This is a genomic window from Micromonospora arborensis (assembly GCF_003205615.1).
In the GTDB taxonomy this organism is placed as follows: domain Bacteria; phylum Actinomycetota; class Actinomycetes; order Mycobacteriales; family Micromonosporaceae; genus Micromonospora; species Micromonospora arborensis.
Window position 1 is genome coordinate 1 of the sequence record NZ_PYBV01000009.1, and the last position, 223,409, is coordinate 223,409.

The following is a 223,409-nucleotide window of genomic DNA, read 5'->3' on the forward strand; positions in this document are numbered from 1 at the left end:
ACCGCCGCTTGAAACCGCCGTCCGCCGAGGCCACTACTTCCGGGAACCTGCGCGATCAACGCGCCTAGACTTCCGGCGTGAACGACGAGGCCGGCTCGGGGACCGACGCACCGCCGGGTGCGGCCCGACGCATGTCCGCGTGGATGATCCTCGCCGTGGTGACGGCCGCCCTGGCCGTCTGCTGCTGCTCCGCCGCCGTCGGCCTGCTGATCGCCTGGTCCGCAGGCCTCTTCCACACCCCAACCTGACCCCACCCCACCCTCCACCCCACCCGGTCCCACCCCGCTGCGCCAGGCCGCGCCGCCGCCCAGCCGCGCCGCCGGGCCCCGCCCCCACCCCCACCCCACCCCACACCGCGCGATCATGGAGTTATTGCCACGACACGCCGAGGCGGTTGGCAATAACTCCATGATCAACGGGGGCGGCCGGGAGGCCGGGAAGGGTGGGCGGCCGGGAGGCCGGGAGGGGTGGGGTTAGGGAGCGGGGGTGGGCCAGGTGGGGGTGCGGCCGGTCTGGGACAGGAGGTGGGCCAGGTCGGGGGTGGGGGTCGGGGTGGTACGGGTCGGCACTGGCTCGGCGAAGACGCCCATCTTGCGGGCGGTGGGGCCCAACTGTTCGACCAGCCCGTGCAACTCGGCCACTGCCTCCGGGGCCGGCTGGTACGGCTGACCGGTCGCGACGGCGAGGTCCCAGCCGTGCACGGTCAGGTCCAGCAGAGCCATGCCGCCGATGACTGTCTGCGGCATGCCCATGCCCGGCGACACCCCCTCCAGGGTGGAGGGATCGGCCCAGGCGGCGACCAGACGGCCGGTCTCCGCCTCGAACCGGTCCTGCCAGCCGTCGACCAGGTGGTCGGGCTTCTCGGCCCATTCGACCTGCCGCTTCAGGGCCAGGTCCTGGAAGTTGACCACCACCTCGAACAGGTGGTTGAGCAGATCGCGGACCACGTAGTCGCGGCACGGCGTGGGCAGGTCGAGCTGATGGTCGGCGATACCGCGCACCACATCGACGGTTCGCGGCGCGGCAGCCGCCAGCAGATCGCTAGTCTGAGTGGTCATAGGGCCAGCGTATGAGGGTGGTCTTGAACAAATGCGACACCGACCGCGTGGCGACAGCCGGGGAATACTCGACCCGGGGCGCATGCTGCGCGAGGTGCGCTTCCGTCGGCACCTGCCGGTGGAGTCGCTCCGCCCCTGGGTCGAGCACTACTGGCTGATCGACTGGGCGTTGAGCACACCGTTCGAGCAGCGGATCGTGCCGCACCCGGCGGTCAACGTGGTGTTCCGGCGGGACGGCGACGGGCCCGAGTTCGGCGAGGTGGCCGGGGTGGGCCGTGACCTGTTCCGGATCACGCTCACCGGCACCGGCCGGGTCTGCGGGGTGCAGTTCCGCCCCGGCGGTTTCCACGCGTTCTGGCGTCGACCGGTCACCGAGCTGACCGGTCGCCGGGTGCCGTTGCCCGCCGGTCGGCTGGCAGGCCCCGACTTCGCGGTGTGCGCGGCCACCGACGACGAGCGCTGCCACGCACTGGACACCCTGCTCACCGGGTGGGATCCGGAGCCGGACCCGACGACCGAGGAGGCCGTCCGGCTGGCCGAGGCGATCCGCACCGACCGGGCGACGCTGCGGGTCGACGCCTTCGCCGCGCGGCACGACCTCCCGGTCCGCCGGTTGCAGCGGCTCTTCATGGAGTACGTGGGGGTCGGGCCGAAGTGGGTGATCCGCCGCTACCGGCTCCAGGAGGCGGTCGAACAGGCCGCTGGTGGCCCACTGAACTGGGCGGACCTCGCCGCCGACCTCGGTTACAGCGATCAGGCCCACCTGGTCCGCGACTTCACCGCCGTGGCCGGGGTGTCACCCGCCGCGTACGCCCGCTCGGTGCGGTGAGCCCGACAACGCGCCACACCCGGCCACGCACCACGACGCCGGCAACCCGGTCAGCGTCGGCGCAGGACGACCACCGCGACGTCGTCCTGGATCTCCGATGGGGCCAACTCCACCAGCAGTCGGGCGCAGAAGCGGTCCAGATCGTCGTCGACCGTGGCGGAGATCGCGGCGAGCGCGGCCAGCCCCTCGTCGATGGTGGCGTCCCGTCGCTCGATCAGCCCGTCGGTGTAGAACACCAGCGTCGCCCCGGCTGGCAGCACGAACTCCAGGTCGGCCGGCCGAGGCGCGCGGACGCCGAGCAACGGCGCGGAGTGCTGCACGAACTCGACCTTGCCGTCCTTGCTGAGCACCGGCGGAAGATGCCCGGCGCTGGCCAGCCGGACGTGTCCGGTCGGCGGGTGCAGCAGGAGTACGCAGAGCGTGGCGATCTCGTTCGGCAGCAGGGTACGCATCAGCTCGTTGACCCGGTGCAGGATCTCGCCGGGCTGGTGCCCCTCCACGGCGTACGCCCGCACCGCGTGTCGCAGCTCGGCCATCACGGTCGCCGCGTGCAGCGAGTGACCGGCCACGTCGCCGATCGCCAGCAGCAGGTGACCGTCGAGCATCACCAGCTCGTAGAAGTCGCCGCCCACCTCGGTCTGTGCGCTGGCCGGCTCGTAGCGCACGGCGAGGTCCAGTCCGGCAACCGTGGGCAGGCCGCGCGGGAGCAGGCTGCGTTGGAGGGTGACGGCGATCCGGTGTTCCTCGTCGAACGAGCGTTGCGCCTCGACGGCGGCTGCGACGGCCTGGGCGAGTTGCACCAGCACCGGGGTGCGGGCGGTCTGGGTGGCGGTCGGGACGACCACGTACAGCGGGGCTCGGTCTTCGCGCAGCTTGGCGGCGGCGACCGTCACCGAGTCGTCCGCCGGCCAGTCGACCAACGCCCAGTTCGCCGGGGTCTCCACCCGGACCGTGGAGCCGGTCGGCACCCCGGTGTCGTCGACGACCCACGGCACCACGGCGGCGGCGGCGCCCGGACCGGCGCAGATCCCCGCGAGACAGTCACCGTCGAACGTCTCGGCGATCACTGCCGCCGGGCTCTTGAAGATCTGTGCGGCACCCTCCGCAGCGGCCTCCAGCAGGCGTACGAAGGTGGGCGCGGCGTGCACCGTCACGGTCGTGTCGGCCAGCCCGAGCAGCCGCTCGGCGAGCAGTTCGGCGCGCTTGCGGGCCTGGTAGTAGCGCAGCACCGCCCGAGCGGTGGCGATCAACTCCTCCGGCTCGATCGGCTCGGTGAGGTACGCGTCCGCGCCCCGGGTCAGCCCCTGGGCGCGGTCGGCCACGTCCACGGCGTGCGCCGACACGTGGATCACCGGCATCGCCGGGTGCCGCGCCTTGATCTGTTCGCAGACCTCGTAGCCGCTCAGGTCGGGCAGCCGGACGTCGAGGACCACCAGGTCGATGCGGTCCGCCTCGACCCGTGCCAACGCGTCGGCGCCGTTCTCGGCCTCGAGCACGGTGAACCCGGCCCGGGTCAGCCAACTGACCAGCAGGTAACGCTTGGTACGACTGTCATCGACCACCAGGACGGTTGCCGGCATGCCGTCCACGCTGTCACATCCCGCCGACAGGCAGGGAGACGGTGAAGGTGCTGCCCTGGCCGGGTGCGCTGGTCAGCTCCAGTGTCCCGCCGAGCAGCGTCACCAGCCGACGGGCGTACGGCAGGCCGAGGCCGGTGCCGCCGACCCGGGTGGCACCGGGCACCTGGTAGAACTCCTCGAAGATCCGGTCGTGCAGGTCGGGCGCGATGCCCGGCCCGGTGTCGCTGACCTCGAAGTGCCACCGGTCGCCGTGTTGGCGGGCCCGCAGGCGCACCTCGCCGCGCTCGGTGAACTTCAGCCCGTTGTGCAGCAGGTTGCGCAGCACCTGCCCGAGCAGGACCTCGTCGGTGCGCAGCAGGGCCGGCGCGGCCGGCTCCTCCACCACCAGCTCCACCTCCGGGCGGGTGGCCAGCGCACGCAATGTGCCGCGCAGTTGGCCGAAGACCGGGCGCAGGTCGACATCGGTCAGGTCGGGCTCGATCCGGCCGGACTCCGCCTTGGCCAGATCGAGGAGTTCGTTGACCAGGCCGAGCAGGTCCGCCGCGGAGGAGCGGATCAGATCGACCTGGCGGCCCTGTTCGGCGGTGAGCGGGTCGGAGGCGGAGTCGGTGAGCAGCCGCCCCAACCCGATGATCGCGGTGACCGGGGCGCGCAGTTCGTGGCTGACGTTGGCCAGGAACCGGCTCTTCGACTCGCTCGCCGCGCGCAACTGCGCGGACTTCTCGTCCAGCTCGGCGTAGAGGGCGACGACACCCCGGTTGGTCTCCTCCAGCTCCTCGGTGAGCTGGTTGTAGAGCGCCAGGACACCCCGGTTGGTTTCGGCCAGTTCCTCGTTGAGCACGGCCAGGTCGTCGCGCTGACTGCGCACCTCGTCGAGTGCGGCGATGAGCTGCGCGTTCTGCACGGTCAACTCTTCCAGCGCGCTGGACGGCGCGGTACGGCCGAGTTCGGTACGGAACTCGGCGAGCCGCACCGGGGTCGGCATGGGCGCGCTGGCCGGCAGTCGTCGGGACATCCTCACGACCGTAACCCCGTCGACGGTCGACACGCTCAGTGTGTCGACCAGTCGGGACACCGCGCCGGACTGCGGCTCGTAGCGGCCGTCGGGCAGCGGGGAGACCGGGGCCAGGTCGGCGCGCAGGTGGAACCGGCTGTCGGCGTCCGCGTCGATGTGGAAGGAGACGTCCGCACCGCCGGTCGTCCGCAGCAGGTCCCGGGCGACCTCGCTGAGCGCGGTGGCGATCCGGACCTGGTCCTGGTGTTCGAGGCCGACCACCGCGGCCACCTCGCGGCCCCGCTGACGGATCACGAAGATGTCCTGCTCGACCCGCAGCGCCATCTGCAGCAGCGGCAGCGCGGCCGACTCGCCGGTCATGCCCAGGACCTCGCGACCAGTACGCAGGCATCGTCGCGTCGCACACCGGCATCGCGTAGCAGTGTCGCCGCCATCACCAGCGGGGACCGCTCCGCCAGCCCCGGGTAGTCGGTCAACCGCCAGCGGTCGACGACTCCGTCGCTGTGCATCACCAGTCGGGCGCCCGGAGCGAACGGGTAGTCGTACTCCCGGATCGTCGGCCGCTGGTGGCCGGCGATGCCGGGCAGCGACACCAGCCCACGGCGTTTTCCGTCGCCCTCGACGATGACGCCGGAGATGTTGCCCAGGCCGGCGTAGTGCAGCACACCGGCCGCCGGAACCAGCTCGGCGACGGCGAGCGCGGCGCCCCGGGTGTGCGACATGCTCCGGTGCAGGTGACCGACCACCGCCGCCGGTGGGCCGGCCGGTGCGTCGCGGAACGCGGCGAGCGCCGCGTCGGTGGCGGCGGCGGCCAGCGGGCCGTGCCCCAGCCCGTCGCTGACCAGCACCTGGTGCCGTCCGTCGGTGACCCGGACGGCGTACCCGTCGCCGCTGACCGTCTCGCCGGTCAGCGGTCGGGCGAGGGCGCCGGCCCAGGACGGCCGGGCCGGCTCCGCCGGCCAGACGTGCACGGCGAGGACGGTGCCCCGTCCGGGCAGGGAGTATCCGTCGAACCAGCTGGCCTGCCGGACGATGGCACCCAGGCCGATGCCGAGCGTGCCGGTGGTGGAGTGCCCGTCCTGCGACGAGACGGTCAGGTCGGCCATGCCGGGCCCGGAGTCGATGGCAATCAGCTCCACGCCCGCCTGCCCGGCGCGGCGTACCGGCCGGAGCAGCAGGACACCCTCGTCGGCGTGTTTGACCAGGTTGCTGGTCAGCTCGGCTGCGACGATGGCCAGGTCGGCGATGCGTGCCGCACCCATCTCCACCTGAGCACCGAGGCGTTCGGCGGCACGCCGGACGGCGCTGGCCGCGCTGCTGGCCTCCACCCGGAACCAGATGCCACTGTCGGTAACCGCGTCGATGCTCACCGGGACCACTTGGTGACTGTGATCCGCGTGCCGGTCTCCGGGGATGTCTCGATCTCGAACTCGTCGACCAGTCGGCGGGACCCGCTGAGCCCGAGACCGAGGCCACCGCCGGTGGTGTAGCCGTCGGTCAGGGCCAGATCGAGGTCGGCGATGCCCGGCCCGGAGTCGGCGAAGACGATCCGGACGCCCTTACGTCGGCCGTTCTCCACGGTTGCCACCTCGACGGATCCGCCGCCGCCGTACACGAGAGTGTTGCGGGCCAACTCGCTCGCCGCGGTGACCACCTTCGTCTGGTCGACGAGGGAGAGCTTGACCGCCACGGCCACGGTGCGGACCAACTGCCGGACGCGCACCACGTCCTCGTCGCTGCGGACCGACTGCGCCTGCGGGTGGCCCAGGTCGATGCCCGCGGTCACGGCGTGGCCGTCTCGGCGTCCGGATCGTCGTCGAGCTGGTAATCGAGCTCGTCGGCGTGGGCCGCCGCGATCAACTCCATGCCGCGCTCGACGTTCAGCGCGGTACGGATGCCGTTCAGCGACAGCCCCAGTTCGACAAGGGTGATGGCGACGGCGGGGCGCATCCCGACCACCACCGTCTCCGCGTCCAGCACCTTGGAGATCGACGCGATGGTGGAGAGCATCCGCCCGACGAAGGAGTCGACGATGTCCAGCGCGGTGATGTCGATGATGACGCCGTGGCAGCCGGTGTCCACGATCCGCTCGGCGAGGTCCTCCTGGAGCTGGACCGCGGTCTGGTCGGACATGTCCACCTGGATGGAGACGAGCAGGATGTCGCCGATCTTGAGGATCGGCACCCGTTCCATCAGGCGCCCCGGCGCGGCTGGCGGCGGGCGGTCTCCACCCCGCTGAGCCGCAGCACGTGGCGCAGCGCGTCGGCGAGGCTCGCCTTGGTGGCGATGTCGCCGAACTCGATGCCGAGCGCGACGATGGTCTGCGCGATCTGGGGGCGGATGCCGGAGATGATGCAGTCGGCGCCCATCAGCCGGGCGGCCACCACGGTCTTCAGGATGTGCTGGGCGACCTGGGTGTCCACCGCCGGGACGCCGGTGATGTCGATGATCGCGTACGGGGAGCTGGTGTCGACCAGGGTCTGCAGCAGCCGCTCCATCACGACCTGAGCACGGGCCGAGTCCAGGGTGCCGACCAGCGGGACGGCGACCACACCCTCCCAGAGCTTGACCACCGGCGTGGAGAGCTCGAGCAGCTGCTCGGCCTGGTCGGCGATCAGGCTCTCCCGGGTGCGTACGAAGCTTTCGAAGGTGAACAGGCCCATCTCGTCGACGAGCTTGGCGAAGGCGACGTAGTCGTTCAGCGCGTTGGCGCCACCGGCCTCCTGCACCAGCTCGGCCAGCACGTCCTTGAGCGCGAAGATGCTGACCGTGGTCTCCGTGGCGGAGAAGCCCTGCCGGGCCCGGCCACGGGACAGGTCGGCGAGCGCCGCGCGCAACTCGGCGGCGTTGTCGGCGGACAGGTCGATGTCGCCCTGCTCGCTGGTGGCGACGATGGCGCTGTGCAGATCCTGAACCTGCCGGCGCAGCTCGGCCTGGCTCAGCCGGCCCCGCAACGAACTGGTGACGATCTCGGTCCACCGGGACGTGACCCGGTCTGCCTGCCCGCTGAGCAGTGCGGCGAGCCGACCACTTTCTTCGGTGCTCAACGCCATTTGGAACCCCCTTGACCTGGACCGGGCGGACTCTATCACCGGGCCTGGCCGACTACTTGTCCCGTAGCAACAGAATGATGATGGCCACCGGATCCCGGCTCCCGTTCTGCGTACGACCCCGGTCGTGGGATACCGTTCCCCCGATAACAGGAGGTCTGGCGAATGTCCTTGACGGTGCACACGGAACAACGCGGCGACGTGGTCGTCGTGTCGGTCGCGGGCGAGCTGGACATGGCCACCGCACCGCAACTGCAGGACCAGATCACCGACCTGCTCGACAAGGGTCGCAACCGGCTGGTGTTCGACCTGGCCGACGTCTCGTTCTGCGACTCGACCGGCCTGTCGGTCTTCGTCCGCGCCAAGAACAGCTGCGACGAGGCCGGCGGCGTGGTCCGGCTGGCCGCCCCGCAGCGAGGGGTGCTGCGCATCCTCGAGGTGAGCGGGCTGGTCGAGGTGCTGCACACCTACCCGACGGTGGATGAGGCAGTCGCCGGCGAACCGACCCCGGCCTCCTCCTGACCGCTGCCGTTCCTCACTCGTCCTCGACGTAGCGGGGACGGGCGATCGCCAGGCCCGCCGCCGTCTGCACGGCGAGCGCACCCAGCAGGAACCCGATCGGCGCGGTCCAGCCGCCGGTGACCTCGTAGAGGATGCCGACCAGCAGCGGGCCGAGGGCTGCGATCACGTACCCGGTGCTCTGCGCGAACGCGGAGAGCGCGACCGTCCCCTCGGCCGTGCGGGCGCGCAGGCCGATGGCGGTCAGGATCATCGGGAACGCGCCCTGGCCGATCGCCAGCAGGAGCACCCAGAGCAGCGCGGCGCCGTGCGGGGCGAGCGCCAGCCCCAGGTAGGCCAGCGTCGACGCGGCGGTCATCCCGAGCACCAGCGGGCGCAGGGTGGCCATCCGGCCGGCCACGGTGGGCATCAGCAGCGCGATGGGCACGCCGAGCGCGGTCACCCCGGCGAGCAGCAGCCCGGCCGACTCCGGCTGGTAGCCGGCGTCCCGGAACAACTGGGCCAGCCAGCCCATGATCGCGTACCCGCTGAGTGACTGCGCCCCGAAGTAGACGGCCATGGCCCAGCCGAGCCGGGTCCGCGCCGGCCGGACCCGCACCGGCGCGGTCACGGCCGCCGTCGAGGTCGCGCGCCGTGCGGCGGCGCGGGTCCGCAGCGCCAGCGGCACCCACGGGAGTACGGCCACCGCGGCCATCACCGCCCAGATGCCGAGACCGGCCCGCCACGACCCGAAGGCGTGCGCGATCGGGACCGCGGAGGCCGCGGCCACCGTCGTGCCCAGGGTCAGCGCCATCGTGTACGCCCCGGTGACCAGGCCGGTGCGGTGCGGGAAGTGTTGCTTGACCAGCATCGGCAGCAGGATGTTGGCGACCGCGATGCCGGCCAGCGCCAGCGCGCTGGTGAGCACGAAGATCCAGGCCGAGTCGGTGGTGGCCCGGAGCACCTGGCCGACGGCGAGGGCGAGCATGGCGACCACGAGCACCCGGGCCGGCGCAACCCGGCGGACCAGCCACGGGGTGAGCGCGCCGAGGCCGGCGAACGCGATGGTCGGCAGGGTGGTGACCAGGCCGGCGGTCGTGCCGGAGAGGCCGAGCCCGTCGCGTACCTCGTCGAGCAGGGCGCCGAGGCTCGTCACCACGGCGCGCAGGTTCAGCGCGACCAGCAGCATCCCGACCAGCAGGAGCGCGCCACCGGTCGCCGGGTGCGTCCGTCGTCCCGTACCGGGGTCGCGCGTTGCGTGCGGGTCGACGGCGACGGGGGCGGGCAGCGCCGGAGCTGCGGTAGGTGGCGGGGTCATGGCATCCAACCTACAATCATGGGATGAATTTGGGCTCGGTGATGTAACCAGTGCCACCGTCGGTTGATTTCCCCTCCGCGCCGCCGGTGCCGCCCCGGGGCCACCGGGTCCGGCAGACCATCGAGCAGCTCCGGGCCCGGATCCTCGGCGGCGAGTGGCCGGTCGGCGGACGCATCCCCACCGAGCCGCAACTGGTCGCCGCGCTGGGCGTGGGGCGCAACACGGTCCGCGAGGCGGTCCGCGCCCTGGTGCACGCCGGCGTGCTGGAGTGCCGGCAGGGCTCCGGCACCTACGTGGTGTCCACCGACGAACTGGCGCCGGTGGTGGCCCGCCGACTCGGCGACGACCGGATGACCGAGGTCATCGAGGTGCGTCGCGCCTTCGAGGTGGAGGCCGCCCGGCTCGCCGCGCTGCGGCGTACACCGGAGGACCTGGCGGCGCTCGACGGCGCGCTCGCCGCCCGCGAGGCCGCCTGGCGCGGCGGCCGGGTCGACACGTTCGTCGAGGCCGACGCCGCACTGCACACCGCGGTGGTCGCCGCCGCGCACAACGCCATGCTCGCCGAGCTGTACGCCTCGTTCGGCGCCGCCCTGCGCAGCACAGTCGCCCAGGCGATGGGAGGCGCGCTCACACCTGAGCGCTACGTCGACCACACCCGGCTGGTCGAGGCGATCCGGGTCGGTGATCCAGGCCGGGCGGCGATCGAAGCCGGCGCTTTTCTGGAGCCCGCTCCCTGGGCATAGGTTGTCCCCGACAGAAAAGCGGACACCTCGGGAGTACGGATGCTCAAAGGCTTCAAAGACTTCATCATGCGCGGCAACGTCGTCGACCTGGCGGTCGGTGTCGTCATCGGCGCCGCGTTCACGACAGTGGTCACGTCGCTGACCAACGCGTTCCTCAAGCCGTTGATCGCGCTGATCGTGCTGCTGATCACCGGCAAGAAAAACGGCCTTGCGGGCGCCGCCTGGACGATCCGCGGCGTCGAGTTCGACTGGATCAGCTTCGTAAACGCGGTGATCACCTTCCTGCTCACTGCGGCGGCGCTCTACTTCTTCGTGGTGTTCCCCATGAACAAGCTCGCCGAGCGGCGCAAGCGGGGCGAGGAGCCGCCGCCGGCCGCGCCGAGCGAGGAGGTCAAGCTGCTCACCGAGATCCGGGACGCGCTGGTCTCCGCCGGTCACACCACCCCGGGCCAGCAGCGCGGGGCGCTGGACGACGTGCTGGGCCGTCGCACCGAGCCGCCGACGCAGCGCTGACCCGAGCAGAAGCACATCGGCCCCTGCGGGATTCCCGCAGGGGCCGCACGTTCTCGTACGTGTGTTCGATAGAGTCCCGCCATGGAGCAGCGCAAGCACTGGTGGAACGGGAAGTGGGGGCGGCTGGCCCGACGGGACGTCTTCCTGCGGGTGGACGCCGACCGGTGGCACGTCGAGCAGCGGGCCGGCGGCGCCGAGGGCATCTCCCGGTTCTACGAGTACGGCAGTGCGGACGAGGCCGAGGACACCGTCCGGGCGCTGCTCGACGGCCCGGACACCTGGCGGGAGTTGTCCCCGCGCCCACCGGGCAGTTGGACTCTTCCGGACAGCTGAACGGTCGCCGCCCACCGCCACCCCGGACCTGGAGGCGGTGGCGCTCTCGTCGGTTATGACTCAGTGGCATAAATATGCCGCAGAGTCATACCGCTCTCGGGCGCCTCATCGCCTTGGGCCCCTGCTGCCGGGTCGGCGGGCTGGCGGGTCGGCTGGTGGTCCGGTAAGCGGCCCGGCCCGGCCGGTGGCTGCCCGGGCTGCGCCCCGGCGGGCTGGCGGCGGCGGCGTTTAACGGCGTACCGCCCCGGGAACCGCAATGGGATGGATCAGCAGGACGAGCAGCAGGCGACCATCTCGCGGATCACCACCGGGATGCCGGTGATCGACTCAGCCGGTACCGAGGTCGGCACGGTGGACCTCGTCCAGCGGGCCGACCCGAACGCGGTGACCGTCCAGGCACCGACCGCCGACCCGGGCAGCAGCCTGGACGAGCTGATCGAGGCCACGGCGGTCGAGGAGCCGGACGTTCCGGCCGATCTGGCGGCGCGGCTGCTGCACAGCGGTTACCTGAAGGTCTCGACCGAGCTGACCCGTACCGGGGCGGTCTACGTACCGGCCGACCGGATCGGCTCGGTCGCCGACGGCCGGGTCCTCCTCGCCGTGGGCGTGGCCGACCTACCGTCGGAGGAATGATCGACTGGAGGCGGCACGACGGGTGGGCGGCGGTGGAAGAGCAGCAGCATCAGGCAGCCGGCGACCAGCCCCCAGAACGCGCCCCCCACGCCGATCAGCGTCACCCCGGAGGCGGTCACCACGAAGGTGACCACCGCGGCCTCGCGGGTCGCCGGGTCGGTCACCGCCGAGGCGAGCGCGGTGGCGAGGGCGCCCAGCAGGGCCAACCCGGCGACCGCCTCGATGAGGATGGGCGGCGCGACGGCGACCAGCGCGGTGGCCACGCCGGCACCCAGCCCGAGCAGGGCCAACCCGACGCCGGCGGTGACCGAGGCGACCCATCGGCGCTCCGGGTCCGGGTGGGCGTCGGGGCTGGCGGCCAACGCGGCGGTGATCGCCGCGAGGTTCACCGCGTGCCCGCCGGCCGGGGCGGCGAACAGGCTGGCCAGGCCGGTCGCCCGCAGCGCCGCGCCGAACGGCGGCCGGTAGCCGTAGCCGACCAGCACCGCCATGCCGGGCACGTTCTGCGCGGCCATGGTGACCAGGAACAACGGCAGGGCCAGGCCGATCAGCGCGGACGTGTTCCAGGCGGGCGCGGTCAGGGTGACCGACGGGGCCAGCGCGGCACCGGTCAGGCCGGTCGGCGGCGCGGTCAGCGCGATCGCGATCACCGCCACCAGCAACGCGCCGGGCACCGCCCAGCGGCGGGCGAACCGGTGCAGCAGCAACCAGCCGCCCACCACCGGACCGGCTACCGTGGGCAACTCGACGAGCGCGCGGACCGGGGCGGTGCACAGCGGCAGCAGCACCCCGGCGAGCATCGCGCCGGCCACCGGCTTGGGGATGGCGGCCACCGCACGACCGAGTGGCGGAAACAGCCCGGCCGCCACGATCAGCACGCCGGAGACGAGGAAGGCGCCCACCGCGACCGGCCACCCACCCGGCGGTGGCCCGGTCGCCACCAGCAGCGCCGCACCCGGCGTGGACCAGGCCACGCTCATCGGTATCCGGTGCCGCCAGCCCAACCAGGCGGCGGCGAGCCCGCACGCCACGCAGAGGGCGAGCAGGCCGGAGGCGGCCTGCGCGTCCGATGCGCCGGCCGCCCGGAGCCCGGCCAGCACGACGGTGAACGAGCTGGCGAAGCCGACCAGGGCGGTAACCGCGCCGGCCAGCACCGGTTGGACGCGTCCAGCCACCCCACCCTCCCGAGTGTTCCGTTTACGGAACAACAGTGTGTAGCACGATAGCCGGGTGCCGCACCCACCACCAGCCCGCCGTCCGGGCCTCGACGTGGATCCCGCCGTCGTCGGCCGCCGGGTCCGTGCCCTGCGCGAGGAGCGCGGGATCTCGCTGTCCACTCTGGCCCGGCTCGCCGGCGTCGGAAAGGCCACCCTCTCCGGCCTGGAGCACGGCACCCGCAACCCGACCCTGGAGACGCTCTGGGCGGTCACCGCACAGCTCGGCGTACCGTTCACCGCTCTGCTGGCGGAGCCGACCGCCGGGCCCACCGCGCACGGCACCGCGGTCACCGCCACCCTGCTGGAGGTGTTCACCGACACCGACGCGACCTACGAGCTGTACCGGATGCGGGTCGCGCCCGGCCCGGTGCAGCTCTCCCCCGCCCACCAGCCGGGGGTCACCGAGCACATCACCGTCTTCGCCGGGGTGCTGCGCGCCGGCCCGGCCGACGCACCGCTGACCGCCCCGGCCGGTGGTCACCTCCGCTGGGTCTCGGACGTGCCGCACACGTACGCGGCGGTGGGTGACGAGGAGGTCACCGCGAGCCTGTTACTGCGTTATCCCCGCCGCTGAGGACCGGCCGATCGGCCTCGGTTCGCCAGCTCCTACGACGAAGATCGCAATCATTTCTCGACCCTACGCAGTAGGCGTAGAGACGAATGCGGGTTGTTCTTGGCAAGCTTGACCCCATGACGCTGATCCTCCGCTCGGTCATCCTCAACGACATCGGCTTGGTGCGCACCAACAACGAGGACTCCGCCCTCGCTGGTGACCGCCTGATCGCCGTCGCCGACGGCATGGGCGGGCTGCCCGCGGGCGAGGTGGCGAGCGAGATCGTGATCCGGATTCTGGACGAGCTGGCTCCGCCCACCGAGCCCGACAGCGCCGCCGACGCCCTGCGTGCCGTGGTCAGCACCGCCAACCAGCGGATCCACGCCGCCATCACCGTCGACCCGAGCCGCGACGGGATGGGCACCACGCTCACCGCGGGGCTGCTGGCCGGGGAGACGCTGGTGCTGGCCCAGGTTGGCGACTCCCGCTGCTACCTGCTGCGCGACGGGGAGCTGACCCAGCTCACCCGGGACGACACCTTCGTTCAGGCGCTGGTCGACCAGGGCACCCTCTCCCCCGAGCAGGCCCGCCACCACCCGCAGCGGTCTCTCGTGACCCGGGCCGTGCAGGGGGCCGACACCCCACCGGCGGTCGGTGTGCTCACCGTGGTCCCCGGCGATCGACTGCTGCTGTGCAGCGACGGGCTCTCGGACTACGTCGAGGACGACGCCATCGCGGCAGCGCTGGGCATGTACGCCGACCGCCAGCAGTGTGGGGAGCAGTTGGTGAAGCTCGCTCACCACGCCGGCGCACCGGACAACGTGACAGTCGTGGTCTCCGACGTCGTCACCCGCTGACCCGTACGGCCCGCCCGACGGTCCACCGGACCGGCCGGGTGGCTACCGGTCGGGCTGACTACGTAGTTGTGCCATCTAGGTTGCGCCGCTAGTGTCCTGCGGGTGGATTCCGACCGCCGTGGGCAGTGGCTGCGAGGGGTGCTCGACATCTGCGTCCTGGCACTGTTGGCCGAGCGCGAGTCCTACGGCTACCAACTCGCCCAGGCGCTCGACGTGTCGGGCGTCGGGCCGATCCAGGGCGGCACGCTCTATCCCGTGCTGCTGCGACTGCAGAAGACCGGCCTGGTGACCGCGCAGTGGCGGGAGGGCAGCGCCGGGCCGGCCCGCAAGTACTACCGGCTGACCGATGACGGGTACGCGGCGCTCCGCGAGGGCGGCAGTGCCTGGCTCACCTTCGTCGGCCCGGTGAACGACATCGTCACGAAGGGGGTCGCCCAGTGAACGTCGACGATTGGCTGCGAACGCTCACGGCCGAACTGCACCAGCGCCGGGTCGCGGCGGACGCCGCCCGGCACGTGGTCGCGGAAGTCGCCACACACCTGCGCGAGGGGGGCGGCGACCCCTTGGTCGTCTTCGGTCCACCCCAGCAGTACGCGGGCGCAGTCGTGGAGAGCATCGGCACCGCGCCGGGACCCCGCCCCGGGCCGGTCCGGCTGCACGCCGAGGGCATCACCAAGCGGTACCGCCGACGGCCCGTCCTGCGCGACGCGACGTTGACCGTCCGGGCCGGACAGATCGCCGCCGTGATCGGCGCGAACGGCTGCGGCAAGAGCACCTTCCTGCGGATCTGCGCGGGGCTGGTCTCACCCGACGCCGGTGAGGTGACCGTCTCCGGCCGGCTCGGCTACTGCCCGCAGTCCGGCGGCACCGCCGACTTCCTGCTCGCCGACGAGCACTTCGTGCTGGTCGGCGCCGGTCAGGGCGTGGCCCGAGGTCCGGCCCGCCGCGCCGGACGGGCAGCGGCCCGACAGCTCGGCTGGGAGGCGGGCGGTGACGTACAGGCTCGACACCTGTCCGGCGGCACCCGGCAGAAGCTCAACCTGACCATGTCCACGCTCAGCAGGCCGGACGTGCTGCTGCTGGACGAGCCGTACCAGGGCTTCGACCAGGGCACCTACGTCAACTTCTGGGACCAGCTCTGCCGGTTGCGCGACGCGGGCACGGCGATCGTCGTGGTGACCCACCTGCTCAACCAGCTCGACCGGGTGGACACGGTGCTCGACCTGACCCCGGCACAAACGACCGGGTGGCACGCGCCCGGCGTCCGAGGAGGCCACTCGTGAACCGGCTCGTCACCGTCGCCGAGATGACCCTGCGGGAGTTGCTGCGGCGTCGGGGCGTACTCCTGTTGTTGCTGTTGATGCCGTTGACCTTCTACCTGATTCGGCGGGACGCCTACCTCGGGCAGTCGGTCCGGTCGCTGCTGCTCGGCGTGGGTTGGGCGGTGAGCACCGCCGCGCTGTTCGCCACCACCGCGGCCCGCGAGCTGGAGCCGAGGCTGCGGTTGGCCGGCTACCGCCCGCACCACCTCTACCTGGGTCGGATGCTCGGCCTGTGGACGGTGGGGGTGGTCATCTCCGTACCGTTCTTCCTGCTCCCCATGATCGACGGCGCGGACCTGCGGTACGGCGGCCTGGCCGCGGCGATGCTCTGCTCCGTCGGGGTGGCGGCGCCGTTCGGGATGCTGATCGGTGCGCTGCTGCCCCGCGAGTTGGAGGGGACGCTGCTGCTGCTCACCGTGGTGACCGTGCAGATGCTGATCGACCCGGCTGGTTCGGGGGCGAGGTTGACCCCGTTCTGGTCGAGCCGGGAGATCGCCACCTGGGCGGTGGACCACACCGACCAGGGCTACCTCGCCCGGGGAGTCCTGCACGGGGTCGTCGTCACCGCCCTGCTGGCCCTCAGCGTGGCCGCCGTCGCCAGCGTCCGACTGCGCCGCCGCCGGCACCTGCGCCACCTGTCCATCGGCTGACCGGAGCACCGGCCGGTGCTGGCGCCACGGATACCGCGAATCCGGTTGCTGCGATCCTTACGGCAGGTTGAGATAGGCGGATGACCATCCGCCGGGTGACCGCCGACGACCGTCTCACCACCAGTTTCCCGCTGGCCGCGTACGCCTTCGAGTCGTCGCCGCTCGGCGCCTCCCGGACCGAGGAGTTCCGCGACTACCTGCCCTACAACCAGGGCAACCGGACGCTGGTCGTCGAGGAGGCCGGCACCACGCTGGCCGCCGTGTCGGCCATTCCGATGCGGCAGAACCTGCGCGGGGTGGTGCTGCCGATGGCCGGGGTCGCCGGGGTGGCGACCCATCCGCTGGCCCGCCGGCAGGGGCACGTCCGGACGCTGCTGCACCAACTCCTCGACGAGATGCGCGACGAGGGGCATGCGCTCAGCGCGCTCTACCCGTTCCGGCCGAGCTTCTACGCCCGGTTCGGCTACGTCGGGCTGCCCAAGCCGCGCCGGGTCACCTTCGCCCCGGCCGACCTGGGATCGCTGCTCCGCGCGGACCTGCCGGGCGAGGTGGGCTGGGAACGCGTCGCCGCCGGATATCCGACGTGGCGCGCGTTCACCGAGCGCCACCTCCAGGAGCGGCACGGCTTCTCCGTCTTCCCGGAGTACCGGGCGGTCGGGATGCGTGACCGCGACGAGTACTGGCTGCTCACCGCCCGCGTCGACGGCGAGGTGACCGGTGCGGTGACGTACCGGATCGACGAGCACGGCGGCACGCTGCACGGCAACGAACTGCTGGTCACCGACCCGCTCGCGCGGGCGTTGTTGTTGCAGTTCTTCGCCCGGCACGTCGACCAGATCGCGCGGATCACCGTCCAGGTGCCACCCGACGAGTTGCCGGAGCTGTGGTTGACCGACCTGGACGTGCACGTCGAGGCACGGACGGCCGTGCCGGGGTCGTCCGCCCCGATGGCCCGGCTCTTGTCGCTGGACGCGTTGAGCGGGCTGCCCGCCGGCCCCGGCCGGGTGCGAGTGGAGTTGACCGGGGACCGGTGGCTGACCGGCACCCACCTGCTGGACGGCACGACCGGCGCGTTGGAGCTGGTCGCTGACACCGCCGGTCGCGCGCCGACCGCCACGCTCACGGCGGCCGGGCTCTCCGCCCTGACGTACGGGGTGCTGGACCCGGCCGAGCTGCCGTTGCGTGGGCTGGGCGAGGTGCCGCCGGACGCCGCCGCCGAGCTGCGCAGCATCTTCCCGCGCCGGGTGCCGTACCTCTTCGCCGACTTCTGAGACTGCCTCAGGGCCGGGTTTGCCGCCCCGGCGACCGTGGGTACCGTCCCGCGAATGCCGGAGTGGTTGCAGGCGGGTGGGTGGGGGCTGCTGGCCGGATCGGCTCTGCTGGTCGGGGCGGCCGTCGGCTGGTTCGCCCGGGTGCCGCAGCGCGTCATCGCGTCGATCATGGCTTTCGGGGCGGGGGTGCTGCTCTCCGCCGTGTCGTTCGAGATGATCGCCGAGGCGCACGCCCAGGGCGGCATGATGCCCACCGTGCTCGGCGCGGGCGGCGGTGCGGTCGTCTACACCCTGGCCAACCTGGCACTCGCCCGGCACGGCGCGCGGAACCGGAAACGTTCGGGCGCCCAACCCTCCGAGGGTGAGCAACCCGGCTCCGGGTCGGCGATCGCGGTCGGCGCGCTCCTGGACGGCGTACCGGAATCGGTGGTGATCGGCGCGAGCCTGCTCAGCGGCGGCACGGTCAGCCTGGTCACGGTGGCTGCGGTCTTCCTGAGCAACGTCCCGGAGGGCCTGTCCAGCGCGGCCGGCATGCGCCAGGCCGGCCGGTCCCGGCGGTTCGTCTTCCTGCTCTGGATCGGGATCGCGCTGATCAGCGGGGTGGCGGCGCTGCTCGGCAACTCGTTGCTGGGCGGTGCCCCGCCCGAGGTGCTGGCCGGAATCACGGCGCTGGCCGCCGGCGCGATCCTCGCGATGATCACCGACACCATGGTTCCCGAGGCGTTCGAGAACGCGCACCTGCTGGTCGGTCTCAGCACTGTCGCCGGCTTCCTGACCGCCTTCGCCCTGTCCCACGCCTGAGCGCCCCGCCCAGCCTTAACCAGGGATTAAGCCCGCACGGCGGATTCGTCGTGACGCCGTCGGGGCTCCTCGGGCCTGTGTCAAAGCCCTCGGTCGAGCCGAGGCGGAGTCCAGGCGGCGGTCCGGCAAGGCGGAAGTTCGTCCGGATACCGGTGTTGTATCCGGACGAACTTCCAACGCGGCCGGTCGTCGTCTGGGCCCGCCGCAGGCCGGCCAGGGGCTTTGACACAGGCCCTAGCATCACGGGGTGCGCATGACGTCGCTTGCTGCTCTGCTCGTCCTCGGTGTCGCCACGGCGACCCTGCCCGCCTGCGCGTCCGACGATCCGGCCCCCGCCTTCCAGCCCGGCCCGTCCGCCACGCCGGAGGCACTGCCGACGGGCAACCAGGGCGCAACGCCGGCGGGCCGCGACGGTCTCGGTGGCCCGGGGGCCAGCAAGAGCCCGAAGCCCGCCGACAAGGTGCTCGCGGCCGGCAACCCGAACGGCAAGGCCACCGTGCCAGCCGAGGCGCGGGCGGTGGACACCTCGAAGCCGACCCGGACCATCGGCACCGGCACCCCGGCGAGCTGCACCTCCGCGGCGGTCGTGAAGGCCGTCGCGGCCGGCGGTGTCATCACGTTCAACTGTGGACCGGCCCCGGTGACGATCAAGATGACCGCCACCGCGAAGGTCCGCAACGCCAACGGGCCGAAGGTCGTGCTGGACGGCGGCGGCAAAGTCACGCTGAGCGGTCAGGGACAGCGCCGCATCCTCTACATGAACACCTGCGACGAGGCCCAGGGCTGGACCACCTCGCACTGCCAGAACCAGGACCACCCACAGCTCACCGTGCAGAACCTGACCTTCGCCGACGGCAACTCCACAGGCGACGAGGCCGAGGGCGGCGGCGGTGGGGCGATCTTCGTCCGCGGCGGTCGGTTCAAGGTGGTCAACTCGCGCTTCGTCCGCAACCGCTGCGACCGCACCGGCCCCGACCTGGGCGGCGCGGCCATCCGGGTGCTGAGCCAGCACGACAACAAGCCGGTGTACGTGGTGAGCAGCACCTTCGGCGGCGCTTCCGGCCAGGGCGGCTCCTGCTCCAACGGAGGCGCGCTGAGCAGCATCGGCGTCTCCTGGGTGGTGCTGAACAGCGTGCTCAGCCACAACGAGGCGATCGGCAGCGGCGCCAACCCGGCTAAATCCGGCACACCCGGCGGCGGCAGCGGCGGTGCGATCTACTGCGACGGCAACGAGTTCACCGTACGGATCGCCGGCACGATCATCGAGAACAACAAGGCCAACGAGGGCGGCGGCGCGGTCTTCTTCGTGAGCAACAACCGCACTGGCACGATGAAGATCGAAAACTCGACCCTGCGCCGCAACCCCAGCGGCAAGTTCGAGACCCAGGGCTTCCCCGGCATCTTCTTCCTCGGCGCCCGCAACCCCACGGTCACCAACTCCAAGCTGAGCTGAAGCCACCGCCGCCCAGGGGCGCGCTGCCCCAGGCCCCGCCCCCCAGCGCGCTGCCCCCGGGCGCGGCCCCCGGCTCTGCCCCCGGCGCGGCCCCCGGCCCTGCCCCGGTGATCAAGAGGTTTGAGTCATCGGGAGGGCGTTTCCTGACCGAAACTTCTTGATCACCGAGCCGGGCGTACCTCAGTAGGGGTTGCCCTGGCCTGGGGGGCGGGCATGGAGGAGGGCTGTCGGGCGGCCTGGTCGGTCGCGTGCGCCGGACAGCGGCGGGCTTCCCGCGTGGTCGCCGCCGGCCATCCCGACGACGAGCTCCTTGAGCGCGTCGAGAGCATTGATCTTGGGCTGCCAACCCAGTTCGATCTCGGCCCGCTCGCTGGACATCAACGGGGCATTCAGACCCAGCTCCACCCAGCCCGCGTCGACCGGCTGCAGCCGCGCCCGCCAGGTCAGCGCCGCCGCAACCCGCAGCACCGGCGCGGCGACCGGCACCGTCCAACCGTGGAAGTGCCGGGCCACCAGCTCCGGGGTGAGCACCGGGTCCGCGGCGACGTTGAAAGCACCGTGCACCTCACTCAACACCGCCCGGGCGTACGCGTCGGCCACGTCGTCGGCGTGCACCGCCTGCATCCGCAACCGGCGGTTCGTGGGCACCAGCGGGATCCGGCCGAAGCGCAGCAACCGCACCGGCGCCAGCGGGCCGAGAAAATAGCGGGTGATCTCCACACCGGCGGCCCGTTGAAAGATCAACCCGGGCCGCAACCGCGCCACCCGCAGCGTCGGGTGATCCCGCTCGATCCCGTCCAGCAGCGCCTCCACCTCCGCCTTGTGCTCGCTGTACGACGAACCGGACACACCGGTCGCCGGCCACCGCTCGCTCACCGGATGGTCCTTCGGGCCGGGCGCGTAGGTGCCGACCGACGAGGCGTACACCAGCGCCGGCACACCGGCCCGGATCACCGCGTCGAACACCGCCCGACTGCCCTCGACGTTGGTCCGACGCAACACCCGCTGATCGTGGCTGGGCTGGATCTGCCAGGCCAGGTGCACCACCGCGTCCGCACCCGCGAACATCTCGACGAGCTGCCCCGTCGCGCCCGGCGCACCAATGTCGCAGGAGTGCCACTCCACCTGGTCGTACGGCTCACCGGCATCCGGACCGGGCAACCGCCGAACCACCCCGGCCAGCTCCACGCCCCGCTCCCGGCGCAGCCGCCGCAGCACCGCCGTACCGACATTGCCGCTCGCCCCCACCACCACGATCCGCATGCTCGACCCCGTACCCGCCGAGCAGCCGCTCAACCACCCACCCCGACCCGCGCCGCCCCCCGTGGCCCGAACCCGCTCGCGAGCGCGCAGACCCCGCGGCTTGATCCACTCCATATCCCCGATGTGGGGCTATCCAGCGCGCCGGACACCGCCAGCTCGCCGATATGGTGATGATCAGGTGCGCTATGGGCCGTCAGGCGCAGGCATTGACGGCCGACCGGAAGCCATGAGTCGTCGACGCACACCGTCGGGTAACCTGAGCGCGCGGGCCGCTAGCTCAATGGCAGAGCTGTGGACTTTTAATCCATAGGTTCAGGGTTCGAGTCCCTGGCGGCCCACTCTTCCGCAGGTCAGCGGCCCCAATTGGGGTCGCTGTTGCCGTAATTCGGGCCGGTACAGTGGCGAAGTACAGCAGTAGCGCCTTACCGGTCCAGCGCGCTGCCGAGCCGCTTGAGGGCGTCGCGGGTGGCCGCTGACGACACCACCGTGTAGATCTCCATGGTGATGGCGAACTGCGCGTGCCGAAGGATCTGCATCGCCACCCGGGGGTGCACGTCCAGGTCGGCCAGGAGCGAGGCGCAGGTTCGCCGGGCATCCCGGACCGTGATCCGCCGGACTCCTGCCGCGTCGCAACGCCGGTCCCAGAAGCGGTTGAAGTTGCGCGGCTCGATGGGCCGCCCGTAGCCGGTGGTGAAGATCAGATCTGATGGCTGCCAGGCCGGACCGGCGGCATCCCGGGCGGCGGTCTGCGCAGCCCGGCGGCGGTCGAGCGCCACAGTGCAGATGTCGGGCAGCGGCAGGGTGGCGTCCGAGGCGGCCGTCTTCGTCTCCCGGTGCAGCAGTTCGGCACCGACCCGCTGGAGCTGCCGGTCAATGGTCAACTCCCCCGCGTCGAGCTCGACGTCAGCCCAGGTGAGCCCCAACATCTCGCCTTTACGCAGCCCGAGCACCAGGATCAAGACGTACGCGGCGTAGAGCGGGTCGTCGTCGGCGCGGGCCGATTCCAGGAAGCGCCGTGCCTCGTCGCTTGTCCATGCCTTCCGCTTACGTTTCCGTACCGGTGGCAGCTTCACCAGAGACGCGACGTTGCGGGAGATCAGCCCTTCGGTGATCGCCTGGGACAGCAGCGTCCGGAACACGGTCCGTAGGTGCGTGACGCTAGTTGCCGAGGGCAAATACCGGCAGCAGCGGCCGAGGGCACAGCAGCGACGTTGGGCCGGCTTGCGCCGCTCGTCCTTGCCTTGGGTGCAGCACTGGCAGGTCCGTCCCACCTCGTTGATCCAGGTCTGCACGTCGCTGACCCGCAGCTTGTCGAGGCGCTTCCGGCCCAGCCCAGGCACGAGGTAGAGCCGGACCACCACCTCGTAGGTGACGTAGGTGCCGGGCGCCAGGTTCGGCTTGACGATCTCGCGCAGCCAGTAGCCGGCGTACTCCCCCACCGTCGGGGAGCGCGTCGCCACCGGGCCGGCCTTGGCCTGCCCGTGCAGCTTGATCCACTTGTCGTGAACTTCCTCGCGGGTCTTGCCGTAGACCCACTTCCGGCCCCGCTTGCCGTCCGGCTTCTCGACCCAGACGTACGCGGCGAAGCCGTTCCGGTACGGGAAGATCGACCCTTCGCCGTTGGCTCGTGCGCGTCCGGGCATCAGGCGGCCTCCTGGCGCTCAACCTGTTCGCGGATGTAGTCGTCGACCCATTCGGGGAGGATGCGGCGGTACTTGCCGTCCTTGATGGAGCGCAGCTCGCCAGTGGCGATCTTCATCTTGACCTTGGAGATGCCGAAGCCGAGCAGCACGGCGACCTCAGCCGGCGAGTACCAACGGGGGCGAAGGTCCTGGTTCATGCGGCGGCTCCGGTGAGCCAGGCTTCGTGCGCGAGTTCTTCCCGACCGATGCGTGTGCGCTCCCGTCGCTGCCGGGCGGCGGTGTTGGCGAGCAGGGCGTCTCCCTCGCAAAGCCAACCGGACCCGATGTAGGTGAGGGTGCCGACGGTGATGACATCGGCAGATTCGTCGTCCTCGGCGCGGCGGTAGGTGGCGCGGGTGTCGCGGAGCAGACGGAAGGTGACGGAGTAGCGGCGGGCTTTGGTGAGGAAGTGACCGCCGAAGCCGAGCATGTGCGCCCAGCGGCGCAGCCCGGCGTATGCGTTCGCTTTGGTGTCAAGGCCGGCTTGACGGTCGTCGGCGGTTGCGGCACTGCCGGTCACATCGGTGTGGGTGGGACGGCCGAGGTGCCAGCAGGCGTCGATGAGGCGGGCGAGATGGTCACCTTCCGAGTCGGCGTAGTCGTCAACGGTGGCGGGGGTGAGTCGGGTGGACTGGTGGCCAGTGGCTTCGGTCGCCTTGGTGGCGTACTTGGCCAGGTAGGCGGCCACCTTGTCGTCGGTCAGCTCGCCGCCGGCGCTGTTGATTCGGCGGACGTCGACCTGCTCGCCCCAGGCCACCAGCCAGCCTTGCGGCCGGTCGGGGTGTGCGGGTGTGGTGAGGGTGATCCGGGAGGCTGCGACGCGGACGGCTTCCTCCAAGTCGTCGACGGTGATGCCGGCCTGCGGCGGCACGAGCGCGCCTGGGTCGTCGGGGGCGACGCTGTCGAGGCGCAGCAGGACGTGGAAGTGCACGGCTGCCCGGCGCTGCATCTCGGCGACCTTCCCGTGCGACACCCGAACCGGCGGCGCCCGTCGCACCTTGCCGGAGTCGGTGACGACTTGGACGAAGGGGATGCCGCGTCGCCGGCAGAGCGCGGCGAGGTGCCGTTCGATGGCCTGCTTGGTGCGCCGCCACAGCTCGCCCGAAAGGTAGTTCCAGACGACCTGGTGTCCGTGGTCGTAGCAGTCCAGGCACAACGGCTGTCCGAGCCGCGGATCGTCGGCGTCGTGACGGGCGAAGCACGCTGCGGGCTGTCCGTGCTGGCAGGTGCCGGTGGTGTGGCGGGCACGGCAGGGAGCCGGGCGGCAGTCGCAGCGCTGCCGGGTAGCGCAGGTGTGACGCGGGATGTACCGGTGGTGGACAACGCCGAAGGATGGCGCGGTGAAGGTGGCGAAGACGACCGGGTGCCTGCCTACCGAGGTAGGGACGCCCTTGCCGCCATTCAAGCCGCAGCGCACGACTTGGTAGGCGTCACCGGCGTAGACCCAGGCGCAGTCTGGGCACTGTGATTCGCGGCGGTTGCCGCACGCCTTGTAGAGCGCCCCGTCGGGCAGCTCGTCGGTGTGCTGCTCGCCCAGGACCTGGCCGGTCTGCCGCTCGACAGCGGCGATCGTGCCGGTGAGGCGAACAGGGCGGGCGCAGCCGCCGGCGGTGCGGGTGTGCTCCAGCCAGCCGGAAAACTCAGGCGTGGCGGCACGGTGCAGGGCTTGGGCGTCACGGCCGCTGGCAACGCCGGGACGGAACAGGTCGAGGGGTGTGGACACGGCTCTCCTCACGGGGTGGCAGGGACGGAAGACGAAGCACCACCAGCCGTGGACGTCTGTCCGCTGGTGGTGATCGTCGTGTCTCCTGGCACCGCCGGAAGGGCGGCTCACGCCGGAGGGCGGATTCGTTCCGCCGATGGGCCGTGTCCTTTGCGCTCGTGGACCTGATGAGTGAGGGTGGCACGGGTGGGGAGCCTGGAATGCCGGCATCCGGCGGGTTGCCGCAGGCTGCCCCCACCCGTGGAGCTGGGAGCGAATTCGGGCCATCGTGGACGGCAGGGAAGGCCGTACTGGGCCGCTCAGCGAATTCGGGGAGCCGGCACAGCGGCCGGTGTGATTGAGAGCCGGCGGGACGTGTCCCGCATCAGCGGTAGCAAGGCCGCTCGGCATCTCCACATCGAGTCCAGCGATCCGGCAAGAAGGCCGCGCTGGCGTGCTCGATGAGCGCCAGAGTAGCACCGGGTGCCGACACGTCAACCCGCCATGATGTCACCGGGGCGGGCCGCCGGCTGCCGGCCGATGTGGGAGGACTTTCTGTACGTCTATCAAGGCGGCCCGCAACGGGCCGCACGCGCCGCCGCCTGGGCGCGCGTCCGTCGCTCCGCTGACGCTTCGACTCCGGCCACGCAACACGCCCGGCGGCTGGCGCGGAAGCGAGAAGCCCAAGGGGGCCGCCGCAGAACGACAGGATGCTTGGCCCGGTGAGGGGTGGGGCCGGCAGCCGGCCGGGCCGCGCGGCCACGAGCCCGCGCGACGTAGGGGAACGCACGCCCGCCGCGTCGGCGATCTGGCGGCGGTCGCGGGGTTGCGGCTACTGCGCCTCCGGCGGGGGCGCTCCGGCTCCAGGATGGCCGAGGTATCGCCGGCGGCTCACGGCTCGTGGGTGGTTGCGGTAGGCCATCCCGCCTGCCCTCGACCCGGGCAAGCCGAGCAGACCACCGCCCGACCCGCCAGCGTCCGTACGTCCGTCAAGGCCGTCTTGACGTGGCGGGCCGGGCGGCGGCCCGCTCCCCAGGAGGGCGGGTCGACGGCAGACGGGAAGGCACACGTATAAGCAGGGTCACAGCCTTCACATTAAGCGTGAGTCTGTACCTTACGCGCTCGCCATAGGAAGTAATAGGGTGACGAACGAGCCTGCTTGCGATCTTTAATGTATTCCGAGAATTGATTCAGGGGTATGGTTGCGCTTACTGCGGAACCGAGGAGTGCCGCAGCGAGCGGCAGGTTTGCGATCAAGCTGATAGCTGCTGCGGCGAAACCCACTGACACTGTGGCGAATCCACCTACCCCGAGCGCCCAGCGGTCTGCCGTCAACTTTCGCTCTAGGTCCGCTAAGGCTGGTTTTAGAATCTCTTGCCAGGCTTTTTCGCCGACCGCAGCAGGATTCGATGTCTGATCGTTGGCTAGCGTAGCCGAAATTGCCATTGTCAGCGCTTGCTGAAATACGATAAAATCGTCCGGGGCGTTCAGGCGCAATTTGATAAGCTGGGCGGTGCTCAGGCCTGAAAGTACGGGTATTTTCATTCGCAGGGCTACGTCATCAACAGTCACCTCGTCGGCTACTTTTTGCTCGAATAGGGCGGGGTGCGCTACCGACGACAAGGGAAGATCTAGCGCCTTTGCTGCACCTGCATCGATAATCATTGCCGCCAGGCTGTTTCGGATGACCAATTCAGCTACATGCCGTCTCGACGGCTTTCGCTTTTGATGAAACGGACGGCCAACGGTGTTGTTGAACGTCGGTGATTTGGCCGAGCCCCACCAGACCCCCGGTTCTAGCTCTTCGATCCGAACAGCATCCCGGCGGACCAGTTGCTGCGCCGCCGATGAGATTGCATCCGGAGTGGCGATCTCACCCAGGCCGATATTCTGGGCCAACTCCCACAGGTGGTTCTCGCAGTAGCAAGGCTTGTCGGTGAATATTATGTGATTACCCATTCCGCTGTCGCGGATGTAATTGAGCGATGCAACGTCCTGAACGACGTCAGAGGTCAACAGGTGGCTGTGGCTACTGCTCCGGAGTTGTTCGACTAGCATCAGGTATGCACTAGCTTGGGGTCCTTGCATGACTACCTGATCAAAGTAATGCAAGACTGAGCCAAGTTCATTATCTAGGCCCAGTCTGCGGCATTCAAATGCGCTGCAAGTGGCCGGTGAAGTGATCTCCAATCCAGGGCCAGCAACTACAGTTCCGGTATAAGGCACGTCCTCGAAAGTCATTTGTGCGCCCAGCCTTGCCAGGTCCTCTAGTCGATTTATGGCTGACGAGCTTGACAGTGCGCGACGGGCGGCTTCGGGGGTATTCGCTTCAAACTCGTCAATCCACGAATATAGCCAATGATTTCCAGAGTTCATGCTCTGCATTTAGGCCTCCTTGGGCTGATGTTACCTGGCGGGAGTCGTCGTATGACCATGCGACGCACTGCTCGGGCTGAGGGACCAGCGATTGGAGATCATTGGGCACAGACTCGGCACAGCCAACAGTGAGGACGCGTACGAGACATCGAGAGCTACCGAGGGTTGCAAGCCAGGTCAACACGTTGATTCGTCCACCTTGGCCGGCTTTGCCGTCAGGTTGCGGGTTAGGGGTTCAAGCCCCGCTCACGGCCTGGCGCTCGGGCTGGCGCGCTGCTCTACTGATGCAGTGCGCACTCCTCTTGTTCTCTGCGTCGCCTTGCTGGTGGCGGGTGTGTCGACGGCAGGGGCTGGACTCGTGATCGCCTTGGGACACGTCGAGCAGCCAGGGCCGTTCAACGAGGCGATGTTGGGAGCGGTGGGTGGGGCGATGATCGTCGCGGGTCTCCGCCGTTGACAGAAGCACCGCTCCTCGGACTCGGGGCACACACGGGGCATAAGACAGCGTGAAACGTCGGCAACCAGCCATCAATGACGTGAGCTCAAGACCGGACGTCACCAGCCTGCCGGCCAGCCTGCCGCAGGTCACGCGAGGGCGGGTTTAAGTTCCGCTTCAACGTCTGAGACTCGGCTGGGTGACTAATTGGGTGACGACGGGCACAAGCGACGTCGGACGTCCGTGGACTCCTAGGGACTGCTCGGACTGCTCAGCCCTGCTGCTGGTGCAGTTCACAGCTGGCCAGTGGTTCCTTCACACCGAAGCGGTCGTCGTTCCAATCCCTGTAGCGCAGGTCAGCGTCCGGCATGCTTTAGACATGGACATCAGGACAGTCGACCCGCGCGACCAGACATGGGAGATCTGGCAGCCGAAGTATCGGGTCCATTTCCATGACAAGACCGGTGCCGCCGAAGAGTACGAAGTCGAGGGGGTCGATGTTTCTCAGGTGATGGCGTGGGCAGCTGAACGCTGCGATGGTCGGACCTTTGTCGTGTATGCGTGTGTGCCTCGTGGCGGGCTTGGGCTTCTTCGTCTTGCGGGCATCGACCCCACCGAACGCCATCTGGGACCTGGATCTTCTCAGGCGATGGGACGACAGCAACGGTGACAGCAACAGGACCGGACCAGGGCATCCATTGACGGCCGGCAGCGGACGGTTGCCCAACGTCGCGGATGTCGACGCACGCCGCCGGACGGAGCGCCCAGAACTTGTAAGCGAGACGTCCTAACTCAGCGAATGCACCGGGGACTATCGGGGAAGCGGGTTGGCGACGTAGACGCCCTTGCCCTGCCGCCCGTCGATCAAGCCCTCAGCTTTGAGCACGAGCATGGAGGCGCGGATCACCGTGTTGCTGACTTCGTAGTGCTCGCAGAGGGCAGCGAAGGACGGCAGCTTGTCGCCCGGCTTCAACTGGCCGGAGCTGATCTGCTCGCGGATATCTCGGGCGACCTGTAGGTACGCAGCTTCAGACATAGGTGGTGCTCCCAGCTTGGCGGCTGGTGCAAGCAGACCACACCCCAGGCTCGACTTACAACGCTATGTGTTGCCAGTCGTTGCCTATGCGCACATTGCGTCCTACGTTGCTTGTGGGGTTACCCAGCTTGGCGGCCGGGTCGCCCCGCCGTGGGTGCCCTGTCTCCGGACACGGCTGACCGGGTGCCCACGGAACCCCCAGGCGTCGGCGGGAGGCATGGTGACCAGCCCAAACGATGCAACTGCCTCAACCGCAGGTGCCGGCCGTGCGATCGGGGATTCCGGACATTGGCAGCGAAGGTCGGAGAGCACTCGGCGGCGCGTGACCTACGACGAGTACGTCATCGCAGTGGCGCTCACCCTGGCCCGACGCCATCGGCCGATTTGGTCCTGGCGGCACTGGCGACGCGTCTGCCGCTGCGGAGCCGACCTGCCATGCAGAAGCCGCCACCTCATCCCAATCAACCGCGGTCACTGGCCGAGTCAGGACGGCCCGCAATGACGACCCACCTCCCGGTCACACCGGCTTGGACGTGCGGCGGCTGCGGTGCCGACTGGCCCTGTCAGACCCGGCGGCGAGAGCTGCGAGCGGAGTACGACCGCGCCCCGTGTCACTCGCCCTCTACCTAGCCGCCCAACTCGTAGACGCCGCCCAGGACCTGTCCCAAGTCCCCGCCGGCCACCTGCATCACCGGTTTCTCGGCTGGACCCGATGAGCATCCTGCGAACCGGCGACGAGAAGTTCCACTACAGCGACGGCTCCCACAAGTGGATCCCGCCGGGCCCGGACTACGACCAGGAGGTCTGGGACGAGCAGGTCCGCCAGCACAAGCAGGGCCACCTCAGGAACGAGCGCGCGAAGGTCCGCATCCAACGCGTCGTCTGATGCCAGCAGTACAGCAGCGAAGTACAGCAACCGTGCCAGCCGAACCAGGCCGAGAAGCGCGTCAGCAGGCCGGATGACCTCGCACCACACCCCATCCGGCCGCCCCGCCGGCAATCCATAGGTTCAGGGTTCGAGTCCCTGGCGGCCCACTCCTCCGCAGGTCAGCGGCCCTTTTCGGGCCGCTGTCGCGCCGCGCCAATAGCCGATGGTGAGGGACGACACGGAACGGGCGGCCGGGTGCTACGACGAGCACCAGTTGACACGAGCTGACACCTGTTGATGCCAGCGCACGGCGTTCGGGACGAAGAGGCCTTGAAGAGTGCCGGGTCCAGTGGGGTCTACTCAGGGCACCGGTCGCGTGCCACGCGTGCGGTCTCCCCACGCCGCCTCTTACTCCCACCGGTTCGGCTCACGCCTCGGGTGCCCCGGCCGCACCTGTTGAAGGGAGCACCTGACTCTACCCACGCCTGGTGACCCGAGCCAGAGGAGCGAAGGCGTGCACAAGCCGTGCCCGATGCAGCGGTCAACATCGGTCAGAGGAGGTGCACCGAAGTTCCCCGGATTAACGCGCCGTAGCGGTGGTCCTGGTCATTCAGCCACTCACGGTGCAGATCAAGACGATTCCCAAGCTGATGTTGGGCACGGCCTTCAGTGTCTCCTCGGCGATCAATCTCGTGGTCACTGTCATCATGTGCCGGTGAGACACGCTTGTGGTAGCACAGTGGCCGGCCCCCTGAGTAGGACGACACTGGTTGCCGTTTCGGTGTTGATGGTCGCGACCAGCTGTTCCATTGGCGGGTATTTCTCCGAAATGGGACCCGACGCTTGTGCGGTCTTTGGTCGGGTTCGAGTGGAGCTAGAGGAGGGCCCCCTGACTGCGGCCCAGGCCGAACCCGAGCTAGGGCGCGCGCTGAAGCTTGCCGGGGAGGCCGCCGCTGGTGGAGAGGCGCCATGGCATGACCTCGCCGTGGCACTGCAACAAATGGCGGAGGCGCAGGACCTGGCCGCGTTTCAGGCGGCCGAGGATCGAGCATGGGAGATTTGCGCACCTGTGGTCGGTACCTGATCAGAAAGGTCGGGCACTGGACGGGTGACTAGTTGAGTGACCATCGGGGAGGACGCCAGCGCACCAGCCTGGACGTCCGTGGACCGTTCCTTCTACACCAATGAACCCGCAGGCGGCCGCCCCGCGTTGATTGCCTGGGGGTCAAGGAGTCGGCGGCTCTTGCGATGCGTCGGACGCAGTCGTGCGAAAGGCCGCCGCCGGCTGGCGAGGCCGCCATCCCTCGCGCAGCGCCTTGCCGATGACTGCCGCGACCATCGATGGAAAGAACAGGGACCGGCGGACCGCCGATCCAGTTGCTCGGGTGGTCCTGGGGCATGCTGACCAGCAGTACGCTGCCCTTGCAGTCGGCTTGCTCGACGGCGAGGGCGAGTGGTCGCTCACCGAGCGCCTGGACGTAGGTTGGTCTTCCGCGCGCCCGCCACCTGTAGACCACGCCGTCGACCGTGATGAGCCGAGAGCCCTTCTTGGTCAACGCCACGTCGACCCCTCGCCGATGCCAGTGCCGGCAGCTAATCACGCCGTACCGGTGGGTGGGGCACACAGGGGGCACAAGACACTGTCAAACGTCGTCAACCAGCCACCAACGATGGCAGCCCAAGACGCCGTGTGAGCAGGTGCCGACCAGCGTTCCCGCTGATGGTGGGACGGCTGCTCTAAGTCCCGCTTCAACTCGACGAGGTGGCGCTCAAAGAGCCTAAATCGCAGCAGTCAGCTGAGGCCGTCGGATGAACTGTCGGTCGCGGGCGGTGACCGAAGCCGTTGGGCTGGCTGCTCGGAGGACGACATCGAGAACCAGATCTGGATCCGCTAAGTAGGCGCCGCTGGCCCATGCGGCATTTGCCTCGATCACGGCCCAGTAGCCGTCGAGCAGTCCTACGTCCACGACGATGGCGGAGGGCAGCGTGTGCCCGTATCCGGCGATGAGATCGGTGCCGAAGGCTAGCGCGTCGGTCGACGGAGGGCCGAGGTGCAACCGGCCGTGCGCGGCGTACTGGCTGCCTGTGTAGACAACACCGTCGAGCAGGTGTAGCCGGTACTCGGCGGTGAAGTCGACGATGTCGCTGACGAGCACTGGAGTCCGCCGGTCGACAGCATCCGGGCCGGGCAGGCGGGAGCCATCGGTGTAGATCATCGCCGGGATGTTCTTGTCGTTGGGCGACTTGATGAACGCCGGTCGACGGAGTTCGTAGGCCTCGCCGATGGCGACCAAGGTGATCTCGCGGCGGGTAAGTTCACGAGGAAGGCCAGTCAGCCAGCCAGGTCCAGCCTCCAGGGGCGCGATCCCGAGCAGCGGTGCGACGACGTCGGCGAAGCTCGGTCCCGCATGAAGGTGATCAGCACGCATCCCGGCGGGTACTTCGAAAGTGCGGAGCTGGACGGTGCGTAGTCCGCGTCGGTGAGCGGCGTCGCGCAAGCTCTGAGCCGAGGCTGTCAGGCGCGGCGGCAGGACAAGTGTCACGGCCGATGATCCTGCCCCAATATACCGTGACCGTTACAGCGGTTATCAGGCGTTCCGGTGCGGCCGGCGCGAGCGCGCGGTGGCTGTCGACAGCAACGGGCCGAGGCGAGGACAGCGGCCAGCGGCTCAGCACCGACAGCCGCCCGAGGTCGCGGATGCGGATGGACCTCGCCGGACGAAGCGCCCAAACTTCTAAGCGAGGCGTCGGGCGGCGAGGCAACGAGAAGGCAGCGCGAGCGTCGACGCGGGTCGACTCCGAACCGGAACCAACGACGCCCGGCACCTGCTCGCCGACGTGGGCCGCCACCAACTGACAGCAGTCGACAGCTTGAGACCGCCGGCGCTGGAGGCTTGCCCTGGACCGACACGTGGGAAGTCGGCGGCTGGTGGAACCGGCAATCCAACCCGGAGATCGATCTTGTCGGAGCCGACCGCGCCCCGATCGCATCCCACATCGCATTCGCCGGCTCCATCAAGTGGCAGGACGGCCCGTTCGACCGGCATCATCTCGACGAACTGCGGCGCCACGCCCCGCTGATCCCGGGTTTTCAGCCCGGGACCAGCGGTCTGGTCGTCGTCAGCCGCTCCGGAGCCGACCTCCCGGACGGGGCCGCGGATCTTATCTGGGGACCTGACGACGTCATCCACGCCTGGTCGGTCTGATTCTGTCCAACGTGCCGACGGATACGGTGTTCACCGCCGGTAGTGGTCATGGAACGCGCCGCCGAAGGACGAGGAATTAGCACACAGCGCAGCTACCACGAACCAGCTCCGGCGACCCACGACACGGCCACAGCCGCACTCACAGCAGGCGATATCGACACCCTCACCGACTCGATGGTCGGGCTCGCGTTGCACGATGCGGACTGGCGCTGGTGCCAGGACTTCTACCTACGGGTGCTGGATCACCCGGAGGAGGACGTTCGGGCCACAGCAGCGATCTGTCTTGGCCACCTTGCCCGCATCCACCACCAACTCGATACCGACATAGTCCTGCCCGCTCTGCGCGCCCGGTTGCGCGACCCGGAGGTCGGCGGCACGGTGGAGGACGCCATCGCCGACATCGAGCAGTTCCTCGCTCTCCCGCCCGGCGCACCCAGGGATAGACATCCAATCGAGGTTTCGCAGCTGCGGTGGAGGTAACGCGGTTTGGCCCGCGCCCTACAGGGCCACCGAGACTCTGGGCGCTTCAAGGGTGCTCGGATGGTCCAACACCGGGCGGACTCAACGCACGATTTCTGGATTCGCACCGTTGAGACCCTCGAGTCCCTGGCGGCCCACTTCTCAGCAGGTCAGCGGCGCTGACCGGGGCGCTGGCATCCCGGATCAGGCCCGGTCCGGCAACGAAGCACAGCAGCGGCCCCCTGCGATGCTGGGTCGCATGCTGCCATCCCACCTCATCCGCGAACTGGAGACCCTGCGCAGGGCCTACCCCGACGGGGTGCCGGGCGAGGACTACCTTCCCCTTCTCGTTGTGCTCTGGCCCGACTTCTCCGACCGGAACCTGGCCGCCGTCGTCGCGGAGCTGACCCAGGGCCACCCCGTCGATGTCAACCATGACGCCACTGCGGCTGTCGCAGGTCGGAGGCGACCACCGGCATCCGACGTCGAGAGAGTGCGTGAACGGCTGGCCTCAGCCGGGTACGTGGTCGATGACGGCGAGACTCACGAATAACGGTCGTCCCCGCGAGGGGGCGCGTCAGGAAGGACGGAACCAGGCGCGGGCCGAGGCGGGAACCAGCAGGAGCAGCACCAGCAATGCGCCGTACGCCATGGGCAGAAGTCCGAATTCACTGGACCCGAACGAGTTCAGCCCCGATAGCAAAAGCAGTCCGCCGAGCACCATGGCCACGATCCGAGACCCGCGCCAGCCGCGCCACAGCCCATACCCGACTGACGCGCAGACAGCCACGCCGACCAAGGCGAGCAGTAGCGCTGGCACCAGATTGGCGCCCTCGAACTCGGTCAACACCAGGACGAGCAACCCGATTGGCACCAGCGCGCCAGCGGCAACGAGCAATGCGGCGATGAGTACCGGCGCGGGTGGCTGGGACGAGGTCCCACCGCTCCCAGCCGGAGATCCGCCGGTAGCAGCTTGACGGCGATCGTTGTCAATGCCCATACCGGACAAGCTATCCGACTGACGCGCGAGCGGCAGGCCCTCGGCACGACGGTGGTTGAAGCCGGTGCCTGACCTGTCGATCGCATCGGTGACGGCAATCGGCAAAACCGCCTCGGCCAGATGCGCCGTGACCCGCGAGGACAGGGGCGCCCACCAGTGGGTCCGCTGACTGTCCGCAGGTCGACACTCCAGACGGACATCGGCCTGACCATGGCGAAACGCTGACACAATGTCGTGCGTGGATGGCGAGCAGCGGGAGCGGGCCGGGTTCATCGCCGAAGCCGAGTTGCTCGAACATCGGCACGCGACCTGGGCTCAACTTCAACTGAAGCAGGCCGCGTGGTGGCAACGCTGGAACACCCTGACGACTGTCTCTTCAGCGGTTCTCGCAGGCACCTCCGGTGCCGCCGGGCTGGCCTCTGCAAAGCTGGTTACGGCAGCCGCAGTCGCGGCCCTGATGGCCGCTGTCCTCGCCTCGGTCGCCAGCAGTTCCGGGGCCGCCCGCCGCAGCGAGGTGGCGTTCGTCGCGGCCGCGGCCAACCAGGCCTTCGCCGACCAGGCCAGGGCATTCCGTACCACCTGTGCGCTGCACCAGCCGCTGCCCGAGGTGCGTGCCCGGTTCGCCGAGCTTTGCCAACAGCGTGACCAGGTGGTCACCAACGCTGCCTTGAAGTTGGGTCGGCGGCCGTTGTCGCGGTATCTCGCGAGGAGCACCCATCCAGATGCGGTGCCCAGTGGAAGCGTCGCGGTCCTCACGGATCGCGTGAAATGAGCGGTCATCCGATGACGGGCTTGGTGGAGCCGAGGATTCTGGCCGAGGTGTGGTTGGGGCCGCAGCATCCGCATACGGGGTTCACCCGCCACCACGTTCCGGCCGGGACCTCCGAGTCCGCATAGGACGATGCGCGCCGCCAGTCGACGTAAGGACACGACGGCTCGTCCGTGCATGGGCTGGCGCGGCTGACGAGAAGAGCAGAGCCCTGCCGTCAGCGGCCGGTCGGCGACCGCGCTGATCGCGCGGCCGCCGAGGTCGCGCGGCTCGGCGGAAGGCCGCCGGCCGCGCTCGACGATCACCTGCACCGCCGTCCCCGCAGCTGGTGCTGTCGGTCAGCAGCGCACTCCGGTCTCCTTCTGCGCCACGTCGGAGATCCCGCCGAGGGCCCGGGTGCACTCCGACAGCGTGTTGGCGCCCGAGGACCAGACGTCCGGGCCGCTGGAGCACTGCAGGTCGCGCAGCGTGCTGCCGGTCACGATCGAGGTGCAGACCTGGTACGCGCCGTGGCTCGCCCGGTACTGCTCCCACACGTACGTGTATGCGTAGTTCTTGCCGCAGCCCTTGTACTGCTTGACGGATGCGGCGGTCTGTCCGCCGACGGTGACGTACGCGGTCGCGCCGATCTGCACCGAGCCCGCACAGCGGGGGTTTGTCTCGGCGTAGGCGGGACTCGAGATCGCCACCATCGCGGGCAGGGCCAGCCCGGCGGCCGCGAGGATGCGCACGCTACGTCGGGTAAGGCTCTTCATCGGTGACCTCCTTCAATGCACCGGAGCCGTCGCGTCCGGTGTCGGTATCCATCACGATGATCGCCGTTAAGGTCCGTTCGGTACCCTCTTACACGCCCTGACAACGCCTGACGACGACGTCTGACATGGGGGACGGATGGAAGACCAGCGTGCTGCCACCGAACCGATCCAGGACCGCGTGGCTGCCGAGAGATTCGCCGAACAGTTGCGGACACTGCGGACAACCGTGGGTAACCCGTCATTCCGGAAAATGGCCGGGCGGTCGGGCCGCATCTCGCACACGACACTGCACGAGGCTGCCGCCGGGACCAGGTTTCCCTCCTGGGAGACCACCCGCGAGTTCGTCCGGGCCTGCGAAGCGGACGAGGTCCAGTGGCGACGCGAGTGGGAGGCGGCTCAGCGTCCGGTGACGGTCCGCGCCGTCCCGGCCGGCGAACCAGCGCCGGTCGACAGTGATTTCCCGGCCGAAGCCGATATACAAAATATTGTGGACACTGGCGTGAGCGCCGCTATGTCCGATGCCACGGACACCCCCGGGGCCGGTAGGCCCAGCGTCACCGCACCTACCGACCGGGTGCCGGAGGGCGAGCGTGCGCTGCAGGGCGTGGAGGACTCGCCGGGGGCGGAAGCCAAGGCCACGGCTGCGCGTCGGCAACGGTCACCGTGGCTCGCGGCCGCCGCGGTGATGGTGGTGGTGTCGGTCGCCGCCGTGGGCGTCATCATCCGCGAACGGTCGTCTCGAGATGGTTCCGCCGCCGCGGCAGTGTCGCCGACACCATTCTCGGACGCGTTGATTGCCGGGGACTCGAGCAAGTTCATCGTCGACGCCACCATCCCGGACGGTACACAGGTGCGGGTGAACTCCACCTTCCTGAAGGTGTGGACGCTCGCGAACGTGGGAAAGGTCGACTGGCACAACCGCTTCCTCGCGCGGACGAACCCCACCGCCGACGCGGACGGTTGCAAGGTGCCGGATCGGGTGCCGATCGGCGACACACCGCCCGGAGACAAGGTGAACATCAGTGTTCAGGTCACCGCGCCGAACCACCCCGGGCAGTGCTTGGTCAGCTGGAAGATGGTGGACGAGCACGGGCAGGAGTTCTTCCCCAGCCGCCGGCCGGTCTACTTCATGGTCAACGTCATCGCCTGACCGCCACGACAGGTGTCAGGGCGCGAAGGCTCGATGTCAGTCTCGGGAACCAGCCAAGCTGACAACACCGCATCCATCGAGGTCCGTGAGGGCCTGACGAATCTGACAGGACAACGGGGTACCGAACAGTAGGCCTCTTCTCGCAAGGTGAGTCCGTTCCCAACGTGACTCACCACCTACGAGGAGGATCGTCTATGCGCCGCCCCTGGATAGCCGTCGGTCTCGCCGTGCTCTGCGGGGCCGTCAGCGTCCCGGCCCATGCGTGGGCCGCGAAGTCCGGCGCCACAGCGCAGCCGAGCGTCACCACGGCCGCGCTGCCTGTCGTGTCCATGGAGGCCACCGTTCTGGCGGCCCAGATCGACCCCCGCCGTGCCGACAACACACTGACCCCGGGCGCGAAGAGTTCCGTGCTCGCCGTGGAGCAGGCGCTCCAGGCGAAGGGCCTGCTGGACGCTCAGTGGGTCGACGGCTACTTCGGCACCGTGACCATCTCGGCGTACGCGGGCTACCAGCGCTCGCTCGGCTACACCGGCCTGGCCGCGAACGGGCTGCCCGGCACGACTTCCCTCACGAAGCTCGGGCAGAACCGGTACACCGTCAGCAACACGATCGGCCCTGGCGCGAAGGTCCAGCGCGATGGGTACGTCGTCGACGCCCGTACTCAGGCGATGCTGGCCGAGGCTCAGCGTCTGCTCGGTTTCACGCTGGTGCTCGAGCAGGGCTCGTACAACCCTGGGGGCGACCCGACCTCGGCCGGTACGCACGACGGCGGGGGTGTGGTGGACATCGCGGTCACCGGCATGACCGCCGCCAAGCGCACCGCCGTCGCCCGGGCTCTCCGCCAGGTCGGCTTCGCCGCCTGGGTCCGTAACCCGAGTCAGGGTGACTGGCCGTGGCACATCCACGCCACGGCGATCAGCGACACAGACCTGTCCAGCCAGGCGCAGCACCAGGTCGGTGACTACTACCTCGGCATGAACGGTCTGGCCAACCAGGGCCCGGACGACGGTCCCCAGGTCCCGTTCCTGACCTGGGAGCAGTACCAGCGCGGGCAGTGACCCGCCCCCGAACCCATCCACCAACCAACGCCCACCGTCCACGAAAGGACACCGTGAACATTCGCAAGAGCCTCGCCGTCGTCGGCGCCGCGCTCGCCATGACCACCTCCATCCTGACCGTCGCCTCACCAGCGCAGGCGGCGGCCCGGGACGGGGTCTGTGACAGCGGTGAGTTCTGCTACTACTACAACAGCGACAACGCGGGATCTATCTCGGACTTCACCGGATCGCTCGACGACTACGGCACCGAGCAGCCCTCGTGCTACGACTTCAAGGGCGCTGGCGCCGGCAAGGGCCTGTGCATCAAGAACGAGGCCGCCTCGGTCTGGAACCGCAGCACCAAGACCGTTCGCGTCTACTTCAACAGCGGCTACGCCGGTTCTTACCAGGACTTCGCGGCCGGCGCGAAGGGCAACCTCAACGCCACGCTGAAGAACAACAACGCCTCGCACCAGTTCTCGCCGTCGACGCGCACGAACATGTCGTACGCCCTGTACCAGGCCAGCGGCGGCTCGGTCACGTGCGGCTTCGACGGTTACACCACCACGCCCGGCCGGCACGAGGGCATCGACATCGCCCGCAGCGTCGGCTCGGACGTGCACGCCCTGGTCTCCGGAACGGTCACCTACGTCGCGGCGGGTAGCACCGGCAGCGGGGGCCTGTCCACGATCGCCGTCTACAACTCCTCGCTGAACAAGACGGTGATCTACCTGCACACCGCGCCGAGGTCCGGCGTGAGCGCGGGCGACGCCATCAGCAAGGGCGAGATCATCGCCGATGAGTCGTGGCACGGGGTGTCCTCCAGCTCGGGCGCGCACACCCACGTCGAGGTCCGGAACGGCCGGCAGACCCGCGCGTCCGTCAGCGTCGGTGACCCCACCCTGGACAACCCCGACCCGACCTCGTTCTGGAACTCCCAGGGCTACAACGAGAAGTAGGACGCCATGAATATTCGCAAGAGCCTCGCCCTCGTCGGCACCGCGCTCGCCATGACCACCTCCATCCTGACCGTCGCCTCGCCAGCGCAGGCGGCAGCCCGGGACGGGGTCTGCGACAGCGGTGAGTTCTGCTACTACTACAACAGCAACTACGCCGGCTCGATCTCGGACTTCACCACGTCGATCGACGACTACGGCACGACCCAGCCGACCTGCTACGACTTCAAGGGCGCCGGCGCGGGCAAGGGCCTCTGCATCAAGAACAACGCCGCGTCGGTCTGGAACCGCACCAGCAAGACCGTGAAGGTCTACTTCAACAGCAACTTCGCCGGATCGACCCAGTCGTTCGCCGCTGGGGCGAAGGCAAACCTCAACGCCACGCTGAAGAACAACAACGCCTCGCACGACATCGGTGGTTCGACGAGCTTCCCCGCTGACCCAGACGCCGCCGATGCCGTGGCGTTCGCGAAGGCGCGGCTCGGGCACACCGACTGGAACAACGAGTGCGAACTGTTCGTCGAGCGGGCGTACGGCACGAGCGGCCAGTTCGCCACGGCCCGGGCGCACTACCTGTGGCAGCGGGACAACGGGCGCATCCACACCGGCTCGGTGCCGCCGGCCGGAACGGCCGTGTTCTTCACGTCCACCACGTCGGCCGGGCACGTCATGCTCTCCATCGGTGGTAACAGCGCCATCAGCACCGGACCGACCGTCTACCAGACCAGCACGTTCCGGGACCGGTCCGACTACCTGGGCTGGGCGTACGTCCCGAGCGGCTGGTGACCCGGCATGTCATGCCAACTTCCGGCACGTACCCCAATTTTGATCGGTAGCTGCGGATGACCATTCTGAAGAGAGTTCCGGGCATTCTGGCGGTCCTGGCAGCGGTGCTCGTCGGCGTCGCGGTGGCGCCGGGCTCGGCGTCCGCCGCGGAGCGCGACGGGACCTGCGACAGCGGCGAGTTCTGTTACTACTACAACAGCAACAACGCGGGATCAGTCTCCGACTTCACCGACTCCCAGGACGACTACGGCACGACCCAGCCGTCGTGCTACGAGTTCAAGGGCGCAGGCAGCGGCAAGGGCCTGTGCGTGAAGAACAACGCCGCGTCGGTGTGGAACCGCACCTCCAAGACCGTGCGGGTCTACTTCAACAGCAACTTCGCCGGTGCGACCCAGGACTTCGCGGCCGGCGCGAAGGGCAACCTCAACTCCACGCTGAAGAACAACAACGCCTCGCACGAGCTGCTGACGGGCGGGGTGACGGGCTGCAGCACCGACGGCACCAACAGCAAGCTGCCGACCACCATCCTCGTCTACCGGGTCAGTCTCGGGCGAGTCGACCGGGTTGACTTCAAGACGTACGTCAAGAACGTCCTCCCGAACGAGTGGATAACGAGTTGGCCGGCCGCTTCGCTGGACGCCGGTGCGATGGCCGTCAAGAGCTACGCCTGGTACTGGGCGCTGCACTCGACCCGGAAGACGCCCTCCGGGCAGTGCTACGACGTCGCTGACAACACCAACGACCAGGTGTACCGGCCGTCGTCTGCGGTGGCCTCGACGTCAGCCGCGGTGGACCGCACCTGGTCGACCCGGATGACCCGGAGCGGCAACATCCTGCGGGCGCACTACTGCTCGACCACCACCGCGTGCGGTGGCTGGGTGGACGGGAACTGGATGTCGCAGTACGGCTCGCGTGATCAAGCGAACGCGGGCAAGTCTTACCAGACGATTCTGCACTACTACTACAGCGACGTGGTCATTTCCTGACGTCGCGCACCACCGGCGCCGCCCGTCGCAGATCTGCGGCGGGCGGCGCTTTCGTGGTCGAGCAGGCCGGAGCGAGCGTTACGGCTACTGCGCCTCGGGCTCCTGGGCGTAGGTCCGCAGCGCCGCCAGGCTCGGCGCTTCCTGCGCGGCCACGTCCGGCACGAACCCGGCCTTCGCGTGCTCCGGCTTGCCGGCCCATTGCCGCAGCACCTGTAGCGGGCGCACCTGGTTGGCCTTCGCCCAGCGGATGCGCTGCACCCAGCCGATGCGCGCGTTGAGCCCGACGTGGCCGGCATCGGGGCGTTCGACAAAACCGGCCGCGTCGTCGGTCACGGCTGCCCAGAGGTAGCCGATGGTCCGTCCGCCGAGCCGCACCGGCAGAATCCGCACCGGTGACGTCGTGGTGTCCGGGTAGTTGTCGGGCATGGAGACGGTCCGGAACTCCGGGTCCTCCGACATCGGGCCGCGCATGATGGCACCTCTCAGTCCGACTTCGATCGTCTAGAGATCCTCGGCGATCATCGAGAAGACGGCCAGGTCATGCGCCTTCTCGCCGTCCCAGTCGGCCAACCGCAGCGTGCCCTCCCGCTGGTATCCGGCCTTTTCGGCGACCCGCAGGGAGGCGACGTTGTCAACGCGGGCGCGCAACTGGATGCGCCGCATCCCGCCGTCGGTGAGCGCCCAGCGGCCGACCGCGCGGGCCGCCTCGGTCGCATAGCCGCGGCCGCGCTGACCGATCCGCATCCCGTAGCCGATTTCGCTGCGTCCGGCCCTCCAATCGGTGTCCCGCAGCGCGATGCTGCCGACGATCTCGCCGCTGACTCTCGCCACCAGCGCCAGGAGCACACCCGCTCCATCCAGCCGTCGGCGCACCGTATCGGCCAGCCACGCGTCCACCTCGGTGACTGCCTGCGGAGGGCCCGGTGGCAGCGCCGTCAGATCCCTGGTCGTCACGAATGCCGCCACCTGGGGGGCGTCCTGCGCCCGGAACTCGCGGATCTCTAATCCGCCGGCGGTGATATGCACTGGACCGAACATGGTGGGGAGCGTAGAGCCTCGCCCAGGTCGTCGCGCAGGATTATCTGCGCTGGTGGCACTTGCGGAGCACCCAGGGCGTGCGGCTCACTGCCAGGCCATGTTGATGGCCCGCTCGAAGTTGACATAGCCAGCGCGGGCGAAGGCGTTCGCCATGGGGACGTTGCCCAGGTCGGTGGCGGCGCGGATGCGCGGGACGTCTTCGGCGGCCAGGATGCGGGTGCCTTCGGCGAGGAGGCCGTCGACGTAACCGTGGCCCCGGTGCTCCGGCACGACGCCGAGATAGGCGATCACCGGGTGGTAGGTGTTGCGCGCCGGGACGACGAACCCGATCGGCTCGCCATCCTCGCCCAACGTGCCGATGCGCCACCACTGACGGGGGCTGGAGAACGTGGCGAGTTCCTGCTCGTAGTGCTTGACGGCGGCCTCGTGGGGGGACATCTGGGCCAGGTCCGTACGGCTGTGCGCGTCCAGGGTCCCGTCCAGGGTGCGAGTCATCAGCGCGACCAACTCGTCGGTGTCGAGGGCCGGGCGGAAAGCCAGGCGCGCATCGGGCGCGGGCAGGCCGCCTCCGGGACGCCACTCCAGGCGTAGCCGTTCGACCGTCAGGTGTGCGCCGGTGTTCTCGAGGACGCCCATCCTCCGTCGCACCGCAAGGTACGTGTCCGGGTCCTCGCGCCAGTCGGCCGGGAGGAAGCGACCGTACTCGGGTGGGGTGGTGCCGGACGGCAGGACCTGCTTAGCGGCCGTGTCATACAGCGCCTGCGCCACGTCGGTCAGGTCCTCGGCGCCGTCTTCGATGTCGAGGATGTCCAGCAGCAGCGGGGTGCTGTCGCCGCCACGGCCCCACCAGGCGACCCTGGCCAGCACGCGGTCGCCGTGCAGGGCCACCCACATCCATTCCGGTCGGCGGCGCTGTGCGACCAGGTCGTCGGCGAGTTCGTGGTTGATCGTGTACGGCAGTCGGTTGAACAGGGCGATCTCGTCCGCGCCGGTGATGGGACGGATCGTGACGTCGGCGGGGGAAATGCTGCTGTTCATGCGGGCTCGTTTTCTTTCGTGGTGCGGGTGTAGGTCAGGAAGAGCGCGCCACTGTCCAGGACGGTGTGGTCGATCAGGCGCCAGGTGCGTGGGGCAAAGACGGCGTCGCGGCCGAACAGCGGAATGCCGGCGCCGATGGTCATCGGTGCGAGCTTGACGATCAGCTGATCGATCTCGGGGTAGAGGGCACCGGCCAGGGCGCCTCCGCCGATCACCCAGATGTCCTTGCCGTCGTGCCGCTTGAGCTCACGCACCGTGGCGATCGGGTCGGTGGACATGACCTCGACGGCTGGGTCCGGGCTCCGACCCAGCGTGCGCGAGAACACCAGGTGACGCAGGTGCGGGTACGCGTCGGTCACGCCGGCCCGTAGACCCACCTCGTAGGAGTTGCGCCCTTCCAGGACGGTGTCGAACCGGCTGCCCTCGTCGGTGATGCCGAACGCCTGCCGGGCCGGACCGGGCAGGGTCTCCGGATACTCGGCGACGAGGTGGTGCAGGTAGTCGTCGGGGATGGGCCAGAACCCGCCGGGGCCGGTGGGGTCAGCGCCGTCGGGGGCGGCGATGAAGCCGTCCAGGGTGACGGCGACGTAGTACACGAGCTTGCGCACGGACATCTCCTTGCTTGCGACGTCGGTTGCTGTTTCGCGCTCCGACGCCGATCAGCGTGCGCTGCGACGTGCCGGGCGACAAGATCACGCCTGGTAACGTGCCATAACCCTTCGCTAATGCACGGATCGGAAACAGTGGTGGAACTTCGGGACATCGAAATCTTTCTCGTCCTGGCGGAGGAACTGCACTTCACCCGCACCGCTGAGCGGCTGCACGTGACCCAGGCCCGGGTCAGTCAGGCGATCAAGAAGCAGGAACGTCGGGTCGGTGCCGCCCTGTTCGAGCGCGACAACCGGAACGTGACGCTGACGCCGATCGGTCAACGACTCTTCGACGACATCGAACCCATGTACCGAGGCCTGCACGAGGGCATGGATCGGGCCAGGCTCGCAGCCCGCGGCAAGACCGGCGTGCTGAGGATCGGGTCCATCGCCGTCAACCTGCACGACTTCCGCCGGTTGTTCGACACGTTCGCGCACGATCACCCCACGTGTGAGGTGCAGCTACGACACGTCGACTTCGGCGACCCCTTCGGGCAGCTACGCGCCGGGGAGATCGACATGCAGATCGTCTGGCTCCCCGTCCGGGAACCGGACCTCACCGTCGGGCCGGTCATCTACACCGAGCCCATCGTGCTGGCAGTTGGGGCGACCCATCCGCTGGCCAGTCGTGATTCCGTCTGCTACGAGGATCTGGCGGACGAGACGGTCATGGGTGGTGCCCGGCCCGACTACTGGCGGGAAATCCTGGTGCCCCTGCGCACACCCAGCGGACGTCTGATCCGCATCGGCCCGTCCGTCTCCAATTTCCAGGAGATGATCCCGATCCTCGCCACGGGCGAAGCCGTCTCGCCGGTGCACGCCCAGGCCGCCCGCTACTACGCGCGACCAGACATCGCCTACGTGCCGATCCGCGACGCGCCGCCGGGCCGGTGGGGCCTGATCTGGCGTACCGGCCACGAGACCGAACTCATCCGATCGTTCGCCGACACCGCGCAGCACCTCGGCTCCGCGGAATAGCGCTGCGGGGAAGGCAGTCAGTTGGGTCGAGGGCGGCGGTAGGAGAGGATGCCGGCGTGGTCCGCGACGGCCACCACGAACACCACCCCGGTGGCGACCGCGCTGACCGCCAGCAGCGGCAGTCGCAGGACGGCCGCGGCGCCGGCCAGCAACAGCAGGGCGGCCACCCGTGGCCAGGAGAGCCGTTGGTGGATCGCCAACGAGAGCAGGATCCGCCCGACGAGGAACAGCATCGGCCCGCCCAGGACGACCACGACAGCGGTCGTGTCGCCGGCCTTGGTGGGGTGCGCGATGCTCAACTCCGCACCCACGGCGGTGACCACCAACCCGGCGATCATCACCAGGTGCAGGTATCCGGTGATGACGCCGAGCCGGGACGGGTCGGCGTGCTCGATGGCCGCGCCCAGCCGCAGGCCGGCGGGCGTCACATAGAGCAGACCGATCAGCACCGAGAGGGCGAAGACCAGCAGGAAGGCGGCGGTCTCCGCGAGGTCGAGGCGGGTGCCACCGTACGTCAGGCCGGCGACCAGGACCAGTTCACCGAGCGCGATGATCATGATCTGCTGGTACCGCTCGGCGAAGTGCTCGCCGGCGAGGTGCAACTCCTGCCGCCTCGTCCGGCCCAGCCGTGGAGTGGGCCAGCCGAGTCGTGGGCCGGTGAAGTCGATGGCGAGGCCGAGCAGCCAGAGCGGCACCCGCCACTCCGGCAGGAACCCGCCGGCCAGCCACGGTACGGCGGAGACGCTGAACCAGCAGAGGATTCGCAGCGCCCGGGTCTGCCGCGGGTGACCGCGCAGCGTGAAGGCGGTGACCACCCCCCGGGCGAGGTGGACCGCGACGTACGCGCCGGCGAAGAGCAGGCCCCGCCCGTCCAGCGCCTGCGGGACCGCCACCCCGGCCAGCAGGCTGCCCAGCGTGGCGACGATCAGCACCGCTCGGATGGTCGGGGTGTCCGGGTCGAACCAGTCGGCGAACCAGGTGGTGGTCACCCAGATCCACCAGATCCCGCTCAACAGCAGGGCGGTGCGCAGCGCGCCGGCCAGGGTGAGGTCGTGGAGCAGGTGCCCGGCCAACTGACTGAGGGCCAGCACGAACGCCAGATCGAAGAAGAGCTCCAGGAATGAGGCGCTGAGCGGCGCGTCGCTTCCCCGCAGCAGCCGTTCGGGCCTGCTTGCCATCGGCGCTCCTCCCGGTGGCACGCACGCCCTGCGTCCGTCGTACCACCCGGGGAGGGCCGCCAGAGGCGAAAGCGGTCAGCGGCGGACGCCGACCCCCGCGTACCCGTGCGAATCCACGGCCTCCGGCTCGCCGTCCGGCCGCCACCGGGTGGTGGCTACCAGTCCGGGCTCCACCAGGTCGTAGCCGGCGAAGAAGCGCGACGCCTCGGCGTGCGTGCGGGGCACCAGTGGGGCGCTGCTGTTGCGGTAGACGGCCTGACCGCGCTCGGCCAGCTCCGGCGGGATGCCGTCCAGCGTCAGGTGGGACAGCACCAGGTGACTGCCGGGCACGGTGGCGTCGCGCAGCTTGGCGATCGCGGCCCACGGGTCGTCGTCGTCCGGCACGAAGTGCAACACCGCGAGGAGCAGCACCGCCACCGGACGGTCCAGGTCGAGGGTGGCCCGCACGTCCGGGTGGGCCAGCAGCTCGTCCGGCCGTCGCAGGTCGCCCTGGACGACGGCGGTGCCGGGTACGCCGGTCAGCAACTGCCGGGAGTACGCGACGGCCACCTCGTCGTAGTCGACGTAGACCACCCGTGCGTCGGGCGCCACGGCCCGCACCACCTCGTGCACAGCGTCCTGGGTGGGCAGGCCCGCGCCGATGTCCAGGAACTGGCGGACGCCCTGCTCGGCGGCGTACCGGACGGCTCGGCGCAGGAAGTGCCGGTTGGTCTGGGCGGCGCTCCCGGTCTCCGGGAAGATCTCCAGCACCCGGTCGGCTGCGGCCCGGTCGGCGGGGAAGTTGTGGCTGCCGCCGAGGAAGTAGTCGTACATCCGGGCGACGTTGGGTTGGGTGGTGGCGTCGGTTGCCGGCTGTTCGGTCATGTGGATCCCTTCGACGGCGGGGGGTGGATCTCGATGTCTAGCACCCGGGGGGACGACCCGCTGGCCCCTCGTGTCGTTGATCCGGCTGCGCCCTCGGTCATCGCTGGCCACGGTGGGGGCACCGACTCAACGAGGAGGGACGCCGATGACCGCTCAGCGGGAGACCGTGCAGGTCGAACACGACCTGTTCCGCGCCGTGTACGACTCGCCCGCAGCACTGCCCGGCCGCCACCGCTGGACCACCCCGGAGTCGGACGTCCGGCGGCTGGAGAAGCTCCTCGGCATGCCGGCGCGCAGCATCGGCGCCCCCCTCTGGGTCAGCGGCGACGAACCCGACTGCCCGAAGTGCGGCCGACGGGTCACCTGGTTCGACATCGTCTCGTCGGCGCTCTCCGGCCTGCACGACAAGGCCATGATCGCCACGGTCATCCTCGGCGAGCGCAAGTACGTCAACACCGAGATCCCGGCTGCCATCGCCGGCGTGCGATGCGCCGACTGCCACACCGCGATCGACGGCCTGCGCAGCTTCAAGTGCCACAACTGGGCGTACGCCTTCGAGGCGTTGGAGGCCGTCCGCGAACGGATGGCCGGCGTTCCCGCGCCGACCTCGACGGACTGAGCAGACGAAGGTCGTGGAGTCTGCCTGACCTTCGACAGATGTGCTGCCCTCTGCCGTGTTCCTAGGGTGTTCCCAAGGTGAACGAGGTATGAACATGGTGTGAGGTGAGGCATGGCCGACTACGGCAGCATGGACGTTCCGGAGATCAGCGCTGAGTGGTACCGCGACGTCGTCGACGCCGCCGCCGGCAGCCCAGAGCCGGTGCAGTGGTTCGTCGGGCACGCCACCGAGGGGGTGATCCTGCTACTCGGTGCGTTGCTACTGTTGGCCGCGCTGAGCCGCCGGTCCGGCGGCCCACACGACCGGGCACTCGCCCTGGTCGCGCCGCTGCCAGCCCTCCTGGCGTACGCGGGCAGCGAATGGTTCAAGACCGTGGTGGACGAGGATCGCCCCTGCCGGACGATCGGCCGGGCGATCATCGCGGGCGCCTGTCCACCCCCGGGCGACTGGTCGTTCCCCAGCAACCACTCCACCGTGGCCGGCGCGCTGGCGGTAACCATCCTGCTGCTCTCCCGCCGACTCGGCCTGGTCGCGCTGCCTCTGGCCGCACTGGCTGCGTTCTCCCGGGTGTTCGTGGGCGTGCACTATCCGCACGACGTGATCGCGGGCGTGCTGTTTGGTGCGCTGGTCGCCGTGGTGGCGACCCCGCTCCTGGCCCGTCCGGCCGCCGAGGCGCTACGCCGTCGAACCAGCAGCGCGGACGGCGCGGTCCCCAAACTGGCAAGCCGCTCCCGCCCCTGACCCCGCAACGCGCCCTGCGGCGGTCGCCGTCGTCAACCGGCCAGCAGGATCGCGCCCATCGTGCCGAGCAGCAGAAACGGGCCGAACGGCAGGTGCGAGCTCCAACGGGCCCGACGCGCGACCAGCAGGCCCATACTCACCAGGGCGGACAGCCCGAAGGCGACAAGCAGCCCGAGGAGCAGCACCGGCCAGCCGTACCAGCCGAGCAACGCTCCCACGCTGAGCGCCAGCTTGGCGTCGCCCAGCCCGAAGCCGCGGTGGCCCAACAGCAACGTGCTGCTGGCGAAGACCAGCGCCAGCCCCGCGCCGCCGACGGCGGCCCGCAGCCAGTGCCCCGGCTCGGCGTCCAGCGTGGCCACGCCGAGCAGAAGCCAGGTCCCGGCTGCCGCCGGCAGGGTGAGCCGATCCGGCAACCGGTGCACGGCCAGGTCGACGAAGACCGCCGGGATCGTCCAGCCGAGCCACCAGGCCAGCGCCGGCAGCGCCCCGCCCGACGGGCCGGCCAGCGCCAGCAGCAGCACCGCCGCGAGCCCGGCGAGCCCGGCGATCTCGACGGTCCACGGGAGTGGGCCGACCCGTGCCCGGCAACGCCCACACCTGGCCGCCGGACCCAGCGCCGGCCAGGGCCGGGTCAGGCCGACCAGCGCGCCGCAGGCGTCGCAGCCGGTCCGGCTCGGCAGGCCCGAGGGTACGGAGTAGCGCAGCGCAGCCATCCGCATCAGCGGGCTGACCGTGAGGATCGCGAACACGGTCGCGAGCCGGGCGCGGGCCACCGCCTGGACGAGCGCCACCGGACGTTCGCGACGTCCAGGGGGCCATGCCTGGTCGGCGGATTCCGTCGTGCCACCGGGCGGCGGGGGCACCGGGCTCCGATCGGGTGGATTTTCCCGACCGGGGACGGCCGCAGGGGGGCCGGTCAGCGCCATGTCGCCTCCATCGCGCCCCGGCGCTCCACCAGGAGGGCGGTCACGGATCGTGACGGGCGAGTCGCTGTGGTGTAGCGGATGGCGCAGAAAGCGACCTGCCCACCCGGCCACCGGAGGGCACCCTCGGCCGGTTCCGGACCGGGCGCCCCGTCGGGCGGGGCAGCTCGTCGATCGATCGACAACTCCGCCCGGATGCCGGGATGAGGCCACGATGTCCCACTCCCGGGACCAGCATCGAGGCCCCGGCGAGCCCACCCGGACCGGCGACGCCCGGTCATTGACGACTCCTCGCTCGGCCATTGCGCGAGACGCAGCGCGGACACCCGCCACCACCACCTGTCATCACGGAGAGTGTTCACTTGAATTGCCTCTGTTGCATTGGCGAACGTAAGCCTATGCTCGCCCCTTGGGTGTGACGCAAGCCTCACCTTCACGACCGGACGAAACAGGACCTGCATTTGTAGAAGATCCGTAACGGTGAATGCAGAAGCGCAATGAACGGCACCGGATGTGCTGATCCGGGCGCGCTTCCGCATGCCCGGCGGCGGTGATCCGTCACCACGTCGGGCGACCACGAGGAGGCTCGACGGTGCGCGGACGGCAGCTCAGACGAGCGGCAATCTGCCTGCTGGCGGTCGTGGCGGCAGCGCCGGTCACCGCCTGCGCCAGCGGGCAGGAGGCCGTCGAACGGCCACTGGCAGCCCAGGACGACGAACCGCGGGCAGATCCTGACGTCGAACGGCAGGCTGCCGAAAAGGCGGCACTTGACGCGTACTCCGGCTATCTCGAGGCCTCGCGGACGGCGAGTGGGCGCAGTGATCCGCGCGCGCCGGAACTGTCCCGGTTCATCGCTGATCCACTTCTTACCCGGGTCCAGTTGTCCATTCGCGACGCTAAGGAGCACGGCGCTATGCGTACCGGGACGTTGAAGTCCGACCCGACCGTGACCGCCGTCAGCCTCGACACGAAACCGGCCACCGTCGAGATCCAGGACTGCCTGGACACGACCGGCTACCAGCTGGTCTACGCCAAGAACAAACGCGTGGTCCCGGGCAGCGGGGGCGGAAAGCACATCTCCACCGCCACCGCGACCCGCTATCCCGACGGTCGCTGGCTGATCAGCTCCGGCGCGTTGCACCGGGAACAGCCGTGCTGACCTCGAAGGGAAGGGGCGCTTCGGCCCGTACCCCCCGGGTCGCGACGTCCCGGCGGGCACTCGCCGGGATCGGACTCGCGCTCCTGCTGGTGGTCGGCGCGACCCAGCCGGCCGTCGGCGCGCAGCGCGCCGGCCCCGGAGCCAGCTGCCCGCCGGACCAGCCCGACTGCCACGTCTGGGACGACGAAGGCGGTAACCCGGGCGATCCCGGCGGCGGCGGAGACAACGGTGGCGGGGACAACGGTGGTGGCGGCGGTGGCGGCGGCGGCTGCCAGTGGAACGGGCGGACCTTCCCCTGCTACGACGACATCAAGGGCTGGTTCAACAGCAGCGACGGCTGCTACTACCGGCTGGCTTCGCCCCAGGACGAGGCACCCGAGGGCATGCAGTGGTACGTGCAGACCTGCAACGGCAGCGCGGACGTGGGCAACCAGGTCAACGTGCTGCGCGAGCCGCCACCGGGCTTCGGCGCGCCGCCCGACCCGGAGGAGTTGGCCCGTCGTGCTTTTGCGTCGATCACGCTGCTACCAGCGCCGCTGGCGGTCGCACCCCGCAAGAGAAACGGCCCCGGCCTGGTCGGCCTGCCGGTGTGGATGTGGTCCGAGCAGAACATCAAGTACTTCGGCCCGATCTACGCCGACGAGACCGACCGGGACGTGCGGGTCGAGATCACGGCGGAGGTCAAGGAGATCGTCTGGGACATGGGCAACGGCGAGAAGGTCACCTGCTACGACGCCGGCACCGAGTACGACCCGACGAACAAGGAACATGCCGGCCGCACCTCCCCGGACTGCGGCTACGACGAGGGCTACCAGAAGGCCGACACCTACGACATCACCGCGACCACGTACTGGACGGTGACCTGGCGCGGAGGTGGCAGGACCGGAGAAATACCCGGGGTCACCCGGAACAGCGGCGTCGTGCAGATCCGGATCAACGAACTCCAGGTGGTGACCCGATGAGTCTCGCGACGCACAACGGGACCGGGTCGGTGGACGCGCCGGTCAACCCGCCCAAGGTCGTCCGGCAGCGCCGGGTCCGCCCAGGACTGCTCGGTCTCGCCGTGCTCCTGATCGCCCTCGGTGGGCTGGGCGCGGCGTTCGCGGTCACCTCGGTCCGGGCCACCGGCAGTTATCTCGCGGTGGCCCGGCAGGTGGAGGTGGGCCGGGAGATCAGCGCCTCCGACCTGGTCACCGTGCAGGTCGCCGGCGGCCAGGGGCTGCGCCCGGTGCCCGCCAGCCGGCTCGACGAGGTGGTCGGCAAACGGGCTGCGGTGGCGCTCGTCCCGGGCACCCTGCTCACCCTGGGGCAGATCACCGACAACCCGCTGCTCGGCCCGGGCCAGCAGCAGATCGCGCTCGGCCTGAAGACCGCCCAGGTGCCAGCTCGCCAACTGCACCCCGGGGACAAGGTCCTGCTGGTGAGCACCCCGGACCGCAGCACCACCGCGGCAGTGGACACCGCCGGCACGCGGTTCTCGGCCATCGTGATCGACATGGTCAGCCCGGCCAACGACGACAAGGTGCTCTACCTGGCGCTCATCACCCGGGACGTGCCGGCGGTGGTGGCGCTCGCCGCGCAGGGCCGTATCGCCGTCGTACTGACCGAGGCGGCCTGAGCATGGCGATCATCGCGCTGGTGTCCGCGAAGGGTTCGCCCGGCGTCACGACCTCGGCGCTGGCCTGCACGCTGGCCTGGCACCGACGGCTGGTGCTCGCCGAATGCGACCCGGCCGGAGGTTCGATCCTCGCCGGCTACCTCGGCGGCCAGTTGGACGGCCCGCGCGGGATCGGCGAGCTGGCCGTCGGGGAGCTGCGCGACGGCAACCTGGAGACCGCGTTCTGGTCGCAGCTCGTCGACCTGGACGCACCCCGCCGGGAACGACTGCTGCTGCCCGGGCTCGTCGACCCCGCCCAGGGCGGCAGCGTCACCCCGCTCTGGCAGCGGTTCGCCGACTACTTCAACGCCCTGGACCGCGGCACCCCCGGCTACGACGTGCTTGTCGACTGCGGTCGGCTGCACGTGACCGGGCCGCCGTGGCCGCTGCTGCGAGCCGCCTCCGTGGTGCTGCTGGTGACCCGGGCGCACTTGCCGGACCTCTCCGGCACCCGTGCGGTGGTCACCGCGATCGAACGGGACTTCGCCGAGCACCGGGTGCCGCCGGGCACCCTGCGCCTGCTGCTGGTCGGCGGCGGCCACGGGCGAGCCGAGATCAGTCGCGCCCTGAAACTGCCGGTGATCGCACGGCTGCCGCACGACCCGCGTACCGCCGGGGTGCTCGCCCTGGGCGGGACCGTGCGGACCGGACGGCCGCTGATGCGCGCGGCCGCCGCGCTGGAGGTGCCGATCGGGGCACTGCTGGAACGGCGGCAGGCACGGCTGGCATGGCCCGTACAGCAGGGGGTTCCGGATGCGGTTTGAGCCGGTCTCCGCCGACCCGCGCCGACAGCCCCCCGGGGCCACCTCCACCACGCCCCCACTGGCCGCGCCGAACGGCCGGCAACACCACTCCGCGCCGATGCCACCGCCGACGTCCTCGGGCACACCGCCGCCAGCGTCGTCGCCCCGGCCCCGGATGGACTTCCAGGTGGTTCGCGAGCTGCGCCGGGAACTCACCGAACGGCTCACCCTGTGGCAGCGCGGCCGGGAGTTCACCGTCGACGAAGAGGACACCGAACGGGCCCGGCTGGCCGTCATGGTGGTCGCCGAGTACGCGGACGCGGTACGCCGGTCCGGCACCCCGATGGCCGCCGGCGAGGAACGCCTGCTGCTCGACCAGGTGACCGCCGAGCTGGTCGGGCTCGGCCGGCTGCAGACGCTGCTGGTCGACGACACCATCGAAGAGGTGCACATCCTCGGCTGCGACCAGGTACGCATCACCCGGCACGGCGGTGGGGTGGACTGGGCCGAGCCGATCGCCGACAGCGACGGCGAGCTGGTGGAGATCCTGCAGGCGGCGGCCCGACGGGCTGGCGCGACCGAGCGGTCCCTGTCGACCGTGAAGCCCACCCTCGACCTGCAACTACCCGACGGCAGCCGGCTGGCCGCGGTGTTCCTGGTCAGCCACCGCCCGTACGCGGTGATCCGCAAGCACAACACCCTGGACGTGAGCCTCGACGACGTCGCGGGCACCCGGGCCGACCTGGACGAGATGATCGACCCGCTGCTGCGCGACTTCCTGCGCGCGGCGATGCGCGCCGGTCTGAACATCATGGTCGCCGGGCTGGCCGGCGCCGGGAAGACCACGATCATCCGGGCGCTGATGAACGAGATCCCGCCCGACGAGCCGTACGTGCTGCTGGAGGAGAGCCGGGAGCTGCTGCCGGCCCACCGTCGCGAGCGGCACCGGGCGGTGATGAGCTTCGAGGCCCGGGAGGGGCACGGCGAACGCGGCTTCGACGGCCGTCCAGCCGGCGAGGTGACCATCGCCGACCTGATCCCGCTGTCGCTACGGATGGGCGTGTTGCGGATCATCGTGGGCGAGGTGCGGTCCCGGGAGATCGTGCCGATGCTCCAGGCGATGACCACCAGCCGGGGTTCGATGTGCACCATCCACGCCCGCACGGCTGCCGGTGTGGGTGAACGGATCGTCGAGCTGGCGTTGGCGCACGGCCGCGAGATGACCGTCGACCAGGCCCGCCGGATGGCCGGCAACGCCCTCGACCTGATCGTCTACGTCACCGTCGAGGACGAGACCGCCATCGGCGGGCGTAAACAACGGTTCGTGTCGCATGTGGAGGAGGTGATCGGGGCCGGCGAGGCCGGTCGCATCACCACCACCACGGTCTTCGGGCCCGGCCCCGACGGTCGCGCGGTCCCCCGTCACCTGCCGGAGCGGGTCCGCGACCAGTTGATGAGGGTGGGTTACGACGCGCGCCTGCTGACCCGGTGGATCGAGGCCGGCACGGGTGCCTGGCGGCGACCCCGGCACACCCGACTGGCCCGGCGGTGACCTGATGTTGGGCAGCCTGGAGTTGATCGCGGTGGTCTCCGGGGCCGCCTGTGTCGCCGGGCTGCTGTTGGGCCTGGTCGCACTGATCGGCACCCGACGCCCTCCTGGGCCCCGCCCAGGTGCCGGGCCGGGCCTTGGTCGGCTGTGGCGCGGACCCGGCGCCACCCCGGCGGAGCAGCGGGCCTATCAGGTGCTGCTGATCGCCGCGCTGGTCGCTGGCGCGTTGGCCTTCCTGCTGACCGGGCTGCCGGTGGTGGGCCTGCTGGTGGCGGTGGCGGTGCCCGGCACCCCGTGGCTGTTCGGGGTGGGCAAGGCCGAGCAGAAGGCGATCGCCCGGATCGAGGCGGTGGGCGAGTGGACCCGTCGCCTCAAGGACGTCTCCGGCACCGGGCAGGGCCTCCAACAGTCGATCATCGGCACGATCAGCAGTGTGCCGCCCGGCGTCGAAGACGAGGTACGACTGCTCGCCGCCCGCCTGCAGGCCGGCTGGACGGCCCGTTCCGCGCTGTTGGCGTTCGCCGACGAGATCGCCGACCCGGTCTGCGACCAGGTGGTCGCGGCGCTGATCCTGCACCTCTCGGACCGGGGTGAACGGCTGGGTGACGTGCTCGGCTCGATCGCCGGCGCCGCGTCGGCGGAGGTCGCCACCCGTCGGGAGATCGAGGCGAAACGCACACAACCCCGGTTCGCGGTCCGCTTCCTCACCGGAATGACCCTGGCCACCCTGGCGTACGGGCTGCTCAACACCGAGTACATCAAGCCGTACGGAACGCCGGCGGGTCAGGTGGTGATGGCCGCCCTGGGCGCCGCCTTCATCGGCCTGCTGGCCTGGGTGCGGTCGATGAGCCAGCCGCAGCGGCCGGCCCGGTTCCTGCCGGCGCCGGACCCCGACGAGGTGATCGCGTGAGCGCCAGGAGTGCAGCGCAGCGGGGCCCCGCAGTCGCGAACGAAAGGCGGCTCCCATGATCGTGAACTGGCCGTTGGCGATCGCGGTGTGTGGTGGTGCCGGGGTCGGGTTGGGCGTCTTTCTGGTGGTCCGGGAGATGGTGCCGGCGACGCCGGCGCTCGGGCCGGCGCTGCGCCGTCTGCACCAGCCGCCGGGCATCGGCGGTCGGGTCGCCGCCCCCGCCTCCCGCCGGCTGGACTGGCTGAGCGGGTTGTCGCGCTGGCTGCGTCCGCCGCACCGGCAGCTCGCCCTGATCGGTCAGACCCCCGAGCAGTACGCGCTGTCGGTGCTGCTCTCCGCGCTGATCGGGCTGGCCATGCCGACCCTGCTCGGGGTGGCGCTGCTGGCGCTCGGCATCTCGTTCCCGCTCGTCGTACCGGTGCTCGGCAGCCTGGGCCTGGCACTGATGGGCGGGTTGCTGGCGCACCGGGCCGTGCTCACCAAGGCCGACGCCGCCCGGGACGAGTTCCGGCAGGCCGTCTGCACCTACCTCGACCTGGTGGCGTTGCAGCTCTCCGCCGCGCACGGGCCGGTGCAGTCTCTGGAGCGCGCCGCGGCGGTCTGCGACGGCTGGGTGTTCGACCGGCTCCAGGAGTCGCTGCGGATCGCCCAGATGCAGATGCACGCGCCCTGGGACGAGCTACGCGACCTCGCCGACAAGATCGGCATTCCGGAGTTGGGCGACGTCGGCGCGATCATGCGCTCCTCCGGCAGCGAGGGTGCGCAGGTGCACGAGACCCTGCGCAGCCGGGCCGACTCGCTTCGCGACCAGATCCGCACCGACAACCTCGCCCGCGCCGAGGGGGTCACCAGCCGTCTCGACATCCCGGGCGCACTGCTCGTCTTCGTGCTGCTCGGCTTCGTCGTCTATCCGTTCATCGCCCGCATCTGACCCCCTCTCCCTGAAGGAGCACGCCATGTCCATCCTCAGCTATCTGCACGTCGTGCTGACGACGCGCCTTGTCGAGCTGCGCCGTGACGGCGAGCGCGGCGACAGCCCGGTGCCCACCGCGGTGATCATCTTCGGGCTGGTCTTCGTGGCGACGATCGTCACCGGCCTGGCCCTGAACCGGGCCAACAGCTGGATGACCAACATCCCGACCTTCACGAACCCGGTCCCGTAGCAGCCGGCATGAGCCGAGCCACGTACCCGGGGTGGCACCGGGCGGTCACCGCCGCCCGGGGTCGCTTCGCGGGCAGCGACCGGGAGCGGGGCGCCAACCCGGTGGAGTTGGCCGTGCTGATGCCGCTGATCCTGGTGCTGCTCTTCGCCTCGGTCCAGATCGCGGCCGTCTTCCTCGCCCGCTCGACCGCGTTGAACGCCGCGCAGAGCGGCGTCAACGCTCAGCGGCCGTACCAGGCGCCCAACGGTGCCGGGGTGGACAGCGCCACCCGGTTCCTGAATGCCGCCGGCGGCTGGCTGGTGGGCTGGCAGACAACCCTCCCGAGCTGCGTCACCGACGACACCGACGTGACCTGCACGGTGCGCGGTCGGTCCCTGTCGGTGATTCCGGGCGTGGACTTCGCGGTGCAGCAGACCGCCCACGGGACGGTGGAGAGGGTGACCCAGCCATGACCGGCACCACCGAGCGGGGCTCGGTCTCCATCGAGGTGGCGGTGCTCGCGCCCGCGTTCATCGCGCTGATGGTGCTGGCCGGCGTGGTCGGACGCACCGCGGTGGCGGCGGAAGCGGTCGAAACCGCGGCCCACGACGCCGCCCGCGCCGCCTCGATCTCCCGGGACTCGGGCACCGCCCAAGATGAGGCGCTCGAGGCCGCCCAGAAACAGTTGGACTGGCGCGGACTGGCCTGCACCAACGACCTCGACCCGGAGTTGACCGGCTCGGTGGCCGGCGTGGACACCACCTTCGACCTGGCGTTCAGCAGCAAGGTCGGCGACGACGCCACGGTGACGGTGAGGATCACCTGCCTGGTGTCGCTCAGCGACATCGCACTCGACATCCTGCCCGGTATGCCGAGCGAGAAGGAGATCACCGCGGAGTTCACCTCGCCGCTGGACCGCTACCGGGGCCGGCAATGACCGCCGCCATCCCGTCCGCCCGCAGCCCCCACCCGCGCGACCACGGCCGGGTGAGCATCTTCCTGGCGATAACGATGATCGGCGTACTGGCCATCGTGGGCCTCACCTTCGACGGCGCCGGGCAGCTACGCACCCTGCAACGTGCCGAGAACCTGGCCGCCGAGGCTGCCCGCGCCGGTGGGCAGGCAATCGACCGGGCCACCGCGATCCAGGGCGGACCAACGCGGATCGACCAGGCGCAGGCCCTCGTGGCGGTCGACAACTACCTGGACGCCGCCGCTGGCACCGCCGGCCACACCGTGAGCTTCCCCGAGGTCGCCGGGGAAACCCTGATCCGGGTCACCGTCCAGATCACCTACCGCCGCTCGATGCTCGGGCCGTTCGTCCGAGCCGACACGGTCACCGTCACCGGCGAGGCAACCGCGCGGGCCATCACCGCAGCAGCACCGTAGGAAGGAAGGTAGCCATGCCCGTATCTGGTGGATCCGTCGTACGGCGGACCGGACGGATCCTCACCGGCATCGGGGCGCTGGCCGTGCTGTGCGCGCTGCTGGTTGGCGCGCCGATCGCGCTGCTGGCCTTCGCTGGCAACCCGCTGCCTGATCACCTGCCCACGATCAGCGAGGTGGGCACCACGCTGACCAGCCGGGACGACGGTCAGCTCTTTCTGCGGGCACTGGCCGTGGCCGGCTGGTTCGGCTGGGCCACGTTCGCCTTCTCCGTCCTCGTCGAGTTGGGGGCACAGAGCCTGCGCCGGCCGGCGCCGAAGCTGCCCGGGATGAGCCGCCAGCAGAAGGCCGCCGCCGCGCTGGTCGGCTCGGTCGCGCTGATCCTCGTCGCCAGCCCGGCCGCCGCCAGCGCCGCGGCGATCTACGGCGTACCGGCGTACGCGAATCCGAGCGCACCGGCCGCCGCCACCATGGCCGCGCCGACCCGCGTGAGCACGACTCCCGACACGGCGGCCCCGCTGGCCCGCAGCGAGCTGCTCGGCTTGGCCGGGACGGAGTTCGCCGCCCCCGGTGGCTCTCCGGCAGCGAATGACGAGGCCGCGCCGGTGTACCGCGTGGCGCGGGGTGACTACCTCGGCGAGGTGGCCGAGCGTTACCTGGACGAGTTCGGCGACTACCGACAGCTCGCCGAGCTGAACCAGCTCGACGACCCGGACCGGATCCGCCCCGGGCAGCTACTCCGACTGCCCTCAGAAGCTGCCGACCAGGGGGCCCGGCGACATGCCACCGGCCGGCTGGTCGACCGGCCCGCGGCACCCAAACCGCCGCCGCCCCGGCCGGCCCCCGAGCGGGCCGCACCCCAGCGGGTGGACCCGGCACCACCCAGCGGTACGGAGTCAGCAGGCCAACCACCAGCGATGACCGTCGGCGCAGCCCGAGCCGTCGCCGAGGACCGGGTGAATCGACCGCTCGCGGTCTCCGCAGTCCTGGCCGTGGCGAGCATCGTCGGCGCCCAGATCGGTGCGGTACTGGGGCTTCGCCGCCGCCCCGCCACCGCCGGGTCAGCTCCCCGGTTGGCTGCGCCCTCCCGCACGCCCCGGGGCGGTGCGGCCCGAAGCACCGGCGGGAACACTGGCCGGTCCGGCGGGAACACGAGCCGGGGCACTGACGGCGCGGGCCGAACCAGCGACGGCACCCGGCGTACCAGTGGTGGGGCGGCTGGGAGCGGTGCCGCGTGGGCCGCCAGCCGGGCGGCCGCCGCCCTCGAAGCACCAGCGTCGCCGAACAACGGCCCGGCACCGACCGGCATGGCACCGGCCGGCGGTGGTGGCATGGCACCTCACGGCGGCGGCGTGGCACCGGCCGGGGGCTCGGGCTGGGGTGATGACGACAGTTGGGCTGACGACAGCGCCGAAGGCGGGCTGCTCGACGGCGGGCACGGTCTGGACTCCGTACCGGACGGACCACCGGTCGGCCGACACCGACGCAGCTGAACCGCGCCGCCCGGCTCGACCTGGTCTCCGCCGCTTACGGGCGGACCCGTCTGACCGTTGCGGCACCGGACGCGGCGGAGGCAATCCGGGCGAGGTGTCCGGAGAGCGGTATGACTCTGAGGTATAAATATTCCTCACAGTCATATCGCTCATCAGCAACATCGCCTCCGGGTGCCGGGCATTCGGCGTCGGGTGCAAGTCGCGACGCCCAAGGCACCTGGCACGCGGGCCGTCAGAGGCGGAGTCGGGTCAGCGCGTCGAGCGCACAGCGGACTCAGAGCGCGGCCCGCCAGAGCGCGGCCCGTCAGAACGCCCGGGCCGCCAGAGCACGAGCCGTCAGAGCACGAGCCGTCAGAGCACGGGCCGTCAGGGCAGGCGGGTCTGGAGCACGCCGTTCTGGATCCGGGTGGGCAGGATCTGCTGGTCGTTGCCGGACGGTCCCTGCATGACCTCGCCGCCGTTCAGCCGGAACGCGCTGCCGTGCCACGGACAGACCACGCACGCATGGCCGTCGATCTCCTGCACTTCGCCCTCGCCGAGCGGCCCGCTCTGGTGCGGACAGCGCTCCAGCATGACGGTGACCTCGTCACCGTGCCGGTAGAGGATCACCGAGATGTCGTCGTCCACCTCGCGGGTGATCAGTGTGCGTTGCGGCAACGTCGCCATGTCGGCCAGCGAGTGCCAGCCGTCGGTCATCCGATGCAGCTCGGAGACACTCTGGTTGACCTGCGCCCCCTGCTTGTACGCGAGGTGACCCCCGATGTACGCACCGAGGCTCACCGCGGAGAGCCCGAGAAAACCGAGCGCACGGCCGACGCCGTGCCGGCCGGAGAGCCGCGCGGCCAGCGAGCCCGCGTAGAGCCCGACGCCGACGGTGTTCGCGGCGGCGTGCACCAGGCCGACCCGGCGCTGGTCCCGGGCGAGTGCCGCCCAGTCATTCAGCCCGGCGATCGCCGCCGGCAGCGCGCTGGCCGTGCCCAGGCCGACAAGCATGGTCGCGGGTCGGCGTTGCCCGGGCATGAGGTCCAGCACCGCGGCGCTGATCCACGCCCCGACCGGCACCTGCACCATCGCCGGGTGCAGTGGATGCCCGAGGGTCACCCCGTGCAGCAGGTCCCGCAACCGCCGCGGACGCAGCGTGCCCAGGACAACCCGCTGCAACCGGTCACCGGTCCGGTCCAGGCTCGATGCCTGCTCAACTTTCGTCAGAAGTGCTCGCACGAGTAGCGACTTCCCGGCGAACGCCGTCGCAAACCGGTCGGCGGTGACAAAACTGCTGCCCGGCGGGCATGCTGGGTTGATGGGTGTACGGATCGAGCGTGCCGGGCCGGTCACCACGGTCGTGCTGGATCGGGGCGCGGCTCGCAACGCGGTTGACGGGCCCACGGCCCGGGCGCTGGCGGACGCCTTCCGGGCCTTCGACGCCGACCCGGACGCGGCGGTGGCCGTGCTCTGGGGTGCCGGTGGCACGTTCTGCGCCGGGGCCGATCTCAAGGCGATCGGCACGCCGAGCGGCAACCGGGTCGAGCCGGAGGGGGACGGCCCGATGGGTCCGACCCGGATGACGCTGAGCAAACCGGTGATCGCGGCGATCTCCGGGTACGCGGTGGCCGGCGGGCTCGAGTTGGCGCTCTGGTGCGACCTGCGGGTCGCCGAGTCCGACGCGACGCTCGGAGTGTTCTGCCGCCGCTGGGGCGTGCCACTGATCGACGGTGGCACGGTCCGCCTCCCCCGACTGATCGGTGAGAGCCGCGCCATGGACCTGATCCTCACCGGGCGGCCGGTGCCGGCGGATGAGGCGTACTCGATGGGGTTGGTCAATCGGTTGGTGCCGCCCGGCCAGGCACGGGCCGCGGCCGAGGGGTTGGCGGCGGAGATCGCCCGGCACCCGCAGACCTGCCTGCGCAACGATCGGGCGGCGGTACTGGCCGGCGGCGGGCTGTCCGAGCCGGAGGCGCTGGCGACCGAGTTGGCGTACGGGATGAACTCGCTGGCCACCGACGCGCCCGCCGGCGCGGCCCGGTTCGCCGCGGGCGAGGGCCGGCATGGCACGATGCCGCCGGGAGGGGTGACCCTCCCGGCGGCATCCGGTGCTGGCTGGATCAGTTGCGGTTGATGGTGAAGGTCGACGTGGTGTTGCGGATGTCCACCGCGTTGTTGGTCAGCCGCAGGTTGTTGAAGGTGACCGAGCCGACCGCCGGGCCCTGACCGGGCTCCGGCATCTCGTTGGCCCAGACCGCGAAGCCCGACTTCGCGTCGAACGCGTCACCGCTCTTGCGGGCACCGCTGATCGAGATGTTGGTGAAGACGGTGTCGGTGATCGGGTTCTCCGGCTGCGACCCGTTGTACTTGGTCTGGAACATGATTCCCGAGTACGTCGGATCGACGATGTCCACGTCGGACACCCGGATGCCGCGGAACTCCTTCGAGGCGGAGAAGACCCAGATCGCGGGGAATGTCTGGGAGCCCCAGAAATGCCCACCCGCCCGGATCAGCGAGATGTTCTGGAACTGGGTCGGTGGGCTGGCCCCGAACCCGATGAACGGGTAGCCGAAGTCCAGCGAGCTGATGGTGATCCCGGAGTACGTCAGCATGTCCGCGATGTACAGGTTGCGGAAGATGTTGTTGTAACCGCCGTAGACCGCCAGCCCGGCCGCCCGCCAGGTCAGCGTGGCCGAGAGGTTCTCGAACACGTTGCCGTTGTTGCCGGTCGACGCACCCTGGTCGGTGGCCGAGAAGAGAGCGAACGCGTCATCGCCGTTCGACCGCCCCTCGGTGTTGGTGATCAGGTTGTTGGTGCTGCCGTTGGTCAGGTTCACCCCGTCGGCGAAGGTGTTCCGGAAGCGGCTGTTGCGGATGGTCAACCCGCTGACGCTCACCCCCCAGTACGCGCAGACGGTGTGCTCGACCCAGACGCTGTCCAGGGTCATGTTGTCGACGTCCTTCAGCTCACCCCAGACCTTGCCCGGCCCGTCGATGCGGTTGGTGTAGTTGCCGAAGAAGGCCAGGTGCGAGAAGGACGACCCGCTGGCCGAGGACTCCACCCGGAAGCCCGCGTCGGTGTTCTGCTGGCCGGTCGGCGTCTGGAAACGGGTGTACCACATGCCCGCGCCGACCACGCTGATCGGCTTGCCGTACACCTGGAGCTTCTGCGCGGTCTCGTACGTGCCGGCCGGGAGGTAGACGCCAATCAGGGTGCCGGTGGTGTCCATCCGCACCGCGTCCAGGGCGTTCTGGACGTCCTGGTGGCTGAAGCCGGACGGCACCCGGTAACGGGACGGGTCCGGGTTGGCCCGAGGCGCGACCAGCTCCAGGTTGACGAAGTCGATCGCGTACGTGGTGGTGTTGGCCGGGTCCTTCTGCAGCCGGATCTTGCTGCCGGCCGGGATTGTCGAGTTCAACATCACGTTGGCCTCGTCGTACAGGTGGCGAGGCGGGCCGGCGCTCGGCGAGTCACTCGGGCTGGCCTCCGCACCGTAGAGCCAGATGTGCTTGGAGGTCAGGTTGATCGGCTTGTGCAGGGTGCCGTTGACGTAGATGTTCAGCGTCGAGTCGATGCCTCCGCCGCCCGCCGAGTCGGGGATGGAGAAGCGGGTGACCAGGGTGTTGGTCGCCGCCCGGGTGGTCCACTCGACGTACGAGCCGGTGCTGTTCAGGGTCACCGCCCGACGTCCGGACGCCTCACCACCGAGGTTTCCGATCTCCCGGTTGGGCCCGACCTGCCCGGCGCCGCCGCCGGTCGTGCCGTCCTCGGCCTCGTACATGTCGTAGCCGAGGTTGGCGCCGCGCCCCACGAAGAGCGGGCGGTCACTGGTGTTGTTGGTCTGCTTGACCGGCAGCTCGTTGCCGTCGACGGCGACCACCACCCGAACGGTGTACTTGCCGTTCGCGGCGGTCCAGGTGCCCAGGCTGATCGGGCCGACCGTCGCGCCGGCGTTGATCACGCCGGAGTACGAGCCGGTCAGCGTACGGACGACGGTGCCGGACTCGTTGAGCACGGTCAGGGTGATGCCGTGCGAGCCGGACGCGGACGCCTGGTTGCCGGCGTTGCGGATCGACACGGAGAAGGTGACAGTGCTGCCGGGCGGCGGGTTACCCGGTGACCAGTCGACCGCGGAGGCGACCAGGTCGGAGCTGGCGACCGCGCCGACCACCAGCGGGCTGGGGTTGGTGTAGCTGTTGTTGGTGTCGTCGGACTCGACGACGGTGTTCGACTCGTCGACCTTCGCGCTCAGCGGGTAGCTGCCCGAGTCGCGGGTGCCGATGCTGGCGCTGACCGTGGTCGACGCGCCGGCCGCGAGGCCGCCGACCGACGCGGTGCCGACCCGGGTGGAGCCGAGGTAGAAGTTGACGTTTGTCGCGCCGGAGGCCGCCGAGCCGGCGTTGCGCACGGTCGCGGAGAGCGTGATCGTGCTGGTCTCCACGGGTGCGGACGGGCTGAACGACATGCCGGTCACGGTCAGGTCCGGGTTCGGTGCCGGGGTGCCGAAGACCTGGAACTCGGCCACCTGCCCGGCCGGAGCGCCGGTGTTCGAGGCGATCGAGAGCCGCACGTCGGCTGCGGCGCCGGAGACCGGGATGGTCACCGTGTTGCCGCTGCCCGGGTTGAAGCTGTAGTTCGCCGCGCCGACCAGGGTGGTGAAGGTCGACGAGCCCTGGTCCCGGCCGAGCACTGTGATGTTCTGGGTACGCGCACCCCAGGCCGAGTCCGGGTTCAGCTTCAGCACGACCTGGCTGAGGCTGGCGTTCGCGCCGAGCTGCACGGTCAACGTGCTCGGGTTTCCGTTGCCCTCCCAGTAGGTGGCCACGTTGTTGTCGTTGGCGTTGGTGGCCACGAACGTGTGCACGTAACCGGAGGCGCTGATCGGCTTGCCGATCGCCAGGTTGGTCCCGGTCGGCGGGTTGCCGGTGCCGGTCCGGGTCACGGTGTTGCTGTTCGCCGACTGGTTGCCGGCCGCGTCCTTGGCCCGGACGTAGTACGACACCGTGGCGCTGTCCGCCTGGCTGTCGGTGTACGCCAGCGTCGAACCGTTGACGCTGCCGCGCAGCGCGCCATTGGCGTACACGTCGTAGCCGGTGACCCCGACGTTGTCGGTGGACGCCGACCAGGTGAGCCGGATCTGACCGCTGGCCGGCTGGGTGTAGGCCAGGTTGCCGGGGACGCTGGGCGCCTGGGTGTCGGTGCTGCCGGTGGCGCCGTACACCTCGACCTCGGAGAACTGCGCGGCCGGCCAGCCGCTGTTGCCGGTGACCTGCACCCGGACGTAGCGGGTGCTGGCGGCGGTGAAGCTGACGGTCGCGGTGTTGCCGCTGCTCGGGTTGAAGGTGTAGCCGGCGGACGCCTTCAGGGTGCTGAACGACGAGCCGTTGGTCGAGCCGAGCACCGACAGTGTCTGGGTGCGGGTCTGCCAGTCCGACGAGGGCGGCAGTTTCAGCACCACCCGGTCGACGCTGACCGTGGCGCCCAGGTCGGCCTGGATCCACTGCGGGAACGCGTTGTTGGCGCTCTCCCAGTAGGTCGACGCGTTGCCGTCGTTGGCGTTGCCCGCCACGTAGTTCTGGTTGTAGCTGCTGGCGGTCATGGTCGCGGAGAGCCCGGCGAGCATGGCCACGCGGGCAGCGGCCGCGGACGCGTCGACCGCCGGCGCCGCGCTCGCCATGGGGGTGACGACCGGGGCGGTGGCGAGGAGCATTCCGGCGAGCGCGCCGGCGAGGAGCTGTCGGCCACGCGTGCGGGTGGTTCGGGGGACGGGGTTGGGCGCGCCGGTTGGCGGCGTGCCTCGTCTGGTGCCGTTGCTGGCCATGGGGTCGCTACACCTCTTTCGGGGGTGGGTGTGGGTGCGTTGCCCGGCGACGGGTGCAGGGGTACGCCCGTCGTTCCGCGACAGGTGGGGGACGGTGCGGGTTGGTGCCCCCGCCCTGGGCGGGGCGGGGGCACCCGATCTAGCTGGAATACACCTCGAACTCGCTGAGCTGGCCGGCTGGCCAGCCGGTGTTGCCGGTGACGGTCAGCCGCAGGTACCGCTGGCTGGTCGCCGTGAAGGTCACGGTGACCGTGTTGCCGCTGCCCGGATTGAAGGTGTAGCCGGCGGACGCCTTCAGGGTGCTGAACGACGAGCCGTTGGTGGACCCGAGCACCGAGAGCGTCTGCGTGCGCGTCTGCCAGGCCGATGATGGTGGGAGTTTCAGCACGATCCGGGACACCGTCCGGTTGGCGCCCAGGTCCACCGTCAGCGACTGCGGGAAGGCGTTGTTGGCGCTCTCCCAGTACGTGTTCGGGTTGCCGTCCACCGCGTTGGGGGAGGCGTACACGTCGGAGTGGCTGGTCTCGGTGATGGACCGCCCGGCCGCCAGGTTGCCGCTGGGCGGCGGCGTGGTCGGGGGCGGGGTGGTCGGGGGTGGCGTGGTGGGCGATGGCGTGCTGGACGTGCCGCCGTACACCTCGACCTCGGACAGTTGAGCGGCCGGCCAGCCGGAGTTGCCGGTGACGGTGACCCGGATGTAGCGGCGGTCACCGGAGGGCAGCACGATCGACACGGTGTTGCCCGTGCCGGGGGCGAAGACCCGACCGGCGGACGATGCCAGCGTGGTGTACGACGAGCCGTCGGTGGAGCCGAGCACCGACAGGGTCTGGGTGCGTTGCTCCCAACCGCTGGGCAGCTTGAGCACCACCCGGTCGACCGACCGGGACGCGCCCAGGTCGATGGTGACCGACTGGGGGAAGGCGTTGTTGGCGCTCTCCCAGTAGCTGGCCGCGTTGCCGTCCACCACGTTGGACGCCGTGTAGCTCTGGTTGGTGCTGGTCGCGGTCGCCGACCGGTTCAGCGCCAGGTTCCCCCCGCTGGTGGGTGGCGGCGTGGTGGGCGGCGGGGTCGTCGGGGGCGGCGTGGTGGGCGCCGGGGTGGTCGGCGGCGGAGTGGTGGGTCCGCCGCCCCACCGCGGCTCCGGCCACGGGCCGCAGTAGGGGGTCGACGTGTACCAGCCGGAGTTGCCGCTGCCCTGGGTGATCTGGAAGCCGGCGCCCACGCAGTTGTGCATCGGGTTGCTCTGCGCGATGTTGGTGGCCCGCACGTTGGTGAAGGACACCTGGCTGTTCGCCTGCACCTGGAGCGCGTACGTGCCGGCGCCGTCGATCCGCACGTTGTTGAGGTTGATCCCGTTGGTCTGGCCCTCGATCCAGTGCAGCGCGGCGTACGAGCTGTCCAGGATGTCGGTGTCGGTGATGTTGATGGTGGGGTTCTGGAACGCCTCGTTGAGCGCGGAAAACCAGATCGCGCCGACGCCGAAGTTCCAGTTGTAGTCCGAGTTGCCGTTGCGGATCAGCGTGTTCCGGGCGATCGTCCAGGTGCCCTGGACCCCGGTGGCGCCCTGCACACCCGGGTAGCGGTTGGCGACGTGGATGCCGCCGCCGTTGGTCAGCGAGTCGGCCGTCACGTTGTCGGTGATCTTGATGTCCCGACCGCCGTAGCTGACCAGGTGGTTCGCCAGCAGGGTCACGCCGATGGTGTTGTGGGTGAAGGAGTTGTTGACGTTCGGCACGCTCTGCGCCCACATCGCCAACGCGTCGTCGCCGGTGTTGCGGACGAACGTGTTCGTCACCGTCGAGTTGGTTACGCCGGTGTGGAAGTTCACCCCGTCCGCCGTCTGGTCCAGGATCCGGCTGTTGCGGATGGTGAAGTTGTCCATCGGGCCGTCCATCCACGCCCCGACCTTGGTGTTCTCCAGCCACAGGTTGTCGACCACCGAGTTGGTCATCGCCCCGCCCAGCGCGTTTACCTGGTCGTCGTCGACCCGTTCGCGGATGTCGCCGATGATGGCGAAGTCCCGCAGTGTGACGTTGCGGCTCGGCCCGTTCGCCTCGTGCGAGCGGACCGGGCCGGTGTAGCCGCCACCGGGGACGTACTTGCCGTAGATGCCGACGGACCGGTTCCGCTCGGTGGGGTGCCGGCCGCCGAGCACCGAATACCAGGGGCCGGCGCCGCGCAGGGTCACCCCGTCGACCACCACGTGATCCCAGAGGGTGAAGGTGCCGGTCGGGATCCAGACCGCCCGGCCCTGGGCCTTTCCGGCGTCGACCGCCGCCTGGAACTTCGCGGTCGAGTCGGTCGCGCCGCTCGGGTCGGCGCCGAAGTCGGTGACCACGTCGAGCACACCGGAGGGCTTGGTGATCGCCGGTGCGACCAGCTCGAAGTCGGCCAGGTCGATGGTGAACGAGGGCGACTGGGCGGTCGAGGAGACCTGGAACCTGATCTTCGTGCCGGCGGGCTGGGTGCCGCCGAACATCGCCCGGGTCTCGTCGTAGAAGTGGTGCGGGTTGGTGTCGCCCGGGTTGTTGTTGAACGGGTATCCGCCGTAGTACCAGCCGTACTTCGACGTCACCGGGACCGACTTCAGCAGGTTCCCGTTGGCCCGCAGGTCGATGGCGGCGTCCCGGCCGGTGCCCGCCGAGTTGTCCGGCAGGCTGTAGCGGAAGGTGACCGCGTTGGCCGGGGCGCTGAGGGTGAACTCGACGTACTCGCCGACTGCGTCGAGGGTGACCGCCTCCCGGCCGGACGCCTCGGACGGCAGCGTGCCGTAGCGCCGGTCCGGGCCGATCTTCGTGCCGTTGTGGGCGGCCTCCTCCGCCTCCTGTTCGATGAACGGGACGGTGGCGCCCCGGCCGGTGATGTCGAAGGGGGACAGCCCGGCCGCCGAGGCCGGGGTCGCGGTGCCGGTGACCGCGAGTGCGGTCAACGATGTGGCGGCGAGCAGGGTGGCGGCGATGGCGGCCAACCCTGCCCGGGTCGGGTGTCGGAGATGGTGCGGGGTGCCGGTGGTGTGGTTGGCCATGAGCTGCGCTCTCCCTTTCGTCAGGCAGGCCAGATCCCCCCGTGTCGGTGCGGCGTTACGCGTTCCCCCCTTGCTCCTCCTCTCCTGGGTGGCGTGGTGCCGGCGGCCGGGACGGGCCGCCGGCACCACGGGCGAGCAGAGTCAGGTCAGGCCGGGTCCGTCCGCCACGCGCGGCCCGTCCGCCGATTCGGCGGTACGCAACCAGACGGCGGTGTCCGACGGCAGCAACCCGTCGTCGAGTGGCCCGCTGGCCAGCAGCACCTCGCCGTCGGCCGGCATCGGAACCGGGATGTCGGAGAGGTTGACCAGGCAGTTGAAGCCACCGCCGCGGCTGAACGCGAGCACCCCGTCCGGTGCTGGCAGCCAGGTCAGTTCGCCGTCACCGAGCGTCGGCTCGGCCCGCCGGGCCTGGATCGCAGCCCGGTACAGCTCCAGCATCGAGGCCGGGTCGCCGGTCTGCGCACGGGCGGTCCGGTCCTTCCAGTCGGCCGGCTGGGGCAGCCAGGGCGCCGCGGAACCGGCGGGGCTGAACTCGAACGGCGGCTCGTCGCCGCCCCAGGGCAGCGGTACGCGGCAGCCGTCCCGCCCGGGGTCGATCCGGCCGGAACGTTCCCACATCGGGTCCTGACGCAGCGCGTACGGAATGTCCTCGACCTCGTAGAGGCCCAACTCCTCGCCCTGGTAGACGTAGGCGGCGCCGGGAAGCGACAGCGACAGCAGCGCGGCGGCCCGGGCCCGGCGGGTGCCCAGTTCCAGGTCGGTGGGTGTCCCCTCGCGCTTGGCGGCGAAACTGAACCTGGTGTCCGCCCGCCCGTAGCGGGTGACGTGTCGGGTGACGTCGTGGTTCGAGAGCACCCAGGTGGCCGGCGCGTTGACCGGCGCGTGCGCGCTCAGCGTCCCGTCGATGCTCTCGCGCAGCGCCGAGGCGTCCCACGCGCAGCCGAGGAAGTCGAAGTTGAACGCCGCGTGCAGTTCGTCCGGGCGCAGGTAGTTGGCGAACCGTTGCCGGTCCGGCAGCCACACCTCACCGATCAGCGCGCGGTCGGTGTACTCGTCGGCGACCCGACGCCAGCCCCGGTAGATGTCGTGCACCCCGTCGAGGTCGTGGAACGGGTGCGGCTGGTCGGGCTGGACCTCGGGCAGCGTCCCGTCCTTGACCAGCAGTCCGGCCGAGTCGATCCGGATGCCGTCCACGCCCCGGTCGAACCAGAACCGCAGGATGTCCTCGAATTCGGCCCGTACCCGGGGGTGGTCCCAGTTGAAGTCCGGCTGCTGCGGGGCGAACAGGTGCAGGTACCAGTCGCCGGGGGTGCCGTCCGGGTTGGTGGTGCGGGTCCACGTCTCGCCACCGAACTCACCGATCCAGTCGGTGGGCCGTTGGTCACCGTTGGGGCCCCGGCCGGGCCGGAACCAGAACAGGTCCCGTTCGGGCGCGTCGGGCCCGCCGGCGAGCGCGGCCTGGAACCAGGGGTGCGCGTCGGAGCAGTGGTTGGGCACCACGTCGACGATGGTCCGGATGCCCAGCGCGTGCGCCTCCGCGATCAGTGCCTCCGCCTCGACGAGGCTGCCGAAGACCGGGTCGATGTCGCGGTAGTCGGACACGTCGTAGCCGGCGTCGGCCATCGGCGAGGGGTACCAGGGGCTGAACCAGATCGCGTCGATGCCGAGCGCGGACAGGTGATTCAGCCGCGACCGGATGCCAGCGATGTCGCCGATGCCGTCGCCGTTGCCATCCGCGAAGCTCCGGGGATACACCTGGTAGATCACCGCTCCACGCCACCACGGACTTCTGTCAGCTGTGGACACGAGCACCTGCTTTCTGCGTCAGTACGTCGGCGGGTTCGCCGGAGGAAGATATGTGTCGGGCGAACGGTCGTTGTTCGCCGCGCGGGAGGACCGGTGGTCGCTATCCCTTGATGCTGCCCGTGGTCAGACCGGACATGATGTTCCGCTGGAAGATCAGGAAGATGATGACAGTCGGGATCGCGGCGATGACCGACGCGGCGATCACCACGTTCATCGGTGTGCCGCCCGCGAAGGTGTAGATGCCGACGCTGACCGTCCGGGTCTCGGGCGACGGCATGACCAGCTTCGGCCAGAGGAAGTCCTTCCAGACCGCCGTCACGGCGAAGATGGAGACGACGCCGAGGATGGGGCGCGACAGCGGCAGGATGATCGACCAGAGCGTGCGCAGCGAGGACGCCCCGTCCATGAGGGCGGCCGCCATCAACTCCTCGGGGATCGAGTCGAAGAACCGTTTCAACAGGAAGATGTTGAACGCGTTCGCGACCATCGGCAGCCAGATCGCGAACGGTGAGTCGAGCAGGTTGATGTGCAGGATCGGCAGGTCGAGCACCGTCACGTACTGCGGAACGATGAGGACCATCGCCGGGATCATCAGGGTCCCCAGCATCAGGGCGAGGATCGTGTTGCCGAAGATCGGTCGAAGCTTGGACAGCGAGTACGCGGCGGCGCTGTCGAAGACGAGTTGGAACAGCACCGCGCCGATGGCGTAGTAGAAGGTGTTGAACAGCAGCTTGGCGAGGGCCAGGTTGTTCCACGCGTCGACGTAGTTCTGCGGCTGCGGGTCCTTCGGGAACAGCGACGGCGGGGTCTGGGCGATCTCCTGGCCGGACTTGAGCGCGCCGGTGACCATCCAGTAGAGCGGCCCGAGGAAGACGAGCGTGAACCCCGCCACGACCACGACCAGCAGCGTCCAGTAGATGACCCGGCCGCGCCCCCGGCTGAGCTGGGCATGAGAGATGAGGGTCCGGGTTCCGGAATCCTGTGCCATTCCTCGCCGTCCTAGTCCTGTTTCGCAGTCAGCCGCACGTACACGGCGGAGAAGCCGGCCAGCACCACGAGCATGATCACGCCCAGCGCGGCCGCGCCGTTGAGGTCGTTCTGGAAGAACCCGTGCTGGTAGATGAGGTACGCCACCGAGGTCGCGGAGTCCTCCGCGCCCGCACCGTTGGCGAGGATCAGTGGCTCGATGAAGAGCTGCATGGTGGCGACGATCTGGAGCATCGCCAGGAGCGCGAGGATCAACCGGGTCTGCGGGATCGTCACGTGGCGGATCCGCTTCCAGATCCCGGCGCCGTCGAGTTCCGCGGCCTCGTAGAGCTCGCCGGGAATGTTCTGCAACGACGCCAGGTAGATCAGCACCGCGCCGCCCATGTTCATCCAGGTGGACGCGACCACCATCGCCGGCATCGTCATCTCCGGCGACTGCATCCACTGCGAGGTGGGCAGGTGCAGCGCCTTGAGGATCGCGTTGAAGAGCCCGGCCTCGCTCGGGTCGTAGGCGTAGAACTTGAAGAGGAACAGCGCCGAGGCCGGCGGCAGCATCACCGGCAGGTAGACCAGGATGCGCAGGTACCCCTTGGCGTGGCGGAACTCGTTGAGCAGGATCGCCACGAAGAACGGCACCACGTACCCGAGGGCCAGCGCCAGGACCGTGAAGTAGAACGTGTTCTGCCAGGCCGTCCAGAAGCTGGGGTCGGCGATGATGCGGGAGTAGTTGTCCCAGCCCACCCAGGTGGTCTCACCGCGCCGGGTCCGCTGGAAGCTCATCACGATGCCGCGGACCATCGGGTACCAGGAGAAGACGACGAAGCAGAGCACCGCGCCGATCAGGAACGCGTGACCGGTGAGGTTGTCCCGTACCTTGCGGCCGAGGCTGGTGCGCTGCGGCCCCGCCGAGTACGGCGACGGAGGGCGGCCCGCGTTCCTGGGGGTCTGCGGGACGGTGGTGATCGCCAAGGCAACTCCTGGGTGAGTCGGTGACGTCGAGATGTGGTGCGAATGGCGTGGGGGCCGGGTCGGCGTCCCGGCCCCCACACGATCGGTCAGCTCTCGGCGGCGAGGAGCTGGTTGACCTTCTCCTCGGCGGTCTTGAGCAGCGCGTCGATGTTCGCGTTCGGGTTGGTCAGCACACCGGACATCGCGGCGTCGAGCACCGCGTAGACCGCCTGTGCGTTGCGCGGCTCACCCTTGATCGGCACCGGGGTGGCCTCGAAGAGCGCGAAGTTCGCCGTGTCGACGTTCGCGTTCGCCTTGCGCAGCTCCAGTTCCTGCTTCTGCGCGTCGCTGCCGTTGGCGAAGAGCAGCGGCTGGGGCAGACCCACCGGGTAGTTCTGCGGCTTGGCCCGGACGTAGTCGAACTGGCCCTTGCCCGGGGTGAGCTTCTGGTACGCGATCCACTTCATACCGGCCTTGACCTGCTCGGGGGTCAGGTCCTTCTTGAAGAAGTAGCCCTCGCCACCACCGAGCGTCCCCTTCGCTGCGCCGTCCTGGCCGGGCAGCGGGCTCATCGCCCAGTCCTGGAACTTGCCCTGGAACTGGCTGACGATCGCCTGGGTGGCGTCCGGTGCACCGATGAACATGCCGACCTTGCCCGCGCCGGCGTTCGTCAGCAGGTCGCCCCACTGCAGCAGCTGGCGGGAGCCCATGCTGTTGTCGCCGTACCGCATGTCCTTGATGTTCTGCAGGACCTGCTTGCCCTGGGCGTTGTTGAAGTCGGCCTTCTTGCCGTCCGCTGTCAGCACCTGGCCGCCCTGGGAGTAGAGCAGGGAGGTGAAGTGCCAGCCGCCGGTGTTGCCGGCGCTGTACTCCGAGTAGCCGGCGATGCCGTTGCCGAGTGCGGAGATCTTCTTGGCGGCGGCCCGGACGTCGGCCCAGGTCTTCGGCGGGTTGTTGACGTCGAGCCCGGCCTTCTGGAACAGGACCTTGTTGTAGACCAGGCCCATCGAGTAGTTCTTGACCGGAACGGCGTAGAGCTTGCCGCCGTCGGTGAAGACCTCCTTGAGCGCCGGGTCGACGCTGTCCCAGGTGGAGATCGTGTCCTTGTTGGCGTACTGGGTGATGTCCATCGCCTGACCGGAGTCGAGCACCTGCTGAAGGTCGGTCATGTACCCGTAGAAGACGTCGGTCACGGTGCCACCGGCGAGGCGAGCGGTGAAGTCCGGCGGGTTGTTGCACTGCTCGCCGACGCTGACGCTCTTGATGATGATGTCCGGGTTCTGCTTCTGGAACTCGGCGACGTCGTCGTTCCAGTTCTTCAACAGCTCTTTCTGGGCCCCGACCGGCTGGCAGTCGACCGTGATGGTGACCTTGCCGCCGGCGGTCGAGTCCTTGTCGTCGCCCTTCGTGGAGCACGCCGTGAGGCTGAGCCCCAGGCCGGCCACGAGCGCAACCGCCGCAGCCTTTCGGTATTGCGGTACGGACATCTGTCCATCCCTTCGGGAACGGGTGTCTCCAATGACCTTCGCTGATCTGCGGTGATACGACCTGACGCCCAGTAGCTGCGTCGGAGCCAGGTGTGAGTGGAGTCACTGTAACGAGGCCGACTCATTTCGGCAAGGTATCGACCCCGTTCCGAAAGGACGCGACGTGATTGCGACAGATGTTGGCAAGCTTGTGAAAGCAGCCCGACATGTTGGCTTTTGCTCACTTATGGAGGGTCATTCGGCCCGGTCGATCCCGCTCGTGGCGAGCAACGACGAAAACGGCCGCCGACCGCGCGAAGCGGTCGACGGCCGAAGCGTCGTGCGGTGCGGTCCCTAGCGACCAGGGGCAGGCGCGGTCGAGCCGCGAACCACCAGCTCGGGCTCGAACAGCAACTCGTCGTGCAGCACGCCGGCGCCTTCGATCTGGGTGACCAGCAGGTCCACGGCAGCCTGCCCCATCGTCTCGATCGGCTGCCGCACCGTGGTCAATGGCGGGTCGGTGCACGTCATGAACGCGGAGTCGTCGTAGCCCACCACCGACACGTCACCCGGCACCGAACGACCCAGCCGCCGGGCCGCACGGATCGTGCCCAACGCCAGCACGTCGCTGGCACAGATGATGCCGGTCACCCCACGCTCAACCAACTTGGTCGCGGCGACCCGCGCCCCTTCCATGGAGAAGCTGGAGCGCTCGACACACTCCGCCTCGTCGTCGCCCCAGCCCGCCACCTGGATCATCGCGTCCAGTTTGCGGCGGGACGGCACATGCCCCTCCGGGCCGAGCACCATGCCGATCCGTTCGTGCCCGAGCGAGCGCAGGTGCCCGTACGCCTGCTCCACCGCCACCGCGTCGTCCGTGGACACACGGGGGAAACCCAACTCGTCCACGCCCGCGTTGACCAGCACCACCGGAAGACCCCGTTCGGTCAGCCGACGGTAGTGGTCGTGCCGGGCGTCGGTGAGCGCATACGAGCCACCAGCGAAGATCACCCCGGAGACCTGGTGGTCGAGGAGCATCTCCACGTAGTCCATCTCGGACACACCACCGATGGTCCGGGCGCAGAGGGCCGGGGTGTAGCCACGCTGGGCGAGGGTCCCGGTGACCACCTCGGCCAGCGCCGGGAAGATCGGGTTCTGCAACTCGGGCAGCACCAGCCCGACGAGGCGGGCCCGTTCCCCGCGCAGTTTTGTCGGCCGCTCGTAACCGAGCACGTCCAGCGCGGTCAGCACGGCGGTCCGGGTCGCCTCGGAGACACCGTCGCGGCCGTTGAGCACCCGGCTGACGGTGGCCTCGCTGACGCCCGCCTTCTTGGCAACTTCAGTCAACCGCTTGGTCACGGTCGCAATAGTACGTCACCGCTATGAAAGAAATGAACAGCAAAGTGCGCAACGATTGCTCGCTCGCTGCCGCGTTCTGGCCGGCGTCCCCGTCAGGACAGATCGTGCAGTGCCGCCTCGATGGCGCGGTGGAAGGTCGGGTACGCGTAGATCATGTGGCGGAGCTGACTCAGCGGCACCGCCGCGTGCACCGCCACCACCAGCGCGGAGAGCACCTCGCCACCAGCCGGGCCGACCGACGTCGCGCCGATCAGCACGCCCTGGTCGGCATCCGCGACGAGCTTGATGAAACCGTCGTCGCCGACCTGGTGGATCCAACCCCGGGTCGAGCTGCCGAGCTTGGTGAAACCGACCTGCACGTTGATGCCACGCTCACGGGCCTGCCGCTCGGTGAGCCCGACCGCGCCAACCTCGGGATCGGTGAAGGTCACCCGGGGCAGCGCGCGGTAGTCGGCTCGCGGGACGGTACCGGCGGCCCCGCTCGACCCGCTGGCGGCCAGCGAACTGGACGCGCCCATCGCGCCGCCGACCACGCTGGAGGTCCCGCTGGCGTCCGCCCCCGCCTCCGCCTGCCGGGTACGGGCCAGCACGTCGGCGATCACGATCCCCGCCTGGTACATGGCGATGTGGGTGAAGGCGCCCTCGCCGGTCACGTCGCCGACCGCCCAGACCTGGTCGGTGACGTGCAACCGGTCGTCGACCGGCAGGAAGCGCTGGCCGGCGTCCACGCCGATCGTGTCCAACCCCAGCTCTTCCAGGTGCGCCTTGCGGCCCGTCACCACGAGCAGTTGGTCGGCGGTGAACTCCACCCCGCCGCCACCGTGCAGGGTGAACCGGGTCCCGTCGTGTTCGACCCGCTCGGCGCGTACCCCGGTGTGGATCTCCACGCCGTCGGCGCGCAGCGCCGCGGCGGCGACCTCGGACGCCTCCGGCTCCTCGACGGCCAGCACCCGGTCGAGCGCCTCCACCACGGTGACCCGGACTCCGAAGCGGGCGAAGACCTGGGCAAGCTCCAGGCCGATCGCGCCGCCGCCGAGCACCAGCAGCGACTCCGGCAGTTGGTCGGCCTCGATCGCCTGGTGGTTGGTCCAGTACGGCGTGTCGGCCAGACCGTCGATCGGCGGCACCGACGGACGGGAGCCGGTGCCCAGCACGACCCCATGCCGAGCCTGGAACACCTGGTCACCGACCCGGACCCGGCCCGGGCCGTCGAACCGGCCGCTGCCTCGGACGAGCCGGCCGCCCTTGCCGATGAACCGCTCCGCCGCGACCGTGTCGTCCCAGGTGTCGGTGGCCTCCTCGCGGATCCTCTTCGCCACCGGAGCCCAGTCCGGCTGGACCTGCGCAGTCCCGGCCAGCCCGTCGACCCGGCGGGCCTCGGCGAGCGCGTTGGCGGCCCTGATCATCATCTTGCTCGGGATGCAGCCCCAGTACGGGCACTCCCCACCGACCAGGTCCCGTTCGATGCCGACGACGCTCAGGCCGGCCTCGGCGAGCCGCTCGGCCACCTCCTCGCCACCGACGCCGAGCCCCACCACGACCACATCCACAAGCTCCAGCTCCGCCACTCGAACAGCATCCCCCAGCGACAACACGGCAACCACCGGGGCCGGAGGAAAAGTCGGCACGCCGACCAGCCCCGGCCGCTTACCGTGGCGGGATGCACGCGCGCTTCGCTCCGGTCCGGGACTGCTTCCACGACCTGTTCACCGCCGGTCGGGAGACCGGCGCCAGCCTGACCATCTGGTACGACGGGCAGCCGGTCGTCGACCTGGTCGGCGGTTGCCGGACCGGCGCTGGGCACGACGGCGAGCCGTGGCGGCCGGACACGCTGGTGAACGTCTACTCGGCCGGTAAACCGGTGGCGGCGCTCTGCCTGCTGATGCTCGTCGACCAGGGGAAGGTCGATCTCGACGCTCCCGTCGCCCGGTACTGGCCGGAGTTCCGCACCCCCGCCAGCGTCCGCCAGGTGTTGTCGCACACCGCCGGGCTGCCCGCCTTTCCGGTGCCCCGGCCGGCCGCCGCCATCGCCGACTGGGCGCTGCTCGCCGGTGACCTGGCCGCCGCCGACCCCGAGTGGCCGCCGGGCTCGGTGGCCGGCGAGCACGCCTGGACGTACGGGCACCTGGTGGGCGAGGTGGTCCGGCGGGTCGACGGACGGTCGGTTGGCCGCTTCCTGGCCGAGGAGATCGCCGGCCGGTGGCAGCTCGACCTCGGCTTCGGGCTGGCCGAGGCGGACCAGCGGCGCTGTGCGGACCTGCGGTACGGCGACCCGGGATGGCCGAGTCGGAAGCTCGGCGCGCCGGGAGCACTGCGCGCGCGAGCGATGGGCAATCCGGCCGGCGGGCTGGACGTGGCCGTGCTGAACAGCCCGCTCTGGCGCGGTGCCGAGATGCCCGCGGTCAACCTGCACACCACCTCGGCCGGCCTGGCTCGGCTCTACACCGGCCTGCTGGCCGGCGGTGTCCTGGACGGCGTCCGGCTGTTCAGCCCGGAGCTGGTGGCCGAGGCGACCCGGGTCCAGTACGACGGGCCGGACCTGGTGCTGGGCAACCCGGTCCAGTGGACGTTGGGCATGCAGCGGGAGCCGGACGACAGTTGGGGCATGGGTGGCCTCGGCGGCAGCAGTGCGTGGGCCGACCCCGAGCGCGGCTACACCTTCGCGTACGCCACCGCCCACCTGGCCGAGCACGACCGGGTCGACGAGCTGGTCGAGGCGCTGCACTCCGTGCTGTGACGGCGCACGTCAACACGGCGCTCCCACTCGCGCAGCTGGGCGCGCAGGTCGGCGAGGGCCCGGTGATCGCGGTGCTCGCGGTCACCGGGCCGCCGGGTGGACCGTCGGCCCCGGGATGGTGACCGGCGTACCGGTCGAGGTGAGCAGAGCCCGTGCGGCCACCGTCATCCGTCGGCGCTGCGGCACCAGGGCCCGCCGGACGAAGACGTCGTAGTTCTGCGCGGCCACCTCGTCGAGGATCCCCCCGTAGAGGGCGTACGCGGTACGCATGCAGGCCTGCGAGGCCGGCGCCAGCATGGTGATGCCGGGCGCCGCGGCGGCGTAGTGCGCCTGAGCACGGGTCACCTCGTACTCGATCAGCTCGCGGATCCGGGACGTGCCGCGGCGCCGGACGCGGGCCATGGCCAACTCGTCGCGGGTGACCCCGAACTTCGCCAGGTCCTCATCGGGCAGGTAGGTGCGGCCCCGGTCGAGGTCCTCCGCGACGTCCCGGATGAAGTTGGTGAGTTGGAAGGCGAAGCCGAGCTGCCGCGCCGGCTCCCGTGCCGCTGCCGGATCGGAGCTGCCCAGGATCGGCAGCATCATGGTGCCGATGACCGCCGCCGAGCCCTCCATGTAGTCGAGCAGGTGGTCGTAGGTCGGGTACGCGGTGACGGTCAGGTCCATCGCCATGCTCTTCAGAAACGACGCAAAATCGTCCCGGTCGAGATCGAAGACGGCGATCGTGTGCAGCACGGCCGGCAGCAGCGGGTCGTCGACCGGCGCACCGTGCAGGCCGGCCATGAACTGGCCGGCCCAGTCGTCGAGGCGGGCGGCCCGCTCGGCCGTCGGCAGCTCCTCGGTGCGGTCGACGATCTCGTCCGCGAACCGGGTGAACCCGTAGAGGGCGTGCACATGTCGTCGTTTCCAAGCGGGGAGCAGTCGGGTGGCGAGATAGTAGGTGCGGCCGTGGCGTCTGTGCAGCTCACGGCACCGGTCATAGGCAACGGTGAGATCAGTATCCACCGGCCCTCCTCATTTTATCGACGCACCAATCGACGCAACTCGTAGCCTAGGGTACGCTCAGCCGCATGGCCAACGACGCAGTGGCGGGCAATGCGACCCCCGTGGCGGCGGCAGTGCCGGACGACCGGGACGACCCGGTCCGTGCCGTTCTGGTCGCGTACACCCAGGAGCTGGTCACGGCGGTCCACGAGACCCTGACCACCTTCCTCACCGCCGAGGTCAACTCCCTCACCGAAGTCGACACATCGATGGGCAGCTTCGCTGCCGCCGCCCGAGAGACCGTCCTGGCCGGCGGCAAACGGATCCGCTCCACGTTCGCCTACTGGGGTTGGCGCGGTGCGGTCGGCGGTGCCGAGCCACTGCCGCCCGTGCTGCCCGCGCTGGCCGCGTTGGAGCTGCTGCACACCTTCGCACTGGTGCACGACGACGTGATGGACGCGTCCACGACCCGTCGCGGCCGTCCCACCGCGCACATCGCGCTCGCGGAGCAGCACATCGCGGCCGGCCACCGGGGCGATCCTGAGCGATTCGGCGAGGCCGTCGCCGTGCTCATCGGCGACCTCTGCATGGTCTGGGCCGACCGGCTGCTGGCCCGCGCCACGGTGCCACCGGCCCGACTGCTCGAAGTCCGCCGCTGCTACGACCAGATGCGGGTGGAGACGGTCGCCGGGCAATATCTCGACGTGCTCGGCGAGAACGACCCGGTGAGCTGGTCGGTCGACCGCGCGCTGCGCGTCGCCCGCTACAAGACCGCCAGCTACACCGTGCAGCGACCACTGCTCTTCGGCGCCTGCCTGGCCGGGGTGCCCGCCGACGATCCGCTGGCCTGCGCGTACACCCGCTATGGCCTGGCCGTCGGCGAAGCGTTCCAGCTCCGCGACGACCTGCTCGGCGTCTACGGCGATCCGACCGCCACCGGCAAGCCGGCCGGTGACGACCTGCGCACCGGCAAACCGACCACGCTGCTCATGCTGGCTCAGGAGTTGGCCACACCCGCCCAGTTCAGGGCGTTGGAGCGGGCCACCGACGGACCGGTCGACCGGCTCGCCGAGTTGGTCGCCGAGACCGGCGCGGTGGCCCGGGTGGAGCGGATGATCGCCGAGCGGGTGGGCGACGCGCTGGCCGCGCTCGACACCGCACCCGTCGACCGGACGGCGCGGACCGCGCTGACCGGGCTGGCCACCGCCGTCACCAACCGGCGAGCATGATGTTCGACTTTCTCCAGGAGGTGGTCACGTGCGGACGGTGACAGGACGGACGGACCGGGTGGTGGTCGTCGGGGCCGGGCTGGGCGGGCTCGCCTGCGCGCTGCACCTGGCCGGCAGCGGCCGACAGGTGACCGTGTTGGAGCGCGAGCCGGTGCCCGGCGGGCGAGCCGGCCGGCTCGGCGTGGACGGCTACGAATTCGACACCGGCCCGACCGTGCTCACCATGCCCGACCTGATCGCCGAGGCGCTCGGCGCGGTCGGTGAGGAGTTGCACGACTGGCTCGACCTGACCCCGCTCGACCCTGCCTACCGGGCCTACTACCCGGACGGCTCGACCCTGGACGTCCGCACCGACCCCGCCCGGATGGCGGCCGAGATCTCCCGGGTCTGCGGGCCTCGCGAGGCCGACGGCTACCTGCGCTTCGTCGACTACGCGCGGGAGCTGTGGCGCCTGGAGCGGGCCGACTTCATCGAACGCAACCTGGACGCGCCGACCGACCTGCTCACCGGCAACCTGCTCAAGCTGCTCACCGGTGGGGCCTTCCGACGCCTCCAAACGAAGATCAACCAATTCTTCCGGGACCCGCGTACCCAGCGGATCTTCTCCTTCCAGGCGATGTACGCGGGCCTCGCGCCGCACGACGCGCTCGCCATCTACGCGGTCATCGCGTACCTCGACTCGGTGGCCGGGGTCTACTTCCCGCGCGGCGGCATCCACGCGGTCTCCAAGGCGATGGCCGGCGCCGCCGAGAAGCACGGCGTGCAGATCCGGTACGACACGACGGTGACCCGGGTGGAGACGGCGAACGGCCGTGCCACCGGCGTGCTCACCGCCGACGGCGAACTGGTGCCGGCCGACGTGGTCGTGCTCAACCCCGACCTGCCGGTCGCCTACCGGGACCTGCTCCCCGCCGCTCGGCAGCGCCGGATCACCTACTCCCCGTCCTGCGTCGTTCTGCACGTCGGCTCCCGACAGGCTTATGCAAAGATCGCCCATCACAACATCCATTTCGGACGCGCGTGGAAGGGCACCTTCGATGAGGTCATCCGGCGAGGCGAACTGATGACCGACCCGTCGCTGCTGGTGACCAACCCGAGTCGAACCGACCCCACGGTGGCCCCACCCGACCGACACACCTATTACGTGCTCGCCCCGGTGCCCAACCTGGAGCGGGCCCCGTTCGAGTGGCGGGGCGACCTGACCCAGCGTTACAGCGACCAACTGATCGGCACCCTGGAGGAGCGCGGCTACGTCGGCTTCGGTGCCGGGGTCGAGGTGCTGCGGGCGATCACCCCGGCCGAGTGGGAGGAGCAGGGAATGGCCGCGGGCACCCCGTTCGCCGCCGCCCACACCCTCTTCCAGACCGGCCCGTTCCGCCCCTCGAACCTGCACCGCGACCTGTCGAACGTGGTCTTCGTCGGCTCCGGGACCCAGCCCGGCGTCGGCGTACCGATGGTGCTCATCTCCGGCAAGCTCGCCGCCGGCCGGATCACCGGGGAAGGCCGATGAGCGCCCGCGAGGAGCACCTGGTCGAGCTGGTCGACGAGACCGGCAAAGCGCACGGCGAGATGACCGTCGCGGCCGCACACCAGCCCCCGGGACAACTGCACCGGGCCTTCTCGGTGCTGCTGGTGGACCCGGACGGCCAGGTGCTACTTCAGCGCCGAGCAGCCATCAAGACCCGGTTCCCGCTGCGCTGGGCCAACTCCTGCTGCGGCCACCCCCAGCCGGGCGAGTCACTCGCCGAGGCGGCCAACCGGCGGCTGCGCGAGGAGTTGGGCACGGGCCCGGTCGAGCTGACCGAGGTCGGCGTCTACGTCTACTACGCCGAGGACCCCGCGACCGGTCGGGTCGAATTCGAGTACGACCACGTGCTGCGGGGTGACTTCCTGCCCGCGGCCCCGCTACAGCCGAGCCCGGACGAGGTGGCCGAGCTACGGTGGGCCGACCCCGCCGCACTGGAGGCCGAACTGGACCTCGACCCCCGGTCGTACGCGCCCTGGCTGGGCGGGGTGGTGAACCGGCTGCTGCACCCCTCGGGGGCCACCCCGGGCGTACCCGGCTCGGCCGTGACCCCGCCCGGCTCGTCGGCGGATGACACGGCGGAGCGGTCGGGTGGTCGATGAGGCGCTGAGCGCGGGCGCGGTCGCACGCCGGCTGGGGGTCGCGGTGACGACCCTGCGCACCTGGCACCAGCGCTACGGGCTCGGGCCCAGCGAACACGTTCCCGGCCACCACCGTCGATACACCGCCAGCGACCTGGCCCGTCTCGAGATCATGCGACGGCTCACCGCCGACGGGGTGAGCCCCGCGGAGGCGGCCCGCTGGGCCCGCCAGGCACCGGATCCGACCACTGGCACTGTCGCCCCCAGCCGGATCCAGCGACCGGGTCGGGACGGCGGCGGAACCATCCCGGTGGGCCGCGCCGGCCCGGCGGCCCGCGGGTTGGCCCGGGCCGCCATGCGGCTGGACGCGGCGGCGATCAGCGAGACGATCGCACACACCCTGGCCGCTGGCGGCGTCATCGCCACCTGGGAAGGCCTGCTGCGCCCGGTGCTCGCCGGCATTGGCGAACGCCACGCCGCCACCGCCGGCCTGATCGAGGTGGAACATCTGGTGTCCCGCTGCGTCTCGGAGGCTCTCGCGGCAGCCAGTCGGGCCAAGGTTCCCACCGGGACGGCCCGGATCCTGCTCTCCTGCGCCGACGAGGAACAGCACACACTGCCGTTGGAGGCGTTGGCAGCCGCTCTCGCGGAGGCCGGTGTCAGCTACCGGGCGCTCGGCGCCCGGGTGCCGGTGGCCGCCCTCGTCGAGGCGGTCAACCGGACCGGACCGGCCGCCGTGGTGCTCTGGTCGCACACCCGGGCCACCGCCGACCCGGCTCAGCTCAGCGCGCTGCTCGCGGCTCCCCGCCGCCCACTGTTGGTGCTCGCCGCCGGCCCCGGGTGGCGGGCCGACACACTCCCCGCGGGGGTGGTCCGGCCGGTCGACCTGGCCGAGGCGGTCTCGCTCGCCGTCGCGGTCCGTGACTCGCTGGACCAGTCGAGGCATGACTGACCGCACTGTCGCCCGCTGACGGCGTGAACTACCGTCGGGTGGTCCGCCTACCCCGACCCCCGGGAGCGAGCACATGCAAGCCCGCGCCGTCCTGGCGTCCGTCCTCGCCATGGCGCTGGTCTTGTCCGGTTGTGCCCAACCGGACCGAACCATCGCACCCGCCGGCGCACCGCAGCCGGTGCAATCGAGCACGCCAGCCCCCACCCCGTCGCCGCACCCCACCGTCGCCAAGCCGACCAAGCCTCCGCTGCGACCGCTGCCGGCCAAGCTCCCAACCGGCCTGCGGCGCAACACCGGCGTACGCCCGGTGGTCCTGACCTTCGACGACGGACCCAGCCCGGCCTGGACACCCAAGGTGCTCGACCAACTGCGGGCGGCCAAGGTGACCGCCACCTTCTGCGTGGTCGGTAGCGAGGTGCAGCGCCATCCGGAGCTGGTCCGCCGGATCGTCCGCGAGGGCCACCAGCTCTGCAACCACAGTTGGCGACACGACCTCGACCTGGCTCGGCGACCTGTCGCCGAGATCAAGGCCGACCTGGAACGCACCAACAAGGCCATCCAGGCGGCGTCGCCCGGCGCGAAGGTGCTCTTCTACCGACAGCCGGGGGGTCGGTGGACGTCGGAAGTGCTGGCGGTCGCGAAGGATCTCGGCATGCGCCCCCTGCACTGGTCGGTCGACCCACAGGACTGGGACAAGCCGAGCGCCGCCACGATCGGCAAGCGAGTCCACTCCGCCGCTCGCCCCGGCTCCATCGTGTTGCTGCATGACGGAGGCGGTAATCGGGCTGCGACGCTCGCCGCCTGCCCCCACCTGATCGCCGACCTGAAGCAACGCTTCGGCATCACCCGACTCCGCTAGACCGGCCTTGACCTGCAGTTATGCCCAGCCCAAAGCCCTTGCCGACACCGATTTTGTCGACCGACCCGGCATCACGTATGCTTTCCAAGCCTCCGGCGGGGCCGGATGGGAGCAAGTCCGCTTGAAGTTGCAATGTGCAATGATGGCGGGGCCGCCCTCATCGTCTAGCGGCCCAGGACGCCGCCCTTTCAAGGCGGTAGCACGGGTTCGAATCCCGTTGGGGGCACGACCGGCGAAAGCCGGAGCACGACCGGCGAAAGCCGGAGCAACACAAGCTAGGTCCTGTGGAGCAGTTGGAGTGCTCGCCGCCCTGTCAAGGCGGAGGTCGCGGGTTCAAGTCCCGTCAGGACCGCAGCGCTGACGCCGCGCCTCGCGCGGCGTTCTGCGTATCGGAGCAGGTCACCCTGCCGCCGGTTCGTCCGGTTGGCGGGTAACATGAGCCGAGCGGTACGGCCAGGTAGCTCAGTTGGTACGAGCGTCCGACTGAAAATCGGAAGGTCGGCGGTTCGACCCCGCCCCTGGCCACATAGCCTTTCGCCGGGCTACAGAGGTCCCCACCAGCGGAAACGCAGGTGGGGATCTTGCTGTTACGGCGGTTCGGCGACAATCCTGATCGGCCACTCCTGGTCACCTGGGTAATCGTCCGCAGCTTCAGTCCAGGCAGGTCCGGACCAGACCCGGACCGGCAAGATCCACTCAACTTCCCCGATATGGGGGCATCCGAGCGCCCGGATACCGCAATGTCGCCGAAATTGAGTCGATCATGTGGCGGCAGCGCCGGCGCGGCTCCCGCACTGCGGCTACTCCGGGCCTAGCCGGGGTCCCCGATCCCGGCGCCGACTCCTTCTTCCTTCAGGGCAGCGAACCTCACTGATCGCGGCGCCCCTGCTGACGGTGCTGCGCCATGCCCTCCTGGATCGCCTCCCAGACGCTGCGCCCGGCCTGCCGCAGCGTCTCCCCCGCCTGCTCGGCGAGGTGGGCCGCGCTCTGCGCCGCCGCGTACGCCCCGCCCGGCAGCCCACCGCCCCCGTCACCATTTCCGGACGGGCTCGGACCGGGGGCGGGCGACTCATCGGGCCTGTTGCGGGGTTGCCCGGTCGGCGCTCCCGCCGGGCCCTCGGCTCCCCGGCCCGCTCCGGCCGACCCCTGCCCCGCACCCGAGCCGGCCGACCGCTGCCCCGCACCCGGGCCCGCAGACCCTTGCCCCTCAGCCGGGTCGGCGGGCCGCTGCCCTGCGGGATGATGCCGCTCCCCGTGCCGCCGACCTCCCGGCTGGGGGCCCTGCGTTCCGCCGACCTCCTGTCGGGTCCGGTCCCCTGACGCGGGGCCACCGGCTTGAGATCCGGGTCCCCCGGCGCTGGGCCCGGGACCTCCGGCATGAGGCCCAGGACCCCCGCCGCTGGGCCCGGGACCTCCGGCATGAGGCCCAGGACCCCCGCCGCTGGATCCGGGACCCCCGGCATGAGGCCCGAGGCCTTCGGCATGCGCTCCCGCGCTGACGGGACCGGACGCTGGGCGACCCGGCCCCGGACGAACGGAACCTGGTCGAACACCGTCGGCCAGGGCGCGCCCCTGCTGGCCCGGTTCGTCGAGTACGCCAGCGGAGCGCCCCGCCGACGGCCCGACCCCCGCGGCCAACTGCTGCGCGCTGCGCTGCCCGTCGTCGACGGCGGTGGCGGCTGTCCGAGCGAGCGCCTCGATGATCTGCGGGTTGTTGTCGAGCGTGTCGAGCGCACGCCCCAGAATGTTGGCCAACTGCTCCAACCGCACCCGCAGCTGCGCCTCGGCGTGCACCCCGTTGACGTCCAGCTCGCCGCCGTTGAGGTGCACCCGCACTCCGGCGTCGACCTGGAGCAGGTTGGCCACCCGGGCCCGCAGCGAGAGGTCGGCGTCCAGGCCGTCGACCGCCAGCCGGATGGAGTCGACGGAGACCTTCGGAATGTCGAGCAGGACGTCCGGGTCCACCCGGCCCGGCTCCCGCTGCTGCGCGTGCTCGCTCATGTTCTCCCGCCCCGCCTGCACACCGCCCGGTCATCCGGGTCGTTCGGCGCGGTTACCCGCTTTCCGGCGGCGCATCCCGTCCGTGACCGCTCGGCAACGCCTCCCGCCGTGCCGGCTCGACAACCGAGTGTCCGGAACCGGGCGCCGTGCGAAGCTGCGCACCCAGGCATCAGCCGGTATGGTCCGGGCCTATGGGACAGGGGATGACTGATCCGACCGACATTCGGCAGGACGCCGACCGGTTCTCCTTACGGTGCAGCTTCCTCGTCCCGGGCTCCGCAGAGCACGCGTTCAGGGTCTTCACCGATGAGCTGACCGACTGGTGGGTCACCGAGTACACCTGGTCCGGCCCGGACGCTCTCGCCGAGCTGGGCATGGAGCCGCGAGCTGGCGGCATGCTCTACGAGATCGGTCCGTACGGTTTCCGTTCCGACTGGGGCCGGGTGCTCACCTGGGATCCGCCGCGCCGGTTGGTCTTCGTCTGGCAGATCGGCCCCGACCGGGCGCCGGTGCCGGACCCGGCCCGAGCCAGCGAGGTCGAGTTGCTGTTTCTGCCCGAGGGGTCGGCGCGCACCCGGGTCGAGCTGGAGCACCGGCACTTCGACCGGCACGGTGAGGCCGCCGAGGGATACCGCAAGGCGCTCACCGCCGGCTGGCACGAGCTGCTCACCCGCTACGTCGCGACGGTGTCACGCCACCAGCCCACCACCCCCGCCTGACCGCCCCCGTCACGCGGTCACCAGCGGCCGAGCCGTCGGCCTCCGCCTCTTGACGAACCAGCGGCCGAGCCGCCGCCCCCTGCCGCCACGCGACCGACCAGGGGCCGAGCCACCGACCCGCGCCGCCACGCGACCATCAGTGGCCGAGTTGGCGTGCCGGGGCGACGTTGCCGCCGAGGTCCCGACCACCCAGGTCCGCGTGCCGGCCGGCCTCCGCCCCGGAGCCGAAGCCGGTGCCACCCAGCCTGCGTGGCGGCGCGGTGCGCAGCCGTGGGTACTCCTCGGCGAGCCGTCGCTGCACCCGGTCGGACCGGTCGGCCAGCACCAGCGCCACCGACGGTGTGCCCGACTCGCTGGCCGCCGCCGTCTCCGCCGCCCAGAGTCGGCCCCCGATCACCTGCGCGAACCCGGCCAGCCAGGACCGGCGAAAGGCAGCGGGATGGTCGTCCGCAGGCACCGCCGTGGCGGCCAGGCCGTGCGCCGCCTGCACGAGCAGTGAGGTGAAGAGCAGGTCGACCCGTTCCAGGTCGCTGGCGAAGCCGAACAGGTGCAGCGTGAAGCCACTGCCCCGCTGGCGGCGTACGCAGCGGCAGCGCAGTGGTTCGGCGACCGCGGCGAGCAGGCCGACCTTGTCGCGGGCGTACGGGGCGACGATGTCCAGGACCCGGTCGCCGACCGGGTCGGTGGTCGGGTCACGAGCGGCGAGCAGCGCCCGGTCGACGCCGTAGCGGGCGATCAGCTCGGTCGCCTTGGCGGTGAACGCGGCCGACTCGGCGGGCGTACAGGCCGGGTCCTCGGCCTGGGCCAGCAGCTTGCGAACCTTGCTGAGCATGGCCTCGGACATGCCTACAGAGCTATCACATGGGCCGGACACCACAGGGTGCGCGCCACCCTCGATCGATGACTATCATCGTCACGATCGGCTGATCAGTCCAATACGGACGGTCTACCAACTGTTCCCGGAGGCATGCATGGCATCCCCAACCGCTCGCCTGTTCGCCGTCGCCACGGCCACCACACTGCTCTTCGCCGGCGCCCCCGCGCGGGCCGAACCGGTCGGGCCGGTCACACCGACCAGCACCGGGGCGAACGCGTTCGCCCCGCTCGCCACCTGCTACGGCGGGGCCGTCCGGTCGTACTTCGAGACCGGCCGCTACGGCGGCTCGGCCGGCCAGTACCGCACCACGACCCGCTGTCGCGACATCAACGTCCGCAACGCGAGCGTGTACGCCACCGAGGCGTGCGTGATCTTCGTCGACAAGACGAGCGCCTGCAACTACTGGACCTACCTGCCGGCCAACTCGGGCTGGATCACGGTGGCGACCGACGTCCGGGACGGGGTCAACTTCCGGGTCCGCTTCGAGAACCTGCGCTACGAGTACGAGCCGCTGATCGCGTACCACGCGTTCTGAGTGGTTCGCGCGGTCGCGGCGTCCGCCCCCCGACGGACGCCGCGACCCGGCGGCCGGTCACCCGGCGCGGCTGCGCAGGGTGGCGATCGTCGAGCCGGCGAGCGTGAGCAGGCAGTCGGGCAGCAGCCCGTCGGCTGCCGCAGCGCCGAACAGCGCCTCCCCAGTCGGCTCGTCCCGATTGGCGTACGCGCTGACGAAGCGGGCCACCCAGCGGGTGTCGTACTCCGCCTGGTCGATTCCCGGGAAGTCCAGCGCTGCTCCGCTGGCCGCCGGCACGTCACCGAGCATCGTCGCGGCCAGACACCAGGCGACCCCGTAAGCGCCGCTCAGGCCGGCCCGGTCGACAACGGCGTCGAACGTTCCCACCACCGCGTCACCATCCCCGGTCAGCGCCGAGCGGAGCACCGCGGCCGCGTCGTCGAACGTCTGCTGTGGTAGGTCCGTCACCCAGCGCACAGTAGGACGCATGGTCAAGGCCTTCGATGACCGTCACTGTCCGTGTTCAACGCGAGCGACCTGCGCTTTACGCCGCCTCCACGGTCCCGCAGCCGGCCTCGGCACGCTAATGTGCGCAGCGGACCTTCGCCGGAGGAAGGACGACCATGCTCGTATCACGCCGCTCGCGGGTGGCCTCACTGGCTGCCTGTGCGACGATCCTGCTCGCCACAAGCGCCTGCGGGGATGACAAGGCCAAGGAGACCAGCGCCCAACAGGTGCGCCTCTACGGCACGGACGGCAACATGCTCAACACGTATCCTGCGGAGTTGAAGGAACGTGCGAATCTCGTGGACGGGATGAAGGGCACCACGCCGCTCGTCCCGCTTCCCGAGGACTTCAAGAGCCGACTACGGGCCGTCAATCCGGCGGTGACGGACTTCGTGTACTCCGCCGAGACGTACGACGCCGTGGTGGTCGCCGTACTCGCCGCTCAGCTGGCCGGAACCACCGACCCGGCAGCGATCGCGAAGCAGATCGTCGCCGTGACCAACGACGGGCAGCGCTGCGAGGACCCAGCCAGTTGCCTCGCGCTGGCCCGTGCCGGGCAGGACGTCGAGTATCGCGGCGTCTCGCTGAGCCGGGCGGGCTTCACCGACAAGGGTGAGCCGGCCACCGCGAGCTACGCCACGCTGACCTTCGACGGGCAGCAGATCAACGACGGCAAGACGGAGTTCGTCGGCGCGGGCATCGAGTCGGCGGCGAGCACCAAGACGCCGCCGAAGCCGAAGAAGCAGCGCCCCGGCGTGAATGCCGGGCAGAAGCCGCTGATCCTGGGCGGCCTGCTGCCGAAGACCGGTGACCTGGCCATCGCGTACCCGCCCATGGCCGCCGGCGCCGCGCTGGCGATCAGGGAGATCAACGCTGCTGGTGGCGCGCTGGGCAAGCCGGTGACCTGGCTGGACGGCGACGACGGCACCAGCCCGACGGTGGCCAAGGCGACGGTGGCCAAGCACGTGACGGACGGCGTCAGCGTGATCATCGGCGCGGGTGGTTCGGGCATCTCCCGGGCGGTGCTGCCGGACGTGGTGCAGGCCGGGAAGATCCTTTTCTCCCCGTCCAACACCGACAGCAGCCTGACCGACGTGGAGGACGGTGGCCTCTACTTCCGCACCGCCCCGCCGGACAGCCTCCAGGGCCGGGCGTTGGCCGACGTCATCCTCCGCGACGGATCGCAGAAGATCGTCATCGTCGCCCGCAAGGACTCCTACGGTGAGGGCCTGCAGGGCACCGTCCGTGACGAGCTGGAGAAGGCCGGCGTCGCCGCCGACCGACTCAAGCTGCTGACGTACGAGCCGCCGGCCGACGCCAAGGCACCCCCGGTCGACTTCAGCGGTGGCGCGAAGGAGATCAAGGACTTCGGCGCGGACGCCGTGCTGATCATCGGCTTCGGAGAGTCCGCTCAGGTGATCCGCGGCCTGGCCGACTCCGGGGTACAGATCCGGCAGTAGTCCGACCACCGGGCCACGACGGCCGCACCGGCGCTCTCGCCGGTGCGGCCGTTTCGTTTCGAGGGCTCACCGCGGCCGGCGGCGCTCCAGGAACTCGGTCATCCGCCGGTGCTTCTCCTCGTCCTCGAAGAGCACCGCCTGGCTGACCAGATCGAGCTGTGGGTGCGCGGCGGCGGGGGCGTCCACCGCCAGCTTGGTCAGCCGCAGCGCCAGCGACGAGCCCAGGGCGATCTCGTCGAGCAACGCGTGCGCCACCGCCAGCAGCTCATCGGGCTCGTCCACCACCCGGTTCACCAGACCGATGCGCAGCGCCTCGGCCGCGTCCACCCGCCGGCCGGTGAAGAGCAGCTCCTTGGCCCGGCCCTCACCGATCAACGAGGGCAGCCGGTGGGTCGCGCCAGCGCCGGCCAGGATGCCCAACCGCACCTCCGGCTGACCGAAGACCGCCCGCGCCGTGCACACCCGCAGATCGCAGGCGTACGCCAGCTCCGCGCCACCGCCCAGCGCCGGGCCGTCGACGGCGGCCACGGTGGGCATCGGCAGCGCCCGGATCCGGGCGAAGGCCGCGGAGTTGATCGCGGCCAGGGCGTCCGTGCGGCCCCGTTCGCGGAGCTGGCCGATGTCGGCACCACCGGCGAAGATGCCGGCCGCGCCACCGGTGAGCAGCAGCAGCCGCGGGCGTGCCTCCAACTCGGCGCAGACCTGGTGCAGCTCGGCGATCAGGTCGGCGTCGATGGCGTTGCGCTTCTCCGGTCGGTCCAGGGTGACCACCAGCCGGTCCGGCCGCTCCTCGATCCGCAGCCCACTCGTCGCGCTCACTGCTTGACCCCGCCACTCCACTGGTAGAAGCCGTGCCCGGACTTCTTACCCAGCCGCCCCTCGGCCACCATCTCCACGAGCAGCGGTGGCGGCGCGAAGCGGTCCCCGTACGCGGCCTGGAGGGTGCGGGCGATGTCCAGCCGTACGTCGAGGCCGACCAGGTCGGTGAGTTCCAACGGGCCGATCGGGTGCCGGTAACCCAGGACCATCGCCTTGTCGATGTCGGCCGGGCTGGCCACCCCGTCGGCGACCATCCGGATCGCCTCCAGCCCGAGGGTGACCCCGAGCCGGGAGGTGGCGAAGCCGGGCAGGTCGCGTACGACGACGGGGTCCTTGCCCAACCGGCCGGCGAGCGCGACGGCCGCCTCGGTGGTCTCCTCGGCGGTCGCCGGGCCGACCACGATCTCCAGAAGCGTCATCGCCCAGACCGGGTTGAAGAAGTGCAGGCCGACGAAGCGCTCCGGAGCGTCCAGCTCGGCGGCCAGCTCACCGATGGCGATGCTGGAGGTGTTGCTGCCCAGCAGGGCCGGGCGCAGCTCGGCGGCATCCTTCAGCACCGCCCGCTTCAGGTCGAGGCGCTCCGGCACCGCCTCGACGATCACCTGCGGGGCGGGAGCGACCTCGGCCAGCGTCGGGCGGAGCGTGACCCGCTGCCGGTTCGCGGCGGCCTCGTCGGCGCTCAACTTCCCGCGCTGCACAGCCCGCTCCCACAGCTCGGCGAGCCGGTTCAGCGCGGTCGCGCCCCGCTCCGGGTCCACTTCGACCAGCTCGACGGCATGCCCGGCCCCGGCCGCTACGTACGCGATGCCGAGCCCCATCGTGCCGGCACCGACGACCACGAAACGATCGCTCATCACGCCTCCCTGTCCCGCCCGCCGGCGGGCGGGGTCTCCGCCACACCGGCCCGGGTGTTCCGCCCGCTCGGCTCGCTCATGGTGCGACCCTAGACAGCGCGACGACCCGCCCATGCTTGGGGGAGCGTGGGATCGGGTATTGACGGCCCGTCAACCGAGGGAAGGAACCAGTCGACATGAGCCAGGCACCGGAGCGCGTCACCGACTCCGAGATCGTGGAGACCCGGGGCGACGAGCGGGTCGAGCTGCTGCGCGCGGACACCAACAACGACGGCCAGACGGACGTGTGGGTGGTGGACACCGACGGCGACGGCAAGGCCGACCTGTTCCAGTTCGACACCAACGGCGACGGCAAGGTGGACATCACCATGGTCGACATCGACGAGGACGGCACTCCGGACGAGGTGGTCGACGGCGACGGCGGTTTCCCGCCCGAGCAGCTCCCGCCGACCGTCCAGGTCTGAGCGGTACGTCGGCCCCTGCCCTCCGCACGGTGGAGCGCAGGGGCCGACGCTCAGTCGGCCAGGCGCAGGGTGGCCAGGTAGTAGGGGGCGTCCCGGTCATCCACATCGGTCAGCCGCCACCCGGTGCCGTGCACCAGCGCGGCGAACTCGTCCGCGGAGCAGACCAGGTAGTCGAACCACTCGGTGCCCAGCTCCCGGTAACGCAGCCGGAGGCGTAGCTGACCGCCGAGCCGGCCCCGACGGCGGTTGCGCTCGTGGTAACCGGTGTGCAGCGGATCGCGGGTGCCGTACGGGTCGGTGCCGTGCGCGATGATCTGCGCCCCCGGTCGGGCCAGCGCGGCGAGCGCGGCCAGGAACCCGGGGGCACGCTCCCGGCCCTCGAACAGTCCGAGGTTGTTGCCGAGCAGCAGGAACGTGTCGTACCGCTGACCGTCGGCGACGTGCGTGTCGACGGTGCCGTGCACCAGCCGCCGGACGCCGCGACGCCGGCTCACCGCCAGCGCGCCCGCCGAGGTGTCCAGCCCGGTGACCGGCACGCCGCGCTCCTGGAGCACCAGCGCGATCCGGCCGGCGCCGGTGCCGATGTCGAGCGTCTCGCCGCGGACCCGGTCCACCGCCCGATGGTCGTACGGCTGCCACTCCTGCGGGCCGTCCAGGTAGTGCGCGGCCGGAGCGCCATTGATCAGACCGTCGTCCCGCTCGATGATCTCGATGACCGGGCGGGGTAGTCGGCCGCCGACGAGCGGTCGGGGGCCCACCCCGGTGGCCACGGCAAGCGTGTCCCGCAGCAGTTCACCGATCACGTCACCGATTTGAGGCTCGCCTGTCACGACGTTCACGCTATCCGGCCACTCGGTGGCCCGCAGCGGTCGTATCCTGGCGGGCGTGACCGTGTTGGACCGGCTGTCCGCCGAGAAATATCTGCTGCTCACGACCTTCCGCAAGGACGGTCGAGCGGTGCCGACCCCGGTCTGGGCGGTCCGTGACGGCGAGGCGCTGGCGGTCTGGACCCGGGCCGACTCGGGCAAGGTCAAACGGATCCGCAACAACGGCGAGGTGACCCTGGCGCCGTGCGACGTGCGGGGCCGGCCGCATGGCGCGGAGGTGCCGGCGCACGCGACGATCTGCGGCGGCGGGGACACCGGTCGCATTCGCGACCTGCTCAAGCACAAGTACCGGGTGATCGGCCGGTTGAGCCTGCTCGGCAGCCGGCTACGCCGCGGTGAGGGCGGCACGGTCGGTATCCGGGTGACGCTCGCCGAGGGCCGGCGCTGAGCCGCTCCAGGTCGGCGATATTGCGGTGTTCGCGAGCCGGGATGCCGCCACATCGGCGACATGGAGTCGATCACCGCCCGAATTGCCCCGTAGGCGGCGCAGGGCCGCCGAGCATGGAAAGGGGCGGCGGATCGAGATCCACCGCCCCTGACCGGAAAAACTCGTGCCGCTCAGTCGCCCTGCCGCTGCTGCGGGATCTGACCCTGCAACAGCGCCCTGACCTCCGACTCGCGGTATCGACGGTGGCCACCCAGGGTGCGGATGGCACTGAGCTTGCCCGCCTTTGCCCACCGGGTCACCGTCTTCGGGTCGACACGGAACATCGACGCCACCTCGGCCGGTGTGAGTAGCGGCTCTGGTTCGTGCGTTCGCGATGCCATCGGTCACTCCTCCACATGTATAGACATCGGCCGGGGTCCCGCCGGCCGACGCGTCTCCCATGGTCCGGCTAGTCCCCGATGTCCGACATGGGCCGAACGGATGAAGGTCCCTAGACGGACGGATGAACCATGCCCGATTTTTACGACTTTTACACCGTAGAAACTACCTTATTCGGACTCATGATCACGGTTCGTGATGCGTCAACTACGAGCATGCCTCGCCTTGGGAGCGCTCCCTGGGCGGTATGCCCTAGTTGCACCGCTCCAACAGCTGCACCGCGCGCCACCGGGCCACCAACTTGTCGTACGCGGCGGACGCCTCCTCGGCCTCACCCCGCGACAGCCCCGCGAGGCCGGTGGCGACCAACTCAGGCGAGTCGTCCGCAGCGAGGGTCTCGTCGGAGAGCAGGTCGACCAGGCCGCCGTAGTCCAGTTCGACCACCGACCGTGGATGGAACTCCTCCAGCCAGCGGGCCGCCTCCTCCACCGCCTCGGTGATCGGCGCCTCGCCCACCGACTTGCGCAGCACGGACAGCGCCCGCGACGAGCGGCGGCGAGCCTTGGAGATCTCGGTGCGGTAGCGCAGCGCCCGCCGACCCGGCTGGGTGATCAGGTCCCGCTCGGCCGGTTCGAAGAGCACGAACCAGCGCAGCGGCACCCCCCAGGTGGCGATCTGCTCGTGCACCCGGGGCACCCCGTGCTCCAGCACCCGGGCACCACTGCGCCAATCGTCGACGACCGCCCTGGCCTGCCCGGCCAGCACCGGCGGGACGAACGCGTCGGCGAGCACCGAGGGCACCCCGTCCCGGGCGCTGAGCGCCGCCTCAGCGACCCGGATCCGCAGGTTCCAGGGGCAGACCAGCAGGCTGTCGTCCGTCTCCAGGACGTACGCCTCCTCCGGCAGGTCGGGCAGCCGGGTCCAGCCAGCGCCCAGCGCCTCGATCACCGCCGTCCGTTGCCGGCCGGGGCCCTCGACCGGGGCCACCGCCCGCCCCTCCGAGACATAGCGGCGCCAGTAGCTCTGCCGGTCTCGGTCAAAGGCGGTCAACGGCTCGTACACGCGCAGGTAAGAAGCGAAGAGCGACGGCACGGCGCGATCCTCCCACGAACCGCACCCGTACGCGGGCAGCGGCCGGACCACGCGCGCCGCAACGTGGGACGGCGGCGGCGCGTCGAGCGCCCTCAAGGCGGCCGATACTAGGCTCGATCAGACCGGCAGCATCCCCGCCGGGGTCCAACAGGTCCGCGTCCCACGAGGACGCACACCATTCCAGGAGCCAATCATGGGTGTATTCGCGAGCACCGACGACCCGGTTTCGACCGGTCACGAGCAGGTCGTGTTCTGCCAGGACAAGCAGAGCGGCCTGAAGGCGATCATCGGGATCTACTCCACCGCGCTGGGGCCGGCGCTCGGCGGCACCCGCTTCTACCCGTACGCCAGCGAGGACGACGCCCTCGCCGACGTGCTCGACCTGTCCCGCGGGATGGCGTACAAGAACGCGCTCGCCGGGCTGGACCTGGGCGGTGGCAAGGCCGTCATCTGGGGCGACCCTGAGCAGATCAAGAGCGAGGCGTTGCTGCGGGCGTACGGCCGCTTCGTGGAGTCGCTGGGCGGCCGCTACTACACCGCCTGCGACGTCGGCACGTACGTGGCGGACATGGACGTCGTGGCCCGGGAGACCCGCTACGTGACCGGGCGCAGCGTGGAGCACGGCGGTGCCGGCGACTCGTCGATCCTCACCGCCTGGGGCGTCTTCCAGGGCATGCGGGCCGCCGCCGAGCATGTCTGGGGCAACCCGAGCCTGCAGGGCCGCCGCGTCGGCGTGGCCGGGCTGGGCAAGGTCGGCAAGTACCTCACCGGGCACCTGCTCGACGATGGTGCCGAGGTGGTCGCCACCGACGTCAACCCGAAGGCTCTGGCGTGGGTGCGCGCCAACCACCCGCAGGTCACCCTGGTCGACGACGCCAGCGCGCTGGTCGCCGCGGACATCGACGTGTACGCGCCGTGCGCGCTGGGTGGCGCCCTGAACGACGACACCGTGCCCGCGCTGCGCGCCAAGGTGGTGGCCGGGGCGGCGAACAACCAACTCGCCCACCCGGGCATCGAGAAGCTGCTGGCCGACCGGGGCATCCTCTACGCGCCGGACTACGTGGTCAACGCGGGCGGTGTGATCCAGGTGGCCGACGAGATCGAGGGCTTCAACTTCGACCGGGCGAAGCTGCGGGCGACTCGGATCTACGACACCACCCGCGAGATCCTGCGCCTGGCTGACGCCGAGGGCGTGCCGCCGGCGGTGGCCGCGGACCGGCTGGCGGAGCGGCGGATGGCGGACGTCGGCCGGCTGCGCGCGATCCATCTGCGCTGAGCGTTCCCGGAGGCGGGTCGGCGGGATCCGCCTCCGGGCTCCCTTTGTCGGCGCAGGCCAGTAAGCTGAAGTCGGGTCAACTTTGATGCGGTTTGTCCGGTGTCACGGGTGCTAACCGTTCCGCTCCTTACCCGGTACACTGGGTGACGGCCGGATCGACGCGACGCGCAGAGCCGGCTGACGGTAACCCGAGGTGCCGAACGGTGGCATCCCCATGTACCGTAAGAGCCACGAGAGATGCCTGACGTCATCGGGGCCCGCCTTCGGGCTGCCCCGCATTCTGTGCGAGGGGGTCGAGCCATGGGGCGCGGCCGTGCTAAGGCCAAGCAGACAAAGGTGGCCCGGGAGTTGAAGTACCACTCCCCGAACACCGACCTCACCGCCTTGCAGCGCGAACTGGCGGGTGCTGGTAAGTCTGAGCACCACTTCGACGACGACTCTAAAGAGTTCGTCGACGACGATGATGAGGATCACGCGGACGACGATCCGGATCCCTGGGTCCGTCCGACCCGCTGACCTCTCGACGGAAATGAGCACGCGGTCACATCCGCGTGCTCACGCACGTCCCGTGCAGTGCAGTTGCCGACGATCAGGGGGCCTGACCCGACCGGAGCCAATCCGGTCGCTCGACAGGCCCCCGATCGTGGCTCCCGTCAGCGCGGGCGGTTGTTCCAGTTGTAGAACGTCGGGATGTTCTCGAAGTGGTTCCAGGCGCAGACCGCGCTGGCACCATCGCCCGCCGACACCTCAGAACGCAGCCGCCGCGCGTCCTCGGCCTCCTGCAGCAGCTCGACGAGCGCAGGACCCGCCTCCCGTACCCGTTCGGTGACGCCGTCGTCCGCTTCGCGCTCAGGCCGCCGGTGACTGGTGGTCTCGGGCATGCTCCAACACTCCCTCCAATAGGCGGATCTTGCTGTTGCGGCAGTGCTCGGTCTCCGTGCCGTCGAAACGCCCCAGCTCGAAGTAACGGTTGGCGGCATGGCCACCGCCACAGAAGCCGAAGTACGGGCAGGACGCCCGGCACGCCTCCACCCCAGCCAGAAACTCTCCCACCCACGGCGTCGCCGCCGCACCGCTGAGGATCTCCGCCAGTGGGGTCGTCAGCACGTTGCCGCTGCTGAAATCGCCGTAGCGGGGGTCGGTGAAGCCGGCCAACTCCGGGGAGAGCACGGTCACCGAGCCGTCGTGACCGATCGTCGGGATCGGGTCCAGTCGGCGGGGCAGCACCCCGTCCGCCGAGTTGTTGAGCACCGCCGCGGCGTACCGCAGGGACCACTCGATCTCGCGCAGGTGGATCCGGGGCTCCCGACGCCACGCCGCGACCAACTCGGCCCAGAAACCGGTCACCGCCGCCGGGTCGTGACTGTTGTCACGGGTGTTGACCCCTTCGGTCTCCTCGATGTTGATGCCCAACACGTCGCAGCCCAACTCGAGGAAGTAGTCGTACAGCTCGGTGGCGAGCCCCGGCTCCGGCCGGGACACCACGGCCAGCGCGGAGAAGGGCAGGCCGCGCCGGCGCAGGGCCGCCACGCCGCGCAGGATCCGGTCGTACGCCGGCTGGCCGCCCCGGTTGACCCGGTCGCCGTTGCGTGCCCGGGGCCCGTCGACGCTCACGCTCACCCGCACCTCGTGCCGGGCGAAGAAGTCGCACCAGTCGTCGTCGATCAGGGTGGCGTTGGTCTGCACGTGGTGCTCGACCTCGGGCCCGAACGGTGCGATCAGGTCGGCCAGGTGCTCCCGGCCGGCCGCCAGCGGCTCACCACCGTGCCACACCACCGAGAACCGGCCGGCCGCCGCCCAGGGTTCGACCGCCGCCGCGACCGCCTCGGCCACCGACACCGGCATTCGGCGGTCGGCGGCACGAAACGGCAGGTAGCAGTACGCGCAGTCGAGGTTGCAGAGGGTGGTCGGCTGCATGACGACGTACGACGGGACGGTGGCCAGACCGCGCATCCCGCTGAACGAGCGTCCCCGAGCAGCCATCACCCTCCTCCGCCTAGCCCTGAGCCCTTCAGGCTAGGCGGCATTGGCCACTCGGGTGAAGCCCTGATCAGGTGCCCGTACGATCACCGGAGCGTGATCAACCCCGGGTGTGCTGACCGACCATCTGCACGTTGCCCGTGCCCTCGATGATCTCGCCGGCCTGCCACGCCTCGACCCCACGGCCGGTCAGCGTGGCCAGCGCCCGGTCAGCGTCCTCCGCCGACACGATCGCGAACATGCCGACGCCCATGTTGAAGGTCGACTCCATGTCCTGGTCGTCGATGCGACCCTTCGACTGGATCAGGTCGAAGATCGGCTGCGGCTTCCAGGTGGACCGGTTGACCACCGCGTCGACGTGCTCCGGCAGCACCCGGACCAGGTTGCCGGGGATGCCGCCGCCGGTGATGTGCGACAGCGCCCGCACCTCGGCCTCGGCGATCAGCTTGAGGCAGTCCTTGGCGTAGATCTTGGTCGGGGTGAGCAGCTCCTCACCCAGGGTCCGCTGCCGACCGAAGTCGTCGATCACGATGTCCAGTCGCATCCGGGCCGCGCCGAGCAGCACGTGCCGGACCAGCGAGTAGCCGTTGGAGTGCAGGCCGGAAGAACGCATCGCGATCACCACGTCGCCCACCTCGACCCGGTCCGGGCTGAGGATGTCGGCTTCCTCGACCACACCGACACCGGTCGCGGAGATGTCGTACTCGTCCGGGCGGAGCACGCCGGGGTGCTCGGCGGTCTCCCCGCCCAGCAGCGCGCAGCCGGCGTAGCGGCAGCCGTCGGCGATGCCCGCGCCGATCTCGGCGACCTTGTCCGGCACGACCTCGCCGGTGGCGATGTAGTCGAGCAGGAACAGCGGCTCGGCGCCGCAGGCCACCAGGTCGTCCACCACCATCGCGACCAGATCGATGCCGACCGTGTCGTGAATGTCCATCTGCTGGGCGATCACCAGCTTGGTGCCCACCCCGTCGGTGGAGGACGCCAGGATCGGGCTCTTGTACTTCTTCGTGTCCAGCCGGAACAGGCCCGCGAAGCCACCGAGGTCACCCAGCACCTCAGGGCGGCGGGTCTGGCGCACCTTCGACTTGAGCAGCTCCACCGCGCGGTCGCCCGCGTCGATGGATACCCCAGCGTCGGCGTACGAGACCGAACGTTTGCGCGCCTGACGGCCAGCACCGGCCGTCCAGGGCTGGCGGTCGCCGCCGGCGCCGGTCGGGCTGCTTCCTGCGCCGCTGCGCTCGGACACGTGCGTCACGGTTCTCCCCTTTGGTTCTCGGTGCCGCGCCGGCGGTGGCCGGGCCGCGCCGGTTGGTGCTACGGGCGGTTAGCGGTCACGTCACCCGGAGTGGCGACGAACGAGCCGTTGGTGTGTGGGGCTTCCGGTGCCGAGTTGGCGACCCGTCGGCCCGCCCCTTCCAGCACGTGCTTGCCGATCAGGTTGCCGGCCGGCAGCTCGATCGGGTACTCCCCATCGAAACACGCTCGACACAGCCGGGTCTTCGGCTGCTCGGTCGCGGCGATCAGGCCAGTAAGCGATACGTAACCCAGCGTGTCGGCGCCGATGGAGCGCCGGATGCCGTCGTTGTCCAACCCGTTGGCCAGCAGTTCCGCCCGGGTGGCGAAGTCGATGCCGTAGAAGCACGGCCAGCTGACCGGCGGGGAGGAGATCCGGACGTGCACCTCCAGCGCCCCCGCCTCACGCAGCATCCGGACGATGGCGCGCTGGGTGTTGCCACGCACGATCGAGTCGTCCACGACCACCAACCGCTTGCCCCGGACGTTCTCGCGCAGCGGGTTGAGCTTGAGTCGGATGCCGAGCTGACGCAGGGTCTGCGACGGCTGGATGAAGGTGCGCCCCACGTACGGGTTCTTCATGAGGCCGGCGCCGTAGGTGATGCCGGACGCCTCCGCGTAGCCGATCGCGGCCGGGGTGCCCGACTCGGGCACCGGGATCACCAGGTCAGCCTCGACCGGGTGCTCCTTGGCCAACTGCCGACCGATCTGCACTCGCGCCGCGTGGACGTTGCGCCCGGCGATCGTGGCATCCGGGCGCGCGATGTAGACGTACTCGAAGAGGCAGCCCTTGGGCTCCGGCGCGGCGAAGCGGGTGGAGCGCAGCCCGTTCTCGTCGATCGCGATCAGCTCGCCCGGCTCGACCTCGCGGACCACGCTGGCGCCGACGATGTCCAGTGCGGCCGTTTCACTGGCCACCACCCAGCCGCGCTCCAGGCGGCCGAGCACCAGCGGGCGGACGCCGTGCGGGTCACGGGCCGCGTAGAGGGTCGACTCGTCCATGAAGACGAAGCTGAACGCGCCACGCAGCTGCGGCAGCACCTCCAGTGCGGCCGCTTCGACCGACAGATCCGGTCGGCCGGCGAGCAGCATCGTCACCAGGGAGGTGTCGTTTGTCGAACCGTCTGCGATCAGGCCGCGCTCGGCGACCTCCTTCTCCAGCTCGGCCGTGTTCACAAGGTTGCCGTTGTGAGCCAGCGCGATGGTCGTGCCGGAGGTGGTCGACCGGATCGTCGGCTGGGCGTTCTCCCAGTTCGACGCGCCGGTGGTGGAGTAACGGGCGTGCCCGATCGCCAGGTGGCCGCGAAGGCTCGCCAGGGTGGGCTCGTCGAAGACCTGGGCCACCAGGCCAAGGTCCTTGTAGACCACCACACCGGAGCCATCGCTCACCGCGATGCCCGCCGCCTCCTGGCCGCGGTGCTGCAGGGCATAGAGGCCGAAGTAGGTCAGATTGGCAACCTCTTCGCCGGGGGCCCAGACGCCGAAGACACCACAGGCGTCTTGCGGGCCGGGTCGTTGGGGGTCAAGGTCGTGGCTCAGCCGGCCGTCGCCTCGGGGCACCTACCGCTCCCTCATGCTGGTCTGGACCGGCCGGGCGGGATCACGGGCGGATCCACACTCCCCTGCCGGGACCACTGTCGTCGCCTGACAGTGTACGCGAAACGCCGTCAATACAGATAGTCACGATGCCCCTGCTGAGCGTCACCCTGGGTGGGACATCAGGGCGGCTAGAGGGGCAGATACGCCGAGAGGTCCGCACGGACACCGCTCATCTGGACGCGGCCCTCGGCGACCGCCTCCGCCCAGCCGATCCTCCCGGTTGCCAACTCCACCCAGGTGTCGGCAGCCATCTCGACCACGTTTGGCGGGTTTCCCCTGGTGTGTCGAGGTCCGGGTACGCACTGGATCGCACCGTATGGTGGGACACGCACCTCCACCGATCGGCCGGGGGCGCGCTCCGCGAGGACGGCCAACAACGACCGGACCGCCTCTCGGAACACCGGCCGTTCGGGCGTACGCCCCTCATCGAGCGCCAACAACACCGCCGAAACGGCAGCGGACTTACTGTGCGGAGAGGACACGACGGGACGATACGACCCGCAGGCCGGACACGCGACGCTGGCCCTGGGTCGCGCCGATCCAGTCGGACAAGGCATAGTTGCCGACGGCGTATTCGAACCGTGATGATCCCCGGCCCGGCGCCCCGCCGGTCAGAGGGAAGTCAGCCCGGAAGGCGGTGGACGTGTCAACACACCGACGTGCCTGGAAGCAGCGGGCCGGTGTGGTCGTAGCGCTGGTTGCCGGCGCTCTGCTCGCCGTCCCCGCCACACCAGCAATGGCCGCAGATGTCGAGGTTTCCCCCGGCTCGGTCACCGTCAATGCCGGCAGCGATGCCACGATCACCGTGCGCGTCAACGGCGGCAATGACGACAAAAAGGGATCGATCAGTCTCTCCAGCCTGCCGTCTGGTGTCACCTGCGCCAGCGGTTGCGGCAATTTCGACTTCTCTGGCGGCGGCCTGGGCAACCCGACAAAGTCGGTGCTGGTCAGGATCGCGGCCAACGAGAACGCTGGCGACGCGACAGCGACGATCACGGTTGCCGTACAGGCCGACTCCGGCCCGGACACCGCCAACGTCGCGTTGACGGTCAAGGGCAAGGCCGCCGTGCCGCCGCCGAAGCAGACCGTGCAGTCGGTCTCCGGCAAGGTGGTCGCACAGGCCAACAGCAAGGCAGTGCCGAACGCGGTCGTCATGCTGCTGGACAGCACCGGCAAGCGCTTCGACACCACCAGCGACGGCAGCGGCAACTTCCGCTTCACCGGCAGCACGGCCAACCCGATCGCACCGGGTCGGATCGACCTGGGTGCCAGCTTCGACAACGTGGTGGCCAGGAAGACGATCAACGCCAGTGCCGGGCAGTCCGTCACCGGGCAACGGATCAGCCTCGCGATCAAGGTCGAGGTGACGCCCAGCGCCACGCCGTCCACCACCCCCGAGGCCACTCCCACCGAGGAGGCGACCGAGGAAGGTGCGGAGGACGAAGCCACCGATGACGCCAGCCCAGGTGCTCCGGCGAACGCCTCGACCAGCGAAGACAGCGGCGGCGGCGGGGTGGGCTCGTACCTGATCATCCTGCTCGGTGGCCTCCTGGTCGCCGCCGGCGTGGGCACGATCGTGCTGCTCTGGATGAAGCGCCGCGAGAACGGCGGCGATGACGACGACGCGGCCCCATCGGCGGCTGGTGGCGGCGCTGTGGTGCCGCCGGCGCGGGGCGGGTTCCGCGGCGCCGACGACCAGACCCGAATGGTGGGCGGCCGGCCCGGCGGCGGGGCGGACCCGACCATGGTCGGCGGTGCGGCGCTGAGCGAGGCCCCGACGATGATGCACCGCCCGGTGGTCGACGACGTCCCGCCGGACCCGTACGGTGCGCCGGCGCAGGCGTACGGCGGTGCGGGCCAGCAGGGCTGGGGTGGTGCCGGCTACGGCGACGAGCCAGCACCCGGGGGGTACGGCGCCGGCTACGGCAACGCTCCCGCCTCTGGCGGTGGCTACGGCAACGCGCCGGCCTCTGGCGGTGGCTACGGCAACGCGCCGGCCTCTGGCGGCGGCTACGGCAACGCTCCCGCCTCTGGCGGCGGCTACGGCACCCCGGCAGGCTCCGAAGGCGGCTACGGCGCCGCCCCTGGTTCCGGCGCTGGTTACGGCAACGCACCGGCCTCCGGTGGCGGCTACGGCAGCCGTGACTACAACGCCCCGGCCGGAACGGCGGCCTACCCGCCGGCTCCCGCTGGCGGCGCGGGCTACGGCGAGCGGTACGACGAGCCAACCGGCCGGTACACCGGCGACAGCACCCAGTACCCGGCTCCGGCCGACCCGTACGCCACCGGCGTCTACCAGCCGGAGCAGGGGCAGGGGTACGGCCAGTCCGACCCGGCCCCGTACGGCGGACGGGCTGCCGAGCCGACCGCGGGGTATGGCGGCCAGCAGGCTGGCGGTTACGACCAGGGCGGCTACGGCCAACCCGCCGGCGGCTACGACCAGGGCGGCAACTACGGCCAGGAGCCCCCGCAGCAGCGCGGCGGCTACGACGACCGAGGCTACGACCAGGGCGGCTACGGCCAACCCGCCGGCGGGTACAACCAGGGCGGCAACTACGGCCAGGAGCCTCCGCAGCAGGGCGGCGGTTACGGCCAGGAGCCTCCGCAGCAGGGCGGCAACTACGGCCAGGAACCCCCACAGCAGCGCGGCGGCTACGACGACCGAGGCTACGACCAGGGCGGCTACGGCCAACCCGCCGGCGGCCGGACCCGGCCGGACACCCCACCGCCGACCGAGCGGGGCGGCCGACGCCTCGACTGGCTGGACGACTGACCGACCACAGCGCACGGAAACGGTCACCCGGAGATCCGGGTGACCGTTTCGCTGTTACGAAATTCACTCCCGGTCGATGACGTCGGGGTGGGCACGCGCCAGGCGGGCTGCTGCCCGCGTTGCTCAAGCGGCGGAGAAGACACCCTGGCGGAGCACCGGCACGACGTCCGACACGCCGATCCGGACGGCGACGTCCACGTCCTCGGCGAAGCCGCCCTCGGTCAACTCCCGCCCGGAAACACTGCCGCGCACCGCGGCCGGCACGTCCGGAGTGCTCGCCAACGCGGCAAGCGCCATGGCCGCTTCCACGGACAGCCCGCCGGGCACACCGGAGAGGGCGTCCAGCACCGAGGCGGCACCGAGTTGGTCCTCCACGGATGGGCGCAGCGACCCGTCCGGCCACCGTTCTCCCGAGGCGATCACACCGATCGGAGCGTCCACCGTGCCGTACCCCTGGCGGCGCAGCCAACGCCCGACGGCGCGTGCGTTACGCAGGCACGCCGCGACCACCGGCAGGCCGGTGGCGCTGGCGGCCGCGCTGATGGCGGAGCCGTTCGGCGAGGGCAGCACCAGGTCCGCCACCACCGGTGCACTGATCAGCGCGGCGGGTGAGAGTGACCACGGATGCTCCGCGGTCGTCCGCCGACGACCGACCGCGGCGACCGCGCCGACCCGCAGCGCATAGTCGGCGGCCTGCTCACCCCACGGGAACGGGTGCACCCGCATGCCACGGGCGACCGCGACCTCCACGGCGGTGGTGAACGACAACACGTCCACCACCACCAGCGCCGCGCAGACCCGGCCGAGCTCGGCCGCCCCGGTCAGCCCCCAGTCGAACCGGGCACCGGATCCGGGTTGGCCGTAGACTGCGGCCGCCAACGCCTCAGCGCTCGTCAGGCGACGGCGCGCTGGCACCGGCGTCAGACCCGCCCTGGTCGACGGTCGGCTGCTCCGACTCGATCGGCTCGACCGCACCGGCCTGCGGGACCGGACCGGCCGAGGCGATCGGCTCGGAGACCACCGCCGCCACGTCGACGGGCACTGCCTGTGCGACCGGCAGCGGGACGGCCTCGACCGCACCCGCCACGCCAGCGGCCGGCGCGGCCACCTCGACGGCCGCCGAGCCCCCGAAGAGGCGAGGCAGCGTCTCGGTGTGCGCGGCGCGCAACTCGTCCAGGCCGATCCGGAACTGACCGTGCACCTCAAGTGCGCCGCCGGACGGGTCGGTGACGCCGATCAACTCGAACGGCACGCCCCGCTCGGCGCAGAGCGCCGCGAACGCCTTGTCGTGGCCCCGGGGCACCGACACCAGCGCCCGCGTGGCGGACTCGCTGAACAGGTAGACGAACGGCATCGAACCCTCGGCGAACTGCTCCGGCACCGCGACCCGGGCACCGACGCCGCGGCGCAGGCAGGACTCGACGAGGCTCTGCGCGAGGCCGCCGTCGGAGAGGTCGTGCGCCGAGCTGAGGTGCCCGACGCGGGCCGCCTCGGACAGCAGGTCGGCGAGCGTCTTCTCCCGCGCGAGGTCGACCTGCGGCGGGATACCGCCGAGGTGCTCGTGCGTCACCCAGGCCCACTCCGAGCCGGACAGCTCCACGTTCGTCTCGCCGAGCAGGTAGAGCTGGTCGTGGTCGCCACCGGCGCGCGGGACGAAGCCCATCGGCACCCGGTCGGCGACGTTGTCCAGCACGCCCAGCACACCGACCACCGGGGTCGGGTGGATGGCCGCCGCGCCGGTCTGGTTGTAGAAGCTGACGTTGCCGCCGGTCACCGGGATGCCCAGCTCCAGGCAGCCGTCCGCCAGGCCGCGCACGGCCTCGGCGAACTGCCACATCACGGCCGGGTCCTCCGGCGATCCGAAGTTGAGGCAGTTGGTGACGGCGATCGGCTTCGCGCCGGTCACCGCCACGTTCCGGTACGCCTCAGCCAGGGCCAGCTTGGTGCCGTTGTACGGGTCCAGTCGGGCGTACCGACCGTTGCCGTCCAACGACAACGCCACGCCGAGACCGGTCCGCTCGTCGATCCGGATCACGCCGCCGTCCTCCGGCTGGGCGAGCACGGTGTTGCCCAGCACGTAGCGGTCGTACTGCTCGGTGACCCAGGTCTTGTCGGCCAGGTTCGGCGACGCGATCATGCGCAGCACGGTCTCCCGCAGCGCCTCCGGGTCGGCCGGGCGAGGCAGCGTCTCGGCCCGGTCGGCCTGGAGCAGGATCAGGTCGGCCGGCTCGCGCATCGGCCGGGCGTAGACCGGGCCGTCGTCGACGAGCGAACCCGGCGGCACGTCGACGACCAGGTGGTCCTGCCAGGTGATCGCCAGTCGACCGGGGTGGCCGTCCGGCTCCGGTGCGGTGACCTCACCGATCGCGGTGGCCAGCACGCCCCACTTCTCGCAGGTCTTGAGCACCGCGTCGAGCTTGTCCGGCTCGACGACCAGCAGCATCCGCTCCTGCGACTCGCTGGCCAGGATCTCGTGCGGGTCCATCGAAGGCTCACGCAGCGGCACCCGCTCCAGCCAGACCCGCATGCCGGTGCCGGCCGCGGCGGCGGTCTCGGTGAGCGCGCAGGTCAGCCCGGCGCCGCCGAGGTCCTGGATGCCGACCACGAGCTGGCCGTCGTACAGCTCGAGGCACGCCTCGATCAGCAGCTTCTCGGTGAACGGGTCACCGACCTGCACGGCGGGGCGGCGTGCCTCACTGCCCTCGTCGAAGGTGGCGCTGGCCAGCACCGACACGCCGCCGATGCCGTCCCGGCCGGTCTTGGCGCCCATCAGTACGACAACGTTGCCCGGGCCGGCGGCTGCCTTGTTCTGCAGCCGGCTGACCGGCAGCACACCCAGGCAGAGCGCGTTGAGCAGCGGATTGCCCTGGTAGGAGGGGTCGAAGACCAGCTCGCCACCGATGTTGGGCAGGCCCAGGCAGTTGCCGTAGCCGCCGACACCGGCGACCACGCCGGTGAGCACCCGGGCGGTGTCGGGGTGGTCTGCGGCACCGAAGCGCAGCGGGTCCATCACCGCGACCGGGCGGGCGCCCATGGCCAGGATGTCCCGGACGATGCCGCCGACGCCGGTCGCCGCACCCTGGTACGGCTCGACGAAGCTCGGGTGGTTGTGCGACTCGACCTTGAAGGTGACCGCCAGCTCGTCGGAGACCTGCACGACACCGGCGTTCTCGCCGATGCCGGCGAGCATCCGGTCGCTGTGCGGGGCCTTCTCACCGAACTGGCGCAGGTGCACCTTGCTCGACTTGTAGGAGCAGTGCTCGCTCCACATGATCGAGTACATCGCGAGCTCGGACTGCGTGGGCCGGCGGCCGAGGATCTGCCGGATCCGGTCGTACTCGTCGTCGCGCAAACCCAGCTCGGTGTACGGCTGGAGCTCGCCCGGGGTTCCGCCGGCGCGCGGCACAGTGTCCACGCCCTCGGTCCAGGCGGCGGTGGCCGGCTGGACGGGAGCGGTCGCCGGCGCGGTGGACTGCGCCGGGCTCGACTCGGCCGGCTGCGCCGGGGCGGAGTACGCCTCCGGCGTGTCGCGTACCGGGTCCGGATGGGTGGTCATGACCTCTCCTCGCTGCTGGCGCTCACGCTGGCGCCCCCACCAGGTGCTTGAGGACCGACGTGAAGAACCCCAGGCCGTCCAACGACGGGCCGGTGAGCTCCTCCACCGCGTGCTCGGGGTGCGGCATGATGCCGACCACGTTGCCCGCGGCGTTGGTGATCGCGGCGATGTCACGCTGCGACCCGTTGGGGTTGCCGCCGACATAGCGGGCAACCACTCGCCCCTCGGCTTCGAGCTGGTCCAGCGTCGCGGTGTCCGCGACGTAGCAGCCCTCGCCGTTCTTGACCGGGATGAGCACCTCTTGGCCGGGCTGGAACGTGTTGGTCCATGCGGTGCTGACCGACTCGATGCGCAGCACCTGGTCCCGGTTGCGGAAGTGCAGGTGCTGGTTGCGGGTGAGCGCCCCGGGCAGCAGGTGCGCCTCGCACAGGATCTGGAAGCCGTTGCAGATGCCGAGCACCGGCAGGCCACCCCGGGCGGCGTCCACGATCGTCTCCATCACCGGGGCGAACCGGGCGATGGCGCCGCAACGCAGGTAGTCACCGTAGGAGAAGCCGCCGGGCAGCACGACCGCGTCCACCCCGTGCAGATCCGGGTCACCGTGCCAGAGCCGGACCGGCTCAGCGCCGGCGATCCGGACGGCCCGGGCCGCGTCCCCGTCGTCGAGCGAGCCGGGGAAGGTGACCACACCGACCCGGGCGGTCACGAGCGGGCGTCCGCGGTCTCGTCGGCCTCGACCAGGCGAACGGTGAAGTCTTCGATGACCGGGTTGGCGAGCAGTTTGTCGGCAATTTCCCGAGCGCGGTCGAGGTCCGGTTCACCGGTGAACTCGATCTCGATCCGCCTGCCGATCCGAACCGAGGCGACGTCACCGACGCCGAGCCGGGGCAGCGCGTTTGCGACGGCCTGGCCCTGCGGATCGAGGATCTCGGGCTTGAGCATGACGTCGACGACGACGCGAGGCACTGGGCACTCCTGACTGTGTACGCAGTTGGGTGCCGACCCACAACGGGCGAGCGCAGCCAGCGTACCTGGCAGATATCGCCGCGGACGCACCGGCCGGGTGCAGTTCAGGCAGTGATCGACATTACCGAGGCTCAAGTCGGCCCAACAGGCGCGACAGGTGGCCTCAGCAGGACATACACGGCGCAACGGGTCGCCAAATCGTTACATTTGGCGATCTCGATCCGCGCCTTGATAACGATGACCTCGGGCCCTATCGTACATCGACGGAAGTCGATTGGAGTGTTGGCGGGAACCCCCGCTGCCGCCCTCCCGCACCCGGCGACCCCGGGTCCGCCCTGCCCAAGGAGTCCACCCGATGCGCATCCGCCCCCTGCTCGTCGTACTCAGCACCGCGCTGGTCGGCGCCCTCGGCGCCGCCTCCGGCGCGTCCGCCGCCCCGCCCGGCCCGCAACCCATCATCGGCGGCAACACCGTCTCGTCCGCGCCCTGGGCCGCCGCGGTGCTGAGCAACGGCTCGTTCACCTGCTCCGGCAGCGTCATCGCCTCGCAGTGGGTGCTCACCGCCCGGCACTGCATCAGCGGCACCATGTCCGTCCGGGTCGGCAGCGTCTACCGCGCCTCGGGCGGGGTCACCCGCACGGTCAGCGCCACCTACACCCGCAACGACCTCGCACTCATGCGGCTCTCCAGCACCGTCAGCACCTCGACGGTGACCCTGGCCAGCAGCAACCCACCCATCAACTCGACGAACTCGATCTACGGCTGGGGCATGACCTGCTACAGCGGCTGCTCCGCGTCCAGCCAGTTGAAGACCGCCACCGTGCGGGTGACCAGCAACAGCGTCACCGACGCGTACGGCGGGCAGGCGATCCGCAGCACCGAGATCAGCGGTAACGCGTGGCGGGGCGACTCGGGTGGCCCACAGTTCTACAACGGCCAGCAGGTCGGCGTCGCCTCCACCGCCGACGGCTACAGCATCCAGAACTACGGCAGCGTTGCGTACAACCGGGCCTGGATCACCTCGGTGGCCGGTGTCTGACGGTTAGCGCCCCGGGCGGTGCGGATGGTCGGCAGCGCGCCGGCCGTCCGCGCCGCGTCGTTTTGCAGCATCCGATCAGGTGAACAATGCACCCGATCGGGTCGCGCCACTCCTGACAGCATCGGAAACGTGCTGGTCGTGACGACAGAGCAACTGCCCGGCTATGAGATCCGCCAGATTCTCGGTGAGGTGGTGTCATCGATGGCCAGGACGCGCAACCCGTACCGCGAGGGAGTCAAGAACCTGCGCGGTGGCGCGTACGACCCGATGGCCCCGGACAACCTGACCCGGTGGCGCACCGACTCGGTGTCCCGGCTCGGCGAGGAGGCCCTGCGGCTCGGCGCGAACGCGGTGATCGGCATGCGGTTCGACAGCCGGGACTGCGGTGAGATGTGGATGGAGATCTGCGCGTACGGAACGGCAGTGGTCGCCGTACCCAAGATGCCCGAGGTCATGCCGGCCGACCAGCCGGCCGTCGCGGCGGGGACCGCGGAGGTCGCGGGCTTCACCGGGTCTCCCGGCGGCATCGCCGAACCAGCCAGCGCCCCCAACCTCAGAACCGCCGCAGAAACCCCAACCGGCGACTAACCACCCACCCATTGTTCCCACCCGGCCCGGCCCCACCCCGCTCCCACCGCGTTGATCATGAGGTTGTCGCCCGCCACACCGGCGTGTCGCGACGACAACCTCATGATCAACAAGGGATAGCGGGGCCGGGGGCTGATCAACTCCATTTCGCCGACATGGGGGCATCCGAGGCGAGGGATACCCCGATGTCGGCGATGTGGTGTCGATCATGTCCCGGGGTAGGTGACGTGGGGTCCGGCAGTGACGTAAGGCGCCGAAAGTCGCCGGGGGCTAGAGGATGGGGGGTGGGGAGTAGGTGGCGGCGTTGGGGTGGGTTTGGACCACCTTGGTGATTCGGCGGGTTATCGCGGCCACCTGGGCGGGAGCGGCGCCGACGAAGGCGCTGCGGTCGGCGACCAGGGTGTCGATGTCGGCGCGGGACAGGCCGAGTCGGCCGTCCGCCGCCAACCGGTCGAACAGGTCGTTCTCCGGCGAGCCCTTCTCGCGCATCGCCAGGGCCACCGCGACCGCGTGCTCCTTGATCACCTCATGGGCGACCTCCCGGCCGACTCCACGCCGGACCGCCGCCACCAGCATCTTCGTGGTGGCCAGGAACGGCAGGAACCGATCCAACTCCCGGTTGATCACTGCCGGGTACGCGCCGAACTCGTCGAGCACGGTGAGGAACGTCTGGAAGAGCCCGTCGGCGGCGAAGAACGCGTCCGGCAGGGCCACCCGACGGACCACCGAGCAGGACACGTCCCCCTCGTTCCACTGGTCACCGGCCAGTTCGCCGACCATCGACAGGTAACCCCGGATGATCACGGCGAACCCGTTGACCCGCTCCGACGAGCGGGTGTTCATCTTGTGTGGCATCGCGCTGGAGCCGACCTGGCCCGGCTTGAAGCCCTCGGTCGCCAACTCCTGGCCGACCATCAGCCGGATCGTGGTGGCCAGCGACGACGGCGCGGCAGCGGTCTGGGCCAGGGCGGCCAGCACGTCGAAGTCCAGCGACCGCGGATAGACCTGCCCGACGCTGTCCAGCACCCGGGAGAAGCCCAGGTGCTCGGCGACCCGCTGCTCCAACTCGGCCACCTTGTCGGCGTCGCCGTCGAAGAGGTCCAACTGGTCGGCGGCCGTGCCGACCGGCCCCTTGATCCCGCGCAGCGGGTAGCGGGCGATCAGCTCCTCCAGCCGCTCGTACGCGATCAGCAGCTCCTCCGCCGCCGACGCGAAGCGCTTGCCGAGCGTTGTGGCCTGCGCCGCCACGTTGTGCGAACGGCCGGTCATGACCAGCTCGGAGTGCTCGTGGGCCAGCCAGGCCAGGCGGGCGAGGGTGGCCACCACCCGGTCCCGGATCAGCTCCAGCGAGGCGCGCACCTGGAGCTGCTCGACGTTCTCGGTGAGGTCCCGCGAGGTCATCCCCTTGTGCACGTGCTCGTGCCCGGCGAGCGCGCTGAACTCCTCGATCCGGGCCTTCACGTCATGCCGGGTGACCCGCTCCCGCTCCGCGATCGAGGCGAGGTCGACCTGGTCGAGCACCCGCTCGTACGCCTCGACCACACCGTCCGGCACCGGCACGCCCAGGTCGCGCTGAGCGCGGAGCACGGCGAGCCAGAGCCGCCGCTCCATCCGGACCTTCTCCTCTGGAGACCAGAGGGCGACCAATTCGGGCGAGGCGTACCGGTTGGCCAGCACGTTGGGGATCGTCGTCACGTACCTCATTGTCCCGCACCCGCGGGCCTGCACCGGAACCGGGCCGGGTTGCCGAGGCCGTTCAGGGGTGGCTGACCTCGTAGACGGTGACCGAGCCGGCGACCAGCCGCACCTGGGCCAGCCGGGCCAACTCCGGCGACACCGCGCCCGCCCTGGTGTCGGCGAACAGCCACCGGACCCGGTGCTGCGTCCGGAGCCGATCCAGGTCGGCCGTGGTCGGCGCGGTGAACACCCCGTCGTTGAACGCGAGCAGCTCCTGATCGGGGAAGTTCTGTCGGGCGTACCCCAGGTTGTCGACGCCGTGCGCGGCCACTACCGCGTCGGTGTAACCCCAGCTCTCCACCACCGTCCGGTGGCCGCCCAGACCGGTCACCCAGAACGCCCGGGCATCGCAGTGTGGGGTGGTCTTGACCGGCCGACAGTGCACGTTGGTGGCGACCACGTCGTCGTCGGCGGCGTGCTCGTCCAGCCACAACGCCGCGCGCATCTCGTCGACGGTCAGCGCGTACGGCTGCGGCCCGGTCGTCGGCACCGGCTCGGTCAGCACCGAGCGGACGACCCCGCCAACGGCGACGGCGCCGCTGGCACCGAGCATCGCGGCGGTGACGCCGGCCACCGCGATCGTCGCCGCCCGTCGACGACCCCCCGCTGACGGAACGCGCCGCCGCCACAGGGCGGCCACCCCGACGGCGAGCGCGGCGGCCACCGCCACGAACAGCACGTACCGGACCGCCGAGACACCCAGCACCCGCAGCCACCCCTCGATGGTCGAGGTGTACGGGGTGCCGGGTCGGGCGATCTTCGGCCACGCGAAACCCACCACCGTGCCGGCCGTGGCCAGCCCCGCCAACGCGCCGGCCACGGCGGGCACCACCAGCACCGGCCAGGGTGCCCGGGCCACGGCGAGCGACCAGGCGGTCAACACGACGCCGACCGGAATGACACCCATCCAGAAGTAGATCTGGCTGATCGACGGATGCTGGAACACCCAGGTGGTGGCCGCTCCGGCGAGCACCGTGCCGGCGAGCAGCCAGACGGCCGCGTCGGCCCGGTGCTCCCGTTCGACGAGCAGGGTCATGCCCACCCACCGTGGTGCCTGGCCCAGCACCCACCAGGCGACCACGGAGAACGCCAGCAGCCAGCCGAGGGCACCGCCGTCGTTGATACCCGGCGGCAGCGGGGCGTCCGGCCAGATTCCGTCGCCCCCACCGAGCGTTTCGGAGTACGGGCCGATGAAGTGCAGCAACGCCAGCGCCTGCACGCGCAGCGTGGAGGCCCCGCCACCGGCGAACAGCCGGAAACCGAGCGCCATCGCCGCCACGAGACAGGCCAGCGCCACCAACGCAGGCCGTGGCACCCGCCGCTCCCGCCACCAGAACACGACCGCGGTGAGACCCAGGCCGGCGATCAGCGGTGGCAACGCACTGGACTTCGCCCCCGCACACACCAGGCCGAGCACCGGCACCAGCGCCCAGGCCAGGCCGAGGGACCGCCCTCGCGCCACGTCGACACAGAGGCCGACGAGCAACAGCAACGGCACCAGCACGTACGTCTGGGACGGGCTGGCGTACGACAGCGGCATCTCACCGGACGCGCCCACCGCCGAGCCGAGCGTGACAGTCGTCCCGACGAAGCCGGCGACGGCGACCACCGGACCGGCCCAGACGGCCCCACTCAGGTCGCGGGTCAGCCCGGCCGCGAGAACCACCGCCGTGCCGATCACCGGCACCAGCCACAGTCGCAGCAGCACCGTTGTGGGCGCGATGTCGGTGATCATGCTGGCGCTGGCGATGTGCGCGTCGGAGAGGTAGTGGTAGCGCAGCCCCTCCCCCGCGACGTGCGGCAACTCGAACGGCATCGCCCGGGTCAGCTCCTGCACCAACCCCAGGTGGTAGAGCAGGTCCTGGTAGTAGCCGCCGTACACCGGTGGCAGCGGGACCATCCGCCACTGGACGTACCCCCAGGCCACCACGACCAGCAGCGCCACGCCCATCGCCCAGTGCCACAGGACCGGCAACGGTCGGCGCTCGCCGACCCGCCAGTGCCGGCGTAGCCCGGGGACGGCGGCGAAGGCGAGGAGCACGGGCAGCGGCCACCAGCGCAGCAGGGACTGCTGGCCGGTCGCCGCGGCCAGCGCCCAGGCGACGATCTCGAGCAGCAGGCCGGTGGCCGCGCCGTAGGCGAGGTCCTCCGGAAGGTTGCCCCGGCTGCCGCGCAGTGCACGGTGCACCAGGGTCCCGGGCAGCACCAGCGCGAACACCCAGTACGCGGAGAACCGGGCGAGGTCAGAGGCCGGCACGTCGCCGCGCGACCAGACCAGGAGCAGGGCGGCGATGACGAGCGCCCACGGGAGCGTGGTGAGTGCCGGCAGGAGGGCGTTCCGGCGTGCCACCGGGGCCGAGGTGTCGGTCCGCTCGGCCAGCAGGGTGTCAGCCATGGGCGCTGACCGCCGGCCCGAAGTTCGGCGTACGCGCGCCGTCGTCGACGGTCTCGGCGCCGGGCAACTTGTCGAGGGAGTCGAACCCGACGTGGAAGGCCGGCCGGTTCTGCACGGTGGCGTAGATCCGGCCGACGTACTCGCCAAGGAGGCCAAGGCAGACCAACTGCACCCCACTGAGCAGCAGCACCGCGACGAACATCGAGGTCCAGCCGGGGATCGTGGTGCCGGAGACGTGGGCGACCATGCCGAACACGATCAGCGCGAGACAGAGCAGGAAGCTCGACATCCCCAGCCAGGTGGCGAGTCGCAGCGGCGCGGCCGAGAAGTTGGCCGTGCTCTCCCAGGCCAGAGCCACCATTCGGCGCAGCGGGTACTTCGTCTCCCCGGCGGCCCGTGCGGCGCGGTCATAGCGCACCTCGGCGCTGGGGAAGCCGAGCGACGGCACCAGCAGCCGGTAGACCGGTGCGCGTTCGGGCAGCCGGCGCAGCACCTCGATCACATCCCGGCTGAGCAACCGGAAGTCGCCGGCCTGGGCGGGCAGATCGCCCCCGACGATCCGGCGCATCAGCCAGTAGTAGCCCCGGGCGGTGTTGCGCTTGAAGACCGTGTCGGTGCTGCGGTCGGCGCGCACGCCGTAGACGACGTCCACGCCGTCCTCGCGGGCCACCCGGAGCATCTCGGCGATGGTCTCCGGAGGATCCTGGAGGTCCGCGTCGAGGCTGACCACCCACCGGCCGATGGCACGGTGCAGGCCGGCGGTCAGTGCCGCCTGGTGGCCGCTGTTGCGCCGCAGTCGGAGCACCCGCAACTGCGGCCAGTCCCGGCCGTGGTCGAAGAGCACCGACACGGTGTCGTCCCGGCTGCCGTCGTCGACGGCGACCACCTCGTAGTCGACGCCGAGTGCGTCCAGCACCGGTCGCAGCCGGGCGACCAGGGCCGGGATGACCGCTGTCTCGTTGAACATGGGGATGACCACCGAGAGGGTGGTCATCCGTGGGACGACGGACTCCATCGTGTTACGGCCCCGTTCCGCACGCAGGAGTGATCGATATCGCGCCCAGGGCGCGGCAGCGACCACCATCGCGTGGCAAACCCTCCACCAGCGGGCCGGATCCTGAACGGTCCATTAACGCCTGCTGGCGGACGCCCCGGTAAGGGACGTTCCGCGCGCTCAGCGCTCCAGGATCGCGGTCACGCCCTGGCCACCGGCCGCGCAGATCGAGATCAGTCCGCGCCCGCTGCCCCGCTCGGCCAGCAGCTTGGCCAGGGTCGCCACGATCCGCCCACCGGTGGCGGCGAACGGGTGACCGGCAGCCAGCGAGGAGCCGTTCACGTTGAGCCGGTCGGTGTCGATCGCGCCCAGCGGCGCGTCCAGGCCGAGGCGGTCCGTGCAGAACTCCGGCGACTCCCAGGCGGCGAGGGTGGCCAGCACCTGCGACGCGAACGCCTCGTGGATCTCGTAGTAGTCGAAATCCTGCAGCGTCAGCCCGGCCCGGGCCAGCATCCGTGGCACCGCGTACGCGGGGGCCATCAACAGCCCTTCGTCGCCGTGCACGAAGTCCACCGCGGCGGTCTCCGACCAGTCGAACCAGGCCAGCACCGGCAGGTGGTGCGCGGCCGCCCACTCCTCGCTGGCCAGCAGCACGGTGGACGCCCCGTCGGTGAGCGGTGACGAGTTGCCGGCGGTCATGGTGGCGTGCTCGGCGTCCGCGCCGCGGGTGCCGAAGACCGGCCTGAGCGAGCCGAGCTTCTCCAGGCTGGTGTCGGGGCGGAGGTTCGCGTCGCGGGTCAGCCCCAGGTACGGCGTCATCAGGTCGTCGAAGAAGTTCCGGTCGTACGCGGCGGCCAGCCGCTGGTGCGAGCGCAGCGCCAACTCGTCCTGGGAGCGCCGGTCGATCTGCCAGCGCAGCGCGGTCCGGGCGGCATGGTCACCCATGGACAGACCGGTACGCGGTTCGGCGTTGCGTGGGATCTCCGGCTTGAACGGCTGGTGCGGGCGCAGTTTCGCCGCGACCTTGAACCGTTCGCCGAGCGTACGGGCCGAGTTGAGCTTGAGCAGCGTGCGCCGCATCTCCTCGTTGACCGCGAGCGGCGCGTCGGAGGTGGTGTCGACACCGCCGGCGATGCCCACGTCGAGCTGGCCGAGGGCGATCTTGTTGGCGACCAGGATCACCGCCTCCAGGCCGGTGCCGCAGGCCTGCTGGATGTCGTACGCCGGGGTGTGCGGGTCGAGCCGGGAGCCGAGGACCACCTCGCGGGTGAGGTTGTAGTCGCGGGAGTGCTTGAGCACCGCCCCGGTGACGACCTCGCCGACCCGTTGCCCGGCCAGCCCGTACCGGGCGATCAGGCCGTCCAGTGCGGCGCCGAGCAGATCCGAGTTGGACGCGTCCGCGTAGCGGGAGTTGGAACGGGCGAAGGGGATGCGGTTGCCCCCGATGACCGCGACGCGCCGGATGCTCTGCACGATCCGCCTCCTCGACGTGTGTTGCCCGAACCCTACTCGCCAGTAGGCTACGCCCATGACCGACAGGTACGCGAGCTTCGTCCAATCGGCCGCCGGCCGCGCGCTGGTCAAGCGCCTCGGGCTGCCCGACCCGCCCCGGCTGCGCCGGCACCACCCCGGCGACCCACTGCTGCCCGGACCGGCCCTGCTCGGCCCGGCCACCGGCGGCCGGCTCACCGAGCCGATCAGCAGGATCCTGACCAACGCCGGGGTCGAGCTGGCCGACCCGGTCGCCGGCATCGACGCCGCGGCCGGCACACCGCAGCGGTACGGCGCGCTGCTCTTCGACGCCACCGGGATCACCGACTCGACCGGCCTGCGTCAGCTCTACGACTTCTTCCACCCGCAGGCCCGGGCGGTGCTGCCCAGCGGGCGGGTGATCGTGTTGGGCACACCGCCACCGGAGTGCGGGTCGCCCCGCGAGGCGACCGCCCAACGTGCCCTGGAAGGTCTGGTCCGCAGCATCGGCAAGGAGTTCGGCCGGGGCACCACCGCGCAACTCGTCTACGTGACCCGCGCCGAGAACGGCACCCGCACGAGCCTTGAGTCGACCCTCCGGTTCCTCCTGTCCGGGCGCTCGGCGTACGTCTCGGGGCAGGTCATCCGGGTCGGCGCTGGCACGGCGAGTGCGCCGGCCGACTGGAACCGCCCCCTGGACGGGCAGGTCGTGCTGGTGACCGGCGCCGCCCGGGGCATCGGTGCCGCGCTGGCGAAGGTGCTCGCCCGCGACGGCGCGCAGGTCGTGGCGCTGGACATCCCCGCCGCCGGGGACGCGCTCGCGGCGGTGGCGAACGACATCGGCGGCACGGCCGTGCAGCTCGACCTGACCGCGCCGGACGCGCCGACCCGACTCGCCGATCACCTGGCCGGCCGGCACGGCCGGGTCGACGTGGTGGTGCACAACGCCGGCATCACCCGGGACAAGACGCTCGGCCGGATGGACGCCGACCGGTGGGACCAGGTGATCGACGTCAACCTCTCCAGCCAGGAGCGGATCAACGACGTGCTGCTGGAGCGGGAGCTGATCCCGACCGGCGGGCGGATCGTGTCGGTCTCCTCGATCGCCGGGATCGCCGGCAACCGGGGGCAGACCAACTACGCCACCAGCAAGGCCGGCGTGATCGGGTTGGTCGAGTCGCTCGCCCCGGCCCTGCGCGAGCGGGGGATCAGCGTCAACGCGGTGGCCCCCGGCTTCATCGAGACCCGGCTGACCGCGCGCATCCCGCTGGTGGTCCGCGAGGCGGGACGGCGGATGAACAGCCTGGCCCAGGGCGGGTTGCCGGTGGACGTGGCCGAGACGATCGGTTGGCTGGCCTGGCCGGCCAGCGGCGCGGTCAGCGGCAACGTGGTCCGGGTCTGCGGCCAGAGCCTACTGGGGGCGTGATGGGCGCGGGCTCGGAGTCGGGCGGCCGGACTCGGGTCGAGCTGTCCCGAATGCCGGCTGTCGGGCCGCTCTACCGGCGGGCTCTGCTCGGCGCGCTACCGGTCTCCCGCGGTGGGCGGCACCTGCCGGCGGTCGAGCTGGCCGTGGGCGGGGTGACCGTCGACCGGGCGCGGCTGGCCGACTACGACCGGGTCTGCGGGTTCCGGCTCAGCGACCGGCTGCCCGCGACGTTTCCGCACGTCATGGGCTTCCCGCTGACCCTCCGCCTGATGACCGCTCCGGACTTCCCCATCCCGCTGATCGGCCTGGTGCACGTCGGCAACCGGATCACCGTAGGCCGACCGATCACCGCCGACGAGACCCTCGACTTCACCGCGTACGCGGCGAACCTGCGCCCACACGACCGGGGGCGGCAGGTGGACGTGGTGCTGGTCGGCTCGGTCGACGGGGAGGAGGTGTGGCGCGGCGTCTCGACGTACCTGGGTCGGGAGCGCACGCCGGGCGGGAGCGACCGGAGTGGACGCCCCGAGGCGCCGGCCGCGACGGCCCGGTGGCGGGTGGAACCCCGCGTCGGTACGCAGTACGCGCGGGTCTCCGGCGACCACAACCCGATCCACACGTCCCGGCTCGGGGCGCGGCTGTTCGGCTTCCGTCGGCCGATCGCGCACGGCATGTGGAGCAAGGCTCGCTGCCTGGCCGCGCTGGAGAACCGGTTGCCGGACGCCTACACCGTCGAGGTCGCCTTCAAGCTGCCCGTGCCGCTACCGAGCACGGTGGGCTTCGCTCTTCTGCCCGATGGCGGGTTCGCCCTGCACGACTCGCGTGGTCGACCGCACCTGGCGGGCCACCTGCGCTGAGTCGCCCCTTGGCAGGTGTGCACCTGTGCGCTAAGTTGTTCTCAGAGCGAGATGTTCTCAAGATGAGAGAGACGCGATGAACGAGCAGGAGTTCCTGGCCGCGTACGACCCCGGGGCCTACCCGTCGGTCGCGGTGACCGTCGACGTGGTGGCGCTGACCATCCGCGACGGCGCACTGCACCTGCTGCTGATCCAGCGCGGTCAGCCGCCCTTCGAGGGCCACTGGGCGTTGCCGGGCGGCTTCGTCCGCCCCGACGAGGACCTGACCGCCGGTGCCCGACGTGAGCTGGCCGAGGAGACCGGGCTCGGGGGCGTTCGGCTGCGCCGCGTACACCTGGAGCAGTTGGGCAGCTATGGCGCCCCCGACCGCGACCCGCGGATGCGCGTCGTCTCGGTCGCCCACCTCGCGTTCGCCCCCGACCTGCCGGACCCGGCCGCCGGCACCGACGCCGACGCGGCGATCTGGCTGCCGGTGACCGCGCTGACCAGCCGGCAGCTCGCCTTCGACCACAGCCGGATCATCGACGAAGGGCTGGAGCGGGCGCGGTCGAAGCTGGAATACACACCGCTCGCCACGCGGTTCCTCGCCGCCGAGTTCACGATCAGCGAGCTGCGCGCCGTCTACGAGACGGTCTGGGGCCACCCACTGCACGCCGGCAACTTCCACCGCAAGGTGCTCTCCGTGCCGGGCTTCGTGGAGAGCACGGGCACCAGCACCGAGCGCGGTGGCGCCCGGGGTGGCCCACGCGCCCGGCTCTACCGGGCCGGCGACGCCCGGCTGCTGCACCCGGCACTGCTGCGCCCCGCCCGCGAGGAGACGGTGCGATGAGGACAGCGGCGGCCATCGACCTGGTCACGGCCGCCCGCACCGACGCCGACCTGTTCGGCACGGACCAGCCGGCCCGGCGCTACCGCGAGCTGGTCGCGGCCCTGCACCCCGACCGCCTGCCGGCCGATCCGACGGTACGCGCCGAAGCCCTCGACGCGTTCATCCACGTCACCACCCGATGGCAGGCCCGGCAGGTCACCGTCCTCGGCGACTACCGCCTCGGCGCGCCGGCCCACTCGGGTGACCTGGCCGACCTCTACGACGTCGGTGCCGACCGGCTGCTCAAGCTCCCCCGACGGCCCGCCGACAACGACCTGATGGCTCGCGAGGCACACGCCCTGCACACCATCGCCGAGCGCGGCGACCCCCGCTACCTGCCGTACGTGCCCCGGCTGGTCGACGAGTTCCCGCACCGCGACGCCGCGACCGGCGCCGAACGGCGGATCAACGTGCTCGCCACCGCACCCGGCCTGCACGACCTCGACGAGGTGCGGCGCGCGTACCCCGACGGGTTGGACGCCCGGGACGTGGCCTGGATGTGGCGGCGACTGCTGGTGGTGCTCGGCCTGGCCCACCGGGCGGGCGTGGTGCACGGCGCGGTCCTGCCGCGCCACGTGCTCATCGAGCCGGACGCCCACGGCGTGGTGCTGGTCGACTGGTGCTTCTCCACCCCGGTCGGAAGCACGGTCCCGGCGCTGGTGCCCGGCCAGGAGGACTGGTACCCGGAGGAGATCCTTCGCAAGCAGCCTTCCGGGCCGGGCACCGACATCGCGATGGCGAGTGGCTGCATGAGCTGGCTGCTGGGGGCGCGTGCACCCCGCGAGCTGCACACCTTCGCGCAGGGCTGCCGACAACGGTCCCTGGGTGCCCGGCCCGACGACGCCTGGCGCCTGCTCCGCGAACTCGACCAGGTGCTGCACCGCCTCTACGGCCCGCGCACCTTCCGACCCTTCACCCTCACCCCCTAAGGAGCTGTCATGGGCAGTGGAATCTGGTCCACCGACGTGTACGACGCCGCCGACCGCTATCGCCGCTCCACCGGTCGCAGCGCGTTCTCCTACAGCGACAGCGGCGCGCGCACCGTGCACCCGGCGCTCGACCCCCGGGACGCGATGCGCGAGAGCCGCGACTCCGACGAGCACCCCCGGTCGACGCCCGTCGCGGTGCTCTTCGACGTGACCGGCTCGATGCGCAGGGTGCCGCGCGCCCTCCAGACCAAGCTGCCGCAACTGCTCGGGCTGCTGCAACGGCAGGGCTATGCCAGCGACCCGCAGATCATGTTCGGCGCGATCGGCGACGCCACCTGCGACCGGGTGCCGTTGCAGGTCGGCCAGTTCGAGTCGGACAACCGGATGGACGACGACCTCGGCCGGATCGTCCTCGAAGGCGGTGGCGGCGGGCAGATGACCGAGTCGTACGAGCTGGCCATGTACTTCATGGCCCGACACACCCGCACTGACAGTTGGGAGAAGCGCGGTCGGCGCGGCTACCTGTTCATCATCGGCGACGAGCTGGCGTACCCGCACGTGAAGGCCCGGGAGGTGGCCGGCCTGATCGGCGACGACCTGGCCGAGGACGTGCCGCTGCGGCAGGTCGTCGACGAGGTGACCCGCTGCTGGGACACGTACTACCTGCTCCCCGCCGGCAGCCACTACGCCGGCAACGCCAAGGTGCTCGACTTCTGGCGCGACCTGCTCGGGCAGAACGCCGTCGTACTCGACGACCTCGACGCGGTCTGCGAGACCATCGCGCTCACCATCGGCCTCGGCGAGCAGGCCATCGACCTGGACGAGGGCCTACGCGACCTGGACCGCGCCGGCTCCGGTGCCACCGGCACCGTGTCGAAGGCGCTGGCCCGCCTCGACCGGGGGCGACGGGCCGAGGTGTCGACGCTGCCGGCCTTCACCGACACCGCCGGTGGGGTGACCCGCCTGTGAGGCACGTGGCGGTGGTCGACCTCGGCTACGGCGACGCCGGCAAGGGCACGGTGGTGGACTGGCTCTGCGCCACCCGCCCGGTGCACACGGTGGTGCGGTTCAACGGGGGCGCGCAGGCGGCGCACAACGTCGTGCTGCGCGACGGGCGGCACCACACGTTCGCGCAGTTCGGCGCAGGGACGTTCCATCCCGGTGTCCGTACGCACCTGTCGCGGCACGTGGTGGTGGACCCGCTGGCGCTGGCCGCCGAGGCCGACCACCTCGCCACCGTCGGGGTCTCCGACGCGCTCGACCGGTTGACCGTCGACGGGGCGGCGCTGCTCGCCACCCCGTACCACCGGGCCGCCAACCGGGCCCGGGAGATCGCCCGGGGAGCCGACCGGCACGGCTCCTGCGGGCTGGGGGTGGGCGAGACCGTCGCGTACGGGCTCGCCCACCCCGACGACGCGCCCCGCGTCGCCGACTGCCGCAGCCCAGCGCTGCTACGCCGCCGGCTGACCGCCCTGCGGGACCGGCTGACCGCCGAGCTCGGCCCACTGGACGCGCCACCGGTCGAAGACTGCATGCCTGCGTTCACCGGGTTCGCCGGGCGGGTCGCGATCGTCGACGACACCTGGCTCGCCGGGGCGCTGCGGGCTGGGACCTGCGTCTTCGAGGGCGCGCAGGGGGTGCTGCTCGACGAGTGGCACGGCTTCCACCCGTACACCACGTGGAGCACCACCACGTTCGCCAACGCCGAGACCCTGCTCGCCGAGGCGGGTCAGCCCGGCGGCGCGACCCGGATCGGGGTGCTCCGGCTGGTCACCACCCGGCACGGGCCCGGCCCGCTGGTGACCGAGGACCCGGCACTGCCGCTGGCCGACCCGCACAACCCGACGAACCCGTGGCAGGGCCGGTTCCGGTTCGGCCACTTCGACGCGGTCGCCCACCGGTACGCGCTCGCCGCGGCCGGCGGCGTCGACGGCCTGGCACTCACCCACCTCGACCTCGCCGGCCCCGGCCTGCGGATCTGCCGCCGCTACGACACCACCGACCGGCTCACCCCAGGCCCGCCCGGTGACCTGGACCGGCAGGCCGCGCTCACCGCCCGCCTGCTGCGCTCCCGCCCGGTGTACGACGAGCCGCCGGCGGACTGGGCGGAGGCAGTACGCGCGGAGCTGAACACACCCGTGGTGCTGACCGCGCACGGCCCCACCGCCGAAGACAAGACCCCACATGGCCCACTGCTCGCCCCACCGGCCCTGGTCCGCTCGGCCTGACGCCCACCCAAACCCCGTCGATCTTGCACTTTCGGTCGTTGTTATGCGGCTTTTGCAGGGATTGCCTCGGACACAAAGTGCAAGATCGACGCGGGGAGAGGTGGGGGTTATCCAGCGTCTTCGGCCACCGGGCGGGTCGCACCCGGCGAGCATGGGGGCATGGACTCCGCGCTCGACCTGCTCCGACAGTTGGTCACCTCGCCGTGGGTGTACCTGCTGATCTTCGGGCTCACGGCGGTCGACGCGTTCTTTCCGGCTGTACCCGGCGAGGCGGCCGTCATCACCGCCGCCGTGCTCTCCACCAGCGGAAATCCCAAGCTGGCGGCGGTGATCGTCGCCGCCGCGCTGGGCGCCTGCGCCGGTGACCACGTCTCGTACGCCATCGGGCGCGGAGGCGGCGCGAGACGACTCGCCGGGTTTCCCGATGGCAGCCGCCGACGAGCCAGCTCGGAGTGGGCCCGGCGCGCGCTGAACCGTCGCGGCGGGCTGATCCTGACCACCTCCCGGTATCTGCCGGGTGGGCGGACCGCCGTCACCCTCACCATGGGCGCGGTGCGCTATTCCCGCCGGTCGTTCCTGCTGTACGACGCGATCGCGACGGTCACCTGGGCCCTGTACTGCGGGCTGCTCGGCTACTTCGGTGGGCTGGCCTTCGAACGGCACCCCGTCAAGGGCGTCCTCGCCGGGATCGGCCTGTCGGTGATCGTCACGCTGGGCATCGAGGGCATCCGTTGGCTGCGCCACCGGGCGCGCCGCCGCGCCGCCGCCACCACCGACCGGGCCGGATCGACCTGACACCCGTCAGAGCAGATCGGCGTCGTGCACCAGGATGGCCAACTGCACCCGATTGCCCGCCTGGAGTTTCGCCAGCGCCCGACTGACGTGTGCCTTCACGGTGGCCTCGCTCATCGTCAACCGTCGGGCGATCTCCGCGTTGCCGAGCCCGCGCGCCACCTCCCGGACGATCTCCAGCTCGCGCGGGGTGAGCGGGGTGAGGCGCTGACGAGCGGCGTCCCGACGGGCCGGACCACGTTCGGCGAACGAGCTGATCATGCGCCGGGTCACCGTCGGGGCGAGCATCGCGTTCCCGGCAGCCACCGTTCGGACGGCGGCAGCCAGCTCGCGGGGCGGAGTGTCCTTGAGCAGGAATCCCACCGCCCCGGCCCGGAGCGCCCGATGGACGTACTCGTCGAGGTCGAAGGTCGTCAACATGATCACCTTCGCGCCGGCAGCGATCACCTCCGGCGCGACGGTCAGCCCGTCGACACCCGGCATCCGCACGTCGAGCAGCACCACATCGGGGCGTAACCGGTGGGTCTGCTCCAGCGCGCCGGCGCCGTCCGCCGCCTCACCGACGACAGTGATGTCTTCCGCCGCCTCCAGGATCAGCCGCAGACCGGCACGGACCAGGTGTTCGTCGTCGACCACCACCACCCGAATCACGCCGCACCCGCCGTCGGGATCAGGACCCGGACCAGGAAGCCGCCGTCCACGGGCCTGGCCTCCAGCCGGCCGCCGAGCAATTCCACCCGCTCGCGCAGCCCGAGCAACCCCTGGCCGGCACCGGGCAGCGTCGTCCCGCCCTCTGCTGGGCCGTTACGGACCAGCACCTCCAGGCCGTCGGACAGATAGCGCAGGCAGACGGTCACCTCGGCGTCGGCGGCGTGCTTGCGCACGTTCGTCAACGCCTCCTGGACCACCCGGTACGCCGTGCGCCCCAGCGTCGCCGGCAATGCCGTCGGCACGCCCTCGTCCCGCCGGGACACCCGCAGCCCGGCGGCGCGGGACTCCCCGATCAACTCGTCCAGTCCGTCCAACCCGCGCTCCGGCGCCATGCCCGGGCCGGCCTGTCGCAGCACACCCAGCACCTCGCGCAGGTCGGTGAGCGCCTGCCGACCGGTCGTCCGGATCAGCGCGGCAGCCTCGACGGTCGTCGGGTCTGCGGCGGTCACCTCCAGCGCCCCGGCATGCACCACCATCAACGAGACCCGGTGCGCGACCACGTCGTGCATCTCCCGGGCGATCCGGGTTCGTTCCTCGGCACGGACCCGGTCGGCGCGGGCCTCCTGCTCGCGTTCCAGTCGCTCGGCCCGGTCCCGCAGGGCGGCAAGCGTCTCCTGGCGCGCACGCACCCAGAGGCCGAAGACCAGCGGAAGTCCGACCAGACAAACGGCGAGCATGAGCACGTTGCCGCTGGCTGCGGTGGTCATCCGACGTACGCCGCCCACCGCCAGCCCGACCAGCACCCCGCCGGCCAGCACCACGGCCGCACCGGCGAGGAAGCCGGCGAGCCGCCGACCACGCAGCCGCAGACCCGCCTGATACGAGGCGACCACCCCGGCCGCCGCGGCGGCGAGCACCAGCCAACCGACCGCCGCGGCCAGGAACAACGGCCAGCGGCGGGTCCGGACCATGCCGACAGCCCAGCCGGAGAGCAGCGCGAGTGCCAGTGGGACGGCACCCGGGAGCGGCGAGCGGACCCCGATGTCACCGGTCGCGCTGGCCCAGACCGCCGCCGCGACCGTTACGGCGAGCAGCAGCGGGGCGTACCGCTGGACGACCCGCCGCAGGGCGACGGCGCTGGAGGCCACGCAGCGAGCGTAGGGCTTCCCGGCCGGATCGGCCCGCCCCGCGCCGCCAGACCCGGGTGAGCTGGGGGAAGACCCCTACCCGCCGTCCGGGCCGGACGCTACCTAAGTAGTGGCGTCCGACCGACCACTGGCCGATGGCAGGAGCCGCCGCCCAGACCAGCATCGGGACCATGGATCTCATCCACCTGCTGCACGAGACGATGTCCTCGCCCTGGGTGTACCTGGCGATCTTCGCAATCGCGGTGCTCGACGGTTTCTTCCCCGTGGTGCCGAGCGAGACGGCGGTGATCACGGCAGGGGTGTTCGCGGCTTCCGGTGCGCCGTACCTGCCGGCGGTGATCCTGGTGGCCGCTGCCGGGGCGCTGGTCGGCGACCACGTCTCGTACGCCATCGGGCGGGCCGGTGGCGCGCGGCTGCTCGACCGGCTGCCGCCCGACGGTCGTCGCCGGGCCGCCGCCGACTGGGCTCGGCGGGGGATCACGACGCGCGGTGGGCTGATCCTCACCGTGGCCCGGTACGTTCCGGGCGGCCGCACCGCGGTCACCCTCACCATGGGCGCGGTGCACTATCCCCGGCGACGCTTCCTGGCCTTCGACGCGCTCGCCGCCGGCTCGTGGGGGCTCTACTCGGCGCTGGTCGGCTACGTCGGCGGGCTGGCCTTCGAACAGGACCCGCTCCGCGGCCTGCTGCTGGGTCTGGGCCTCGCCCTGACGGTGACGTTGATCGTCGAGGTGGTTCGTTGGTATCGCGGTCGCCGCCGCCGTGCGGCGCGGGTCGGCGAGCCGGGCACCGACGCTGTCTCCGCCGGGGGCGTCAGTCGGCCGGCGGACGCCAGGTGACGCCGTGCAGGAGTTGGGCGGCGCCGAGCCAGGCCACGTTCATCATCCGGGTGGCGGTCTTCTCCGGGTCGGCGTCCGGGTGGTCCGCGAGCCAGTCGGCCAGCGACTCGGTCGCGCCGACCAGGGCGTACGCGACGACCTCCAGGTCGACGGCGGCGATCTCGCGGCCCTCGGCGCGCAGCGCGTGGTCGAGCATCCCGGCGACCACCTCGACCAGCCGGGACCGCATGGTGGCCAACTCCCGGGCGAACGGCTGCTCGCCCCGGGCCTGCCGGTAGAGCACCGCCCAGCCGTCCCGGTGTGCGCCCACGAATCCGAAGAACGCCCGCAGCCCACGCCAGAGTCGATCGTCGGCCGGCAGGTCGGGGGCTGCGGCGCCGGCGATGGCCTGCATCATCCGGGTGCCCTCCCGGTGCAGGCAGGCGACGAAGAGTTCCTCCTTCGTGCCGAGGTACGCGTACACCATGGGCTTGGAGATGCCGGCATCCTCCGCGATCTCGTCCATGCTGGCGGCGTGGAAGCCGCGCCGGGAGAAGACCTTGACGGCCGCGTCGAGCATCTGCTGCTCACGGACGGCACGTGGCAGGCGCTTGAAGGCGGGAACGGTGGACACCTTGCGAGCATACCTACTCGTGCGTAGGGTTACGCGCGAGTAGCCAATCTTCCGGAAGGCGCACCTGATGACTGACTTCGACCCGGCCAGCTTCTCCAATGTCGGCCCCAAGGAGTTCGCGCAACTGGTCAAGTCCACCCCGGACGACAAGATCGCCCAGGTGATGGCCGGTGACCTGCGCGGCAAGATCCTGGGCGAGGTCTTCGGCCGGATGCCGTCGCTGTTCCGCGCGGACCGGGCCGGCTCCACCAACGCGGTCATCCACTGGGTCATCACCGGTCGGCAGGACGGCGGCAGCGACACCTACGAGGTGGTCATCGCCGACGGCAAGTGCGACGTGAACGAGACCCCGCAGCACGACCCGAAGCTGAGCCTGACCATGGGCCCGGTCGAGTTCCTGAAGATCGTCTCCGGTGGCGCCAACCCGGTGATGATGTTCATGACCGGCAAGCTGAAGGCAAAGGGCGACCTCGGCCTCGCCGCCAACATCGCCAACCTGTTCGACATCCCCAAGGCCTGACATGGCCGAGTTCTCGCTCGACCTGAACGAGGAACAGCGGGATCTACGCGACTGGGTGCACGGCTTCGCCGCCGAGGTCGTGCGCCCGGCCGCCGCCGAGTGGGACGAACGCGAGGACACCCCGTGGCCGGTGATCCAGGAAGCCGCCAAGGTCGGCCTCTACGGCTTCGAGTTCCTCGCCACCTGCTGGGCCGACCCGACCGGGCTCTCCCTGCCCATCGCCAGCGAGGAACTCTTCTGGGGTGACGCCGGCATCGGGCTGAGCATCTTCGGCACCTCACTCGCCGTCGCCGCCATCTACGGCGCCGGCACCCCCGACCAGATGGTCGAGTGGGTGCCGCAGTGCTTCGGCGACATCGACTCGCCGACCGTCGCCGCGTTCTGTACGAGCGAGCCGGAAGCCGGCTCGGACGTCGGCGCGATGCGCACCCGGGCCGTCTACGACGAGGCCACCGACGAGTGGGTGCTGACCGGGCAGAAGGCGTACGCCACCAACGGCGGGATCGCCGGAGTGCACGTGGTCACCGCCTCCGTCGACCCCACACTCGGCTCCCGGGGCCAGGCGGCCTTCGTCGTACCACCGGGCACCCCCGGCCTGACCGCCACCCGCAAGCTGCGCAAACTCGGGCTCCGCGCGTCCCACACCGCCGACGTCTTCCTCGACGGGGTACGCGTACCCGGCCGCTGCCTGCTCGGCGGGCGGGACGCCCTGCTGGAACGCCTCGACCGGGCCCGCTCCGGTCAGCGGGCCACCGGGCAGGCCGCGATGCGGACCTTCGAGCTGTCCCGACCCACGGTCGGCGCGCAGGCACTCGGCGTGGCCCGGGCCGCCTACGAGTACGCCCTGGACTACGCGAAGGACCGCGTCCAGTTCGGGCGGCCGATCATCGAGAACCAGGCGGTCGCGTTCGCGCTGGCCGACATGCGGACGGAGATCGACGCGGCGCGGCTGCTCGTCTGGCGGGCGTCGTGGATGGGCCGCAACAACCGCCCGTTCACCGCGGGCGAGGGGTCGATGTCCAAGCTCAAGGCCGGTGAGGTCGCGGTGTCGGTCACCGAGAAGGCGGTGCAACTGCTCGGCGGAGCCGGCTTCCTGCGCGACCACCCCGTCGAACGCTGGTACCGCGACGCCAAGATCTACACCATCTTCGAGGGCACCTCCGAAATCCAGCGGCTGGTCATCTCCCGGGCGATCTCCGGGATGCAGATCCGCTGACCGACCGGGCCGACTCCCTGGCGTTGTCCTCATGGCACTGGCCCCGTCAAACTTCCGTCAGGAAAGCAGGGTTGCGTGTCAAGGAAGCGTTAAGGTTGGCGCCCGTCTGCTCTTTCCTCAGCAATCATCTTCTAGCGGCAAAAAAAGTCGACAACGCTTCGATCGACTGCCGAATCTAGAAGGAGTTGAAATGGAACAGTCCGAGTCCGTCAAGAAGATTCAGGCCAAGCGGATCGCCCTCGGTGTGGTCGCCGCGGCCGCGCTCGGTGGCGCAATCGCCGCCCCCGCCGTCGCCGCGACCCAGTCGCACGACAGCACCACCCAGCAGGTGGCGTGGGACAAGGACATGCACGGCGAGCCCTACTACATCTGACGATCGACGTGGTAACCGCAGGCCCGCTCATCGAGGGTCCTGGTCTCCACGGGCCCGGCGGGCCTGCGGCTACCGCCCCCCGACTGATCCAAACAACGGCGCTGGCCGCGATCCGGCCATGCCGAAGGAATCTCACGACGATGGAATTGCCGAAATACCAATCGGTGCCCGGCGCACAGGCGCTGACCGAGCGGCTGATGTCGCTCACCACCGCCGGCCAGCCGGCTGCCTGCCCTGTCTACGTTGGTCTGGGCGCGCCGGTCACCCGTTCCACCAACCTCGCGCTCATCACCTACGGCATCGCCCGCCACCTGGTCGACGGGGCAGCGCACCTGGTCCCCGCCTTCAACACCTTCCCGCAACCTGAACGGCGCATCCTCGACGCGGCCAGCTGGGATCGGGTCGACGCCACGAGCAGCGACTTCGCCGCGATGCCGGTAGACCTCGCCAGTGAACTGTGGTGGCTGGTGGACGAGGCCTGTCGAGACCCCGATTCCCTGACGGCTCAGGAGCGCTGCGTGGCGAGTGACCTCATGCTGCGCCTGGGGTACCCGTGGCGGGCCGGTGAGATCCTCGGCCTCCTCGACGCACGGATCGCCGATCACCCCGTCAACCCCGAGACGGCCCGCGCCGAGATGGCCGCCCTGGTGCGGCTGCACCCTGGTGCGTACCCGCTGCTCGAAGAATGGGCATTGCGGGCCGCGTCCGACCCAGCCGTCCCACCCGAGACCCGGGTCCGGCTCGCCAACTACGTCGTCGTCGCCAACGGCAAGCGCGGAGCCGATGTGCCAGCGCTGCACCGGGCCGTCAAGCTCGGACGGCGGGCGATGACGGAGGTGACCCTGGTCGGGATGGATCGCCACCTCACCGAGCACACGTTCTACCGGGCCATCGCCTACGAACCGTACTTGCGCGGAGACATCCCAAAGACGATGGAGTTGCTCGACCGAGCCGCTGCCGCCCTGGCAAGGGCCGAGCCGGCGACCGGGCCGTTGGAGCTCCTCTCGTGGAAGGACCATGCCTTCCCGATGTACGAAACACGCGCCAAAACCCTGCTCGGCCAGGGCCGGATCGGCGAGGCGCTGAAGGCTACGAGCACGCTGACCGCCATCAGTCCGTACGACCATCGGGTGTGGGAAGCGCATGCCAAAGCGCTCGTCGCCGCCGACGACCTCATCGGCGCCATCCGCGCCTGGAAGCAGATCCTCCCGCAGGGAGGACTGCCGGTCGCGCCGGCCGCCTTCTACCTCGGCTGGGCATACCGGCAGCTCGGCGACGTCGGACTAGCCCGCGAGTACCTCACCCTCTCCCGAGCCATCGACCCCACTCCCCCGGTATCGGCCGAACAGATGGCAGGCATGTGACGGCTATGAATGCGATGAACGACAGTATGATCCTCCGTAATCTGGTCGGAGACGTCCCGGCATTCCTCGCGGAGTCGTGGCGGCGAGTCCCGACAGTCCTGCGCCCGACACAGCCCCCGGTGGGCGTCTTCACCGTGCGGGACCTGGAGCTGTCACTCGCCGGGGGCCTGCTCCGAGCCCCCTACGTCGCGGTCCTCGGGGCAGGTGAGAACCCGCTGGACGGAATCGTGGCACCCCGCACCGTTGCCGACCGGCACCTGCCCGACTATGTGGACCCGGAGAAGGTCTCCCGGCGGGTGGCCGAGGGCGCGAGCGTGCTGCTGCGCAACATCGAGCACTGGCACGCACCCACCGCGGCGCTGGCGTACGAGCTGGGTACCGACCTAGGGCGCCCCGTCGAAGCGTTCTTCTTCCTCACACCTGCCGAGCGTCAGGCTCTCCCACCGCACCGCGACGACGCCGACGTGTTCGTCGTCCAGGTGCAGGGGCAGAAGGAGTGGACGGTCCACTCCACGCCGACGGACGGGCGGTGGGACCGTGGCCGAGCCGAGCAGCCCGGGCAGGTCGTGCTGCGGGTCAGGCTGGCGCCGGGAGAGGTGCTCTACCTGCCCCGGGGCGCGGCGCACAGCGCGGTGGCGGCCGACGGATCCACCAGCGCACACCTGTCGCTGACCGTACGGGACATCGGGGTCGCCCACCTGGGCGCGGTCGTGCAGCGGTACCTCGCGGCGGAGCTGGAGCTGCCTCCCCGCCCAGTCGAGGAGACCGGGCTTCTCGACACGGCAGCCCGGCTGCTGGAGCATCAGCGCACCCGACTGGCCGAGCTGACCCCGCAGGAGCTGCTCGACGCTGCCCGCGCGGCGGCCCTAGCGCTGCGCCACAAGCCGCCGACGACGCCCTGCCTCGGCGAGGCGCGACGATGACAGACTCGCGCTGATCGCTGGGCTTCCTCCTGGCCAGGCCCGTTCCGACCAGGGCCGGGCGGCACACTCCGACCGTACCGCCCGAGGAATCCACGATCCGTGCCGTCTTCGTCACCCCACGCCGACGCCGGCTGGGCCTGGCGTCACGCCAGGTGCATGATCAGGGAAGACGCCCCGACGGACGGGGAGCAACGCCGCCCTGTCCGCGTACCACCCCAAGGAGGTCTGCGGCATGGACCTGCCGTTCTTCGTTGCCACGCTGACTCGTCGCGGGCTGCTCATGCCGGGCAGCCCGATCCGGATCGCCTCGCAGCTCAACGCGGTGCGCACGTGGGGGTGGAGCCTGGCCGGCGAGCTGCGCCAGGCGGCTGGCCGGGACCCCGGCCGGCTGGCGGTCATCGACGAGGACGGCACCGAGCTGACCTATCAGCACCTCCTCGACCGGGCCGAACGGATGGCCCGGTCGATGCGGGCCGGGCTCGGCGTACAGGCCGGCGACCGGATCGGCGTGCTCTGCCGCAACCACCACGGGCTGATCGAGACGATCGTCGCGGCCACCCTGCTGGGTGTGGACGCGGTCCTGGTCAACACCGGGCTCTCCGCCGCCCAACTGGTCACCGTCGCCGAGGAGCAGCGGCTCCGACTGCTGGTGCACGACGACGAGTTCGCCGAGCGGGTCCTCGGCCTCCCCGCCGAACTGCCCCGCCTCGACGAACGCGCCCGCGAGGAGTTGGTCGCCGGGGCACTCCCGGGCGAGCTGCGCCCTCCGGAGCGCGACGGCCGGATCATCGTGCTCACCTCGGGCACCACCGGGGCACCCAAGGGCGCCCGACGGCCCACGCCCAGCGGTTTCGGCCCACTGGTATCCATCATCGATCGCATCCCGCTGCACACCCGGGACCGGGTGATGATCACGGCGCCGATCTTCCACACCTGGGGGTTCGCCGCCCTCCAGGTCTGTTTCGCGCTACGGGCCACCATCGTGTTGCAGCGCCGCTTCGACCCGGCCGCCACGCTCGCCGCCCTCGTCGACCACCGGTGTGACGCGCTGTTCGCCGTACCGGTGATGGTGCAGCGGCTGCTGGAGGTACCCGCGCCAGACCCGCGCCCGCCGCTCAAGGTCGTCGCGGTCAGCGGTTCGGCGCTGCCCGGTGGGCTCGCACCGAAGTTCATGGACGTCTACGGGGACGTCCTCTACAACCTCTACGGCTCCACCGAGGTCTCCTGGGCCTCCATCGCCGGTCCCCAGGATCTGCGCGCGGCACCCACGACGGCTGGCCGGCCACCGTACGGGACCCGCCTGGAGCTGCTCGACGACAACGGTCAGCCGGTGGCGAACGGGCAGGTCGGGCGGATCTTCGTCGGCAACGAGATGCTCTTCGAGGGCTACACCTCCGGTGCCAGCCGGGAAACCCGCGACGGGCTGCTCGACACCGGTGACCTCGGCCGGCTCAACCCGGACGGGCTGCTCTTCGTCGATGGCCGGGCCGACGACATGATCGTCTCCGGTGGCGAGAACGTCTTCCCGTCCGAGGTGGAGGACCTGCTCGCGCAACTGCCGCAGGTCCGCGAAGCGGCGGTGATCGGCGTACCGGACGCCGAGTACGGCCAGCGGCTGTCCGCGTTCCTCGCCCTGCACCCGGGCGAGACGCTCGACCCCGAGGCGGTACGCGAGTACGTCCGGCACTACCTGGCCCGATTCTCCGTCCCCCGGGACGTGATCTTCGTGAAATACCTACCCCGTAACGCCACCGGCAAGGTACTCAGCCGAGAATTGCGCCGCTACTACGGCTGAATGCGCCGATCAAGGCTGAAGCTGTCGCCAGCTGGTGGCGTCAGGATGAGGTGGCTGCCACCGCCATTGCCCGATCTTAAAATTGTCCCCAGAATTAGCGCCAAGATTGAAGACGCCAATGTGAACGCGGTCGACCGAATGTTGATCAGCCAACTGTTGGGCCGCTGCGTCGACCAGCGCGGATCGGTCCTCGGGCGCATTCGGCAGGTGGTCCACAACGAGGGCAAGGTAACCTGCTTCGGCTAGGGCGCGTCCTGCCGATCTTGGTGGGGCGGGACGGAACCTTCAGAGGGTTAGGGTGTCGATGTGACGACTGCCCGGCCGCTAGACAGCGAGGAACTGGCGAGCACGGCTCCGGAGCGCAAGCTTCTGGAAGCCTTCATCGATGCGTACCGCGATGTCATCATCGCCAAGCTCCGAGGGCTGTCGGAGGATGACGCCCGCCGGAGCCTTGTGCCCTCGCTCACCACGCTCATCGGTCTCGTCAAACACGCCGCCGCTGTTGAGCGGAACTGGTTCCAGCACTGCCTGGGACAGCAGCCGCGTGAACAGATCACTGGTAACTCGTTCGGTGACGACGCCAGTTGGCAGGTCGGCTCGTACGAGACGGTCGCGGACGTCATCGCGGAGTACACCGCGGTCTGTGATCGATCGAGGCAGATCGCAGCCGGCTTCGCCCTCGACGACACTGTGTCTCATCCCCGCCTGGGCAGGGTGTCACTGCGCTACATCTACGTGCACATGATCCGCGAGTTGGCGCGGCACTGCGGCCAAGCCGACATCCTCCGGGAGCAGATCGACGGCATGACCGGCGACTAACGTGCATCCTTAGTGATCATCGAAGCCAGATGACAGCGGCAATGAGGACCAGACAACGCGGGGTTGCCTCCTCGAGGGCAACAACCTCACCAGACTGGCCCCGACGATTTCACGACTGCTACGCCATTAGCGACGACCAGCGACAGGGTGTCGCCCGGCGGCACCCGCTGCCGTCGCACCAACGCAGCTCACCGCCCCGGAACCGTCGGCGAGAACCGGCGATTCCGGGGCGGTGACCGCGCCAGTCAGTCGGCCATCAGCGAGGGCCGCCAGTCCGGCTTGGCCCCGGCGAGGTCGAGGCGCTGGAACAGGCCCTTCGTGCCCTGCTCATCGAGCGTGCCGCGGCGTGCGTCGATCTCGACCGCCATCCCCTGCACGTCGAGCACCTCCAGCCTCTCGAACCAGTCCGGATCTTGGGCAGTGAGGAAGGACGCCTGATGACCGTCGATGGTGGTGTTCGGCGTCCGGAAGAGTTCCTTCCCTTGCAACTCGGCCCGGATCTTGTCGGTCACCTCGACGTACGGGGAGAAGCTGACGTCCAGCGTCTTCGCCCCCGGCGCACGGTGATCCGCGGTGGGGGGTTCGGCGCTGTACGTGACGCCGGCGTACCACCGCCAGCCGTCCGGGGTCAGTGGCCCGTTGACGGTGGTATAAATCGGCCGCAGGCGCTGCGGCAACCCGATGGCCTGGGCCGGCATCCGCACCCGCTCGGTCGTACTGAACCTGAGCTTCTGCGCCACGTGCAGGGCGATCTCACGGGCATCCTGCCCCGCCGCCCAGGGTGAGACATCGACTGCGGCCCAGCCGTCCGGGGCGTACTGCCAGCGGAGGGAGAGCCGGTCAGTGCCGTCGACGTCGTACAGGGTGAAGGTCGCCGCTGCGCCCCGCACATCGGGCGCGGGCGCCGTACTCACGGTGGGTGCCCGTTGGTCGATGCCCATGACCTGCGGCGCCGGCGGCTTCACCCCCTTCGGATAGAGATGGACCGAAACCCCTGCCCAGTTCTGCGGATCGCCGGCATGCCCGATCAGAAAGACACCCGGACCACTCTGGGTCAGACCCGCCCCGTACTGCAGACTGGCTAGGCCCGACGGCAACCAACCGAACCGAACGTACTGAACGGTCGGGTCGATCGTCTCCAACGCGGCCGGGATCCGGGACGCGTCGGGCGACGTCACCTCCCCGGTGTACGGCTCCAGCGGAGCCAGGGCGCCGACCATCTCCAGCGACGGCGGCGACGACCGGTCCGGGTCGACCAGACCCGGCACCGTGACAGCACCGACGGCCACCGCGACCACCGCCAGTGCGGCACCCGCGCCCCTCGCGTACCAACGCTGCCGCCGCCCGGCGATCATCGCCCGTTCGATGTTCACAGCGGACGGCTTCTCGGCCGACTCGACCTCGGCGCGCATCAACCGCGCCACATCCATGTCCTCGATCATCGTCAACTCCCGTGGGCCAACACGTTGGTCGGCGTGCCACTCGCCTTGCCGGTCGGCATGGTGGTCGGCACGTCATTTCGGACGGGGGCGAGCAGTCCGCGCAGCGTCGCCAACCCCTTGGCGGTCTGGCTCTTGACGGTGCCCGGCGCGCAGCCCAGCGCCTGCGCCGTCTCCTCCACCGTCAGGTCCTGGAAGAACCGCAGCACCAGGACGGCCCGCTGCCGCGGCGCGACCTGGCGCAGTGCCGCCACCAGATCGAGTCGGTCCGTGGCATCCGGGGCGGTCGGCGCGGGCCGCTCCGGTAGCAGGTCGGTGAGCAGCACCCGAGCCCAGCCGCGTCGCCGCTCGTCGATCAACCGCCGCATCAGCATCGTCCGGACCAGTGCATTCAGGTTGTCGGCCCGCCGAGCCCGGGACCAGTTGCGGTACAACTCGGTGAGCACCCGCTGCACGATGTCGTCGCCCTGATGCCAGTCACCGCACATCAGGTACGCCGTCCGACGCCACTGCGGCAGGCCAGCGCGAACACACTCGGTGTACTCGGCGTCGGCCGCAGCCCGCTCGACCGATCTCCGGCTCAGCGGCATCCTCGGACCTGTCCTCCCACCGGCCACCAACCGCACGGTGATCGTCCGCAAACCCGCATCTCCACTCCTCCCGTCGCTGTGTCTCCGACACCGCTAAGTCGTGGCCGGAGCAACGCCGGGTTGCCCTTCTGGGGCGACAACCTCACCAGACTGACTCAACTCCCGCACGCACAGTCCTCCACCCGTTCGGCCGGCACACTTGATCAGGTCGGCGACGGATTGACACGCCGGGTGGGGCGACGGCGCGGCCGTCAGCATGTGGTGGTGGCAGATCGTGCACGGGCGCGGCTACGACGACCGGCTTCAGGGTGTCGTTCGGCGGCGCAGGAGCGCGGCGAACACGCGTGCTCAACCGCCATGATCAAGCTCTCGCTTGTCACCAAGAGTGATAGGCCGGATTTCGTCGCCGTTGCCCCCGGGCGTGTCGGCGCAACCCCCGCACGGATGCCTGCAAGTAGGGTCCGCGAGCGGACCATTGTCCGCGGATGTCCAGCTCATTCAGAGTCATTGGCTACCCACACGCCGGTGAACACGCTTTCCACGGACGATCACGGCTCGCGGCTTGTCGAGTTGGCCGAGGTCAGTTCTGGGATCGCCGTCGAACACGGCCGCGTCCGCCGGGGCTCCGTCCACCAGGCCGGGCAGGCCGAGATAGGACCTGGCGGTCCAAGAAGCGGCGGCGATCGCCTGGTGTGGTGATACACCGGCTGCCACCAGAGCACGAATCTCATGAGCGATGCCACCGTGCGGCCGCGAGTCCGTACCGGCCAGCACGGTGACCCCGGCCTCGACGGCGGCGGCGGTGAGCCGAGCGTGCGCGCTTGCTCCCGGTACGTACCAGCTTTTGCGAGCACGTTCCGGATCCGCGTTAATCTTTGCCAGGGAAGCGGTGATCACCGATAGTGTCGGAGTCAGCGCGGTGCCCTGCGCGGCCATGCGAGACAGCAGCTCCGGGTCCAGGCCCATGCCGTGCTCCACGGAGTCCACGCCCGCCTCGACCGCGACCACACCCCCTGCCGCGTGTTGGGAATGCACCGCAAGGCGCCCACCGACCGCATGCACCCGTGTGACAGCCTCACGTAACACTTCCACCGGCATGACATCGTCGCCGAGCTGCCAGTCGATCACCACTTTCGCCCAACCAGTGCGAGCTGCCTGCTCGGCTGCGACGGCGGGCAAGTCGGCTGGCTTTGGGCGGCGACCCCAGCCTTCCATGAACTGTCCGTGCTGAGCGAGCCATGGGCCGGCGTGGAAGGCTCGCGGGCTTTCGTCAGCTCGGCCGAACCAATCGGGCGGATCACCAGCGAGTCCGGGCGCACGGATGAGCGTTACTCCCGATTCCAAATGCGCCCGGAGATCCTCCCGCAAGATGCCGTCATCCAGTGGCTGGCCTGGCGTCTCGGCTCCCGGATGGGTGTGCGCATCGACCAGCCCGGGCAGTATCCAGCCCTCGGCGACGAGTTCCGCACCGGCCACCGGATCCGAGGTCCACCGGTCACCGTCGGCATAGAGATCGACCGGCTCGCCTTCGGGAAGACCGAAACCGCGGACTCGCAACACTGCCACCACACCACCCCCGCACCGCAATCCACGCACACCTGGGCAGGCAGTCAGTCAGCAAGCCATCTCGTCGGCTGACCGACCCGGGCCACCGCGGACGTTCGCGGTCGCCGTTCCGCCCCCACGGCGAGGCCACCGCAGGCACTGGTCCGCCGCTGCGTGGGCTCAGCTCGGGATCGTGATCCGGTTCTCGATCGCGGCGGCGGCGATGTCGGTACGGTGCTGCGAGCCGGCCAACTCCACCCCGTCCACCAGCGCGTACGCGGCGTCCCGAGCGGCGGTCAGGTCGGGGCCGGTGGCCGTACCGCAGAGGACCCGGCCGCCGGCGGACAGCAACGCACCGTCGCTGGCCCGGCGGGCGGTGCCCGCGTGGATGATGCCCGGGCGGTCCCCGCCGGTGATGACGTCACCGGTACGCGAAGCGGCCGGGTAGCCCGGAGCGGCGAGCACCACGGTGACCGCGCTGCCGTCGCGCCACCGCAGCGGCGGGTGCTCGGCCAGCGTTCCCGTGGCCGCCGCGTGCAGCAGCCCACCCAGCGGGGTCTCCAGCAACGCGAGCACCGCCTGGGTCTCCGGGTCGCCGAAGCGCGCGTTGAACTCGATCACCCGAGGACCCGCCTTGGTGATCGCGAGCCCGACGTAGAGCAGGCCGGCGAACGGGGTGCCCCGGCGGCGCATCTCCGCGAGCGTCGGGTGGACCACGTCGCGCATGACGTCGTCGACCAGGCCGGCGGGGGCCCAGGCCAGCGGCGCGTACGCGCCCATGCCGCCCGTGTTCGGCCCGGTGTCGCCGTCGCCGAGCCGCTTGAAGTCCTGTGCCGGCAGCAGCGGCAGCGCCGCCTCACCGTCGGTGACCACGAAGAGGCTGACCTCCGGGCCGTCGAGGAACTCCTCGATCACGACTCGTCCACACTCGGCGGCGTGCGCGAGGGCAGCGGACCGGTCGTCGGTCACCACCACACCCTTGCCGGCGGCGAGGCCGTCGTCCTTCACCACGTACGGGGCGCCGAACTCGTCCAGCGCCCGCGCGGTGCTCTCCTGGTCCGTGCAGACGTACGCCCGGGCGGTCGGCACGCCGGCGGCGGTCATCACGTCCTTGGCGAACGCCTTGGAACCTTCGAGTTGAGCGGCCGCACCGGAGGGGCCGAACACGGCGATCCCCTTGGCGCGTAGCGCGTCGGCGACCCCGGCGACCAGCGGCGCCTCCGGGCCGATCACCACCAGGTCGGCGGAGGTCTCCACGGCCAACGCCGCCACCGCGGCCGGATCGGAAGCGTTCACGGCCCGCAGCTCAGCCACCGAGCCGATCCCCGGGTTGCCCGGCGCAGCAACGAGCGCCGAAACAGCCGAATCGCCCACCAGCCCAAGCGCGAGAGCATGCTCCCGCCCGCCACCACCCACCAAAAGAACCCGCACGACCCAGATCCTACTGTCCCCCGAACCAAGCCCAGTTGATCATGAGGTTATCGCCACCGGCTCGGCGTGTCAGACGCAATAACCTCATGATCAACGATGCCGGCTGGGGGTGGCGTGGTTAGCGGTGGCGGGCGCCGGCCATCGCCTGACGGACCGTCCATGGGATGTAGTCGGGCCGGAGAGTGTCCGACCAGGTGAAACGAAGGACAGCCCAGCCAGCGTTGACCAAGCGATTCTGGCGGCGTCGGTCGGCGAAGACCGCTTCCGGAGCGGCATGAGGACCTCGGCCGTCGGCCTCGGCAATGATCCGGGAACAACGCCAGCCGAGATCGCCGATACCGAGCAGGAAGCCATCGTCGTCGCGGATCTCGAGTTGCAGAGCGTCAGGCGGCACCCTGCCGTCGACACAACGAAGCCGGGCGCGCGTTTCAAGCGGCGACTGCGCCCGCCCATCCGCCTCGCCCAGGTAGCCGCGTGCCGCGACCGCGCCGCGCCGCCCGCGGATGAGACGCGGAACGGAGAGGAGATCATCGGTGGTCACGAGCCCACGATTCAACGCCGAGTCCAGCACGCTCACCGCCGAGAAACGATCAACCCGCAGGCTCAGATCGGCAAGGGTTCGCACTGGCCCGGTAGCCGGGATTCCGTCCACCCGGACAAGGTGCTCAGGCGGGATGACCAACTGATGGACCACCACCTCCGGATGGGCAAGGTGTGCCCGCCTGGCGACCGGACCCGGCACCGACAGTTCGATCACCTCAGTGCTCCGTAGACCAGCCAGCCCGTGCAGTTCGGCGGCCGTCGCGAGCACCGCGGCGGCCGCCGGGCCGAAGGAAGCCACCGCCGCCCTGATCCGCGCTCGTCGGGGCACCCCGTCGTACAGGTCGGCGTCCACGAGATAGCTGCCACGCGCCACGACCCGCCACCGACCAGCCCTGCAGAGCCGTTGCACCTCATAGGTGGTGAGGCCAGCGGCTCGCGCCTGCCCGATCGTCACAATCCCGTCGCGGACGGCCGCAACCCGCCGCACAACGTCCAAGGCATCCACCCGGCCACCCTGGCCCAACCCGAGGCCGGAAACACCCCCTGTGGACAACCGCTCGCGCCTGTGGATAACCCGGCGGGTGGCACGCATCGATCATGAGGTTATAGCCACGACACGCCGCAGCGAGTGGCTATAACTCCATGATCAACGCGGGCGACCCGCGGGGACCACGCGGGGGACCAACGCGGGGGTAGCGGGGGTTAGGGGAGGAGGGGGTGGAGGACTACGTTTTCTTCTCGGCCTGGGCCTACGCCTACTACGCTGATCTTGGTGTTGCAGAGTTCCTCTACCCGGGCGATGTAGCGGCGGGCGTTTTCCGGTAGTTCTTCGACGGTCCTCGCCTTGGTGATGTCCTCCCACCAGCCGTCGAGCTCCTCGTAGACGGGCTTGGCGTGGTGGAAGTCGGTCTGACTCATCGGCATGTCGTCGACCCGGACACCGTTGATCTCGTAGCCCACGCAGATCGGCACCTTGGGCAGGCCGGTGAGCACGTCCAGCTTCGTGATGACCAGGTCGGTGACGCCGTTGAGGCGGCAGGCGTACCGGGCGACCACCGCGTCGAACCATCCGCACCGGCGTTCCCGTCCGGTGGTGGTGCCGTACTCCGCGCCGATCTTGCGCAGGTGCTCTCCGCTGGCGTCGAACAGCTCGGTGGGGAACGGACCCGCGCCGACCCGGGTGGTGTACGCCTTGCTGACCGCGATCACCTTGTTGATCGCGGTCGGCGGGATGCCGGCACCCACGCAGGCGCCACCGGCGGTCGGGTTGGACGAGGTCACGAAGGGGTACGTGCCGTGGTCCATGTCGAGCATGGTGGCCTGGGCGCCCTCCAGCAGCACCGTGTCGCCCCGGTCCAACGCGTCCCAGAGCATCGCCCGGGTCTCCGCGATGTACGGCTTGAGCCGCTCCGCGTACGCCAGGTACTCCTCGACGGTCGCCTCAAGGTCGATCGCCTTGCGGTTGTAGACCTTGAAGAGGATCTGGTTCTTCTCGCGCAGGGCGAGTTCCAGCTTCTTGCGCAGGATGCCCGGGTCGAGCAGGTCCTGGAGCCGGATGCCGATCCGAGCGACCTTGTCGCCGTACGCCGGGCCGATGCCCCGGCCGGTCGTGCCGATCCGGGACGAGCCGAGGTAGCGCTCGATCACCCGGTCCAGCGCCCGGTGGTGCGGCATGATCAGGTGCGCGTCACCGGAGATCCGTAGCCGGGACACGTCGACGCCGCGCTCGGCCAGGCCGTCAATCTCGGCGAGCAGCACCTTCGGGTCGACCACCACACCGTTACCGATGACGATCATCGCGTCCGGCGAGAGCGCACCGGAGGGCATCAGGTGCAGCGCGTACTTCTGGCCGTCTGGGGTGATCACCGTGTGGCCGGCGTTGTTGCCGCCGGAGTAGCGCACGACGTAGTCGACCCGCTCACCCAGCAGGTCGGTAACCTTGCCCTTGCCCTCGTCGCCCCACTGAGCGCCGATGAGCACGATCGCTGGCATCTTTTCCGCCTCCAGAAGGCTCGGGTGCCAGGTGGCGACCGGTTGGCGAGCCCGGGGTGTCAGGTTAACAAGTAGTGACGGCGTGGCCGGCAGGGGTCGCGTCGAGAGGCAGGAGGCTCCTTCCGTGTACGACGTGGTGCTGCTCACCCTCGGTTCGGAGCGCGACGCTCCCGGGGGCTGTGGCAGCGGCGGGGCCTGCTGTGGCGGTGCGACCGAGGCCCAGACCGACCCGACCGGCCAGACCGACCCGACAAGCCAGACCGACCCGACAAGCCAGACCGACCCGACAAGCCAGACCGACCCGACAAGCCAGACCGACCCGACCGGCCAGACGACCCGGGCCGACGGTGACGCCGAGCGGTGCGCCACCGAGCGGCCTCGGGTGCCGGTGCTGGCCTGCGCCGACGCGCTGGTCGCCCGGGGGGCCCGGGTGGAGACGGTCACCGCCCGCTCCGACGCGGAGATCGACGCGGTGTTGGCCCGGCTCGACGGTCCAGCCCGCCCGGATGGCCTCACCTGGCCGGATCTGGACGGCAAGACCCGGCTGGTCGTCGCCACGGCGAGTGACGGGCAGTTGCGCGCCGTGCTGCGCCGGCTGGTCCGGCGGTACGCGCCAGCGCCGAGCCGCCGCCCGGCGGATCTGCCCGGCAACCGGACCCTGCCCGATCTGCCGCCGGTGGCCGTACTTCCGCTCGATCCGGCCCGTGGCGGCACTCACCGGGACCTGGCCGCGCAGCTCGGGCTGCCGCGTGACCCGGCGGCGGTGGCCGCCGCGGTGTTGGATGGCACGGCACGCCGACTTGACCTGCTGCGCAACGACGGTGGCTCGGTGACCCTGGACGGCGCGCTGCTCGGTGCCGCCGACGACGCCGGCCGGCCGCTGCACTGGCGGGCCCGGGTGGAGGTGGACGACGCCATCCTCACCAACGGTGACGAACCGCTGCTGGCCTGCGCGGTCGGCAATGCCGGCGGGTACGCGACGCTCGACGACGTGACGCTGCTGACCGCGCCGGACCCGACCGACGGCCAGATCGAGGTCGCGGTGGCCGTTCCGGTGGTCGTCCGGTCGGCGTTGGGTCGCAAGCGGGTACGCCTCGAAGTTCGGCGGGCCCGCGGGCGGGCCGTGTCGGTGCTGCCCAGGGAGGGGAAGGTGCCGTACCTCGACGATGGTGTCGAGGGGGAGCTGACCCGGAAGCGTTCCTGGTGGATCGAGCCGGGAGCCTGGGCGGTCTGGTCGATCTGACCCCTGGGCTGCGCCGGGGGGGTGGGCCTCGGCTGCGCCCACAGCCCCTCGGGGGCGGATGGGGCCTATCCTCGCAGGAGGACTGGGGAGGGCCCTAATGGACGAGAACGCCGACCGGGCGCAGATGCACGGCCAGCAGCCGGTGCCGGAGCGGGACGTTGAACCACTCTGGCCACCGGATCCGGCCGACCGGGGCGCGGGCAACGCCGCACCGCCCTGGGCGGCGGTCGCCCAACAACAGGGTGCGCCGTCGTCGGTACCGTCTGGGCCGGTGACACCGCCGGTGGCCGCGCCGCCGACTGGCCGGCCGCCGGTTCCCGGGCAACCCGGGGCCCCGGCGCAGCCGCCGCCTTCTCCGTCCGACTACCCGTCGCTCACCGGTGCCGTCCCGCCGCCCGGTGGCTGGGGTGTCAGCGGCCCGTCCGGCAACGTGTCGGGCTGGGCGCCGCCGCAGCCGAGTTGGCCACCGCCGGCCGCGCCAGCCGCCGCGTCGACACCGCCCGCACCACCAGCAACGGGCACGCCACCGACGACCGGCACGCCACCGGCGACGGGCACGCCGCCCGCGCCACCGGCAGTCGGTGCTGCGGGTAGCGGCGGCGGCCCCGGTGGCACCGGGATCCCCGTCGCGCCGACGAGCGCTGCGGCACCGAACACCGCCTCCGCGCCGGCGGACCGCCAAGCCGAGGCGGCACAGAGCGCGGCCGGCGCGACCGGCACCGCGGCCGGGGGTGAGCAGGCGCAGGCCGGTGACCGGGGTCGGGCCGCCGTTCCACCGATCCCTCCGGGTGGCGTGGACCTGGACCTGCCGTTCACCCTGGACCGTCCCACCGCAGCCGCCACGCCCGCCGACCGCACGACCGGTGCAGACGATTCCGCACCGGCCGGACCGGCACCTCAGGCCGGGGAGGACGGGTCCGTCGGCGGGGCGGCGCGGCCGGTCAGCGAGTCGCCGTGGGCGCAGCCGCCGCAACGTCCCGCTGGGGCACCCGCGCCGGCCCACGACGAGGCCGCCACCGCAACGCCGCCGATCCCCGCCCCGCCCGGGCCGCAGCCGCCGCACGTCGGCCCCTCTCCGGTGCACCCGGGCCAGTCGTTCACCCCGATGATCCCTGGTCAGGCCGGCCCCGCGCACATCCCGCCCCCGCCAGACCCGACCCAGTTCAGCAACCTGCCGCAGCAGCCTCCCCGACCGCCGACCCCACCGCCCGGGCCGTTCCCGCCGTCGCCGGGTTGGTACCCACCGCCGTGGCAGCAGGGCCCGGCCGGTGTCGCGCCCGGGCAGCCCTACCAGGAGGCCGAGGGAGTGACCCGGGTGCCCGCCACCGGGTATCCGGATGCCCCCGCCTATCCGGACGCGAGCTGGACGCCGGATGCCCCCGCGGTACCGACGGCCGAGGACTTCAGCCGGCGCCGCCAGGTCCGGCCCGCCGACCCGGTGGCCACCACGGGTGTGCGCGCGGTGGTCAACAAGATGGGCCTGCTCCGGCTCGCGCCCGGTCGGCACGAGCAGGAGCGCAGGCGGGACATCGAGATGGTGCGTCGCAACTTCGGCGGGCTGCGGCAGGTGACCGTGGTCAACCCGAAGGGCGGGGCCGGTAAGACGGTGGCCATCCTGCTGCTCGCGATGACGTTCGGCCAGAAGCGCGGCGGCTACGTGCTGGCCTGGGACAACAACGAGACCCAGGGCACCCTCGGGATGCGCGCCCAGCAGGATTTCCACTCCCGCACAGTGCGGGACATGCTGCGTGACCTCAGCCAGTTCCAGGGCGCGCAGGGGCGGGTCGGTGACCTGTCGCAGTACGTCCGCTCGCAGGGCGAGGGGATGTTCGACGTGCTGGCCTCGGACGAGTCGGCCACCGGTGGCGAGATGCTGACCGCGGCCGCGTTCGCCGAGATCCGTGAGGTGGTCAGCCGGTTCTACAAGCTGATCTTCGTGGACACCGGCAACAACGTCCGGGCGCAGAACTGGCAGGCCTCGATGGACGCCACCGATCAGTTGGTGGTCACCATGTCGGCTCGTAACGACTCGGCGGAGACCGCCGCCCGGATGCTGGACCACCTGGAGCAGAGCGGCCGGCAACGGCTGGTCCGCCAGGCCGTGACGGTGGTGTCGATGCCGCCGTCCCGCAAGGAGATCGACCTGCCGGCCATCCAGGAGCACTTCGCGGCCCGCACCCGGGCGGTGCTGCTGGCCCCGTACGAGCGGCTCATCGACAGTGGCGAGCCGATCCGGTACGGCGGGCTCTCCTCGGCCACCCGCGACGCCTGGTTGAAGATCGCCGCAGCAGTCGCCGAAGGGTTGTAGGGCCACCGCCGACGGCCGGCCCGGAGTCGGGCCGGCCGTCGGAGCGGGGTCAGTTGCTGGCCAGCGCGTCCGCCGCTTCCGGGTCGCAGTCACGCAGGAACTGGGCACAGCGGGCCGCCTCGTCGGCCTCGCCGATCTCGTCGGCGGCCCGGGACAGCACGTACAGGCAGCGGAGGAAGCCCCGGTTGGGCTCGTGCGACCACGGCACCGGGCCGTGCCCCTTCCAACCGCTGCGGCGCAACTGGTCGAGGCCACGGTGGTAGCCGGTGCGTGCGTAGGCGTACGCCGTCACCACCTGGCCCTGGGCGAACGCCCGGGCCGCCAACTCGGCCCAGCCCGCACTGTAGGTCGGGAAGCCAGCCGCCACGCTGGCGAACGCCTCGTCGGTGCCGGCCTCGTCGGCGGCAGCCAGGGCGGCGTCGGCCTCGTCGTTCACGGGCAGTCGGGTGGCCGGTGGCTCTGGCAAAAGGTTCTGCATCGCCCCATTCAACCCGCTGGACAGCGCGACACGCGAGCGGGTCGGCCAACGCGTTCGGCTGAACGGCTGAGGAGTTGGTCACGCCTGCGGCCTATGCCGCCGCCAGGTGTTTTCCACTACAACTAATGGTCCGGAGCCTCCCCAGGAACCGGTTATGCAGGAGCCCGGTGGCCACGGCCACCGGGCTCCTGTCGGTTGCACCCCAGGCCCGAGGTTTGACCGGCCCCGGCGGGCGGGCAGGATGGCCCGGTGCCGACCCCACCTCCAGCGGACGTCATCGAGCCGCAGCTGCACACCGACGAGATCCAGACGCGCGACGAGTTCGATCGGCAGTTGGCCACCGGCCGACTGACCGGGCTCACGGTGCAGGGCCTGCGCCTCGACCTGGCGCCGGTGCCCGACCTGACCGGCGTGGAGGTCGCCGGCACCCTCTTCGTGGGCTGCCGGTTCGCCTCCCGGGACGTCGGCGCCGACCTGGTCCGGCGGGGCGCGAACGTGGTGCCACCGTTCTCGGGGCTGCCGTACCCGACCCAGCCTGGGCACCTCTACACCCCGGAGGACCTGGCCGCCGGGTTCGCCGAGGGCGGGTTCACCGGGATGTACGACACCCGGGTGTACGACCACTACCGGGTGCACGGGGGTGCGCTGCCGGACGTCAAGGAGGCGCTGGGTCAGCGGCTGCACGACCACGGCGTGGACAACGCGCTGGCCGACGCCACCCGGGTCTGGCTGGCCCGACACGGACCGCAGTCGGTGGTGGGCATCATGGGTGGGCACGCGGTGCGGCGCGGCAGCCCGGCGTACCGGATGGCTGCCGTGCTGGGTTGGGAGCTGGCGCGGGCCGACCGGCTGGTGGTGACCGGCGGCGGCCCCGGGGTGATGGAGGCGGCGAACCTCGGCGCCTACCTGGCGGACCGTTCGGCGGCCGAGTTGACCGAGGCGATCGACCTGTTGGCCACCGCGCCCGACTTCACCGACCACCACAGCTACACGGCCACGGCCCTGGCGGTGCGACAGCGGTACGCGGGTGTGCCGCGGCAGCGCGGCGCCGACCTCGACTGGGCGCGGGCCGGCGGGCTGGCCATTCCGACCTGGTTGTACGGGCACGAACCGGCGAACCTGTTCGCCGGGCGGATCGCCAAGTACTTCTCGAACGCGATCCGGGAGGACACCATCCTGCGGCTCGCCCGGGGTGGCATCGTCTTCGCGCCGGGGCGGGCGGGCACCGTGCAGGAGGTGTTCCAGGCGGCCACCAAGACCTATTACGGCACGGACGGCGTCAGCGGCGCGTACGTCTTCCTGGACCGTGACTACTGGACCCGGGAGCTGCCGGTGCAGGCGCTGCTTCGTCCGCTGCTGGCGGCGTCCCCGTTCGGTGACCTGTCGTCGACGATCCACCTCACCGACGACGTACGCGAAGCCGTCCGGCTGTTGACGGCCTGAGCAACGACGACGGCCGGCTCCCCGTGCGGAGAGCCGGCCGTCGGTGGAACGTTGTTACTTGGTCATCGTGGTGCCGGTGGAGCGCAGGTGCTCGCACGCCTCGACGACCCGGGCGGCCAGGCCAGCCTCGGCCGCCTTGCCCCAGGCACGCGGGTCGTACTGCTTCTTGTTGCCGACCTCGCCGTCGATCTTCAGCACGCCGTCGTAGTTGCGGAGCATGTGGTCCGCGACGGGCCGGGTGAAGGCGTACTGGGTGTCGGTGTCGATGTTCATCTTCACCACGCCGTAGTCCAGAGCCTCGCGGATCTCGCTCAGCAGGGAGCCCGAGCCGCCGTGGAAGACCAGGCTGAGCGGCTTGTCCTTGCCGTACTTGGCGCCGACCGCGTCCTGGATCTGCTTGAGGATCTCCGGACGGAGCTTGACGTTGCCCGGCTTGTAGACGCCGTGCACGTTGCCGAAGGTCAGCGCCGCCATGTAGCGGCCCTTCTCGCCGAGGCCGAGCGCCTCGACCATGGCCAGGCCATCCTCGGTGGTGGTGTAGAGCTTGTCGTTGATGGCGTTCTCGACGCCGTCCTCCTCGCCACCGACGACGCCGACCTCGATCTCAAGGACGATCTTGGCCTTGGCGGCCTCGTCGAGGAGCTGCGCGGCGATCTGCAGGTTCTCCGCGACCGGCACGGCCGAACCGTCCCACATGTGCGACTGGTACAGCGGCTCCTCGCCGCGCTTCACCCGCTCCTGCGAGATGCCCATCAGCGGACGGACGAATCCGTCCAGCTTGTCCTTCGGGCAGTGGTCGGTGTGCAGGGCGATGTTGACCGAGTACTTCTTGGCCACCTCGTGCGCGTACGCGGCGAACGCCACCGCGCCGGTGACCATGTCCTTGATCGAGGGGCCGGAAAGGTACTCGGCGCCACCGGTGGAGACCTGGATGATGCCGTCGCTCTCCGCGTCGGCAAAGCCCTTGAGCGCCGCGTTCAGCGTCTGCGAGGAGGTCACGTTGATCGCGGGGTACGCGTACCGGCCAGCCTTGGCGCGGTCCAGCATCTCCGCGTAGGCCTCGGGGGAAGCGATGGGCATGTGATGCGCTCCTTACTTACCACTCTCGGCCGTGCTGGCCGCTGTTGTTCATCTGTGCGCCGGACCGCGCTGTCCTCCGCCCGGCAGTATCCCGCAGGTGCGGTACGCCGGAGAAACCGACCCGGGTGCCGGCTGCGATCCAGTCAACGGTCGTCCGGCACGATGACACTGATCAGCCAGGTGACCACAGTCATCACGATCGCTCCCCAGAACGCCGCCCAGAAACCGTCCACCTCGAACGGCAGGTCGAGGCCGCGGGCGATCCGGTCGGTGAGCAGGAACAGCAGAGCATTGACCACCAGTGCGAACAGACCCAGGGTCAGCAGGTAGAACACGCAGCCGACAATTTTGATCACCGGCTTGAGCACCGCGTTGATCACGCCGAAGATCAGTGCCACCACGATCAGGGTGAGGACGGTGTTGCCGCCCGAGCGGCCGTGCACGTCGACCCCGGGCACGATCAGCGTGGTTATCCACAACGCGACAGCGGTGATCGCCAGTCGAATGAGGAAGCCCACGGCACCATCCTGGCATCGGGTCGTGTCGCCGAGGGCTGATTCCGCCCACTCCGCTTCCCGGCGCGGTGCCGGCCCAGCCCGTACGGTGGGTGGGAACCGTGCCCCGAGACCCCCGGGAGGAACAATGGGTCAGCCCGACGAGGAGTTCACCCCCGGCGACAAACTCGCCCCGGACGAACGCGACCCCGAGGCCGACCCGGCCGACGCGGTCGAGCAGGCGGCGATGGCCGGCCCGGCCGACACCGACAGTGAGCCGCACCGTGGCCTGGAGGTCGACGACTGGGACGCGATGGAGCAGGCCCGGGTGGTCACCGTGGACGAGGACGACTACCGCTGATCCCGTCGCCGGGTCGACTGCCCGCCTCGCGCCTCACCGGACGGCGTTGACCTGCTCCGGGTGCTGCGCCACCCACTGCGCCAACCGATCCTCGCCCAGCGCGGCGAAGAACGCCGGGCCCTGCTTCGGGTCCAGTCGTACCCGCTGAACGTTGTCGGTCAGCGGCCCGACCGGGAGGCTGAGCCCCACCGGGTCGACGCTCTTGAGCTCGGGTAGCACCCGCAGCAGCTTGGTCAGTGGCAGGCCATCGTCGTCGACCGTCAGGCCCTCGCCTGCGGCCGACAACAGCGCGGTGAGCCGGACCGGGTTGCTCAGCACGTCCTGCGCGACCGCCCGCCGGATCAGCCCGGCGACATAGCGCTGGGCGTTACGGTCCCGGTCGAACGCACCGTCGGGCAGGTACCGCCGTTGCCGCAGCAGGTCGACCGAGGCGGCTCCGTCGAGCCGCTGACAGCCGGCTGGAAAGACCCGGCGGCTGTGCGAGGACCGGACCTCGTTCGGTAGGCAGACCTCCACCCCGTCGACGGCCTCGGTGATCCGGCGCAGCCCCGTGAAGGTCAGCACCGCGCCGGCGTCGACGCGTACCCCGGTCAGGTCGGCGACCACCCGGCGGGTCAGGTCGTAGCCGGGGTCCAGGTCGGGCTGGGGCTCGGTGGCACCGGTGAAGAACGCGCTGCTGAGCTTGTCGGTCCCCCGGCCGGGGACGGACACCTCCAGGTCGCGCGGCAACGAGATGAGGTACGGCCGGCTCCGGTCCGCCGGGATGTGCACCAGCAGGATGGAGTCCGCCAAGCGGTACGGCGGTTTCGCGCCGAAGCCGTCCACGCCAACCAGCAGGACGTTCAGCGCCCCGGACTGCGAGTCAGCCGGTTGCACAGACGGCAACGAGTCCTCCGCCGGCCGTTCGGGGCGCAGTTGCGGCACGCCGACTCCGAGCGCGGCGAGCAGGGCGAGCGTGACGCCAGCGGCCTGGAACCGCTGCCGGCGGCGACGGCGGGTGGCGGCGAGTCGGTCGATCGCAGCCCGCAGCGGGCCGGTCGACGGGGTCATCGGCTCGTGCCGGACGAACGCGGCGCGTAGGTCGTCCTCAATCATGTTCACGCCTCCACGTACTCGGCCCGGAGCGTGGCCAGGGCCCGGGAGATGGACGAACGTACGGTCCCGACGGCACAGCCGAGAATGTCGGCGATCTCGACATCGGGCAGGTCTTCGTAGTAGCGCAGCACCAGGGCGGCCCGCTGCCGACGCGGCAACCGGGACAGCCAGGACCAGATCTGGTCCCGGTCCACCGCCGACTGGGCATGGTCGGTGGGCACCGGCAGCGTCGGGTCGGGCTCGGCGCGCAGCAGCACCCGGCGCACCCACGAGCCGCGCCGCCAGTCGACGTACTGGTTGGTGAGCATCCGGCGTACGTAACGCTCGGGTGCGTCCGCCCGGGCGACCCGGCGCCAGTTGAGCTGGACTCGGACCATGGTCTCCTGAACCAGATCCTGAGCCTGGTGCGGATCGCCGGTGAGCATCACCGCGTACCGCAGTAGCGGGGCCAGCCGCGTATCCGCGAACTCCTCGTACGTCACTGCACCTCCAGGGGCTCCTGCCATAGATGACGGGAGCGGACCGACCGAACATTGCAGCGGCAGCGCGCCAGCGGGTGGTGAGGGTCGGTCCGGCGCGGCCGGAGCCCCGGGCTTCGGTACCCTTTGTGGCCGTGGACACAGCTGAGAAGACCCGCGCTCTCGTGGAGAGCGTCGCCCTGAACCCGCTCGATCCCAAGGATCTGTTGCAGACCTTCGGGCTGATCGGCGTGTGGGTGATCCTCTTCGCCGAGACCGGCCTGCTGGTGGGCTTCTTCTTCCCTGGTGACTCGCTGCTGTTCCTCGCCGGTGTGGCCTCGTCGCCGGTGGCGGACGCGATCTTCGGCGACGGCACTCGCCTCTCCCTGGCCGGCCTGCTGATCGGCGGGCCGATCTGCGCGATCGCCGGCGCCCAGTTGGGGCACTGGCTCGGCGCCCGGTACGGCCGGCCCATGTTCGAGCGACCGAACTCCCGACTCTTCAAGAAGGAGTACGTGGAGAAGGCCGAGTACTACTTCGATAAGTTCGGCCCGGCGAAGGCCGTGGTGCTGGCGCGCTTCATTCCGATCGTCCGGACGTTCCTCAACCCGGTCGCCGGCGCGCTCGGCATGCCGGCCCGGAAGTTCCTGCTCTGGAACATCGTCGGTGCGGTGCTCTGGGTGGACGGCATCCTGCTGATCGGTTACCTGCTGGCCGAGCAGATCTACAACGCCATCGGCGACAAGATCGACCACTACATCCTGCCGGTGGTGGCCCTGATCATCGTGATCTCGGTGTTGCCGATCTTCTTCGAGTTCCTCCGCGACCGGCGGGCCCGTAAGCGCGGCGAAGCGGTGGCGGTGGTCGCGGCGGCCAGTGCCGCTGGCGCGGCGGAAGCGGCCCGCGAGGCGTTCGACCACGACACGCACCAGCACGGTCGCCACCGCCCGGAGCACGGCCAGGACCGCTGAACTCAGATACGACGACGGCCGGCCCCCTGGTGAGGGGGTCGGCCGTCGGCATGTCGAACTCGACCTCCGGCGGTGCGGCCGGGGACGAGCAGGTGTCACCCACCGGTGGCGCCACCCCTGGCTCGCCACCGGACGTCGCCCCGGCGCGGGACGACGTGCAGTGCCTACGTCAGCGGGCCTTCTTGGTGGCCCGCTTACGCGGCGGGGTCAGCAGGTCGGCGATCGTCGCGATCGCACTCGGGACCAGGCTGTAGTACGCCCAGACACCGCGCTTCTCCCGCTGCAGCAAACCAGCCTCGGTGAGGATGCGCAGGTGATGACTGACCGTCGGCTGAGAGAGGCCGAGCGGCGCCGTCAGGTCACAGACGCACGCCTCGCCCTCGGGGGCCGACTGGATCAGGCTGAGCAGCCGCAGCCGAGCAGGATCCGCAAGGGCCTTGAGGACCCCGGCAAGACGCTCGGCATCGGCACGTTCGATCGGCTCGCCGTTAAGCGGCGAGATCTGAGGCATAGTCATTTCGGCCAACGCAGTTCCCACGTATTCCATCCTTCCACCAGCAGCATCGATCCGCCTGCATATCAGCAGATCCGAATCGGCAAACTTTTACGCCACAAGGCCGAGGTCAGCCAACGTATAGGCCGCCCGGTAAGGCAATCCGGCGGCTCGCACCGCGTCGCCGGCGCCTCGATCAACAATAACCGCCACGCCCACGACTTCCGCCCCGGCCTCACGAAGCGCCTCGACAGCGGTCAACACACTTCCGCCCGTCGTGGACGTATCCTCCACCGCCAACACCCGGCGGCCGGCCACCTCCGGTCCCTCGATCCGCCGCTGCAGACCGTGCGCCTTGCCCGCCTTGCGCACCACAAAGGCGTCCAGGGCCCGGCCGGTCGGAGCGGCGGCGTGCAGCATCGAGACCGCGACAGGGTCCGCGCCCAGGGTGAGGCCTCCGACAGCGTCGTACTCCCAGTCGGCGGTGAGGTCGAGCAACACCCGGCCGACCAAAGGAGCGGCCTGGTGATGGAGCGTGACGCGCCGCAGATCCACGTACCAATCTGCCTCCCGCCCCGAGGAGAGCACGACCCGTCCGTGGACCACGGCCAGGTCGGTAATGAATTTACGCAGGTCGTCGTGGTCCCCCATGGCGATAGAGGTTACTGCGCAAGTCTGAGCGCCGTGTGTGGGGTCCACCCTGATCAGCCCAGTGAGGAACCGATGATTGGCGATGTACGACTACGCTGAGCGACCGGCCGGATAGCGGCGCGCCAACGCCGCGCCGAGGGTCCCCGGCAACCGGCGGGCCTGTCGAGGCTCAGTGCTCGTCGCGACCGATCCGGCCGCGGGCATCCCGCGCGACCGCCTGGAGCAGCCGTCGCGGCGCATGCCGCATGCCGGCGACGACCACCTTGTACTTCCATGCCGGGACGCTGACCATCTTGCCTTTTCCCAGGTCACGCAGGGCTTCGTCGACCACATTCTCGGCCCGCAGCCACAACCACTCGGGCGTCTTGGACATGTTGATGCCGGCCCGCTGGTGGAACTCGGTGCGGGTGTAGCCGGGACAGAGGGCCATCACCCGGACACCGAAGGGCCGCGCCGACAGGCCAACCGACTCGCTGAAGTTGGTGACCCACGCCTTGCTGGCCGGGTACGTCGACCCGGGCATCGTCGCACCGAAACCGGCGACCGAAGAGACATTTATCACTGCCCCGTTCCGCCGTTCGGTCATCGGTCGCAGTGCCGCCAGGGTCAGCCGCATGACCGCGTGCACGTTGAGGCGCAGCAGGCGTGCCTCATCCTCTGCCGTGGAGCGTAGGAACGTCGTGTTCAGGCTGATCCCGGCGTTGTTGACCAGCAGGTGCACCGGGCTGCCATCGGTGAGTCGCTGCTCCACGACGGCGCAGCCGTCGTCGGTGGACAGATCCGCCGGGATCGTCTCCACGTCCCGGCCGTACGTGGCACCCAACTCGCCTGCCATCTCGGTCAGCCGAGCCGCGTCGCGGGCGACCAGCACGAGCTGCCAACCGTCGGCGGCCAGCCGCCGGCTGAACGCCGCGCCGATGCCGGCGGTGGCTCCGGTGATCAGGGCTCGGCGCTCGGCAGTCGTGGGGTCGAGCGGCACGGGGCGGGTCCTCACCTGGGCGGGTACGGAGGCGCGGACGGCGCCGACGGGGGCTGGGGCGGGGCGGGCGAGAAAGCGGGTGGTGCGGATGGCGCGGGCGGCGCGGTCGAGCGGCGGTGACCGAACCAGGCGTTTGCCGCCGGCAGGGCCAGCAGCGTAGCTACTACAAGGTAACCTAGCCCCTGCCCGACGGAAAGCCCGGCGTTGAGCGGGATCCACCAGGACGGGTACGCGTCGCCGATCAGGCCCAGCAACTCGGCGAGAGACCGATCGTCAGCGCCCAGTTGCAGTGGCGCGGCTCGTTCACCGACCAGCACCGCGACGCTGCAGCAACCGCCCAGCAGGCCGAGCCCGCTGACCACCCAGGTGGCCACCCGGACACCGTTGCGACCGGCCAGCAGCCCGAGGGCCAGGCCGGCGAGCACCGGCGCGGAGAGCGCAGCCACCACCGCCGACAGCACTGCGGACGCGCGGAGCAGGGTCACCACGTCGTCGATCTGCTCCGAGCTCGCCGAGGTGTCGCGGGCCGCGGAGCGGAACGCGTCGACCGTCCCGCCCAGCACCACCAGGTCGACAACGGTGTACGCGAGCGCGCCGACCGCCATCACCAACAGCACGGACGCGGCCGACAGGACGACGGCGGGCCGGCGGGCCGGTGCCGATTCTGGGTTCGACACGACGAATCCCTCCGGTAGGCGTGGGTTGCAACCTACTCGGAGGGATCGTCGGCGTCGTGCTTATCCAACGGTCAACTCGTCGACGGCGGGGTTGACCCGGGCCGGTCCGCGGGCGGCGTGTCGTCCGGTCGGTTCGCGGGCGGTGGCGGCGGGTAGCTCGGCTCCCCACTCGACGGGTAGCCCGGCTCAGCGGGGGCCTGCGGGTAGCCCGGCTGACCGGGGGCCTGCGGGTGTCCCGGGTAGCTGGCACCCGGGGTCGGGGGCTCCCAGGCCGCGGTCGCCTTGCGGAAGAACGGGTTGGCCTTCGGCAGCGCCAGCAGGATCAACGCCGTGACCAGCGCGATCAGGCTGATCACGCTCAGCAGGACGCTGACCGGGCTGACCCAGGAGGGCAGAGCCTCCTCCACCCGGCGCTGGATTTCCTCGCCGCTCGGCCCGTTGCCGGCGGACTCTCCACCAGCGGTCATGCCGCCGGCCGCCCCGCTGACCAGGCTGACACCCACGCAGCAGACCATGATGCCGCCCACGATCCAGGTGGTGATCCGGGCGCCATTGCGGCCCTGGTTGTTGAAGAGGGCCAGGACGGCGAGCACGACCGCGAACAGCAGCAGCAGCACGCTGCTGGCGAGGCCCACGGCGAAGAAGACATCCGCCACCTGGTCGGCATTGTCAACGGTGCTGGCCGCGTACGCGTCGCGGACCGCGTCACGCGTCTTACCGATGGTGCTGAGCGTGATGATCAGGCTGATCACCTGGCAGGCCAGGAACACGAAGAGCAGGTAGCTGGATATCGACACGATGGATGGCCGCTGGCGGGCTGGCGTGTTCTGGGAATCGACCACGATTCTCCTTCCCTAAGAGCGCGCCCACACCGTATCGACAACCGGCCACTTCGGCATGCCGTGGCGAGCCCGGCACGCCCACCCGGTCCGGGCTCAGCGCTCCCCAGGCGTGCGGCGGATCGCCAGGTCAGCACGGTCGAGCAGGTCCCCACGGGCCACCCTCCAGCCCTCCTCGCCGTACGCCTCGAAGGAGAGCCGCGCGGAGCCACCGGACTGGTAGTCGTGGTAGCGCATGGTGCCGGCCGACGGCAGCCCGGTCTCCCCCGTGGCGGTGTAGCGCGCCTGCCCGGTCTCGGCCCAGGTGTAGCGCAGCCCGCCGAGCTCGATGGTCGGCGCGCCAGGGGTGACGGTCGCGCCAGGTTCGGCCGTCCAGAGCACCAGCTCCAGTTCGGGGCCGTCCTCCACGGAGAGCCGGTGGTGGGTGCCGGAGCCGTCGTCGAGCAGGTGCTGCACCCAGCTCCAGTCCCCCTCGACCAGGCGGATCGTGCCGCTCACCGCGTACTCCCGCTCGCGAATGCGGACGCGGTCGCCCGGGGTCAGACGGAGGGGGCCGCCGCGCGGCGTCTCCGCCGGCTGGCCGGCGGCCCGGCTCGTCGCCCGCCGCCGGGCCCGCCCGACGACCACGGCCACCGCGAGTACGACAACAGCCGCCACCAGGCACGTCACCAGCGCGTCCACCCGACCACCTCCCCAGGTACGTCGGCGCAGACGGTAACAACCCTCGGCACCAGGAAGGCCCGCGCTGTGGCCGACAGCTCAGCTAGCGAAGGTGGTCGGGTGCGTCCTCCGGAGGCGCCGTCGTCGGCCCGGTCGGCCCTGGCGAGGTGCCCGGCGCGCCCGGTGTCAGGTGCGCGGCCGGGTCGGGGCAGATCAGGTAGCCGGGCGGGAGCGGCTGGCTCGGCGGCAGGAAGCCCGGCACGAGCGGAGCTGTCGGGTATCCGTAACCGGTCGGGGCGTAGGTGAGCACGGGCATCGCCCAGGCTGGGCCGGGCAGCACCTCGTTCGCGGTGCGCGGCACGAACCAGCGGTTCGCCGGCGGCAGCGCCAGCAGCAGAACCACGGCCACGGAGAAGGTCAGAACGGTGAGCACGCCCAGGCCGGCCGCGGGGACGAACAGGGCGTCCCAGGAATCGTTGCCGGCGTAGAGCGTGTCGAAGAACGTCGACGTTTCCCACTCTTCGTCCCAATCCGCTGGTGGCTCCGCCGAGGTCTCCGGAGTGGTCAGCAGGGGTACGAGAAACCCTCCGGAGCAGCACTGGGCGACGCAGACCAGCAGTTGCGAGCCACTGGCGACGAAGACCACGATCCGCGCGACGTTGCCGCCCCGCCGGACCGGGACGGCGGTGACCGCCAGCCATAGCGCGAGCAGCACCGCCGGTACGCCGAGGATCAGCGCCATCGCCACGTTGCCCTGCCGCTCGCCTCTCACCTCGTCCGGGTCGGCGTCCGGCACCAGCCGCACCGCGCGGTCGATCTGGCCATCGAAGTGCACCGCATCGGCGACGGTCAGCGCGGCCAGGCCGAGCAGCACCAGCACCACGGCCAGTTGCAGCCAGAAGGCGATGGTCACGGTGGCCGGGCGGGACGGACGCGGCGCGGTGGTGGGCGGGCTCATGGCTCGCAACGTACGGCGCGGTGTCGACGACCGGCAGAACCGATCGGGCAACACCGACCGGCGAATGGATCATGCTGCGGTCAGCCGCCGACTGGCGTACGTGCCCAGGGTTTCCCGGTCCATCACGCAGCCGACGAAGGTGGTGAACTCACTCGGGTCGTCCCGCAGCGACGTCCAGGCCGCGCGGGCCGCCGCCGGGTCGACCCGCTCCAGCAGCGTGGCCGCGTACGCCCGGCCGGCGGGTGTGCCGTCGGCCAGCACCCGGTCGAGCTGGCGGCGCGTCTCCTCGGGGTGGTCGTCGAGGGCGGCCGAGACCCGCTCGTACGCCTCGGTCACCGGCAACAGCGCGCCGGCGATCCCCACCCCACCAAAGGCGAGCGTGTCCGCCGCCGCCAACTCGTCGACGGCCGCGCCCAATTCGCGCTCCCAAGCCTTGCGCATCCCAAACATGTCTCCACCCTTTCCCCGTCCGCCCCCACTCCACCCTGTTAATCAAGAGGTTTGCGCCATGAGCGGACACTTCCCCGACACAGCCGCCTTGTTCAGGCGCCAGGTGGTGGAGGTCAGTAGCCGCGCCACTCTGCGCGGGCGTAGTCGAGGACCCTCGGTTGGAGGAGAGTGCTGGGGGGTACGTCCAGGCGGGCGCGGTCGGCGGGAAAGGCCGTTGCTGCCCGCAGCACGCCCGGGTCGAGGAAACGCAGCCGGGGCGCGTCGGCCGGCAGTTCCAGCACCGGCGGGACGGTTCCCGCCGTGGCGAGCAGGAAACCCCAGTCGCCGAAGGACGGCACGTCGACGTGGTACGGCACGGTGGCGAAGCCGGCTTCCCGCACCGAGGCGTCGATCGACCAATATGAGCGGGGCGCGAAGTACGGCGAGCCGGACTGCACCACCAGCCGTCCCTGCTCGGCGAGCACCGACCTGATCAGCGCATAGAACTCGACGGTGTAGAGCTTGGCGGTGGCCGTCTCGTCCGGGTCGGGCAGGTCGGCGACCACCACGTCGAAGCGCTCGGCGGCGGTACGCAGCCAGCCGAACGCGTCAGTGTTCAGCACCCGTACGCGGGGGTCGTCGAGCGATCCGCCGTTGAGCGCCCGCAGCTGCGGCACGTGCCTGGCCAGCGCCACCACCGCCGGGTCGAGGTCGACCACGGTCACCCGGCGGACGTCCGGGTACTTCAGGATCTCCCGGACCGCGAGGCCGTCGCCGGCGCCGAGAACCAGTACGTCGCCGCGTGGGCCGCGCATCGCCGGGTGCACCAGCGCCTCGTGGTAGCGGTACTCGTCGACCGAGCTGAACTGGAGATCACCGTTGAGGAACAACCGCAGGTCGGTGTCGGCGTGGCCGACCTCCCGCACCGACCGGGTCAGCACGATCTCCTGGTAACGGGAGCGTTCGGCGTGCACCACGGGGTCCCGGTAGAGCTGCTGCCGGGCGGTCACCTCGAAGTCGGCGGCGGTCACCCAGGCGTACCCCAGGCAGAGCGCGACCACGACCGAGCCGGCGCCGAGGACGAGCCGGGCCCGGCGGCTCAGCTCCCTGCGGAACACCGTGCAGACCAGGGCGAGACCGGCCACCGCGTTCACCGCGCCGACCACCAGGGCACCCTTGAGCTGGCCGAAAACGGGGATCAACAGGAACGGAAAGGCGAGCCCGCCGAGCAGCGCGCCGACGTAGTCGGCGGCGAACAGGTCCGCCACCGCACTGCCGGCGGCCTGCTCGCGGATGCGCTGCAGCATCACCATCAGCAGCGGAATCTCCGCGCCGATCAGCAGCCCCAGCACGAAGGCGGTGCCGACCAGCGCCGGGCCGTACAGGTCGAGCCAGGCGAAGGCGGCGTAGAGGCCGAGTACCGACAGACCACCGAGCAGGGCCAGGGTCAGTTCGATCACCGCGAACGCGGCGGCGGCCCGGGGCTGCAACGGCTTCGCGACCAGCGCGCCGACCCCCATCGCGAAGACCATCACGCCGAGCACGATCGACGCCTGCCCGACGGTGTCGCCGATCAGGTAGCTGCCGAGCGCGACCAGGGCCAGCTCGTAGACCAGCCCGCAGGCGGCGCAGACGAAGACCGCGAGCAGCACCGCCGCGCGGGCCAGCCGCCAGTGCGGCCGGGCCTCGGTGCCGCCGTCGAGCACCGGCTGCGCCTCGGTGCTCATGACTGCCCCGGGTACGGCAGGCCGGCAACACCCGGTCGCGGTCCCCCGGTCATCAGAGGATCGCGGCGGCGATGATCGCGCCGGTGGCCAGGTGCACCACGGCCGACACCCATACGGCGGGGTGCGGCTCCGGGTCGACCAGCAGCTCGCCGAGCCGGCCCGGGGTCACCGCGTCGAGCAGCAGGAACGCGGCGGCCATGATGACCAGGCCGACGATCCCGTACGCCGCCGCGCCTACCAGCCCCAGGGCGAGGTCGTCGTCGCTGGCGACGATCGCCGCGACCACGATGGTGCCGACACCGAGCAGGTTGGACGCGAGCAACAGCGCCGCGTTGCGGTTGCGCTCGGTCCAGATCAGTTCGTGGAGCTTGCCAGGAGTGGTCAGGTCGACCAACCCGTAGCCGACGCCCATGAGGACGACGCCGACCACGCCGAAGGCGAGGGTGGCCAGCAGATCGGTGACGAGGTTCTGCACGGGGGGCTCCAGGTGAAGGGGTCGGGCGTCGGACTACTTGCCGGTGCCGGGGCCGCCGCCCCGAACGCTGCTGCCGCGACCCCAGCCCCAGTACGACCCGACGATCGAGTGGTAGCGGGGGTGAGCGGTGTTCATCTTTTCGAGCAGGATCACCGAGCCGGCGGCGAGCGGCTGGATCACCACCGAGTCGTCGTCGTAGCGCAGGTAGACGCCGCTGCCGTCGGCGTACCGGTCGGACGGCTTCCACGCGTCGGTCAGTTCCTTGGCGACCCTGGTCGGTGACTTGGACGAGGTGTACGCGGTCGCTTCCCGGCCGATGTCCCGGCTGGCCGCTCGCGAGTACTTGTCCTGCACGTAGCCGCGCGGGGAGAAGGTGCCGTTGACGAGCGCGAAGGCCGCGACCAGCACGCCGACCACGGCCGCCGCCGCGCCCACCACGAACCAGCGTCGGTATGTCATCGCAGTGCCACCACCGTCTCGGTCAGGACCAGCTCATTGGTCTGGGGGTACGCGTGCCAGGTACGCCAGCCGACCGACCCGTGCGGTAGGTCGGTGCGCGCGGCCAGCGCGGTGACCGCGTCCGGGTCACCGGGGAACACTCCGACCAGGGCGTACGGGTCGTCGGCCAGGTCGGCGCGGAGCCCGGCGATCCGGGTGTGCAGCTCACCGTCGGCGGGGCGCAGCACGCTGGCGGTGAAGCGGTAGCCGCCCGCCTCGTCGTGCAGGGCGCCGGGCAGGTGCGGCGGCCGACCAGGCAGGCAGGCAACCGTCTCGGTGAGTCCGGCCGCACCGCCGGGTTCGGCCAGCACGACCTGGTGGGACGCGCCGAGCAGGCGCAGCCGTAGCCGGACGTCCCCGGGCAGCGTGAGGTCGCGGACGTGCAGGGCGGGCCGCTCCGGGCCGCCGAGTGCCAGGCTCAGGTCGGCGGCGCAGGTGTCGACGTACGGGGTGTGCAGGCTCACCAACACGTCAGCTGGCCTCCGGCCCGGCCTGCGGGTACACCATCACGTCGGCGCGGTGCAGCTGCTCGCCCCGGGCGACCTCCCAGCCGGCCTGGCCGTACGCCTCGAAGGAGAGCCGTTCGCCGCCCTGGGCACGGTAGTCGTGGTATCGAAGGGTGCCACTGGGGTCGAGGCCGGTGCTGCCGGTGGCCGTGAAGCGGGCCTGACCGGACTCCTCTGCCGCGTAGCGACGGCCGGCAAAGTCGAGAGTGGGCGCACCCGGGGTGATCGTGGCGGCCGGCTCGGCGGTCCAGAGCACCAACTCCAGGTCCGGGTCCTCCTCCACGGAGAGCCAGCGCTTGTCGCCCTCGACGGTGTCCAGCAGGTGCTCGGCCCAGCTCCAGCCGCCCTCATTCAGATGCACCGAGCCCCGGACCGCGTACGACACCCGGCGGATCTCGACGATGTCGCCGGGCTTGAGCGTGCGCGGGTCACCGTGGAGCGCGTCGCTGTCGGTGTCCCGGAACGGGTCTGCGGGTGCCGCCGGCCGGGCGGCCCTACGGCCCTTGCGTACCGCCACCACCGCCACCACGACCCCGGCGACTCCGATCAGACACCCCAGCGCCGTCACCAGATACGCCACGGGACCGTTCATGCCGACCACCTCCCCAAGTGCGTCGGCGGGAACGGTAACAACCCCGCGCACCTGGAGAAACCTCATCATTGGCTGGTGATGCGGCAGCTACGGAGCGTTCCGGTGGGGGGCCATCGGGGGCGGAGGACGGGTCGGGCCGACCCCGCCGGAAAGGCGGGGTCGGCCCGGGTGCGACGGATCAGGCGGCGGTGACGGACAACCCTTCCTTCGCGTCGGCCAGGTCGACCTTGACGGTGTCGCCGTCTCGGATCGTCCCGGCGAGCAGTGCCCTGGCCAGTTGGTCTCCGATTGCGGTCTGGACCAGGCGACGGAGCGGTCGGGCACCGTAGATCGGGTCGTAGCCGTGCTCGGCCAGCCACTGCCGGGCGGACTCGGTGATGTCCAGTGCCAATCGGCGGTCCGCAAGACGGTTTCGCATCCGGTCGAGCTGAATGTCGACGATGGACCGCAGGTCGTCGCCCCGCAGCGAGGCGAAGACCACGATGTCGTCCAGCCGGTTGAGGAACTCCGGCTTGAAGTGCGACCGGACCACGGCGAGGACACCCTCCCGGCGCTGCTCGTCGGCCAGGGTCAGGTCACCGATCACCGACGACCCGAGGTTGGACGTGAGGATCAGGATCGCGTTCCGGAAGTCCACCGTGCGGCCCTGGCCGTCGGTGAGCCGACCGTCGTCGAGCACCTGGAGCAGCACGTCGAAGACGTCCGGGTGCGCCTTTTCGACCTCGTCCAACAGGATCACCGAGTACGGCCGGCGGCGCACCGCCTCGGTGAGCTGGCCACCCTCGTTGTAGCCGACGTAACCGGGCGGGGCACCCACCAGACGAGCGACCGAGTGCTTCTCGCCGTACTCACTCATGTCGATGCGGACCATCGCCCGCTCGTCGTCGAAGAGGAACTCGGCGAGGGCCTTGGCCAGCTCGGTCTTGCCGACACCGGTGGGGCCGAGGAAGAGGAAGCTGCCGGTCGGGCGGTCCGGGTCGGCGATGCCGGCCCGGGCACGGCGTACCGCGTCGGAGACCGCGCCGACCGCCTCGGCCTGGCCGACCACCCGACCACCCAGCGACTCTTCCATCCGCAGCAGCTTGGCCGTCTCGCCCTCCAGGAGGCGGCCGGCCGGGATGCCGGTCCAGGAGGCGACCACCGCGGCGATGTCGTCGGCGCCGACCTCTTCCTTGAGCATCGCGCCATCGGCCTGGAGCTGGGCCAGCTCCTCCTCGGCCTGCTTCAGCTCGACCCGGAGTGCGGGGATCCGGCCGTATCGCAGCTCGGCGGCACGCTCCAACTCTCCGTCGCGCTCGGCCCGTTCGGCCTCGCCGCCGAGGCGCTCCAACTCCTCCTTGGCGGTGGAGAGCTTGGTGATGTGGCTCTTCTCGGTCTGCCAGCGCTCGGAGAGCACGGTGAGCTGCTCGTGCTTGTCGGCCAACTCCTTACGAAGCCGCTCCAACCGCTCGGCGGAGGCGGCGTCCGGCTCCTTGGCCAGCGCCATCTCCTCGATCTCCAGCCGGCGGACCGCCCGCTCGATCTCGTCCACCTCGACCGGCCGGGAGTCGATCTCCATCCGGAGTCGGGACGCGGACTCGTCGACCAGGTCGATCGCCTTGTCCGGCAGGAACCGGTCGGTGATGTAGCGGTCCGACAGTGTCGCGGCGGCGACCAGCGCGGCGTCGGTGATCCGTACGCCGTGGTGCACCTCGTAGCGCTCCTTGAGCCCACGCAGGATGCCGATGGTGTCCTCGATCGTCGGCTCGCCGACCAGCACCGGCTGGAAACGACGCTCCAGCGCCGGGTCCTTCTCGATGTGCTCGCGGTACTCGTCCAGCGTGGTGGCGCCCACCATCCGCAGCTCACCACGGGCCAGCATCGGCTTGAGCATGTTGCCGGCGTCCATCGAGCCCTCGCCCTTGCCGGCTCCGACGACGGTGTGCAGCTCGTCGAGGAACGTGATGACCTGCCCGTTGGAGTTCTTGATCTCCTCCAGGACGGACTTCAGCCGCTCCTCGAACTGACCGCGGTACTGCGCGCCGGCGACCATCGCGCCGAGATCCAGCGAGATCAGCTTCTTGTCGCGCAGCGACTCGGGCACGTCGCCGGTGACGATCCGCTGGGCCAGACCCTCGACGATCGCGGTCTTTCCGACGCCGGGCTCACCGATCAGCACCGGGTTGTTCTTGGTACGCCGGGAGAGCACCTGGATGACGCGGCGGATCTCCGAGTCGCGACCGATGACCGGGTCGATCTTGCCGTCCCGCGCGCTGGCGGTGAGGTCGACGCCGTACTTGGCCAGGGCCTGATAGGTCTGCTCCGGGTCGGCGGTGGTGACCCGGCGGTCCCCACCGCGGACGGTCGGGAAGGCGGCGACCAGGGCTTCCTCGGTGGCACCGGCGGTCTTCAGCGCCCCGGACACCGCGCCGCCCACCCGGGCGAGGCCGGCGAGCAGGTGCTCGGTGGAGGTGTACTCGTCGCCCAACGGCCGGGCGATCTGCTCGGCGGCGCCGATGGCGTTGACGAACTCCCGAGCCAGGGTCGGCTCGGCGATGCTGGAACCGCGGGCGGCGGGAAGGCCGTCGACCGCGCGCTGGGCGGCCCGGCGCAGCTCGGTCGGGTCGGCCCCGACGGCGCGCAGCAGACCGGTGGCGGTCGAGCCGTCGGTGTCCAGCAGTGCCAGCAGCAGGTGCCAGGGCTCCACGGTGGCGTGACCATGCTGGTTGGCCAGCGCGACAGCACCCGTGATGGTTTCGCGGCTCTTGGTGGTGAGTTTTTCGGTGTTCATGGGCTCCCCCGGATCGGCGTTGTCCATTGGGTTGGACACAACCAGAGTTGAGCGTATTCCGCTCAACCTTAGCGCGTGACGCCCATCACTCCCCGCGCCGCCACCGCCAGTCGAACTCCCCGGCCGCCGGCGGCGGGCCGGGCAGCGGTTCCGCGCCCGGCACCGCCGACAGGCCCGCCAGCAGCACCGCGAGCTGGCGGCGGCGCAACTCCGCGGTCCGCTTCGAGTCGGGTACGCGCACCGCGGCGCACGCCTCCAGCAGCAGCCCCAGATCCTGTACGACCGCGTCGGGGCGCAGCCGCCCGCTGGCCCGGGCCCGATCGAACAGGGCGGTTGCCAGCTCGTTGGCACGCAGCGCGTCCCGGCCCATCTCCTCGGTCGGCGTGAAGGTGCCGGCCAGGTGGACGGTGAGCGAGTGCACGTCGGCGTCGACCACCCCACCCAGGAACCCGGTGAACGCGGCCCAGTCGTCCGGCTCGGCCAGGGCGGACTCGGCCTCGGCGACGTACCGACGCAGCCCATCGTGGCAGAGCTGGCGCAGCAGGTCCTCCTTGCCCGCGTACCGCCGGTAGAGCGCGCTGATGCCGACGCCCGCACGTTCGGCGACGGCGGCGATCGGCGCCTTCGGATCGTCGAGGAAGACCGCGCGGGCGGCTTCGAGGATGACCTCGTCGTTGCGGGCGGCCTGGGCGCGGCGGCCGGCCAGCGTCTTGCCGGGAGTCGTGGACATGACCTCAGACTAACAGTGGAACGGATCATTCCGGTCTGCTACTCTGATTGCAGAACGAAACATTCCGTTCCGAAGGAGTTCGAGATGACCGGCACCGCGATCCGCCCGTTCCGCGTCGAGATCCCGCAGATCGCTCTCGACGACCTCGCCGCCCGGCTGGGCCGCACGAACTGGCCCGCCGAGCTGCCCGGCGCCGGCGACGCCTACGGGATGAGCACCGACCGGGTACGCGCCCTCGTCGACCGCTGGCGCGACGGTTTCGACTGGCGGGCTGTCGAGGCCCAGTTGAACGCGCACCCGCAGTTCGTCACCGAGATCGACGGTGAGCAGATCCACTTCCTGCACGTCCGGTCGTCCCGGCCGGACGCCACCCCGCTGGTGCTCACCCACGGCTGGCCCGGCTCGGTCCTGGAATACCTGGACGTGATCGCCCCGCTCACCGAGCCGACCGACCCGGACGCCCCGGCCTTCCACGTGGTCATCCCGTCGCTGCCCGGCTTCGGGTTCTCCGGCCCGACCCGCAGCGCCGGCTGGAACCGGCACCGCACGGCCCGCGCCTGGGCCGAGCTGATGAACCGCCTGGGGTACGACAGCTACGGCGCGATCGGCAACGACGCCGGCTCGATGATCGCGCCCGAGTTGGGCCGGGTCGATTCGGAGCACGTGCTCGGCGTACACGTCACCCAGCTCTTCTCGTTCCCCTCGGGTGACCCGGCCGAGTTCGCCGACCTGTCCGAGGCGGATCAGGCGGCGCTCAAGCACCTGCAGTGGTTCTACGAGAACAAGTTCTCCTTCAACCAGGTGCACAGCCAGCTGCCGCAGACCCTGGCGTTCGCGCTGGCCGACTCCCCGGTCGGGCTGCTCGCCTGGAACGCGCAACTCTTCGACGAGGGCCTGGACACCGACTTCATCCTGGCCAATGTCGCGCTCTACTGGTTCACCGGGACGGCCGCCTCGGCGATCCGGTTCTACTGGGAGGACGCGCACGCCGAGCAGTCACCGACCGCGCCGACCACCGCGCCGACCGCGCTGGCCATGTTCCCTGGCGACTTCCAGTCCATCCGTCGCTTCGCCGATCGGGACCACGCGAACATCGTCCGGTGGACGGCGTACGGGACGGACGTCGAGGGCCGCGGTGACGTCGGCGGCCACTACGCGGCCCACCAGGCCACCGACGTGCTGGTCACCGACATCCGCGAGTTCTTCGCCAGCCTGCGCTGACCACGGCGTCCGGTGCGATTGATCGGTGCCCGCTCCGCTCGACCGGGGCGGGCGCCGACGCTTGATCCACTCGACTTCCAGAAAGTCGCGGTATCCGGACCGCCAGGACGCCGCGACATCATGAAAACCGAGTCGATCACGGTTTTGTACGGCCCCTAAAGGCCGATTCGCCGGGGCAACCGCGCGGTGCACGGGGTTTCGTGGTCAGCGCGGAGCACGCAGCGACGGCCACCGTCCAGCCGCCGGTCGCAGAAGACCCAGTGTCGTACCCCTTGGTCGTCCTCGGTCGAGACGGTGATCCCGCCAAGGTCGATCCGGGCAAGAAAGGCCAGCGACCGACCCGCGGTCCGCCCCAGCATCGCGCAGGACATCCGCGACAAGATCGCTTCTGGCGAATACGCGCCAGGCGACAAGCTGCCATCCTTGCGCGAGATGATCGCGCACTATGGCGTATCCGCCGAGCCGGTCCGCTCGGCCCTGTTGATCCTGCAAGCCGAGGGCTTGATCGAGGGCCACCAAGGCAAGGGCACGTACGTGGCCGAGAAGTAGATCTTGGTGCGAAAGCGCCCCTGGAGGGGCCGAATTCGTCCAAGATCTCTGACGGTGATCACGTAGCCAGGGTCGTCAGGACTTGTCGAGGATGATTTCCGTCCAGCGGCGTTCGGCCACCTGGCCGATTCCGAGCAGGATGTCACCGTCCCTCGGCGCGGATCGGATCCCACCCTCGGCGCAGTCGCCACAGCGCCGGAAAGGACCTGCGGTCTGGTCGCTCCCCGACCAGCCACGCCGTACCGTCCCGCTCGACCACGGCCCGCAGCACACCAACGTGCCCGTCGGGAGCCGGCACCGGGGTCTGCTGCCAGCTCCGCCCCCGGTCGAACGAGACCGCCGCGTACGGCTTCCCGTCCTTTGTTCCGGCCGCGACCACCAGCTGGCCGTCGCCCGCGTCGACAGTGTTCAATCCGGGTACGCGCGGCTGCGCGGCCAGCGGGCGCAGCCGTTGGCCGTCCCACTCGCCGACCTGCCCACTGCCCTCGATCAACTGGAATCGACTCTGCGCGCCGACCCACTGCGGCGGCGGCCCGTCCAGCCTGTGCGTAAACGAGGTGCCACCGTCGGTCGAGGTCCACCAACCGTGCGGCTCACTCCACAACGTCAGAACCCCCGGCGCGGCGTAGAGCTGGTGGTTCTCCGCCGCCGGGTGGGGATGTCGCACCTCCCGCCAGGACCGTCCGCCGTCGTCGGTGGCGAGCAGTCGCGCCGGACAGTCGTCACCGGGCGGCGGCTCGCCGCAGTTGGCGAAGAGGGCGTAGCCGTGCTCGGCGTCGACGAACTCGACGTACGGAGGGTCGTACCGCTGCGGAACGGCGACCCGGACGCGGCGTACCTCTGCGACGGCGGCCGATGGAGACGGCGCGGTGACGGCCGCTCGGGACGACGGGGTCGGCGGCTTCCAACGGACCTCGTCGATCGAACACCCCGCCAACAGGGGTACAAGCAGCAGCACCGCCCGACCTGATCTCCGTCCGATCATCGGCGTCTCCGAAGCGGTAGTCTTGCCCGGGTGCGAGTACGCGTTGAACAGACTGCCTTGCCGGGCATCGGAGTGCGTCACGATCTGGTGACGGAGTCCGGACGCCGCCTGGGCGTCGTCTCCCACCGCAATGGCCGCCGTGATCTCGTCCTCTACGACCCCGACGATCCCGACTCCTGCCAGGCCGACATTCCGCTGACCGACGACGAGGCTGAGGCTCTGGCCGACATCCTCGGCGCGTCGCTGATGCTCGGCCAGCTCTCCGGGCTGCGTGAGCAGGCCGCCGGTCTGCTCACCGAGCAGATCGCCATCACGGCCGGCTCGCCGTACGTCAACCGGAAGCTCGGCGACACCAAGGCGCGTACCCGCACCAGCGCCTCCATCGTGGCGGTTCTGCGCGAAGGCGAAGTGATCGTTTCGCCACTCCCCTCCTTCCGCTTCGCAGCCGGCGACGTGGTGGTCGTTGTCGGGACCCGACGGGGTCTCGACGGCGTGTCCGCCATCCTCGCCGACAGTGACCCGGACGGCTGAGGCGGATGCACGATTCCACCACTCTGCTCGTCGAAGTCGGCGCGCTACTGCTGCTGCTTGGCGTCCTCGGCCGGCTCAGCCGCCGGGTAGGCCTCTCACCCATCCCTCTCTACCTGCTCGCCGGGCTCGCGTTCGGGCACGGCGGGTTACTTCCGCTCGCCGCCAGCGAGGAGTTCTTCGCGGTCGGGGCCGAGATCGGCGTCATCCTGCTGCTGGTGATGCTCGGCCTCGAATACTCGGCAAACGAGCTGGTCGGCAACCTCCGCTCGGCGGCCCCGGCGGGGCTCATCGACGGCGTCTTCAACGCGTTGCCCGGCGCGGCGTTCGCCCTGCTGCTCGGCTGGGACTGGGTGGCCGCCCTGGTGCTCGGCGGCATCACCTGGGTCTCCTCCTCTGGCGTGATCGCCAAGGTCCTCGCCGACCTGGGACGACTCGGTAACCGGGAAACCCCGGTGATCCTCTCGGTCCTGGTGATCGAGGACCTGGCGATGGCGCTCTACCTGCCGCTGGTCACCGCCGTGCTGGCCGGCACCGGCCTGCTCGGCGGCGGCATCGCACTCGCCGTCGCGGTGGGCACGGTGCTGCTCGTGCTGGTGGTCGCCATCCGGTACGGCCACCTCATCTCGTCCGCCCTGTCGGCGAAGGACCCGGAGGCGCTGCTGCTCGGCGTACTCGGTCTGACCCTGCTGATCGCCGGCCTCGCGGCGAAGTTGCAGGTGTCGGCGGCGGTCGGCGCGTTCCTGGTCGGCATCGCGCTCTCCGGTCCGGTGGCGCACCACGCGACCGAGTTGCTCTCGCCACTGCGGGACCTGTTCGCCGCGGTGTTCTTCGTCTTCTTCGGCCTGGTCACCGACCCACGGGACATCCCGCCGGTGCTGCTGCCGGCGCTCGCGTTGGCCGTGGTCACGATGGCGACGAAGACGCTCACCGGCTACCTCGCGGCCCGCCGGGTCGGCATCGCCGAACCCGGTCGATGGCGGGCCGGCCTGGCACTCGTGCCGCGCGGTGAGTTCTCCATCGTCATCGCCGGGCTCGCGGTGGCCGCCGGCAGCGTCGAGCCGCGGTTGGCGGCGCTGGCCGCGACGTACGTCCTGATCACCGTGGTGACCGGGCCGATCCTCGCCCGGCTGCCGGACTTCCCGTGGTTCAAGCGGTGGCTACGTAACCGCGCGGCGGCCCAGCGGCCAGCGCCGGTGCCGATCCACGACTGAGGACCCGGCCCGACCAACGGTTGCTGAATTGCTCCGCACAGGTACTACCGCAGCACCCGGCGGCGGGTTACCGTTTCGCCCCAGCAGCCAGGGTCCGCAGGCAGCGTTGCCAGACGCGGGCGAGAGCGGAAGGTTGGCCGGTGAGCGTGCAGCAGTCGACGTTCCACGGCTTCGCCAACCCCGTCGATCCGAGTCCGGCGGAGTTGCGAGCTTGGGCATACCAGCCCGATTCGGTGCCGTTGGCTTCCATGCCACCCGACTGGGACCTGCTGGTCTCCGGCGACCGGCTGGTGCTGACGCTCTTCGAGTTGGCGATGGATCCGACCTGTCCGGCGCGGCGCTTCGCGTTGCACTGTCTCTACATCTACGCGGCCGACGGCATCCGGACGAACTTCCGCGCGCACCCCAAGCGTCGCTTCCGCAAGATCGTCGAGCAGGCCGAGCGGGACGGCGACGAGCTGATGAAGATCTGGGCGCACAACGGGCGGGTGCTGCTGGCCCGACCGGATCTGTTCACCTACCGGGACTGGTGCGAGGGCGGCCTGGTCCGCGAGAACCGCCGCCTCGGCTGAACTGCTGGCTTCGCTTCACCACCGGTGACGGCGAAGACGACGCCGAACGAGCCGGGACCCCCCGTGAGTCCCGGCCCGCACGTCGGTATCCGCTCAGTCCTGCTTGCGTTCAGTCCCGGCTCGGCCCTTGTCGCCACCACGGTCGCCCTGTTCGGCGAACCGGCCCGCGACGACCCGGTCCCGATAGGTCCCCTCGGTCACCTTGTCGAACTTCTTGCGGACGGTCTCGGCCAGGTCTTCCAACCGATCCTCCGTCTGCTGCGCCGCCTTCTTCGCCTGCTCCGCCATCGCTCCCCCTCGCCATGCCGGCAGGTCCGAATTAAGCCGATTGGACCCGTAATTACAGGCTACCGAAGCGGCCCGGACCGCGCCGGAAATCCGGCGCAGTCCGGGCCGAGGAGACAGATCCGTCAGAAGCGGCAGGTCAGCGATCGGGCGTACGGCGAGGGCGCCAGACCACCAGCGCGGTGGACGTGCGATTTGTCGGCACCAGATCCCGGCCGGGGAAGCGGGCCAGTGATTCCAGCTCGGCCACCCGGCGGTACGCGGCGTCCAGCTCCGCCTCCAGTCGGGCCACCCGCTGCTGCGCCTGCTCCAACAGCCGCTCCAGCCCGATGATCCGCTTGACGCCGGCCAGGTTGATCCCGTCGTCCTGACTGAGCCGCTGCACCTCGCGCAGCAACACCACGTCGCGGACGCTGTACCGACGCCCGCCGCCAGCGGCCCGACCAGGCTGCACCAGCCCCAGCCGGTCGTACTGGCGCAGGGTCTGTGGGTGCATCCCCGCCATCCGAGCCGCAACCGAGATCATCAGCACCTTGGCCTCGTAGGCAGGGTCGCCTGAACCGAGGAACTCGCCCGACATCCCGCTCACCTCCGCGTCCATCTCACCGGACTAACTGACTCGACGCACCCGTGCGTCGAGATGTTCCCGGGCCGCCGGCGGACTCTGCTCGGCGAACGCCTCCAACGCTGTACGCGCCTCGTCGGACAACCGGGCCGGCACCACCACGTCCAACGTGACCAGCAGGTCACCGGCCTGCCCGTCGCGGCGAACCACACCCTTGCCCCGGGCACGCAGCACCCGCCCGCTCGGTGTCCCCGGCGGAACCCGCAGGGTCACCGCGCCGTCGAGCGTGGGCACCCGCAGGTCCGTGCCGAGCACGGCCTCCGCGAACGTAACCGGCACGCTCAGCGTCAGGTCGTCACCGGTACGCCCAAACAGCTCGTCGGGCCGAACCTTGACCTGCACGAAGAGGTCACCGGCTGGGCCGCCGCGCTCGCCCGGCTCACCGCGCCCGGCCAACCGGATCCGCTGACCGTCGGCCACCCCGGCCGGGAAGCGCACGTTCATGGTGCGGGTCTTGGTGACACCGCCGCTGCCGTGGCACTCCGGGCACTTCTCCTCGACCACCGTGCCGACACCCTGGCAGTTGCGGCACGGCTCGGAGAAGCTGAACGACCCCTGGTTGCGGGTGGTCACGCCGGCACCATGGCAGACCGGACAGGTACGCGGCTGAGTGCCGGGCTTGGCCCCGTTGCCGTGACACGTTTCGCAGACCCCCGGCGCGCGCAGCGTCAGAGGCAGCGTCACCCCGCGCACCGCGTCACCGAAGTCCAGCGCCACTTCGGTCTCCACGTCCCGACCACGACCTGGGCCGCGCGGCGCCGCCTGCCCACCGCCCTGCGTACCGGTGAAGATCGAGCTGAACAGGTCCTGGAAGCCGGAGCCTCCGAAGCGACGGTCACCGCCACCGCCACCGAACATGTCGGAGACGTCGAACGGCATGCCGCCCGGCTGCCCCTCGCCCCGGGCGTTGCGTCGGAACGCACCCGAGCCGAACAGCGAGCGCATCTCGTCGTACTCGCGGCGGCGCCCGGAGTCCGACAGCACGTTGTACGCCTCGGACGCGGCCTTGAACCGTTCCTCGGCCTTGGGGTCGCCCGGGTTGTGGTCCGGGTGCGACTCCCGGGCCACCTTGCGGTACACCTTCTTGATGTCGTCCGCGGAGGCGGCCTTGTCCACGCCGAGCACGGCGTAGAAGTCCTTCTCGATCCAGTCCTTCGAACTCACCGGTCCACCCCCTTTCGACCATCGCGGCCTGGCCGTCCCGCCCACCGCTGCGCGGTGGGCGGGACGGCCCGGTCACTGTCTCGCACTATTCCGGATCCGCGACCGCGACCAGCGCGGGGCGCAGCAGCCGCTCACCGAGCTGGTAGCCGCGCCGCATCACCTGTACGCAGGTCGGCTCGCTGACCTCGGCCGAGGTCTGGTGCGCGACCGCCTCGTGCCGGGTCGGGTCGAACGGATCGCCCTGCTCGCCGAAGGCGTTCAGGCCGAATTTGCCCAGCGCGGTGGTGAGCTGTTCCGCCACCGTGCCGAACGGCCCGACCAGGTCGCCATGTTCCCGTGCCCGGTCCAGGTCGTCCAGGATCGGCAGCAGCGCGGCCAGAACCGAACCGGTCGCCTGCTCCTGCACCAGGTTGCGGTCCCGGTCGACCCGCTTGCGGTAGTTGGCGTACTCCGCCGACACCCGCTGCAGGTCCCTGGTCCGCTCGTCCAGCTCGGACCGGAGCGCCTCCAGCTCAGCGCCGAGCGAGCTGGAGCCGCCGCCGTCCACCGGCTGCGCCGGGGCGTCCACCACCGCCGGGCCGGATGGCTCCGGTCCGTCGGTGGAGTTGACCTCGACCTCGATCTCGTCGACCACGACCTCGGCGTCCTCGACCAGCCCCTCGGCCGGTACGCCGTTCTCCGCGTCGGCCGCGGTCCCCTCCGGCTCGGAGGTGTCGACGAGCTTGCGGTTGTTGCGGATGACGACCCGCTCCCCGTCGCCGGTGGTCGGCTCCGTGGGCGCGGAGCCACCCGGCGTCGACCCGGTGTCGCCCGGGTCGGCGGCTCGTGGCTTCTGCGTCATGCGGCTACCTCATCCCATTCGCCGTGGATACGTGTCGGAGGCCGACGGTCACTTCTTGCCGTCCTCGTCCACGATTTCCGCGTCGACCACGTCGTCGGCGCCACCGGCCTGCGCGCCAGCCTGTGGGCCGGTCGCGCCCGGGCCGGCCTCGCCACCCGGCTGCTGACCCTGCTCGGCCTGCTGGGAGTAGAGCAGCGAACCGGCCTGCTGGGAGACCTGCGCCAGCTTCTCGTGCGCGGACTTGATCTTCTCAATGTCCTGACCGCCGAGGGCGCCGCGCAGCTCGCCGAGCGCCTCGGTGAGCTGCTCGCGGTTCTCACTGGGCAGCTTGTCGCCGCTCTCGGCGAGGAACTTCTCGGTCTGCCACTGGAGCGCCTCGGCCACGTTGCGGGTCTCGGCGTCGTCGCGGCGGCGCTTGTCCTCCTCCGCGTGCTCCTCGGCGTCCCGGCGCATCCGCTCGATGTCGTCCTTCGGCAGCGAGGAGCCACCGGTGATCGTCATCTTCTGTTCCTTGCCGGTGCCCAGGTCCTTGGCGTGCACGTTGACGATGCCGTTGGCGTCGATGTCGAAGGCGACCTCGATCTGCGGCACACCGCGCGGCGCCGGCGGGAGGCCGGTCAGCTCGAAGGTGCCGAGCTTCTTGTTGTAGGCCGCGATCTCCCGCTCACCCTGGAAGACCTGGATCAGCACCGACGGCTGGTTGTCGTCCGCCGTGGTGAAGACCTCGGAGCGCTTGGTCGGGATGGTGGTGTTGCGCTCGATCAGCTTGGTGAAGATGCCGCCCTTGGTCTCGATGCCCAGGCTCAGCGGGGTCACGTCGAGCAGCAGGACGTCCTTGACCTCACCCTTGAGCACACCCGCCTGGAGGGCGGCGCCGACGGCGACGACCTCGTCCGGGTTGACGCCCTTGTTGGGGTCGCGACCGGTGAGCTGCTTGACCAGGTCGGTCACGGCGGGCATCCGGGTCGAGCCACCGACCAGGATGACGTGCTCGACGTCGGAGATCTTGATCCCGGCGTCCTTGACGGCCTGCTCGAACGGGCCCTTGCAGCGGTCCAGCAGGTCCTGCGTCATCCGCTGGAACTCGGCGCGGCTGAGCGTCACGTCGAGGTGCAGCGGGCCGGCCGCGCCAGCGGTGATGTACGGCAGGTTGATGTTGGTGGTGGTGGCGGCGGACAGCTCGATCTTGGCCTTCTCGGCGGCCTCACGGAGGCGCTGGAGGGCCATCTTGTCCTGGCCGAGGTCGATGCCGTGCTCACCACGGAACGTCTTGACCAGGTGGTCGATGATCCGCTGGTCCCAGTCGTCGCCACCGAGGTGGTTGTCACCGCTCGTCGACTTGACCTCGATGACGCCCTCGGCCAGCTCCAGCAGCGACACGTCGAAGGTGCCGCCGCCGAGGTCGAAGACCAGGACGGTCTGCTCCTTGGAGCCCTTGTCCAGCCCGTACGCCAGGGCGGCCGCGGTCGGCTCGTTGACGATCCGCAGCACGTTGAAGCCGGCGATCTCACCGGCCTCCTTGGTGGCCTGGCGCTGGCTGTCGTTGAAGTAGGCCGGGACGGTGATCACCGCGTCGGTGATCTGCTCGCCCAGGTACGCCTCGGCGTCCCGCTTGAGCTTCATCAGCGTCCGGGCCGAGATCTCCTGCGGGGTGTACTTCTTGCCGTCGATGTCGACGGACCAGTTCGTGCCGACCTCGCGCTTGACCGACCGGATCGTCCGGTCCGGGTTGGTCACCGCCTGGCGCTTGGCGACCTCACCGACGAGCACCTCGCCGTTACGGGCGAACGCGACGATCGACGGAGTCGTCCGCGACCCCTCAGCGTTGGCGATGACGGTGGGTTCACCGCCCTCGAGAACGCTGACGCAGGAGTTCGTCGTGCCGAGGTCGATACCGACCGCACGTGCCATCTTCGCTTCCTCGCTTCGTAAGGTTGTGCAGGTGACGGGCACCGCCCGTGCTGCCTGGCGAGCACCGCCCGCAGCGGGCCCCACCACAAGTTGAGTGAACTGGACTCAATAGTGCCACGCGTTGGCGAATCGTCAAGTTGGGTTGAGTCAACCCGACGCAACCCAGCCGTAATTACCGTCCGGTTGTCTTCCCTTGCGTCGGTCGGGCACGCTTTAGCGGTGACGACGCACGGCGATTCCGCCACCCGTTCCGGCGTGCCCGCCGTCGCAGCCCGCACCGGCCCGTCGGACGCCGCGGAGGAGCCCCCCGCCACAACCGGGGACGACAGCCTCCCCGGCGCGCTGTCGGGCCTCCGGGAGGCGATCGGTGCGACCCGGTACCCCCTCGCGCTGCCCTCCGCCGCCTCCGCCCGGCGCACCGCCAGCGCCCTCACCGACCAACTCGGCGACTACCTGCTGCCTCGGCTCGCCCGGCTCGACGCCCCCCTGCTCGTGGTCGTCGGCGGCTCCACCGGCGCGGGCAAGTCGACCCTGGTCAACAGCCTGGTCAAGGCCCGGGTCAGCGCCGCCGGCGTGCTCCGACCCACCACCCGCTCCCCGGTGCTGGTCTGCAACCCGTCCGACGCGGCCTGGTTTCGGCAGGGTGACCTGCTGCCCGGGCTGACCCGCACCACCGAGCCGAGCGACGATCCACACGCCCTGCACCTCGTCACCGCCCCGGCCCTGCCCGCCGGGCTGGCCTTCCTCGACGCGCCCGACATCGACTCGGTGGTCGACGCCAACCGGGCGCTCGCCACCCAACTGCTGGCCGCCGCCGATCTCTGGCTCTTCGTCACCACCGCCGCCCGGTACGCCGACGCGGTGCCCTGGGAGCTGCTGCGCAGCGCCCGGGCGCGCGGCGCGGTGATCGCCATGGTGCTGGACCGGGTGCCCGCGGAGGCCACCGACGAGATCGCCGCGCACCTGGCCGAAATGCTCGCCGAGCAGGACCTCGACCGGGCGCCGCTGTTCGTGTTGCCGGAGACGTGGGTCGACGGTCAGGGGCTGCTGCCCGAGGGCGTGACCGCGTCGCTGGCCGACTGGTTCGCCCGGCTCGCCGGCGACGCGGACGCGCGGGCCGCGGTGGTCCGCCAGACGCTGGACGGCGCGCTGGCCGCGCTCCACCCCGCCGTCGAGGAGCTGGCCGACGCCGCCGACGAACAGGTCGCCGCCGCCGACGGGCTGGACGAACGGGTCCGGGCCGCGTACGCGGGTGCCGAGCGCACCGTCGAGCAGGGGCTGCAGGACGGCCGGCTGCTCCGGGGCGAGGTGCTCGCCCGCTGGCAGGAGTTCGTCGGCACCGGGGAGCTCTTCCGCACTCTGGAAGCACGCATCGGCCGCCTACGGGACCGGGTCGTCGCCGCTGTCACCGGTCGACCGGCACCCGCCGTCGAGCTGCGCAACGCCATCGAGTCGCAGCTGGTCACACTGCTGCGCGGGGTGGCCTCGGAGGCCGCCGAATCCGCGTACACCGGGTGGAAGGCGCACCCGGCGGGCGCCGGGCTGCTCGAACCGGCGCTCGCCCACCCGAGCGACGACCTACCGGAACGCGCCGAACGGATGGTCCGGGACTGGCAGCGCGGGGTGCTGGAGCTGGTCCGGGTTGAGGGCGGCGACAAGCGGTTCGTGGCCCGCACCGCCGCCTACGCGGTCAACGCCACCGGGTTGGCCGTGATGATCGCCGTGTTCGCCTCCACCGCGTTCATCCCGACCGGGCTGGAGCTGGCCACCGGGGCCGGCACCACGGTCGCCGCGCAGGCCGTACTCCAGGCGATCTTCGGTGACCAGGCGGTGCGTACCCTTGCCGTCAAGGCCCGCACCGACCTGCTGGCCCGGGTGCGGACGCTGCTCGACGCGGAGGCCGACCGCTTCCTCAGCCGCACCGCCGACGCCCGCACCGCCGCGGACGCCGGCGACGGGCTGCGCCGGGCCGCCGGCCGGGTCGAGCTGGCCCGACACCGCAGCGGCCTGTCCGCCGACGGCGACGCCCAGCCGCCGGGTGACGAGGAGGACTCCGGGTGACCAACATCACCGGCCGGGTACGCGAGGCGTTCCGCGGTGACCAGCGGGTCGACGCCGACGCGTTGATCGCCCGACTGGACGCGGTACGTCGCTTCCTGACCGCTGTCGACGGCCTGCTGCCCGACGCCGAACTGGTGCCCGCGCACACCCTGGTCGAGCGGGCCGGCACCCGGCTCGCGTTGTCCCGGGACCACACCGTGGTCGCGCTGGCCGGTGCGACGGGCAGCGGCAAGTCCAGCCTCTTCAACGCGCTGGCCCAACTGGAACTCTCGCCGGTCGGGGTCCGCCGGCCGACCACCGGCGTCACCCACGCCTGCGTGTGGGGGCCACTGGAGGGCGCCAACCGGCTGCTCGACTGGATCGGCGTACTGCCCCGACACCGCTTCGTCCGGGAGAGCGCCCTGGACGCGGACGACGAGACGGCGCTGCACGGGCTGATCCTGCTCGACCTGCCCGACTTCGACTCGGTGCAGCGGTCCCACCGGCTCGAGGTGGACCGGCTCCTCGGCCTGGTCGACCAGGTGGTCTGGGTGGTCGACCCGCAGAAGTACGCCGATCGGGTCATCCACGACAGCTACCTGCGCGAGTTCCACCGGCACCGCGACGTCACAGTCGTCGTGCTCAACCAGGCCGACCGGCTCACCCCGGCCGAGTTGCCCCGGGTCCTGGACGACCTGCGCCGACTACTCGACGCGGACGGGCTGACCGGCGTGCCGCTGCTGTCCACCGCCGCCATCGATCCGGCCGGGATGGTGGGGCTGCGCGGCGCGATGGAGCGTACGGTCGCCGAGCGGCAGGCCGCGCTGCGCCGGCTCGCCGGTGACGTCGACACGGTTGTCACCGGGCTGGACGAGCTGGTCGGCTCGGCCCGACCGGCGGGTGGGCCGGACGACACAGCGGTCGACGGGCTGAACCGGGCGTTGGCCGGGGCGGCCGGCGTGCCCGCCGTCACCGAGGCGGTGGAGCAGGCGTACCGGCACCGGGCCGGCGCGGCCACCGGCTGGCCCCTGGTCCGGGGCTGGCGGCGACTGCGACCCGACCCGCTGCGTCGGCTGCACCTGCCCGGTCCGACCGGCGACCAGACCGACCCGGCGGAGAGCCTGGTCGCGGCCACCTCGGTTCCGGACCCGACGGCCGCCCAGCGCTCGGCGCTGGGTCTCGCGATCCGCGCGGTGGCCGACCGGGCCGCCACCGACCTACCCGCCGCCTGGCCCGGTGCGGTGACCTCCGCTGCCCGGTCCCGCCTCGGCGACCTGCCGGACGCGCTGGATCGCACGATCGCCGGCACCGACCTCGGCCTGGACCGTCGACCGCTGTGGTGGCGGCTCGTCGGCGGTGTGCAGTGGTTGGTCACCCTCGCCGCCGTGGTCGGGCTGGGCTGGCTGGTGCTCGGCTACGCGCTACGGGCGCTCGGCCTGCCTGCGCTGGACAACCCGATGGTCGGTCAGGTGCCGCTGCCCACCCTGCTGCTGCTCGGTGGCCTGCTGGCCGGGCTCCTGGTGGCGGCGCTGACCCGACCGCTGGTGCGCTGGGCTGCCCGACGCGCCCGGGCCCACGCCGAGCAGCGGCTGACGGCGAAGGTCGCCCGGGTGGGCGACGAGTACGTGTTGACACCGGTGCGGATCGTGCTCGGCTCGTACGCGCAGGCGCGCGACGCTCTGCGGGACGCCGCCCGCCGCTGACGCCCGCGACTCGCTACCGCTCTCCGTACGCCCTGGGCGGCGTAGGGTCGAGGCATGGCCACGCCTGAGACCCCCTACGACGCGGTGCTGCACGCCGCACGCGACGTGACCAAGCTGGAGTCCGCCCTCGACGCCGAGATGCTCGGCAGCGCCCTGCTGGGCAGTGTCTACGCGATCGCGGAGACCGACCGCGACACCGCCGTACGGGAGTTCGTCACCGGGTTCCTCGCCGCAACCGCTCGTCGCCGGATCGCGGCGGCGACCACCATCCGGCAGGTCTTCGCCACGCTGGTCCCGAACGCCGAGGGCACCGAGCGGGTGCGTCCGGGCAGCCAGGCGCCCGCCTGGTCCGGTCAACTCGGCCGGGTGCACCTCACCGGCACCTGGGCGTACGGCGACGTGTACGGCGACCAGACCTCCTACCTCGCCACCTTCGCCTACGACGACGCGTCCGGCGGCGCCGAACACGCGTTGGTGGCCCTCGTGGACCACAACATCGGGATCACCAAGGACATCTTCGTCGGCGGGCCGGCCGAACGGATCCTGGACCAGGTCCGACAGATGTGCGCCGACGACGAGTTGACCTGGTTCCGCACCGAGAACCCGGCCCGGCTCCGTGGTGAGGTGGCCCGCCACCTCGCGGTGACCGACGACCTGAGCGAGCTGCCCGGCGAGGGGTCCCTGGCAACCGACCGGGCGCTGGTCGGTGCCCGGCTGGCGATGCTGCCCACCGCGGTCGACCCGACCGGCCCGGCCGAGGTCGAGCCGCTCTCCGCTGCCGAGCGCACCGACCTGGTCCGGCGGTTCCTCGCCGCGCCGGAGGCCGCCCGTTTCGGGCTGGACACCGTCGACGGCCCGGAGTTGGCCTCCCTGCACTTCTGCCTGAGCCTGGTGCTCGACCATTCGGCGAGCTTCCCGGACGGCGACCCGATGCGCTGGAGCCCCGCGGTGTCCGGGCTCTTCCTGCTGGACTGGGTGCACCGCCGCGCGGTGCTGGACATGGACGACGCGGCGATGCTGCCCCGGGTGCTGCGCGCCTGGGCGCGGTACGCGTCGCGCCAACGCGGGCTGCCCGAGGCGGCGGCGACGCGCACCGACGAGGCGATCGAGGAGATGGTGCCGGAGTTCGCCCGCCTCTACTCGACGGGTGAGCGGCGCAGCCCGGCGACCGCCGCGGTGGCGCAGCTGATGGCCGACGGGGTGGACCCGGACGACCCGGCCGCCCTGGACGCCTGGATCGAGGCGAACCGGCACCGCCTCGCCGACGACGGCGCCTGACGAATTTCGGGGTGGGCGGCACCGCGCCGCCCATCCCGGGGCCCGCCGGACGCAGCGCCCCTCGGTCGGGGTGGCCTCCGTCAGCGCAGAGCGCCGAAGACCACCGTCGCGATCAGCGCGCCGAGCACACCACCGGCGAGCACCTGCGACACCGTGTGGTCCCTCAGCCGCACCCTGGACCAGCCGACCAACGCCAGCAGCGGTGCCGCGACGACCAGCCGGGTCCCGAAGGTCAGCATCAGGATGACCAGCGTGCCGGCGCCGACCGCCGAGTGGATCGATATCTTCCACCAGTGGCTCACCGACACGATGACCACGAGACCGACGAGCCCGGCCACCGCCAGCGCCAGCACCGGGCGGGGTGCGCCGAGCACGGTGAGCAGGGCGAGTGCTGCCGCCACCGAACCCAGACCGACCAGCAGTGGCGTCCGGCGCTGCTCCCGGCGGCCGACGTGGTGATCGGTGAGCCGGCCACGGCGTACCCCGCCGACGATGTAGGCGAACGGAATGCCGGTGACGAAGAGCGTGGCGAGCAGACCCCAGACAAGTCCCTGACCCGGACGGCGTGCGCTGTGCCAGCTCACGGTGAGGATCAGCAGTGACACGAGTACGGCCGGCGCGGTCGCCTCGGTGACCAGCCGGGCGATCCGCAGCCCTGGGCCGGGCCGGGTGGTGACCGGACGGAGTTTCGCACCGCCGCCCACGCCACCCCCTCCGGTACGCGCCTACCGCCGGCACCGGACGGGCCACGCCTGATCGTCACCGTACCGTCGGGGACTCCGTGGGATCCGTTGGTCGGCTTACCGGGGACCGGCTGACCGTGGGCGTCGAAGGATCGGCCGGAGGCGACGGGACTGCTGGGTTGGGTCGGCCGGTCGGGGCAGTAGGGGTGGCGGGCGGAGCGGGCGGCACGGACAGGGCACTGGTCGGCACGGCGGTCGCAGTCGGGGCGTCCGTCGGCGAGGGCGTGGGGTCCAGCGTCGGTGTCGGATTCTGCGTGGGGTCCTGCGTGGGTGGCGGGTCCAGGGTCGGGGTCGGCTCAGGTTCCGTCGGCTCAGGTTCCGTCGGCTCAGGTTCCGTCGGCTCAGGATCCGTCGGGTCGGTCGGCGGCGGGGGGATGGTGGGCAGGGTGCCCCAGGTGGGCCTCGGCGCCGGTGGCGGGTAGGTCGCCGGCCAGGCGGGCCCCCGGTCGGTCACCGTCGGCCCCGACGCCGGCCCCTCCTGGGTACGCCGGGGAGCGGCGGGCAGCCAACCGCTGGTCGGGCCGACGCTGGGTGTGCCGGGTAGCGGTGGCGCCGGCTGACTGGTCACCGGCAGCGGAATCACGACCGGCCCGTTCGAGGGGGTCGGGATGAACGGGGTGCCGCTGTCCGGCAGTGCGGTGCTGCCCGGGGTGGCCGAACCCGCGCTGATGGCGGCGAGGACGGGCATCGACGCGGTGCCGGCCAGCAGTGCGACGGTGAGCAGGTAACCCCGGGAGGGACCGCCCGCGCCGGGTGCACGGTGGACACCGACCACCCGGCGGTAGCCACCGGCCGACCGGTGCCGACCGAGGGCTGGTGTGCCGGGACCGTCACCTGGCTCGTGCACCGCACACCCCTTGTCGTCGAGCGCCGGAGGACATGGATGGACGCCGCCGACCAGAAAGCCGGCATATAACCCGATAGGCGCGATCCTGCGGGAATCAGCCTTGCTCAGTCACCCTGCGTCAGCCAACCTCCACCGCGTGTCGACACGCCGAGATGGCCGAACGGTGACGAATCGTCACCGAATCGCCGTGGCACGCAGGCCGGCACGATGACGACAAACAGCGTCAAAGGGTGAGCGGTCGGAATGCAGGGCAGGCGTACTGTGGGCGCGCTCACCTGCTCTGCGAATATGGAGCACGACGGCAACGCAGCCGTGACCTCCGTGCACCCTCGCGGCAGGCGTGGTTGCGCGTCGGCGCTCCCCGATCCGGGTTCGGCCAGAACCCGGCTCACGCCGTGCGGCAACCCCCACCGGGGCTAGGCGCGGCCGCCAGGAACCGGTCCGGCAGCAGCCGGACAGGCGCACGAGTTGCGTGGCCGGGTGACCCCCCGGTGCCGACGCAGACACGACAGGGAGAGAGCGATGGCAAAGGGCGACCCCGGGGGCACCACCCGCAGCAGGCGTGCGGCACCCCGCTCCAAGAAGGGCGCGACCGGCGACCCCGAACTGGTGCAGCTACTCACCCCCGACGGCGAGCGGATCGAGAGCCACACCAGCCCGGACGGCACCGAGTACCGCGTCGACTTCACCGACGAGGAGTACCGCGGCCTCTACCGCGACCTGGTGCTGGTCCGCAAGCTCGACGCCGAGGCGACCGCCCTCCAGCGCCAGGGTGAGCTGGGCCTCTGGGCCAGCCTGCTCGGCCAGGAGGCCGCGCAGGTCGGGTCGGGGCGGGCACTGCGGACGCAGGACATGGCCTTCCCGACCTACCGGGAACACGGCGTCCTCTACTGCCGGGGCATCGACCCGATCATGCCGCTCGGCCTGTTCCGCGGTGTCGACCAGGGCGGCTGGGACCCGAACGAGTTCAAGTTCAACATGTACACGATCGTCATCGGTGCGCAGACCCTCCACGCGACCGGTTACGCCATGGGGATCACCATGGACGGCAAGACCGGGACCGACGACGGCGAAGCGGCGATCGCCTACTTCGGCGACGGGGCCACCAGCCAGGGCGACGTGAACGAGGCGTTCGTCTGGGCGAGCGTGTTCAACGCCCCGCTGGTCTTCTTCTGCCAGAACAACCAGTACGCGATCTCCGAGCCGCTTGAGCGGCAGACCCGCGTCCCGCTCTACCAGCGGGCCGCCGGCTTCGGCTTCCCCGGCGTGCGGGTGGACGGCAACGACGTGCTCGCCTCGTACGCGGTCACCCGCACGGCGCTGGACAACGCGCGCCACGGGCAGGGCCCGAGCCTGATCGAGGCGTACACCTACCGGATGGGCGCGCACACCACCTCCGACGACCCGACCCGCTACCGGATCGCCAGCGAGGTCGAGGCGTGGCAGGCCAAGGACCCCATCACCCGGGTCAAGGCCTTCCTGGAGAAGCAGCAGATCGCCGACGCGGACTTCTTCGCCGAGGTCGACGAGCAGGCCCGCCGCGAGTCGGTGCACCTGCGCGAGCGGGTGCTCGACATGCCCAACCCCGAGCCGGTGACGATGTTCGACCACGTCTACCCGAACGGTTCGCCGCTGCTCGACGAGCAGCGCGCCCAGTTCACCCGCTACATGGAGTCCTTCGAAGGGAGCGCCCACTGATGGCCACGGAGACGCTCACCCTCGGCAAGGCCCTCAACACCGGCCTGCGCCGCGCCCTGGAGAACGACCCCAAGGTCATCATCATGGGCGAGGACGTCGGCAAGCTCGGCGGCGTCTTCCGGATCACCGACGGGCTCCAGAAGGACTTCGGCGACCAGCGGGTGATCGACACCCCGCTGGCCGAGTCCGGCATCATCGGCACCGCGGTCGGTCTTGCCATCCGGGGCTACCGGCCGATCTGCGAGATCCAGTTCGACGGCTTCGTCTACCCCGCGTACGACCAGATCGTGTCGCAGGTGGCGAAGATGCACTACCGCTCGGGCGGCAGGCTCAGCATCCCCATGGTGATCCGGATCCCGTACGGCGGCGGCATCGGCGCGGTCGAGCACCACTCCGAGTCGCCCGAGGCGTACTTCGCGCACACGGCCGGCCTGAAGGTGGTGACCTGCGCCAACCCGCAGGACGCGTACGTGATGATCCAGCAGGCCATCGCGTCGGACGACCCGATCGTCTTCCTGGAGCCCAAGCGGCGCTACTGGGAGAAGGGGCAGGTCGACCTGGACGCGCCGCTGTCCGAGGCGTACCCCCTGCACTCGGCTCGGGTGGTGCGGCCCGGCACGGACGTCACCGTGCTGACCTACGGCCCGATGGTGCGGACCTGCCTGGAGGCGGCGACCGCTGCCGCCGAGGACGGCCGGGAGCTGGAGGTCATCGACCTGCGCTCGCTCTCGCCGCTGGACCTGACGGCGGCGTACGAGTCGGTGCAGCGCACCGGCCGCGCGGTGGTGGTGCACGAGGCACCGTCGAACATCGGCCTCGGCGCCGAGTTGGCTGCCCGGATCACCGAGAAGTGCTTCTACTCCCTGGAGTCGCCCGTGCTGCGGGTGACCGGCTTCGACACCCCCTACCCGGCCGCCCGGGTGGAGGAGGAGTACCTGCCCGACCTCGACCGGGTGCTCGACGCCGTCGACCGCACCTTCGGCTGGTGAGCGACATGTCCCGGATCAAGACGTTCAACCTGCCCGACCTGGGCGAGGGGCTGACCGAGGGCGAGATCCTGGCCTGGCTGGTCAAGGTCGGTGACACGATCGAGCTGAACCAGCCGATCGTCGAGGTGGAGACGGCCAAGGCGGCGGTGGAGATCCCGGCGAAGTGGGCCGGGCAGGTGCAGGCGATCTTCCATCCGGAGGGCACCACGGTCGAGGTCGGTTCGCCGATCATCGCGATCGACACCGACCCGGGCGCCGGCCCGCTGGAGGCGCCGTCGACCACGGCCACGGCCAGCGATGACCTGCCCACTCCGTCGGCGGCTTCGCTGGCGGCGGTGGAGGTGGCACCGGCCGAGGGCATGGTGGAGCCCGGCCTGATCGGCGGTCCGGCCCCGGGTGGTCGGACGGCGGTGCTGGTTGGCTACGGCCCGCGCACGACCGCCGCGAAGCGCCGCCCGCGCAAGGGCGCCGTCCCGGCGCAGGCCGCGGCGGCACCCGCTCCGGCGGCGCCGGCTCCGCAGCCGGTGGTCGCGCCCGTGACGGCTCCGGCTCGTAACGGGCAGGCCGCGACGGCGGCCGGCGGTCTGGTGCTGGCCAAGCCGCCGGTCCGCAAGCTCGCCAAGGACCTCGGGGTCGACCTCAGCACGTTGACCGGGTCGGGGCCGCTGGGCTCGATCACCCGGGAGGACGTGCAGCAGGCGGCGAGCGGTGCCTCGGCGGTGGCCGTGGCCGAGCCGATCGCGACGGTGGCCGCCCCCAGCTTCGGCGCGGACCGCGAGCAGCGCATCCCGGTCAAGGGCGTCCGCAAGCTCACCGCCGAGAACATGTCCCGCTCGGCGTTCACCGCCCCGCACGTGACGGAGTTCCTGACCGTCGACGTGACCCGGGCGATGAAGGCGCTGGACCGGCTGCGCGGCCGGCGGGAGTGGCGCGACGTACGGGTCTCGCCACTGCTCCTGGTGGCGAAGGCGGTGCTGCTGGCGGTGCAGCGTCACCCGATGATCAACTCGACCTGGGCCGGCGACGAGATCGTGGTGAAGGAGTACGTCAACCTCGGCATCGCGGCGGCCACCGAGCGGGGCCTGATCGTGCCGAACATCAAGGACGCCGGCCGACTCTCGCTTCGGGAACTGGCGGACTCGCTGACCGATCTGGTGCAGACGGCGAAGTCCGGCCGTACCTCGCCGGCAGCCATGTCCGGCGGCACGTTGACCATCACCAACGTCGGCGTGTTCGGGGTGGACACGGGCACGCCGATCCTGCCGCCGGGCGAGTCGGCGATCCTGGCCTTCGGCGCGGTGCGGGAGATGCCCTGGGTACACAAGGGCAAGGTCAAGGTGCGTCAGGTCACCACGCTGGGGCTGAGCTTCGACCACCGGATCATCGATGGCGAGCTGGGCTCGAAGTTCCTGCGCGACATCGGCGACTTCCTCGCGGACCCGGAGGCGGCGCTGCTCGCCTGGACCTGATCGTTCGAGACGCCAGCCACGGCCGGTGTGCCTCGGGTTAACGCCCGGCACACCGGCCGTGTCGTTTAGGCGACGGAAGCGTCGGCCAGACAGCCAGTTGACCTTTGATTGTTAGGCAGGTGTCTCAGCTCACCTAATAATCGATGGAAGTTGGCCGGGTTCTGCGGTTGAATAGATGCATCAGGGGCTGACAACCGAATAGCTAGGGGGACCCACCAATGAGCATGATCGAGCGAATCCGCAACCACCGCGACGCCACCCGCCGCGCCCGTGCCATCGAGCACGCGCTGCGCTCGGCGAACTCGCCGGCAGTTCGCGAGGAACTCCTCGTCATCGCCCAGCGTCACATGAGCTGACGCTCCACAACTTCCTCACCTCCTCCAGATCGATGGCCCACCCGGCCCGCCGGGTGGGCCATCGGCGTTCCCCGGCCACCCGCCACCGGGATTCCGCCCTGCCGCAGCGCCCGGTACGGTGGGCTTCGGTCGCCGCCCGCCGACGGCGCAGAGGCCGAGCCGACACAAGCTGCTCGACATCGGCCGGCCACGGGGAGTGACGACCAGTGCTCCTTGGACGTGCCGTGCCACCACCCGATACCGTGCGGGGAGCCGGCACAGCGGTACGCCGGTGACGCCGGCAGCCACGCCGAGGAGACCGATCGGCACCGGCGAGCCGACATGTGATGGAGGAGGCGCACCCATGACGTCCGAGGGCCCGCACCGCACCGGCCAAGAGCCGGACGAGGTGCCACCGGGCACCGGCGGACCGGCGCCGTACGGCGACCGCCCGGCGCAGCCGGACAACGGCCAGAACGCCGCCGGCCCCGACCTGGGCTGGGCGCCCCCACCACCGGCGCGACCCAACCCGTCGACGCCGGCATGGGCGACCCAGTCCGAGCAACCGCCGGCCCCCGCCTGGGGTGCCGCCCCTGCCCCGCAGCCCAACGACCCGGCGCAGCCAGCCTGGGCCGCTGGCGGTGGCGCGACCGAGCCGCCGCAGCAGCAACCCGGCACCTGGCCCGGGAACGATGGCGCACCGGCTCCGGCGCAGCCAGCCTGGGCCGCACAGCAGCAGCAGGGCTGGGCGCCGGCCGAGCAGAGTGCGCCGGCTCCCACCTGGGCCCCGAGCGCCACCGAGCAGCCCGACTGGGCCCAGCCGGCCGCACGCGGCGCCGCGCAGGTGCCTCCGGCCACCACCGCCTGGCCCGCCCAGGAGGACCCGACCCGCTCCGGCGGCTGGGGTGGCGCGGCGCAGGCCAACCCGTCCGCCGGTGACTGGCGTGGGGCCGAGTCGCAGCAGCCCGAGCAGCAGCAGGCCGCCAACTGGCCCGGCGCCCAGCAGGACGACGCGTCCGGCAACGGCAACGGCAACTGGCCCGCTGGCACCGCCGCACAGGACGATCAGCCCGTGTGGACGCCGGCGGAGCAGTCGCCGCCGACGTGGGGCCAGCCCGCCGAATCGGCCGAGCAGTCCGCTCCCGGGTGGGGGCAGGCCGCCCAACCCAACGCCGCCCGTGGCGCGGCCCAGGTGCCGGCACCGACGACGAACTGGCCCGCGCAGGACGACCCGGCCCGCTCCGGTGGGTGGGCCGCACAGCAGCAGCCGGCGCAGCCCGTCGGGTGGGGCGACGGCGACGCACGACCGGACCAGGCCGCCCAGCCGGCCGCCTGGGGCGATGCCGACGGCCGTCCGCAGCAGCCCGACTGGGTGCTCTCGCCACAGGACCAGCCCACCGAGCGCCCGGCGGAGCCGGTGGGGTGGACTGCCGCGGAGCAGAGCAGCCCTCCCGCCCGCGCCAGTGTCAGCGTGCCCGGCAACGACAGCGCACCCGGCTGGGCCGCCAGTCCGGACAACGCGGCGCAGAGCAACTCCGGTGTGCCGGAGGTCGAGCCGTGGGCACCCGGTGAGGTGTGGGGTCGCGCCGAAGCGGAAGCTTCCGCCCAGTCCCGCGGTGGCTGGGAGGCGGACCGGGGCGACGAGGCACCGGCCTACCAGCCCGGGCCCGCCCCGGGCATCTCGCCCGCGAACGCGGTGCCGCTGCCCCCGCAGGAGCAGCGTGTGCCAGGTGCCAGCCTGGCTGCTCTCCCGCCGGCCGACTACGCGCCCCAGGCCCAGTTCGCTCCGATTCCCGAGCAGCCCGCGTACGCCGAGCGGGAAGCCCCGGAGGCCGCCGCACCGTACGAGTCGGAGGCCGCCGGTTGGGGCCGGGCCGAGGAGGCTCCGGCCAGTGGCGCGGTGGTGCCCGCCCCGCGTACCTCTCCGGAGTCCGGAGCGGGCCGCGCGGTCATGCCGGTGTCGGACGCCGATCCGGCAGCCAGCGCGGCGGCCCGGGCCACGGCGAGCGCTTCGGTGCCGTTGGCCAGCCGGGTGATGCCCCCGACCGACCAGGCCATCCGGCCGGCTGGCACGGCCTCACCGCAACCTCGGGTGTACGGCCGCCCGGCCCGACCCGAGCCGGAGAACGAGCCCGAGCCGGAGGCGTTCCAGGCCGACCCGGGTGCCGAGCGTCAGGGTGCGCCGGAGTGGCAGAACGACTCGCCACGTCAGGTCGCGCCGGACTGGCAGAACGAGCCGCCACGTCAGGTCGCGCCCGACTGGCAGAACGAGCCGCCACGTCAGGTCGCGCCCGACTGGCAGAACGAGCCGCAGCGGCAGGTCGGCCCTGGCTGGGGTGGTGAGCCTCCAGCCGAGCCGCGCTTCGAGGACCGTCAGCCCACGCCGAACGCGTTCAACGAGGCCCCGTCGGCGCCTCCCGCGTTCCCGCCTGGCGTGCCGTCCTTCGTCGACGCCCCCGGCAACAACCGGCCGATGAACGGTGTTCGGCCGCACGCAGGTGCCGAGCGGCCGGTCGACCAGTTCGGCGGCCCGGGGTCGCCGGCCGCCGGTGCCGCCGCGGTGGACGGGACGTCGGCCTTCGGCGGGCCGAGCTTCGGCGGTCCGGGTTCCAGCGGGCCGAGCTTCGGCGGGCCGGCCAGCGACCCGGTGCCGGGCGGCGGCTTCCCGCCGGCCTTCCCGCCACCGCAGCAGCCCGCGCCGTGGGGCCAGGAGGCCGGGCAGTCGGACCAGGGACGGTTCGACGCGTTCAAGCCGGACGCCGACGAGCCGAAGGCGGAGGCACCGACGCCGAAGGTACGCAACGGCCGGGTGCTGGCCGCGGTGCTGATCGCCGCGGTGCTCATCCTGGCGGTACCGCTCGGCCTGCTGTTGCTGCTCGGCAAGTTCGGCGGCGGCGAAAACGACGCACCGGCCTTCGACCCGGCGGTCGGCAGCTGCGTGAAGCAGTCCGGTGCGGGTGGTGCCTCGGCCGCGGACTGCGGCGAGGCGGGCGCTTTCACGATCGTCTCGAAGGTGGACGCGAAGGAGAAGTGCACCGACACGACGCAGCCCCACGTGGTGCTGCCGGGTGACGGCACCAACCGGGTGCTCTGCCTCAAGCCGGCCACGAAGTAGCTGCACCGACGGCGGGGTCACGGGCAACCGTGGCCCCGCCGTCGTCGTACCCACCGCGACGACGGCCATACGAATGCGCCGCTCCAGCCACGGGTATCCCGTCGCTGGCCGCTGCCCCGACTTCGCGCCTGCCCCAGAGCCCGAGGCTCGGCCCAGCACGGGGTTGATCAAGAGGTATGCGTCACCGGAACCCGTCCTGATGACGCAAACTTCTTGATCAACGAGACGTTGACTGGCAGCGGCCTGGCGGCCGGGGCACGGCGGCCGGGGACGCGGGGACGTGGGGGCGTGGCAGGCTGATGGGCATGGGAACGACAGCGCGTGTACGTGCGCCCGAGCTACACGGCCGGCAGTGGCTCAACACGGGCGGCAAGAATCTGACCTTGCAGGATCTTCGCGGCAAGATCGTTTTGGCGGATTTTTGGACTTTTTGCTGCATCAACTGCCTCCACGTACTCGATGAGCTGCGCCCGCTGGAGGAGAAGTACGGCGACGTGCTCGTCGTGATCGGTGTGCACTCGCCGAAGTTCGAGCACGAGAAGGACCCCGACGCCCTCGCCGCCGCCGTCGAGCGGTACGGGGTGCACCACCCCGTACTCGACGATCCCGAGATGGACATGTGGCAGCAGTACGCCGCTCGGGCCTGGCCGACCCTGTCGGTGATCGACCCCGAGGGTTACGTGGTGGCCACCATGGCCGGCGAGGGCCACGCCGAGGGGCTGGCCCGATTGATCGACGAGCTGATCGTCACCCACGAGGCCAAGGGCACCCTGCACCGGGGTGACGGCCCGTACGTCCCGCCGCCGGCCCCGGAGACCGCGCTGCGTTTCCCGGGCAAGGCGGTCCCGCTGCCGAACGGCAACCTGCTGGTCTCGGACTCGGCCCGGCACTCCCTGGTCGAGGTCGCAGCCGACGGCGAGACGCCGGTGCGCCGGATCGGCTCGGGCGAGCGGGGCCGAGCCGACGGGCCGGCCGGTGCCGCGACGTTCTCCGAGCCGCAGGGGGTGTGCCTGCTGCCCACCCAGGTCGCCGAGGTGGCCGGCTACGACCTGGTGGTGGCCGACACGGTCAACCACCTGCTGCGCGGCGTACGGCTGGAGTCCGGCGAGGTGGTCACCGTGGCCGGCAGCGGTCGGCAGTGGCGTGCCGAGGTCGACGACCACGCACACGACGCGCTCGCCGTGGATCTCTCCTCCCCGTGGGACCTGGCCTGGTACGACGACAAGCTGATCATCGCGATGGCCGGGATCCACCAGCTCTGGTGGTTCGACCCGATCAAGCGGACCGCCGGCATGTACGCCGGCACCACGGTCGAGGCGCTGCGGGACGGCCCGCTGGCCGAGGCGTGGATGGCGCAGCCGTCGGGGCTCTCCGTCTCCGCCGACGGCACCCGGCTCTGGATCGCCGACAGCGAGACCAGCGCCGTCCGGTACGTCGAGAACGGTGTGCTGGGCACCGCCGTGGGGCAGGGCCTGTTCGACTTCGGGCACGTGGACGGCCCGGCGGAGTCGGCGCTGCTGCAGCACCCGTTGGGCGTGTGCGCGCTTCCGGACGGCTCGGTGCTGATCGCGGACACCTACAACGGCGCGGTACGCCGCTTCGACCCGGCCAGTAACCAGGTCTCCACCGTCGCCGACGGGTTGGCGGAGCCGAGCGATCTGGTGCTCACCCCGGCCGGTGAGGTGCTGGTGGTGGAGTCCGCCGGACACCGGTTGACCCGACTCGCCCCGGGTGCCCTGTCGGCGGCGGGTGCCAGCACGGTGGACGGTCCCCGGCACCGCACCGAGCGCAAGCCGACCGACGTCGCGGCCGGTGCGGTCACCCTGGACATCGTCTTCACCCCGGCCCCGGGGCAGAAGCTGGACGAGACGTACGGGCCGTCGACCCGGTTGGTGGTGTCCGCGTCTCCGCCGGAGCTGCTGGTGGATGGTGCCGGTACGGGCACCGAGCTGTCCCGCCGGCTGGTGCTCAACAGCGAGGTCACCGCCGGGGTGCTGCAGGTGACCGCCCAGGCGGCGACCTGCGACGCGGACGTCGAGCACGCGGCCTGCCACCTGACCCGGCAGGACTGGGGCGTACCGGTGCGGGTGGTCGACGGTGCCGTGACCCGGCTTCCGCTGGTGCTTCGCGGCCTGGACGCCTGACGTGTCTCCAGGGGCCCGCAGGGGCCCCTGGAGGTCACGCGAACGGGGCCAGGGTGACGTCGGCGTCGATCAGGCTGGCGCGGACCAGTTCGGCGGCGGAGACGGCGCCCGGCGTGTCGCCGTGTACGCAGATCGAGTCGACCGAGCAGGGAATGACCGTGCCGTCCACCGCCACCACGATCCGTTCGGTGGCCATCCGCGCCGCCCGTTCGGCCACCTGCTCCGGATCGGTGATCACCGCGCCGGGGGTGCCGCGCGGCACCAGTGCCCCGTTGGGCAGGTAGGCACGGTCGGCGAAGGCCTCCGCGACGACCGGCAGACCCGCTCCGACGGCGAGTTGGGCGAGGGTCGAGCCGGGTAGGCAGAGGATGGGCAGCTCGGGGTCCCAGCCGGTGACCGCGGCGACCACCGCCGCCGCCTGTGACTCGTCGGTGCTGGCCGCGTGGTAGAGCGCACCGTGCGGCTTGAGATAGCGGACCCGGGTGCCGAACAGCCGGCAGAACGCGTCCAGCGCCCCCAACTGGTAGGTCACCTCGTCGCGTAGCTCGGCGAAGTCGTACGCGATGTGCCGCCGGCCGAAGCCGGCCAGGTCCCGGTAGCCGACCTGCGCGCCCACGGCGACCCCGCGCCGCGCGGCGCCCTCGCAGACCCGCCGCATCGTGGACGGGTCGCCGCCGTGGAAACCACAGGCGACGTTGGCGGAGGTGACGAGGCTCAGCAGCGCCTCGTCGTCGCCGAGCCGCCAGATGCCGAATCCCTCGCCCAGGTCAGCGTTGAGGTCCATGGAATCTGACGGTAGTCCCTGGCCGGGCCTGCGCGAGCGGGGTCACGTCGGTGACCACCCCGATGACGGGGTATCCGCCGGTGGTCGGATGGTCGGCGAGGAAGATCAGGGGTTGTCCGTCCGCGGGCACCTGCACCGCGCCGAGCACGATGCCCTCGCTGGGAAGTTCGCCGGTGACCGCGCGGGGCAGCGTCGCGCCGGCGAGCCGCGCGCCGACCCGGTTGCTCACCGGGCTGACGGTGTACGCGGTGCCGAACAGCCGGTCGAGCGCGGTCGGCGTGAACCAGTCGTCGCGAGGGCCGGGGCGCAGCATCAGGTGCAGCTCCGGCGGTGGCGCGGAGCAGACGGTCAGGTCCACCGGCGCGGGTGTGCCGAGCGGCTCGCCGAGCGGTAGCCGGTCGCCGTCGCGCAGCGGAGACGGGCCGAGCCCGGACAGGGTGTCGGTGGCCCGGCTGCCGAGCACCGGCGGCACGTCGATGCCGCCCGCCACTGCCAGCCAGCTCCGTACGCCCCGTCGGGCGGGGCCGATCCGCAGCACCGTCCCGGCGGGCACGCTGAGCGGGCGTCCGGTGTCGCCGGGTCGGACGCCGGCCTGGACGCTCACCTCGGTGCCGGTGACGGCCACCGTGGTGGCCCTGGTCAGCCGCAGGGTGCAGCCGGACAGGGTGATCTCCAGGCCGGCGGCGTGCTCCGGGTTGCCGACCAGCCGGTTGGCCAGCCGCAGAGCCGCCGGGTCGAGGGCACCGGACCGGGGTACGCCCAGGTGCGCCCAGCCGGGCCGGCCCAGGTCCTGCACTGTGGTGAGCGCGCCGGCACGCAGCACCTCGACGGCGGCCGGGTGGGTCACGCCGCCGCCATCCGGACCGAGGCGCCCGGACCGAGGCGGGACGGTGGGTCGGCGTCGACGTCGAAGAGGACCAGGTCGGTGCGGCCGACCAGCAGCCAGCCGCCGGGGGACGCGCCCGGGTAGATGCCGGCGTACGGGCCGGCCAGGGCGACCGAGCCGGCCGGCACCCGGGGGCGAGGGGTGGCCAGCCGGGGCAGCGCCAACTCGGCCGGCAGCCCGGTCAGGTAGGGGAACCCGGGGGCGAAGCCGCAGAACGCCACCCGGAACGGCGTGCTGGTCAGCCGACGCAGCACGGCTGGCACGGCCACGCCCCAGTGTTCGGCCACCGCCGGCAGGTCCGGCCCGTCGAACTCGACCGGAACGACCACCTCCGTACCGTCGCCGCGCTCGGCGTCGCGGCGGCGGACGGTGTCGGCGTTCGGGATCGCGGGCGCCCACCGGGTCAACTGCTCGGCCGTGGCGATCGGGTCGGGCAGGCCGTCGAGCAGGACGGTACTGGCGGCCGGCACGATCTCGACGGCGATCAGTTCGCCCTGCTCGCGACGCCGCCACAGCTCGGCCCGCCACGCTTCGACGAGCGCGGCTTCGGGAACGTCGGTGGCGGCGGTGCAGTCGAGAAGCAGGGCGTGCGCGCCGACGGGTCGGATCCGCATCCGCTCATCTTCGCCGATGTCGCGCCGATCTGACGTTCACGGTGACGGTGCCAGGTGTCACCAACGCCACTACTTCCAGGTAACCTACGGTGCCGTAACCTGACGGGGTGAGCACCTCCGCCCCGCTTCGCCTGAAGCCGGTCGACATCGGTAAGCCCCGGATGCGCGGCTGGCTACACACGTACGCCTTCTTTGTCGCCCTGGTCGGCGGCATCGTGCTCTGCTCGATCGCCGCCAGCCGGCCGGGTTGGGCACCCCTGGTCAGCTGTCTCATCTACAGCCTGACGGTGTGTGGGCTCTTCGGCACGAGCGCGCTCTACCACCGTCGGGTGTGGTCAGAGCGCGGCTACCAGGTGATGCGCCGGATGGACCACTCGATGATCTTCGTGTTCATCGCCGGCACGTACACACCGCTCTGTGTGCTGCTGCTCGCGCCCCGGCCGGCCACGGTGATGCTGGCCCTGGTCTGGGGCGGCGCCCTGGCCGGCGTGGTGATCAAGATGGTCTGGCCGCATGCGCCACGCTGGGTGTCCGCGCCGCTCTACCTGGCGCTGGGCTGGGTCGCGGTCGCCATGCTGCCGCAGATCCTGCACGGGGGTGGGGTAGCGGCACTGGTGCTGCTGATCGCCGGTGGAGCGATGTACAGCGTCGGCGCGGTCTTCTACGCGTTGCGCCGTCCCAACCCGTGGCCGACCGTCTTCGGTCACCACGAGTTCTTCCACGCCTGCACTCTGCTGGCGGCGCTCTGTCACCACATCGCGATCTACTTCGCGCTGTTCGCCTGAGCCCACCTCAAGATCCACGCATTCGCGAGCCGGGGGCAGATGCGAGCCGGGGCCCCGCGACGCTGCGGGGCCCCGGAGTCCGTGCACGAGGATCAGACCGGCGGGCCCGGCCGACGCACCTCGCGGTATTCCCGCATGACCTGGTTTTCCTGGACCGGCACCACCCGGTCAGCCACCACGCGCTCCTCGCGGACCGGCGCGGCGACCACCGTGCGGCGGCGACTGTTCCAGAAGTAGAGGGTGGTGATCAGACCGGCGACGCCGGCCAGCATCAGCACCCAGCCGACCACGGACAGGTCCAGCCAGCCCAGGTCGGCCTCCACGGCGAATGCGAAGATCGCGCCCAGCGCGATCAAGAAGATGCTGCCACCAATGCCCATGTCTCGCTCCTCGGCTCTAACCTGGCGTACTACGCGCCGCGGCCGTCGGTAGGGGTGCGGCATCCATCGACTTACCCCGGCACGGAGATCGCCAATCGGGCAAGCTGGGGACATGACGGACGCCGACCCCGAGACCCGGACACTGGTGTTGCTGCGGCACGCGAAGGCGGAGCAGGGCAGCGACGCGGCGGACGATGCCGAGCGGCCGCTGAGCGCACGCGGAAACGCCGACGCGGCGGCGGCTGGTGCCTGGCTGGCGCACCACGGGTTGCTACCCGACGTGGTGCTCTGCTCGACGGCCAGACGTACCCGCCAGACCTGGCACCAGGTGGCGATGGGGATGACCGGTTCGCCCCCGGAGGGCGGCCCGTCCGGTCCTCGCCCGACGGTGCGTTACGAGCCCGGCGCGTACGACGCCCACCCCGAGGAGTTGTTGGCCCTGGTCCGCACGGTCGACCCGGCGGCCCGCACGGCGCTGCTGATCGCCCACAATCCGGGCATCTCGCTGCTCTCCGCCCTCCTCGACCCAGAGGGGGTGGACGAGGGTTTGCGCACCGCCGAACTGGCGGTGCACCGTGGCCCGCTCGGCTGGGCGGAGCTGGGTCGGTCGGGAGCGCCGCTCACGGCACGGCACGCCGCACGCGTCTGAGCCACCCGTCGTCGTCGACGGGTGGCTCAGGGGCAGGCACCGGGCTCAGGACGGCGGTGCGGTCGGTGGTGGCGGGTCGGGCGGCGGCGGCATCATCGCCGTCGGATGAGAGAGCCGGTTCTCCTCGACGATGAGGGTCCGGGCCCGCTTGCGCCGGTCCTGCCAGAACCAGACCGTGGTCAGCAGTACGGCCAGCCCGGCCAGGATGAACACCCAGCCGACCGCCCGCACGTCGATCCACCAGACGTTGGCCCTCAGTGCGAAGGTCAGGATCGCGCCGATCGCGATGAGAAAAATGCCGCTTCCTACACCCATGTGCGCTGCACTCCCCCGTGCGGTGGCTCTGGGCGTTCCCTTTCGAGGTCACGCGACGGTTACCCGCCACGCCGTCGGCATACCCGGCCGGGCTCGCCCAATACGCGGCGCGAGGCAGGGCCGACCGGTGGTCCTTGCTGCCCTTTGCTCTGCTTCTACCCACGCAACAGTTTTGACCCGGGACTGTTGCCTCCGTTGAAGCAGAGCAAAGGGGGGCGGCAGGGGGTGTCGGGGCCGGAAGCCGGAAGCCCGGGCAGGGGCAGAGAGCAGGGAGCAGGGGTCACCCTCCCGCAGACGCGGCGACGGCCGGCGGGGCAGGTGCCCCACCGGCCGTCGGTGTCGGTCGCAGGTGATGCGACCCGGAACCGGCCTGCCGTGCCGTGGCACGGTCAGAAGGCCTCCTCCGGGAGGTCCATGATGTCGAGGTCGGCGCCCTCGATGATCCGCCGGTCGGCGCCGATGCGGGGCAGCACCTCGCGGGCGAAGAAGCGGGCAGCGGCCACCTTGCCGGTGTAGAACGCCTTGTCGCTGGCGGACACCTCGCCGGCCAGCGCCTTCAGCGCCACGTCGGCCTGCCGCTGGAGCAGCCAGCCGACGATCAGGTCGCCGATCGCCAGCAGGAACCGGCGGCTGCCCAGGCCAACCTTGTACAGCGCGCGGGTGTCGCCGTTCTGGGCCTCGCCCAGCCAGCCGGTCAGCACACCGAGGATGTTCTGGATCTCGGCCAGCGCCTTGCCGAGCGCCTGCCGCTCCTCCTTGAGCTGGCCGTTGCCCGCCTCGGAGGAGATGAACTCCTGGATCTCACCGGCAACCGCCAGCATCGCCTTGCCGTTGTCCCGGACGATCTTGCGGAAGATCAGGTCGAGGCTCTGGATGGCGGTGGTGCCCTCGTACAGGGTGTCGATCTTGGCGTCCCGGACGTACTGCTCCAGCGGGTAGTCCTGGAGGAACCCGGAGCCACCGAAGGTCTGCAGGGCCTCGTGCCCGAGCATCTCGTACGCCCGCTCCGAGCCGACGCCCTTGACCAGCGGCAGCAGCAGGTCGTTGACCCGCTTGGCCAGCTTGGTGGCCTTCTCGTCGCCGGCCGCCTCGGCGATGGCGACCTTGTCCTGCCAGGTGGCGGTGTAGAGGACCAGGGCACGAAGACCCTCGGCGTACGACTTCTGCAGCAGCAGCGAGCGACGCACGTCCGGGTGGTGGGTGATGGTGACCCGCGGGGCCGTCTTGTCCGCCTGCTGGATCAGGTCGGCGCCCTGCACCCGGTTCTTCGCGTACTCGAGGGCGTTGAGGTAGCCGGTGGAGAGGGTGGCGATCGCCTTGGTGCCGACCATCATCCGGGCGTACTCGATGATCATGAACATCTGCCGGATGCCGTCGTGCTTGTCGCCGAGCAGCCAACCCTTGGCCGGCACGCCGTGCTCGCCGAAGGTCACCTCGCAGGTGTTGGAGACCTTCAGGCCCATCTTGTGCTCGACGTTGGTGGCGTAGACGCCGTTGCGCTCGCCCAGCTCGCCGGTGGTCTCGTCGAAGTGGAACTTCGGCACCACGAAGAGCGACAGGCCCTTGGTGCCGGGGCCGCCGACGCCCTCCACGCCCACCGGGCGGGCCAGCACGTAGTGCACGATGTTGTCGCTGAGGTCGTGCTCGCCCGAGGTGATGAAGCGCTTGACGCCCTCGATGTGCCAGGAACCGTCCGGCTGCTGGATCGCCCGGGTTCGTCCGGCGCCCACGTCCGAGCCGGCGTCCGGCTCGGTGAGCACCATCGTGGAGCCCCACTGCTTGTCGATGAAGAGCTTGGCCCACTGCTTCTGCCGCTCGTTGCCCTCGACGTGCAGGACGTGCGCGAAGGACGGGCCGGAGGCGTACATCCAGACCGGGGCGTTCGAGCCGAGCACCAGCTCGGCGAGTGCCCACCAGAGCGCGCGGGGCGCGTTGGTGCCGCCCAGCGCCGGCGGCAGGTCCAGGCGCCAGAACTCGGAGTCCATGAATGCCTGGTAGGACTTCTTGAACGACTCCGGCAGCGGCGCGGTGTGCGTGGCGGGGTCGAAGACCGGGGGGTTGCGGTCACTGTCCGTGTAGCTGGCGGCCAGGTCCTCGCGGGCGAGGCGGTCGACCTCGGCGAGGAAGCTCCGGGCGGTGTCGGTGTCGAGATCCGAGTACGGCTCCTGGCCGAACGCCCGGTCCGCCCCGAAGACCTCGAACAGGTTGAATTCGAGATCCCGGAGGTTGCTCTTGTAGTGGGTCATGCTCACTAGCCCCGCTTCCGGACAGGTGTTACCGATCAGTAACTCCGACTGTATTACTCACGGGTAGGCAGCGACAAGCGGATCACCCAAGTGACGGCGATTACACACCAGTCCCGGGTCAGCTCTCGGCGGCGCCGACTTCCCAACTCGGCACGGCCGCCGCCGCGCCGGTACGGGCACCGACGTACTCCATGAGGACCAGGGCGATGTCGTCGTCGAGCCGTCCGTGGACCCACTCGATCAGGGCGGTCTCCAGCGAGGCCAGTCCGTCGGCGACCGTACCGTGGCCGAGCAGTCGCCAGGCGCGGTCGGCGGTGGGGAAGAACTCGCCGTCCCGCCGCGCCTCGCCGAGGCCGTCGGTGAACAGCAGCAGCCGGTCCCCCGGCTCCAGACGTTCCACCCGGGGGCGGACCACCGGCATGAACCCGAGCGGAGGCGCCGGCGCCGGCGGCTCCAACGGGATCACCGCACCCCGGCGCAGCAGCAGTGGTGGCGGATGGCCGCAGTTGACGATCGTGAGCGTGCCGCCGCGCTCCTCGACCAGCGCCGCGGTCACGAAATCCTCGTCACCGACGTTGCGGGCCACCGCGCGGTCCAGGTCGGCGACGACGGCCCGCAGGTCGGCCCGCTCGTACGCCACGTGCCGGTAGGAGCCGAGGACGATGCTCGCCAGCCGGACCGCGTCCAGGCCCTTGCCGCGCACATCGCCGATGATCATGCGTACGCCGTAGGGCGTGTCGATCGCCTCGTACAGGTCACCGCCGATCTCGGCCCTGGCGGTGGAGGAGATGTAGCGGCCCGCGACCGAGAGGGTCCCGACCTGCGGCCCCAGCGGACGCAGCACCGCCTGCTGGGCCACCGAGGCGAGCTTGGTCAGCTCGACGATCCGCTCCGCCTGCCGCTGCCGGACCGACGCCACCGCCACCGCCAATCCGGTGGCGAGCGCGACCGCGACCACGCTGACCGAGGTGACCAGCGACATCTTCGGCTCGATCAGGGCGAAGCCGGCCCCGGTCAGGGTCGCCGCGACGCCCACGCCCAGCACCACCGGCCAGGAGGCCACGGCGGCAGCCAGGAAGGGCACGGCCGCCAACAGCGCGACGTAGTGCGCCAGGAGGCCGTCCGCCGCCTCCGCCGCCGACACGATCGCGAGCAGGACAAGGGCCGCGCCGAGGCCGGCGCGGGATCCGGGGCTCAGCGGGCGACGGCCCGACTGGAGGAGTCGCGTGGATACGAGGGACAGTTTGCCTGATCCACGTGAACCGGTGAATGAACCTGGCCCGTCGTCCGAGAAGGTTCTGTCCGGCCGGTCCGGTGGAGCGGCCGAATCGGCGTAACCCGCCCCGGTCAGCCGAGGACCTCGTAGCGGACAGTGAGCGCGCCCACGTCGACCGAGGCGATGGTGGCGAACGCGGCCCGCGAGAGGTCCAGGCAACGGCCGTCGATGAACGGGCCGCGGTCGTTGATCCGCACCACGACCGACTTGCCGTTGGCCGGGTTGGTCACCCGGACCTTGGTGTTGAACGGCAGCGTCTTGTGCGCGGCGGTCAACGCGTTCGGGTTGAACGACTCACCGTTGGCGGTGAGCTGCCCGTCGGAGTAGAACGAGGCACCGCACGAGCCGCTCTCCAGCACCTTGGGCGCCGCCGTGGTCTTCTTCGCGGTCGGGCTCGGCTTCGGCGACGCGGTGCGGGCCTTGCCCCGGGAGGCGGCCTGCTGCGACCGGGCGGCCAGCGGGCTGGCGGTCACGCTCGGCGAGGCGCTGGCGCTCGGGGAGGCGGCCGGCGAGCTGGGGGCGAGGCTGCTCGCGGCGGTGGTCGGGGTGAGGTCGAGGGTCGTCTGCCCCGACTGACCTGAGCCGGAGGTCAGTTGCACGGCACCGACCGTGCCCCCGACTGCGAGGGCGACGCCGACCGCCGCGGTGGCCACGATGCCCGCCGGGGAGGAGAAGATGCGGGTACGGGAGTGCTTGGCTGCCACCGGCCCGGTCCTTTCGTCGTCTGAACAAACCGGGTCGGACCGTAACGAGAGAAGCACTTCCGAAGTCAACGTGATCATTGTGGTATGCCCGGATTTGCACAGGTACGTGTAGCCGATCATCCGATCCCAGGTGGGCCGGCCGGCCCAGGTGCCGACCCGCGACCCCGCCGTGCCGCAGGATGGGCGGATGTCCGCTGAGCTGACCGAACGCCTGGCCACCCTGTTCCGGTGGATCGACCCCGGCCCGGGCACCAGCCACCTGGTCAGCGACATCTCCGGTTGGTGGCGCGATCCGACCGTGCTGGCCGAGCTGGGGCCGGCCCTGGTGGCGCCGTACCGGGCCGCTCGGCCGACCGTGGTGCTCGCCCCGGCGGTCACCGGGCTGCTGCTCGGACCGTTGGCCGCCACCGCCCTCGGAGTCGGCTTCGTGGCCGCCCACAAGCCCGGCGACGGTCGGCTGCCAGCCGGGCCGCTCACCTGGGCGCAGAGCCCACCGGACTACCGGGGTCGACGGGTCGACCTGGCCGTCCGGGACCGACACCTCGGCCCCGACGACCGGGTCCTGGTCGTGGACGACTGGGTGCGTACCGGCGCACAACTCCACGCTCTCTACGAGATCTGCGCCACACGCGGCGCCGAGGTGCTGGGCACCGCCGTCGTGGCCGTCGACTGCCCGCCGGAGGTCGCGGCCAACCTACGGATCACCGGCCTGATCAACGCGGCGGATCTACCGGGTTGACTTCAACCACGCTTCAGCTCCGACGATCGACGGATGAGTGACGACATCCTCGACGAGGCGTACGAGCGACTGCACCGCACCGGCCCCGAATACCAGGGCTGGCTCTCCAACCACGGGCCAATGGCCGTCGAGGCGCTGGCCCGACACGGGCACGAGCGGCAGGTGCACCGCTGGCTCGACAGCTACCTCGGCCGGCTCGACGAGTTACCCCGAGGGCTGCACCCGATCGACGACTGGCGGGCAGCACTGGGCGATGCGAAGCGGGCCGGCGACTGGCTGGCGTACTTCGACCGGCAACTGCGCGAACGCCCGTGGCGCGACGTCCTCGGCACCTGGTGGCCCCGGCTGCTGCCGGGCATCGCCGCCGGCGCCACCCACGGAGTGATCCGAGTCGGGCACGCCGTACGCGCCCTCGACTCCGACGACGTGAACCAACAGCGGCGCACCGAGTTGGGCCAGGCCCTCGGCTACTGGGCGGCCCGCTGGCAGCCGGTCCCCGGCGTCGACCGTCTGCTCGACGGCACCTCCGCAGGCGAATCGGGCGGGCGGAGCGCCGGCGACCTCGACGTGGACGCCGCACTGGCCGGGCTGCCCCGGATCGACGAACAGACCGGGGGCATCCGCGATCGACTGGGCCGACTTCCGGGCGTACCCCGATGGGAGCCGGCGCTCGCGGCGTTGCGGCCCGCACGAACGCCGGCCGAGGCGGAGCGAGGGCTCACCGCGCTCGTGCACCGGGCCGGCCTCGATTACCTGCGCTTCGGGCACGTCGAACCGGTCATGCTGGTGCACGCGGTCACCGCGCCGACCGCGGTGCTGCGTACCCTGCCAGCACTTGACCAGGCGCTGTGGGCGCCGAGCCTCGCCGCGGCCTGGGCCGCGACGGCGGCCGTGACCTCGGTGTACGCCCCGGCCGACGGCCTCGCGCCACCGACCGTGACCGCCGCGACCCCGGCGGAGGTCTTCGCCCGCGCGGCCCGGCACGGCGACGCGCACGTGGTCAAGCTGGCCGATGCGGTGCTCGACGCGCACGCGGCCAGCGGCGACGACCGACTGCTGACGGCCGCCGGCTACGCCGGGCAGTTGATCTGAGCAGAGCCCGGCGTAATGCGGCGGCGGCGTGGACCACGCTGGCCTAGCCTCGGCAGGATGTGGCCTCGGATCGGTGAACTGCGCACCCTCGCCCTCGGCACCCCCGGCGAACTACGGGAAACCCTCAACACCCTGGTCCTCGCCGGTGTGAAGACCGCGACGGCCGGGCGGCTCGCCGAGTACGCGGAAGAGGGCGAGGAGTTGGAGCACGTCGGCGAACGGCTGGCCCTGGTCGACGACGACAACGCCCTGGCCGGCGTGGTGGAGATCACCGGGGTCGAGATCGTCCGCTTCGCCGACGTGCCGTGGGACTTCGCCCGCGCCGAGGGCGAGGGTGACCGCTCGATCGAGGAGTGGCGGGCCGGGCACTCGGCCTACTGGGCGCGGCTCGGCACCCCGGTCGACGGCGACACGCCGATCGTCTGCCTCCGCCTGCGGCTGGTCTCCGGCGGCGAGGGCGGTGTGGCCAGCGGCGACCTCGGCACCTGATCCGGTTGGCCCACTCTGCCGCGGCGCCGGTTCAGCCGCGCAGTTCCGGCAGCAACCGGGTCGCCACGTCCACCAGGATGGCCTCGTCGCCCGCGTACCAACTGCTGGCGCGCGGCCAGTGCGTCACCACGTCGGTGAAGCCGAGGTCGGCGGCCCGCCCGACCTGATCGGCGAAGAACTGCGCGCTGCTGAGCGAGAACACCGGCGCCGCGTCCAGTGAGAGGTAGCGGTCCAGCGTGGCCGGGTCGCGGCCAGCCTCGTCCAGCGTCCGGTCCATCCGTGCGGAAAGCGCCGACACGCTGTCCCACCAGCTCGCCAGGTCGTTGTCGTCACCGGTGCCGGTGGTCACCCAGCCCTGACCGAAGCGGGCCACCAGCCGCATCGACCGTGGCCCGTTGGCGGCCACCACGAACGGCACCCGGGGCTGCTGGACGCAGCCGGGGTTGTTGCGGGCGTCCACCGCGCTGAACCAGTCACCGCGCCAGGTGGTGCCGTCCTCCCGCAGAATCAGATCCAGCAATTCGGTGAACTCGGCGAACCGGTCGACGCGCTGACGCGGCGGGAGCGTCTCGCCGCCCAGCACGGCCGAGTCGAAGCCGATGCCGCCCGCGCCCAGGCCGAGCAGCAGGCGACCGTCCGAGACGTCGTCCACCGTGGTGATCTGCCGGGCGAACGCGGCCGGGTGCCGGAAGTTCGGCGACGCGACGAGGGTGCCCAACCGGATCCGGGACGTCACCGTGGCGGCGGCGGTCAGCGTGGCCATCGAGTCGAACCACGGGCCGTCCACCAGGTCCCGCCAGCCCAGGTGGTCGTAGGTCCAGGCATGGTCGAAGCCCCACTCGTCGACCTGCCGCCAGCGCCGCTGCGACTCCGCCCAACGCTGGTCCGGCAGGATCACGATGCCAATCCGCATGATCGCCAGCCTAGCCGGGGACACCACGGACGCCAGGCCTTCGCTACCGTTCCGCTGTGGACCTCCGTTCGCGGCGAGTCGACACGGTACGACGCCTCGGCACCGTGTCGCTGGCAGCTGGCTTCATGACCTGCCTGCTCACCAATTCGTCCGATTACGACGGGATCAGGCCACAGATCCTCGCCGCCTTCCTCATCCTGACCGGCATCGGTCTGCGGATCGAAGCGGCGATCCTCGAACGTACGCGGTAGCCGGGTAGGCCGAGGTGCGGAGCAACCTCGTCGCCAGCCCCGCTGAGGTGTGGCGCGCATCACACCTTCACCCGGTAGGGCCGTCGCGTTCGGGTCCGACCTCTCCCTGAGCAGGCACCGGTGGGTGCCGTCCGAGGAGAGGAACGACCTGAGATGACGAAGGTGACCGCGCAGCTGTCGGTGTCTGTGGACGGGTTCTACGCCGGCCCACAGTTCGACGGCGACGGCGACTGGATCGACTCCGCGGAGAGCGCCGGCTTCTTCCGGGTCACCCGCTGGGTGACCGAGGCGACGGCCTGGCGCGAGCGACAGGGCTTCACCGGCGGGGAACAGGACACCAACTCCGATGTGATCGCCGAAACGTTCGCCGCCGCCGGCGCGTACGTGATGGGACGCCGGATGGCCGACGGGGGTGAGGTGCCCTGGGGTGACGAGCCGCCGTTCCGCGCGCCGGTCTTCGTCGTCACACACCGCCCCCGCCAGCGCCTGCTGCGGCAGGGAGGCACCAGCTTCACCTACGTCACCGACGGCGTTGCCAGCGCCGTCGAGCAGGCGCGCGCCGCGGCCGGCGGCAAGAACGTCGCCGTGGCCGGGGGCGGCAGCCTGGTGCGGCAGGTCCTCAAGGCCGGCCTGCTCGACGAGTTGGAGCTGCACGTCGTACCGGTCGTGCTCGGCACCGGGCTCCGGCTGCTCGACGCGGACCTCGACCTCGGCGAGAAGGAGGCGGTCGAGCTGACGCCGACCCGGGTCATCCACACACCGCAGGTCACCCACATCCGGTACGCGGTGGGCGGTCGCGCACCGCTCGTGCTCGACGACCGGGGCCGCGGCGGCGGCCCGACGGTAACCGCGAACTGAAGCACGGCCCAGCGAAGGAAAGAGGAGACACCATGCCGCAACTGTTGCGGGTGCAGTGCTTCAACGTTTCGCGCGACGGGTTCGGCACCGGAGAGGGGCAGAGCCTGGAACGGCCCTTCGGCCACGCGGACCCCACCCCGCTGTTCTCCTGGCGTGCCGCCACCGCCAGCTTCGTGTATCGCACCGAGCCGGGCGGCACTCGCGGCCTGGACGACTACCTGACCCGCGACGCCGAGTGCAACATCGGCGCGGAGATCATGGGTCGCAACAAGTTCGGCCCCCAGCGTGGCCCCTGAACGGACCATGAGTGGCAGGGATGGTGGGGGGACAACCCGCCGTTCCACACGCCGGTCTTCGTGCTCACCCACCACGAACGGCCGTCGTTCACCCTGGCCGACACCACGTTCCACTTTCTCGACGCCAGCCCGGCCGAGGCGCTGGCCCGGGCGAAGCAGGCAGCCGCCGGTCGAGACGTACGCCTCGGAGGTGGGGTGGCGACCATCCGCGAGTTCATCGAGGCCGACCTGGTCGACACGATGCACATCGCCGTCGCGCCCGTCGACCTTGAGCGGGGCGAGCGTTTGTGGGACAGCCCCGACGAACTGCTCGACCGCTTCCACCTCGAATCGGTGCCCAGTCCCAGCGGAGTCACCCACCTCCTGTTCTGGAGACGATGACCGCGCACGGCACGGACGTCTAGAGCCGGGCCAGCACCAGCAACCGGTTGCCGTCGGGGTCGGTGACCCGGGCGGAGCGTTCACCCCAGGGCTGGTCGACAGGCTCCTCGGTGACTGTCGCCCCACCCGTGCGGAGCGCGCCCACGGCCGCGTCGCAGTCATCGGCGTAGACGCACAACTCCCAGCGGTGCGAGTCGGCCGGCTCGCCAGCCCCCGGGTTGGCGGCCAGGCCGAGTTCGCTGTTGCCCAGTCGGAGAGCGACGAACTCCGGGGCACCCTCGTCGGGGAACCGGTAGGTCAGCTCGAAGCCGACCACGTCCCGGTAGAACGCGATCAGTCGTGGCAGGTCAGGTGTCGTCACGATCGGAAAGGCTTCGAGGAACACGGGCCACCTCCAGGCCGGACCTTAGCCGGTGCCGAGGCCCCGCAGGAACCACCAGGGTCGATCCCCCGGGCTTTGTCGTCTCACTGAAACCCTTGCGCAGATTGATTTGCGATGCAAACCTATTGGTAGTGCAGCATCAATCCTGGAGGGCATCGTGTCGGAACGACCGAGCACCGCGCCGAACAGCAAGGACACACCCGGAGAGCTCCTGGCGTCGGTGGACGCGCTCCGACGGCGTACCCGGGTCGCCCGACACGCCTACTGGCTGCCGCTCGTGCTGTTCGGTCTCCTGATGGCGGTGGCCGCACCCCTCTACGTCGAGTCGGTCGAATCGCCCGCCCTGCGCGCCAACCAGGACAACCCCGCACTGACCGGCCTCGGTGGGGACTTCCTCGAGCGCTCGGCGGCCCTCGGCTGGTACTGGCTGGCAGCGCTCATCGGCGGCTACCTGCTCAGCCTCTACTGGTATCGGTGGCACGGCACGCGGGTGGGTGTGCAGACCCCGACCCGGGCGTACGTCATCGCCGGCATCGCGGGCACCCTGATCGGAATCGTGCTGCCGATCGCGCTGCGGTTCCTGTTGCTCAACACGGCGACGGTGGTTTCGAACGGGACCAGCTGGGCGACCATGCCGCTGTTGGGCATCTCCAATCGCGGCATGTTGCCGCACCTGGTCATCGCGGTGGGTCTGCTGGTCCTCGCCCGCCTGGAACGCAGTCGCGGCCTCACGGCCGTGGTCGTCTGCTACGTCGCCGCAGTCGTCCTCGTTAACATCTACTTCGAGACCACGGACTTCGCACCGGGGGACCTGAGCCGCTTCAGCTTCCTGCTGGCGGCCCTGCTGCCCGCACCGATCCTGCTGGTCGGCGGCACCATCGCCCTCGTCGCCAGGAACAGGAAAACGTCATGAGCAGCGCCGATGGCGCCAACGAAGCGGCCACCGGCCCTGGCAACGGTGGGCACCCGACGAACGGCCTCAGCGACACCGTCCATCAGCGCAACCGGCTCGGCATCCTCACCATCGCCGCGGAGGCCGAGCGGGTCGAGGTCGCCTACCTGCGCGACGCGCTCGAACTCACCGCCGGCAACCTCTCCCGACACCTCGCCGTCCTGGAGGAGGCCGACCTGATCCAGATCGAGAGGGGCTACCACGGTCGCCGGCCCAAGACCTGGATCAGGATCACCCAGCAGGGGCAGACCGCGTTGACCGCCGAGATCAACGCGCTGCGGGAACTCCTCCACCGTCACCAACGGTTGGGCAGCGCCTCGCGGCCGAACGGGCACGAGCAATGAGCTGTCGTACGGACGGGTTAGGTTGTCGTTCATGAATGCGTCGATGCCAGCACAGGACCCGACCCCTCGGCGCGTGGAGCGCCAGGAGACGCCCGTCCTGTTCCTCTCCACGGCCGACGAGCCGGATGCGATCACCGAGGCATGGGCCCGCCTGGAGGAGATCGTCGGGTCACTCCAGGGCCGGAAGTTCTTCGGGGTCTTCGGCCCGCCCGATGGGGCGTACCGCGTCTGCCTGCAGGTTCGGGGCGACGACGATGCCGCGTTGAGCGGGCTCCAGTCGGGGTCGATCCCCGGCGGCCACTACCTGTCGACGACCGTGCAGGGTGAGCCGCCTGAGATCTACTCGCACATCCCCACCCGATACGCAGAGCTCAACCAGGTGGCCGACCACGACACGACGCGTCCCAGCATCGAGTTCTACCGTCGGCGCGACGAGATCGACCTGTTGGTCCCGGTGAAGGCCCGATAGCAGCGGGCCTGCCTACTGCCCCCAGCGCTCGGCGGGTCGGCAGTCAGCTCCCGGTTCGCCGACGTCCTCCGCGAGCGTCCACGAGCCGGTCAACCGGAACACGTGGTTGTAGGCCACCCGGGCGTACCGGCCGAAGAGCCGGCCGTGTCAGTGGCCGTGTCAGGGCCGCGACAGGGCGGTGACAGGCCAGCCGCCGATGGTAGGTGCATGACGAGTTCAGCGATTGCAGTTTCCGGGCTGCGAAAGGCATACAAGGACAAGGTCGTGCTCGATGGCATCGACCTGGATGTCCCCGCGGGCACGATCTTCTCCCTGCTCGGCCCGAACGGGGCGGGCAAGACGACGACGGTGAACGTGCTGACCACGTTGGTGAAGGCCGACGGTGGGACCGTACGCATCGCCGGACACGATGCCGCCACCCAGGCCAAGGCGGTACGCGCGGCAATCGGGGTCACTGGTCAGTTCGCGGCCGTGGACGAGCTGCTGACCGGTCGGGAGAACCTGCAGCTGATGGTGGACCTGAGCCAGGTGCCCGCCAAGGACGGCAGGCGGGTCGTCGCGGAGTTGCTGGAGCGGTTCGATCTGACGGAGTCGGCGCAGAAGCCGGTGTCGACCTATTCCGGCGGTATGCGCCGCAAGCTGGACCTGGCGATGACGCTCGTCGGCGACCCGCGGATCATCTTCCTCGACGAGCCGACGACGGGCCTGGATCCGCGCAGCCGCCGCACGATGTGGTCGATCATCCGGGACCTGGTGGCCGACGGTGTGACGATCTTCCTCACCACCCAGTACCTCGAGGAAGCCGACCAACTCGCCGACCGGATCGCCGTACTCGACCAGGGGCGCGTCGTCGCCCAGGGCACGCCCGACGAGCTCAAGCGCCAGATCCCCGGCACCCACGTCCGGCTCCAGTTCACCACCGTCGCCGAACTCGACGCCGCAGCCCGGGTGCTCAGCGACTCCACCCGAGACGACGAGGCACTGGCCCTGCGCGTTCCCAGTGACGGCGGGACCGCCTCTCTGCGTGCCCTGCTGGACCGGCTCGACGAGTACGCGATCACCGCCGAAGGGTTCTCCGTGCAAACGCCGGACCTCGATGACGTCTTCCTCGCCCTGACGGGCACCCGCACCCCGGAGGTTTCCGCGAAATGAGCGCCAAGTCCCACTCGATCGTCATGCTGCGTCGCAACTTCAAGCACATCGCCCGGAACCCGACCTCGGTGTTCAACGCGGTCCTGATGCCGATCGTGATCATGTTGATGTTCGTGTACATGTTCGGCGACGCCTTCAACGTCGGTGTCGACTACATCGACTACGCCACTCCGGGCCTGATGCTGTTGGCGGTCTGCTACGGGCTGGGGGCCACCGCGACGGCGGTGAACTCCGACATGACGAAGGGCATCATCAACCGGTTCAAAGTCATGCACGTCTCCCGAGGTGCGGTGCTGACCGGTCACGTCGTCGCCAGCGTACTGACCAACCTGGTCGCCATCGCGGCCCTGGTCGGGGTGGCCTTCCTGCTCGGATTCAGCCCGTCGGCGAGTCTCCTCGGCTGGCTCGGCGCGATCGGCCTCATCGTGCTGCTCGGTGTCGCCGCCGGCTGGCTCACGGTCGCCCTGGGGCTTTCGGCGAAGTCTCCGGAGACGGCGGGCCTGGCCTCCGTACCCCTGGTCATGCTGCCGTTCTTCAGCAGCGCGATCGTGCCGGCCGACAAGATGGGCCCCGGGCTCCGGGAGTTCGCGGAATACCAGCCCTTCACGCCGATCATCGAGACCCTGCGCGGGCTCCTCGCCGGCACGCCGTCCTCCAGCGACGCGATCACCGCCATCGCCTGGTGCGTCGGCATCGCCCTCGTCGGCTACCTGTGGGCGCGGTCCACGTTCACGAAGCGAGCGTGACCGCGACCAGCTCACCCCAGCTCGTCCGAGTGCCTTCCAGCGCCGCCTCCGCGAATCTCACTTCGCCGAGGCGGCGCCGCACTGTCCCCTCGATCCGGGCGACATCCGGCTGGGAATGATCCTGCCGTCCGCGCACGGCGGTGCTCGCGGCGAGCAGTCGCGCGGCCTGCTCGTACTGGTCACGGCGGAGCGCCAGGTCCGCGACTCCGACGAGTACCTGCGCGATCGACGGTGCGTGCCCCAACTCGGCTGCGGCCGTGCAGGCCGAGGAGTGGTGGCTGCGCGCCTCGTCGAGATCCTCGGCGACATACCCGAGCAGGTCGTGTGTCATCACGCGGATGTGCGCCTGCTTCGCCTCGTCGCGCAGCAGGGTCGTCACGACACCGACCTGCCGGGCCACCTCGTCGGCGTCGCCACGCCAGCGAGCGAGTTCCGCCTGCGACAGGGCCAGCACGGCCAGCGCACCCGGCCACGTGACCCGTTCCGCGGATCGCCGCGCTGCGGCGACGGCAGCCGCGCTGGACTCCTCATCACCCAGCAGCCAGTACAGCTGAGCCTGCCGCGACCGCATCCGGATGATGTCCTCGACGGTGCCAACTTCGGTGACGACCGCGATCGCCTCTTCGTAGTGCTCGCACGCACCGGCGAAGTCACCGCGTCCGGCAATCAACTCCGCCAACTCGCTGAGGGCGAAGGAGATCCCGAACCGTTCACCGAGCACCCGGAACTCGGCGAGCGCCGACTCGAGGTTCGCGTCCACGTCCCGGCCGTCCTGACCGAGGATGATCCGCATCTTGCCGAGCTGCAGCCGGGCCAGTGCGCGTACCCAGGGATCCTGCTCGTCCAGCAGCGGTTCCCACGCGGAAAGGACCGCGCCCGGGTCCTGCAACATGCCTTCCAACGGGACGACGAGCGCCGTCCCCGGGTGCCCGGAGTGACTGCGCTGGCTGAACTCGTACGCCCTGTGGATCCACTCCGCCGCCTGGCGCTCGTCGCCCGGCCCCGAGTTCAGGAAGAGCACGACGAGCGCGTACACCGTGGCCCGGATCTCGTCGGTCACCTCTCCGGGCGTCTCGGTGGCCGCCGTGATCAGCTCCATGCCCTCGGTCCGGTGGCCGCCGAGCCACCAGTACCAGCCGGCACCCGCGGCCAGCCGCATCGCCGCGTGCGCGTCGCCGGCCGCGAGCGCACCGCGCATCGCGGAGCCGATGTTGTCGTGCTCGACTTCGAGAATGGCGAGCCAGGTCACCTGTTCCGCGCGGCGAAGCTGCGGCTCGGCGGTCTCGGTGAGTTCGGTGAAGTACGCCAGATGCGCGTGGCGTGCCAGGTCCGATTCCCCCGCCTCGGCGAGCCGCTGCGCCGCGTACTCCTTGATCGTGCCGAGCATCCGGTAGCGCGGGGCCTCGTCGCCCTCGGCGACCAGCAGTGACTTCTCGGCCAGCGCGGTGACCAACTCGAGCACGTCCTCCTGGTCGACCTCGTGGCCGGCGCAGACCCGTTCGGCCGCTTCCAGGCTCACCCCGCCGGAAAACACCGAGAGCCTACGCAGGACCGCTCGTTCGGCGTCGGTCAGCAACTCCCAGCTCCAGTCGACCACCGCGCGCAGCGTCCGGTGCCGGGCCAACGCGGTACGGCTGCCGCCGGTCAGGAGGCGGAACCGGTCGTCGAGCCGCCTGGCGAGCTGGTCGACGGACATGGTGCGCAACCTGGCCGCGGCCAGCTCGATCGCCAGCGGCATCCCGTCCAGCGCCCGACAGACCCGCGCCATCGTCGCCAACGTGTGCGCGTCGACCGCCAGATCCCTACGCACCGCGCCCGCCCGGTCCAGCAGCAACCGGACGGCGGGAGAGGATTCGATCTCGTCAGGGCCGGCGTCGACGTCCGGCAAGGCCAGCGGCACGACCGGCCACAGCGCCTCACCGGTGATGCCGAGCGGTTCCCTGCTCGTCGCCAGGATCCGCAGCCGCCGGCACTCCCCGAGAAGTCGATGGGCGACCGCCGCCGCCGACTCGATCACGTGCTCGCAGTTGTCCAGAATCAGTAGCGTCTCCCGTTCGCGGATCGCGGAGACGAGCCGGTCGATCAACTCCATGCTCGGTGCCTCGCCGAGCAGAGCGTCCCGAAGCCCGAGCCCGGCGAGGGTCGCCTGCACCACGTCACCGTCGGCGCCGATGGCGGCGAGCTCCACGAGCCAGGCGCCGTCCGGCAGGTCGTCGAGCATCCTGCGCGCGGTCTCCGTGGCCAGCCGGGTCTTTCCCGAGCCGCCCGGCCCGATCAGGGTCGTGAGCCGGTGTTCGGCGACGAGCGCGCCGACCTCGGCGACAGCTTCGTCCTTGCCGACGAAGCTGCTCAGCTCGGCTCGCAGGTTGGTCTTCCGGTTCTCCTCCCGCCGTCCCAACTCACCCCGCAGCAGCGCGACGTGCAACGCCGAGAGCTCCGGCGAGGGGTCGACGCCCAGCGCGTCGGCCAGGGCCTCGCTGGTGCGCTGGTAGACGAGCAGCGCCTCGTTGTCCCGACCGCTCGCGGCGAGGGCACGCATCAACGCGATGACAAGCCGTTCCCGCACCGGGTGTGCGGCCACCAGGTCGGTCAACTCCGCGACCAGCTCCGGACCCTGGCCGAGACTGACCTCGACGTCGAAGCGATCTTCCAGGGCGGACAGGCGCAGCCTCTCCAGCCGGGTGACGACCGCGTCGAACGCCGCGCTGTCGGCCAGACCGACGTCCTGCATGGCCGTACCGCGCCACAGGGCGAGGGCCTCGCGCAACCGCCGAATCCGCTGCGTGCCCTCGTCATCGCGCGCCTGGGCGACGAGGCGTTCGAACCGTACGGCGTCGACGACGCCGGGTTCCACCGTCAACCGGTAGCCGTCCGTCTGCCCCTCGATCGACCCTTCCGGCAGCACCTTCCGCAGCCGGGAAACCAGGCGGTGCAAGGAGTTCGCCGCATCGGAGGGCGGTTGTTCGCCCCAGATCCAGTCGACCAGAGTCGCCTTCGAGACCACCTGTCCCGGGTTGAGCGCGAGGGCGGTCAACAGTCCGCGCAAACGCGCACCCGGCACGTCGGTCAAGGCGCCGTCGTCCGTGCGAACCTCGAATGGACCAAGCATCCTGACCTGCACCTGGCACATCTTGCCATGGGCGTGAGAAAGATCCGCATTGCCGATCAGCTGGCTGTGGCGTACACGTGGCCGTGGAATGTCGAAGCCTCCGAGTGCCGCCAACAGGGTGCCGAGCACCGTGGCGAATCCGGTGGACCTGCACCCGAAGCAGTCACGGCATAACGTCGTCCGTCGAGTGCGCCTCGCTACCGGTACTGACCCCTACATCGGGCACGCCCCGGAAACTTGTCCTCACCCATGTGATGATCGCCAATAGCACCAGCAGCATCGCGCCCCCAGCACCGATGAGGACTGCGTACGGTGCGGCGGCGTCCGTCGCGCTGATCCAGCTCGGCACCCCGGCGTCGTGGACGATGCCCAGTCGCTTTGGATCGCTGCCGTCGTTCGGCGCGGCCAGCGCCCCGACGACGCCGTACGCGGCGAGCAACCCGCAGACCGGCCCGATGATTCCGGGCGACCGCGATCCGGCGACGCGTGCCCGTCGTGCCGCGATCCACAAGATCGGCACCAGCACCGCCGTCACACCCAACCGCAGGTAGGCGAAGGCTCCCTCCAGCAGGTAGGCGGTCGCTCCGTTCATGCTGCTGCCGTAGTTGAACAGCTCTTTGAAGTGGAGCAGATCCCAGACTGTCGCGGCTGCGTTGATCAGCAGTCCGGCGCTGAGCACCGCGATCGGGATCGGCATCCAGGTGAGCTGCTGTCGATGTCGAGGCAACGCGGCGCCGAAGGTCACGGCGGCCAACGTACAAGACAGTTGTGCGTGAATGGTGATGCTGGCGTAAAGGTGCCGGGTACGTCGTCGGTGACGTGGAGAAACCGACTGCCCAAGACGGGCGACAGGGCCGATACGGCGTCAGCCGGCCAGGTCGTCGCCTGCGCTGTGCCTGCGACGATCGCTCGCGCCTTGCAGGATGGCCGCGACGGCGGCGGCCACCACCGAGAGAAGCGTCAGCAGCAAGGCCGGCGCCACGACACCTGTGATGTCTTCGCCGGTGCCGCGCGCCAGCACCATGACCGTGGCGATCCCCGCCACCAACAAGCCACCGATGGCCAGCGCGAGGTACTTGACGATCCTGAAGACGTTTGTTGCTTTCCTGGCCATAGTCCACCTCGCAAGGTCCGTCGCGCGCTCCCGGATGATGCCCGCGAAAGTTTCGGTGAAGATCCAGAGGATGAAGGCGCCATGTCCACGGCCCTCGGTTCCGGCCCGTTCACGGCAGAGGTCGGTGAACGTCTGCTCCATGCTGTCGGCGAAGCGTTCGCGGTACGGCCTCGGATAGAGACCGAGCAGCCTTCGGTACCAGCGCCGATATCGCGTCTGTCCGTCCATGTCAGGCACCCATTGCCTTGGGTATGAGGGATCGCTCGTGGGCGACCGCGACGACCTGGCGGTATCGCTGCAACTCCGCTGCGAGGGTCTGTTGGCCGAGCGCGGTGATGCCGTAGTAGACGCGGCGCTCATCGTCCAGGTTCGGGTCGATCTTCTTGTCGCTCTCGCGGATCAAGCCCGCTTCGGTCATCCGGCGGATCGAGCCATAAAGCGTTCCTGGCCCCATCCTGACTTTTCCCTCGGAGTCGGACTCGACCTGTTTCATGATCCCGTAGCCATGGCGTTCCTGGGTCGAGAGCACGAGCAGGATGTGAAGCACCGCAGGGGTGAGGGGCCCGTCGGTTCTGGTGCTCGCCATGAGTCGAAACTATATCCGCGACGGATATACTTCAAGCGAAAACGCCGGTTCTCGCGGTACAGATGCACCGAGGCTTCGAGGCGCGGTCAGCCAGTCTCTCGGACCAGGCGGTACAGGTCCCGGCGCAATGCCGGCCATTCGTCGACGACAGCATGCCGCGCGGCTCCCATCGCATCGACCGCAGCCACCCCATTGCCGATCGCCGCGTAAAGGGCGTGGACAGCAGACGAACAGGCACGCACGTCGGCACCATGCGCCTTGAGGTAGACGATCCTCGACCGGGCATCCTCGTCCAGGGTCAGGCCTCGCTCGACGGCCTCCACCGCCCGCCTCACCAGATCGTCATCGCTGAACCTGAATCGCTTCGTCACGGCTCGCAAGGCAAGCGCCAGTGCCGCCCGCCGCACCGGCTCCGACGCGGCCCGCAGTCGCGCGTCAAGATCGGGCTCGTAGTGACCGAAGTTCGATGGCGGCCTAGGGTCAGAGGGAAACGAGCCAAGCCGCACCGTCACCCACGGCCCGGCTTCCGGGTCGGCCCCCTCGTCGCTCATCCACTCGGCCGGCAGCCGCACGCCGGTCCGCCGCTCGACAAACGCCATTACCGCAGGTGTCACGTACTCCGTCCCCTGCGCGGCGCGCACGTCCTCCAGATCGTCGGCGAAGACGGACGGGTCATCGCCATGCCCCCGGTCAGGATCGTTCATGTCCATCCAGGCAAGCACCTTGCCGTACACCGCGTAGGTGACCCCGCCGTTGCCGTTGATGGTCCAGTCGACCGTGTGCACCCGCATGCCGTCACTGAGCCAGCGCAAGACTTCAGGCCGGCTCAGCGCACAGCCGTCGTCCTGGAACACCACCACATTCGGGCCAATCTGAGCCAGGTCGGCGAGTTCGCCGGGGTTGTTGTCACCCGGCTCGACACGCCTGGCCCGCAAGCGCTTGATTACTCCGTCGATAGTGGCCTCGGCACTGGCCGGCTGAACAACCGCCCAGCTCAGCCCTTCGGCGAGCCAGTCCCGATCGGCCAGGAAATCGTCGTAGTAGCGCACCGGGTCCGACACCATCGAAAAACAGTACGACGATCACCGCCCCCGGTGGTGTCCCAGCTATAGGCCATCTCCACGGAGGTGAACGACACCCCGGAGGTGCCCGTCTTCACCGCCGAGAGCAGGCAGCCGAGCTGGCGCGGGCCTTTCGATACGAGGAGAGCCCTGCCTTGAGCCGTAGGGTCTTCTCGTGGTTGACACCGATGAGGCAGTCCAGATAGCGACCCGATTCCTGGCCGGTCGCCACGCGGAGCTTCCGGATCAGCGCGAACTGCCAAGCGTGCAAGAGGTGACGGTCGAGCAGGTGGCAACCCCGACCGGCGAGCGGCGTTGCCACATCGTGAGCTTCGGATGGCCCGTCCGGGTAGCTGTCGACGAGGAAACGGGCGACGCGGACATGCTGCGGTAAAGGGCGGATCTGCCGATGACGCCGTGCTCGGCCATGATCAGGCCCGGTGCTCGGCAAGCACCCTGTTGAACATCGCAAGGTAGCTGTCGTGAGCCAAGGACAAGTCTCCGAGTGCGTCTTCCGTGAACCACGCGACGGCATCGTGTTCGTCTGGCGCAACGTTGACCGGGGACCCCGTCCACGCTTCGATCAGCCAGATTTGCATGTCGAACGTGTCGGTGTGAACTTCTCGCAGGGGCGGACCCAACGGCGCCGCGACGTCGATGCCCAATTCCTCTCGGAGCTCTCGAGCAAGTGCCCGGCCGGGAAGTTCGCCGGGCTCCACGTGGCCACCGGGCAGATCCCAAACGTCGGGGTACCAACGGCGCTGGGGAGATCGGTGACAAAGCAGTAGCCGGTTGCCGTCCCGCAGTAACGCCGCGACGATGCGGGCCTTGGGAGAGTCGTCCACAGATATTGACACCGGCGTATTCTGCCACCCCTCGTGAGCCGACACTGTGCCGTGCCGAACGGCGGCCGCACTGCTCGACGAAATCGAGGCACCCCGCCACCACCGCGCCGCCGTGACTGTCCGGGGGGGTGTGATGCTCGAGCCGCCAACGCAGGGCCAGCCTGAGTTACCAGATCTGCGCTCGCTCGTCGACGAACCGGGGCGGCTCGCCAAGGAAACAGCCGACCGGGACGGGCCCGTGCGCGATGTCGACCCCTGCCTCTGCACTGTCAGCCCCGGACACCACCGTGGCCCGTGGTCGGCCCGGCTTGCGCTCCGCGATGAACCTGCCCTTCAGTCGGCCTGACCGTCGGCGGCGATGGAAACGAAACCGTCGTTCCACTGGTCCTCGTCGAGGCTGTAGCGGTTGAGGTAGAAGCAGTCGGGCTCGTCGCGGAAGCCAGGCAACTTCCTGGCTCGCTGTATCCGTTCCTCCGCTCGTGCCTCCGACGAGTACACCCCCAGAATCTTGAGATCGTCGCCGTCTTCCTCGTCCCAGACCAGCTCGCAGGCTTCGTCCCGGTGCGTTGTCGGTCGCCCGTCGAGCCACCGGGCGTGGCGGACGTGCCAGAGCAGGAAGACCTCCATGCGGGCGCACGCTACCCGCCACCGCGCTGTCTGCTGGGGGGCCGCGTGACCGATCCGCGACACGGGCGCGCCGCCCGAGACAACGAAGCCGTACGCATGAAGACGCTCCTCGCACCCCGGTGCGACGTCACAGGACCGGCAACGGTCCCACCCGGGTGACCAGCCGGCGGATGGCCTCCCCGCCGTCCGGGGGAGCAGCCGGCGACGCCGGCCACTGATACGGTCCTGGCACCAGCCATGGAGCGTGATGTATCCGACCGGAAAGTCGGGTCCTGCGTGGACTCCTGGCAGAAACGGGGACAACATGAATAGCAGGGTGCTGCGCGCACTAGGCGCCGCAGCGATGGCCGGGCTGATGGCCGTCATGGGCCTCACCGGGCCGGCGCAAGCGGCGGAGGCCGCCGGGCTGGACGGCACGATCACCAACAAGTTGACTGGCGAGCCCGTCGCCGGTGCGGGGATCGTGATCCAGCAGCAGGACGGTTCCAACTGGAACTTCACCAACAGCGACACCGACGGGCGCTTCGCCTTCCCGGACACGCCGGCCGGCGAGTACACCGTCCAGGTCAACGCGAACGGTTACGTCGAGGAGTACCTCTACGGCCACCAGAACAGCTGGGAGGCCGACCTGATCACGGTCCCGGCCACCCTCCAGATCCCGCTGATGCCCATCCAGTACGGCGACGTCGCTGGCCGGGTGGTGGACCAGAAGGGTGCGGGCATCGCCCACGTCGGGGTCCAACTGCGACGCGGCGCCAACTGGGTGGCCGACACGGTGACCAACAACCAGGGGCGGTACCGCTTCGAGCGGATCGAGACCACCTCCAACTACACGGCACAGTTCACCTTCCCGAGCGGCCAGGTGCTCTTCAACGGCGGAGTCGAGTCCGAGTACGACGCTCCCCCCTTCACCGTGACGGCGAACAAGACGACCACCGTCAACCTCACCCGGCCCCCGGTCGGGAACCTCATGGTCCGCGCGGTCGACAAGAAGACCGGCGCCGCGATCGCCGGCTACTGCTGGTACCCGCAGGACGGCCCGTTCTCGTTCCACACCACCTGCACCGACGAACTGGGCCGGGCCCGGTTCCAGGACATGCCGGTCGGCACCTACCGCGGCGGCGGCTACGACCCCAACAAGGTCTACGTCAACGGCCTGTTCGGCCCGGTGACCGTGACCGAGAACGAGACGACCCGGGCGACCGTCAAGCTGGAGAAGTCGGTAAGCCTGCACGTCGACCTCGTCGACGCGGCCACCGGCGACCCGGTCAACGGCGCCTGCGTCACCCTGGCCGACCCGGTGTACACCGACGTCGGCCAGAACGGCAGATGCGGTTCCGAGGTGGACTACGACAACCTGTTCGCCGAGGAGCATTTCCGGCTCTTCGTCGCTCCGTACGACGAGGAGCACGGGGCACAGTGGGTCTCGAAGACCGGTGGCGGCACGGGCGACCCGGCGAAGGCCAAGGTCTTCAAGCCGGTGCCGGGCGAGCGCATCCGGGTGACCGTCAAGCTGGACGGCGCCGGCAGCGTGACCGGCGTCGTGCGGGACGCCGCGACGGGAACCGCCGTGCGCGACGTCTGCCCGACCCCGACCGGGCCGGCCTTTTCCTACACCGAGGGTCCCAACGCCAACTGCACCTACGACGGCGGTCAGTACACGATCCGCAACCTCGGCCCGTACCAGTGGAAGCTGGCCTTCCCGGCGTACGACGGCCAGCACGCCTGGGCATGGTCGGGCAACGCGGTGAGCCGAGCGTCCGCGACGCCGGTGCAGGTGGTGGCCGGCGAAACCGTCACGCTGGATGCGGCGCTGCCGGCCACGGGCACGATCAGCGGCACCGTCACCGTGCCTGACGGCACCTGCCTGACGTGCGTGGGCATCACCGCTGTCGACGCGACGACCGGCGACTGGGCAGGCATCCAGCCGTCGGTCCGCTCGGACGGCACGTTCACCATGAAGGGCCTCAACACGCAGGACGTGCGGCTCCTCTACAGCGTGGGCGACGGCCGGGTGGCGTACCCGAACCTCATCCACACCACCGCGGGTAAGGCCGTCACCGGCATCACGATCACCGTGCCGGCGGCGTAGCGCCGGAGAGGCAGCGGGCACGACAAACGCAAGAAGCGATAGCGACGACTGAGGCCCCAGCCAGGAAACCGATCCTGGCTGGGGCCTCAGGGTGGAGCGGGTGACGGGAATCGAACCCGCACTGTCAGCTTGGGAAGCTGATGTTCTGCCATTGAACTACACCCGCAAGCGGCACCACTGTACCCGAGTCGCCCGGCATGTGCACCCAGGCACCCCCGCGTGGTGCTGCTCTCGCGCGTACACCCGGTGCCGGCCCCGTCACGACGGGGTCGGCACCGGCGCCTCGGACCAGGACCCGACCGAGGTCAGGCGGCCGTGCACTGGACGTCGCGGCTGAGCCGGGTAGGGCGCGTCTGCGGTACGGCGAGCGGCGCGGCCGCCGCCGACGGGGCGTGCGGGTCGAGCCAGACCCGGACAGCCGGCCGGCCCGGGCTGAGGCCCGGAATGCCGGCGATGTGCTGCTCACGGCGGGTCAGCATCGCCACGTCGACGGTGAACTCGAACAGTTGCCAGTCGACCTGCGGCTCGGCGCGGGCGCCCTGCGCCAACCGGGCCACCCGCGCCGGATCGGTGACCGGGCGGGCACGACCCGCCACGTACGCCTCGTCGTCGCTCTCTTCCGGCGGGAACGAGTGGAGCGCGTAACGGCCGTCGCGTTCGAGGTCACGGCGTTTCGGAGAGTCGATGATGAAGCAGAACAGGCCCTCGTCGGTGATGACCGGCGAGACCGGATGGACCCGGGGCCCGCCGTCGGCGCGGACCGTGGCCAGGTAGCCGAAGCCCGGCCCGTACTGCTGGAGGAGAACGCGGATCCCGTCGGCGAGTCGGGGCTCGTCGGCGGCGAATTCGGACCAGGAAGCCATGTGGACATTCTATCGAACAAATGTACGAGCAGCGACCTCGACGCGCTGGTCACTGCCACCGAATCCGATGGCTCTGGGTGGCGCGGCTATGGTGGTCCGATGCTGCTCTCCGACCGCGACCTGGTCTCCGAGATCAAGGCCGGCACGCTGGGCCTGGAGCCGTTCGAGCCCACCCTGGTTCAACCTTCCAGCATCGACGTGCGACTCGACCGGCTGTTCCGGGTCTTCAACAACCACCTCTACACACACATCGACCCGGCGATGCAGCAGGACGACCTGACCTCGGCGGTCGAGGTGCCCGACGGCGAGCCGTTCGTGCTGCACCCGGGGGAGTTCGTGCTCGCCTCGACGCTGGAGGTCATCTCGCTGGGCGACCAGCTCGCCGGCCGGCTGGAGGGGAAGAGTTCGCTGGGCCGGCTCGGGCTGCTCACGCACTCCACCGCCGGCTTCATCGACCCCGGTTTCTCCGGTCACGTGACGCTGGAGCTGTCCAACGTGGCGAACCTGCCGATCACCCTCTGGCCGGGCATGAAGATCGGGCAGCTCTGCATCTTCCGGCTCTCCTCGCCGGCTGAGCACCCGTACGGCTCGGTGGTCTACGGCTCGCGCTACCAGGGCCAGCGGGGGCCGACGCCGAGTCGCGCCTGGCAGCACTGGCGCACCTGGCCAACTCGCTGAATCCGTAACGACGAGGGCCCGCCGCGACGAATCGCGACGGGCCCTTCGGTCACCCTCGATCAGCCTGGGCGGCCGTAGCTGTGGATCGGGCCGTCGTCGACCTTCTTCATCTTGACCGGTTGACCGGCCTGCGAGGCGTGCACCACCCAGCCGTTGCCGACGTACATGCCGACGTGGTGGATGTCGCTGTAGTAGAAGACCAGGTCACCGGGGCGCAGATCGGCCTTGCTGACGTTCTTGGTCGCGCGGCTCTGCGCGGCGGCGTTGTGGGGCAGTGACACGCCGGCCTTCGCCCAGGCGGCGAGCATCAGGCCGGAGCAGTCGTACGAGTTCGGGCCCTCGGCACCCCACACGTAGGGCTTGCCGATCTGGGCGCAGGCGAACTTGACCGCCGTGCCCGCGGCGCCGCCGGGATAGCTGGCGGGGCACGGTGCCGGGCGCAGCGGGCCGCCGCCACCGTTGCCGTACACCTTGAGGCGCAGCTTCTGCAGCTTGTCGATCTCGTCGTTGATCTGCTTCTTCTTCGCGGCCAGCTGGGCCTCGGTACGGGTCAGCTGGGCCACCATCTCGTCCAGCGGCGCCTTCTGCGCGGCCAGGTCGTCGCGCAGGTCGGCCACCTGCCGCACGTCCTGCTGCTGGTTGTGCGCGAAGCGGTCGAGCATCTCGAGTTGGCCGACGACCTCGCTGGGTGACCGGCTGCCCAGCACCGCGTTGACGGTCGCGACGTTCTCGCCCTTGTACGCGCGCACGGCCAGGGCGCTGACCTTGTTCATCGCGGCGTCGACCTGACGCTCCAGCGGGGCGATCCGGGCGGCCACCGCGTCGGCCTGCCTGCGCTTCACGGCGAGGTCGGCCCGGGTGGCGTTGTGCTGTTCGATGATCGGTTCGAGCTTGTTCCAGTCGGCGTCGATCTGACGCTCGATCTCGGCGACGCTCGGGTCGGCGTGGGCCGCCGTGGCGCTGCCTGTCAGGACGACGGCGACGCCGATCAGTGCGGCGAGAGCGGTGCTGAAGCGGGAACTGCGTGGGCGCGGCACGATCGACGTCGGGCCGGCTGATGCCGGCCGCCCGAACGACGGCCGCGGGGCATGGAGTGCCACCGGGGTTCCGTACTCCTTCTTCCTGACCGCCTACCGGGTTAGCTGACGGGTTCGGGCGGGAAGTCGGCGCCCTACCGCAATCGCTGCGGATTCACCCCGGGGGACCTGGGTCCCCGGTTCGTTCGGAAACGACTCGGCGGTGTCGGTCCGTTACCGCCCGGGCTGGGCGGAGCTGCTATCGGGCCGACGAATGACCAGAGTAGAGACGCCTGTTACCGATCCGCAACCCGTACGGCCGTGACACTCCGTACCGATCAGGGAGGGTCACGGGCCGTACGCGAAGATTTCTTTCTCGACGCGTCGAGGCATGGAAAGGTATTGACGCAGACTCCCGGGCGGCGCGAAGGTGACCTCACCTTATTCGTGGAATCTAGGGGGTTCGATGCACCATCCAACCCTGTCCGCCGGCCGGCGCGCACTGCTCGCCGCCGCCGTGGTCGCCGCCGCGACCGCCGTACCGCCACCCGCCGGCGCGGCCGCCGCACCCACGGCCGACCGTCAGCAGCAGTACGCCGCGGCAGCCGCCGAGTACGGCGTACCGACCGACGTGCTGCTCGGCGTCTCCTACCTGGAGTCCCGCTGGGACAGCAACGCCGGCACACCGAGCACCAGCGGCGGCTACGGTCCGATGCACCTGACCGACGCCCGACACGTGGCCGCTCTGCCCGGGGGTGGCCACCACGACGCCGGCACCGAGGACCCACGCGGCGACGGGTCCCGCCCCACGCTCGCGCCCGCTCCCCGGCCGGCCGACGACCCCGCGCCACCTGCCGCCGCGTTGCAGACCGTGGACGCCGCCGCCGCACTGACCGGCGCCGCTCCCGACTCGCTGCGCACCGACGCCGACGTCAACATCCGAGGCGGGGCGGCGCTGCTGGCGTCGTACCAGCGCGAGTTGGGCGCCCCGGTCGGTGCCGGCACCGACCCGGCCACCTGGTACGGCGCGGTGGCCCGCTACGCCGGCGCGGACAGTGCCGACGCCGCGGCGGCCTTCGCCGACGAGGTCTTCACCACCATCGGCACCGGCGAGTCGCGGGTGACCGACGACGGCCAGCGGATCACGCTGCCGGCCCGGACGATCCGGCCGGAGCGTTCCTGGCTGGACCGGCTGGGCCTGCGCCGCCTCGCCCGCCCGGACGGGCTGGAATGCCCCCGCACCATCTCCTGCGAATGGATTCCGGCCCCCTACGCCGCGTTCGGCGACGGGGACTACGGCAACCACGACCTCTCCGACCGGCCCGGCCGGCAGAAGATCGAGTACATCGTCATCCACGACACCGAGGCGAGCTGGGCGACCACCCTGAAGCTCGTGCAGGACCCGACCTACGTGAGCTGGCACTACTCGCTGCGTTCGGTGGACGGGCACGTCGCCCAGCACGTCCAGACCAAGGACGTCGCCTGGCACGCCGGCAACTGGTACGTCAACGCCAAGTCGGTCGGGTTGGAGCACGAGGGCTTCGCGGCGCAGGGCACCTGGTACACCGAGGCGATGTATCGGACCTCGGCGAAGCTGGTCCGGCACCTCGCGCTGCGGCTGGGCATCCCGCTGGACCGCCAGCACATCATCGGCCACGACAACGTGCCCGGCACCACCGCCGCGACCGTCCGCGGAATGCACTGGGACACCGGCCCGTACTGGGACTGGACGCACTACTTCGAGCTGCTGCACGCGCCACGGTTGGACACCGGCACCCCGGCCACCGGTCTGGTCCGGATCGACCCGGACTTCGCCACCAACCAGCCGGCGTTCATCGGCTGCGTCACCGCCGGTGTGCCGTGCGCGCCGCGCGGCTCCTCGGCGGTGGTGCTGCGCTCCGCGCCGTCCGCGGACGCGCCACTGGTCAACGACATCGCGCTGCGCCCCGACGGCACCCCGAACACCATGGAGGTGTCGGATCACGGCGCCCGGGCCTCCGCCGGCCAGACGTACGCGCTGGCTGGCCGGCAGGGCGACTGGACGGCCATCTGGTACCTCGGGCAACGGGCCTGGTTCCACAACCCGGCGTCCGCGCCGACCGCCAGTTGGACCGTCGGCCTGGTGGCCACCCCGAAGCCCGGACGGGCCACGATCCCGGTGTACGGGCGGGCGTACCCGGAGCAGGCGGCCTACCCGGCCGGCGTGCCCTACCAGGAGATCTCGCCGCTGCAGTACACCCTGGCCGCCGGGCAGCGGTACGCCGTCGGCGCGGTGCTGGCCGGCGAGTACTACCGGGCCAGCACGGTCGACGGCTCCTCGCCCGGCGACTGGACGGTGATCCGCGGCAAGAACCGGTACGCGCAGATCCAGTTCGGCCACCGCATCATGTACGTCGACCTGGCCGACGTGCAGTTGCTGCCGTCCCCGCTGGGCGCCCCCCGCTGAGAAACCACGACGGCCCCCGGTCGGTGACCGGGGGCCGTCGTCGTGCCTGGGTGATCAGCCGGGTCTGCGGAACCCGGCGACCGGCATGGTGTTGATGCTGGACACCTGCACGGGTTTACCGGCCCGAGGGGCGTGCACCATCTGGTTGTTGCCCAGATAGAGCCCGACATGACTCAGGCCGGAGAAGAAGAAGACCAGGTCACCGGGGCGGGCATCGGCTCGTGAGACGGCCTTGCCCTCGTTCCACTGGTCACCGGTGAAGTGGGTGAGGTAGATCCCGGCCGCCTTGTAGGCGTACTGGGTCAGTCCCGAGCAGTCGAACGAGTTCGGGCCGGTGGCGCCCCAGACGTACGGCTTGCCGACCTTGCCGCAGGCGGTCCTGATCGCGGTACGGGCGGCCGAGCTGACCACTCCGTTGATGGTCGGGCAGGCCGCGGTCACGACCGTGGTCTTGGGCATCGACGCCTCGAGCTGCTTGATATCGGCGTCGATCTGCTTCTTCTTGGCGGCCAGCTCGTTCTGCTGCTTGGTCTGGGTGGCGATCAGCGCATCGAGCTTCTGCTTCTCGCCGTCGTACTTGGCCCGCACGGCCAGCACGCCCTCGACCTCTTTGTGCTCCTGCGCGGCCAGCCGGTCGAGGACGGTGAGCTGCTCGGTGAGCGTGTCCGGCTTGGCGCTGACCAGCAGCGCGCCGATATCGTGCGACGGGCCCGACATGTAGTAGCGGGAGGCGAGATCGCCGACCCGGTTGAGCGCCAGCTCGCTCTGCAGCGACAGCGGCTCGATCTTCTTCTGCAGGTCCGTCGACTTCTGCCGATTGACCTTCAGCTGCGCCCTGACCTTGTTGTACTGCTCGATGGTGGGCTCCAGCTGCTCCCACTTCTTGTCGATCTGCGCCTCGATCTCGTCGACCGAGGGCGCGGCGTGTGCCGGCGCGCTGAGCAGACCGGCGCCGACTGCCGCGGCGGCGACCAGGACAAGCAGGCGATGGGCAGCGCGGCGCAGGCCACCCGGCCGAGCAGACACTTTCAGGTCGTGACGATGAGGGGGCATGGTTGCCACCGGCACCGACTCCTTTGCAACCGACCGCCGGGCGCCTCGCGTGAGGGAAGGCCGAGGCAGACGACCTACAGCGGTCGGTGCCTCACATTAGGGAAGGTCGGGGCGGTAATCAAGGCGAGCACCATCACCATCACTGTCGTGCAACCGCTTGCACACCAAGGGTATTGGCCCGTCACCCAACGATTGCGGTCAATACATCATCGAGTGTGACCACACCGAGAGGGCGCCGACCATCGCTGACCAGCACCATGTGCCGCCGCTCGCGGCGCATGGCCAGCAGCAGGTCGGCCAGCGTACGCTCCGGCGGCACCACCGCCAGCGGCCGGTAGACCTCCGCCGGCACGGGCGATCGGCGCCCCTGCCCGGCGTACCCGAGCACGTCCTTGACGTGCACGAAGCCGAGCACCCGACGGGTCGATCGCTGCACCACCGGAAAGCGGGACCGGCCGGTCCGGGTCGCCAACACCTCCAACGACGCCGGCGACACGTCCTCGGCCACCGTCACCACCGTCGACCACGGCTGCAACGCGTCCGCCGCGGTGCGGCTGTGCAGGGCCAGAGCACCGGTGATCCGATCGTGCTGCTCCTCGTCGAGCAACCCCTCGGTACGCGCCTGCGAGACAAGCCCGGCCAACTCCTCGGCGGTGAACACCGTCTTCACCGCCTCGGACGCCTCGATCCGCCACAGGGCGAGCACCCGGCGGGCCGCCCACTTCATCGCGAGCAGCAGCGGCTTGGTGGCCACACAGAACGCCAGCATCGCCGGGCCGAGCCAGAGTGCGGAGACCTCCGGACCGGCCAGCGTGATGTTCTTCGGGACCATCTCGCCGACGACCGTGTGCAGAAACACCACCACGCCCAGAGCCAGCACGAACGCCACCGGGTGCACCGCCCGCTCGGGCAGGCCGGCCGCGTGGAACGGCGGCTCCAGCAGGTGCGCCAACGCCGGCTCGGCGATCGCGCCCAGGCCCAGCGAGCAGACGGTGATGCCAAGCTGCGCACCGGCGATCATCAACGG

At 70.7% G+C, this 223,409-nt stretch carries 223 protein-coding genes, 5 tRNA genes, 4 pseudogenes and 1 riboswitch (1 of these 233 running past the window's edge); of the genes and pseudogenes, 116 read left to right on the forward strand and 116 right to left on the reverse strand.

Features of this window, described 5'->3' with window-relative positions:
- Positions 1 to 77: 77 nt before the first annotated feature.
- Complete coding sequence (locus tag C7C45_RS33935; RefSeq protein ID WP_167454667.1) at positions 78 to 248, forward strand: hypothetical protein; 171 nt, start codon at positions 78 to 80, stop codon at positions 246 to 248.
- A gap of 225 nt (positions 249 to 473) precedes the next feature.
- On the opposite strand, the gene C7C45_RS06320 is transcribed toward C7C45_RS33935, so the two are convergent.
- On the reverse strand, positions 474 to 1,058 hold the full coding sequence (locus tag C7C45_RS06320) for a TIGR03086 family metal-binding protein (RefSeq protein ID WP_110562717.1): 585 nt from the start codon (positions 1,056 to 1,058) through the stop codon (positions 474 to 476).
- A gap of 82 nt (positions 1,059 to 1,140) precedes the next feature.
- Here C7C45_RS06320 and C7C45_RS06325 point away from each other — a divergent pair, with 82 nt between their 5' ends.
- Positions 1,141 to 1,887, forward strand: coding sequence for a helix-turn-helix domain-containing protein (locus C7C45_RS06325; RefSeq protein ID WP_244200266.1), 747 nt, complete (start codon positions 1,141 to 1,143; stop codon positions 1,885 to 1,887).
- Positions 1,888 to 1,937: 50 nt separating this feature from the next.
- On the opposite strand, the gene C7C45_RS06330 is transcribed toward C7C45_RS06325, so the two are convergent.
- The 6 genes from C7C45_RS06330 to C7C45_RS06355 are packed head-to-tail and all read right to left on the reverse strand — an operon-like array spanning position 1,938 to position 7,535.
- Positions 1,938 to 3,467: a SpoIIE family protein phosphatase gene (locus C7C45_RS06330; protein ID WP_208641083.1), complete on the reverse strand. Its 1,530-nt coding sequence runs from the start codon at positions 3,465 to 3,467 to the stop codon at positions 1,938 to 1,940.
- Positions 3,468 to 3,480: 13 nt separating this feature from the next.
- A complete protein-coding gene (locus C7C45_RS06335) occupies positions 3,481 to 4,842 on the reverse strand; it encodes a sensor histidine kinase (protein ID WP_110562720.1) in 1,362 nt (453 codons plus the stop codon).
- A complete protein-coding gene (locus tag C7C45_RS06340; protein WP_110562915.1) occupies positions 4,839 to 5,852 on the reverse strand; it encodes a SpoIIE family protein phosphatase in 1,014 nt (337 codons plus the stop codon). Before C7C45_RS06340 ends, C7C45_RS06335 begins: the two co-directional genes overlap by 4 nt.
- Complete coding sequence (locus C7C45_RS06345; RefSeq protein WP_110562721.1) at positions 5,849 to 6,268, reverse strand: anti-sigma regulatory factor; 420 nt, start codon at positions 6,266 to 6,268, stop codon at positions 5,849 to 5,851. Before C7C45_RS06345 ends, C7C45_RS06340 begins: the two co-directional genes overlap by 4 nt.
- Positions 6,265 to 6,675: an STAS domain-containing protein gene (locus C7C45_RS06350; protein WP_110562722.1), complete on the reverse strand. Its 411-nt coding sequence runs from the start codon at positions 6,673 to 6,675 to the stop codon at positions 6,265 to 6,267. Before C7C45_RS06350 ends, C7C45_RS06345 begins: the two co-directional genes overlap by 4 nt.
- The gene (locus C7C45_RS06355; protein ID WP_110562723.1) at positions 6,675 to 7,535 is read right to left on the reverse strand and encodes an STAS domain-containing protein; all 861 of its coding nucleotides are present in this window, start codon (positions 7,533 to 7,535) and stop codon (positions 6,675 to 6,677) included. Before C7C45_RS06355 ends, C7C45_RS06350 begins: the two co-directional genes overlap by 1 nt.
- A 162-nt stretch (positions 7,536 to 7,697) precedes the next feature.
- Here C7C45_RS06355 and C7C45_RS06360 point away from each other — a divergent pair, with 162 nt between their 5' ends.
- Complete coding sequence (locus C7C45_RS06360; RefSeq protein ID WP_007454464.1) at positions 7,698 to 8,054, forward strand: STAS domain-containing protein; 357 nt, start codon at positions 7,698 to 7,700, stop codon at positions 8,052 to 8,054.
- Between the two features lie 13 nt (positions 8,055 to 8,067).
- Here the strand turns inward: C7C45_RS06360 and C7C45_RS06365 are convergent, their stop codons facing one another.
- A complete protein-coding gene (locus tag C7C45_RS06365; RefSeq protein WP_110562724.1) occupies positions 8,068 to 9,348 on the reverse strand; it encodes an MFS transporter in 1,281 nt (426 codons plus the stop codon).
- A gap of 50 nt (positions 9,349 to 9,398) precedes the next feature.
- Here C7C45_RS06365 and C7C45_RS06370 point away from each other — a divergent pair, with 50 nt between their 5' ends.
- From C7C45_RS06370 to C7C45_RS06385, 4 genes are all read left to right on the forward strand, one after another.
- Complete coding sequence (locus tag C7C45_RS06370; RefSeq protein WP_110562725.1) at positions 9,399 to 10,091, forward strand: FadR/GntR family transcriptional regulator; 693 nt, start codon at positions 9,399 to 9,401, stop codon at positions 10,089 to 10,091.
- A 39-nt stretch (positions 10,092 to 10,130) separates the two neighbouring features.
- Positions 10,131 to 10,604, forward strand: coding sequence for a large conductance mechanosensitive channel protein MscL (mscL, locus tag C7C45_RS06375; RefSeq protein ID WP_110562726.1), 474 nt, complete (start codon positions 10,131 to 10,133; stop codon positions 10,602 to 10,604).
- 81 nt (positions 10,605 to 10,685) lie between these two features.
- Positions 10,686 to 10,937, forward strand: coding sequence for a hypothetical protein (locus C7C45_RS06380; protein WP_110562727.1), 252 nt, complete (start codon positions 10,686 to 10,688; stop codon positions 10,935 to 10,937).
- A 261-nt stretch (positions 10,938 to 11,198) separates the two neighbouring features.
- Positions 11,199 to 11,570 (forward strand): hypothetical protein, encoded by a 372-nt coding sequence (locus tag C7C45_RS06385; protein WP_110562728.1) that lies wholly within the window; start codon positions 11,199 to 11,201, stop codon positions 11,568 to 11,570.
- On the opposite strand, the gene C7C45_RS06390 is transcribed toward C7C45_RS06385, so the two are convergent.
- On the reverse strand, positions 11,483 to 12,745 hold the full coding sequence (locus C7C45_RS06390; protein WP_110562729.1) for a benzoate/H(+) symporter BenE family transporter: 1,263 nt from the start codon (positions 12,743 to 12,745) through the stop codon (positions 11,483 to 11,485). The genes C7C45_RS06385 and C7C45_RS06390 overlap by 88 nt on opposite strands.
- Positions 12,746 to 12,800: 55 nt before the next feature.
- Between C7C45_RS06390 and C7C45_RS06395 the strand changes: the two genes are divergently transcribed.
- The 8 genes from C7C45_RS06395 to C7C45_RS06430 all read left to right on the forward strand — a co-directional run bounded on the left by C7C45_RS06395 (position 12,801) and on the right by C7C45_RS06430 (position 19,694).
- Positions 12,801 to 13,361, forward strand: a complete 561-nt coding sequence (locus tag C7C45_RS06395) for a helix-turn-helix domain-containing protein (protein WP_244200267.1) — start codon at positions 12,801 to 12,803, stop codon at positions 13,359 to 13,361.
- 116 nt (positions 13,362 to 13,477) lie between these two features.
- Positions 13,478 to 14,197 carry a PP2C family protein-serine/threonine phosphatase gene (locus C7C45_RS06400; RefSeq protein ID WP_110562731.1) on the forward strand — a complete coding sequence of 240 codons (720 nt, stop codon included), beginning with the start codon at positions 13,478 to 13,480 and terminating at the stop codon, positions 14,195 to 14,197.
- Between the two features lie 102 nt (positions 14,198 to 14,299).
- Positions 14,300 to 14,638: a PadR family transcriptional regulator gene (locus tag C7C45_RS06405; RefSeq protein ID WP_110562732.1), complete on the forward strand. Its 339-nt coding sequence runs from the start codon at positions 14,300 to 14,302 to the stop codon at positions 14,636 to 14,638.
- Complete coding sequence (locus C7C45_RS06410; RefSeq protein WP_110562733.1) at positions 14,635 to 15,480, forward strand: ABC transporter ATP-binding protein; 846 nt, start codon at positions 14,635 to 14,637, stop codon at positions 15,478 to 15,480. The genes C7C45_RS06405 and C7C45_RS06410 overlap by 4 nt, the downstream gene beginning before the upstream one ends.
- On the forward strand, positions 15,477 to 16,169 hold the full coding sequence (locus C7C45_RS06415) for a hypothetical protein (protein ID WP_110562734.1): 693 nt from the start codon (positions 15,477 to 15,479) through the stop codon (positions 16,167 to 16,169). Before C7C45_RS06410 ends, C7C45_RS06415 begins: the two co-directional genes overlap by 4 nt.
- 80 nt (positions 16,170 to 16,249) lie before the next feature.
- Positions 16,250 to 17,440, forward strand: coding sequence for a GNAT family N-acetyltransferase (locus tag C7C45_RS06420; RefSeq protein WP_110562735.1), 1,191 nt, complete (start codon positions 16,250 to 16,252; stop codon positions 17,438 to 17,440).
- Between the two features lie 54 nt (positions 17,441 to 17,494).
- Positions 17,495 to 18,241 carry a ZIP family metal transporter gene (locus tag C7C45_RS06425; protein ID WP_110562736.1) on the forward strand — a complete coding sequence of 249 codons (747 nt, stop codon included), beginning with the start codon at positions 17,495 to 17,497 and terminating at the stop codon, positions 18,239 to 18,241.
- 253 nt (positions 18,242 to 18,494) lie between these two features.
- Positions 18,495 to 19,694, forward strand: a complete 1,200-nt coding sequence (locus C7C45_RS06430; RefSeq protein ID WP_110562737.1) for a hypothetical protein — start codon at positions 18,495 to 18,497, stop codon at positions 19,692 to 19,694.
- 180 nt (positions 19,695 to 19,874) lie between these two features.
- Here the strand turns inward: C7C45_RS06430 and C7C45_RS06435 are convergent, their stop codons facing one another.
- Positions 19,875 to 20,957, reverse strand: a complete 1,083-nt coding sequence (locus C7C45_RS06435) for an NAD-dependent epimerase/dehydratase family protein (protein WP_110562738.1) — start codon at positions 20,955 to 20,957, stop codon at positions 19,875 to 19,877.
- Positions 20,958 to 21,223: 266 nt separating this feature from the next.
- Here C7C45_RS06435 and C7C45_RS06440 point away from each other — a divergent pair.
- Positions 21,224 to 21,295 (forward strand) — tRNA-Lys (locus C7C45_RS06440).
- An 84-nt stretch (positions 21,296 to 21,379) separates the two neighbouring features.
- Here C7C45_RS06440 and C7C45_RS06445 read toward each other — a convergent pair.
- The 4 genes from C7C45_RS06445 to C7C45_RS33545 all read right to left on the reverse strand — a co-directional run bounded on the left by C7C45_RS06445 (position 21,380) and on the right by C7C45_RS33545 (position 26,726).
- Positions 21,380 to 22,600 (reverse strand): tyrosine-type recombinase/integrase, encoded by a 1,221-nt coding sequence (locus tag C7C45_RS06445; protein ID WP_110562739.1) that lies wholly within the window; start codon positions 22,598 to 22,600, stop codon positions 21,380 to 21,382.
- The gene (locus C7C45_RS06450; protein WP_110562740.1) at positions 22,600 to 22,797 is read right to left on the reverse strand and encodes an excisionase family DNA-binding protein; all 198 of its coding nucleotides are present in this window, start codon (positions 22,795 to 22,797) and stop codon (positions 22,600 to 22,602) included. The genes C7C45_RS06445 and C7C45_RS06450 overlap by 1 nt, the downstream gene beginning before the upstream one ends.
- On the reverse strand, positions 22,794 to 24,362 hold the full coding sequence (locus C7C45_RS06455; RefSeq protein WP_110562741.1) for a replication initiator: 1,569 nt from the start codon (positions 24,360 to 24,362) through the stop codon (positions 22,794 to 22,796). Before C7C45_RS06455 ends, C7C45_RS06450 begins: the two co-directional genes overlap by 4 nt.
- 1,074 nt (positions 24,363 to 25,436) lie before the next feature.
- Positions 25,437 to 26,726 (reverse strand): hypothetical protein, encoded by a 1,290-nt coding sequence (locus tag C7C45_RS33545; RefSeq protein WP_146247279.1) that lies wholly within the window; start codon positions 26,724 to 26,726, stop codon positions 25,437 to 25,439.
- Between the two features lie 806 nt (positions 26,727 to 27,532).
- Here C7C45_RS33545 and C7C45_RS33550 point away from each other — a divergent pair.
- On the forward strand, positions 27,533 to 27,823 hold the full coding sequence (locus tag C7C45_RS33550) for a hypothetical protein (RefSeq protein ID WP_146247280.1): 291 nt from the start codon (positions 27,533 to 27,535) through the stop codon (positions 27,821 to 27,823).
- A gap of 141 nt (positions 27,824 to 27,964) precedes the next feature.
- Here C7C45_RS33550 and C7C45_RS06460 read toward each other — a convergent pair whose 3' ends face one another.
- Complete coding sequence (locus C7C45_RS06460; RefSeq protein ID WP_110562742.1) at positions 27,965 to 28,189, reverse strand: winged helix-turn-helix domain-containing protein; 225 nt, start codon at positions 28,187 to 28,189, stop codon at positions 27,965 to 27,967.
- Between the two features lie 498 nt (positions 28,190 to 28,687).
- On the opposite strand from C7C45_RS06460, the pseudogene C7C45_RS34820 reads away from it, so the two are divergent.
- The 3 genes and pseudogenes from C7C45_RS34820 to C7C45_RS35495 form a co-directional block, all read left to right on the forward strand.
- A pseudogene (locus C7C45_RS34820) lies at positions 28,688 to 28,902 on the forward strand (flavin reductase); the annotation flags it as partial.
- The gene (locus tag C7C45_RS33940; RefSeq protein ID WP_167454668.1) at positions 28,902 to 29,075 is read left to right on the forward strand and encodes a hypothetical protein; all 174 of its coding nucleotides are present in this window, start codon (positions 28,902 to 28,904) and stop codon (positions 29,073 to 29,075) included. The pseudogene C7C45_RS34820 and the gene C7C45_RS33940, both read left to right, overlap by 1 nt.
- Before the next feature lie 578 nt (positions 29,076 to 29,653).
- The gene (locus tag C7C45_RS35495; protein ID WP_280101370.1) at positions 29,654 to 29,776 is read left to right on the forward strand and encodes a hypothetical protein; all 123 of its coding nucleotides are present in this window, start codon (positions 29,654 to 29,656) and stop codon (positions 29,774 to 29,776) included.
- A gap of 1,059 nt (positions 29,777 to 30,835) precedes the next feature.
- Here the strand turns inward: C7C45_RS35495 and C7C45_RS06485 are convergent.
- Positions 30,836 to 31,600: an ATP-grasp domain-containing protein gene (locus C7C45_RS06485; RefSeq protein WP_110562744.1), complete on the reverse strand. Its 765-nt coding sequence runs from the start codon at positions 31,598 to 31,600 to the stop codon at positions 30,836 to 30,838.
- A gap of 351 nt (positions 31,601 to 31,951) precedes the next feature.
- On the opposite strand from C7C45_RS06485, the gene C7C45_RS06490 reads away from it, so the two are divergent.
- The 3 genes from C7C45_RS06490 to C7C45_RS06500 all read left to right on the forward strand — a co-directional run bounded on the left by C7C45_RS06490 (position 31,952) and on the right by C7C45_RS06500 (position 33,275).
- Positions 31,952 to 32,263 (forward strand): hypothetical protein, encoded by a 312-nt coding sequence (locus tag C7C45_RS06490; RefSeq protein WP_208641084.1) that lies wholly within the window; start codon positions 31,952 to 31,954, stop codon positions 32,261 to 32,263.
- A 48-nt stretch (positions 32,264 to 32,311) separates the two neighbouring features.
- The gene (locus tag C7C45_RS06495) at positions 32,312 to 32,743 is read left to right on the forward strand and encodes a hypothetical protein (protein ID WP_244200268.1); all 432 of its coding nucleotides are present in this window, start codon (positions 32,312 to 32,314) and stop codon (positions 32,741 to 32,743) included.
- Positions 32,744 to 32,981: 238 nt separating this feature from the next.
- Entirely contained in the window at positions 32,982 to 33,275 is a 294-nt protein-coding gene (locus C7C45_RS06500; RefSeq protein ID WP_110562917.1) for a DUF3349 domain-containing protein, read from the forward strand.
- A 24-nt stretch (positions 33,276 to 33,299) separates the two neighbouring features.
- On the opposite strand, the gene C7C45_RS33555 is transcribed toward C7C45_RS06500, so the two are convergent.
- Positions 33,300 to 33,950, reverse strand: coding sequence for a hypothetical protein (locus C7C45_RS33555; RefSeq protein WP_146247281.1), 651 nt, complete (start codon positions 33,948 to 33,950; stop codon positions 33,300 to 33,302).
- Positions 33,951 to 33,960: 10 nt separating this feature from the next.
- Here C7C45_RS33555 and C7C45_RS06510 point away from each other — a divergent pair, with 10 nt between their 5' ends.
- Positions 33,961 to 34,494: a hypothetical protein gene (locus tag C7C45_RS06510; protein WP_110562747.1), complete on the forward strand. Its 534-nt coding sequence runs from the start codon at positions 33,961 to 33,963 to the stop codon at positions 34,492 to 34,494.
- Between the two features lie 335 nt (positions 34,495 to 34,829).
- On the opposite strand, the gene C7C45_RS06515 is transcribed toward C7C45_RS06510, so the two are convergent.
- Positions 34,830 to 35,246, reverse strand: a complete 417-nt coding sequence (locus C7C45_RS06515; protein ID WP_146247282.1) for a hypothetical protein — start codon at positions 35,244 to 35,246, stop codon at positions 34,830 to 34,832.
- A gap of 178 nt (positions 35,247 to 35,424) precedes the next feature.
- Between C7C45_RS06515 and C7C45_RS33560 the strand changes: the two genes are divergently transcribed.
- The 5 genes from C7C45_RS33560 (at position 35,425) to C7C45_RS33945 (ending at position 40,161) form a co-directional block, all read left to right on the forward strand.
- Complete coding sequence (locus C7C45_RS33560; protein ID WP_208641085.1) at positions 35,425 to 36,396, forward strand: NBR1-Ig-like domain-containing protein; 972 nt, start codon at positions 35,425 to 35,427, stop codon at positions 36,394 to 36,396.
- A gap of 194 nt (positions 36,397 to 36,590) precedes the next feature.
- Positions 36,591 to 37,454, forward strand: coding sequence for a peptidoglycan-binding domain-containing protein (locus tag C7C45_RS06525; protein ID WP_110562750.1), 864 nt, complete (start codon positions 36,591 to 36,593; stop codon positions 37,452 to 37,454).
- Between the two features lie 53 nt (positions 37,455 to 37,507).
- Complete coding sequence (locus C7C45_RS06530) at positions 37,508 to 38,392, forward strand: peptidase inhibitor family I36 protein (RefSeq protein WP_110562751.1); 885 nt, start codon at positions 37,508 to 37,510, stop codon at positions 38,390 to 38,392.
- A gap of 6 nt (positions 38,393 to 38,398) precedes the next feature.
- Positions 38,399 to 39,175: a peptidase inhibitor family I36 protein gene (locus C7C45_RS34825; protein WP_244200269.1), complete on the forward strand. Its 777-nt coding sequence runs from the start codon at positions 38,399 to 38,401 to the stop codon at positions 39,173 to 39,175.
- Positions 39,176 to 39,231: 56 nt separating this feature from the next.
- The gene (locus tag C7C45_RS33945; RefSeq protein ID WP_167454669.1) at positions 39,232 to 40,161 is read left to right on the forward strand and encodes a SpoIID/LytB domain-containing protein; all 930 of its coding nucleotides are present in this window, start codon (positions 39,232 to 39,234) and stop codon (positions 40,159 to 40,161) included.
- Positions 40,162 to 40,245: 84 nt separating this feature from the next.
- Here C7C45_RS33945 and C7C45_RS06545 read toward each other — a convergent pair whose 3' ends face one another.
- From C7C45_RS06545 to C7C45_RS06560, 4 genes are all read right to left on the reverse strand, one after another.
- Positions 40,246 to 40,632, reverse strand: coding sequence for a hypothetical protein (locus C7C45_RS06545; protein WP_110562752.1), 387 nt, complete (start codon positions 40,630 to 40,632; stop codon positions 40,246 to 40,248).
- A 30-nt stretch (positions 40,633 to 40,662) separates the two neighbouring features.
- Positions 40,663 to 41,199 (reverse strand): GNAT family N-acetyltransferase, encoded by a 537-nt coding sequence (locus C7C45_RS06550; protein WP_110562753.1) that lies wholly within the window; start codon positions 41,197 to 41,199, stop codon positions 40,663 to 40,665.
- Positions 41,200 to 41,283: 84 nt separating this feature from the next.
- Entirely contained in the window at positions 41,284 to 42,237 is a 954-nt protein-coding gene (locus C7C45_RS06555) for a GNAT family N-acetyltransferase (RefSeq protein ID WP_110562754.1), read from the reverse strand.
- A complete protein-coding gene (locus C7C45_RS06560) occupies positions 42,234 to 42,845 on the reverse strand; it encodes a dihydrofolate reductase family protein (RefSeq protein ID WP_110562918.1) in 612 nt (203 codons plus the stop codon). Before C7C45_RS06560 ends, C7C45_RS06555 begins: the two co-directional genes overlap by 4 nt.
- Positions 42,846 to 42,962: 117 nt before the next feature.
- On the opposite strand from C7C45_RS06560, the gene C7C45_RS06565 reads away from it, so the two are divergent.
- The gene (locus tag C7C45_RS06565) at positions 42,963 to 43,865 is read left to right on the forward strand and encodes a LysR family transcriptional regulator (protein ID WP_244200270.1); all 903 of its coding nucleotides are present in this window, start codon (positions 42,963 to 42,965) and stop codon (positions 43,863 to 43,865) included.
- A gap of 17 nt (positions 43,866 to 43,882) precedes the next feature.
- On the opposite strand, the gene C7C45_RS06570 is transcribed toward C7C45_RS06565, so the two are convergent.
- Both C7C45_RS06570 and C7C45_RS06575 read right to left on the reverse strand, forming a co-directional pair.
- Positions 43,883 to 45,043, reverse strand: a complete 1,161-nt coding sequence (locus C7C45_RS06570; RefSeq protein ID WP_110562756.1) for a low temperature requirement protein A — start codon at positions 45,041 to 45,043, stop codon at positions 43,883 to 43,885.
- 75 nt (positions 45,044 to 45,118) lie between these two features.
- Positions 45,119 to 45,907, reverse strand: coding sequence for an SAM-dependent methyltransferase (locus C7C45_RS06575; RefSeq protein ID WP_110562757.1), 789 nt, complete (start codon positions 45,905 to 45,907; stop codon positions 45,119 to 45,121).
- A gap of 145 nt (positions 45,908 to 46,052) precedes the next feature.
- On the opposite strand from C7C45_RS06575, the gene C7C45_RS06580 reads away from it, so the two are divergent.
- Positions 46,053 to 46,526: a hypothetical protein gene (locus C7C45_RS06580; RefSeq protein ID WP_110562758.1), complete on the forward strand. Its 474-nt coding sequence runs from the start codon at positions 46,053 to 46,055 to the stop codon at positions 46,524 to 46,526.
- Positions 46,527 to 46,637: 111 nt separating this feature from the next.
- Entirely contained in the window at positions 46,638 to 47,267 is a 630-nt protein-coding gene (locus tag C7C45_RS06585; protein ID WP_110562759.1) for a phosphatase PAP2 family protein, read from the forward strand.
- Between the two features lie 32 nt (positions 47,268 to 47,299).
- Here the strand turns inward: C7C45_RS06585 and C7C45_RS06590 are convergent, their stop codons facing one another.
- Complete coding sequence (locus C7C45_RS06590; RefSeq protein WP_110562919.1) at positions 47,300 to 47,986, reverse strand: prepilin peptidase; 687 nt, start codon at positions 47,984 to 47,986, stop codon at positions 47,300 to 47,302.
- Positions 47,987 to 48,887: 901 nt separating this feature from the next.
- Here C7C45_RS06590 and C7C45_RS06595 point away from each other — a divergent pair.
- The 12 genes and pseudogenes from C7C45_RS06595 to C7C45_RS06650 all read left to right on the forward strand — a co-directional run.
- Positions 48,888 to 49,349, forward strand: a complete 462-nt coding sequence (locus C7C45_RS06595) for a hypothetical protein (RefSeq protein WP_244200277.1) — start codon at positions 48,888 to 48,890, stop codon at positions 49,347 to 49,349.
- Positions 49,343 to 50,311 carry a hypothetical protein gene (locus tag C7C45_RS06600; RefSeq protein ID WP_110562761.1) on the forward strand — a complete coding sequence of 323 codons (969 nt, stop codon included), beginning with the start codon at positions 49,343 to 49,345 and terminating at the stop codon, positions 50,309 to 50,311. The genes C7C45_RS06595 and C7C45_RS06600 overlap by 7 nt, the downstream gene beginning before the upstream one ends.
- Entirely contained in the window at positions 50,308 to 50,967 is a 660-nt protein-coding gene (locus tag C7C45_RS06605) for an SAF domain-containing protein (RefSeq protein ID WP_110562762.1), read from the forward strand. Before C7C45_RS06600 ends, C7C45_RS06605 begins: the two co-directional genes overlap by 4 nt.
- 2 nt (positions 50,968 to 50,969) lie before the next feature.
- A complete protein-coding gene (locus tag C7C45_RS06610; RefSeq protein WP_110562763.1) occupies positions 50,970 to 51,770 on the forward strand; it encodes a CpaE/TadZ family protein in 801 nt (266 codons plus the stop codon).
- Positions 51,760 to 53,301: a TadA family conjugal transfer-associated ATPase gene (locus tag C7C45_RS06615; protein WP_110562764.1), complete on the forward strand. Its 1,542-nt coding sequence runs from the start codon at positions 51,760 to 51,762 to the stop codon at positions 53,299 to 53,301. The genes C7C45_RS06610 and C7C45_RS06615 overlap by 11 nt, the downstream gene beginning before the upstream one ends.
- A 4-nt stretch (positions 53,302 to 53,305) precedes the next feature.
- On the forward strand, positions 53,306 to 54,208 hold the full coding sequence (locus C7C45_RS06620) for a type II secretion system F family protein (protein WP_208641086.1): 903 nt from the start codon (positions 53,306 to 53,308) through the stop codon (positions 54,206 to 54,208).
- A gap of 58 nt (positions 54,209 to 54,266) precedes the next feature.
- Positions 54,267 to 55,139 carry a type II secretion system F family protein gene (locus C7C45_RS06625; protein WP_110562921.1) on the forward strand — a complete coding sequence of 291 codons (873 nt, stop codon included), beginning with the start codon at positions 54,267 to 54,269 and terminating at the stop codon, positions 55,137 to 55,139.
- 25 nt (positions 55,140 to 55,164) lie between these two features.
- Positions 55,165 to 55,371, forward strand: a complete 207-nt coding sequence (locus C7C45_RS06630) for a hypothetical protein (RefSeq protein WP_110562765.1) — start codon at positions 55,165 to 55,167, stop codon at positions 55,369 to 55,371.
- An 8-nt stretch (positions 55,372 to 55,379) separates the two neighbouring features.
- A complete protein-coding gene (locus tag C7C45_RS06635; protein ID WP_110562766.1) occupies positions 55,380 to 55,823 on the forward strand; it encodes a TadE/TadG family type IV pilus assembly protein in 444 nt (147 codons plus the stop codon).
- Positions 55,820 to 56,287 (forward strand): TadE/TadG family type IV pilus assembly protein, encoded by a 468-nt coding sequence (locus C7C45_RS06640; RefSeq protein ID WP_110562767.1) that lies wholly within the window; start codon positions 55,820 to 55,822, stop codon positions 56,285 to 56,287. Before C7C45_RS06635 ends, C7C45_RS06640 begins: the two co-directional genes overlap by 4 nt.
- Positions 56,284 to 56,739, forward strand: coding sequence for a pilus assembly protein TadG-related protein (locus C7C45_RS06645; protein WP_110562768.1), 456 nt, complete (start codon positions 56,284 to 56,286; stop codon positions 56,737 to 56,739). Before C7C45_RS06640 ends, C7C45_RS06645 begins: the two co-directional genes overlap by 4 nt.
- A 14-nt stretch (positions 56,740 to 56,753) precedes the next feature.
- Positions 56,754 to 57,794: pseudogene (locus C7C45_RS06650) on the forward strand (LysM peptidoglycan-binding domain-containing protein); the annotation flags it as partial.
- 801 nt (positions 57,795 to 58,595) lie between these two features.
- On the opposite strand, the gene C7C45_RS06655 reads toward C7C45_RS06650, so the two are convergent.
- The gene (locus tag C7C45_RS06655) at positions 58,596 to 59,450 is read right to left on the reverse strand and encodes a Rieske (2Fe-2S) protein (RefSeq protein WP_110562922.1); all 855 of its coding nucleotides are present in this window, start codon (positions 59,448 to 59,450) and stop codon (positions 58,596 to 58,598) included.
- A gap of 79 nt (positions 59,451 to 59,529) precedes the next feature.
- Here C7C45_RS06655 and C7C45_RS06660 point away from each other — a divergent pair, with 79 nt between their 5' ends.
- Positions 59,530 to 60,345, forward strand: coding sequence for a crotonase/enoyl-CoA hydratase family protein (locus tag C7C45_RS06660; RefSeq protein WP_110562770.1), 816 nt, complete (start codon positions 59,530 to 59,532; stop codon positions 60,343 to 60,345).
- Here C7C45_RS06660 and C7C45_RS06665 read toward each other — a convergent pair.
- The 8 genes from C7C45_RS06665 to C7C45_RS06700 form a co-directional block, all read right to left on the reverse strand.
- Positions 60,332 to 64,033, reverse strand: coding sequence for a discoidin domain-containing protein (locus C7C45_RS06665; protein WP_110562771.1), 3,702 nt, complete (start codon positions 64,031 to 64,033; stop codon positions 60,332 to 60,334). The genes C7C45_RS06660 and C7C45_RS06665 overlap by 14 nt on opposite strands.
- Positions 64,034 to 64,172: 139 nt before the next feature.
- Entirely contained in the window at positions 64,173 to 67,058 is a 2,886-nt protein-coding gene (locus C7C45_RS06670) for a galactose-binding domain-containing protein (RefSeq protein WP_110562772.1), read from the reverse strand.
- Positions 67,059 to 67,199: 141 nt separating this feature from the next.
- Positions 67,200 to 68,864, reverse strand: coding sequence for a glycoside hydrolase family 13 protein (locus C7C45_RS06675; RefSeq protein ID WP_110562923.1), 1,665 nt, complete (start codon positions 68,862 to 68,864; stop codon positions 67,200 to 67,202).
- 100 nt (positions 68,865 to 68,964) lie between these two features.
- The gene (locus tag C7C45_RS06680; protein ID WP_110562773.1) at positions 68,965 to 69,852 is read right to left on the reverse strand and encodes a carbohydrate ABC transporter permease; all 888 of its coding nucleotides are present in this window, start codon (positions 69,850 to 69,852) and stop codon (positions 68,965 to 68,967) included.
- An 11-nt stretch (positions 69,853 to 69,863) separates the two neighbouring features.
- Positions 69,864 to 70,820: a carbohydrate ABC transporter permease gene (locus C7C45_RS06685; RefSeq protein WP_110562774.1), complete on the reverse strand. Its 957-nt coding sequence runs from the start codon at positions 70,818 to 70,820 to the stop codon at positions 69,864 to 69,866.
- An 86-nt stretch (positions 70,821 to 70,906) separates the two neighbouring features.
- Positions 70,907 to 72,286 carry an ABC transporter substrate-binding protein gene (locus C7C45_RS06690; protein WP_110562775.1) on the reverse strand — a complete coding sequence of 460 codons (1,380 nt, stop codon included), beginning with the start codon at positions 72,284 to 72,286 and terminating at the stop codon, positions 70,907 to 70,909.
- Positions 72,287 to 72,619: 333 nt separating this feature from the next.
- Positions 72,620 to 73,624, reverse strand: coding sequence for a LacI family DNA-binding transcriptional regulator (locus C7C45_RS06695; protein ID WP_110562776.1), 1,005 nt, complete (start codon positions 73,622 to 73,624; stop codon positions 72,620 to 72,622).
- Positions 73,625 to 73,716: 92 nt separating this feature from the next.
- Complete coding sequence (locus tag C7C45_RS06700) at positions 73,717 to 75,192, reverse strand: dihydrolipoyl dehydrogenase family protein (protein WP_110562777.1); 1,476 nt, start codon at positions 75,190 to 75,192, stop codon at positions 73,717 to 73,719.
- A gap of 92 nt (positions 75,193 to 75,284) precedes the next feature.
- Here C7C45_RS06700 and C7C45_RS06705 point away from each other — a divergent pair, with 92 nt between their 5' ends.
- Positions 75,285 to 76,361 carry a serine hydrolase domain-containing protein gene (locus C7C45_RS06705; protein ID WP_110562778.1) on the forward strand — a complete coding sequence of 359 codons (1,077 nt, stop codon included), beginning with the start codon at positions 75,285 to 75,287 and terminating at the stop codon, positions 76,359 to 76,361.
- Between the two features lie 81 nt (positions 76,362 to 76,442).
- Here C7C45_RS06705 and C7C45_RS06710 read toward each other — a convergent pair whose 3' ends face one another.
- The gene (locus tag C7C45_RS06710; protein WP_110562779.1) at positions 76,443 to 77,366 is read right to left on the reverse strand and encodes a phytoene/squalene synthase family protein; all 924 of its coding nucleotides are present in this window, start codon (positions 77,364 to 77,366) and stop codon (positions 76,443 to 76,445) included.
- Between the two features lie 65 nt (positions 77,367 to 77,431).
- On the opposite strand from C7C45_RS06710, the gene C7C45_RS06715 reads away from it, so the two are divergent.
- The 8 genes from C7C45_RS06715 (at position 77,432) to C7C45_RS06750 (ending at position 83,016) form a co-directional block, all read left to right on the forward strand.
- Positions 77,432 to 78,574 (forward strand): polyprenyl synthetase family protein, encoded by a 1,143-nt coding sequence (locus C7C45_RS06715; protein WP_110562780.1) that lies wholly within the window; start codon positions 77,432 to 77,434, stop codon positions 78,572 to 78,574.
- 28 nt (positions 78,575 to 78,602) lie between these two features.
- Positions 78,603 to 80,084, forward strand: coding sequence for a phytoene desaturase family protein (gene crtI, locus C7C45_RS06720; RefSeq protein ID WP_110562781.1), 1,482 nt, complete (start codon positions 78,603 to 78,605; stop codon positions 80,082 to 80,084).
- Positions 80,081 to 80,701, forward strand: a complete 621-nt coding sequence (idi, locus tag C7C45_RS06725; RefSeq protein ID WP_110562782.1) for an isopentenyl-diphosphate Delta-isomerase — start codon at positions 80,081 to 80,083, stop codon at positions 80,699 to 80,701. The genes crtI and idi overlap by 4 nt, the downstream gene beginning before the upstream one ends.
- Positions 80,691 to 81,632: a MerR family transcriptional regulator gene (locus tag C7C45_RS06730; RefSeq protein ID WP_110562783.1), complete on the forward strand. Its 942-nt coding sequence runs from the start codon at positions 80,691 to 80,693 to the stop codon at positions 81,630 to 81,632. The genes idi and C7C45_RS06730 overlap by 11 nt, the downstream gene beginning before the upstream one ends.
- Before the next feature lie 73 nt (positions 81,633 to 81,705).
- Positions 81,706 to 82,491, forward strand: coding sequence for a polysaccharide deacetylase family protein (locus tag C7C45_RS06735; RefSeq protein WP_110562784.1), 786 nt, complete (start codon positions 81,706 to 81,708; stop codon positions 82,489 to 82,491).
- Positions 82,492 to 82,644: 153 nt separating this feature from the next.
- Positions 82,645 to 82,717: transfer RNA gene (locus C7C45_RS06740), tRNA-Glu, on the forward strand.
- 52 nt (positions 82,718 to 82,769) lie between these two features.
- Positions 82,770 to 82,843 (forward strand) — tRNA-Asp (locus C7C45_RS06745).
- A 99-nt stretch (positions 82,844 to 82,942) separates the two neighbouring features.
- Positions 82,943 to 83,016 (forward strand) — tRNA-Phe (locus C7C45_RS06750).
- A gap of 342 nt (positions 83,017 to 83,358) precedes the next feature.
- On the opposite strand, the gene C7C45_RS34420 is transcribed toward C7C45_RS06750, so the two are convergent.
- On the reverse strand, positions 83,359 to 84,492 hold the full coding sequence (locus tag C7C45_RS34420) for a hypothetical protein (protein WP_208641097.1): 1,134 nt from the start codon (positions 84,490 to 84,492) through the stop codon (positions 83,359 to 83,361).
- 191 nt (positions 84,493 to 84,683) lie between these two features.
- Here C7C45_RS34420 and C7C45_RS06760 point away from each other — a divergent pair, with 191 nt between their 5' ends.
- Complete coding sequence (locus C7C45_RS06760; protein ID WP_110562785.1) at positions 84,684 to 85,211, forward strand: SRPBCC family protein; 528 nt, start codon at positions 84,684 to 84,686, stop codon at positions 85,209 to 85,211.
- Between the two features lie 136 nt (positions 85,212 to 85,347).
- Here the strand turns inward: C7C45_RS06760 and C7C45_RS06765 are convergent, their stop codons facing one another.
- Entirely contained in the window at positions 85,348 to 86,055 is a 708-nt protein-coding gene (locus C7C45_RS06765) for a DUF2786 domain-containing protein (protein WP_110562786.1), read from the reverse strand.
- 127 nt (positions 86,056 to 86,182) lie between these two features.
- Here C7C45_RS06765 and C7C45_RS06770 point away from each other — a divergent pair, with 127 nt between their 5' ends.
- Positions 86,183 to 86,623: a hypothetical protein gene (locus tag C7C45_RS06770; RefSeq protein WP_110562787.1), complete on the forward strand. Its 441-nt coding sequence runs from the start codon at positions 86,183 to 86,185 to the stop codon at positions 86,621 to 86,623.
- 57 nt (positions 86,624 to 86,680) lie between these two features.
- Here C7C45_RS06770 and C7C45_RS06775 read toward each other — a convergent pair whose 3' ends face one another.
- Positions 86,681 to 87,070 carry a hypothetical protein gene (locus C7C45_RS06775; protein WP_110562924.1) on the reverse strand — a complete coding sequence of 130 codons (390 nt, stop codon included), beginning with the start codon at positions 87,068 to 87,070 and terminating at the stop codon, positions 86,681 to 86,683.
- A 155-nt stretch (positions 87,071 to 87,225) separates the two neighbouring features.
- On the opposite strand from C7C45_RS06775, the gene C7C45_RS06780 reads away from it, so the two are divergent.
- Positions 87,226 to 88,569 (forward strand): ABC transporter substrate-binding protein, encoded by a 1,344-nt coding sequence (locus C7C45_RS06780; protein ID WP_110562788.1) that lies wholly within the window; start codon positions 87,226 to 87,228, stop codon positions 88,567 to 88,569.
- A 66-nt stretch (positions 88,570 to 88,635) separates the two neighbouring features.
- Here C7C45_RS06780 and C7C45_RS06785 read toward each other — a convergent pair whose 3' ends face one another.
- Positions 88,636 to 89,388, reverse strand: coding sequence for an enoyl-CoA hydratase/isomerase family protein (locus C7C45_RS06785; RefSeq protein WP_110562789.1), 753 nt, complete (start codon positions 89,386 to 89,388; stop codon positions 88,636 to 88,638).
- Positions 89,385 to 90,242: a 3-hydroxyacyl-CoA dehydrogenase family protein gene (locus C7C45_RS06790; RefSeq protein WP_110562790.1), complete on the reverse strand. Its 858-nt coding sequence runs from the start codon at positions 90,240 to 90,242 to the stop codon at positions 89,385 to 89,387. The genes C7C45_RS06785 and C7C45_RS06790 overlap by 4 nt, the downstream gene beginning before the upstream one ends.
- Before the next feature lie 176 nt (positions 90,243 to 90,418).
- Here C7C45_RS06790 and C7C45_RS06795 point away from each other — a divergent pair, with 176 nt between their 5' ends.
- Positions 90,419 to 90,706, forward strand: coding sequence for a hypothetical protein (locus C7C45_RS06795; protein WP_110562791.1), 288 nt, complete (start codon positions 90,419 to 90,421; stop codon positions 90,704 to 90,706).
- Between the two features lie 50 nt (positions 90,707 to 90,756).
- Here C7C45_RS06795 and C7C45_RS06800 read toward each other — a convergent pair whose 3' ends face one another.
- Entirely contained in the window at positions 90,757 to 91,536 is a 780-nt protein-coding gene (locus C7C45_RS06800) for a class I SAM-dependent methyltransferase (protein ID WP_110562926.1), read from the reverse strand.
- A gap of 55 nt (positions 91,537 to 91,591) precedes the next feature.
- On the opposite strand from C7C45_RS06800, the gene C7C45_RS06805 reads away from it, so the two are divergent.
- Entirely contained in the window at positions 91,592 to 91,981 is a 390-nt protein-coding gene (locus C7C45_RS06805; RefSeq protein WP_110562925.1) for a PPOX class F420-dependent oxidoreductase, read from the forward strand.
- 170 nt (positions 91,982 to 92,151) lie between these two features.
- On the opposite strand, the gene C7C45_RS06810 is transcribed toward C7C45_RS06805, so the two are convergent.
- Complete coding sequence (locus C7C45_RS06810) at positions 92,152 to 92,361, reverse strand: BldC family transcriptional regulator (RefSeq protein WP_007073996.1); 210 nt, start codon at positions 92,359 to 92,361, stop codon at positions 92,152 to 92,154.
- Between the two features lie 250 nt (positions 92,362 to 92,611).
- Positions 92,612 to 93,451, reverse strand: a complete 840-nt coding sequence (locus C7C45_RS06815; protein ID WP_110562927.1) for a DUF8083 family protein — start codon at positions 93,449 to 93,451, stop codon at positions 92,612 to 92,614.
- 193 nt (positions 93,452 to 93,644) lie between these two features.
- Between C7C45_RS06815 and C7C45_RS06820 the strand changes: the two genes are divergently transcribed.
- Complete coding sequence (locus C7C45_RS06820) at positions 93,645 to 94,727, forward strand: Glu/Leu/Phe/Val family dehydrogenase (RefSeq protein ID WP_110562792.1); 1,083 nt, start codon at positions 93,645 to 93,647, stop codon at positions 94,725 to 94,727.
- Positions 94,728 to 95,027: 300 nt separating this feature from the next.
- Positions 95,028 to 95,243, forward strand: coding sequence for a DUF3073 domain-containing protein (locus C7C45_RS06825; protein ID WP_030332207.1), 216 nt, complete (start codon positions 95,028 to 95,030; stop codon positions 95,241 to 95,243).
- A 137-nt stretch (positions 95,244 to 95,380) separates the two neighbouring features.
- On the opposite strand, the gene amcA is transcribed toward C7C45_RS06825, so the two are convergent.
- The 5 genes from amcA to C7C45_RS06850 form a co-directional block, all read right to left on the reverse strand.
- On the reverse strand, positions 95,381 to 95,608 hold the full coding sequence (gene amcA, locus C7C45_RS06830; RefSeq protein WP_110562793.1) for a multiple cyclophane-containing RiPP AmcA: 228 nt from the start codon (positions 95,606 to 95,608) through the stop codon (positions 95,381 to 95,383).
- Entirely contained in the window at positions 95,577 to 96,680 is a 1,104-nt protein-coding gene (gene amcB / locus C7C45_RS06835; protein WP_341866474.1) for a cyclophane-forming radical SAM peptide maturase AmcB, read from the reverse strand. The genes amcA and amcB overlap by 32 nt, the downstream gene beginning before the upstream one ends.
- Positions 96,681 to 96,807: 127 nt before the next feature.
- Positions 96,808 to 97,962, reverse strand: a complete 1,155-nt coding sequence (gene purM, locus C7C45_RS06840; protein WP_110562795.1) for a phosphoribosylformylglycinamidine cyclo-ligase — start codon at positions 97,960 to 97,962, stop codon at positions 96,808 to 96,810.
- 59 nt (positions 97,963 to 98,021) lie between these two features.
- Complete coding sequence (gene purF / locus C7C45_RS06845; RefSeq protein ID WP_110562796.1) at positions 98,022 to 99,560, reverse strand: amidophosphoribosyltransferase; 1,539 nt, start codon at positions 99,558 to 99,560, stop codon at positions 98,022 to 98,024.
- A 167-nt stretch (positions 99,561 to 99,727) separates the two neighbouring features.
- Entirely contained in the window at positions 99,728 to 100,081 is a 354-nt protein-coding gene (locus tag C7C45_RS06850) for a sterol carrier family protein (RefSeq protein ID WP_110562797.1), read from the reverse strand.
- 161 nt (positions 100,082 to 100,242) lie between these two features.
- Between C7C45_RS06850 and C7C45_RS06855 the strand changes: the two genes are divergently transcribed.
- Positions 100,243 to 102,372, forward strand: a complete 2,130-nt coding sequence (locus C7C45_RS06855; RefSeq protein ID WP_167454671.1) for a carboxypeptidase-like regulatory domain-containing protein — start codon at positions 100,243 to 100,245, stop codon at positions 102,370 to 102,372.
- A gap of 123 nt (positions 102,373 to 102,495) precedes the next feature.
- Here the strand turns inward: C7C45_RS06855 and C7C45_RS06860 are convergent, their stop codons facing one another.
- The 4 genes from C7C45_RS06860 to purS are packed head-to-tail and all read right to left on the reverse strand — an operon-like array spanning position 102,496 to position 106,894.
- A complete protein-coding gene (locus tag C7C45_RS06860; RefSeq protein WP_110562928.1) occupies positions 102,496 to 103,251 on the reverse strand; it encodes a 2-phosphosulfolactate phosphatase in 756 nt (251 codons plus the stop codon).
- Positions 103,252 to 103,255: 4 nt separating this feature from the next.
- Positions 103,256 to 105,928: a phosphoribosylformylglycinamidine synthase subunit PurL gene (gene purL, locus C7C45_RS06865; RefSeq protein WP_110562799.1), complete on the reverse strand. Its 2,673-nt coding sequence runs from the start codon at positions 105,926 to 105,928 to the stop codon at positions 103,256 to 103,258.
- A 22-nt stretch (positions 105,929 to 105,950) separates the two neighbouring features.
- Positions 105,951 to 106,634: a phosphoribosylformylglycinamidine synthase subunit PurQ gene (gene purQ / locus C7C45_RS06870; protein ID WP_110562800.1), complete on the reverse strand. Its 684-nt coding sequence runs from the start codon at positions 106,632 to 106,634 to the stop codon at positions 105,951 to 105,953.
- Positions 106,631 to 106,894, reverse strand: coding sequence for a phosphoribosylformylglycinamidine synthase subunit PurS (purS, locus tag C7C45_RS06875; protein ID WP_030491392.1), 264 nt, complete (start codon positions 106,892 to 106,894; stop codon positions 106,631 to 106,633). Before purS ends, purQ begins: the two co-directional genes overlap by 4 nt.
- 355 nt (positions 106,895 to 107,249) lie before the next feature.
- Here purS and C7C45_RS06880 point away from each other — a divergent pair, with 355 nt between their 5' ends.
- The gene (locus C7C45_RS06880) at positions 107,250 to 107,933 is read left to right on the forward strand and encodes a S1 family peptidase (RefSeq protein ID WP_110562801.1); all 684 of its coding nucleotides are present in this window, start codon (positions 107,250 to 107,252) and stop codon (positions 107,931 to 107,933) included.
- Positions 107,934 to 107,957: 24 nt separating this feature from the next.
- A complete protein-coding gene (locus C7C45_RS06885; RefSeq protein ID WP_110562802.1) occupies positions 107,958 to 108,521 on the forward strand; it encodes a YbjQ family protein in 564 nt (187 codons plus the stop codon).
- A gap of 270 nt (positions 108,522 to 108,791) precedes the next feature.
- Here C7C45_RS06885 and purB read toward each other — a convergent pair whose 3' ends face one another.
- The 4 genes from purB to C7C45_RS06905 all read right to left on the reverse strand — a co-directional run bounded on the left by purB (position 108,792) and on the right by C7C45_RS06905 (position 115,120).
- Positions 108,792 to 110,216: an adenylosuccinate lyase gene (gene purB, locus C7C45_RS06890; RefSeq protein ID WP_110562929.1), complete on the reverse strand. Its 1,425-nt coding sequence runs from the start codon at positions 110,214 to 110,216 to the stop codon at positions 108,792 to 108,794.
- A gap of 61 nt (positions 110,217 to 110,277) precedes the next feature.
- The gene (locus tag C7C45_RS06895) at positions 110,278 to 112,653 is read right to left on the reverse strand and encodes a hypothetical protein (RefSeq protein WP_110562803.1); all 2,376 of its coding nucleotides are present in this window, start codon (positions 112,651 to 112,653) and stop codon (positions 110,278 to 110,280) included.
- Complete coding sequence (locus C7C45_RS06900; protein WP_244200271.1) at positions 112,646 to 113,647, reverse strand: glycosyltransferase family 2 protein; 1,002 nt, start codon at positions 113,645 to 113,647, stop codon at positions 112,646 to 112,648. Before C7C45_RS06900 ends, C7C45_RS06895 begins: the two co-directional genes overlap by 8 nt.
- Positions 113,648 to 113,827: 180 nt before the next feature.
- The gene (locus C7C45_RS06905; RefSeq protein WP_110562805.1) at positions 113,828 to 115,120 is read right to left on the reverse strand and encodes an acetyl-CoA C-acetyltransferase; all 1,293 of its coding nucleotides are present in this window, start codon (positions 115,118 to 115,120) and stop codon (positions 113,828 to 113,830) included.
- 55 nt (positions 115,121 to 115,175) lie between these two features.
- Here C7C45_RS06905 and C7C45_RS06910 point away from each other — a divergent pair, with 55 nt between their 5' ends.
- The 7 genes from C7C45_RS06910 (at position 115,176) to C7C45_RS06940 (ending at position 122,220) form a co-directional block, all read left to right on the forward strand.
- The gene (locus tag C7C45_RS06910; protein ID WP_110562806.1) at positions 115,176 to 116,543 is read left to right on the forward strand and encodes a 3-oxoacyl-ACP reductase; all 1,368 of its coding nucleotides are present in this window, start codon (positions 115,176 to 115,178) and stop codon (positions 116,541 to 116,543) included.
- Complete coding sequence (locus C7C45_RS06915) at positions 116,540 to 117,400, forward strand: MaoC/PaaZ C-terminal domain-containing protein (protein ID WP_425271119.1); 861 nt, start codon at positions 116,540 to 116,542, stop codon at positions 117,398 to 117,400. Before C7C45_RS06910 ends, C7C45_RS06915 begins: the two co-directional genes overlap by 4 nt.
- Before the next feature lie 76 nt (positions 117,401 to 117,476).
- Positions 117,477 to 118,229, forward strand: coding sequence for an NUDIX hydrolase (locus C7C45_RS06920; protein ID WP_110562808.1), 753 nt, complete (start codon positions 117,477 to 117,479; stop codon positions 118,227 to 118,229).
- Positions 118,226 to 119,197, forward strand: a complete 972-nt coding sequence (locus C7C45_RS06925) for a BUD32 family EKC/KEOPS complex subunit (protein ID WP_110562809.1) — start codon at positions 118,226 to 118,228, stop codon at positions 119,195 to 119,197. The genes C7C45_RS06920 and C7C45_RS06925 overlap by 4 nt, the downstream gene beginning before the upstream one ends.
- Positions 119,198 to 119,206: 9 nt before the next feature.
- Positions 119,207 to 120,166: a hypothetical protein gene (locus tag C7C45_RS06930; protein WP_110562810.1), complete on the forward strand. Its 960-nt coding sequence runs from the start codon at positions 119,207 to 119,209 to the stop codon at positions 120,164 to 120,166.
- Positions 120,163 to 121,425, forward strand: coding sequence for an adenylosuccinate synthetase (locus C7C45_RS06935; protein ID WP_110562811.1), 1,263 nt, complete (start codon positions 120,163 to 120,165; stop codon positions 121,423 to 121,425). The genes C7C45_RS06930 and C7C45_RS06935 overlap by 4 nt, the downstream gene beginning before the upstream one ends.
- Positions 121,426 to 121,584: 159 nt before the next feature.
- The gene (locus C7C45_RS06940; RefSeq protein WP_110562812.1) at positions 121,585 to 122,220 is read left to right on the forward strand and encodes a DedA family protein; all 636 of its coding nucleotides are present in this window, start codon (positions 121,585 to 121,587) and stop codon (positions 122,218 to 122,220) included.
- Positions 122,221 to 122,226: 6 nt separating this feature from the next.
- Here C7C45_RS06940 and C7C45_RS06945 read toward each other — a convergent pair whose 3' ends face one another.
- The gene (locus tag C7C45_RS06945; RefSeq protein ID WP_110562813.1) at positions 122,227 to 122,868 is read right to left on the reverse strand and encodes a response regulator; all 642 of its coding nucleotides are present in this window, start codon (positions 122,866 to 122,868) and stop codon (positions 122,227 to 122,229) included.
- Positions 122,865 to 124,016 carry a sensor histidine kinase gene (locus C7C45_RS06950; RefSeq protein ID WP_208641087.1) on the reverse strand — a complete coding sequence of 384 codons (1,152 nt, stop codon included), beginning with the start codon at positions 124,014 to 124,016 and terminating at the stop codon, positions 122,865 to 122,867. Before C7C45_RS06950 ends, C7C45_RS06945 begins: the two co-directional genes overlap by 4 nt.
- Positions 124,017 to 124,186: 170 nt before the next feature.
- Here C7C45_RS06950 and C7C45_RS06955 point away from each other — a divergent pair, with 170 nt between their 5' ends.
- Complete coding sequence (locus tag C7C45_RS06955) at positions 124,187 to 124,855, forward strand: DedA family protein (protein WP_208641088.1); 669 nt, start codon at positions 124,187 to 124,189, stop codon at positions 124,853 to 124,855.
- Here C7C45_RS06955 and C7C45_RS06960 read toward each other — a convergent pair.
- Positions 124,830 to 125,468 carry a TetR/AcrR family transcriptional regulator gene (locus C7C45_RS06960; protein WP_110562815.1) on the reverse strand — a complete coding sequence of 213 codons (639 nt, stop codon included), beginning with the start codon at positions 125,466 to 125,468 and terminating at the stop codon, positions 124,830 to 124,832. The genes C7C45_RS06955 and C7C45_RS06960 overlap by 26 nt on opposite strands.
- 67 nt (positions 125,469 to 125,535) lie before the next feature.
- Between C7C45_RS06960 and C7C45_RS06965 the strand changes: the two genes are divergently transcribed.
- The 7 genes from C7C45_RS06965 to C7C45_RS06990 all read left to right on the forward strand — a co-directional run bounded on the left by C7C45_RS06965 (position 125,536) and on the right by C7C45_RS06990 (position 132,478).
- Positions 125,536 to 125,988 carry an SCP2 sterol-binding domain-containing protein gene (locus C7C45_RS06965; RefSeq protein ID WP_110562816.1) on the forward strand — a complete coding sequence of 151 codons (453 nt, stop codon included), beginning with the start codon at positions 125,536 to 125,538 and terminating at the stop codon, positions 125,986 to 125,988.
- A 1-nt stretch (position 125,989) separates the two neighbouring features.
- Complete coding sequence (locus C7C45_RS06970) at positions 125,990 to 127,204, forward strand: acyl-CoA dehydrogenase family protein (RefSeq protein WP_110562817.1); 1,215 nt, start codon at positions 125,990 to 125,992, stop codon at positions 127,202 to 127,204.
- 190 nt (positions 127,205 to 127,394) lie between these two features.
- Complete coding sequence (locus tag C7C45_RS06975; protein ID WP_110562818.1) at positions 127,395 to 127,577, forward strand: hypothetical protein; 183 nt, start codon at positions 127,395 to 127,397, stop codon at positions 127,575 to 127,577.
- Between the two features lie 140 nt (positions 127,578 to 127,717).
- Positions 127,718 to 128,941, forward strand: coding sequence for a tetratricopeptide repeat protein (locus C7C45_RS33955; RefSeq protein ID WP_167454672.1), 1,224 nt, complete (start codon positions 127,718 to 127,720; stop codon positions 128,939 to 128,941).
- A 14-nt stretch (positions 128,942 to 128,955) separates the two neighbouring features.
- Entirely contained in the window at positions 128,956 to 129,864 is a 909-nt protein-coding gene (locus tag C7C45_RS33960; protein WP_167454673.1) for a JmjC domain-containing protein, read from the forward strand.
- Positions 129,865 to 130,096: 232 nt separating this feature from the next.
- Positions 130,097 to 131,659 (forward strand): AMP-binding protein, encoded by a 1,563-nt coding sequence (locus C7C45_RS06985; RefSeq protein ID WP_110562819.1) that lies wholly within the window; start codon positions 130,097 to 130,099, stop codon positions 131,657 to 131,659.
- A gap of 306 nt (positions 131,660 to 131,965) precedes the next feature.
- Positions 131,966 to 132,478, forward strand: a complete 513-nt coding sequence (locus C7C45_RS06990; protein WP_110562820.1) for a DinB family protein — start codon at positions 131,966 to 131,968, stop codon at positions 132,476 to 132,478.
- A 245-nt stretch (positions 132,479 to 132,723) separates the two neighbouring features.
- Here the strand turns inward: C7C45_RS06990 and C7C45_RS06995 are convergent, their stop codons facing one another.
- The 6 genes from C7C45_RS06995 to C7C45_RS07020 all read right to left on the reverse strand — a co-directional run bounded on the left by C7C45_RS06995 (position 132,724) and on the right by C7C45_RS07020 (position 140,018).
- Positions 132,724 to 133,920 carry a hypothetical protein gene (locus tag C7C45_RS06995; RefSeq protein WP_110562821.1) on the reverse strand — a complete coding sequence of 399 codons (1,197 nt, stop codon included), beginning with the start codon at positions 133,918 to 133,920 and terminating at the stop codon, positions 132,724 to 132,726.
- Between the two features lie 2 nt (positions 133,921 to 133,922).
- A complete protein-coding gene (locus tag C7C45_RS07000; RefSeq protein WP_110562822.1) occupies positions 133,923 to 134,507 on the reverse strand; it encodes a SigE family RNA polymerase sigma factor in 585 nt (194 codons plus the stop codon).
- A gap of 504 nt (positions 134,508 to 135,011) precedes the next feature.
- On the reverse strand, positions 135,012 to 136,073 hold the full coding sequence (locus tag C7C45_RS07005) for an amidohydrolase family protein (RefSeq protein ID WP_110562932.1): 1,062 nt from the start codon (positions 136,071 to 136,073) through the stop codon (positions 135,012 to 135,014).
- 159 nt (positions 136,074 to 136,232) lie between these two features.
- The gene (purD, locus tag C7C45_RS07010) at positions 136,233 to 137,483 is read right to left on the reverse strand and encodes a phosphoribosylamine--glycine ligase (RefSeq protein ID WP_110562823.1); all 1,251 of its coding nucleotides are present in this window, start codon (positions 137,481 to 137,483) and stop codon (positions 136,233 to 136,235) included.
- Positions 137,484 to 137,601: 118 nt separating this feature from the next.
- Complete coding sequence (locus tag C7C45_RS07015) at positions 137,602 to 138,618, reverse strand: type IV toxin-antitoxin system AbiEi family antitoxin domain-containing protein (protein ID WP_110562824.1); 1,017 nt, start codon at positions 138,616 to 138,618, stop codon at positions 137,602 to 137,604.
- Between the two features lie 110 nt (positions 138,619 to 138,728).
- A complete protein-coding gene (locus tag C7C45_RS07020) occupies positions 138,729 to 140,018 on the reverse strand; it encodes an adenylosuccinate synthase (RefSeq protein ID WP_110562825.1) in 1,290 nt (429 codons plus the stop codon).
- A 349-nt stretch (positions 140,019 to 140,367) separates the two neighbouring features.
- Between C7C45_RS07020 and C7C45_RS07030 the strand changes: the two are divergent.
- Together C7C45_RS07030 and C7C45_RS07035 are read left to right on the forward strand one after the other, a co-directional pair.
- Positions 140,368 to 141,261: pseudogene (locus C7C45_RS07030) on the forward strand (diacylglycerol kinase family protein); the annotation flags it as partial.
- Between the two features lie 97 nt (positions 141,262 to 141,358).
- Positions 141,359 to 143,569 carry a chromosome partitioning protein gene (locus C7C45_RS07035; protein ID WP_110562826.1) on the forward strand — a complete coding sequence of 737 codons (2,211 nt, stop codon included), beginning with the start codon at positions 141,359 to 141,361 and terminating at the stop codon, positions 143,567 to 143,569.
- 49 nt (positions 143,570 to 143,618) lie between these two features.
- Here the strand turns inward: C7C45_RS07035 and C7C45_RS07040 are convergent, their stop codons facing one another.
- Positions 143,619 to 144,047, reverse strand: coding sequence for a DUF3151 domain-containing protein (locus tag C7C45_RS07040; protein ID WP_110562827.1), 429 nt, complete (start codon positions 144,045 to 144,047; stop codon positions 143,619 to 143,621).
- Positions 144,048 to 144,296: 249 nt separating this feature from the next.
- Here C7C45_RS07040 and C7C45_RS07045 point away from each other — a divergent pair, with 249 nt between their 5' ends.
- Positions 144,297 to 145,490: an LOG family protein gene (locus C7C45_RS07045; protein ID WP_110562828.1), complete on the forward strand. Its 1,194-nt coding sequence runs from the start codon at positions 144,297 to 144,299 to the stop codon at positions 145,488 to 145,490.
- Positions 145,491 to 145,544: 54 nt separating this feature from the next.
- Here the strand turns inward: C7C45_RS07045 and fbaA are convergent, their stop codons facing one another.
- Both fbaA and C7C45_RS07055 read right to left on the reverse strand, forming a co-directional pair.
- Positions 145,545 to 146,570 (reverse strand): class II fructose-bisphosphate aldolase, encoded by a 1,026-nt coding sequence (fbaA, locus tag C7C45_RS07050; protein ID WP_110562829.1) that lies wholly within the window; start codon positions 146,568 to 146,570, stop codon positions 145,545 to 145,547.
- 143 nt (positions 146,571 to 146,713) lie between these two features.
- Positions 146,714 to 147,088 carry a phage holin family protein gene (locus C7C45_RS07055; RefSeq protein WP_110562830.1) on the reverse strand — a complete coding sequence of 125 codons (375 nt, stop codon included), beginning with the start codon at positions 147,086 to 147,088 and terminating at the stop codon, positions 146,714 to 146,716.
- A 124-nt stretch (positions 147,089 to 147,212) separates the two neighbouring features.
- Between C7C45_RS07055 and C7C45_RS07060 the strand changes: the two genes are divergently transcribed.
- Complete coding sequence (locus C7C45_RS07060; protein ID WP_110562831.1) at positions 147,213 to 147,425, forward strand: hypothetical protein; 213 nt, start codon at positions 147,213 to 147,215, stop codon at positions 147,423 to 147,425.
- 33 nt (positions 147,426 to 147,458) lie between these two features.
- On the opposite strand, the gene C7C45_RS07065 is transcribed toward C7C45_RS07060, so the two are convergent.
- Together C7C45_RS07065 and C7C45_RS07070 are read right to left on the reverse strand one after the other, a co-directional pair.
- Positions 147,459 to 148,520: an LCP family protein gene (locus C7C45_RS07065; protein WP_110562832.1), complete on the reverse strand. Its 1,062-nt coding sequence runs from the start codon at positions 148,518 to 148,520 to the stop codon at positions 147,459 to 147,461.
- Positions 148,521 to 148,522: 2 nt separating this feature from the next.
- Positions 148,523 to 149,002 carry a SigE family RNA polymerase sigma factor gene (locus C7C45_RS07070; protein WP_110562833.1) on the reverse strand — a complete coding sequence of 160 codons (480 nt, stop codon included), beginning with the start codon at positions 149,000 to 149,002 and terminating at the stop codon, positions 148,523 to 148,525.
- Between the two features lie 125 nt (positions 149,003 to 149,127).
- On the opposite strand from C7C45_RS07070, the gene C7C45_RS07075 reads away from it, so the two are divergent.
- The gene (locus C7C45_RS07075) at positions 149,128 to 149,949 is read left to right on the forward strand and encodes a DedA family protein (RefSeq protein ID WP_110562834.1); all 822 of its coding nucleotides are present in this window, start codon (positions 149,128 to 149,130) and stop codon (positions 149,947 to 149,949) included.
- 169 nt (positions 149,950 to 150,118) lie between these two features.
- Here C7C45_RS07075 and C7C45_RS07080 read toward each other — a convergent pair whose 3' ends face one another.
- The 15 genes from C7C45_RS07080 to C7C45_RS07150 form a co-directional block, all read right to left on the reverse strand.
- Positions 150,119 to 150,496, reverse strand: a complete 378-nt coding sequence (locus C7C45_RS07080; RefSeq protein WP_030332125.1) for an ArsR/SmtB family transcription factor — start codon at positions 150,494 to 150,496, stop codon at positions 150,119 to 150,121.
- A 57-nt stretch (positions 150,497 to 150,553) separates the two neighbouring features.
- The gene (pyrE, locus tag C7C45_RS07085; RefSeq protein WP_110562835.1) at positions 150,554 to 151,093 is read right to left on the reverse strand and encodes an orotate phosphoribosyltransferase; all 540 of its coding nucleotides are present in this window, start codon (positions 151,091 to 151,093) and stop codon (positions 150,554 to 150,556) included.
- 169 nt (positions 151,094 to 151,262) lie between these two features.
- Positions 151,263 to 152,072 carry an SDR family NAD(P)-dependent oxidoreductase gene (locus tag C7C45_RS07090; protein WP_110562836.1) on the reverse strand — a complete coding sequence of 270 codons (810 nt, stop codon included), beginning with the start codon at positions 152,070 to 152,072 and terminating at the stop codon, positions 151,263 to 151,265.
- 11 nt (positions 152,073 to 152,083) lie between these two features.
- The gene (locus C7C45_RS07095; RefSeq protein ID WP_110562837.1) at positions 152,084 to 152,749 is read right to left on the reverse strand and encodes a hypothetical protein; all 666 of its coding nucleotides are present in this window, start codon (positions 152,747 to 152,749) and stop codon (positions 152,084 to 152,086) included.
- A gap of 71 nt (positions 152,750 to 152,820) precedes the next feature.
- On the reverse strand, positions 152,821 to 153,591 hold the full coding sequence (locus C7C45_RS07100) for a hypothetical protein (protein ID WP_110562838.1): 771 nt from the start codon (positions 153,589 to 153,591) through the stop codon (positions 152,821 to 152,823).
- Positions 153,592 to 153,684: 93 nt separating this feature from the next.
- The gene (locus tag C7C45_RS07105) at positions 153,685 to 154,269 is read right to left on the reverse strand and encodes a DUF4178 domain-containing protein (protein WP_110562839.1); all 585 of its coding nucleotides are present in this window, start codon (positions 154,267 to 154,269) and stop codon (positions 153,685 to 153,687) included.
- An 82-nt stretch (positions 154,270 to 154,351) separates the two neighbouring features.
- On the reverse strand, positions 154,352 to 155,206 hold the full coding sequence (locus tag C7C45_RS07110) for a hypothetical protein (RefSeq protein ID WP_110562840.1): 855 nt from the start codon (positions 155,204 to 155,206) through the stop codon (positions 154,352 to 154,354).
- A 69-nt stretch (positions 155,207 to 155,275) separates the two neighbouring features.
- Positions 155,276 to 155,656 carry a hypothetical protein gene (locus C7C45_RS07115; RefSeq protein WP_110562841.1) on the reverse strand — a complete coding sequence of 127 codons (381 nt, stop codon included), beginning with the start codon at positions 155,654 to 155,656 and terminating at the stop codon, positions 155,276 to 155,278.
- 113 nt (positions 155,657 to 155,769) lie between these two features.
- Positions 155,770 to 157,362, reverse strand: coding sequence for a polyamine aminopropyltransferase (locus C7C45_RS07120; RefSeq protein WP_110562842.1), 1,593 nt, complete (start codon positions 157,360 to 157,362; stop codon positions 155,770 to 155,772).
- 52 nt (positions 157,363 to 157,414) lie between these two features.
- Positions 157,415 to 157,837 carry a DUF350 domain-containing protein gene (locus tag C7C45_RS07125; protein ID WP_110562843.1) on the reverse strand — a complete coding sequence of 141 codons (423 nt, stop codon included), beginning with the start codon at positions 157,835 to 157,837 and terminating at the stop codon, positions 157,415 to 157,417.
- A gap of 33 nt (positions 157,838 to 157,870) precedes the next feature.
- The gene (locus C7C45_RS07130; RefSeq protein ID WP_110562844.1) at positions 157,871 to 158,296 is read right to left on the reverse strand and encodes a DUF4247 domain-containing protein; all 426 of its coding nucleotides are present in this window, start codon (positions 158,294 to 158,296) and stop codon (positions 157,871 to 157,873) included.
- Positions 158,293 to 158,805, reverse strand: a complete 513-nt coding sequence (locus C7C45_RS07135) for a DUF2617 family protein (RefSeq protein WP_110562845.1) — start codon at positions 158,803 to 158,805, stop codon at positions 158,293 to 158,295. The genes C7C45_RS07130 and C7C45_RS07135 overlap by 4 nt, the downstream gene beginning before the upstream one ends.
- Position 158,806: 1 nt before the next feature.
- Positions 158,807 to 159,433: a DUF4178 domain-containing protein gene (locus C7C45_RS07140; RefSeq protein ID WP_110562933.1), complete on the reverse strand. Its 627-nt coding sequence runs from the start codon at positions 159,431 to 159,433 to the stop codon at positions 158,807 to 158,809.
- A gap of 178 nt (positions 159,434 to 159,611) precedes the next feature.
- Complete coding sequence (gene clpB, locus C7C45_RS07145) at positions 159,612 to 162,203, reverse strand: ATP-dependent chaperone ClpB (RefSeq protein ID WP_110562846.1); 2,592 nt, start codon at positions 162,201 to 162,203, stop codon at positions 159,612 to 159,614.
- Positions 162,204 to 162,288: 85 nt separating this feature from the next.
- Positions 162,289 to 162,933, reverse strand: a complete 645-nt coding sequence (locus C7C45_RS07150) for a TetR/AcrR family transcriptional regulator (RefSeq protein WP_110562847.1) — start codon at positions 162,931 to 162,933, stop codon at positions 162,289 to 162,291.
- Between the two features lie 84 nt (positions 162,934 to 163,017).
- Between C7C45_RS07150 and C7C45_RS07155 the strand changes: the two genes are divergently transcribed.
- Positions 163,018 to 164,154 (forward strand): epoxide hydrolase family protein, encoded by a 1,137-nt coding sequence (locus C7C45_RS07155; protein ID WP_110562848.1) that lies wholly within the window; start codon positions 163,018 to 163,020, stop codon positions 164,152 to 164,154.
- A gap of 155 nt (positions 164,155 to 164,309) precedes the next feature.
- On the opposite strand, the gene C7C45_RS34830 is transcribed toward C7C45_RS07155, so the two are convergent.
- On the reverse strand, positions 164,310 to 164,525 hold the full coding sequence (locus tag C7C45_RS34830) for a hypothetical protein (protein WP_110562935.1): 216 nt from the start codon (positions 164,523 to 164,525) through the stop codon (positions 164,310 to 164,312).
- On the opposite strand from C7C45_RS34830, the gene C7C45_RS07165 reads away from it, so the two are divergent.
- On the forward strand, positions 164,449 to 164,703 hold the full coding sequence (locus tag C7C45_RS07165; RefSeq protein WP_425271120.1) for a winged helix-turn-helix domain-containing protein: 255 nt from the start codon (positions 164,449 to 164,451) through the stop codon (positions 164,701 to 164,703). The genes C7C45_RS34830 and C7C45_RS07165 overlap by 77 nt on opposite strands.
- A 142-nt stretch (positions 164,704 to 164,845) precedes the next feature.
- On the opposite strand, the gene C7C45_RS07170 is transcribed toward C7C45_RS07165, so the two are convergent.
- The gene (locus C7C45_RS07170) at positions 164,846 to 165,688 is read right to left on the reverse strand and encodes a beta propeller repeat protein (RefSeq protein ID WP_146247285.1); all 843 of its coding nucleotides are present in this window, start codon (positions 165,686 to 165,688) and stop codon (positions 164,846 to 164,848) included.
- A gap of 30 nt (positions 165,689 to 165,718) precedes the next feature.
- Here C7C45_RS07170 and C7C45_RS07175 point away from each other — a divergent pair, with 30 nt between their 5' ends.
- The 3 genes from C7C45_RS07175 to C7C45_RS07185 all read left to right on the forward strand — a co-directional run bounded on the left by C7C45_RS07175 (position 165,719) and on the right by C7C45_RS07185 (position 168,002).
- The gene (locus tag C7C45_RS07175; RefSeq protein WP_110562850.1) at positions 165,719 to 166,219 is read left to right on the forward strand and encodes a cation:proton antiporter regulatory subunit; all 501 of its coding nucleotides are present in this window, start codon (positions 165,719 to 165,721) and stop codon (positions 166,217 to 166,219) included.
- Between the two features lie 5 nt (positions 166,220 to 166,224).
- Positions 166,225 to 167,430: a cation:proton antiporter gene (locus C7C45_RS07180; protein WP_110562851.1), complete on the forward strand. Its 1,206-nt coding sequence runs from the start codon at positions 166,225 to 166,227 to the stop codon at positions 167,428 to 167,430.
- A 140-nt stretch (positions 167,431 to 167,570) separates the two neighbouring features.
- Positions 167,571 to 168,002 carry a hypothetical protein gene (locus C7C45_RS07185; protein ID WP_110562852.1) on the forward strand — a complete coding sequence of 144 codons (432 nt, stop codon included), beginning with the start codon at positions 167,571 to 167,573 and terminating at the stop codon, positions 168,000 to 168,002.
- Positions 168,003 to 168,095: 93 nt separating this feature from the next.
- Here the strand turns inward: C7C45_RS07185 and C7C45_RS07190 are convergent, their stop codons facing one another.
- The 5 genes from C7C45_RS07190 to dnaK form a co-directional block, all read right to left on the reverse strand.
- The gene (locus tag C7C45_RS07190) at positions 168,096 to 168,290 is read right to left on the reverse strand and encodes a hypothetical protein (protein ID WP_110562853.1); all 195 of its coding nucleotides are present in this window, start codon (positions 168,288 to 168,290) and stop codon (positions 168,096 to 168,098) included.
- 136 nt (positions 168,291 to 168,426) lie between these two features.
- On the reverse strand, positions 168,427 to 168,867 hold the full coding sequence (locus C7C45_RS07195) for a heat shock protein transcriptional repressor HspR (RefSeq protein ID WP_030332087.1): 441 nt from the start codon (positions 168,865 to 168,867) through the stop codon (positions 168,427 to 168,429).
- Between the two features lie 30 nt (positions 168,868 to 168,897).
- Positions 168,898 to 170,076: a molecular chaperone DnaJ gene (dnaJ, locus tag C7C45_RS07200; RefSeq protein ID WP_110562854.1), complete on the reverse strand. Its 1,179-nt coding sequence runs from the start codon at positions 170,074 to 170,076 to the stop codon at positions 168,898 to 168,900.
- A gap of 85 nt (positions 170,077 to 170,161) precedes the next feature.
- On the reverse strand, positions 170,162 to 170,917 hold the full coding sequence (gene grpE / locus C7C45_RS07205; RefSeq protein ID WP_110562855.1) for a nucleotide exchange factor GrpE: 756 nt from the start codon (positions 170,915 to 170,917) through the stop codon (positions 170,162 to 170,164).
- Between the two features lie 48 nt (positions 170,918 to 170,965).
- Complete coding sequence (dnaK, locus tag C7C45_RS07210) at positions 170,966 to 172,828, reverse strand: molecular chaperone DnaK (RefSeq protein ID WP_110562856.1); 1,863 nt, start codon at positions 172,826 to 172,828, stop codon at positions 170,966 to 170,968.
- 219 nt (positions 172,829 to 173,047) lie between these two features.
- Here dnaK and C7C45_RS07215 point away from each other — a divergent pair, with 219 nt between their 5' ends.
- The 3 genes from C7C45_RS07215 to C7C45_RS07225 are packed head-to-tail and all read left to right on the forward strand — an operon-like array spanning position 173,048 to position 177,849.
- Positions 173,048 to 174,889 (forward strand): GTPase domain-containing protein, encoded by a 1,842-nt coding sequence (locus C7C45_RS07215; RefSeq protein WP_110562857.1) that lies wholly within the window; start codon positions 173,048 to 173,050, stop codon positions 174,887 to 174,889.
- Positions 174,886 to 176,571, forward strand: a complete 1,686-nt coding sequence (locus C7C45_RS07220) for a GTPase (protein ID WP_110562858.1) — start codon at positions 174,886 to 174,888, stop codon at positions 176,569 to 176,571. Before C7C45_RS07215 ends, C7C45_RS07220 begins: the two co-directional genes overlap by 4 nt.
- A gap of 54 nt (positions 176,572 to 176,625) precedes the next feature.
- Complete coding sequence (locus C7C45_RS07225; RefSeq protein WP_110562859.1) at positions 176,626 to 177,849, forward strand: hypothetical protein; 1,224 nt, start codon at positions 176,626 to 176,628, stop codon at positions 177,847 to 177,849.
- Between the two features lie 80 nt (positions 177,850 to 177,929).
- Here C7C45_RS07225 and C7C45_RS07230 read toward each other — a convergent pair whose 3' ends face one another.
- Together C7C45_RS07230 and C7C45_RS34425 are read right to left on the reverse strand one after the other, a co-directional pair.
- The gene (locus C7C45_RS07230) at positions 177,930 to 178,553 is read right to left on the reverse strand and encodes a phosphatase PAP2 family protein (protein ID WP_110562860.1); all 624 of its coding nucleotides are present in this window, start codon (positions 178,551 to 178,553) and stop codon (positions 177,930 to 177,932) included.
- A 55-nt stretch (positions 178,554 to 178,608) separates the two neighbouring features.
- Positions 178,609 to 179,439, reverse strand: a complete 831-nt coding sequence (locus C7C45_RS34425; protein ID WP_208641089.1) for a hypothetical protein — start codon at positions 179,437 to 179,439, stop codon at positions 178,609 to 178,611.
- Between the two features lie 522 nt (positions 179,440 to 179,961).
- On the opposite strand from C7C45_RS34425, the gene pdhA reads away from it, so the two are divergent.
- The 6 genes from pdhA (at position 179,962) to C7C45_RS07265 (ending at position 189,189) form a co-directional block, all read left to right on the forward strand.
- Entirely contained in the window at positions 179,962 to 181,137 is a 1,176-nt protein-coding gene (gene pdhA / locus C7C45_RS07245) for a pyruvate dehydrogenase (acetyl-transferring) E1 component subunit alpha (protein WP_110562861.1), read from the forward strand.
- Entirely contained in the window at positions 181,137 to 182,126 is a 990-nt protein-coding gene (locus C7C45_RS07250; protein WP_110562862.1) for an alpha-ketoacid dehydrogenase subunit beta, read from the forward strand. The genes pdhA and C7C45_RS07250 overlap by 1 nt, the downstream gene beginning before the upstream one ends.
- 5 nt (positions 182,127 to 182,131) lie before the next feature.
- Positions 182,132 to 183,595: a dihydrolipoamide acetyltransferase family protein gene (locus tag C7C45_RS07255; RefSeq protein WP_110562937.1), complete on the forward strand. Its 1,464-nt coding sequence runs from the start codon at positions 182,132 to 182,134 to the stop codon at positions 183,593 to 183,595.
- Between the two features lie 218 nt (positions 183,596 to 183,813).
- Positions 183,814 to 183,951: a hypothetical protein gene (locus C7C45_RS33970; protein WP_167454674.1), complete on the forward strand. Its 138-nt coding sequence runs from the start codon at positions 183,814 to 183,816 to the stop codon at positions 183,949 to 183,951.
- A 343-nt stretch (positions 183,952 to 184,294) separates the two neighbouring features.
- Positions 184,295 to 187,045 carry an LppU/SCO3897 family protein gene (locus C7C45_RS07260; protein ID WP_110562863.1) on the forward strand — a complete coding sequence of 917 codons (2,751 nt, stop codon included), beginning with the start codon at positions 184,295 to 184,297 and terminating at the stop codon, positions 187,043 to 187,045.
- Between the two features lie 305 nt (positions 187,046 to 187,350).
- Positions 187,351 to 189,189: an NHL domain-containing thioredoxin family protein gene (locus C7C45_RS07265; protein ID WP_110562864.1), complete on the forward strand. Its 1,839-nt coding sequence runs from the start codon at positions 187,351 to 187,353 to the stop codon at positions 189,187 to 189,189.
- Positions 189,190 to 189,223: 34 nt separating this feature from the next.
- Here the strand turns inward: C7C45_RS07265 and C7C45_RS07270 are convergent, their stop codons facing one another.
- The 3 genes from C7C45_RS07270 to C7C45_RS07280 are packed head-to-tail and all read right to left on the reverse strand — an operon-like array spanning position 189,224 to position 191,473.
- The gene (locus C7C45_RS07270) at positions 189,224 to 189,973 is read right to left on the reverse strand and encodes a LamB/YcsF family protein (protein ID WP_110562865.1); all 750 of its coding nucleotides are present in this window, start codon (positions 189,971 to 189,973) and stop codon (positions 189,224 to 189,226) included.
- Positions 189,957 to 190,820, reverse strand: coding sequence for a 5-oxoprolinase subunit C family protein (locus tag C7C45_RS07275; RefSeq protein WP_110562866.1), 864 nt, complete (start codon positions 190,818 to 190,820; stop codon positions 189,957 to 189,959). The genes C7C45_RS07270 and C7C45_RS07275 overlap by 17 nt, the downstream gene beginning before the upstream one ends.
- A complete protein-coding gene (locus C7C45_RS07280) occupies positions 190,817 to 191,473 on the reverse strand; it encodes a 5-oxoprolinase subunit B family protein (RefSeq protein ID WP_110562867.1) in 657 nt (218 codons plus the stop codon). The genes C7C45_RS07275 and C7C45_RS07280 overlap by 4 nt, the downstream gene beginning before the upstream one ends.
- Positions 191,474 to 191,580: 107 nt before the next feature.
- On the opposite strand from C7C45_RS07280, the gene trhA reads away from it, so the two are divergent.
- Positions 191,581 to 192,258, forward strand: a complete 678-nt coding sequence (trhA, locus tag C7C45_RS07285; RefSeq protein ID WP_110562868.1) for a PAQR family membrane homeostasis protein TrhA — start codon at positions 191,581 to 191,583, stop codon at positions 192,256 to 192,258.
- A gap of 92 nt (positions 192,259 to 192,350) precedes the next feature.
- Here the strand turns inward: trhA and C7C45_RS07290 are convergent, their stop codons facing one another.
- Positions 192,351 to 192,638 carry a DUF6458 family protein gene (locus C7C45_RS07290; RefSeq protein WP_110562869.1) on the reverse strand — a complete coding sequence of 96 codons (288 nt, stop codon included), beginning with the start codon at positions 192,636 to 192,638 and terminating at the stop codon, positions 192,351 to 192,353.
- A 112-nt stretch (positions 192,639 to 192,750) separates the two neighbouring features.
- Between C7C45_RS07290 and C7C45_RS07295 the strand changes: the two genes are divergently transcribed.
- Positions 192,751 to 193,287, forward strand: a complete 537-nt coding sequence (locus tag C7C45_RS07295) for a SixA phosphatase family protein (RefSeq protein ID WP_110562870.1) — start codon at positions 192,751 to 192,753, stop codon at positions 193,285 to 193,287.
- A 45-nt stretch (positions 193,288 to 193,332) separates the two neighbouring features.
- On the opposite strand, the gene C7C45_RS07300 is transcribed toward C7C45_RS07295, so the two are convergent.
- The 4 genes from C7C45_RS07300 to C7C45_RS07315 form a co-directional block, all read right to left on the reverse strand.
- Positions 193,333 to 193,602, reverse strand: a complete 270-nt coding sequence (locus C7C45_RS07300; protein WP_030487564.1) for a DUF6458 family protein — start codon at positions 193,600 to 193,602, stop codon at positions 193,333 to 193,335.
- A gap of 389 nt (positions 193,603 to 193,991) precedes the next feature.
- On the reverse strand, positions 193,992 to 195,848 hold the full coding sequence (locus C7C45_RS07305) for an acyl-CoA dehydrogenase (RefSeq protein WP_110562871.1): 1,857 nt from the start codon (positions 195,846 to 195,848) through the stop codon (positions 193,992 to 193,994).
- Between the two features lie 118 nt (positions 195,849 to 195,966).
- Positions 195,967 to 197,091 carry a PP2C family protein-serine/threonine phosphatase gene (locus C7C45_RS07310; protein WP_110562938.1) on the reverse strand — a complete coding sequence of 375 codons (1,125 nt, stop codon included), beginning with the start codon at positions 197,089 to 197,091 and terminating at the stop codon, positions 195,967 to 195,969.
- Positions 197,092 to 197,195: 104 nt separating this feature from the next.
- Complete coding sequence (locus C7C45_RS07315) at positions 197,196 to 197,828, reverse strand: septal ring lytic transglycosylase RlpA family protein (RefSeq protein WP_208641090.1); 633 nt, start codon at positions 197,826 to 197,828, stop codon at positions 197,196 to 197,198.
- Between the two features lie 187 nt (positions 197,829 to 198,015).
- Here C7C45_RS07315 and C7C45_RS07320 point away from each other — a divergent pair, with 187 nt between their 5' ends.
- Genes C7C45_RS07320 through C7C45_RS07330 form a run of 3 tightly spaced genes read left to right on the forward strand, consistent with a single transcriptional unit; the run spans position 198,016 to position 200,148 of the window.
- On the forward strand, positions 198,016 to 198,567 hold the full coding sequence (locus C7C45_RS07320; RefSeq protein WP_110562939.1) for a phosphoribosyltransferase family protein: 552 nt from the start codon (positions 198,016 to 198,018) through the stop codon (positions 198,565 to 198,567).
- A 33-nt stretch (positions 198,568 to 198,600) separates the two neighbouring features.
- Complete coding sequence (locus tag C7C45_RS07325) at positions 198,601 to 199,659, forward strand: questin oxidase family protein (RefSeq protein WP_110562873.1); 1,059 nt, start codon at positions 198,601 to 198,603, stop codon at positions 199,657 to 199,659.
- A gap of 57 nt (positions 199,660 to 199,716) precedes the next feature.
- On the forward strand, positions 199,717 to 200,148 hold the full coding sequence (locus C7C45_RS07330) for an ASCH domain-containing protein (RefSeq protein ID WP_110562874.1): 432 nt from the start codon (positions 199,717 to 199,719) through the stop codon (positions 200,146 to 200,148).
- A 31-nt stretch (positions 200,149 to 200,179) separates the two neighbouring features.
- On the opposite strand, the gene C7C45_RS07335 is transcribed toward C7C45_RS07330, so the two are convergent.
- Positions 200,180 to 201,061, reverse strand: coding sequence for an LLM class flavin-dependent oxidoreductase (locus C7C45_RS07335; RefSeq protein WP_110562875.1), 882 nt, complete (start codon positions 201,059 to 201,061; stop codon positions 200,180 to 200,182).
- 56 nt (positions 201,062 to 201,117) lie between these two features.
- On the opposite strand from C7C45_RS07335, the gene C7C45_RS07340 reads away from it, so the two are divergent.
- The 4 genes and pseudogenes from C7C45_RS07340 to C7C45_RS34840 form a co-directional block, all read left to right on the forward strand.
- On the forward strand, positions 201,118 to 201,312 hold the full coding sequence (locus C7C45_RS07340; RefSeq protein WP_110562876.1) for a hypothetical protein: 195 nt from the start codon (positions 201,118 to 201,120) through the stop codon (positions 201,310 to 201,312).
- 153 nt (positions 201,313 to 201,465) lie between these two features.
- Positions 201,466 to 202,170, forward strand: coding sequence for a dihydrofolate reductase family protein (locus tag C7C45_RS07345; RefSeq protein WP_110562877.1), 705 nt, complete (start codon positions 201,466 to 201,468; stop codon positions 202,168 to 202,170).
- Positions 202,171 to 202,202: 32 nt separating this feature from the next.
- Positions 202,203 to 202,466 (forward strand): hypothetical protein, encoded by a 264-nt coding sequence (locus C7C45_RS34835; RefSeq protein ID WP_244200272.1) that lies wholly within the window; start codon positions 202,203 to 202,205, stop codon positions 202,464 to 202,466.
- 57 nt (positions 202,467 to 202,523) lie between these two features.
- Positions 202,524 to 202,847: pseudogene (locus tag C7C45_RS34840) on the forward strand (dihydrofolate reductase family protein); the annotation flags it as partial.
- Between the two features lie 19 nt (positions 202,848 to 202,866).
- Here C7C45_RS34840 and C7C45_RS07355 read toward each other — a convergent pair.
- Complete coding sequence (locus C7C45_RS07355; protein WP_244200274.1) at positions 202,867 to 203,208, reverse strand: VOC family protein; 342 nt, start codon at positions 203,206 to 203,208, stop codon at positions 202,867 to 202,869.
- Positions 203,209 to 203,386: 178 nt separating this feature from the next.
- Here C7C45_RS07355 and C7C45_RS07360 point away from each other — a divergent pair, with 178 nt between their 5' ends.
- From C7C45_RS07360 to C7C45_RS07385, 5 genes are all read left to right on the forward strand, one after another.
- Entirely contained in the window at positions 203,387 to 204,142 is a 756-nt protein-coding gene (locus C7C45_RS07360) for a hypothetical protein (RefSeq protein WP_110562879.1), read from the forward strand.
- Positions 204,139 to 204,525, forward strand: coding sequence for a transcriptional regulator (locus tag C7C45_RS07365; RefSeq protein ID WP_110562880.1), 387 nt, complete (start codon positions 204,139 to 204,141; stop codon positions 204,523 to 204,525). The genes C7C45_RS07360 and C7C45_RS07365 overlap by 4 nt, the downstream gene beginning before the upstream one ends.
- Before the next feature lie 31 nt (positions 204,526 to 204,556).
- Entirely contained in the window at positions 204,557 to 204,994 is a 438-nt protein-coding gene (locus tag C7C45_RS07370; RefSeq protein WP_146247286.1) for a GyrI-like domain-containing protein, read from the forward strand.
- Between the two features lie 207 nt (positions 204,995 to 205,201).
- Positions 205,202 to 206,146: an ATP-binding cassette domain-containing protein gene (locus tag C7C45_RS07380; protein WP_110562882.1), complete on the forward strand. Its 945-nt coding sequence runs from the start codon at positions 205,202 to 205,204 to the stop codon at positions 206,144 to 206,146.
- On the forward strand, positions 206,143 to 206,892 hold the full coding sequence (locus C7C45_RS07385; RefSeq protein WP_110562883.1) for an ABC transporter permease: 750 nt from the start codon (positions 206,143 to 206,145) through the stop codon (positions 206,890 to 206,892). Before C7C45_RS07380 ends, C7C45_RS07385 begins: the two co-directional genes overlap by 4 nt.
- On the opposite strand, the gene C7C45_RS07390 is transcribed toward C7C45_RS07385, so the two are convergent.
- The 5 genes from C7C45_RS07390 to C7C45_RS07410 all read right to left on the reverse strand — a co-directional run bounded on the left by C7C45_RS07390 (position 206,876) and on the right by C7C45_RS07410 (position 212,765).
- On the reverse strand, positions 206,876 to 210,013 hold the full coding sequence (locus C7C45_RS07390) for an ATP-binding protein (protein WP_110562940.1): 3,138 nt from the start codon (positions 210,011 to 210,013) through the stop codon (positions 206,876 to 206,878). The two genes, C7C45_RS07385 and C7C45_RS07390, sit on opposite strands and share 17 nt — an antisense overlap.
- A gap of 151 nt (positions 210,014 to 210,164) precedes the next feature.
- A complete protein-coding gene (locus tag C7C45_RS07395; protein ID WP_244200275.1) occupies positions 210,165 to 210,746 on the reverse strand; it encodes a hypothetical protein in 582 nt (193 codons plus the stop codon).
- A gap of 120 nt (positions 210,747 to 210,866) precedes the next feature.
- Positions 210,867 to 211,343, reverse strand: a complete 477-nt coding sequence (locus C7C45_RS07400) for a hypothetical protein (RefSeq protein ID WP_110562884.1) — start codon at positions 211,341 to 211,343, stop codon at positions 210,867 to 210,869.
- A gap of 1 nt (position 211,344) precedes the next feature.
- Positions 211,345 to 211,701, reverse strand: a complete 357-nt coding sequence (locus C7C45_RS07405) for a PadR family transcriptional regulator (protein WP_110562885.1) — start codon at positions 211,699 to 211,701, stop codon at positions 211,345 to 211,347.
- 86 nt (positions 211,702 to 211,787) lie between these two features.
- Entirely contained in the window at positions 211,788 to 212,765 is a 978-nt protein-coding gene (locus C7C45_RS07410) for a hypothetical protein (RefSeq protein WP_110562886.1), read from the reverse strand.
- A gap of 172 nt (positions 212,766 to 212,937) precedes the next feature.
- Between C7C45_RS07410 and C7C45_RS07415 the strand changes: the two genes are divergently transcribed.
- Positions 212,938 to 213,156, forward strand: coding sequence for a hypothetical protein (locus tag C7C45_RS07415; protein ID WP_110562887.1), 219 nt, complete (start codon positions 212,938 to 212,940; stop codon positions 213,154 to 213,156).
- A 37-nt stretch (positions 213,157 to 213,193) separates the two neighbouring features.
- Here C7C45_RS07415 and C7C45_RS07420 read toward each other — a convergent pair whose 3' ends face one another.
- Both C7C45_RS07420 and C7C45_RS07425 read right to left on the reverse strand, forming a co-directional pair.
- Positions 213,194 to 213,619, reverse strand: coding sequence for an NUDIX domain-containing protein (locus C7C45_RS07420; RefSeq protein WP_110562941.1), 426 nt, complete (start codon positions 213,617 to 213,619; stop codon positions 213,194 to 213,196).
- 321 nt (positions 213,620 to 213,940) lie between these two features.
- A complete protein-coding gene (locus C7C45_RS07425; RefSeq protein WP_110562888.1) occupies positions 213,941 to 214,234 on the reverse strand; it encodes a DUF7336 domain-containing protein in 294 nt (97 codons plus the stop codon).
- Between the two features lie 304 nt (positions 214,235 to 214,538).
- Here C7C45_RS07425 and C7C45_RS07430 point away from each other — a divergent pair, with 304 nt between their 5' ends.
- Positions 214,539 to 216,326 carry a carboxypeptidase regulatory-like domain-containing protein gene (locus C7C45_RS07430; protein WP_167454675.1) on the forward strand — a complete coding sequence of 596 codons (1,788 nt, stop codon included), beginning with the start codon at positions 214,539 to 214,541 and terminating at the stop codon, positions 216,324 to 216,326.
- Between the two features lie 92 nt (positions 216,327 to 216,418).
- Here C7C45_RS07430 and C7C45_RS07435 read toward each other — a convergent pair.
- Together C7C45_RS07435 and C7C45_RS07440 are read right to left on the reverse strand one after the other, a co-directional pair.
- Positions 216,419 to 216,492 (reverse strand) — tRNA-Gly (locus C7C45_RS07435).
- Positions 216,493 to 216,631: 139 nt separating this feature from the next.
- Positions 216,632 to 217,189 (reverse strand): pyridoxamine 5'-phosphate oxidase family protein, encoded by a 558-nt coding sequence (locus tag C7C45_RS07440; RefSeq protein ID WP_110562890.1) that lies wholly within the window; start codon positions 217,187 to 217,189, stop codon positions 216,632 to 216,634.
- A gap of 99 nt (positions 217,190 to 217,288) precedes the next feature.
- On the opposite strand from C7C45_RS07440, the gene dcd reads away from it, so the two are divergent.
- Complete coding sequence (dcd, locus tag C7C45_RS07445) at positions 217,289 to 217,867, forward strand: dCTP deaminase (protein WP_030332009.1); 579 nt, start codon at positions 217,289 to 217,291, stop codon at positions 217,865 to 217,867.
- A 59-nt stretch (positions 217,868 to 217,926) separates the two neighbouring features.
- Here dcd and C7C45_RS07450 read toward each other — a convergent pair whose 3' ends face one another.
- A complete protein-coding gene (locus tag C7C45_RS07450) occupies positions 217,927 to 218,967 on the reverse strand; it encodes a C40 family peptidase (protein ID WP_110562891.1) in 1,041 nt (346 codons plus the stop codon).
- Positions 218,968 to 218,980: 13 nt separating this feature from the next.
- Positions 218,981 to 219,116, reverse strand: a riboswitch (cyclic di-AMP (ydaO/yuaA leader).
- A gap of 233 nt (positions 219,117 to 219,349) precedes the next feature.
- Between C7C45_RS07450 and C7C45_RS35500 the strand changes: the two genes are divergently transcribed.
- Positions 219,350 to 221,329, forward strand: a complete 1,980-nt coding sequence (locus C7C45_RS35500) for an N-acetylmuramoyl-L-alanine amidase (RefSeq protein WP_110562892.1) — start codon at positions 219,350 to 219,352, stop codon at positions 221,327 to 221,329.
- 54 nt (positions 221,330 to 221,383) lie between these two features.
- Here the strand turns inward: C7C45_RS35500 and C7C45_RS07460 are convergent, their stop codons facing one another.
- The gene (locus C7C45_RS07460; RefSeq protein WP_110562893.1) at positions 221,384 to 222,397 is read right to left on the reverse strand and encodes a C40 family peptidase; all 1,014 of its coding nucleotides are present in this window, start codon (positions 222,395 to 222,397) and stop codon (positions 221,384 to 221,386) included.
- Between the two features lie 166 nt (positions 222,398 to 222,563).
- A protein-coding gene (locus C7C45_RS07465; RefSeq protein ID WP_110562894.1) for a hemolysin family protein crosses the window boundary here: on the reverse strand, positions 222,564 to 223,409 show its 3' portion. It continues 156 nt past the right edge of the window; 846 of the gene's 1,002 nt are visible here — the last part of the coding sequence; its start codon lies beyond the right edge, outside the window — the gene reads right to left on this strand; the stop codon is at positions 222,564 to 222,566.

Excerpts from the sequence above, each read along its gene's own strand:
- C7C45_RS06500 (WP_110562917.1), top strand. The coding sequence starts at position 32,982 with ATGCTGCCATCCCACCTCATCCGCGAACTGGAGACCCTGCGCAGGGCC.
- C7C45_RS33940 (WP_167454668.1), top strand. The coding sequence starts at position 28,902 with ATGAGCATCCTGCGAACCGGCGACGAGAAGTTCCACTACAGCGACGGC.
- C7C45_RS07225 (WP_110562859.1), top strand. The coding sequence starts at position 176,626 with ATGGCCACGCCTGAGACCCCCTACGACGCGGTGCTGCACGCCGCACGC.
- C7C45_RS06930 (WP_110562810.1), top strand. The coding sequence starts at position 119,207 with ATGGGCAGTGGAATCTGGTCCACCGACGTGTACGACGCCGCCGACCGC.
- C7C45_RS33970 (WP_167454674.1), top strand. The coding sequence starts at position 183,814 with ATGAGCATGATCGAGCGAATCCGCAACCACCGCGACGCCACCCGCCGC.
- C7C45_RS07170 (WP_146247285.1), bottom strand. The coding sequence starts at position 165,688 with ATGATCGGACGGAGATCAGGTCGGGCGGTGCTGCTGCTTGTACCCCTG.
- C7C45_RS07295 (WP_110562870.1), top strand. The coding sequence starts at position 192,751 with ATGACGGACGCCGACCCCGAGACCCGGACACTGGTGTTGCTGCGGCAC.
- C7C45_RS06995 (WP_110562821.1), bottom strand. The coding sequence starts at position 133,920 with ATGATCGAGGACATGGATGTGGCGCGGTTGATGCGCGCCGAGGTCGAG.
- C7C45_RS06665 (WP_110562771.1), bottom strand. The coding sequence starts at position 64,033 with ATGGCCAGCAACGGCACCAGACGAGGCACGCCGCCAACCGGCGCGCCC.
- C7C45_RS06920 (WP_110562808.1), top strand. The coding sequence starts at position 117,477 with ATGAACGAGCAGGAGTTCCTGGCCGCGTACGACCCCGGGGCCTACCCG.
- C7C45_RS06810 (WP_007073996.1), bottom strand. The coding sequence starts at position 92,361 with ATGGCATCGCGAACGCACGAACCAGAGCCGCTACTCACACCGGCCGAG.
- C7C45_RS06570 (WP_110562756.1), bottom strand. The coding sequence starts at position 45,043 with ATGGCAAGCAGGCCCGAACGGCTGCTGCGGGGAAGCGACGCGCCGCTC.
- purL (WP_110562799.1), bottom strand. The coding sequence starts at position 105,928 with ATGACCACCCATCCGGACCCGGTACGCGACACGCCGGAGGCGTACTCC.
- C7C45_RS33945 (WP_167454669.1), top strand. The coding sequence starts at position 39,232 with ATGACCATTCTGAAGAGAGTTCCGGGCATTCTGGCGGTCCTGGCAGCG.
- C7C45_RS06760 (WP_110562785.1), top strand. The coding sequence starts at position 84,684 with ATGGGACAGGGGATGACTGATCCGACCGACATTCGGCAGGACGCCGAC.
- C7C45_RS07260 (WP_110562863.1), top strand. The coding sequence starts at position 184,295 with ATGACGTCCGAGGGCCCGCACCGCACCGGCCAAGAGCCGGACGAGGTG.
- C7C45_RS06970 (WP_110562817.1), top strand. The coding sequence starts at position 125,990 with ATGGCCGAGTTCTCGCTCGACCTGAACGAGGAACAGCGGGATCTACGC.
- C7C45_RS06610 (WP_110562763.1), top strand. The coding sequence starts at position 50,970 with ATGGCGATCATCGCGCTGGTGTCCGCGAAGGGTTCGCCCGGCGTCACG.
- C7C45_RS06670 (WP_110562772.1), bottom strand. The coding sequence starts at position 67,058 with ATGGCCAACCACACCACCGGCACCCCGCACCATCTCCGACACCCGACC.
- dnaK (WP_110562856.1), bottom strand. The coding sequence starts at position 172,828 with ATGGCACGTGCGGTCGGTATCGACCTCGGCACGACGAACTCCTGCGTC.
- C7C45_RS06585 (WP_110562759.1), top strand. The coding sequence starts at position 46,638 with ATGGCCGACTACGGCAGCATGGACGTTCCGGAGATCAGCGCTGAGTGG.
- C7C45_RS07140 (WP_110562933.1), bottom strand. The coding sequence starts at position 159,433 with ATGAACGGTCCCGTGGCGTATCTGGTGACGGCGCTGGGGTGTCTGATC.
- C7C45_RS06900 (WP_244200271.1), bottom strand. The coding sequence starts at position 113,647 with ATGACCACCCTCTCGGTGGTCATCCCCATGTTCAACGAGACAGCGGTC.
- C7C45_RS06330 (WP_208641083.1), bottom strand. The coding sequence starts at position 3,467 with ATGCCGGCAACCGTCCTGGTGGTCGATGACAGTCGTACCAAGCGTTAC.
- C7C45_RS07040 (WP_110562827.1), bottom strand. The coding sequence starts at position 144,047 with ATGCAGAACCTTTTGCCAGAGCCACCGGCCACCCGACTGCCCGTGAAC.
- C7C45_RS06320 (WP_110562717.1), bottom strand. The coding sequence starts at position 1,058 with ATGACCACTCAGACTAGCGATCTGCTGGCGGCTGCCGCGCCGCGAACC.
- C7C45_RS07265 (WP_110562864.1), top strand. The coding sequence starts at position 187,351 with ATGGGAACGACAGCGCGTGTACGTGCGCCCGAGCTACACGGCCGGCAG.
- C7C45_RS06765 (WP_110562786.1), bottom strand. The coding sequence starts at position 86,055 with ATGTCCGAGGCCATGCTCAGCAAGGTTCGCAAGCTGCTGGCCCAGGCC.
- C7C45_RS07120 (WP_110562842.1), bottom strand. The coding sequence starts at position 157,362 with ATGAGCACCGAGGCGCAGCCGGTGCTCGACGGCGGCACCGAGGCCCGG.
- C7C45_RS06495 (WP_244200268.1), top strand. The coding sequence starts at position 32,312 with ATGGAACGCGCCGCCGAAGGACGAGGAATTAGCACACAGCGCAGCTAC.
- C7C45_RS07035 (WP_110562826.1), top strand. The coding sequence starts at position 141,359 with ATGGACGAGAACGCCGACCGGGCGCAGATGCACGGCCAGCAGCCGGTG.
- C7C45_RS33955 (WP_167454672.1), top strand. The coding sequence starts at position 127,718 with ATGGAATTGCCGAAATACCAATCGGTGCCCGGCGCACAGGCGCTGACC.
- C7C45_RS06590 (WP_110562919.1), bottom strand. The coding sequence starts at position 47,986 with ATGCGGATGGCTGCGCTGCGCTACTCCGTACCCTCGGGCCTGCCGAGC.
- C7C45_RS06325 (WP_244200266.1), top strand. The coding sequence starts at position 1,141 with ATGCTGCGCGAGGTGCGCTTCCGTCGGCACCTGCCGGTGGAGTCGCTC.
- amcB (WP_341866474.1), bottom strand. The coding sequence starts at position 96,680 with ATGCGCGGTCTGGCCACCGTCCCGTCGTACGTCGTCATGCAGCCGACC.
- C7C45_RS06430 (WP_110562737.1), top strand. The coding sequence starts at position 18,495 with ATGACGTCGCTTGCTGCTCTGCTCGTCCTCGGTGTCGCCACGGCGACC.
- C7C45_RS07270 (WP_110562865.1), bottom strand. The coding sequence starts at position 189,973 with ATGGACCTCAACGCTGACCTGGGCGAGGGATTCGGCATCTGGCGGCTC.
- C7C45_RS06420 (WP_110562735.1), top strand. The coding sequence starts at position 16,250 with ATGACCATCCGCCGGGTGACCGCCGACGACCGTCTCACCACCAGTTTC.
- C7C45_RS06975 (WP_110562818.1), top strand. The coding sequence starts at position 127,395 with ATGGAACAGTCCGAGTCCGTCAAGAAGATTCAGGCCAAGCGGATCGCC.
- C7C45_RS06770 (WP_110562787.1), top strand. The coding sequence starts at position 86,183 with ATGGCATCCCCAACCGCTCGCCTGTTCGCCGTCGCCACGGCCACCACA.
- C7C45_RS06605 (WP_110562762.1), top strand. The coding sequence starts at position 50,308 with ATGAGTCTCGCGACGCACAACGGGACCGGGTCGGTGGACGCGCCGGTC.
- C7C45_RS33960 (WP_167454673.1), top strand. The coding sequence starts at position 128,956 with ATGAACGACAGTATGATCCTCCGTAATCTGGTCGGAGACGTCCCGGCA.
- C7C45_RS06645 (WP_110562768.1), top strand. The coding sequence starts at position 56,284 with ATGACCGCCGCCATCCCGTCCGCCCGCAGCCCCCACCCGCGCGACCAC.
- C7C45_RS34835 (WP_244200272.1), top strand. The coding sequence starts at position 202,203 with ATGCCGCAACTGTTGCGGGTGCAGTGCTTCAACGTTTCGCGCGACGGG.
- C7C45_RS06630 (WP_110562765.1), top strand. The coding sequence starts at position 55,165 with ATGTCCATCCTCAGCTATCTGCACGTCGTGCTGACGACGCGCCTTGTC.
- C7C45_RS07410 (WP_110562886.1), bottom strand. The coding sequence starts at position 212,765 with ATGGTGTCGGACCCGGTGCGCTACTACGACGATTTCCTGGCCGATCGG.
- C7C45_RS06635 (WP_110562766.1), top strand. The coding sequence starts at position 55,380 with ATGAGCCGAGCCACGTACCCGGGGTGGCACCGGGCGGTCACCGCCGCC.
- C7C45_RS06515 (WP_146247282.1), bottom strand. The coding sequence starts at position 35,246 with ATGAAGAGCCTTACCCGACGTAGCGTGCGCATCCTCGCGGCCGCCGGG.
- C7C45_RS07320 (WP_110562939.1), top strand. The coding sequence starts at position 198,016 with ATGTCCGCTGAGCTGACCGAACGCCTGGCCACCCTGTTCCGGTGGATC.
- C7C45_RS06555 (WP_110562754.1), bottom strand. The coding sequence starts at position 42,237 with ATGAACAGCAGCATTTCCCCCGCCGACGTCACGATCCGTCCCATCACC.
- clpB (WP_110562846.1), bottom strand. The coding sequence starts at position 162,203 with ATGAACACCGAAAAACTCACCACCAAGAGCCGCGAAACCATCACGGGT.
- C7C45_RS06680 (WP_110562773.1), bottom strand. The coding sequence starts at position 69,852 with ATGGCACAGGATTCCGGAACCCGGACCCTCATCTCTCATGCCCAGCTC.
- C7C45_RS07190 (WP_110562853.1), bottom strand. The coding sequence starts at position 168,290 with ATGGCGGAGCAGGCGAAGAAGGCGGCGCAGCAGACGGAGGATCGGTTG.
- C7C45_RS07425 (WP_110562888.1), bottom strand. The coding sequence starts at position 214,234 with ATGGAGGTCTTCCTGCTCTGGCACGTCCGCCACGCCCGGTGGCTCGAC.
- C7C45_RS07330 (WP_110562874.1), top strand. The coding sequence starts at position 199,717 with ATGTGGCCTCGGATCGGTGAACTGCGCACCCTCGCCCTCGGCACCCCC.
- C7C45_RS07385 (WP_110562883.1), top strand. The coding sequence starts at position 206,143 with ATGAGCGCCAAGTCCCACTCGATCGTCATGCTGCGTCGCAACTTCAAG.
- C7C45_RS06690 (WP_110562775.1), bottom strand. The coding sequence starts at position 72,286 with ATGTCCGTACCGCAATACCGAAAGGCTGCGGCGGTTGCGCTCGTGGCC.
- C7C45_RS06985 (WP_110562819.1), top strand. The coding sequence starts at position 130,097 with ATGGACCTGCCGTTCTTCGTTGCCACGCTGACTCGTCGCGGGCTGCTC.
- C7C45_RS06620 (WP_208641086.1), top strand. The coding sequence starts at position 53,306 with ATGTTGGGCAGCCTGGAGTTGATCGCGGTGGTCTCCGGGGCCGCCTGT.
- idi (WP_110562782.1), top strand. The coding sequence starts at position 80,081 with ATGAGCGCCCGCGAGGAGCACCTGGTCGAGCTGGTCGACGAGACCGGC.
- C7C45_RS06715 (WP_110562780.1), top strand. The coding sequence starts at position 77,432 with ATGGCCAACGACGCAGTGGCGGGCAATGCGACCCCCGTGGCGGCGGCA.
- C7C45_RS06565 (WP_244200270.1), top strand. The coding sequence starts at position 42,963 with ATGCACGGATCGGAAACAGTGGTGGAACTTCGGGACATCGAAATCTTT.
- C7C45_RS06525 (WP_110562750.1), top strand. The coding sequence starts at position 36,591 with ATGCGCCGCCCCTGGATAGCCGTCGGTCTCGCCGTGCTCTGCGGGGCC.
- C7C45_RS07065 (WP_110562832.1), bottom strand. The coding sequence starts at position 148,520 with ATGATTGAGGACGACCTACGCGCCGCGTTCGTCCGGCACGAGCCGATG.
- C7C45_RS06955 (WP_208641088.1), top strand. The coding sequence starts at position 124,187 with ATGGATCTCATCCACCTGCTGCACGAGACGATGTCCTCGCCCTGGGTG.
- C7C45_RS07130 (WP_110562844.1), bottom strand. The coding sequence starts at position 158,296 with ATGACATACCGACGCTGGTTCGTGGTGGGCGCGGCGGCGGCCGTGGTC.
- C7C45_RS06550 (WP_110562753.1), bottom strand. The coding sequence starts at position 41,199 with ATGTTCGGTCCAGTGCATATCACCGCCGGCGGATTAGAGATCCGCGAG.
- pdhA (WP_110562861.1), top strand. The coding sequence starts at position 179,962 with ATGGCAAAGGGCGACCCCGGGGGCACCACCCGCAGCAGGCGTGCGGCA.
- C7C45_RS06925 (WP_110562809.1), top strand. The coding sequence starts at position 118,226 with ATGAGGACAGCGGCGGCCATCGACCTGGTCACGGCCGCCCGCACCGAC.
- C7C45_RS06385 (WP_110562728.1), top strand. The coding sequence starts at position 11,199 with ATGGATCAGCAGGACGAGCAGCAGGCGACCATCTCGCGGATCACCACC.
- C7C45_RS07280 (WP_110562867.1), bottom strand. The coding sequence starts at position 191,473 with ATGCGGATCCGACCCGTCGGCGCGCACGCCCTGCTTCTCGACTGCACC.
- C7C45_RS06965 (WP_110562816.1), top strand. The coding sequence starts at position 125,536 with ATGACTGACTTCGACCCGGCCAGCTTCTCCAATGTCGGCCCCAAGGAG.
- C7C45_RS06660 (WP_110562770.1), top strand. The coding sequence starts at position 59,530 with ATGGGTGTACGGATCGAGCGTGCCGGGCCGGTCACCACGGTCGTGCTG.
- C7C45_RS07440 (WP_110562890.1), bottom strand. The coding sequence starts at position 217,189 with ATGGCTTCCTGGTCCGAATTCGCCGCCGACGAGCCCCGACTCGCCGAC.
- C7C45_RS33545 (WP_146247279.1), bottom strand. The coding sequence starts at position 26,726 with ATGCAGAGCATGAACTCTGGAAATCATTGGCTATATTCGTGGATTGAC.
- C7C45_RS06400 (WP_110562731.1), top strand. The coding sequence starts at position 13,478 with ATGACGCTGATCCTCCGCTCGGTCATCCTCAACGACATCGGCTTGGTG.
- pyrE (WP_110562835.1), bottom strand. The coding sequence starts at position 151,093 with ATGGGGGACCACGACGACCTGCGTAAATTCATTACCGACCTGGCCGTG.
- C7C45_RS07290 (WP_110562869.1), bottom strand. The coding sequence starts at position 192,638 with ATGGGCATTGGTGGCAGCATCTTCTTGATCGCGCTGGGCGCGATCTTC.
- C7C45_RS06425 (WP_110562736.1), top strand. The coding sequence starts at position 17,495 with ATGCCGGAGTGGTTGCAGGCGGGTGGGTGGGGGCTGCTGGCCGGATCG.
- C7C45_RS06790 (WP_110562790.1), bottom strand. The coding sequence starts at position 90,242 with ATGAGCGATCGTTTCGTGGTCGTCGGTGCCGGCACGATGGGGCTCGGC.
- C7C45_RS07365 (WP_110562880.1), top strand. The coding sequence starts at position 204,139 with ATGAGCAGCGCCGATGGCGCCAACGAAGCGGCCACCGGCCCTGGCAAC.
- C7C45_RS07150 (WP_110562847.1), bottom strand. The coding sequence starts at position 162,933 with ATGTCCACGACTCCCGGCAAGACGCTGGCCGGCCGCCGCGCCCAGGCC.
- C7C45_RS35500 (WP_110562892.1), top strand. The coding sequence starts at position 219,350 with ATGCACCATCCAACCCTGTCCGCCGGCCGGCGCGCACTGCTCGCCGCC.
- C7C45_RS06885 (WP_110562802.1), top strand. The coding sequence starts at position 107,958 with ATGGTCGGCAGCGCGCCGGCCGTCCGCGCCGCGTCGTTTTGCAGCATC.
- C7C45_RS07115 (WP_110562841.1), bottom strand. The coding sequence starts at position 155,656 with ATGTTTGGGATGCGCAAGGCTTGGGAGCGCGAATTGGGCGCGGCCGTC.
- C7C45_RS06580 (WP_110562758.1), top strand. The coding sequence starts at position 46,053 with ATGACCGCTCAGCGGGAGACCGTGCAGGTCGAACACGACCTGTTCCGC.
- C7C45_RS07300 (WP_030487564.1), bottom strand. The coding sequence starts at position 193,602 with ATGGGTGTAGGAAGCGGCATTTTTCTCATCGCGATCGGCGCGATCCTG.
- C7C45_RS07325 (WP_110562873.1), top strand. The coding sequence starts at position 198,601 with ATGAGTGACGACATCCTCGACGAGGCGTACGAGCGACTGCACCGCACC.
- C7C45_RS07180 (WP_110562851.1), top strand. The coding sequence starts at position 166,225 with ATGCACGATTCCACCACTCTGCTCGTCGAAGTCGGCGCGCTACTGCTG.
- C7C45_RS07400 (WP_110562884.1), bottom strand. The coding sequence starts at position 211,343 with ATGGACGGACAGACGCGATATCGGCGCTGGTACCGAAGGCTGCTCGGT.
- C7C45_RS07255 (WP_110562937.1), top strand. The coding sequence starts at position 182,132 with ATGTCCCGGATCAAGACGTTCAACCTGCCCGACCTGGGCGAGGGGCTG.
- C7C45_RS06380 (WP_110562727.1), top strand. The coding sequence starts at position 10,686 with ATGGAGCAGCGCAAGCACTGGTGGAACGGGAAGTGGGGGCGGCTGGCC.
- C7C45_RS06365 (WP_110562724.1), bottom strand. The coding sequence starts at position 9,348 with ATGACCCCGCCACCTACCGCAGCTCCGGCGCTGCCCGCCCCCGTCGCC.
- C7C45_RS06360 (WP_007454464.1), top strand. The coding sequence starts at position 7,698 with ATGTCCTTGACGGTGCACACGGAACAACGCGGCGACGTGGTCGTCGTG.
- C7C45_RS07380 (WP_110562882.1), top strand. The coding sequence starts at position 205,202 with ATGACGAGTTCAGCGATTGCAGTTTCCGGGCTGCGAAAGGCATACAAG.
- grpE (WP_110562855.1), bottom strand. The coding sequence starts at position 170,917 with ATGACGCAGAAGCCACGAGCCGCCGACCCGGGCGACACCGGGTCGACG.
- C7C45_RS07405 (WP_110562885.1), bottom strand. The coding sequence starts at position 211,701 with ATGGCGAGCACCAGAACCGACGGGCCCCTCACCCCTGCGGTGCTTCAC.
- C7C45_RS07155 (WP_110562848.1), top strand. The coding sequence starts at position 163,018 with ATGACCGGCACCGCGATCCGCCCGTTCCGCGTCGAGATCCCGCAGATC.
- fbaA (WP_110562829.1), bottom strand. The coding sequence starts at position 146,570 with ATGCCCATCGCTTCCCCCGAGGCCTACGCGGAGATGCTGGACCGCGCC.
- C7C45_RS07020 (WP_110562825.1), bottom strand. The coding sequence starts at position 140,018 with ATGCCAGCGATCGTGCTCATCGGCGCTCAGTGGGGCGACGAGGGCAAG.
- C7C45_RS06940 (WP_110562812.1), top strand. The coding sequence starts at position 121,585 with ATGGACTCCGCGCTCGACCTGCTCCGACAGTTGGTCACCTCGCCGTGG.
- C7C45_RS06335 (WP_110562720.1), bottom strand. The coding sequence starts at position 4,842 with ATGACCGGCGAGTCGGCCGCGCTGCCGCTGCTGCAGATGGCGCTGCGG.
- C7C45_RS06910 (WP_110562806.1), top strand. The coding sequence starts at position 115,176 with ATGACCGACAGGTACGCGAGCTTCGTCCAATCGGCCGCCGGCCGCGCG.
- mscL (WP_110562726.1), top strand. The coding sequence starts at position 10,131 with ATGCTCAAAGGCTTCAAAGACTTCATCATGCGCGGCAACGTCGTCGAC.
- C7C45_RS07345 (WP_110562877.1), top strand. The coding sequence starts at position 201,466 with ATGACGAAGGTGACCGCGCAGCTGTCGGTGTCTGTGGACGGGTTCTAC.
- C7C45_RS07110 (WP_110562840.1), bottom strand. The coding sequence starts at position 155,206 with ATGAGCCCGCCCACCACCGCGCCGCGTCCGTCCCGCCCGGCCACCGTG.
- C7C45_RS06780 (WP_110562788.1), top strand. The coding sequence starts at position 87,226 with ATGCTCGTATCACGCCGCTCGCGGGTGGCCTCACTGGCTGCCTGTGCG.
- C7C45_RS34830 (WP_110562935.1), bottom strand. The coding sequence starts at position 164,525 with ATGTCCTGCGCGATGCTGGGGCGGACCGCGGGTCGGTCGCTGGCCTTT.
- C7C45_RS34420 (WP_208641097.1), bottom strand. The coding sequence starts at position 84,492 with ATGAGCGAGCACGCGCAGCAGCGGGAGCCGGGCCGGGTGGACCCGGAC.
- C7C45_RS07430 (WP_167454675.1), top strand. The coding sequence starts at position 214,539 with ATGAATAGCAGGGTGCTGCGCGCACTAGGCGCCGCAGCGATGGCCGGG.
- C7C45_RS33550 (WP_146247280.1), top strand. The coding sequence starts at position 27,533 with ATGGACATCAGGACAGTCGACCCGCGCGACCAGACATGGGAGATCTGG.
- C7C45_RS06350 (WP_110562722.1), bottom strand. The coding sequence starts at position 6,675 with ATGGAACGGGTGCCGATCCTCAAGATCGGCGACATCCTGCTCGTCTCC.
- C7C45_RS07015 (WP_110562824.1), bottom strand. The coding sequence starts at position 138,618 with ATGCGTGCCACCCGCCGGGTTATCCACAGGCGCGAGCGGTTGTCCACA.
- C7C45_RS06880 (WP_110562801.1), top strand. The coding sequence starts at position 107,250 with ATGCGCATCCGCCCCCTGCTCGTCGTACTCAGCACCGCGCTGGTCGGC.
- C7C45_RS06795 (WP_110562791.1), top strand. The coding sequence starts at position 90,419 with ATGAGCCAGGCACCGGAGCGCGTCACCGACTCCGAGATCGTGGAGACC.
- C7C45_RS06735 (WP_110562784.1), top strand. The coding sequence starts at position 81,706 with ATGCAAGCCCGCGCCGTCCTGGCGTCCGTCCTCGCCATGGCGCTGGTC.
- C7C45_RS07335 (WP_110562875.1), bottom strand. The coding sequence starts at position 201,061 with ATGCGGATTGGCATCGTGATCCTGCCGGACCAGCGTTGGGCGGAGTCG.
- C7C45_RS06435 (WP_110562738.1), bottom strand. The coding sequence starts at position 20,957 with ATGCGGATCGTGGTGGTGGGGGCGAGCGGCAATGTCGGTACGGCGGTG.
- dcd (WP_030332009.1), top strand. The coding sequence starts at position 217,289 with ATGCTGCTCTCCGACCGCGACCTGGTCTCCGAGATCAAGGCCGGCACG.
- C7C45_RS06545 (WP_110562752.1), bottom strand. The coding sequence starts at position 40,632 with ATGCGCGGCCCGATGTCGGAGGACCCGGAGTTCCGGACCGTCTCCATG.
- C7C45_RS07195 (WP_030332087.1), bottom strand. The coding sequence starts at position 168,867 with ATGTCGGGCGAGTTCCTCGGTTCAGGCGACCCTGCCTACGAGGCCAAG.
- C7C45_RS07370 (WP_146247286.1), top strand. The coding sequence starts at position 204,557 with ATGAATGCGTCGATGCCAGCACAGGACCCGACCCCTCGGCGCGTGGAG.
- C7C45_RS06705 (WP_110562778.1), top strand. The coding sequence starts at position 75,285 with ATGCACGCGCGCTTCGCTCCGGTCCGGGACTGCTTCCACGACCTGTTC.
- C7C45_RS06355 (WP_110562723.1), bottom strand. The coding sequence starts at position 7,535 with ATGGCGTTGAGCACCGAAGAAAGTGGTCGGCTCGCCGCACTGCTCAGC.
- C7C45_RS06460 (WP_110562742.1), bottom strand. The coding sequence starts at position 28,189 with ATGTCTGAAGCTGCGTACCTACAGGTCGCCCGAGATATCCGCGAGCAG.
- C7C45_RS06820 (WP_110562792.1), top strand. The coding sequence starts at position 93,645 with ATGGGTGTATTCGCGAGCACCGACGACCCGGTTTCGACCGGTCACGAG.
- C7C45_RS06445 (WP_110562739.1), bottom strand. The coding sequence starts at position 22,600 with ATGCCCGGACGCGCACGAGCCAACGGCGAAGGGTCGATCTTCCCGTAC.
- C7C45_RS06825 (WP_030332207.1), top strand. The coding sequence starts at position 95,028 with ATGGGGCGCGGCCGTGCTAAGGCCAAGCAGACAAAGGTGGCCCGGGAG.
- C7C45_RS07000 (WP_110562822.1), bottom strand. The coding sequence starts at position 134,507 with ATGCCGCTGAGCCGGAGATCGGTCGAGCGGGCTGCGGCCGACGCCGAG.
- C7C45_RS06640 (WP_110562767.1), top strand. The coding sequence starts at position 55,820 with ATGACCGGCACCACCGAGCGGGGCTCGGTCTCCATCGAGGTGGCGGTG.
- C7C45_RS06895 (WP_110562803.1), bottom strand. The coding sequence starts at position 112,653 with ATGGCTGACACCCTGCTGGCCGAGCGGACCGACACCTCGGCCCCGGTG.
- C7C45_RS06450 (WP_110562740.1), bottom strand. The coding sequence starts at position 22,797 with ATGAACCAGGACCTTCGCCCCCGTTGGTACTCGCCGGCTGAGGTCGCC.
- C7C45_RS07080 (WP_030332125.1), bottom strand. The coding sequence starts at position 150,496 with ATGGAATACGTGGGAACTGCGTTGGCCGAAATGACTATGCCTCAGATC.
- C7C45_RS06615 (WP_110562764.1), top strand. The coding sequence starts at position 51,760 with ATGCGGTTTGAGCCGGTCTCCGCCGACCCGCGCCGACAGCCCCCCGGG.
- C7C45_RS34825 (WP_244200269.1), top strand. The coding sequence starts at position 38,399 with ATGAATATTCGCAAGAGCCTCGCCCTCGTCGGCACCGCGCTCGCCATG.
- C7C45_RS06575 (WP_110562757.1), bottom strand. The coding sequence starts at position 45,907 with ATGACCGAACAGCCGGCAACCGACGCCACCACCCAACCCAACGTCGCC.
- C7C45_RS07060 (WP_110562831.1), top strand. The coding sequence starts at position 147,213 with ATGGGTCAGCCCGACGAGGAGTTCACCCCCGGCGACAAACTCGCCCCG.
- C7C45_RS07305 (WP_110562871.1), bottom strand. The coding sequence starts at position 195,848 with ATGACCCACTACAAGAGCAACCTCCGGGATCTCGAATTCAACCTGTTC.
- amcA (WP_110562793.1), bottom strand. The coding sequence starts at position 95,608 with ATGCCCGAGACCACCAGTCACCGGCGGCCTGAGCGCGAAGCGGACGAC.
- C7C45_RS07250 (WP_110562862.1), top strand. The coding sequence starts at position 181,137 with ATGGCCACGGAGACGCTCACCCTCGGCAAGGCCCTCAACACCGGCCTG.